The sequence below is a fragment of the Actinomadura meyerae genome, from assembly GCF_900188445.1.
Classification (GTDB): domain Bacteria; phylum Actinomycetota; class Actinomycetes; order Streptosporangiales; family Streptosporangiaceae; genus Spirillospora; species Spirillospora meyerae.
The window spans coordinates 1-193,424 of the sequence record NZ_FZOR01000009.1; the positions used below are offsets into that span (position 1 = coordinate 1).

A 193,424-nucleotide genomic window follows, 5' to 3' on the forward strand; every position below is an offset into this window, starting at 1 on the left:
CGAGCCTCAGGCATGCAGACAGCGTCGCACCACCCAAGGTGATCACGTACAGGAATCGCTCAATCGCTTACCGAGATCTAGGCATGTAGTACTAGTCCTTGAAGTCCGGCGGGCGGTGCTCCCTGCGGGCCTTGATCGCCTCTTCGAAGTTATGGGTGGTGAGGCGGACGTAGAGCTGGGCGAGCCCCTCCTGGCCCATGTGCGCGTCCAGGCTCGCGGCGTCCAGGCTCGACCACAGCATCCGCTTCGTCAGCTCCACGCCGGGCCGGCTGAACGCGGCGATCCGCTCGGCCAGGTCGTAGCAGGAGTCGAGGAGCTTGTCGCCGGGGACGGCGCGCGAGAGCAGTCCGATGCGCTCGGCCTCGGCGGCGCCGACGTCGCGTCCGGTCAGCATCAGCTCGAAGGCGCGGGACGAGCCGATCGCCCGCGGCAGCAGGTAGCTGAGGCCGAGCTCGCTCGCGGTGAGGCCGTTGTTGATCCCGGCGGCGCGGAACAGCGCGGTGTCGGAGCCGATCCGGATGTCGGCGGCCAGCGCCAGGCAGAGCCCGCCGCCGATCGCCGGGCCGTTGACCGCCGCGATCACCGGCTGGTGGACGCGGCGCATCGCCCGGACCACGTCGTCCAGCAGCTCCATGGAGCGCAGCGCGATGGTCGGCAGCGTCAGCCCGTCGATGCCGGGGATGTCGCCGGGGTTCTCCAGGTCGGCGCCCGAGCAGAAGCCGCGCCCGGCGCCGGTGATGACGACGGCGCGGACGCCGTTGTCGCGGCTCACCTCTTCGAGGGCCTCCCGGAACGGGACCATCACGTCGAAGGCCATGGCGTTCATGCGCTCGGGCCGGTTGAGGGTGATGAGGGCGACGTGCGGGCGCGGCTCGTCGATCAGCACGAAGGGCAAAAGGGCCTCCCCGGAGACAACCTAGCAAGCGTTAGGTTACACGCGGGAACTCCGGCGGGGTCAGGCCGCGCTCGACCACCTTCGCCAGCTCCTCCTCGGTCAGGACGCGCGGCTCCCCGATCGCCTTGGCCCGCACGTACACGCCGCACAGCCACTCCAGGAGGCGCGCGTTCTCGAACGCCTCGTCCAGGTCGCCGCCGATCGCGACACCGCCGTGGTTGGCCAGCAGCGCCGCGCGCTTGCCTCCCGCCATGGCCTTCCGGACGTTCTCCGCCAGCTCGGGCGTCCCGTAGGTGGCGTACTCGGCGACCTTCACCACGCCGCCCAGCAGGAGGGTGTTGTAGTGGATCGGCGGCAGCTCGGGCATGGTCGTCGCGACCACGGCGCCGTAGGTCGAGTGGGTGTGCACGATCGCCGCGGCGGGCGTCGCCTCGTAGAGCGCGAGGTGCATCGGCGTCTCCGACGACGGCGCACGGTCCCCCTCGACGAGCTGCGCGGACATGGTCACCACCGGGCAGTCGGCGGGCTCCATCCGGTCGAGCATCATGCCGCCGGGCGTGACCGCGACGAGGTCGCCCGAGCGGACGCTGATGTTGCCCGACGCGCCGGTCACGAGGCCGGTCCCGGCCAGCCGCCGGCCGATGGCGCACAGCTCGTGCCGTTCATCGTTCAACAACATGCGAATACCTCTCACGTTCTCCGGCGGCATTGCGTACGCTACGGCCCTGACGATCTTTAAGGGGCCCGTCATGACCGTTGTCACACTCGGCGCGCACATTCTGGACGTGCTGGCCCGCCCCGTCGAGGGCATCCCGGACGGGCAGGACACCGTCGTCGTGGAGCAGATCCGCGCCACCGCCGCGGGCGCCGCCGCCGGGACCGCCGTGGCCCTCGCCCGGCTCGGCAACGACGTCATCTCGGTCGGCGCCATCGGCGACGACGACCTCGGCGACCTGCTCGTGACGATCATGACACGGAACGGGGTGGACGCGACCGGGCTCGTGCGGCGGACGGCCGACCAGACGAGCGCGTCGATCCTGCCGATCCGGCCGGACGGGGGGCGGCCGAGCTTCCACGTCCCCGGCGCCAACCTCACCCTCACCGCCGGCGCGGTCGGGCCCGGCCTGCTCGGCGCGGCGGGCTTCGTGCACCTCGGCGGGCCCGACGTCACGTTCGGGCTCAACGACCCGGCCTTCTTCGAGATGCTCGGCGCCGCCCGCGGCAACGGCACCGTCGTCACCATGGACCCGCTGTCCAACCTGCCCGACCTGCTGGCGGGCGCCGCCGCCTTCCTCCCGTACGTCGACCACTTCCTGCCGAACGAGGAGCAGGCCGCCGCGATGACCGGGGAGCAGGACCCGGAGAAGGCCGCCGCCGCGCTGCTCGGCCAGGGCCCGAGCACGGTGGTCGTCACGCTCGGCGCGGACGGCAGCCTCGTCGCGACCGCCGGCGGCGTCCACCGGCTGCCCGCCCTGCCGGTCGGGGTCGTCGACACGACCGGCTGCGGCGACGCCTACTGCGCCGGGTTCATCACCGGCCTCGCTCACGGGAAGGACGTGCTGGAGGCGGCGCGCTGGGGCACCGCCGCGGCGGCGACCGTCGCCCAGGGGCTCGGCTCCGACGCGTGCCTCACCGGCCTGGACGCGGTCCTCGCCCTGCTGGACTGAGCCGCCCTACTGGTCTGACCAGCCCGCTCCCGGGTCCTCCGGCTCAGATCTGCTGCCGCACCGGCCGCCTGACCGGCGCGCCGCACAGCACGGCGTCGGCGGCGATCGCGAGCTGCTCCAGCCGGGCCACCTCGGTGTGGTGGAACGGCGGCGCGCCCGTCCGGGCGGTGACCAGCGCGACCGCCCCCAGGGCGAGTGGCGTGAGCGCGTACTGGGTGCCGTCCGGCGCGGTGAACGCGCGCGGCCGCAGCGGCTCCAGGTCCGGCAGGGCGGCGCCCGGCAGCCCGCCGGCGCTGGCGTGCACGAGCAGCATCGCGCCCTCCCCCGCGGGCTCGGCGAGCCCCGCCCAGTCGGAGCTGAGCAGGGCCGGGACGGCGTCGGCGAGGATCTCCATGCCGCGCTCGGGAACCGCCCCGAGCTGCCCGATCACCTCCGCGTCGGGGAAGGCGCCCTGCGGCTCCAGCGTCGGCCAGATCCCGACGACGTCCACCCCGGCGACCGAGCCGAACCCCTCCATCAGCCGCTCGATGCCCGCGCCCGCGGGCCAGGCGACGGTGAAGTCGTCCAGCGCCCGGCCGGCGCCGCGCTCCAGCACCGCCATCTGCACGACGTCGGCGCCCGCGGCGCCGAGGATGCGGGCCACCTGGCCGAGCGCCCCCGGGCGGTCCGGCAGCCGGACGCGAATCCGCAGCAACATCGCCACCTCCAGTCTCCGTACGGGCCCTCAGTCTCGGCGACCGCCGTTTCCCCGGCGTTACCCCCGCGTGTCGGGCAGAGAAAGACAAGCGGCAAGCGTCGGTGCTGGAATGACGGGCCCGCGTCAAACTAGAGTCCAGACAAGGTCATCGTCAGACCTGTCATACGCACGCCGTCCAGCATTAAGGTAACTGCACGTGTCGAGGGACGGGGAACCCCCAGTCAACGACGGCTCCGGGGCCGGGCCGCGGGCCGCCGGCGGGGACGGGGACGAGGACGCGGCGTTCCGCGAGGACGTCCGGGACGCGCTGGCCGGGCTCGCCGCGCGGCTCGACCGCGAGCACGAGCGGGCCGCGCACCGCGAGGCGGTGATCGACCGGCTGCACGAGGAGAACCAGCGGCTGCGGCGCGGGGAGCTGCAGCACCTGCTGGAGCCCGTCCGCACCGCGCTGTACCGGGTGCACGACCAGGCGCGCCGCGAGTCGGGCCGGCTCGCCGCGCCCGGCGCGGCCGGGCCCCCCGACCCCGGCCAGACCGCGCTGCTGCTCGCCGCGCTCGCCGACGACGTCGCGGACGCGCTGGCGCGGCTCGGCGTCGAGCGGTTCACGGTCGAGCCCGGCGCCCCCTACGACGCCTCCCGGCACCGCCCGGTCGCGGTCACGCCCGTCGCCGACCCGCTGCGCGACGGCACCGTCACCGACGTCCGGTCCGACGGCTTCGAGCAGGGCGGCAAGGTGCTGCGCAAGGCGGAGGTCAGCGTCGGCAAGCTCGACCGGGGCGCCGGCGGCGCGGAGCCACCGGAGCCGGGGCCCTCGGCGCCGGAGGCCGCGGGCGGGGCCGTCCCGGCGGGCCGCGACGGGGCGGGGCGCGGCGAGACGATGAACTCAGGACTCGGGACCGACAGGTGAGAGGGACATGGCTGTCTACGGGATCGACCTCGGAACCACGTACTCCTGCATTGCCTCCATCGACGACGTCGGTCGGCCCTCGGTCCTGCGGAACCTGGAGGGCACCGACACCACGCCGTCCGTCGTCTTCTTCGAGAGCGGCGAGAACGTCGTCGTCGGCGCCACCGCGAAGGACACCGCGGTCCTGGAGCCCGACAACGTCGTCAGCCTGATCAAGCGGGACATGGGCCGCGACGTGACGCGGCCCGTCCACGGGATCGACTTCACGCCGGAGGAGATCTCGGCGTTCATCCTGCTGAAGCTCGCGACGGACGCGCGCACCACCACCGGCGAGGACGCCCGCGACGTCGTCATCACCGTGCCCGCCTACTTCGGCGCGGCCGAGCGCGACGCCACCCGCAAGGCGGGGCGCATCGCCGGGCTGAACGTCATCGACATCGTGTCCGAGCCGATCGCCGCCGCGATCACCTACGGCGTGCTGAACCCCGAGCAGGACCGCACGATCCTGGTCTACGACCTCGGCGGCGGGACGTTCGACACCACCGTCATCACGCTGCGCGACGGCCACATCGAGGTGGTCTGCACCGACGGCGACCACGAGCTCGGCGGCGCCGACTGGGACGCGCGGCTGGTGGAGCACCTCGCCGAGCGGTTCCGCGAAGAGCACCCCGGCGCGGGCGACCCGCTCGACGACAGGCAGACCGAGCAGCAGCTGCGCCGCGACGCCGAGGACGCCAAGAAGGCCCTCACCACCCGCACGTCCCACACGGTGCGGGTGATGCACGACGGGCGGGTCGCGGCGGTCGAGGTCACCCGGGAGAAGCTGGAGGAGCTGACCAAGGACCTCCTCGACCGCACCGTGGAGATCACCGGCCGGACGCTGTCGACGGCCGCCGAGAAGGGCGTGCACGAGTACGACGACCTCGTCCTCGTCGGCGGGTCCACGAAGATGCCGGTGGTCGCGGCGCGGCTGCAGACCGAGCTCGGCCTGCCCCCCCGCCTGCAGGACCCCGACCTCGCCGTCGCCAAGGGCGCCGCCCTGTACGCGTTCGAGGAGACCTACCGGCGGCTCGTGCGGGAGGGCGCCGCCGACCGCGCCGAGGAGATGGCGAACCGGGCGGGCCTGTCCGCCGAGCAGCAGAAGCAGATCACCGGGCGGCAGATCAAGACGGTCGCCTCGCACGCGTTCGGCATCGTCGTGGTCGACCGGGAGACCGGCGCCGAGACCGTCGCGCACCTCGTGCACGCCAACGACGCGCTGCCCGCCGCGAAGACCGAGGACTTCTTCACCGTCTACGACGACCAGGCGTCCGCCGACATCCGGGTGATGGAGCAGGCCGGCGTCGTCGAGTCCGCCGACCTTATCGACAACACCGAGATCGCGACCGGGGAGATCCGCGTCCCGCCGGGCAAGAAGGCGGGCTGGCCGATCGGCGTCACGTTCGCGCTCGACTCCTCCGGGCTGCTGAACGTCACGGCCGTGGAGAAGGAGACCGGCGAGCGGCTGGAGCTGAAGGTGGACGTCGGCGGCATGTCGGAGGAGGAGGTCGAGCGGTCCCGCAAGGCCCTCTCCCGGGTCCAGGTGAGCTGAGCGGCCGGCCGGCCGCCCGGAGGCCCCCGTGACGTTCGACGACGACTACCGGCGGGACGTGCTGGAGCCCGCGCGGGCGGCGGGCGACCAGCCGCCCGAGGACCTGCGCGTCCGGTACGCGCTGGACGGCCCGCTCACGGCGGAGACCGTCCCGGCGCGGGTCAAGCGGGTAAGGCAGTGCTGGCGGCGGGCCCGCGGCCAGCTGAAGTACCGCAAGCTGATCGACCGGCTGGAGGCCGAGCACCGCGAGCTGGCGCCGCTGTTCGCCGCCGCCGAGCGCGGCGACCTGCGGCCGCTGGAGCACCGGTTGCGCGGCGGCGCCGAGCGCACCGAGCGGCGCCGCGGCGAGGCCCGCGCCCGCCTCGCCGACGCCGCCGGGGCGCTGCGGATGGCGGCGCCCGCCGAGCTGGAGGGCATCGCCCGCACCGCGGGCGTCCCCCGCGCGGAGCTGGCCCGGCTGGCCGCCGCCGACGGCATCGAGATCCGCGAGCCCGACCCGCTGCCGTCCGCCGCGCCCTACCCCGCGTACCGGAAGGTGCGCGAGTCGCTGGACGTGCTCGGCAAGCGGCACCTCGCCGACTTCCTGTTCGGCGCGCGGCTGACCGGCCCGATCCGGGTGCTGGACGGCTTCGCCGCCCCGGACGGCGCCCTGCGCCCTGACCGCGACGCCGTCGCCGCGGCCGGCGCCGACTGGGCGCGCCGCAGCCGCGACACCAGCACCACCCACGCCGACACCGTCCTCGCCGCGCTGCGCTCGGACGCCGACCCGCACGCCCTGCTGCTGTTCGACGTGGCCGACCGGCTGCGCGAGCGGCTGCGCCAGCGGGCCTCGGAGCGGGCCCTGCTCCGGTACGCGGTGGAGGACCTCGGCATCGACGGGGGCGACGCCCGCCGGCTGGTGTTCGCGCTCGTCCGGGAGAGCGGCCCGGCCGCCGGCGGCGGTCCCGCGGGCCGGCTGCGCGCCCTGCTCGACGCGGGCGACGTGCACGCCGCCGCCGAGTTCGCCGACGCCGCCGGGATCCCCCGGCCCGGCCCCGGCGGGGAGCCGGCGGAGGAGGAGGCGCTCGCCGCCGAGGCCCGGCACCGGCTCGACACCGCCCTGCGCCTGCGCGAGACGGCCGCCGCCGAACCCGACCCCGACCGCGCCTTCCGGCTCCTCGCGGACGCGCTGCGTCTCGTCCGCGACCTGCCCGGCGCCGAGAGCCACCAGCGGCGCCTGCCGCCGCGCCCCGTCCCCGCCCTGCACACCGACGCCGACGCGGCGGGCGGCGCGGTGCGGCTGTCGTGGGAGGCGTCGCCCTCCACGGCGGGCGAGATCGCCTACCGCGTGGTGCGGCGGGCCGGGCGGGCGCCGCGGGACGTGCGGGACGGCGACCCCGTCGACGGGGCGCTCGACGAGCGCCCGCCGGTGAACGTGCCGCTCTACTACGCGGTGTTCGCCGTGCGGGGCGAGGGCGTCGCGGCGCCCGCCGCGGCGGGGCCCGTCGTGGTGCGGCCGGAGCCCGCCGAGGTCGCGCTGACCGGCGGGGACGGGCAGGTCACCGGGCGGTGGCGGTGCCCGGCGGAGGCGGCGCGGGTCGTCGTCCTGCGGGACGGGCGGGCCGTGCCGACGGGCCGGGACGGGTTCCGGGAGCGGGTCCCCAACGGGCGGACCCTCCACTACCTGGTGTGCGCCGTCTACCTGGACGCGGCCGGGCGCGAGGTCATGACCGAGGGCGTGCGCGCGTCGGTGACGCCGACCGCGCCGCCCGAGCCGGTGTACGAGCTGAGCGCGGAGGCCGACGACGCCGACCCGGGGCTGGTGCGGGTCCGGTTCGCGCCGCCGCGGAACGGGGCGGTGGAGCTGGTGCTGTCGGAGGGGCCGCCGCCGTGGCCGCGCAGCGCGGTCGTGCCGCTGGAGGAGGTGCGGCGGGAGACGCGGCGGCTGGCGTGCGCCCCGGCGCCGGGCGGGCTGGACGTGCGGCCCGGCGCGGGCGGGTGGCTGCTCGCGGTGACGGTCGCGGAGGGCACCGCCGCGATCGGCGCCTACCACCGGCACGTGAACCTGCCGCCGCCGCGCCGGCTGGTCGCCGAGCGGCGCGGCGCGTACGTGCACGTCGGGTTCGACTGGCCGGCGGACGTCACCGAGGTCGACCTCGGCTACTCGGTCGGCGGCGACGAGCGGCCCGAGGGCCTGCCGCAGCCCGGGGGCGACGCCCCGCGCCCCGCGGTCCGCCGCGCGGAGACCGTGACGCGCGCCGCGTACGACACGCAGGGCGGCATCCGGATCCCCGCCCCCGAGGACGCGGCCGTCGCGCTGACGGTCGCCGCGGCCGGGACCGTCGGCGGCGCGCGCGTGACCGGGCCGCCGGTGAGCGCCGCGCTCGCGGCCCGCGCGGTCGTCCGCTACGACGTGCGGCGGTCGGGGCCGCCGTGGCGGCGGACGCTGACGATCCGCCTCACCGCGGCCCGCCCGCTGCGGGTGGCGAGGCTGTCGCTGGTGCTGTGCGCCGGGCGGGTCATGCCGCACCGCCCCGGCGACGGCGACACGCTCGGCTCGTGGGAGCAGGTGCCGGTGCCGGGCGAGCTGTCGCTGGCGGCGCCGGCGGCGTCCGGCCCGTACTGGCTGCGCTGCTTCGCCGACGACGACGGCGTCGAGCTGAGCGACCCGCCCGTCCGCCGGCTGCGGGTCGCCGGATGACGCGGGCGCCGGCCTGGGCGGCGATCCCCGGGGTGCCGTCCAGGCAGGGCATCACCTGCCCCTACTGCTTCGCGCCGGTGGCGCCGCAGCGGGTGCTGTTCCGCTGCCGCGGGCAGGCGGGGCGGCGGCAGGGCTGCGCGCCGGTGCTGGACGAGGCGCTCGCCGCGTACACGGGCTCGACGGCGGGCGCGTCGCTGCCGCCGGTGTTCGCGGCGTCCGGGCGCAAGGGCCGCGCCGAGTGCCCCTCCTGCGGGCTGCCGACCGGGAACCGGGCCTGCCCGGAGTGCCACAACCCGCTGCCGTCGGCGTACTGCGACTCCCCGGGCCGGATCGTCGCGCTGGTCGGGGCGAAGAACGCCGGGAAGAGCACCTACATCGCCGTGCTGCTGCACGAGCTGATGAACCGGGTCGGCACGGAGCTGGACGCCTCGCTCGTGGCGTGCGACGACCGGACGATCGAGCGGTACAAGCGCGACTTCGCGCGGCCGCTGCTGGAGGAGCGGCGGCTGCTGCCGACGACGGCGAGCGCCGCGACCGGGCCCCGCGAGCCGCTGGTGTACCTGCTGACGCGGACGCGGCGGGGCCGGTTCGCGCGCCCGCGCAACGACTCGCTGGCGCTGGTGCTGTTCGACACCGCCGGCGAGGACCTGCGCAGCCGGGAGGCCACCGACCTGCACCTGCGCTACCTGGAGGCGGCCGACGCGATCATCTTCCTGGTCGACCCGCTGGAGCTGCCGGGGGCGCGGGCGGGCGTGCGGGAGGCCGTGCCGGCGCCCCGCGCGGCCGGGGACGACCCCGACAGCGAGCCGCTCAACATCATCGCCCGGGTCACCGAGGCGCTGCGGCAGCGGCACGGCACCCGGCCGGGCGCGCCGCTGCCGGTGCCGGTCGCGGTGGCGCTCACCAAGATCGACGTGCTGCGGCCGGGGCTGCTGCGGCAGTCGGCGCTGCACCGGTCCCGGTCGGGGCGCGGCGTCCTGGACCTCGACGACAGGGACGCGGTGGACGAGCAGATCCGGGCGCTGCTGCACGAGTGGCAGGCGGGGCAGCTCGACACCTACCTCGGGCAGCAGTACGCCGACCACGCGCTGTTCGGGCTGTCGGCGCTCGGCGGCGTCCCCGAGCGGGGCCGGGTCGGCGCGGGCGGCGTCCGCCCGTACCGGGCCGAGGACCCGCTGCTCTGGCTGCTGTACCGGTTCGGGATGCTGGACGGCGTCCGCCCGGGGGGTGGGTAGTGGCCTGGCAGCTGCACTACACCTCGGCGCGGCGCGGGCCGACCGGCCGGGCCGGGTTCCAGTTCGTCGCGGAGACGCCCGGCCTGCCGGACGGGGTCCGGGCGGGCGTGACGCCGTACCTGGCGTACCGGCCGCCGCCGGAGGCGCCGGCGTCCCCCGACGAGGCCGAGCTCGGCCTGTTCCCGGTGTCGCTGCTGTACGACCGGGTCGACGGCCGCCCGCTGCTGCTGCGCTGCCGCTACCTCGGCCGCGACTACTCGGGCCGGTACGGCAACTTCTTCGCGCACGCGGTGGTGGCCGAGCCCGACGAGCTGGAGGGGCTGCGGCCCGCGGAGCTGTGGCAGGCCGCGCACTGGGCGCAGGGCCCCGGGGCGGACGCCGTCCTCGACCCGCTCGACGAGCTGGACCCGGGCTCCGCGCTCGATCCCGAGGCCCTGGCGGCGTGGCTCGCCGCGTCCGGCCCGGACGACCCGTACGCGCTGCTCGCCCGGCTGGTGGACGCGGTCGCGGGGGTCCTCGCCCGCGGCCACGGGCGGGTCGTGCTCGTCGCCGACGACGTCGAGCTGATCGCCCGGTGGATCGCGGTGGTGTCGTACTCGCTGCCGGTCGCGGCGGCGGCGCGGCTGTCGTTCGTCACCTACACCGCCGACCCGGACGGCGCGGCGCAGCGGCTGGTCGGCACGACGCCCGAGATCTGGGCGGGCGCGCGGCACCGCGCCTCGCACGCGTCGGCGTTCGACCTGCGCGCGGGCGGTGCGGACGGTGCGGGCGCCGCGGGCACGGCGGGCGCCGCGGGCGGGCAGACGAGCCGGTTCGCGCGGACCGTCGCCGACTGCTGGCGCGGCGCCGACTTCGGCGGCCTCGACGCGCTCGGCGAGCTGGCGCCGCTGGACGACCCGGCGCGCGAGGGCGCCGCCGCGCTGCTGGCGCTGTGCCGGGGCGACGCGGACGTCACCGCCGCGGAGCAGGGCGCGGCGGCGGAGCTGCTGGCGCGGCGGGGGTCCGCGATCCCCGGCTGGGTGTGGCGCGACCTCGTGCCGGGCGTGGCGGCCATGGGGCCGGGCCTGGCGCTCGCGGTGCACGAGCACGCCCCCGCCGCGCTGCGGGACGCGGTGCTGGACGGGGTGGTCGCCGGGCTCGCGGCGGGGCGGGCGTCCGCGCTCACCCCGGACCACTGCGACCTGCTGTACCGGCACGCCGAGCGGCTGCGGGCGGTGCCCGACGCGGCGGTCACGGTGCTGACGTCGGTCGCCCGCCGCCATCCGGGGCGCCGCATCGCGGTGACGGGCGAGCTGCTGCGGCTGGAGTGCGACGGCCTCGACGACGCGCTCCGCGAGGTGTGGGAGGCGCCGCCGTCCGCGGGCGAGTGCGCCGACCTGCTGGACGCCCACGGCCCGCATCCCGCGCTGGCGGGGCTGCCGTCGCGCACGTTCACGCGGCTGGCCTTCCCCGGCGGCGAGCGCCTCACCGACACCGCGTCGCTGCGGCTCGCCGAGCGGGTCCGGGAGGTCATGCCGGACGGCCGCGCCGGGCTCGACGCCGCCGTGGTGAAGGCGTACGCGGCGGCGGTCACCGCCGGTCCCGAGCGCGCCGCCCGCGCGCTCGCGGAGATCGCGGCGGCCGGCGGCGCGTCCCCGCAGCTCGCCGGGGAGGCGTTCGAGGGGGCGGCGCGGCGGCTGGCCGAGCGGCCGCCGGGCGTGCGGGCGGAGCTGCTCGCGGCGCTGCCCGCGCCCGTCCGCGCGCGGGTCGCCGAGCGGTGGACCGCCGAGCTGGCCGGGCGGGCGCGGGCGGGGCGGGGCCCGCTGCTCGGCCGCGACATGGAGCGGCGCAACGACCTGGTCGAGGTGGTGCTGCGGCTGCGCGGGCGCGGCGCCGCCGAGCCGTCCCTGGAGGCGTGGGCGCGGGCGGCGGCGGGGCGCTGGCTCGCCGCCCGGCAGCTGGAGCCGCGGCTGTCGCGCAGCCCGGAGCTGCGCGCCGCGCTCCGCGACCTCCTCGCCGAGGGCGGGGGGTGAGGCGTGCATCCGGTCATCGTGCTGCTGCTGATCGCCGTGTGGCTGGCCGCCATGTGGCTCGGGTTCATGTACGTGTTCCCGGTGCTGTTCGCCGCGACGCTGGTCGTCGCCGGGGCCGCCGCGCTCGGCGTGTACTACCTGCACGCGTGCCGGACGCTCGCGCCGTCCAGCCTGGAGGGCCCGTCGCCGGTCGCCGCGCCGGACACCGCGTACCGGCACTACCTGCTCGGCCAGGTGTGGCGCGACTGGTGGACGATCAGCCGGACGGTCGTCCCGCAGGTGTACCGGACGGCCCGCGCCACCGTCACGCGGCTGACGCGGACGCTGCTCGGCGGCCCCTGGGGGTTCTTCGTCTTCCCGGTGTGGCTGGCGCTGTGCGCGGGGATCGTCGCCGCCGCCGTGCCCGCGTCGGTGTTCGTGCTGGCGCTGACCCTGCTGTACGGGGTGGTCGCGGCGGTGGGGCTCGCGGCGTGGCTGGCGTGCGTGCTCGTCCTCGCGGCGGTCGAGCGCGGCTTCATGATGTACGGGCGGATCCTGCAGACCTGCCCGCATCCGTTCTGCTACGAGCGGATCGCCCTGCCGGAGTACGAGTGCCCGGGGTGCGGGGCGCGGCACCGGCGCCTCGCGCCCGGCTCGGGCGGCGCGTTCCGGAACGTGTGCCGGTGCGGGGCGCGGCTGCCGACCACCGTCCCGCTCGGGCGGTTCCGGCTCGCCGCGTACTGCCCGCACTGCGGCGGGCGGCTGCCGGAGCGGATCGGGCGGGTCCGGGTGGAGCCGCTGCCGTTCGTCGGCGGCCCGGCCGCGGGCAAGACCACGTTCATGGTCCTCGGCATCCGGGCGCTGCACACGCGCGCCCGCGCCGTCCACGGGCGGCTCGCGTTCGTGGAGCGGAGGCACGCGCAGGCGTACGCGGGCGCGATCCGCGAGTTCCAGCGCGGCGGGCGCCTCGCCAAGACGGGCCCCGAGCTGCCCCTCGCCACCATGGTGGACGTCGAGCTGCCGGGGCGCGCGCGGCGCATCCTCTACCTGTTCGACCCCGCCGGGGAGCACTACACGGGCGCGACGGAGGTCGAGTCGCTGCGCTACCTCGACCACAGCGAGGCGCTGCTGTTCATCGTCGACCCGTTCGCCCTCCCCCAGCTGCGCCGCACCCTCACCGGCGACGAGCGCGAGTTCATCGACCACGCGGCCGTGTCCTCCGAGGAGGACCCGGCCGACACGCTGCAGCGGGTGCTGAACGACCTGCGGTCGCGTCCCGACCAGGGGCGGCAGAAGCGGGTCGCCGTCGTGGTCACCAAGACCGACCTGCTGGTGCGCACCGAGGTCGGCCGGTGCCTCGGCGAGGACACCGACCTGCGCGAGTGGCTCGGGCAGGTCGGCCTCGGCAACACCGTCCGCACGCTGGACCAGGTCGCCGCGCAGGTGCGGTACTTCGCGTCGGGCCTCGGCACCGACCCGGCGGACGTCGCCGACCTGCTCGGCTGGGTGACCGGGCTCGGCCCCGCCGGGGCGGCGGCCGGTGACGCGCCGCCCACCGAGGCCGCGCAGGACCCGCCGGGCACCGCGCCGCTGCGGGCGCCGTGGCCGGTGCGGGGGCGCGGCGCGGGCCGCGTCCCGATCGGCTACCAGGTGGGGCGCTGGGCCGTGCTGGCGGGCGTGTCGGCGCTGACCGTCGCCACCGTCACCGGGGCGGCCGTGGCCGCCGCCGAGCGCTTCCCGTTCTGAGCCGCCCCGACCTCAGAGGGTTGTGTGACGGAACTGACCCGGCGTAGGTTCGACGGGTGATCATCCGCATCGGCATGGCTCCGGCAGCGTCCGCCCTCACCACCGAGGCGCTGAGCGCGCTCGCGCTCGGCCTCGAACGGGAGGGCTTCGACTCCCTCTGGGTCTCCGAGCGCGTCACCGGCCCGGCCCTGGACCCCGTGGTGACCCTCGCCTACGCGGCGGCGCTGACCTCGCGGATCAAGTTCGGCACGGCGGTCATGACGCTGCCGGGCCGGTCCCCCGCCGTCCTCGCCAAGGAGCTGGCCTCGCTGGACGTGCTGTCCGGCGGGCGGCTGCTGCCCGCCTTCGGGCTGGGGCTGCGGCACGCGGGCGAGCAGCAGGCGTTCGGCGTCCGGCGGGAGGACCGCGCGGCGATCTTCGAGGAGGCGCTGCCGCTGCTGCGCCGGTTCTGGGCCGAGGACGAGGTCAGCCACGACGGCCCGCGGTTCCGCTACGAGGGGCTGCGCGTCCTGCCGAAGCCCGCCGCGCGGGGGTTCGACGTGTGGATGGGCGGGACGTCGGAGCCGGAGCTGCGCCGCACCGGGCGGCTGTCGGACGGGTGGCTCGCCGCGTTCACGACCCCCGCGGAGGGCGAGCGCGGGCGGCGGATCGTCCAGGAGGCGGCGGCCAGGGCGGGGCGCGAGATCGAGGAGGAGCACTTCGGCGCCGTCGTGCCGTACCGGCGCGGGCCGCTGCCGCCGGAGGCGGAGGCCCGGCTGGCGCGGGTCCGCCGGATCAACGGCGCGGCCCCGCTGGACGACGTCGTGCCCGACCTGGACGGCCTGGCCGACCATCTGCGCCGGCTCGTCGGCGCGGGGCTGTCGAAGTTCGTTCTGGCGCCGCTGGCGCCGCCGGAGGACTGGGACGCCGAGCTGGCCGACGTCCGCGACGCCGCCCTGCACCTCCAGACCAGGCGCTGAGCGCGCGCAGCCGGGCGGCTAAGGGCGCGGCGGGGCCTCCAGGGCGGCGAGGACGAATCCGGCGACCTCCTCCGCCAGCCTCTCCGCGGTCTTCGGGCCGTCCGGGCGGTACCAGGAGGGCATCTGGTTCACCATGCCGAGCGCGACGATCGTCACCGTCTCGGCGGGCGTGGCGTCGCTGAACACGCCGCCGCGCTGGCCCTGCTCGATCAGGCCGCGGAACGTCTCGTGGTAGCGGCGGCGGTCCGCGCGGAGCGCCCGCATCCGGGCGTCGTCCAGCCGGTCCTTCTCGCGGGCGAACACCTTGGCCTCGTCGATGTGCTCGGCGGTGCTGCGGATCAGCCCGGTCAGCACCGCCCGGACGGCCTCGCGGGGCGGCAGCCCGCGGGACAGCACCGCGCCGAGGTCGCCGAGCTGGCGGGCGATCAGCGAGTGGTAGATCTCGTAGAGCAGGTCGTCCTTGGAGTCGAAGTAGTGGTAGAGCGCCCCTTTGGTGACCTCGGCCGCCTCGACGATGCCCTGGACGGACGTCCCGTCGAAGCCGCGCTCGGCGAACAGCCGCAGCGCGGCGTCCAGGATCCGCCGCTCGACCGCGCTCTGCCGCACGGGCGCGGCCGATCCGGGCACCTGGCCGGCGGCCTGCCCGGCGGCGTGCTCGGTCGCCGGCTCGGCGGCCTGTGCCGTGTCCGCTTCTGTGTCCGCCAACGGGCACCTCCTTCGGGGCGGGGCATTGACGCGGGCGCGTCCCGCGCCTTAGCTTGCCAGAAACCGACCGGTCGGTATGCGCTCCTCGGGCGGCCCGGTGGCGCGCAGGCCCAGCGTAGGGAGAGCCGATGCCCGCAGTAGAGACCGTCCGCGGCCCCGTCGACGTCACCGGCCTCGGCCCCACCCTCATGCACGAGCACGTCTTCGTCCTCGGCACCGAGAACGTCGAGAACTACGGCGCGGGCGACTGGTGGGACGAGGAGGAGAAGGTCGCCGACGCGGTCGCCAAGCTCGGCGAGCTGGCCGGCCGCGGCATCCGCACGATCGCCGACCCGACCGTGTGGGGCCTCGGCCGCTACATCCCGCGCATCCAGCGGATCGCCGAGCAGGTCCCCGACCTCAACATCATCGTCGCCACGGGCATCTACACCTACCACGACATCCCGTTCCAGTTCCTGCACCGGGGCCCCGGCACGATGCTGGCCGACGGCCCCGACCCGATGATCGCCGACTTCACCCGGGACCTGACCGAGGGCATCGCCGGGACGGGCGTCAAGGCGGCGTTCCTCAAGTGCGCCGTCGACTCCCCCGGCCTCACCCCGGGGGTCGAGCGCATCCTGCGGGCCGTCGCCGCGACGCACCGGGAGACAGGGGCGCCGATCACCGTCCACACCGAGAGCTCGATCCACGCGGGCCGCGCGGTCGTGGACGTCCTCCGCAAGGAGGGCGTGGACCTCACCAAGGTCGTCATCGGGCACGCCGGCGACAGCAACGACCTCGACTACCTGATGGAGCTGGCCGACACCGGCGCGATCCTGGGCATGGACCGGTTCGGCCTCGACATCATCAACCCGACCGGGAACCGGGTCGCCACCGTCGCGGCCCTGTGCGGGCGGGGGTACGCCGACCGGATCGTCCTCAGCCACGACGCGAGCTGCTTCATCGACTGGTTCGGCCCCGACCCGGCGACCGTCCCGGCGATGCAGCCGAACTGGAACTACCGGCACATCAGCGACGACGTCCTGCCCGCGCTGCGCGCCGCGGGCGTCACCGACGCCCAGCTCGACCAGATGCTGACCGGGAACCCGCGGCGCTACTTCAGCCGCTGACACGCGGTTGGGGCCACCTCCTCCACTTTTCGGACTATTTCCCCGGTATCGGGAATCATTGGAGGAATCTGCGGGAGGAGGCCCCGAGGTGAGCGAAGACCCCGTGCGCCGCGGCGCCCGCGCTGCCGTTCCGTTGCTGCTGGCCGCGCTCCTCGCGCTGCTCGTGCCGGGCTGCCGGGTGATGGAGAGCGGCGCACCGGAGGACGTCCCCGCTCCGGTCACGACCGCGGCCGCCAAGCCGACCAAGCCCAGCGGCCGGCGGCCGGGCGTGGTCAACATCGAGACCGAGCAGGAGCTGAACGGCACCCGCGCCGCCGGGACCGGCATCGTGCTCACCGCGGCCGGCCTCGTGCTGACCAACAACCACGTGATCCGCGGCGCCACCGCGATCAAGGGGACCGACACCGACAACCGCCGCACCTACCGGGCCGAGGTCGTCGGGTACGACCGCTCCGGCGACATCGCGGTGATCCGGCTGACCGGCGCGTCCCGGCTGAAGACCGCGAAGTTCGGCTCCGCGGCCGGGGTGGACGTGGGCGACGTCGTCACCGCCGTCGGCAACGCGGGCGGCAAGGGCGGGAACCCCACCGTGGTCACCGGCAAGGTCACAGGGCTGGAGCAGTCCGTCACCGCCCGCGACGACACCAACGGCACCTCCGAGCGGCTCACGGGCCTGATCGAGACCAACGCGCCGATCAAGCCGGGCGACTCCGGCGGCCCCCTGCTCGACACCCGCGGGAAGGTCATCGGGGTCAACACCGCCGCCTCCGCGGGGCTGTCCACGCGGGGCGCCACGCCCGCCAAGGACCACCGCGGCTACGCCATCCCGTCCGACCGGGCCCTGGAGATCGCCCGGCAGATCCAGCGCGGCCAGGCGTCCTCGACCGTGCACATCGGGCGGACGGCCATGCTCGGCGTCAAGGTCCGCTCCAACGGCCGCTCCCCCGGCGCGCTCGTCGCCGAGGTCGTGCCCGGCACCCCCGCCGACGCGGCCGGCATCCCGGTCGGCTCCGCCATCGTCGCCTTCGGCGAGGCCGCCGTGGACGCCCCGTCCACACTCACCTCCCTCATGCTCGCCCGCCACCCGGGCGACGCCGTGCGCGTCGAATGGACGACCAAGCAGGGCGCCCGCATGCAGGCGACGCTCCGGCTGGCGGAAGGGCCGCCCCAATAACGGCCCGTGCCATGCGACAGTGGAGGCGGCCCCTACCACGAGGATGTGTTGCCCCATGACGCGCAAGGCGCCCGCCGACGACTTCGACGACTCGGGTCTCGAGGTCACGGAGCCGAAGACGTGGGCGGCGGGCATGCCCGGGGTCACGGCGGCGCTCCGCCAGTCCCACGCGCAGATGGGCACCGCGCGGACAGCGCTGACGCTGCTGCGCGTCAACCAGCGCCAGGGCTTCGACTGCCCGGGGTGCGCCTGGCCGGAGGGCGACCACCGGCACATCGCCGAGTTCTGCGAGAACGGCGCGAAGGCCGTCGCCGAAGAGGCGACCAGGAGGCGCGTCACCCGGGACTTCTTCGCCCGGTACAGCGTCGCGGAGCTGGCCGAGCGGTCCGACCACTGGCTCGGGCAGCAGGGCCGCCTCACCGAGCCGATGGTGAAGCGCGCCGGTGCGGAGCATTACGAGCCCATCGGCTGGGACGAGGCGTTCGGGCTGCTCGCCGCCGAGCTGAACGCCCTCGGCTCCCCGGACGAGGCCGTCTTCTACACCTCGGGCCGCACCAGCAACGAGGCCGCGTTCGCCTACCAGCTGTTCGCCCGCGCGTTCGGCACCAACAACATGCCGGACTGCAGCAACATGTGCCACGAGTCGTCCGGGTCCGCGCTGAGCGAGACGATCGGGATCGGCAAGGGCTCGGTCCTCCTGGAGGACCTCTACCAGGCCGACCTCATCTTCGTCGTCGGCCAGAACCCCGGGACCAACCACCCCCGGATGCTGTCGGCGCTGGAGCGGGCTAAGCGGGAGGGCGCCCGCGTCATCGCCGTGAACCCGCTGCCCGAGGCGGGGCTCATGCGGTTCAAGAACCCGCAGCGGCCGTCCGGGGTCACCGGGAAGGGCACCGTCCTCGCCGACCGGTTCCTGCAGATCCGGCTCAACGGCGACCTGGCGCTGTTCCAGGCGCTGAACCGGCTGCTCCTCGAATCGGACGCGCCCGGCGCCCTCGACGAGGAGTTCCTCGCCGCCCACGCGCACGGCTTCGCGGCGTTCCGCGAGCACGCCCTCGCCCTCGACTGGGACGACGTGCTGGAGGCGACCGGCCTCACCCGCGGCGAGATCGAGGCGACGCTCGGCGACGTCCTCGCCGCGAAGAAGATCATCGTCTGCTGGGCGATGGGCCTCACCCAGCACCGCAACTCGGTGCCGACGATCCGCGAGATCGTCAACTTCCTGCTGCTGCGCGGCAACATCGGCCGCCCCGGCGCGGGCGTCTGCCCGGTGCGGGGCCACTCCAACGTGCAGGGCGACCGGACGATGGGCATCTGGGAGAGGCCGAAGCCCGCGTTCCTGGACGCCCTCGCCGCCGAGTTCGGCTTCGAGCCGCCGCGCGAGCACGGCCTGGACACCGTGGCGGCCATCCGCGCCATGCGCGACGGCCGGGCCCGGCTGTTCCTCGGCATGGGCGGCAACTTCGTCCGCGCCACCCCCGACTCGGCCGTCACCGAGGCCGCGCTGCGCGGGTGCCGGCTGACCGCGCAGGTGTCCACCAAGCTCAACCGGTCGCACGCGGTGACGGGCGAGGTGGCGCTGATCCTGCCGACGCTCGGCCGGACCGAGCGCGACGTGCAGGCGTCCGGGCCGCAGTTCGTGTCCGTCGAGGACTCGATGGGCATGGTCCACGCCTCGCGGGGCCGGCTGGCCCCGGCGTCCGGGGACCTGCTGTCGGAGGTCTCCATCGTGTGCCGGCTCGCGAAGGCCGCGCTCCCCGGCTCCGGCATCGACTGGGACGCCATGGAGCGCGACTACGACGTGATCCGCGACCACGTCTCCCGGGTCGTCCCGGGCTTCGCCGACTACAACGCCCGCATCCGGGAGCCGGGCGGCTTCGTCCTCCCCCACGCGCCCCGCGACGAGCGGAGGTTCCCCACCGCGACCGGCAAGGCCAACCTGACGGTCAACGAGCTGGAGGTGCTGCGGGTCCCGGAGGGACGCCTCCTCCTGCAGACCGTCCGCAGCCACGACCAGTACAACACCACCATCTACGGCCTCGACGACCGCTACCGGGGCGTCAAGGCGGGCCGCCGGGTCGTGTTCGTGAACCCGGCCGACCTGTCCGCCCTCGGCATCGCCGACGGCGCGGCGGTCGACCTCGTCTCCGAATGGGCGGACGGCGCCGAGCGCCGCGCCCCCGCCTTCCGCGTCATCGCCTACCCCACCGCGCGCGGCTGCGCCGCCGCCTACTTCCCCGAGACGAACGTCCTCGTGCCCCTCGACAGCACCGCCGAGGTCAGCAACACCCCCACGTCCAAGTCGGTCGTCGTCCGCCTGGAACCGGCGTGACGGAACCGTGCCGCGCGCGGGTCGCGGGGCGCGCGGGGGCGGTTTAGGCTTCGGGCATGACGAACCTGCCCGAGCAGTCGGGGGTGCCCGGAGCGCCGGACATGCGGGCCGGCGACGCCGACCGGGAGCGGGTCGCGCAGGTGCTGCGCGACGCGGCCGGCGACGGGCGGCTCACGCTGGCCGAACTGGACGAGCGGCTCGACGCGGTGTACGCGGCGAAGACCTACGGGGAGCTGGCGCCGCTCACCCGCGACCTGCCGGCGGCGGGCGCGCCCGCGCCGCCCGTGCCGCTCGGCGGGGCCGAGTGGCGGCCGGTGGAGAGCGCCCCGTCGTGGAAGATCGGCATCGGCGTGATGAGCGGGTTCCGGCGGTCCGGCGTGTGGAACGTGCCCCGCAAGTTCACCGCGTTCGCGTTCTGGGGCGGCGGCAAGATCGACCTGCGCGAGGCCCGGTTCGCCGAGGAGCGGGTGACGATCCGCGCCCTGGCGATCATGGGCGGGGTCGAGATCATCGCCCCGGACGACATCACCCTGCACGTCAAGGGCCTCGGCATCATGGGCGGGTTCGACCAGCGGGCGAGCGGCCCGGGGGCGCCGGGCGCGCCGACGGTGGTGGTGAAGGGGTTCGCGTTCTGGGGCGGCGTCGGGGTGAAGCGCCGCAAGCGCCGCGCGGAGAAGCGGCGCGAGAAGCTCCAGGCGCGCGAGGAGCTGGAGCGGGGCCAGTAGCCCTCAGCGTGCACCGGCCGCGACGCGGTCGAGCCATTCGGCGAGCAGCGCCGCCTCGGTCGCGGTCAGCTCGGGCGGCGGCCCCTCCGACAGTGCCGCGCGCAGCGCCACGGCGCGGGACGCGACCGCGCCGTCGCCCGGCGCCCCGTCCGGGACGGTGACGGCGGCCAGCACCGCCTCCCGGGTGCGGACGGACAGCTCCGCGCCGTCCGCCTCGTCCGCGCCGCCGGAGATGAGGGCGAGCGCGACGCCGACCCCGGCGGAGTGCACCATCCGGACGGCGGTCGCGACGGGGACGCGCAGCCGCCCGGCGCGGGCGACGGCCTCGACCAGGCCGGTCAGGATGCGGTGCGCCTCCGCCGCGACGGGCGGCGTGCGGGCCGTGCCGTACATCAGCGTGTAGATCGCGGGGTTGGTGCGGCCGAACTCGATGTGGAGGTCCCAGCCGCGCCGCAGGTCTTCGACCGGATCGCCGGTGGGCCGCTGCGCGCGCTTGCTCGCCAGGTACCGCTCGAACCCGTGCGCGGCGACGGCGTCGAACAGGCCGCGCTTATCGCCGAAGTGGTGGTACAGGGTCGGTGCCCCGACCCCGGCGGCGGAGCACACGGCGCGGGTCGAGACCGGCTCGCCGCCCGCCTCGGCGAGCAGCCCGGCGGCCGCGCGGACGATCCGGTCGCGCGTGTCGAGGTCCTTCTGCGCACTCACAAAATCGATGTTACAGAAAATTCCGGAACACCGCTATACAACCCTCCTGTAGCGGAGTTACAGTCATGGCTGTATCAACGCTATGGCGGCTCCGGCCGCCGCTACCGAGAGGGGACGCGCTCATGCGCAGCGCCGTTCTGCCCGCCGCGGGCAAGCCACTGGAGATCGTCGAGCGCGAGGTGCCGGAGCCGGGCCCCGGCGAGATCCTCGTCCGGGTCACCGCGTGCGGGATGTGCTTCTCCGAGGTCAACCACCTGCGCGGCCACTACCCGTTCGGGACGTACCCGGCCGTCCCCGGGCACGAGATCAGCGGCGTCGTCGCCGCGCTCGGCGAGGGCGTCGCCTGGCCCGCGGTCGGCACCCCCGTCGGCACCGGCTGGATCCACGGCTCCTGCGGCCACTGCGACCAGTGCGTCCGCGGCGACCAGATCCTGTGCACCGGCGCCGCCAAGCGGATCACGGGCGTCAACACCGACGGCGGCTACGCCGAGTACTTCGTCGGCCGCGCCGGATTCGTCACCCCGCTGCCGGACGGCCTCGACCCGGTCGCCGGCGCCCCGCTGATGTGCGCCGGGATCACCGCGTTCAACGGGCTCCGGCGCGCGGGCGCCACCGCCGGATCGCGGGTCGCGGTGCTCGGCACCGGCGGCGTCGGCACGATGGCGCTGCGGTTCGCCGCCGCGATGGGCGCCCGCGTCGCCGTGGTCTCCCGGTCGCGCCGCGCCGAGGAGGAGGCCCGCCGCCACGGCGCCGAGCTGTTCGTCGCGACCGCCGAGCAGGACCCGGCCGAGGCCCTGCGCGCCTGGGGCGGCGCGGACGTGGTGGTGAACACCGCCCCCGACACCGCGACCGGCCTCGCCGCGTTCGGCGGCCTGCGCCCCGACGGCACCCTGCTCTACCTCGGCATGGGCGCCGAGGACGTCAGCGTGCCGCCCGCCGCCCTCGTGCTGAACCGGCTGCGGATCATGGGCGTCCCGTCCGGGTCGCCGCACGACCTGCGCGACACGCTCGACTTCGCGGTGGCGCACGGGATCGTCCCCGAGGTCGCGCCCATCGGCCTGGACGAGGCGCCGCGCGTCCTGGCCGCGATGGACGAGGGGACCCACCGCGGCCGGGCGGTCATCACCTTCGTGTGAACCGGCGCCAGGGCCGCGCCTTCTCGAAGGCCGCGCAGGCGGTCATGACCAGGGCGTCGGCGTGCCGCGCGCCGACCACCTGGAGGCCGATGGGCAGCCCGTCGGCGGTGAAGCCGCACGGCACGCTCGCGGCCGGCTGCTGGGTCATGTTGAACGGGTAGGTGAACGGGGTCCAGGACGTCCAGCGCGGGGACGGCGACCCCTCGGGCACCTCCCGGCCCGCCTCGAACGCGGCGATCGGCATCGTCGGGGTGAGCAGCAGGTCGTAGCGCTCGTGGAACAGGCCCATGACGCGGCCGAGCTCCATCCGGCGGGCGGTGGCGGTGAGGTACTCGACGGCCGAGTACCGCGCGCCCTGCTCGCAGATCTCCGCGAGGCCCGGGTCGAGCCGTGCCCGGTCCGCCGCGGACAGGTGCTCGACGACCTTCGCCGCGCCCGCGAACCAGAGGACCTCGAACTCGCCGGCCGGGTCGCCGCCGAGCCCCGGGTCGGCCTGCTCGACCTTCGCGCCCAGCTCGGTGAAGACCTCCGCGGCGGCGGCCACGGACGCGGCCACCTCCGGGTCGACCCGCGCGAAGCCGAGGTCGGGGCTGTAGGCGACGCGCAGGCCGGTCAGGTCGTCGGGGCCCCCGTCGGCGAACCGGACGTCCGGCGGCGGCAGCGCCGACCAGTCGCGGCCGTCGGGACCGCACACCGCGTCCAGGAGCAGCGCCGCGTCGGCGACGGTGTTGGTCATCGGGCCGGTGTGCGCGAGCGTGCCGAACGGGCTCGCCGGGTAGTGCGGGATGCGGCCGTACGTCGGCTTGATCGTGAACGTGCCGGTGAACGCGGCCGGGATGCGCACCGAGCCGCCGCCGTCGGTGCCGAGCGCGAGCGGCGCCATGCCCGCCGCGACGGCCGCCGCCGCGCCGCCGCTCGACCCGCCCGGCGTGCGGGACGGGTCCCACGGGTTGCGGGTGACGCCGGTGAGCGGGCCGTCGGTGACGCCCTTCCACGCGAACTCCGGCGTGGTGGTCTTGCCGGCGAACACCGCGCCCTGCTCCCGCAGCCGCGCCACGGCCGGGGAGTCCTCGTCCCAAGGGCCCGAAGGGTCGATCGTCGTCGAGCCGCGCAGCGTGGGCCAGCCGCGGGTGAGCAGGACGTCCTTGATGGAGACCGGCACGCCGTCGAGCGGGCCGAGCGTCGCGCCGCGCCGCCACCGGTCGGCGGAGGCCCGCGCCATGTCGAGCGTGGTCTCCTCGTCGACGAGGCAGTAGGCGTTCAGCCCCGGGTCGTCGCGCGCGATCCGGGCGAGGACGGCCTCGGCGGCCTCCACCGGGTCGAGCGTCCCGGCCCGGTACTCCGCCAGCAGTTCGGTCGCGGTCAGGTCGGCCGCGTCGGCCATGGCTACCCCCTCTGCTCGATGCCGGTGGTCTGCTCGGTGCCGGTCGGCGCGCCGGATCCCACGTAGCCGAGCCGCTTGTCGACGACGTTGCGCAGCGGGCGCCCCGCCGCGAAGCGGCCGAGGTTGTCGGTGAACAGCCGGACGAGCTCGTCCCGCCAGCCGACGACGTCGCCGGACATGTGCGGCGACACGATCACGTTCGGCAGCTCCCACAGCGGCGACGACGGCGGGAGCGGCTCGTCCTCGAAGACGTCCAGCGCGGCCCCCGCGATGCGCCCCGCGCGCAGCGCCTTGACGAGGTCGGCCTCGGCGACCAGCGCGCCCCGGCCCACGTTGATCAGCCGCGCGGACGGGCGCATCCGGTCCAGCGCCGCCGCGTCGACCATGCCGCGGGTGCGCGCGGTGAGCGGCGCCGCGAGCACCACGTAGTCGGCCTCGGCGAGCGCCGCGTCCAGCCCCTCCATCGGGACGACGGTGCCGAGGTCGGGATCGGCCTCGCGGGCGGTGCGGCCCGCGCCGGTGACGGCGAGCCCGGCGGCGGACAGCCGGCGCCCGATGGCGCGGCCGATCGGCCCGGTGCCGACGACGAGCGCGCGGGCGCCGTCGATCCGCTCGGTCTCGCGGTGCCGCCAGCGCCGCTCGCCCTGGAACCGGACCGTGGAGTGCAGATCCTTCGCGAGGGCGAGCACGAGCCCGAGGACGTACTCGGCGATCGGCTCGTCGAAAATCCCTCGCGAATTGGTGACAACCGTGTCCCCCTCGACCAGCGCCGGGAACAGCAGCCGGTCGACGCCGGCGCTCGCGATGTGCACCCAGCGGGGACCGCCCCCGGCCGGCCACGCGTCGGCCAGGGCGCCGGAGAGGAAGTCCCACACGAAGACCGCGTCGGCGCCGGGAAGCGCCTGTGCCAGGGCGTTCTCGCGCACGTAGCGGACGCGCGCGAGCCGCTCCGCCGCCTCCATGCCGCGGGGCTCGTCGTCCCCCACGAGCACGACCACGCCGGGCGGCTCACCGGGGGCGGGCAGGACAGGCTCCATCGGCGTCACTCCCGGGTCGGCGGAGTTTACGTGAAGGCAACAGGCGGAGGCATTGACACGCTAGGAAGGGTTCGTAGGATTGTCAACAATCAGCGCGATGGACCGCGGCCCCGGTTCACCGCACTGGGACATGTGCTGCAAGACCGTCGCAACCGTTGCCCATGCACAGGCCAGGACGGATCCCAGAGCGCTCTGACTAGACCCTCGCCCGCGAGGGTGCGGGGGGTCCGCCTCCCGCAAACATGGAGAGTCCTTCGGGTGGCGACGCTCTCGCCAACCCCTGTTCACGGGGAGGTCCAGCATGCCCAAGCTCATGACCATCACCCTGGAGCGTCGCGGCGTCTCGTGCGTCGCGGAGCTGCTGGAGAAGGACGCGCCGCGGACCTGCGAGGCGGTGTGGCGAGCCCTGCCCCTCGGCGGCGACGCGTACCACGCGAAGTACGCCCGCAACGAGGTGTACACGATGGTCGAACGGTTCTCCGAGGACGAGGTCGGCCTGGAGAACCCCACCGTCACCCCCATCCCGGGCGACGTCGTCTACTTCTCCTTCGCGGGCGGCATGCTCGACCGCAAGTTCAAGGAGGAGAAGAACATCCACGCGCTGCCCGGCGTGATCGACCTCGCGATCTTCTACGGCCGCAACAACCTGCTGCTCAACGGGGACGTCGGCTGGGTGCCGGGCAACGTGTACGCGACGATCGTCGACGGCCTCGACCGGATGGCGGAGGCGTGCAACGACGTCTGGCGCTCCGGCGGCGTCGGCGAGCGCCTCGTCTACCGCCGCGCCGAGTCCTAGAGCGGTGGCCTCGCAGATGGCATTCGACCCCACGCTGGTCGTCGGCCCCGAGTTGCTGGCCCAGCACGGCATCGGGGTGGTCGCGCCGTTCGACTTCGCGCTCGACCGCGAGCTGTGGCGGTGGACGCCCGACGACGTGTCGCTCTTCATGACCCGGCTGCCGTACGTCCCGGTGCCGGTCACCGTCGAGATGGCCTCCGCACTGTCCGACCAGTCGATCGTCCGGCAGGCGACCCGGGACGTCCTCGCCCCCGAGCCGCTCGCCGTCGCCTACGCCTGCGCGTCCGGCAGCTTCATCCGCGGCAAGGCCGGCGAGCTGGAGCTGCACCAGTCGATGCTGTCGGCCGGAGCGCCGGTCTCGACGACGACGTCCGGCGCGCTGGTGGAGTCGCTGCGGCTGCTGAACGTCTCGCGCATCGCCGTCGTCACCCCCTACATCGACGCGGTGACCGAGCGGCTCGTGTCCTTCCTCGGCGAGTACGGCATCGAGGTGGTGTCGTCGGTGGGGATGGGGCTGCTCAGCCACATTTGGAAGGTCGGCTACGGCGAGATCGTCTCGGCGGTGTCGACGGTGGACGCCCCCGAGGCCGAGGCCGTGTTCATCAGCTGCACGAACGTGCCGACCTACGACATCATCGCGCCGCTGGAGCAGATGATCCGCAAGCCGGTGCTGACGGCCAACCAGGTGACGATGTGCTCGGCGCTGCGCGCGATGGGCCGCTCCGCGGCCGGTCCCGGGCAGTCGCTGGCGCAGCTCGCGCCGTCCACGGCGGCGTGACCGCCATGGGATCCATGATCGGCGAAGGTAGGGTTGGCGGCGAAATGCGGCAGAACACGGTACGGCACGACACCGTTCGGCAAGGGACGTTGAGCGCCGGTTTCCTGTACCCGGGGTACAGCGCCGAGGACGACTACCCCGCGATCGAGCGCGCCCTGCGGGCCTCCGGGCTCGGCGGGGTGTCCCTGCCGGTCGTCCACACGCTGATGCGCGAGGACGCGCACCGCGTCGACGCGCTGCTCGACATCGGGGGCGACGACGTGCTGGGCGAGGGCGCCCGCACGCTGCGCGGCATGGGGGTCCGGGCCGCGGTCTGGGCCTGCACCAGCGGGAGCTTCGTCTTCGGCTGGGACGGCGCCGCGCGGCAGGTCGAGGGGGTCCGCGCGGCGGCGGGCGTGCCCGCGTCCAGCACGTCGTTCGCGTTCGTGCACGCGGCGGCGGCGCTCGGGCTGACCCGGGTCGCGGTCGCCGCGACCTACCCGGCCGACGTCGCCGAGCGGTTCGCGGCCTTCCTCGGCCGCGCCGGCGTCGAGGTGGTGGCGCTGTCCTGCCGGGGCATCGTGACCGCCGCCGAGGTCGGCACCCTCGGCCGCGAGGAGGTCCTCGCCTTCGTCGCGGCCAACGACCACCCGGACGCCGAGGCGGTGCTGGTGCCCGACACCGCGCTGCACACGGTGTCCTGGCTCGACGAGCTGGAGGCGCGGGTGGGCAAGCCGGTGCTGACCGCGAACCAGGTGAGCGTGTGGGAGGGGCTGCGGCTCGCGTCCGGCCCCGGGGGTCTCGCACCGCGCACCGGGCTGGGCCGGCTGTTCACCGTGCCCGCCGACGTCTCCGCCGTCCCCGCCGGGCACGCGGCCGGGCCGGGACGACATACCTGGCAGCTATGACGAAAGGGGCCCGCGGCATGGGCCGATTGGGTGAGCTGGAACCTGTCCCCCGCAAGTCCACCGTCGAGATCGTCTCGGACGAGCTGCGCGAAGCCATCATGTACGGGTCGCTGGAACCCGGCGCGCAGCTCGGCGAGGCCGAGCTCGCCGGCCGCCTCGGCATCAGCCGCGGCCCGCTGCGCGAGGCGATGCAGCGGCTCGTCCAGGAGGGGCTGCTGGTCAGCGAGCCGCACCGCGGGCTGTTCGTGAGAACGCTGGACGAGGGCGACGTCGAGGACGTCTACCTGGCCCGGCTCGCGATCGAGCGGGAGGCGTGCCGGCTGATCATGGCGCGCAACCGCGGCGAGGCGGTGGCCCGGCTCACCGACGCCCTGGACGCCCTCGTCGAGGCGGCGCAGCAGCGCGACCGGGTCGCGATGAGCGACGCCGACCAGGCGTTCCACGAGGTGCTGGTCAGCTCGTCCGGCAGCCCGCGGCTGGAGCGGATGGCGCACACCCTGCTGGTGGAGACGCGGATGTGCCTGAACGCCCTCCAGGACACCTACCCCGAGCCGTCCGACCTGGTCGAGGAGCACCGGCGGCTCGTCGACGCGATCGGCGACGGGGAGGAGGAGCGGCTGCTCGTGCTCATCGAGGAGCACATGACCGACTCCATCCAGCGGCTGCGCGCCTCCCGGCCGTAGCCCGGGGGGCGCCGCCCCCGGCGCCGGGGCCGCTGGACATCGGGGCCGGGGGCACCTAGATTGCAGATTGTCGACAATCTACCGGAGGGACGCGCATGGCGACGCTGTCACCCCTGCTCAAGCAGGCCACACCCGTCCTGGCCGAACGCGGCGAGGGCGTCTACCTCTACGACACCGAGGGCCGCCGGCACCTGGACTTCACCGCGGGTATCGGCGTCACCAACACCGGCCACTGCCACCCGCGCGTGGTGGAGGCGGCGCGCGCGCAGGTCGGCACGCTCATCCACGGGCAGTACACGACCGTCATGCACGAGCCGCTGCTGCGGCTCGTCGACGCGCTCGGCGACGTCCTGCCCGACGGCCTGGACTCGCTGTTCTTCCTCAACAGCGGCAGCGAGGCCGTCGAGGCGTCCATCCGGCTGGCGCGGCACGCCACCGGGCGGCAGAACATCGTCGTCTTCCACGGCTCCTTCCACGGCCGGACGATGGGCGCCGCCGCGCTCACCACGGCCGGCACCAAGTTCCGCGCCGGCATCGGCCCGCTGATGCCGGGCGCCGCGATCGCGCCGTTCCCGCAGGCCTACCGGTACGGGTGGGACGAGGCGGAGGCCGTCCGGTTCGCGCTGCGCGAGCTCGACTACCTGCTCGTCACCGCGAGCCCCGCGTCCGACACGGCCGCGTTCGTCGTCGAGCCCGTGCTCGGCGAGGGCGGCTACATCCCGGCGCCGCCCGCGTTCCTGGAGGGGCTGCGCGAGCGCGCCGACCGGCACGGCATCCTGCTGATCATGGACGAGGTGCAGACCGGGTTCGGGCGGACCGGGCGCTTCTGGGGCCACCAGCACGCGGACGCCAAGCCCGACGTCCTCATCACCGCCAAGGGGCTGGCCAGCGGGTTCCCGCTGTCGGCGATCGCCGCGCCGACCGCGCTGATGGAGAAGGCGCGGCCGGGCTCGCAGGGCGGCACCTACGGCGGCAACGCGGTCGCCTGCGCGGCCGCGCTCGCGACGCTCCAGGTCATCGCCGAGGAGGGCCTCGTCGACAACGCGGCCCGGCAGGGCGCGCGGCTGAACGACGGGCTGCGCAAGGTCGCCGCCGACCACCCGGAGATCGGCGACGTGCGCGGGCTCGGGCTGATGCAGGCCAGCGAGTTCACCGGCCCGGACGGCGAGCCCGACGCCGCCGCCGCGCAGCGGGCGCACAAGGCCGCCGCCGACCACGGACTGCTGCTGCTGACCTGCGGCGCGTACGGGAACGTCGTCCGGATGATCCCGCCGCTGATCGTCACCGAGGCGCAGGTCGACGACGCCCTCGCGCTCTGGTCGCGGGCCGTGGCCGACGCCGTCGGCTGACCCGTCCGGCGGGGGGCGGCGCGGCGCGCCGCCCCCCGTTCCGGAAGGCCGGTCAGCCGAGCGGGTCGGCGCAGTCGATGGGCCAGTACGGGCCCCAGATGTCGAGCGAGTTCAGCACGAACTTGATCGCCACCGGGTCGAAGGCGATGCCGACGTGCGCGTTGGTGTCGCCGGGGCACTTGTCCTGCAGCAGGACGTTCTGCGCGTTCGACCCGTTGAGGAACGCCGACGTGTAGGGCGTCACGACCTCGTCGTACTTGGTGGCCAGCACGATGTAGGACGGGCCGGGCACCGTGTCGCCGCCCGCGTTGAGCTCCTTCAGGAAGTCGGAGTCGGTGATCTGCTGCCCGGCGGCCGGGGCGGCCTTCACCACCGCCTGCGTGATGCCGAGCAGGCTGCCGAGCCGCACCAGCCCGGACAGGTTCGTCCCGTGGTTGGACGGGACGAGCCCGATCAGCTTCCCGACCTTCGACGCCCCGCCCAGCGACTTCATGTAGTAGCGGGGCATCATGCCGCCCTGCGAGTGCCCGACCATGTCGACCTTGGACGCCCCGGTCGACGCGAGCACCCTGTCGACGAACGCCGACAACTGCCCGGCCGACGTCGGAATGTCGCCGATCCCCTGGATCGGGCCGTCCTTGGGGCCGCCGTAATTGAGGGCGTAGACGCAGTATCCGGCCTTCTTCAGCGCCGGGGACAGTTTCTGCCAGTTGAACGCCATGTTCTCGAAGGTGCCGTGCACGAGAACGACCGGCCGGGGGTGCCAGAACGACGGTTTGCAATTCCAGTCGTTGGCGCCGTCCGGGCTGGTCTCGGCGTGCGCGGCGGGTGCGGCCAGGCCGGTGGCGCCGAGGGCGGCGACCGCCGCCGCGGCCGTGACCGCCCAGGAACGGAGTCGTCCGAAACGCATGTGCTTCTCCCTCATGAGGGCACGGCGAGAAGAGGCCGGGGCCCGGCGCATTCCACCGGGCCCCGGCCGTTCATCACCGTGATGACCGGGGTGGGTTGGCCACAAAGTACGGCCGCGTTCCGGCCCGGTCTTGTGGATCGGCCGCCGGTTGCCGGGGAGGATTTGTCAGCGCGTTCACAACCGGACCGGCGGGCACCCCGCCCGACCTGCGGCGCGAGCCCGGACGCCCGTGACCGAGCCCGGACGCCCGGGAACGAGCCGCGTCAGGCGCGGGTGAGCCCGTCGATGAGCGCCCGCAGGCCGTCGAGGTAGGTGTCCTGCTCGGTCAGCGACCCCCAGCGCCCGGCGACCTCCGCCAGCCGCGGCAGCTCCGCCCCGTCCAGCTCGGCGAAGACGCGATCGCGGTAGGTGGGCCGCTCGTCGCCGGCGCGACGGCGGCCCGCGGCCGTCCGGACGATGATCTCGCCGGCGGTGTAATACCAGATCGCCCGGTACCCGTGGACGGCCTGCTCCGGGCTCAGCCCGAGCTCGCCCAGGCCCGCCAGGATCTGGTCCACGAACCACAGCGCCGACGTCGACAGCAGGTCGTCGGCGGTGAGCACCTCGACGATCCACGGGCAGGCGGCGAGCGCCTCGCGGATCGCCGCCGCCATGACGGCCACGCGCTCGCGGGGGTCGGCCGGGACGGCGGGGCGGCGCAGCGCCCGCGCGGCGTAGTCGTCCAGCAGCAGCAGGAGCAGCTCCTCCTTGTCGCGGACGTGGTGGTACAGCGCCATGGGGGTGCTGCCCACCTCCCCCGCGAGCCGCCGCATGGTCAGTTTGCCGGCGCCCTCCTCGTCCACGATGCGGCGGGCGGCGGCGAGGATCTCCGCGCGGGAGATCTTGGGCGGTCGGCCCCGCCGAGCGGACTGTCGCGGCATGCCCCCATCATCGCGGGCTCGACACCGGGGGGCATCCCGGGCTATTTTTCATACATGTATAAAAATAATCGGGGGCGACCCGGTGTGGTGCTCGCGGCCGCGGCCGTCGCGCAGTTCGTCGTCGCCCTGGACATGGCGGTGGTCAACGTCGCGCTGCCCGCGATCCGGGCCGCGCTCGGCTTCGCCCCGGTCGACCTGGCCTGGGTCGTGCACGTCTACGCGCTCACCTTCGGCGGGTTCCTGCTGCTCGGCGGGCGGGCCGGCGACCTGTACGGGCGGCGCCGGCTGTTCTGCGGCGGCCTCGCCGTGTTCGGGCTGTGCTCCCTCGCCGGCGGCCTCGCCCAGGCGCCCTGGCAGCTCGTCGCCGCCCGCGCCGGGCAGGGCCTCGGCGCCGCGGCGGTCGCGCCGGCCGCGCTCGCGCTGATCACCACGACCTTCGAGGGCCGTGCCCGCGTCCGGGCGCTCGGCGTCTGGAGCGCGGTCAACGCGGCGGGCGGCGCGGCCGGCGTGCTCGCCGGCGGGCTGCTGACCGAGTACGCGGGCTGGCGCTGGGTGATGCTGGTCAACCTGCCCATCGCCGCGGCGGCTCTGGCGCTCGTCCCGGCGGGCGTGCCCGCGGCGCCGCGCCCGGCCGCGCGGGACCGGATGGACGTCCCCGGCGCCGTGCTCGCCACCGGCGGCGTCGGGCTGCTGGTGTTCGGCGTCGTCCGCACCGACGCGGTCGGCTGGACGTCCCCGGCGACCCTCGGCACCCTCGCGGCGGCGGCCGTGCTCCTCGCGGCGTTCGTACTCGCCGAGTCCAGGTCGGCGTCGCCGCTCGTCCGGCTCGGCCTGCTGCGCGGCCGCTGGGTCGCCGGCGCCAACGTGATCGTGTTCCTCGCCGCCGCCGGGCAGTTCGCCGCGTTCTACTTCGTGTCCCTCTACCTGCAGGAGGTGCTGGGGATGGGGGCGGCCGCGACGGGCGCCGCGTTCCTGCCCTTCTCCGCCGGGCTGGTCGCCGGCAGCGTTCTCGCCACCCGCATCACCTCGGCCCGATCCCCGCGCGCCGCGCTGATCCCCGGCGGCCTGCTCGGCGCGGCCGGACTCGGCTGGTTCGCGCTCATCAGCCCCGGCGGCGGCTTCCTCACCGACGTCCTCGGCCCGTCCCTGCTCTGCAGCGTCGGCACCGGCCTCGTCCTCGCCCCGGTCGCCGTCGCCGCCACCACCGGCGTCGCGCCCCGCGAGGCGGGGATGGCCTCGGGCCTGCTCAACAGCTCGCGCCAGCTCGGCGGCTGCGTCGGGCTCGCGGCCCTCGCCACCGTCGCCGCGCACCGCACCGGCGGCGCGGCGACGGCGTCCGCGCTGACCGACGGCTACGCGCTGAGCCTCACCGTGTCCGCCGCCCTCTTCCTCATCGCGGCCGCGGCCGCCGCGACCCTGCCCCGCCGCGCCCCCGCGGTGGCGCCGTCCGTCCCCGAACCCGTGCACGACCGGCTGGAAGGAACACGCTCATGAATCCGATCGACCTGTTCGCGTCCGCTCTCGCGTTCCACCCCGACGGCGCCGTCCGCGCCCGCGAGCGGAGCATGACGTCCGACGACGGCGGCTGGCAGCTCGCGGCCTTCCGCGTGCAGACCGACGCGGACGTGCACGCCGACCACTGGGAGATGCATCCGGCCGCGGAGGAGGCGGTCTGCTGCCTGTCCGGCGGCCTGCGGATCTACTTCCGCCCCGCCGAGCCGGGCGGCGAGGAGGAGATGGCGCGGCTGGCCCCCGGCACCGCCGTCATCGTGCCGCGCGGACGCTGGCACCGCCTCGAACTGGACGGGCCGAGCGAGATCGTCTCCATCGGCCTGCGCGGCGGTACCCGCCAGGAGCGGCGAGGCGCGGCCTTCTGACGTCCGATGCCGCCTGGTGTGCGCCGGTGGCCGCGTCCCGTCGCCGGGAGCGGCCACCGGTGGGCCCGTCAGGACTGGACGACGGCGCCTTCCTTGATGAGGGTGTCGGCGTCGTCGAAGCCCAGCTCGTCCAGGACGGCGCGGGTCTGGCCGCCGGGCAGGGCGGGGACGCCGTCGGTCGCGCCGGGGGTGCGGGAGAAGCGGGGCGCGGGGGCGGGCTGGCGGTGCCCGGCCAGCTCGGGGAAGACGTCCCGGGCCGTGTTGTAGGGGTGCTCGGCGGCCTCGTTCATGGACAGGACGGGCGCCACGCACGCGTCGCTGGGGACGAAGATCTCCGTCCACTCGTCGCGGGTCTTCGTGCGGAAGACGGCGGCGAAGCGCTCCCGCAGGACGGGCCAGCCGTCGCGGTCGTGCTGGTGCGGCAGGTCCTCGCCGTCGAGGCCGATGAGGCGGAGGAACTCGGCGTAGAACTGCGGCTCGATGGCGCCGACGGCCATGTGCCGCCCGTCGGAGGTCTCGTACACGTCGTACCAGGGGGCGCCGGTGTCGAGCATGTTGACGCCGCGGCGGTCCTCCCAGAGGCCGCCCGCGAGGAAGCCGTGGATGAAGGTGGACAGGTGCGCGGTGCCGTCCACGATGGCGGCGTCCACGACCTGGCCCTCGCCGCTCGCCCGCGACTCCAGCAGCGCGGCCAGCACGCCGACGATCAGGTACATGCTGCCGCCGGCGAAGTCGCCGAGCAGGTTCATCGGGACCTGCGGCGGGCCGCCGGCGCGGCCGATCGCGTGCAGGGCGCCGGTCACCGCGATGTAGCCGACGTCGTGGCCGGCGGTGCGCGACAGCGGCCCCTCCTGCCCCCAGCCGGTCATGCGGCCGTAGACGAGCTTCGGGTTGCGGGCGAGGCAGTCGTCCGGGCCGATGCCGAGCCGCTCGGTGACGCCGGGGCGGAACCCCTCGAGCAGCACGTCGGACTTCTCGACCAGGCGGAGGACGACCTCCCGGCCGCGCTCGCTCTTCAGGTCGACGGCGATGGACCGCTTGCCGCGGTTGCTGAAGTCGGTGCCGCCGGCCGCCTCGCCCGGGCGGACGGCGGAGGCCCGGTCCACCCGGATCACGTCGGCGCCGAGGTCGGCCAGCAGCATCGCCGCGAACGGGCCCGGCCCGATCCCGGCCAGCTCGATCACCCGTACCCCGGACAGCGGCCCCTTGCCCATCTGCGACTCCCTGAATCGTGTTCGGTCTCCCCCAAGTGTGCACCATCAGGGTAAGCGGGCGCTGACGCGGGCTCAGCGCGCGGTCAGGGCGACCGGTGTGCGCGGCGTGCCGGTGCCGACGAGCAGGCCCTTGCGCGTCGTGGAGCGGCGGACGCCGTCCGCGTGCGGGACGAGGCCGCGCCCCGCCGCCGCCACGTAGTACCAGCGGTCGGACGGGGCCCGCCACCACGTTCCGCCGACCGGGCGGGCGGGGTCGCACGCGCCGGTGGGGTGCTCGCCGGAGCCGAGCAGCACCGCCTGGGCGGCGGTGCCGCCGTCCGCGTAGGCCAGCCGGGCACAGACCCAGTCGGCGGACGGGCCGCCGTGCGGCAGCCGCCCGGACCAGAAGGCGTGCGCCGTCGCCGCGGCCACCGGGCGCTCCTGGCGGGGCGTCGCGCAGGCCACCTTCTTCCACGTCGCGCGGGCGCCCTTCCCGAGGCGGGCGGGGCGCTCGGGCTCCCCCGGCCGCCAGGAGGGGGTGTGGTAGGCGAGGTCGGCGGCGCGCGGGCCGCCGAGGTCGCCGACCGTGCGGGAGCCGAGGTGGAAGAGCGGGCCCCGGCCGCAGTCGGTGCCCGCGCGGACGGGCGCGGTCACGCCGCCGGATACGGGCAGCGCGTCCCCGCCGAGGGTCTCGGGCCGCGGCTCCCACGGGGCGAGCAGGTAGCGGCCGCCGCCGAGGGCGATCGGGGCGGACGGCCCGGACCCGGCGGCGGTGACCTCCAGCCCGCCGGGCGTGTAGCGGGCCAGCCGGTCGCCGCGCCGCAGCACGGCGACGGCCGTGCCGTCGAGGCGGCCCGCGTACAGGAGCTGGGCGGTGCCGCCCGCGGCGCGGCGGGCGGCCGGCGCGGCGGCCCACGCGGCGGCGGCGCGCCCGGTGAACCCCCGGTCGCCGGCGAGGTCGCCGCGCGCGGGCCAGGCGTCCAGGGTGCGGGCGCCGCGCGTCCAGGCGCCGGGGTCGGCCGAGACGAGCCGGGGCGCCCGCGCGGGCCGCTCGCGGGAGTCGCCGTGCTCGGTGGCGACCAGCGCCCCGACGAGGCCCGCGGTGAGGACGGCGGCGGTCGCGAGCGGCAGCACCGACCGGGTGCGGACGGGCCGCAGCGCCTCCGCGTCGAACCGGTCGGCGCCGCGCGGCGCGGGCACCCGGACGGCCTCGGCGGCGCGGATCGCCGACCACGGGTCGCGCACCCCGAGCTCGATCAGCTGGTCGCGGATCTCGTAGCGGGGCAGCCCCTCGACGTACCGGAGCACGTAGGCGACGCGGACGTGCGGCGCGAGCCGGCACAGCGCGGCGGTCAGCGCCGGGTCGGGCAGCCGCGCGGGCAGCGCGCGCAGCCAGGGGCCGAGGCCGATCTGGAGGCGGCGGGACGGGCGCAGCGCGCGGCGCAGCACCCGGGTGCGGCGGCGGGCGAGCCCGGCGGCGGACCGGTCCCGCGCGCCGCGCGCGGTGCCGTCCACGATCCGGCGGGCGATCGCCAGCCGGTAGACGCGCTTGCCCTTGCCCGGCAGAACGAAATACGCCATCCGGACGAGATCCGGGTATGCCGATTTGGCCGGCGGCGTTTCCGTCCGGGCATTCGTCATGACATCTTCCGTCACGGCGGGCCACTCCCTCTGGGCCGTTCCTTCGTCGCGGAATCCGAGGTTAGAGCGCCTCCCGCGGCGGACGGCGCGGAATTGGGACAACGATTAACCGGCCGAAATGAAATGTCACCTCATTTCCGTATGTAGCGCGCGGCGGGGCGGGAGGCAGTACGCTGTGGCCTCCCGGGGTAGGGTCCCGCGCCGCACGGCGCCGGACCCGCGCGCCCCCGCCGCGTCCGGGGCGAGACGAGCGACGGAGAGGGATTCCCGGATCCATGACGGAGGACGTCCCGGGCTACCGGGTGCTGGAGCAGGTCGGCGAGGGCGGCTTCAGCGTCGTGTACCGCGCGCACCAGGAGCGCCTCGACCGGACGGTCGCGCTGAAGGTGCTGTCGGTCGGCGCGGTGGACACCGCCGCGATGCGCCGCTTCCAGCGCGAATGCAAGATCACCGGGCGGCTGTCCGGGCATCCGAACATCGTGACCGTGCTGGACACCGGCACCACCCGGGGCGGCCGGCCGTACATCGCGATGGAGTACTTCGAGCACGGCGCGCTCACCGACCGGCTCGCCGCGGAGGGGCCGCTGCCGGTCGCGGACGTGCTGCGGATCGGGGTGAAGATGGCGGGCGCGCTCGCCGCCACCCACGAGACCGACGTCCTGCACCGGGACGTCAAGCCGCAGAACGTGCTGCTGTCGCGGTACGGGGAGCCGGCGCTCGCCGACTTCGGCATCGCCCGCCTGACCGACTCCTTCGACGCCACGCACACCCAGGCGTTCACCCCGAACCACGCCGCCCCCGAGGTGCTGGAGGGCCGCCCGCCGGGCACCGGCGCCGACGTCTACTCGCTCGGCTCGACCCTGTACCAGCTGCTCGCGGGGCGGCCGGCGTTCAAGGGGCCGCCCGGCGAGGGCATCGCGCCGCTGATGCTGCGGATCCTGCACGAGCCGCCCCCGCCGATCCCCCGGGCGGACGTCCCGCCGCAGGTCTTCGACGTGATCGTGCACGCGATGGCGAAGACGCCCGAGCAGCGCTTCGCGACCGCCGTGGAGTTCGCACGGGCGCTCCAGCGGGTGCAGGGCGAGCTGGGCCTGCCGGTCACGGACCTGGTCGTCGGCACCGGCGCGCACCCCTCCCCCGGGCCGGGCCTGCCGGGGCCGCCGCTGGTGCCCGAGTGGGCGCCCACGGCGAGCGACCGGCACGCCCGCAGCCTCGGCCGGACGGGCCCCACCACACCGCACACCGGCCCGACGGCACCGCACATGGGCCCGCACACAGGCCCGCACAGCGGCTCTCACACGGGGCCCACGACGCCGCACACGGGGCCGCCCGGCCCGCCTCCCCTGCCCGAGCGGCCGGGCGACGGGCCGCGCCGCGGGCTGGTCGTCGCGGCCGGAGTGGCGCTCGTGGGAGGGCTCGCGCTCGGCGTCGGCGCCCTCGCGCTGGCAAACCGCGGCGGGGACGCGGAGGGCGGGAAGCAGGGCGGGTCGCCGGGCGCCGCTCCGCAGGCGTCCCAGACCGCCCCGCAGGCGCAGCACACGCCCGTGCCGGCCGAGGATCTGGCGGCGCTGCGCCCGCGCGGGCTCACCGTCCGGCAGGCGGGGCGGACGGCCGTGCTGCGCTGGACGCTGCCGGCCGGCGCGCGGGGCCTGCCGCTGCTCGTCCAGCGGCAGCCCGCCGGGTCGCAGGCGGTGACGACGGCGCCCGCCGGGTCGCGCTCGGCGACCGTGCGGGGCCTGCGGCCGAAGGCGGCCGCGTGCTTCAAGGTGGGCGCGGTCGTGCGCCTCACGCAGGGCCGGGCTCCGGACGTCGCCTGGTCGGCCCCCGCCTGCCTGCGCCCCGCGAAGACCGGCGCGTCACCGCGCGGCTAGGCGCACTTCCAGATGGCGGGGCCCGCGAAGCTCTTCCAGTCGCCGGGCGTGTTGACCAGGTAGCCGAGGACGTAGCCGGTCTTGCCGCTCCAGGTGATCCTGACGTAGGTGTCACCGGCGAGATTGGCGTCCCTGGGGTGGGTGTAGTAGGTGCCCTTCACCTGGCAATGGACGGTGACCATCTCGCCGTTGTTGTCGTGCATGGTCGCGACGAGGGCGCCGTTCTTGCCGTCGGGCGTCGACCGGATGTAGGCGTCGGAATTGCCGTTGCGCTCCACCGGATACTTGGCCGCCGGGCCGGTCAGGCCGACGCTGAGCGTCGCGGGGGCGCCGGTGCCTGCGTCGTTGGCGGCGGTGACGGTGAAGGTGTAGTTCCCGTTCGTCCACACGTCGCCGAGCGTGGCGGACGTGCCCGCCGCCGAGACCGAGCCCTTCACCGGGCCGTCGTAGGCGAGCCGGTACGTGAGGTTCTCCCCGCCGGGCGGAGGCGTCCACGAGACCTTCGCGCCGGACGCCGACGCCCGCGCGGTGAGGCCGGTCGGGGCGCCCGGCGTCACGCAGGGCCGGACGGGGTCGCTCGCCGGCGACACCACTTCCCGGGTCCGGCCGCGGCCGTCCCGGTAGCGGACGGCGACGCGGAACCGGTACTCGCGGCCGCAGTCGCCGCCGCGCACGGTGAAGGCGAAGGGGCCGGTGCCCTGCCGGATCGAGGACGGGGTCGCGGTCAGCCCGGACGGGACGTCCTTCAGCACGTAGCCGATGACGCCCTCGCCCTGCGACGGCTGGAACCCGATCTGCATCGTGCCCGCGCCGGGCGTCACGGAGACGTTGGAGGGCGCGCTCGGCGGCTCGCCCGGCCCCGGCGGCGGCTCGGGGCTGCGCGACGGCGTCCGCGGCCGGGGCGGCGGCGGGGCGTCCCCGTCGCCGGGCAGCGGGATGGCGCGGCGCTTCTGGCCGCCCGGCACCCGGTCCTTGTACTTGTCGACGCCCTTGCGGGCGCCCCGCTCGTCGATCACGACCGCGCGCGGGCCGGACGGGTCGTTCGCCCACAGCATCCCGTCGCGGACGAACACGTCCAGCTTGGACGGACGCCCGGTCACCCGGACGGGGGTCTCGAACCTGTTCCGGGCGGCGTCGTAGACCAGGAGCGCCCCGGCGGTCTCGTCCGGGATGTAGACCTTCGCGCCGAGCACCTGCGGCGGCCGGTAGCGGTGCCTCGGCATCGCGAGGCGCGTGCTGGAGTACCGCCCGGTGCCGGTGTCGACGGTGACGAGCGACCCGGCGCCCGGCACCAGCATCGGGACGACGGCGCCGTCGGTGGCGGCGGGGGCGAGCACGCCGCCGCGCCCCGCCCGCCGGACGGTCGCGGGCAGCCGCACCGTGAGGTTCGCGCCGGACGGCTTGACGACGGTGGCGGTCCCGGCGGTCGAGTCGGTGACGACCGGGTCGCCGCCCGCGATGGTGAGCGCGAGGTCGTCGCCCGCCGCGCCCACGCGCACGGGCGGGCCGAGCCGGCCGCCGGCGAACGCCGCGACCTGCCCGTCCCGCGCGACCGGCACCCACAGCGCGCCCCGGGCGTCGATGCCCGCCTGCCCGAGGACGGGCGGCAGCGTCGCGGCCCGGCCGACCGGGGTCAGCGCGACCGGGTCGATCTCCTGGACGACGCCCTGGACCGAGTCGACCGTGTACGCCTTCCCGGCCCCGGCGAGGACCTGGATGCCCTTGCCGAGCGGGCGGCTGGTGCCGATGTCGAGCTGGGACGGGTCGAGGCGGCTGACGACGCCGGTGTCCTCGTCGACGATCAGGACGGTGCCGCCGTCCTGCACGACCTTGATGTTGTGGCCGCGCATCTGCGGGACCACGCCGGCCTTGCCGTCGACCTTGGCCGCCGGGCCGTTGACGTGCACGACCAGGCCCTTGGAGCGGGCGGTCAGCCAGGCGCCGACGTCGGCGAGCCGGTACTTGGCGCTGGCGACGCCCACCCCGTAGACGGCCGCGGCGATCACGAGCACCCCGACGAGCCCGACCGCGATCTGGCCCGTCAGCCGGTCGGCCCCGAACACACGCACACGCACACCCGCTCACCTGCCCCGTTTCGGACGGAACCGTACTGGGTGCGGCGCCTGTCCGCCCGGGTTTTCCCGGGATGGCTTAGTCCGCGCGGATCGCCGCGGTATAGGTGGGGACGGTGATGTTGCGGCCGGAGACGACGACCACCAGGCGGCCCTCGGCGGGCACCTCACCGGCGAGAACGGCGGCGACGCCCGCCGCGCCGGCGCCCTCGGCGACGAGGCCGTACTCGCGGAACAGCCAGCGCAGCGCCGTCCGGATCTGGTCATCGGTGACCGCGGTCAGCGCGGCGGTCCCCCCGATGACGGCGGGGGTGACGCAGCCGGGTTCGAGGTTGCCGGGCAGCCCGTCGGCGAACGTGTCGCCGACCGGCACCTCGACGACCCGCCCGGCCGCCACCGACGCGGAGACGCCCCGCGAGACCGCCGACTCGACGCCGACGACCCGGACGTCCCCGCGCTCGCGCGCCCACAGGCACAGCCCGGCGAGCAGCCCGCCGCCGCCGACCGGCGCGACGACGGTGAGCGGCCCGTCCGCCTGCGCGTCGAGCTCGCGGCCGATCGTGCCCTGCCCGGCGATGACGTCCGGGTCGTTGTAGGGCGAGACGAACCGGCCGGGCAGGCTGACGGCGTGCGCCTCGGCCTCGTCGTAGGTCAGGCCGTGCTCGACGAGCCGGACCGGGAACGCGGCGATCTTCTCGACCTTGGCCCGGGACGCCCGGGTCGACACGACCACGGTCACGTCGGCGCCGGACCGCGCGGCAGCGTGGCCCATGCCGAGGCCGTGGTTGCCCGCGCTGGCGGTGACGGCGGGCTCGCCGCCGGGCAGCGCCGCGACGGCCGCGAGGGCGCCGCGCACCTTGAACGACCCGGTCGGCTGGAAGGTCTCCAGCTTCAGCAGCGCGCCGGGCGCCAGGCCGGGGGCGGGGACGAGCGGCGTCGGGTCGAGGACGGCGGACACGGCGCGCCAGGCGCGGTCGAGGTCGTCCGGGCCGGGCGCGCGCACGGGGCGCGGGGTCACGGACGCTCCCCGGGTTCCCCGGCGATGCCGAGCGCCTTCCACGGGGCCCGGCTCCTCCACAGTCGCATGCGGCTACGGTAGCGTCAGCGCCCCTCCGGCGTGACGGGCCGCCGGTCCCGCAGGGAGCCGGGGCGCAGCCGGCGGCGGAAGCGGCGCAGGCGCCCCGCCTTCGCGGTCACGAGGCGGCCCAGGGCGTCGCTGTGGTGCCAGGCCCGGTCGGCGGCGCCCTGGTCGGGGCGGGACGCGGCGAAGCGGCTGAGGTTGACCAGGTCGGCGAGGGGCCGCAGGTGCCCGCCGGCCTCCTCCCCCACGGCGGACGCGCCGAAGCGCGCGACCTCGTGCGCGGTGAGCGTCCGGACCGTGGACAGGCCCGCGTCGGCGAGGTGGTCGAGCGCCTGGTGCCAGGCCCCGGTGATGCGCGCGGCGGGCGGGCCCGTCCGGCGGCGGCGCTTGCGCAGGGCGGGGGCGAGAAGGACGGCGCACAGGTAGCCGGCGATGGCGGCGCCCACCCCGATGACGGCGAACACCCACCATGGCGTGGGCGCCTCTTCGGCAGGGGCCGGGCCCTCCTGCTTCTGCGCCGTCTTGGCCGCGCCTGGGTTGTTCTCCTGGGCGACCGCGTTCTTCTGAGCCTGCTCCAGCTTCTGCTCGGTCTCCCCTGCCGCGACGCCCTCGTTCTTCTTGGACGGGCGTCCGCTGTCGGGCAGCGGATTGAAGCGGATCCAGCCGAGCCGGTCGAACTTGACCTCGGGCCAGACCATGACGTCGCCGGAGCGGACCAGGACGTGGCCGCCCTCGCGCTTCCCGCCCTCGAACCCCACGACGACGCGGGACGGGAGACCGACCGTGCGGGCGAGCAGGGCGTAGGCGGTGGCGAAGTGCTCGGGCGTGCCGCGCCTGCCCTCGCCGAGGAAGTAGTCGATCTGCCGGTAGGAGTGGCCCGGCGCCGCGGTCACGTCGTACCGGGCGTAGACCTTGAGGTACTCGGCGAGCAGCGCGGCCTTCTGCAGCGGCGTCGCCGCGCCGCGGGTCGCGGCCTGCGCGAACCGGCGGAACTCGGCGATCTGGACGGGCGGCTTCTTCGCGCCCGGCCCCCACGGCAGCTCCAGCGCGGCGTCCGCCTCCGCGCCGGTCGCGACGCCCGCGCGGGCCAGGTCGGCGGCCTTCCACTCCGGGACGACCGCCTCGACGCGGTAGCCCTGGCCGGGGCGCAGCGGCCGGTCGGCGGCGAGGGCGCCGCTGCCGGGGTCGGCGACGACCGGCAGGCCGTCCACCCGCCGGGGGCGGTCGGGCGCGGGCACCCACACGCCGGGCAGGTCGCGGATCGTGATGCGCTGCGCGACCTCGTGCCTCCTGCCGGGTTCCGGCCCGGCCGGGACGCGGCTCCCGGTCGGGACGAACCGGGCCGTGGACGACCAGGTGACGCCGTCGAACCGGTCCAGGACGGCGAGCCGCTCGATCTCCGTCCGGTCCGACTGGACGGTGAACATGGCCTGGTCCGGGGCCAGCAGCCAGCCGCCGACGCGGTCGAGGGGGCTGACGCCGTCGCGCAGCCGGGGCGGGGGCGCCTGCACCTGCTCGCGGGGGTCGTAGGGGGTGGCGCTGACGGGGACGAGCGGGCCTGCGGCGAACGCCAGCGCCCCGAGCGCGGCGGCGACCGGCGCCCCGGCCGCGAGCGGCCGCCAGGCGACGCCCGCGCCCCGCCCGTCCGCACCGTGTCCTTCCGCACCGTGTCCTTCCGCACCGGGGCCGTCCGCGCGGACGAGGACGAGCACGGCGATCAGCACGGCGGTCGCGGCGGCGAGCGGCAGGTTGGATCCGGGGCCGCCCGCGCCGAGCGGCAGCGCCACCGCCCACGCGCCGAGCGCCGGAAGGGCCGGGACCGCGCGCGCCGAGGTCCGCAGCGCCAGCTCGGCGGACCCGAACGCCGCGAGCCACACCGCCACGCTCACCAGGACGAGCAGCTCCGGTTCGGCGGGCGCGGGCAGGAGCGTCGTCAGGATCGCCTTCCACGAGCTGAGCACGCCTTCGCGGAGGGCCTGCGGCAGCGTCCCGTCGCTCAGGGCGGGGCGCAGGACGGTCAGCGACGCCGTCGCGCCCCACGCGGGCACGGTCAGCACGAGCGAGATCCACAGCGGCCATGGGCCCTTCTTGCGCGGCCCCGACAGCAGCCCGCACAGCACGGTCGGGACGGTGGCCGCGACGGCGGCGACCGGCACGACCGGCCCCAGCCCGAACACGCGCTGGAACGCCAGGCCCGCGACTCCGGCCAGGCAGGCCGTCACCGCAAGTGACAGGTACCGGGTCACCGGATGCTCCCCATCCGCCGCCACGACTCCGCCAGCCCCTCCAGGTCGGCGACGTCGACGGGGTGGACACCGGGCGGCGCGGCCGGGGGCCCGGCCGGGCGGACGCGCAGCACCACGACGCGGTCGAACCGGGATCGCACCGACGCGATCCTTCCCAGCTCGGCGTCGCCGGTCGTGACGACGATGAGAGACCCGCCCGCGCGCACCCCGCGCACCGCGTCGGCCGCGGTCCGGCCGCCCTCGTCCACCCGGACGGTGGTGAGGGCGTCGAGCAGCACCTCCAGGTCGCCGGGGCCCCCGCGGGTGGCGGCGAGCGGGCCGCCGCCCGTCAGGACCCGGACGGGGAACCCCGCGGCCGCCGCCCCGGCGGCCACCGACGCCGCCGCGTCCACCGCCAGCTCGAAGTCGTCGGGCTCCGGCCACGCGGCCGACCGGGTCTCCAGCACCACCGTCGTCGTGGGCAGGCTCGCGTCCACGAGGCGGCGCACCATCAGGGTCCCGGTGCGGGCCGAGGACTTCCAGTGGATGTGGCGCAGCTCGTCCCCGGCGACGTACTCGCGCAGCGCGTGGAACGTCGCCGTCCCCGCCGGAGACCGGTCGCTCGTCGGCCCCTCCAGGTGGTGCGCGCGGCCGGACGGCAGCACGGGCAGCGGCACCGTCCGCGGCCGGACGAGCAGGGTCCGCGGCTCCCCGTACTCGCGGACCCGGCGGGCCAGCCGCAGCGGATCGGCGCGCACCAGCCGCAGCGGCCCCACCGCGATCTCGCCGCGCCGGCCGGTGGGCAGCCGGTAGGTCACCGTCCGCCCGCCGCCCGGCCGCAGGCGCGGGATCTCGACCGCGACCTCGGCGGACCCGGCGGCGTCCTGCGCGCTGAGCCCCCGGACGCCGCGCCCCCGGTTGGCCACGTGCAGGACGCCGACGGCGGGCTCGCCGCGCGCCACCTTCGCCGGGGCGATCTCGCGGCGGACGTCCAGCCGCGGCCTCGGCAGCGTCCACAGCAGGGCGCCCGCGACCGCGGCGAGCCCGGCGGCGGCGAGCGCGGCGGGCTCGGGGTAGCCGAGCCACCAGCCGGCCGCGTACAGGGGCACCGCGGCGGCCGCCGTGCCCCGTCCGAGCGGCGTCAGCACGGCTAGACCCCGGCGGCCTGCGGCGTCGGCACGTTCTGCAGCACCTCGGCGACGACGTCGGCGCCGGTGCGCCCGCGCAGCTCCGCGTCCGGCGTCACGAGCAGCCGGTGCGCGATGACCGGCACGGCGAGTGCCTTCACGTCCTCGGGGACGAGGTAGGACCGGCCGGCCGCCGCCGCCCGCACCCGCGCGGCCCGCAGCAGCGCCAGCCCGGCCCGGGGGCTCGCGCCGAGCCGCAGGTCGGGATGGTCGCGGGTCGCGGCGACGACCCGCACCAGGTAGTCGTGCAGCGGCGCCGCGACGTGCAGCCGCTGCGCGAACTCGATGGCGCGGGCGAGGTCCTCGCCGCCGAGCACGGGCGGCAGCCGGTCGAGCGCCGCGGACGACGGCGTCCCCGCGAGCAGCGCCACCTCGGCCCGGTGGTCGGGGTAGCCCATCGAGATCCGCATCAGGAACCGGTCGAGCTGCGCCTCCGGCAGCGGGTACGTGCCGTCCATGTCCACCGGGTTCTGGGTGGCGATGACCATGAACGGGCGCGGCACCGGGTGCGGGACGCCGTCCACCGTGACGCGGCGCTCCTCCATGACCTCCAGCAGCGCCGACTGCGTCTTCGGCGAGCCCCGGTTGATCTCGTCGGCGACCGCGAGGTTGGCGAAGATCGGGCCGGGGTGGAACTCGAACGCGCCGCTGCCCTGGTGGAAGACCGAGACGCCGGTGATGTCGCCGGGCAGCAGGTCGGGGGTGAACTGGATCCGCGTCCACTTCGCCTCGATCGAGGCCGCCATCGCCCGCGCGAGGGTCGTCTTGCCGACGCCCGGGACGTCCTCGACGAGCAGGTGTCCCTCGGCGAGCAGGCAGATCAGCGCCAGCTCGATCCGGTCCCGCTTGCCGTGCACGACCCGCTCGACGTTGCCCGCGAGCGCCCCGAAGAGCCGGGCGAACCGCCCGGCCACCGCGTCCGCGTCCATGCCCGTGTTCTCGGTCATCCGCCCCGGACCCCCCGTCCCTGCCGACGGGACGGCACCCTAACGGCAATACAGGCCGGAGACGGGGCGATCCGCAACATCAACCCCGATCGGCCACGAACCGAACGCGGACACCGTCCGGAGCGTCCTAAGGTTGGGCATCGCGACGACGAACTCCGAGGTGGACGTGGAAGACGTGAGCATCGGCGACATGTGGGAGCGGCTGACGGGAGCGCAGCCGGACCCGCCGCTCTGGCTGGTCGGCCTGGTCGGCCTCGTGGCGCTCGGCGCGGTGCTCCACGGCCCCACCTGGCGGATCGCCCGCAACACCGTCACGATCGCGCACGAGGGCGGGCACGCGCTGGTCGCGCTGCTCACCGGCCGCAAGCTGGACGGGATCAAGCTGCACTCCGACACCTCCGGCGTGACGGTGTCGCGCGGCAAGCCGCACGGCCCCGGCATGATCTTCACGGCGCTGGCCGGGTACGTCACGCCGCCGCTGCTCGGGCTGTTCTTCGCGCTGCTGCTCGCGTGGGGCCGGATCACGCTGATGCTGTGGTTCTCGCTCGCGCTGCTGGCCGGGATGCTGGTGATGATCCGCAACGCCTACGGCGCGCTGTCGGTGGTCGCGACCGGCGCGGTCATCCTCGGGGTGTCGTGGCTCGGCAGCAGCGAGGTCCAGGCCGGGTTCGCCTACCTGGCCGCGTGGTTCCTGCTGCTCGCCGCGACCCGGCCGGTGATCGAGCTGCAGCGGATGCGGGCCCGGCACATGGCGCCGAGCTCCGACGCCGACCAGCTCGCCCACCTGACCGGCGTGCCCGGCCTCGCCTGGGTGAGCCTGTTCGGCGCGACCGCGCTGCTCGCCCTCCTCGCCGGCGGCGCCCTCCTGGTGCCGGACGTCTCCGTCCCCGATCTGCCCAGGCCACCCGGCTTCTGATCCCGTCCCGGCCGGTGCCCGGCGGGCGGGCACAATGTCGTAGGGCGCCGATAGTTTCGGTGGTGTGAGGGAACGATGGGCTCGGGAGCAGGTGCTCGGCCTGGCGCCGGACGCGTCGTCCGCGAAGGCCGCCGGCGGCGTCGCCAAACCCGCCAAATGGGCCGCCACGGGGTGTGACGGCGAGGCCGTCTGGGGCGAGTGCCAGGGCAGCGGCACATCCGTCTACCGGACGTGCGTCGACCTGTCCGAACCCGCGTTCCGGTGCACGTGCCCCAGCCGCAAGTTCCCCTGCAAGCACGCCCTCGGGCTGCTGCTCATGTGGGCCGACGGCGCCGTCGACGAGGGCCCCAGGCCCGGCCACGCCGCCGAATGGATCGAGGACCGGCGCGAGCGGGCCGGCACGGCGGCGCGGAAGCGGGCCTCAGCGGCGGCGAAGACCAGGGACCCCAAGACCGCCGAGCGGCGCGAGCGCCGCGTCGAGGACGGCCTCGCCGAGCTCGACCAGTGGCTCCGCGACCAGATCGCGCACGGGCTCGCGCAGGCCGAGAAGGCGCCCTACCGGCTCTGGGACGACGCCGCGCGGCGGCTCGTCGACGCGCAGGCGGGTGCGCTCGCCGGGCAGGTCCGAGGCCTCGCCGCGCTGCCGCGCCGCCCCGGGTGGCCGGGCCGGCTGCTGGAGGAGTACGCGCTGCTGCGCCTGCTGATTCAGGCCCACCGGCGGCAGGACGAGCTGCCCGCCGGGCTCCGCGACACCGTCCGCTCCCGGGTCGGGTTCACCGTCCCGCAGGAGGAGGTGCTGTCGGGCGGGGAGCGCGTCCGCGACCTGTGGTCGGTGACCGGGTCGCACGACACCGCGCAGGACCTGCTCACCACCCGGCGGGTGTGGCTGCGCGGGCGGCGGACAGGGCGCCCCGCGCTGGTGCTGTCGTTCGCGGCGCCGGGCACCTCCCTGGACGCCTCGCTCGTGGTGGGCACGGAGATCGACGCGGAGCTGGCCTTCTATCCGGGCGCGCAGCCGCTGCGGGCCCTGGTCGCCGACCGGTACGGGGCGGCCGAGCCGGGTGCACCGGCCGGGACGTCCGTGCGGGAGTTCCTCGACGAGCACGCCGCCGCCCTCGCGCGCGACCCCTGGCTGGACCGCTGGCCCGCGACGCTCGCCGGGGTCCGGCTGGCCCGCGCCGAGGGCGGCGGCCTGTCGGTCGCCGACCCCGCCGGGGACGCGCTGCCGCTGCGGCTCGGCGACCCGTGGCGGCTGCTCGCGCTGTCGGGCGGCGGGCCGGTGACGCTGTCCGGCGAGTGGAGCCCGCGCGGCCTGCGCCCGCTGGCGGCCTGGCACGACGACGAGGGGACGGTGGTCCTGTGAGCTCGTGGGACGAGCACGTCACGGCAGCGCTGCTCGGCACCGAGCGGCGCGACCCGCCGGTCCTGCCGGAGGCGCCCGCCGAGACCGGCGACCGGGCGGGGCGGCTGCTCGACCAGGCCGCGCTGCTGGCCGTGCGGCGGCGGGCCGGCCTGGTGCCGTCCGGCCCCGGGCGGGACGGGAAGGCGCCCGAGCCGGTCGCGCTGGCCCCGGTCGAGGACGTCCCGGTGGTGCCGCCCGCCGCGGCGGCGCGGCTCCGGCGGATCCTCGCCGGCGAGCAGCTGCGGGTGCTGCCCGAATGGCTGGACGCGGCGGCGGCGCACGGCCGGCGCGTCCCGGTGCAGGCGCTGCCCGACCTGCTGGAGCGCGGCCGCAGCGACCGGATGCTCCGGCCGTCCATCGCGCGGGCGTGCGGCCGGCGCGGCGTGTGGCTGGCGCTGCAGAACACCGACTGGGCCTACCTGGTCGGCTCCGGCGACGACCCCGGCGGGGGCGACGAGGTCTGGCAGACCGGGACGCGCAACCGCCGCGTCGCCTACCTGACCAGGCTGCGGGGCGGTGATCCGCAGCGCGCGCGGGAGCTGCTGAGCGAGACGTGGAGCAAGGAGCCCGCACCCGACCGCGCGGCGTTCCTCGCCACGTTCGAGCACGGGCTCTCCCTGGCGGACGAGGAGTTCCTGGAGGCCGCCCTCGAAGACCGGGGCAAGGACGTCCGGCAGCTCGCCTCCGACCTGCTCGCGCGCCTGCCCGGGTCCGCCTACGGGGCGCGGATGGCGGCGCGCGCCCGCGCCTGCCTGACCCCCCGGACCCGCACGGTGCGGGGCCGCAAGCAGACCTGGATCAGCGTCGAGCCGCCGCACGCCCACGGCGACGACATGGCCCGCGACGGCATCCCCTTCCACCCGAGCGGGTCGTTCGCGCCGCGCGGCGGGGGCGCGCCGGTGGGCACGCGGGCCGCGTGGCTGCGCGAGATCCTCGCCCGCACGCCGCTGTCCACCTGGACGGAGCTGTTCGGGCTGCCGCCCATGGAGATCGTCTGCCTGCCCGTCACCGCGGCCGGCGGGCCGTCCTCCGAGAGCGGGCCCGGCGCGTCCGGGAGCGGACCCGGCGACGGCTCCGACGGTCGCGACGTCCACATCGGGTGGGCCAGGGCCGCCCTCGGCCAGAACGACGCCGCCTGGGCGCGGGCGCTGCTGAAGGGCGGTGTCATGGTCGACGAGCCCGAGGTGCTCGCCGACCTGCTGCCCGTCCTGCCCGCGGGCGAGCGCGAGGCCGCGGCGGCCGACCTGATCCGCTGGGTGGAGGGGCGGCCGGAGCTGCTGCGCGTCCTCGAACGGGTCCCCGGGCCGTGGACGGGGCCGCTCGCGGCGGCGGTCGTCGCGACGCTGACCGCGTCCGCGGGGCGGCCCACCCGCCGCGACGAGCACCTGATCACCCAGCTGTGCCGGCTGGCCGACCAGCGGCTGGACCCGGCCGCCGCACCCCGCCTCGCCCCGCTGACCGAGCCGGACGCCGGCGCCCCGCGCGCCGTCTCCGACCTGGTCGCCGCCCTGCGCTTCCGCGACGAGATGCTGAAGGAGCTGACCCCTTGACCGACGATTCGATCCCGGGTGGCGCGGAGGGCGCCCCCTCCGGCGCGACCGCCGTCCTGCGCCCGCACGCCGAGCAGGAGTACGCGGGCGAGCTGGCGCGGCTGGCCGAGCACGACGACCGGCCCCGGCCGCCCGGCTGGCGGCTGTCGCCGTGGGCCGTCACCACCTACCTGCTCGGCGGCGAGCTCCCCGACGGGACGGCGGTCTCGCCGAAGTACGTGGGGCCGCGCCGGCTCATGGAGGTCGCGGTGGCGACGCTCGCGACCGACCGGGCGCTGCTGCTGCTCGGCGTCCCCGGGACGGCGAAGACGTGGGTGTCGGAGCACCTCGCCGCCGCCGTCAGCGGCGACTCGACCCTGCTCGTGCAGGGGACGGCGGGCACCGCGGAGGAGGCCATCCGCTACGGGTGGAACTACGCGCGGCTGCTCGCCGAGGGGCCGTCGGAGAAGGCGCTGGTGGAGAGCCCGCTCATGCGGGCGATGCGGCGCGGCGCGGTCGCCCGTATCGAGGAGCTGACCCGGATGCCGTCCGACGTGCAGGACACCCTGATCACCGTCCTGTCGGAGAAGACGCTGCCGGTCCCCGAGCTGAACACCGAGGTGCAGGCCCGCAAGGGCTTCACGGTGATCGCCACCGCCAACGACCGCGACCGGGGCGTGAACGAGCTGTCCAGCGCGCTGCGCCGGCGGTTCAACACGGTCGTGCTGCCGCTGCCGGAGACCGTCGAGGACGAGGTCGGCATCGTGGCGCGCCGCGTCGACCAGATCGGCGCCGGGCTGGAGCTGCCGGAGTCCCCGGCGGGGCTGGAGGAGATCCGCCGCGTCGTCACCGTGTTCCGGGAGCTGCGCTCCGGCGTCACCGCCGACGGGCGCACCAAGCTGAAGTCGCCGAGCGGGACGCTCAGCACCGCCGAGGCGATCTCGGTGGTCACCAGCGGCCTCGCGCTCGCCGCGCACTTCGGCGACGGGGTGCTGCGCGCCGCCGACGTCGCGGGCGGCATCGTCGGCGCCGTCGTGCAGGACCCGGTGTCCGACCGGGTCGTGTGGCAGGAGTACCTGGAGGCCGTCGTCCGCGACCGCCCCGAGTGGCGGGACTTCTACCGGGCCTGCCGGGAGGTCTCTTGAGCCACGTCGAGGTCTACGGGATCCGCCACCACGGGCCCGGCTCGGCGCGGGCGCTGCGCGGCGCCCTGGAGGAGTTCAAGCCGGACGCGGTCCTGATCGAGGGCCCGCCCGAGGCCGACCCCATCGTGGACCTGGCCGGCGACGCGGGGATGGAACCGCCGGTCGCGCTGCTCGCCTACTCCCCCGCCTCCGCGTCCGGCCCCGGCGGGGACGGCGGCGACCGCAGGGCCGCGTTCTGGCCGTTCGCGGAGTTCAGCCCGGAATGGCAGGCGATCCGGTACGGGCTGGCGGCGGGCGTGCCCGTCCGGTTCTGCGACCTGCCGGCGGCGCACCAGCTCGTCCCGGCCCCGCCGGACGAGGGCGACGCGGACGACGGCGGCGCGCAGGACGAAGGCGGCGCGGCGGACGAAGGCGGCGCGGCGGACGAAGGCGGCGCGGCGGACGAGGGCGAGGCGGCGGGCGGGCCCGCCGAGGGGATCCGGCTCGACCCGCTCGGCTGGCTGGCGAAGGCCGCCGGCTACGACGACGCCGAGCGCTGGTGGGACGACGTGGTCGAGCACCGCGGCGGCGGCCCGTCCCCGTTCCCGGCGATCGCGGAGGCCATGGCGGAGCTGCGCGCGCAGCTCGCCGAGCGGCCGGAGGACGCCGGGCCCGCCGCGCACCGGCGGCGCGAGGAGCAGCGCGAGGCCCACATGCGGCGCACGCTGCGCCGCACGCTCAAGGAGGGCCACGAGCGGGTCGCCGTGGTCTGCGGCGCCTGGCACGTGCCCGCCCTGCGGGCCAAGGTCCCGGCGGCCCACGACGACCGGACGCTGCGCGGGCTCCCGAAGACCAAGGTCGCGATGACCTGGGTGCCGTGGACGCACGGGCGGCTCGCCGGGCACTCCGGCTACGGCGCGGGCGTCCGCTCCCCCGGCTGGTACCACCACCTGTTCGCCGCGCCCGACCGCCCGATCGAGCGGTGGCTGACCGCCGCCGCCCGGGTGCTGCGGGAGGAGGACCTGCACGTCTCGTCCGCGCACGTGATCGAGGCGGTCCGGCTCGCCGAGGCCCTCGCCGCGCTGCGCGGCCGCCCCCTCGCCGGGCTGGACGAGGTGACCGAGGCGACCCGGGCCGTGCTGTGCGAGGGCGCCGACCTGCCGGTGGAGCTGATCCAGCGGCGGATGGTCGTCGGCGAGCGGCTCGGCGCCGTCCCGGAGCGGACGCCGATGGTGCCGCTCCAGCGCGACCTGCAGGCCCAGCAGCGGCGGCTCCGGCTCAAGCCGTCGGCGCTCGGCAAGGAGCACGACCTCGACCTGCGCAAGCCCACCGACCTGGAGCGCAGCCGCCTGCTGCACCGCCTCCGCCTGCTGGACGTCGACTGGGGCGTGCCCGCCGGCACGAGCCGGTCGAAGGGCACGTTCCGCGAGACGTGGACGCTCGCCTGGCGGCCCGAGTTCGACGTCGAGCTGATCGAGGCCAGCGCGTGGGGCACCAACGTGCGCGGCGCGGCCGCCGCCCGTGCCGAGGCCCTCGCCGAGCACGCCGGGGCGCTCGCCGACCTGACGTCGGCGGCCGAGCGATGCCTGCTCGCCGACCTCGGCGAGGCGCTCCCGGCCGTCATGCGCGCCCTCGCCGACCGGGCCGCCGTCGACACCGACGTCGCGCACCTGATGGCGGCGCTGCCCGCGCTGGTCCGGGCGCTGCGCTACGGCGACGTCCGCGGCACCTCCACCGGGCCGCTCCGCACGGTCGTCGACGGCCTGGTCGTCCGGGTCTGCGTCGGCCTGCCGCCCGCGATCACCGGGCTGGACGACGACGCCGCCCGCGAGTTCCTCGCTCATGTCGACGCCGTCCACGGCGCGCTGTCCCTGCTCGCCGACGAGGGCCACCTCGAACGCTGGCGCCGCACGCTGGAGGGGCTGCTCGCCCGCCCGGACGCGCTGCACGGCCTCATCGAGGGCCGCCTCACCCGCCTCCTCCTCGACGCGGGCCGGCTGCCGGACGTCCCCGGCCGGATGGCGCGCGCCGTGTCCGCCGGCGCCGCCCCCGACCGCGCCGCGGCGTGGGTCGAGGGGTTCCTGTCCGGCGGCGCCCTGCTCCTGCTGCACGACGACGAACTGCTCCGCCTGGTGGACGCCTGGATCGCGGGCCTGCCCGGCGACTCCTTCACCGACGTCCTGCCGCTCCTGCGCCGCACCTTCGGCGCCTACCCGGCCGCCGAGCGCCGCGCCATCGGCGAGCGCCTGCGCCGCCGCGCCGAGCCCCGCGCGGACGCGGCGCCCCCGCCGGGCGAGGACGTCGACGAGGCCCGCGCGGCCCCGGCGGCCGCCACCGCCCTGCGCATCCTCGGCTGGCGGAACCCATGACCGACGCGACGACAGGAGGGCCCCGCATGGACGGCACGGACGGAGCGGACGGCACGGGCGGCACGGGCGGCGCGGGCGGCGCGGACGCGACGGGCGGCCCGGAGGACCGGCTGCGGCGCTGGCGGCTGGTGCTCGGCGGCGAGCGCGCCGACGGCACCGGGGTGTCGCTGACCGGCGACGACGCCCGGATGGACGGGGCGCTGGAGAAGCTCTACGGCGGCGGGGGCGACGAGGGCCGGCCGCGGCCGGGGCGGCGCAGCGCCGGCCTCGGCGACTCGGCGCCCTCGGTGGCGCGGTGGCTCGGCGACATCCGCGAGTACTTCCCGTCCAGCGTCGTGCAGGTCCTGCAGAAGGACGCGATCGAGCGGCTCGACCTCACCCGGCTGCTGCTGGAGCCGGAGATGCTCGACGCCGTCGAGCCCGACGTCCACCTGGTGGGGACGCTGCTGTCGCTGAACCGGGTCATGCCGGACCGGGCGCGCGAGTCGGCGCGGGCCGTGGTGCGCAAGGTCGTCCGCGATCTGGAGCGGCGGCTCGCGCAGCGGACGCGGTCGGCGGTCGGCGGGGCGCTCGACCGGTCGGCGCGGGTGCTGCGGCCGCGGCGGCTCGCCGACGTCGACTGGGAGCGGACGATCCGCGCGAACCTGCGGCACTACCTGCCCGAGCACGGCACGCTCGTCCCGGAGCGGCTGATCGGGTACGGGCGGCGGCAGCAGGCCGTGAAGCGGGACGTCGTCCTCGCCATCGACCAGAGCGGGTCGATGGCGGCGTCGGTGGTGTACGCGAGCGTGTTCGGCGCGGTGCTGGCGTCGATGCGGTCGCTGCGCACCTCGCTCGTCGTGTTCGACACGGCCGTGGCCGACCTGACCGACCAGCTGCACGACCCGGTGGAGGTGCTGTTCGGCACGCAGCTCGGCGGCGGCACCGACATCAACCGGGCGATCGCCTACTGCCAGGGCCTCGTCACCCGCCCCGCCGACACGATCATGGTGCTGATCAGCGACCTGTACGAGGGCGGCGTCCGGGAGGAGATGCTGCGCCGGATCGGGTCGCTGACGGCGGCGGGCGTGCAGGTGGTGGTGCTGCTCGCGCTGTCGGACGAGGGCGCGCCCGCCTACGACCGCGACAACGCGGCGGCGCTGGCGGCGCTGGGCGTCCCGGCGTTCGCGTGCACCCCGGACGCGTTCCCCGGGCTGATGGCCGCCGCGATCGAGCGCCGCGACCTCGCCGAGTGGTCGGAGCGGCAGGCGTCAGCGGGGTGAGCGCGACAGCCCCCGCGCCAGCAGCACCACGACGACGGCGGTCAGTACCGCGTGCCCGGCGAGCGCCGACGCCTGGACCTGCACGAGCGCGCCCCACGCGCCCCACATCGCGACGCGGGCGACGCGCGCGGCCATCACCGTCCACGCGGCGGGCCGCGACCCGCGCCAGGCGAGGATCACCGCGACGAGCGTGACCACGGCGACGACCGCGAACGAGGAGGCCACGACGGGCAGCAGCCCGCCCCGGTGCCCCTCGCTGAGCGATGGCCGGGCGATGAGGATCGCCAGCGCGGCGACGTCGAGCGCGGCGAGCAGCCCGGCGAGCAGCAGCCCCGCGATCAGCGCCGGGCCGCGGCGGAGGCCCCCGGCGCCCGCGAGGGCAGGGCGCGGGCCGGGCGGCGGCACGGGGCACGGCGGAGGCGGAGCGGGGGGCGGCGCCGCGGCCGTGACACGCGGCTCGGCGACCGGCTCCGGCGCCGTTCCGGGAGCCGACGCCGGACGCGGTGCCGGTGTCGGGGCTGGAGGCGGGGCCGGGGCTGGAGGCGGGGCCGGGGCCGGCATCGTGGGGGCGGGCAGGGCTTCGGTCGAGGCCAGGGTGGTGCGGCGGCCGAGCAGCCAGAGCAGGACGTCCTCGGAGGAAGGGCGCTCGGCCGGGTCCTTCGCCAGGCAGGCGGCGGCGACCTCGGCGAGCGGTCCGGGCAGGACGCGCAGGTCGGGCGTCTCGTGCAGGATCCGGTACATGACGGCGGGCAGCGGGCCGCCGGCGAACGGGTCGCGGCCGGTCGCGGCGAACAGCAGGGTGCCCGCCCAGGCGAACAGGTCGGCGGCGGGCCCGGCCCGCCCGGCGAACTGCTCGGGCGCCATGTAGGCGGGGGTGCCGACGACCTGGCTGGTCAGCGTGGCGCCCGCGGCGTACGCGCGGGCGATGCCGAAGTCGATCACGCGCGGCCCGTCCGGGCCCATCAGCACGTTCTGCGGCTTGAGGTCGCGGTGCGCGACGTTCGCCCGGTGGATCGCCGACAGCGCCGTCACCGAGCTGATCGCGAGCCGGTCGAGGTCGGCGCCGGTGCGCGGCCCCTCCTCCTGGACGAGGGCGCGCAGCGACGGCCCCGGCACGTACTCGCTGACGATGTAGGGGCGGTCGCCCTCGGTGTCGGCGGCGAGCACCTGCGCGGTGCAGAACCCGGCGACCCGCTGGAGCAGGGCCAGCTCGCGGACGAACCGCTCCCGCGCGCCGGCGTCGCCGAGCAGCCGCGCGTGCAGCAGCTTCACGGCGACCCGCGGCGGCCCGGAGGCCGGATCGACCGGGCGGCCGAGGTAGACCGCCCCCTGCCCGCCCTCGCCGAGCCGGGCGAGCAGCTCCCAGCCGCCGAGCCGGGTCGGGTCGGCGGCGTCGAGCGGTATCGGGCCCGCCATTTCGCACCCCCGCGAAAAATTGGAGCATTCCGCCGCGCACAAATCCGCTTCGCCCGGCATCGAAGAGTATAGGTACGGCGAGCCGGGGGGCGGGAGTAGACGCATGCGTGAGATCCATTCGCCATTTGTCCGGCGGCGGGCGGCCGCGGCGGCGGTCGCGGCGCTGGTGCTCGCGGCGGGCGCGCTCGCCGGCTGCGGCGACGCGGGCGCGGCCATCACCCGGCTGACCGTCGGATCGCCGGGCCCCGAGCCGTACACGCTGATGGCCGGCACCGACCAGACGGGCGTCAAGGGGCGACCGCGGGCGGGCGGCACGAAGGCCGGCGACTCCCCGGGCCTCTACGGCGGGACGCGCCGGGAGGCGACCTGCGACCAGCGCAAGCTGATCGAGTTCCTGCGGGCCGACCCGGACAAGGCGCGGGCGTGGGCGAGCGTGCAGGGCATCCCGGTGAGCGACATCCCGCGGTACGTCTCGCGGCTCACGCCGGTGCTGCTGCGCACCGACACGCTCGTCACCAACCACGGTTACGCCGACGGGAGGGCGACCAGCGGGCCCGCCGTCCTCCAGGCCGGAATGGGCGTTCTCGTCAATGGCTACGGGGTGCCGGCGGTGAAGTGCAATTGCGGCAATCCGCTCACCCCGCCGGAGAAAAAGATCTCCACCGGAAACGCGTCCTATACTGGCCGGTCCTGGCCGGGATTCGAGCGGCGGAATGTCACCAGGATCGCGCCGCGGGATTCCCGGAAGGGGACGATCACCGCGTTCGTGCTCGTGGACCCGGGCGCGACGATGGGGTTCGAGCGGCCCCGCGCGACCGCGGGCGAGGCCGACGGGCCGCCCGCCGCGCTGCCGCTCACGGAGACGGAGGCGACCGAGAGCGGCACGCCGTCGCCGTCCGGCTCCGAGCCGGGCGCGCCCGGCACCGAGTCGCCGGGCCCGGAGTCACCGGGGACCGAGTCGCCCGGAACGGAGTCGCCGGGCCCGGAGTCGCCGGGCCCGGAGTCCCCCGGGACCGGCTCGCCCGAGCCCGGAACCTCCCCGGAGTCGGCGGGCGTGGCGTCCGGCGGCCCGGGTACGGGGACGGAAGGGTCGCCGCCGGAGGGCGGGGACCCGGGGACCCCGGTCTCGCTCCCGCCGTCCACGGAGCCGGCCCCCGAGGTCTCCTGAGGACCGATACGCTACATTTGCTCATATGAGCAGTCAGTCAGATGTCGTGCCCGCCACCGCGGGACCCGCCGACGCGTGCGCCGTCCGGGTGGTCGACCCCGAGAAGGTCGCGGTCGTCACCGCCGCCCTGCCGGGCGCGGACACGATCACCGAGCTGGCGCAGGTGTTCGGGCTGCTGTCCGATCCCGGCCGGCTGCGCGTGATCATCGCGCTGCTCGAAGGGGGTGAGATGTGCGTGTGCGACATCGCCGCGTCCTGCGGGCACTCGGAGTCCGCGGTCTCGCACGCGCTGCGGCTGCTGCGCGCCAACCGCGTCGTCCGGGCCCGCCGCGCCGGCCGGATGGCCTACTACCGGCTGGACGACTCGCACGTCCGGATGCTGCTCGACCTCGCCCTCACGCACGTCGGCCACGGGGAGGCGGGCACGTGAGCGGGCACGGCACGCCGGACGGGAGCTCCGCGCGGGATGAGCACGACGGGCAGGAAGAGCACGGCGGGCACGGGCACGGCCAGGGGCACGGCCACGGGCACGGGCACGCGATCTCGGCGGGCGCCGACCGGCGGCTGCTCGGCGGCGCGCTCGCGCTGATCCTCGTCTTCATGGCGGCCGAGACCGTCATCGGCCTGATCTCCGGCTCGCTGGCCCTGATCTCCGACGCCGCGCACATGATGACCGACGCGTTCGCGATCGCGCTGGCGCTGGTCGCGATGCGCATCGCCGCGCGGCCGCCGAAGGGCGGCTACACCTTCGGCCTGCGCCGCGCCGAGATCCTGTCGGCGCAGCTCAACGGGCTGACACTGATCCTGCTCGCGGCCTACTTCGTCTACGAGGGCGTCCGCCGGCTGCTCGAACCGCCCGCGGTCGAGGGCCAGTTCGTGTTCTGGACGGCCCTCGCCGGCATCGCCGTCAACGTCGCCGCGACCTTCCTGATCAGCCGGGCCGACCGGCGCAGCCTGAACGTCGAGGGCGCCTTCCAGCACATCCTCAACGACCTGTTCGCGTTCATCGCCACGGCGATCGCCGGGCTCCTGGTGTGGACGGCCGACCTGGCGCGCGCCGACGCGGTCGCCTCGCTGGTGGTGGCGGCGCTGATGCTCAAGGCCGGGTACGGGCTGCTGCGGGACGCCGGCCGGGTGCTCATGGAGGCCGCGCCGGCGGGCCTCGACCCGTCCGAGCTCGGTGCCCGGCTGGCCCGCCGCCCCTGCGTGGAGGAGGTCCACGACCTGCACGTGTGGGAGGTCAGCTCCGGCTACCCGGCGCTGTCGGCGCACGTGCTCGTCGACACGCAGGGCGACTGCCACGCCGTCCGCCGCGACCTGCAGGAGCTGCTGCGCGAGGCGTACGGGATCACCCACACGACGCTGGAGGTCGACCACGTCGCCGCGCCGTCGGGCGGCGCGCACTGCGCGGACGCGCACGGCCCCCGCCATGTGGCGGAGGCCGGCGAGCCCCATGATCATGCGGGCAGCGCGCCCTGCGACCACTGACCGCTGACCATCGTCGGTACGGGGATCACTCCCGGCAGGGCGTGCCGTTCAGGGTGAACGACGCGGGCGGCGGGTTCGTCCCGCCGCTCGACCCGTTGAAGCCGAGCACCACCGAGCGTCCCGGCTCGATCGCGCCGTTCCAGGACAGGTTGCGGGCGGTGACGTCCGCGCCCTCCTGCGCCCAGGACGCGTTCCAGCCCTGCGTGACGCGCTGGCCGGCGGGGAAGGCGAACCCGAGCGTCCACCCGCTGACGGGCGAGGTGCCGGTGTTGGCGACGGTGACCTCGGCGGTGAACCCGCTCCCCCACTGGCTGACCACCTTGTAGCCGACCTCGCACTCCGACGCGGCCGGCCCGCCGTCCACCGGAACCTCGACCAGCGTGATCGAGGACGCGGGGAACGTCGCGGTGAACCCGTCCGGCCCGACCGCCGCGTCCGGCTCGCGGACGATCGACGCCAGGTCGCCGGCGCCGTAGCGGTAGACGTGCCCGGCCGCCGTGCCCGACCGCCCCGCGATCGAGACGGTGCTGGTCAGGTCGTCGGTCAGCGACTTGTTGACGATCATCAGCGTGAGCGCCCCGTCCGCGGACCGCTCCGCCGCGTACACGGCGAGCCGGTCCTGGTCGGCGCTCTCCGCGCGGACGGACGTGTCGCCGAAGGACGCGCCGGCGCCGTCGTAGTTCCGGTACATGCGGAAGGCGTAGGCGCCCGGGTCGGACGCGCCCGGCGGGGCCCAGAGCGTGGCGAGGTCCAGGCCCTCCCGGCCGAAGATCCCGAGGACGTCGGCCTGCGCGACCGCGCCGTTGATGTGGCCGAGGGCGCCCCAGTTGTACTCGGTGATCGCGAGCTTGGTGCCGGGGTAGTTCTCGTCCACCAGCCGGCGCATCCGCGGGATGTACTCGATCGGCTGGGCGATCCAGCTCTCGTCGGTGTACTCCGGATCCCAGAGCTGGCGGGTGGAGCGCAGCCGCAGCTCCTGCGTCGCCGCGTCGCCGGGCTCGCCGAGCGCGACCCCGCTCTGCTGCGGGTAGAGGTGCTCGTCGAAGTAGTCCAGGATGCGGGTCCCGTGCTGCCGCTCGTACTCCCTCATCTGCCGGAGGTACCAGGCGGCGAAGGGGACGCCGCCGTGCGCGGCCCGGTCCGGCGGGTTCGACCAGCAGTCGCCGCCCTCGCGGTCGCACGTCTGCTTGTCGAGGCCGGACATCGTCAGCGACTGGAAGCCCCAGCCCACCGGGCCGAGCGTCTTCGCGCCGGGGTCGGCGGCCTTCAGGGCCGCCGCGATCGCGTACGTCTGGTCGCGCATCTCGTCGTAGCCCGCGCCCTTGGGGTGGACGTCCCGGTGGGTCGCGTGCCAGAGGTCCGGCTCGTTGTCCAGGTTGTAGAACCGGACGCCGCTCTCCCCGGCCGAGCCGTACTTGCCGGTCAGGTGCGCCAGCCAGTCGGTGATGTACTGCGGCCCGGCGGGGACGCTGGTGTCCGCCGGGTCGTTGCCGGTGACCTCCGTACCGTCCGGTTTGACGCCGTTGCCGCAGTCCGGGCGCCACTCGGTGTCGGAGCCCCGCTGCGGCCCGTACTTCTGGATGCTGAAGCCGCAGGTGTAGTCGCGGCCCTTGGGCGTCCAGCCGATCAGCGGGACGGTCAGGATCGTCCGAGTGCCGGTCCGGCGGTCCTGCTCTGTGAACTGGTCGGTCTCGGAGCCGTCCGGCAGCGCCGCCGGGTCGGGGGCCGGGCCGGGGACGTTCTCGAAGTACCAGTCCGAGCCCCGGTTCGTCTCGTCGTAGAGGTAGTTGTAGCGGGTGGTGGCGTTGCCGCCCCAGCGCCGCACGGGCAGCCGCAGCTCCTTGGCGAGCTCCTCGCCGGCGAAGTTCATCCCGTAGATCTCCGGGCTGATCGCGTGGCGGGACGCCGACGGGTCGACGGTCAGCGCCGGTCCCGCGGCCGCCTGCGCCGCGGGGGCGGCCCACGGCAGCAGCGCGGCGGCGAGGACCCCGGCGAGCAGCGCTCTGGTCCTGGAGTGCGCTCTGGTTCTGGAGTGCGCTCTGGTTCTGGAGTGCGCTCTGGTCCTGGGGGTCATGGTCATGACTCGCAGGGCTGGTCGTTGAGCTCGAACCCGGTGGGAGCACCGGCCGACGACCCCGTGGCCTGGAACCCGACCGTGAGGGACGCCCCGGCGGCGAGCGCGCCGTTCCAGTCCAGGCTCTTCGCGGTGACGTCCGCCCCGGACTGGGACCAGGTCGCGCTCCACCCCTGGCCGACCTTCTGGTCACCCGGGAAGGCGAAGCCGAGCGTCCAGCCGTTCAGCGCGGCCGAGCCGGTGTTCGTGATCGTGACCTGGGCGGTGAACCCGCCCTCCCAGCTGTTCTGCACCTGGTAGGCGACCGCGCAGGAGGCGTCCGGCTCGCCGGGACCGCCGGGGTCTCCGCCGCCGGAGTCGAAGGCGCCGAGCAGGTACGGGTCGAGGTAGGACTGCTTGGCGGTGTTGACCGTCGTCCAGTCCCCGTTGAGGATGCCGCCGGTGTCGCCCGAGTTGGGGTTCCACGACCAGAAGGTGAACGACATCCCGCTCGCGCCCGTGCCGAGGTAGGCCATCAGGGTGCGCAGCCAGGTCTGGTCCCGCGCGTCGGCGAGCGTCGTGCCGAACTCCCCGAGCAGGACGGGCGCCACGTCGTTCTTGTAGAGGTAGCCCCAGTTCTTGTCCCAGATCGCCGCCATGTTGGACGGGAAGGCGGGGTCGTCGAACCACGGCTGCGGGTACACGGACGTCGCGTAGTCGTGCGCCGAGTAGACCAGCCGGTTCGGGACGTCCAGCCGCACCGGGTACTGCGCGGCGCCCTGCAGGTTGCCGCCCCACCAGTAGTTGTCGCCGCCGTAGCCGTCCACGCCCTCGACGATGATCAGCCAGTTGGAGTTGACGGCGAGGATCGCGTTCCCGGCCCGCTCGGCGGCGAGCCGCCAGTCGGTGGCCTGGTCGCCGCAGCCCCAGCACGCGGGGGCGTGCGGCTCGTTGTGCAGGTCGGCGCCGATGACCGTGGTGTCGCCCGCGTAGTGCCGGGCGAGCATCTGCCAGTCGGAGATCCACCGCGACTCGGGGTAGGCGTCGGTGTACCAGAGCGCGGACTGCCCGCCCGCGTCCGGGCGGTGCCGGTCGAGGACGACCTTCAGCCCGATCCGCCCGGCATAGTCGATGATCTTGTCGAGGATCTGCAGCCCGGTCAGGCCCTGCAGATCGGGGTTCTTGGAGTAGTCGATGCTGTTCGGCGCGCTGCCGGAGTCGAACAGCTGGTTGGTGTAGGGCAGCCGCAGCGTGTTGTAGTCCAGGCTCTTGATCTGGTCGAGCATGTCCTTGTATCCGCGCGTCCAGAGCCCGTGCGGGGAGAAGTTCGACGTCTCGGCGCCGAACCAGTTGATGCCCGTCATCCGCACCTGCCGGCCGTCGGAATCGAGCAGTTGCCGGCCACTGGTGTGCCAGTAGCCGGTTCCGGCCGCGCGGGCCGGGGCCGGTGCGGCGGGGACGAACACCAGCGCGAGCAGCGCGGCCATGGCGATCAGGAGCGCGCGTTTGGCCGTGGAGGACCCGGTCATGAATCGTTCTCCTCTTCCCTGTCCGTCTTCCTGTCCGTCTTCCTGTTCCGTCAGCGGGCCGTGCAGGTGACGGCCGGGGCGCCGGGCGCGGACCCGGTGCCCTGGAAGCCGAAGCTGGTCGAGCCGTGCGCGGGCACGGCGCCGTTGTAGCCCGCGTCGACGGCGTGGACGGACGACCCGCTCTGCGTCACGGTCGCGTTCCAGCCGCTGACGACGCGCTGGCCACCGGAGAACGTCCAGTCCGCCGACCATCCGGACAGCGGCGCGTCGCCGTCGTTGGTCACGGTCACGGTGGCGGTGAACCCGCCGTCCCAGGCGTTGTCGGTGCGCAGGGCGGCCGAGCACCCGTCCGAGCCGGGCGGGTCGGTGGGCGGCGTGGTGGTGCCGCCGACCTCGACGCCGAAGGAGTTCGTCGCGAGGCCCGCCCCGCCCTGCCAGAGCTCGAACCCCGCCTCGACGCCGATGAGGTACCAGGCGTCCTGGATGTAGCCGCGCGACACCGCGTCCCGCGTGAACGCCCGCAGGTCCAGGTCGTCGACCGACGTGGTGCCGGACGTCCGGACGAACGCGATGTAGTTCCAGTCCATCCGGCTGTACCAGACGTCCCAGGTGGCGCCGGAGATCTGGACGCCGCTCGCGACCCGCGTCCCGGCCGGCTGGACGCCGCCGCGATGGCCGAGCCAGATCATGACCTCGGCGCCGTCCGGCGCGGTGTCGGTGCTCGGGGCGCTGTTGTACCAGAGGTCGTAGGAGACGTTGTAGGCGCCCGAGGACGGCTGCGTCGTGCTCCAGTCGCTGGTGACGGCGGGCATGCCGCCGACCTGGACGGGCAGTCCGCTGTCAGAGGTGCACTGGCCCCAGTGGCAGCCCTTGAAGAAGGACGGGTACGCGGCCGGGGCGCCGCTCGTGGCGTTGCCGTGCCCGGACGAGTCGACGGTGAAGGACGTCCCGTCCACGGTGATGCACTGCGGGGTGTCCGCACCCCAGATGTTGTTCTGCGCGACGTACGCGCCGCCGCTCACCGGCACGGTGTCGGTGGCACCGCATAACCGCGTCGCGGCGGACGCGGGGGCGACGGAGTACAGGGGGATCGCCAGCAGGGCCGCCGCGAGGACGGCGCAGCTCTTCGGACGCGCTCTCATGGGGAACCTCATTCGACCGGTGTGGGAGCGCTCCCAAAGTCGCGGGCACCGCGAACGCTGTCAAGAACTCCGGTCCGCGCCCGTCATGACCAGCGACCCGGCGTGAAAGACCGTGAAACGGGCGGCCCGCCCGCCGCGGCGGCCCGGTACGGCGGCCCGGTACGGCGGCGCGCTACGGCAGCCCGAACAGCGCGGCGGCGCCGTCCCGGCAGACCGCGCGCAGCCAGTCGTCGCCGAGGTCGAGCGCGGCGAGCGACTCCAGCTGGTGCGCGTACGGGTAGGGGATGTTGGGGAAGTCGGTCCCGAGCAGGACGCGCCCCGCCAGCCCCAGGTCGCGGAGCCGGGGCAGCAGCGCGTCCGGGAACTCGGCCAGCCGGGCGAAGCTGGTGAACACCATGGTCGTGTCCAGGTGGACGCGCTCGTAGGCGTCGGCGAGGGCGAAGAAGCCCTCGAACTCCGGGGCGCCCATATGCGCGACGATCGCCGTCAGGCCCGGGTGGCGGGCCAGGACCTCCCCGAACGGGCCGGGGCCGGTGTAGCCGTTCGCGACCGGGCCGGACCCGGCGTGCACGAGCGCCGGAACCCCGGCGTCGGCGAGCATCCCCCACACCGCGTCCAGCTCCTTGGCGCGCGGGTCGAACCCGCCGACCTGGAGGTGGACCTTGACGACCCGGGCGCCCGCCTCCAGCGCGCGGGCCGTGTACTCCTCGACGCCGGGCTCGGGGAAGAACGTCGCGGTCTGGATGCACTCGGGGACGCGGGCGGCGAACTCGGCGGTCCACTCGTTCAGCGCGTCCGCCATGCCGGGGCGGTGCGGGTAGGCCAGCGAGGTGAACGCGCGCACGCCGAGGCCGCGCAGGAACGCCAGCCGCTCCTCCTCCGACTCCCGGTAGGTGATCGGCCACTCGGTGCCGATCAGCGGCCCGGCCTCGTCGAAGTACTCCCACACCGCGCTCATCAGCCGCTGCGGCATGAAGTGGACATGGACGTCGATGATGCCGGGCAGCCCGAGCGCCTGCCAGAACGCGGGGACGGCTGCGTCAGAACGAGGTTCGGCCACGCCCCGACCCTAGTGGCCGGTCAGCCGATCTCGGCCAGCAGGCCCGGCAGCGCACGGCGCAGCTCGCGCCGCCAGTACGGCCAGGTGTGGGTGCCCCGGTAGAAGTGCGTCGTGACCGGGATGCCCAGCTTCCCGAGCTTGCCGGCGAACTCCTCGCCGACCGCGCGGGCGAGCCGCTCCACCACGTCCGGGCCCGTCCCGGGCCGCGGATCGTACGGGCCCGGCGCGCCGTCGCCCGCGCTGACGTGCAGCCGGACGCCGGAGAGCCGGCCGGCCAGGTCGTAGGGGTTGTGCTGGCGCCAGACGACGCGCTGCTCGTCGGGGTCGCCCCACACGTCCGTCCAGTCGGCGCCCGGGGCGCCGATCGCGACGCCCAGCTCGACGAGGTCGGCGACGTCGAGCCCGGACGGGTCGCGGTGGAGGGTGTGCAGCGGCCCGCTGAACGAGGCCGCCGCCCGGAACAGGCCGCGGTGCCGGGCCGCGTAGGCCAGCGCGCCGAGCCCGCCCATGGCGTTCCCGGCGATCGCGCGGTCGGGGCCGGCGCGGTAGTCCCGCTCCAGGATCTGCCTCAGCTCGGCGAGATGGAACGTCTCCCAGCGCGGCGCGCCGCCGCTCCCGCGGTTCCACCAGTCGGTGTAGTTGCCGCAGGGACCGCCGTCCGGCATGACCACGAGCACGTCGGCGTCCTCGGTCAGCTCCTCGATGTCGGTGTGGTCGCTCCAGGAGGTGTGGCCGGCGCCGGCGCCGTGCAGCAGCCACAGCGCCGGCCAGGTGCGGGTCGCGTTCCGCGACCAGCCGCGCGGCAGCAGCAGGCGCACTCGGGCGACGTCGTCCAGGACGGGCGAGCGGACGGCGAGGTCGAGGACCCGGCGGCGGCGCAGGCGCTCGCCGACCACGGCCGCGCCGCCCGCGCGTCCGGCCGAGGGGGCCGCGCCGCCCGCCGCGATGGACGCCGCCAGCCCGGCGACCGCAACGATGAAACCCGCCCCCGCCACGCCGCGCAGCCGCATGATCTTCGCCCCGGGTCAACCAGAAGTGCTTTCCTGTAAGGATCCCCACTCGGCGGCATGTTTCAACGTTGAGTAATCGGTTTATAAAATGTCGGGCCGGACGTTCCGGTCCTCGGCCCCGGCGGGGCGACGCGGACGAGGAGGGGCGACCGGTCGAGATGCGGAGCGCCGAGATGCGGAGCAAGGCGGAGCTGGAGTCGGCCATCGCGGGCGGCGGGCGCGCGGTGCTGGTGATCAACTCCCGGTCGCGGCGGGGCCGCCGGCTGTACGGCCGGGCCCGCCGCCTGCTGCGCGAGTCCGGCCTGGAGTTCCTGCACGTCTTCCCGGTCACCGACCCGACCCGGCTGCGCGAGCTGTTCGGCGACGTCCTCGCCCTGGAGCCGGACCTCGTGGTCGTCGGCGGCGGGGACGGCACGGTCGCCGAGGCGGTCGGCCATCTCGCCCACCGCGACATCGCGCTCGGCGTGCTGCCGCTCGGCACCACCAACAACTTCGCCCGGAGCCTGGAGCTCCCGCTCGACCTGCCGGGCGCGGTCCGCACCCTCGCCGTCGGGCGGCCCGGCGCGGGGAAGGTCGCGGACGTGGACGTCGGCTGGTTCGAGTCGACCGGCGACCCGCAGGGCGAGGGCCCCGGCGCCGACCGCGAGCACATCTTCGCGAACATGGTGAGCCTCGGCCTGTCGGTGCAGGTCGCCGGGAACGTCCCGCACGCGCTCAAGCGGGTCGTGGGGCGGCCCGCCTACGCGCTCACGGCGGCGCGGCTGCTGCCGAGGCACGAGGCGTTCACCGCCCGCGTCACGATCGACGGCGAGACCCGCGAGCTGGCGACGCACCAGCTGAACATCGCCAACGGCGCGCACCACAGCGGGCAGCGGATCGCCCGCGACGCCAGCCCGGACGACCGGCTGCTGGCCGTGTACCGGCTGGGCGACGAGCGGCGGCTGCGGCTGGCGTCGGCGACGGCCCGGCACGTCCTCACCGGGCAGTGGCGGTCGCTGAGCGAGGACGCGTTCCTCACCACCGCGCAGGTCGAGATCGAGACCGACCCGCCGATGCCGGTCGACGTGGACGGCGAGATCCGCGGCCGCACCCCGGTCTCGATCAAGCTGCGCGGGAACGCGCTGCGCGTGATCGTCCCGCAGGACTTCCTCGACACCTGACCGGCCCCGGCACCCGGCCGGGGCAGGGGGAGCCCGGCCGCTAGCGCGGCACGGACTCCTCCCCCGCCATCGTGTACGCGCCCGCCTCCAGCCGCTCGATCAGCCCCCGCGTCCACGCCGTGGCCGACTCGGCGGAGTGCACCCAGTAGCCGAGCAGCTCGCGCAGGTGGTCGGACGGATCCTGCTCGGCCAGGTGCGGCGCGACCGACGCGCGCCAGCCCGCCAGGCCGTCCAGCCGCCGGCGCAGCAGCGCGACCGCCTCGGCGCGCGGCAGCTCGGTGAGGAACCCGAGCCCGGCCGTCAGCATCTCCGGGTGGCGGATGTCGACGGTGGAGATCGCCGAGCGCAGCAGCCGCAGGAACTCCGCCCGGCCCGCGTCGGTGATCTCGTAGTCGGTGTGCGGCGGCCCGGCCTCGCTCTCCTCCACGTCGTGGGCGCGCAGCAGGCCCTCCTTGGCGAGCTGCCTCAGCGCGTGGTAGATCGAGCCGGGGTTGACGTGGGCCCACTCGTCCGAGCCCCACGACATGAGCTCGCGGCGCACCTCGTACCCGTGCGCCCGCCCGAACCGCCGCACCCCGCCGAGCACCAGCAGCCGCGTCGTCGACATCGTCTCCCCCTGATCGTGCAAAACCCGTCCAGGGTAGACGGTGCGGGCGGGGCGGGGTGGTCAGCTCCGCAACGCGGCGAGTTCCGCCGGGGTGAGGGCGAGGCCGGCGGCGGCCATGTTCTCCTCCAGATGATCGGGCGAACCGGTGCCGGGAATCGCCAGCATCACCGGCGACAGGGCCAGCAGGCCCGCGAGGAGCACCTGCGGGACGGTCGCGCCGTGCGCGGCGGCGATCTCCTTCACCCGGGCGTCGTCGGGGATGCCGAAGCCGCCGAGCGGGAAGTAGGGGGCGTAGGCGATCCCCTCCCGCTCGCAGGTCTCCAGCAGCCCGGCGTCGCCGGGCCGGGTGATGTCGAAGCGGTTCTGGACGGCGGTGACGGGCGCGATCTCCCGCGCCTCGGCGAGCTGCGCGGCGCTGACGTGGCTGAGGCCGAGATGCCGGATGAGACCTTCCTCACGCAGCGCGGCCAGGACCGCGAACCGCTCTCCGATCGGCTCGTCCGACGGCTCCTCCATGCCGCCGTGCCGCAGGTAGACGAGGTCGAGGTGGTCGCGCCCGAGCTCGCGCAGGTTCCGCTCGACCTCGGCCCGCAGCCCGGACGTGGGCAGCTGCCCGGTCGGGTGCGCGTCGCCCGGCCCCCGGTACGGCCCGACCTTGGTGGCGATGACCAGGCCGGACGGGTAGGGGCTGAGCGCCGCGCGGATCATCTCGTTCGCCGCGGCGCCGTCCGAGTGGTAGTAGAACGCGGCGGTGTCGATGTGGTCCGCGCCCAGCTCGACGGCGCGGCGCAGGATCTTCAGCCCGGTCCCGCGGTCGTTCGGCGGGCCGCCGAGGGTGCTGACGGGCAGCCGCATCGCGCCGAAGCCCAGGCGCCGCACCCGGAGGTCGCCGCCGATGTCGAAGGTGTTCGGTGTCGTCATGCCGTTCACGGTGCCGCGCGGGCCGGGGCGCGGCGAGCCGCTGGCAGGTTGCTGCCAGCGGGGGCGTGGCAGACTCGGAGGCGATGACTGTCGATCTGGACCGGAATGTCGTGCTGCGCGGTGAGGCGGAGCTGGTCGAGCGCGCCGGGCGGCTGTTCCAGGCGTGCGAGGAGTTCGCCTGCGCCGCGACGGACATGCACACGTGGGCGATGCCCGGGGCGCGGGAGGCGATCGTCGCGGCGCGGCACCGCGCCGGGCCCGGTCCCGCCGTCCGCAAGCTCTACACCCCGGCCGCGCTCGCGGACGAGGAGTCCGAGCGGCGGCTGGTGGAGCTGGCCCGCGCCGGGGTGCGCGTGCGGATCTGCCCGGCCCCGCTCCCGCACGAGACGATCATCGTGGACCGGCGGGTCGCGATCCTGGCGGGCCCGCCGGCGGCCGGGGTGCGCGAGTACACGGTGGTCCGGTCGCCGGGCGTGGTGGAGGGCGTCGTCTCGCTCTACCAGGCGTCCTGGGAGACGGCCGCCGACCTCGCCGACTACCGCCGCGACCGGCCGCCCGCGCTGAGCGCGGAGAGCCGGCACATCCTGCGGCTGCTCGGCGAGGGGCTGAAGGACGAGGCGGCGGCGCGGCGGCTCGGCATGTCGCTGCGCACCTACCGGCGCCGCGTCGCGGAGATCCTCACCCTGCTGGACGCCGGGTCCCGCTTCCAGGCGGGCATTCGCGCCCACGAGTTCGGCCTGCTCGGCTAACCGCCCGCGAGCGCCACGAGCTTGATGAAGACGAGGTCGGGGTCGGTGGTCAGGTCGACCTCCTCGTCCAGGTCCTCGACCTGGCGGTCGCCGGCGAGGACGAAGAAGCCGTTGGCCTGGAACGCCGCCTCGGCGATCTCGGCCTGCCGCTCCCAGTCGACGCGGCGCGGCTCGCGCAGCCGGTAGCCGTTCAGCTCCGCCTCGGCGCCGTCCGGCCGGACCAGGCCGTGGAACCGGTCGGACGGCCGGGCGTTGTGCCGGGCGACCTCCTCGCGGACCCGGAGCCGGATCAGCTCGCGGACGGTCATCCGCTCCGGCAGCCCGTCGAGCCGGACCTCGGCGACGGGCCGCCCCGCCGCGGTCTCGTCCCGGAACGTCACCGCGCCCATCACGCACCTCGCTTGATCTGCAGCAGGATCGACTCGTCGGTGATCTTGTCGTCGGCGGCGAGCAGGAACGCCTTGCTCAGGATGAGCGACAGCCGCTCCTCCTCGAACGGCAGGAACACCTGGGCCCCTCGCGCGCGGCGCTCCGGCACGATGCACAGATAGGCGCCGTCGGGTTCCATCGCGATGTTCGCCGACCCCAGGTGGATCTTGTAAGTGCGCAGCTCGCCGCGGACGACCAGGTACCGGCCGTCGAGCGAGCAGCGGTCGGCGATCTTCGTGCGGGGCAGGATCCGCGCCAGCGCGTCGGCGCGGGTCCGGGCGGTCTCGTCCGGTTCGGCGTGCTGCGCGCGCTCCCAGTACTCGCGGCCCTCGCCGTCCTCCCACATCGGGTCGGCGGCGATCGAGGCGACGCCGACGAACAGGTCGACGTCGCGCATCGCCTCGCTGAACACCAGCGGCGGGACGTCGGCGAGCCGCGCGCTCCGCCAGGCGCCGTCCACGCGGCGGTCGAACACGACCCGGTTCGTGCCGGCGATCTCCCCCTCCACCGCCCAGTCGGCGAGGACGTGGGAGAACCGCACCCGCCACTCCCCCGCGAGGGTCCGCTCGGCCTCGTCCTCGCCGCCGCCGTCCCACGGCCCGAGCATCCCGCTGACCCACCCGCGCGCCCGGAACAGCGCGAACATCCGCCGGTAGTGGACGAGGTGCGCGGCGAACCGGTTGGAGTAGGTCGCGGTCTCCTCCTCGGCCGGGGTGAGCAGGTAGATCTCGCGGAACGCCTGCTTGAACGGCTGCCTGATCCGCCGCTCGACGAGCAGGTCGCGCCAGGCCCGCACCTCGTCGGGCTCCGCCCTGATCGGATGCCACAGCCGGACGCGCGCGTCCTCGGCGGCGTCCGGGACCGGGTCCGCGGCGGGCAGGACGGCCCGCCACTCGCCGGGGGCGGTCTCGATCTCCCAGATCAGGCCGCGGACGGTCGGCCCCGCGACCGTGTGGTGGAGGAGCGTGTCGCGCCACCGCCCGAAGGGGTGGGCGGCATCGACGCCGAACCCGCCCTCCAGGGCGCGGGCGAGGGTGGCGAGCTGCGCGCCGGTGCGCTTGACGAGGTCGCGCAGCTCCTTCAGCGCGTCCCCGTGGTCGCGGCGGACGGCCGCCGGGACGCCCTTCAGCGCCTTGCCGTCCTTCTCGAAGGTCAGCTCGGCCTTGCCGGTGACCGTGATCGCGGCGGTGTACTCGCCGAGTTCGCGGCGCAGCGGGCCGGGGTCGGGGAGGCGGAGGGCGACCTCGGTGCGCCCGGCCAGGGCCGCGTCGGCCTTCTTCAGCATCTTGTCGAGCTGCTTGGGGACGCCCGCGTGCCGGACGTTCCGCCGGACCTCGCGGATCGCGGCGACCAGCTCGGGCGTCGGGAAGTCCTGCGCGGCGCGGCCGATCTCGTACAGCAGCGCCTGCGACGGCAGCGTCCTCGCCTGCGTCGGCGCGATCGCGATGCCGGGGAGGAGGCGGTCGAAGAAGGCGGGGAGCCACGGCTCGTCCAGCAGCAGCACGAGGCGCGCGGCGCGGCCGAGGGACTGGACCTCGTCGGCGGTGAACGCCTTGTCGGCCCGGTAGGGGATCTCGCCGTCCTGGATCGCCCGCACGCGGGCCGCCGCGGTCTCCAGGGCACCGCGGGCGAAGCGGGCGTAGGCGGGGATCGCGGCGGCGCGCTCCCAGGCGTCCGGGAGCGGCGGCGGGCAGTTGTAGCCGCGGCCGCGGCCCAGCTCGGTCAGCAGGACCCGCTCCTCGGGCGCGAGCCCGGCGGCGACGCCGACCTCGGCCAGCGCGATCTCGCCCGCCAGGTCGCGGCGGAGGCGCCGCGCGGTGCGCCGCAGGGCGCCGTCTCCCGCGAGGCCGCTCACCGCGAGGAGCGCGAAGGGCTCCTCGGCGCGCCCTCTGGCGATGAGGAACTCGACCAGCCTGCCCGCCGGGCCGGCGAGATCGGGCCACGGGGCCGGGCAGCGTGCGAGCGTCGCCGCGCCCAGGGCGATGTCCGCCCATGTGCGGGTCGACAGCCCGTCGACGAGCGCTTCGAACATGCGCTCGCACGCCTCCGGTGTGAAGCGCGGCTGGCGCTCCTTCACCTGGTTCTCCACCATGAACCGGACGCAGGTCGAGACGTGGTCCGGCGCGCGGCCGAGCCCGTAGGCCGTGGGCAGCAGCCCGCCGAGCTCGGTGTCGGAGAGCCGGGGCAGTTCGGCGTACCAGTCGCGCCATTCCGCGCGGTCCGCGTCGGTCGGGGCGGTCATGGCGCGCCGCAGCCGGGCGGCGAGGTCCATCACGCACCCCGCCTGATCTGCCGCAGCACGGCCTCGTCGCTGATCCTGCGGTCGGCGGCGAGCAGCGCGGCGAGACCGAGGATCTGGGTGAGCCGCTCGTCCTCGAAGGGCAGGAACAGCCCCTTCGGCACCGGCCGGCGGCCGGGTTCGACGCGCAGCCGGGTGTTGCCGGGTTCCATCAGCACCTCCGCCGAATCCAGGTGGATCTTGTACGTGCGCAGCTCGCCGCGGACGACGAGGAACCGGCCGTCGACCGCGCAGCGCCCGGCGATCCTGGTGCCGGGCAGGACGCGGCGCAGCACGTCCCCGCGGATCTCCGCGCTCGCGGACGGGACGCCGAACGGCTCCTCCGCGGTGAGCGAGGCGACCCGGGCGAACAGGTCCACCTCCCGCGCGCCCTCGCTGAACACCAGCGGCGGCACGTCCGCCGGGCGGACCTCCCGCCAGCGGCCGGCGGTCTTGCGCTCGAACCGGGTGCCGCCGTGGTGGGAGACCCGCCACTCGCCCTCGGCGAAGACCCGCCGCAGCTCGCCGTCGAACTCCGGGCCCGGCCCGGCGGCGGGGCGGCCGCTCGGGCAGGCGTGCCGGTAGGTCTCGCGGAACGCCTGCTTGAACGGCTGCACCATCCGGTTGCCGGTCACGAAGCCGCGCCACGCCCGCACCGCGCCCGGGAACGCCCGCGCCGGATGCCAGAGGCGCACCCGCGCGCCGGCGGGCGGGTCGGGCAGCGCCCGGCCGTCGACCGTCACCAGCACGTCCTCGCCGGGGGTGGCCGCGTGCCAGACGCCGCCCGTCCCCTCGAACTCCCAGACCAGGCCGCGCGCGACCGGGCCGGTGACGGGGTGGTCGCGGTAGTACTCGCACCATTCGGCGTAGGGCCAGGCGCGCTCGACCGCCATCAGCGCCTCGATCCGGGTCCGCTCGGCGGCGAGCGTCGCGCGGACCTGCTTCACCAGTGACTTCAGCTCCTTGATCTCGGCGGCGTACGGGACCTTGAGCGCGCCCGGGACGGTGCGCAGCGGCCGGCCGTCCGCGCCGGTGAAGGTGAGCCGCACGGTCAGCGGGTCGGCGATGACGAGGACCGCCTGGTAGGCGCCGATGTCGCGGGCGAGGGAGCCGTCGCGGCCGAGGCCGTGCGCGGGGACGCCGCGCTCCACCAGCTGCGCGGGGGTGATGCCGCGGCGGGCGGCCGCCGCCTCGACGGCGGCGGCGATCTGCCGGCCGAGGCCCGGGTAGCGGACGTCGCGGCCCAGCCCGCGCAGCACGTCCAGGGCGCGCGGGTCGGAGAACTCGCCGAGCGCGTTGACCGCCCCGCCCGCGAGCTTGGCCGACGGCTCGAACTCGCGGGTCACCCCGGCGGCGCGGCGCACGATCACGTCCAGCAGCGGGATCACGCCCGGGTCGCCGAGCAGCGCGGCGGCCCACACCCGGCCGCGGCCGCCCGGCTCGGCGCGCAGCGACGGGTCGGAGAACGGCCGGCCGCCGACGAGGTCCGGCTCCTTCGTCGCGTACCAGCGCACCCTGCGCAGCACCTCGTCGCGCGCGGCGGGGTCGGCCAGGAGTTCCAGCGTGCGGCGGCGCCAGGCGCGGGTCGGCCTGGGCGCGTTGAGCGCGTCCAGATGCGCCCGGAGGTCGGCGGAGTCGTCTGACATGGGGTGATCTTTCCAGAAGGCCGCGGCGGGTTCCCGGTGTTTCGGCGATCGGCGGGCCGCCGGGACGGGCCCCCGGGCAGGGGCGGGCTCCCCACTTCCCACGGCGGAACACAGCATGGCGCGATGCTGGCAGACGGGACCGACAGGCAACCGGGCGATGCCGGCACCTGGTCAGTGACCTCATGGTCACCTACGCTCGGGGTACCGCGACAGAACGAGGTTCGGGACGGCCATGGCGCACAGCGTGGTGATCATCGGAAGCGGGTTCGGCGGGATCGGGATGGCGATCCGGCTCCGGCAGGCGGGCGTCCACGACGTGGTCGTCCTGGAGAAGGCCGCCGGGCTCGGCGGCACCTGGCGGGACAACACCTATCCGGGCGCCGCGTGCGACGTCCCCTCCCACCTGTACTCGTTCTCGTTCGAGCGCAAGACCGACTGGTCGCGCCGGTTCCCGCCGCAGCCGGAGATCCTCGACTACCTGCGGCACTGCGCGCGCAAGTACGGGGTGCTGGACAAGGTCCGCTTCGGCACCGAGGTCACCGAGGCGCGCTTCGACGAGGACGCCGCGCTCTGGCGCGTCTCCACCACCGGCGGCGCCCTGGAGGCGCGGGTGCTGGTGTCGGCGTGCGGGCAGCTGAACCGGCCGGTGCTGCCGGAGATCGAGGGGCGCGACGCGTTCGCCGGGACGAGCTTCCACTCCGCCCGCTGGGACCACGGCGCCGACCTGCGCGGCAAGCGCGTCGCGGTGATCGGGACGGGCGCGAGCGCGATCCAGTTCGTCCCGGAGATCGCCAAGGAGGCGGCGGAGCTGCGGCTGTTCCAGCGGTCCGCGCCCTGGGTGATCGACAAGCCGGACCGGGTGTACCGGCCGTGGCAGCAGGCCGTCATGAAGAGCGTCCCGGGGCTGTGGGAGCTGAACCGCGCCTACACGTACCTGGCGTACGAGGCGCGCGCGCTGGGCTTCATCAAGTACCCGAAGCTGATGGCGATGCTGGAGAAGCGGTTCAAGAACGCCCTGAAGGACGGCATCGACGACCCCGCGCTGCGGGACGCGCTGATCCCCGACTACCCGATGGGCTGCAAGCGGATCCTGATCTCCAGCGACTACTACCCGGCCCTCGCCCGGCCCAACGTCGACCTCGTCACCGACCCGATCGAGCGCATCACGCCGTCCGGCGTCGCGACGGCCCGCCGCGCGTACGACGTGGACGCCATCGTGTACGGGACCGGGTTCAGCACCGGCGACTTCCTCGCCCCCATGAAGATCGTCGGGCGGGACGGCCGCGAGCTGAACGACGCGTGGCGCGACGGCGCGCAGGCGCACCTCGGCATCACGGTCAGCGGCTTCCCGAACCTGTTCCTGCTCTACGGCCCGTACACCAACCTCGGGCACAACTCGATCATCTACATGCTGGAGTCGCAGTTCCGGTACGTCCTCGGCTGCGTCGAGGCGCTGCGCGGCGCCGGGCTCGCCTGGATCGACGTGAAGCCGGACGTCCAGGACGCCTTCACCCGCGAGATGCGCGAGCGGATGCGCCGGACGGTGTGGGAGTCCGGCTGCCGGAGCTGGTACATGACGGCCGACGGCAGGGTGGTCAACAACTGGCCCGGGTTCACCTTCGCCTACCGCCGCGCGACGCGCCGTCCGGACCCGCGCCACTTCACCGCGCGCCGGGCGGCCTAGGCTCGGAGCATGCCGACCGCCTTCATCACCGGAGCGACCGCGGGCATCGGCGCCGCGTTCGCCCGCCGCCTCGCCTCCGACGGGTTCGACCTGGTCCTGCTGGCCCGCGACGCCGAGCGCCTGGACCGGACCGCCGCGGAGCTGCGCGACCACTACGCCGTCCGGGCCGAGGCCCTGGCCGCCGACCTGTCCGCCGAGGACGGGCTGGCGGCGGCCGTGGAGCGCGTCCGCAAGGACGTCGACCTGCTCGTCAACAACGCCGGGTTCGGCAACCGGGGCGTCTTCCTCGACGTCCCGGTGTCGGACGAGCTGGCCATGCTCAAGGTGCACTGCGAGGCCGTCCTGCGGCTCACGCACGCCGCGCTGCCGGGCATGCTGGAGCGCGGCCGGGGCGCGGTGGTCAACGTGTCGTCGATGGCGGCGTTCGCGACGCGCGGCACCTACGGGGCGTCCAAGGCGTGGGTGGTGAGCTTCAGCCAGGGCATCGCGGCCGACCTGCGGCAGCGGTCGCGCGGCGGCGTCCGGGTGATGGCGCTGTGCCCCGGCTACGTGCGCACCGAGTTCCACGACCGCGCCAACATGGACATGTCGGGCCTGCCGGAGTTCATGTGGCTCGACAAGGACGACGTCGTGGACACCGCCCTGCGCGACCTGCGGCGCGGCGTGCCGATCAGCATCCCGGGCGCGCAGTACAAGGTGCTCGCGGGCGCCGCCCGGCTCGTCCCGCGCGGGCTGGTCACCCGGCTGTCGTCCACCACTGGCCGCCGGTACGACCGAACGTAACGTAAGCAGTCACTTGCATCGGTCGGGCGGAGCGGGCAGTCTGCAAGGACAGGTCGATTCGATGGCGCCGAACGACAAGCCCCGTCCCCACCCCGTCCGCCGAAAGGTGCCTCCCCGATGGGTTCCGAACTGGGTTATGCCGCCCTGGCCCTGGTCGCGACCACCGCCTACTACATCGCGTTCCTGGTGTTCCGCGCGTCCGCCCGCCGGATGGAGCCGCTGCGGGGCGGCCGCCCGTTCCGCGTCGCCCGGCTGATGCTCACCGACCCGGTGTGGCTCGGCGGCGGGCTGCTGCTGTTCCTCGGCCTCGGCTACGAGGTGGTGGCGTTCACGGCGATGCCGCTCGCCGTCGCGCAGCCGATCTTCGCGGTGGCGCTGGTGATGCTCGTCGCGTACGCCGTCCGCTTCCTCGGCGAGCGGCTCAGCGTCCGCGAGTGGACGAGCGTCGCGCTGTTCGTGCTCGCCACGATGCTGATCGGGCTCTCCGCCACCGAGGAGGGCGAGCTGCACGCCGACGCCACGCTGGCCGGCACCCTCGCCCGGCCGTGGCTGATGATCTCGGTCTGCGCGCCGGCGGTCGTCATCGCGGCGCTGGTGTGGCTGATCGGGGACCGCCGGGCGAGCGGCCGGCACGCCCGCAAGCTCGCCGGGGTCGCCTACGGGATCGGCGCCGGGGCGTGCGCGGGGCTGGCCGAGGCCGGCATCCGCGGCATCTCGATCGTCTACGAGGAGACCGGCAGCCTCACGGCGGTGCTGCAGTCGGCCTACCCGTGGATGACGATCGGCCTCGCCGCCATCGCGCTCGGGCAGTTGCAGGTCGCGCTGCAGCGCTGCCGGATCGCGATCATCGCGGTCGTGCTCACCGTCATCGGCCGGTCCTACCTGCTGCTCAGCAGCTCGGTCCTGTTCGGCGAGGACTGGCCGCGCGACGCCGGCCCGTTCGCGCTGCGGGCCTTCGGGTTCGTGCTGGCGCTGGCCGCGCTGGTGCTGTTCCCCCGGCACGAGGAGCCGGAACCGGCCGCCCGCGAGACCGTGCACGCCGCCCTCGATCCCCGTACATTGCCCAGATGGCCCTCCACTCCCGCCGGCCCCTCCTGACGGGGGTGCTCGGCGCGCTCCTGGCGCTCCCGCTCCTCGCACTGCCGCCGCTGGCGGCCCCCGCGTCCGCCGTCGTGGGCGGCGCCCCCGCCTCGACCTCGGCCCACCCGTGGCTGGCGGCGGTCGGGTCGCCGGTCTTCTTCGTCCGGCCGTCCGGGCAGTTCTGCGGCGGCGCGCTCATCAAGCCGGACAGGGTGCTGACCGCGGCGCACTGCGTCACGCTGTTCCGGTCGCTGCCGGGGCTGCTCACGGCCACCTTCGGCCGCGACGACCTCGTCGGCGCGGGCGGCGAGACGGTCGCGGTGCGGTCGGTGCGGGTGCATCCGCAGTACCGGGAGACGTCGTTCGAGGACGAGACCGTCGGCCACCACGACCTCGCCGTCCTCACCCTCGCGCGGCCGGTGCGCCGGCCGCTCGCCGTCCTCGGCTCGCCCGGCTCCGCCCGCACCGGGCGCATCGCCGGATGGGGCTTCACGGCCGAGAACGACCTGTTCAACACCCGGTTGCGGGCGGCGGACGTCCCGCTGCCGGGCGACGCGGCGTGCAGGCGCGCCTACGGCGAGGCGTTCGACCCGTCGGACATGCTGTGCGCCGGGTCGGACACCGCCGACTCGTGCCAGTTCGACAGCGGCGGGCCGCTGCTGGTGCGCGGCCGCGTCGTCGCGCTGACGTCCTGGGGGCGCGGCTGCGCCGAGCCCGGCTACCCCGGCGTGTACGCGCGGCTCGACTCCCTGCCGTGACCGCGGGTTGAACCTGCGGCGCCGGGGCTGGATGCTGGCGGGCATGCGCGTGCTGGTGACGGGGGCGGCGGGGTACATCGGGTACGCGGTCGGGCGGCGGCTCGCCGCCGCCGGGCACGAGGTCGACGGGCTGGTGCGGCGGGACGCCGGGCTCCCGGCCGGGGTGCGCGCCGTCCGCGGCGACCTCCTCGCCCCGGACGGGCTCCCCCGCGGCCCCTACGACGGCGTGTGCCACCTCGCCGCGCTCACCCGCGTCCGCGAGTCGTTCGAGCGGCCGCTGCCGTACTTCACCGCCAACGTGCAGGGCACGGTGAACCTGCTGGAGGCCGTCGCCGCGGACCGGGTCGTGTTCGGCTCCACGGCGGCGGTGTACGGGACGCCGGAGCGCCAGCCCATCCCGGAGACCGAGGCGACGGCGCCCGCCAGCCCCTACGGGGCGTCGAAGCTGGCCGCCGAGCAGGCCGTCCGGTCCCACGCCCGGACGGGCGCGATCGGCGCGGCCGTCCTGCGCACGTTCAACGTCGCCGGGTCGGTGGACGGCCGGGTCGACCCCGACGGGACCCGGCTGATCCCGGCGGCCCTCGCCGTGGCCGCCGGGCACGCCCCGCACCTGGACGTCAACGGCGACGGCCGGGCCGTCCGCGAGTACCTGCACGTGGACGACCTCGCCGCCGCCTACGTCCGGGCGCTTGAGGCGGTCCGCCCCGGCGAGGACCGCGTCTACAACGTCGGCAGCGGCACCGGCGCCGCCGTGAGCGAGGTCGTCGCGGCGGTCGAGGAGGTGACCGGGCGGCCGGTCCCGGTCCGCCGCCGGCCCGCCCGTCCCGAGGCCCCGGTGCTGGTCTGCGACGCCGCCGCGATCCGCCGCGACCTCGGCTGGCGCCCCGCGCGCTCCGCGCTGCCGGAGATCATCGCCGGCTCGTGGGACGCCCTGACCCGCGCGGACGGATAAACTCGCCGGCGTGTCGGAGCCCAAGTTCGAAGTCCAGATGCTGCACGACCGTGTCATGATCAAGGTCGAGAAGGACAGCGGAGAGCGCCGCAGCACCGGCGGCATCGTCATCCCCGCGACCGTCGAGCAGGGGAACCGCCTGGTGTGGGGCGAGGTCTGCGGGGTCGGCCACCACGTGCGGATCGTCAAGCCCGGCGACCGCGTGCTGTTCCACCCCGGCGACCAGTACGAGGTCGAGATCCAGGGCGAGAACTACCTGGTCATGCGCGAGCGCGACCTGCACGCCATCGCCAGCGAGCGCCCCGAGCACGGTACCGGCCTCTACCTCTGACCGCGTCCCGGCCCGCCCGCCGTTTTTCACTAGTGGATATGCATAAACTCGGGCCATGGACGACCGCGAATGGGTGGACGCGGAGCCGGCGGCGGCCGAGGCGGGGCTCGGCGGCAGCCGCGCCCGGGTCCTGCGGGTGGTCCGCGAGGCGGGCGCCGCGCCGCTCGGCGTGCGCGAGATCGCCGAGCGGGCCGGGCTGCATCCCAACACCACCCGCTTCCATCTCGACGGGCTCGCGGAGGCCGGCCTGGTGCGCCGCGTCCCCGAGGGCCGCGACCGGCCGGGCCGCCCGCGCATGGTGTACCGCGCCGAGGCGCCGGACGGCCGGCACAGCTACCGGCTGCTCGCCGAGATGCTGGCGAGCCTGGTCTCCGGGATGCTGCCCGACCCCGAGGGCGCCGCGATCGAGGCGGGCCGCGCCTGGGGCCGCCATCTCGCCGACCCGCCCGCCCCGTTCCAGCGGCTCGGCACGGCGGAGGCGCTGGAGCGCCTCGACCGGATGATGGCGGACATGGGCTTCCGGCCCGAGATCGAGCACGGCGCGGACCACCCCGGCCCGGACGGTCCCGGCGGCCAGGACGGCCGGGACGGCCCGGAGGAGGTGCGCATCCGGGTGCGCAACTGCCCCTTCGGCACGGTCGCCGAACGGCACGCGGACGTCGTGTGCCCGCTGCACCTCGGCCTGATCCAGGGCGCGCTCACCGAGATGGGCGTGCCGCTGGCGGCGGACCGGCTCGACCCGCTGGTGGAGCCGCACCTCTGCCTGGCGTACCTGCGGCGCACCCACGACACCGGGCACTGAGAGACCGGACGCGTGCGCGTGGGCCCGCGGGTCCCCTTCCGGGGTGCCCGCGGGCCCACGCGTCGGGATGGGTGCGCCTCACCCGCCCTCGCCGGCGGGTTCCGCGCCGGCGGCGGCTTCCGCCGCGGCAGGGTCCGCCGGCTCCCCGGCGGGCCGGCGGCGCGAGCCGCGCAGGGCGAGTACGATCCCGGCGATCAGCACCAGTTCGGCGGCGCCGCTGAGCACGTCGAGGACGCCGGCCGGCTCCGCCTCCCCCGGCTCGGGCCCGAACGGCAGGCCGCTCGTCCGGCTCACCGCCCAGAGGGCGAGGACGCCGAGGTTGACGGCGAGCCCGGACAGCAGCACCGGCCGCTCGTCGCCGGTGTGCGCGAGCACGGCCCACATGAGCTGGAACATGCCGATCGCGCTGAAGAAGACGCCGTAGGCCCACCACTCGTCGAGGTGCTCCGGCACGACGGCGTAGTGGACGAGCGCGGCGAGCACGGAGCAGGCCGCCGCGGCGCGCCTGGCCGTACGCGCGGGCGAGGCCGCCGGTAGGGCCGTCCTCGCGGCTTCGGTGGTTGTCATGGTCACCTCCATGGGAAAGGTCAGCCGACCTGGAAGACGCCGAGGCCGCCGGCGGCCATGTTCTTCATCTTGTGGCCGAGGAACGGGTAGGTGCCGGCGTCGGGGAGGGTGAACTCGACGAAGCCGCCCTGGGTGGGCTGGAGGTCGAGGACCTGCGCGCCGCCCTTCTCCTTGTTGCCCTTGCGCAGCGTGTAGGCGCCCTCCTTCCAGACCGTGTCGAAGATCGTCCCGACGACGTGGAAGGCGATGTTCTCGTTCGGTCCGCCGTCGTCGATCCACACGCGGACCCGGTCGCCCGGCTTCACCTTGATCGGGGCGTGGACGTACTGGTTGTGGTAGCCGTTGAAGACCACCGCGTCGTAGTCGCCGGCCTGCATCTTCTTCAGGTCGCCCGGCTTGCCCTGCGGCCCGAGGTACAGCTCCGACTGGATGAGCACGAGCTCCTTGTCGACCTTCGGCAGGTCCGGCGGGTCGACGATCAGGGCGCCGTGCATGCCGTTGCCCATGTGGTAGATCATCGGGTCGGACCCGCAGTGGTAGGTGAAGATCCCGGAGAACCGCGCCGTGAACTCGTAGACGAGCGTCTCGCCCGGCTTGATGGTCCGCATCTCGACGTTCGGCGCGACCTTCGAGGCGTGGAAGTCGATGGAGTGCCCCATCGAGCCCTTGTTGACCAGCTTGATCCGGAAGGTGTCGCCGACCTTGCCGCGCAGCGTGGGGCCGGGCGCGGTGCCGTTGTAGGTCCACCGGGTCTGCTTGACGCCGGGCGCGACCTCGATCTCCTTCTCGGTGACGGTGAAGGTGGCCTCGTGGACGTCCTTGCCGTCGTCGGCGGGCGCCGTCGGGTCGAACGGCTTCCATCCCGCGGCGGGCTTCGCGGCCGGGTCGATCTTGGCGTTCGCCGTGTCGCCGGTCGCGCCGGAGCCCGCCGCGGCCGCCGTGCCGCCCTCCGCCTCGGTCCCCTTCGCCTCGGCGCCCGCCGCCTTGGTGCTCTCACCGCCGGTCACGTTGACCTCGACGAGCATGCCCGCGTCCTTGTGACCGGGGATGACGCACCACGCCTGGGTGGACTCGGTGAGCACACCCCAGTGCTGGGTCTCGGACTTGCCGGGTTCGAGCTGCTTGTTCGTCTTGCCCAGCAGGCTCAGGGTGTGCGCCTGGCTGCCCTTGTTGACGACGTGCACCGTGACGTCGGCACCTGCCGGGACGGTGACCTTGTTCGGCTTGATGTACATGTCGCCCTCTTCGAATTCGAGGGTGACCTTCTTGCCCTTCCCGGGCAGGGACGCGCCGGACGAGGAGGACGGCGCGGCGCCGTCCCCGGACGAGGCGAGCGCCCCGTCGTGGTGGTGGCCACCGGGCGCGGCGCCGACCATCAGCAGCCCGACGATCAGGCCGAGCGCGAGGGCCGCGCTGACGGCGGGCAGGAATCCGTTCAGCGCCGCCGTCCAGCGCCCGCGGGCGGGAACCGGCGGTCCGCCGGAGGCCGGGGCGTCCGGCTCATCGGTGGTGGACGGCTCATCGGTAGTGGACATGGACTCACTCCAGTCGTGCGAAACGGGGGGTTCGGGCGGTCCCAGCGGGCCGTGATCAGGTGATCTGCATCTCCATGACCAGGCCGAACATGCCCTGGGAGCCCTCGGCGTGGGGGAAGATGTGGCAGTGCCAGATCCACTTGCCGGGCTGGTCGGCGTGGATGAGGACGGTGTAGCGCTCGCCGGGCGCGACGTTGACCGTGTCGGCCTTGTAGGTCCGCTCCAGCGGGAACCCGTCCTTGGCGATGATCACCTGGTCCACGCCGTGCAGGTGCATCGGGTGCGCCATCGTGCCCGCGTTGACGTAGGTGACCTGCACCCAGTCGCCGACCCGCGCCTTCAGCGGCTTCGTGGCCGGGAACGACTTCCCGTTCAGCGTCATCCCGATCACGCCGGCGTCCTGGATCTGGATGATCTGCTTCTGGGCGACCTTCTCCTTGTTCGGGGTGGGGACGTCGCCGAACTGGATCGCCCCCCACAGGCCGCTGCTCACCTGCTTGGTGCCGTTGTAGTGGGAGTGGTACCAGGTGTCCGCGATCCGGGTCACCGGGAACTCGTAGGCGAACGTCTTCCCCGGCTTGATGGAGTCCTGGGTGACGTTCGGGACGCCGTCCATCCTGTTCGGAAGCTGGATGCCGTGCCAGTGGACGCTCGTCGGCTCCGGCAGCTCGTTCTTCACCACGATGCGGACCTTGTCGCCGACGTCCGCGCGGATCGTCGGCCCCGGCACCATGCCGTTGAAGCCCCAGGCGTCCACGATCTTGCCGGGCTCGACCTCCCACTTCACGGCCTTGGCCGTCAGGTGGAACTCCTTGGTGCCGTCCGCCAGCACCTTGGGGGCGAGGTCCTGCCCGCCCTGGCCCTCGGTTGCCGCGGGGAAGCTCTTGTCCCGCTTCGCCATGGCGTCGTCCATGGCCTTCCAGCCGTCCGACCCGCCGTCGCCGGACGCGTCGTGCGACGTCCCGCCGTGCTCCGCGGCGGGCGACCCGGCCGCCTCCGCCGGTTCCGCGGCGTGCGCGGAACCGGCGGAGTGCGACGCCTCCGCCGGGTTGCCGCGCGGGAGCGTCCACAGCGCCACGGTCAGCGCGACCGCGAACGCGAGCGCCGCGACGAGCACCCTCGATCTTGCTCCGTCCATCCTGCCGACCCCTCTCGGGCCCGATTTTTTACTAGCAGGCTAGTTTTTATTGGAGGAAGCAGGGGTGCGTCCATAGGCGCGCACTGTGAGGCGCCGCACAGCGCCGGAGTGTTCAAGAACCTGCTGGTCAGGTGCGCGGTCGGGGCGAGGGCATCGACCCGTCGGACGGTCTCCCCGCCCCGCCGCGCCGCCGGGATTTACACCAAATACACTGGTTTTTTTCTCCGCCCCTCAGATGCCGCGCACCGCGGCGATGGTGAAGGGCGTCTCGGGGACGCCGTCCCCGAGCGGGCCGCCCTTGTCGAACTGCGAGCGCACCACGTAGAGCGTCCCGTGCCGGCGGACGAGCGTCGTCGGCACCTGAAGCCCGGGGTCCGCCAGCCGGCGTTCGAGCCGGGCCCGCGCACCGTCGGGCGCCACGCGCCACCGGGTGAGGACGTTGTCGAGGTTGTTGGCCGTCCAGAGCCGCCCGTGCTGGAGTTCGAGCCCGTCGGCGTTGTGCATGTCGCCGCCCTGGAGGACGACCCTGCGCACCGCGCCGGTCGCCGGGTCGAGCCGGTAGAGGTCGCCGCCGAGCATGTCGTCGGTGAGCAGGAACCGCCCGGCCGGGTCGGCGACGATCCCGTTGAGGGTGAAGTCGGCGGGGCCGTGCGGGTCGAGGACGCCGTCCAGGTCGAAGGCAACCGCCAGCGTCCCGGTCCCGCCGCGGGCCGCGGCCAGGTCGCGGAGCGTGACGCGGTAGACGGCGGAGCGGGCGCTGTCGGTCAGGTAGGCGGTGCCGTCCGGGGCGATGGCGAGGTCGTTGACGAACCGCCGGTCCTCGCCGGGGACGGTGAAGCGGGCGAGCAGCCGCCGGGTCCGGGTGTCGTACACCGCGACGCCGGACGAGGAGTCGGTCACCCAGAGCCGCCCGGCGCGATCGACCTCGAGCCCGTTGGCGGTGTGGCGGCCGTCCGCGCCCGCCGGAAGGAAGACCTCGGCGGTGCGCAGGCCGGGCCGCATCCGGTAGATCGTGCCGTCCGCGAAGGACCCGGCGTAGAGCGCGCCGGTGCCGGGGTCGGCGGCGATGCCCTCCGGGTAGACGCGGTCGCCCGGCAGCACATGGGCCGTGGAGATCCGCGCCCGGTGCGGCGCCGCGTGGGCGGCGGCGGGCGGGGCCGCGGCGACGGACGCGGGCAGGACCGCGAGGGCGGCGGCGACCGCGGTGGCCGCGGTGGAGCGGTGAAGGCGGGACATGCGTCTCCGTTCGAGTTAATACATTAGAACGGATACGTACGATAGTTAGAACTCTAATGCTCGTCAACGGACTTATGTTCGCGCCCCGATACCATGCGGAGATGACCTCGATGCCCGCCTCGAAGCGGATCGGCTCCCACCTCAAGCACGCCGAGCAGGCGCTCAACGGGGCCAAGTCCGCGGCGCTGCGTCCGAGCGGGCTCACCGTGCCGCAGTACGCCGCCCTGCTCCACCTCGCCGACAACCCCGGCATGTCGGCCGCCGCGCTGGCCCGCGCGTGCCTGGTCACCCCGCCGACGATGAACACCGTCCTGAAGAACCTCCAGGAGCGGGGGCTGATCGAGCGCACCCCGCACGAGTGGCACCGCAACATCCTGGAGACCCGGCTCACCGCCGAGGGCGAGAAGGTGCTGGCGGACGCCGACGCCCGCGCGGTCAGGGTCGAGCGGGGGCTCGCCGCCGAGTTCACCGACGCCGAGCGGGAGACGCTCATCGCGCTGCTCGGCCGCTGCATCGGCTTCCTCGAAGCCGCCCGCGCCCCGCGCGAGGGCTGAGACACTCCCCTACGGAACGGGGCGGACCGCCCGTCCGTCGAACCGGCACACCGAGCACTGGAGGAACCGATGGGCGACGGGATCCAGCACGACAGGTCGGGCCAGCTCAAGCAGATCGAGAGCGGGCTGCTCCCCGGCGAGCAGATCATCGCGGTCTATGACGCGGTCGGGACGGGCACCGGGTTCATCGGCCTCACCGACCGGCGAGTGATCATCCAGGACCGGAGCTTCGCCGGCAAGAAGTACGCGATCACCAGCGTGCCCTACTCGAAGATCACCTCGGTGAGCGTGGTCAGCAACAAGTCGTGGGCCGGGTCCTACTTCTCCACCGGGTCGATCGCGATCAACGTCGGCACGCACACCTACGAGATCGAGTTCCGCGGCAGCGACAAGAGCCACCACGTCCACAACGTGATCCTGCAGTACATCTCCTAGCGCGCCCTCAGCGACGGGCCGGGCGGGGGCGGGTCAGACGACGGTCGCCGCGGTGGAGCCGGCGCGGTTCTTGGTGACGCGGAGCTGGGCGGGGATGCGGGCGCGCAGTTCGGCGACATGGCTGACGATGCCGACCGCCCGGCCGCCGTCGCGCAGGCCGTCGAGGACGTCCATGACCTCGTCGAGCGTCTCCTCGTCGAGGGTGCCGAAGCCCTCGTCGACGAACAGCGTGCCGATCTCGGCGCCGCCCGCCTCGGCGGTGACGACATCGGCCAGGCCGAGGGCCAGCGACAGCGACGTGATGAACGACTCGCCGCCGGACAGGGTGACGGGGTCGCGCTCCAGGCCCGTCCAGGCGTCGGCGACGCGGAGGCCGAGGCCGCCCGCGCCCCTGGTGCGGTCGCCCGCCGCCCGGTCGGTGGTGTGGGCGAGGGCGTAGCGGCCGCCGGACATGCGCGACAGCCGCTCGTTCGCGGCGGCGACGACCTGCTCCAGCCGTGCGGCGAGCACGTACGCCGACAGCGACATGGCGTGCCGGTTCGCGGGGTGCTTGCCCGACGCCAGCCCGGCGAGGCGTTCGGCGACCTCGTACCGCTCGGCGGCCGGGCGCCACGCGCGCACCGCCGCCGCGAGGTCCGCGCGCAGTTCGGCGAGGCGGTCGCAGCGCCAGCGGGCGCGGTCGGCGGCGTTCGCGGCCGCGGTGTGCGCCGCCTCCGCCACCCGCACCGCCGCCTCGAGCGCGGGCAGGTCGGGCGCGGGCGCGGCGGCGGCCGCGGCGAGGTCCGGATCGGCGAGCAGGGCGCGGACCTGCGCCTCCTCGTCGTCGAGGTGGCGGATCCGGTCGCGCAGGACGCCCTGGTCCTCGTCGGGCAGCGCGGCCTCCTCGACCTCGTCGGCCGTCTCGAACCCCTGCTCCGCGGCCTCCTGCCGCGCCTTCGCGCGGGCGGCGGCCAGCTCCTCCTCGGCCCGGCCGGCGGCGCGCAGCGCCTCGGCGGCCGCGGCGAGCGCCTCGGCCTCGCGCCCGAGGCGGGCGATGCGCGCCTCCAGCGTCGGGTCCTCGCCGCGGGCCTCGTCGAGCTCCGCCGCCAGCCGGGCCCGCTCGTCGGCCAGCTCCCGGTCGCGGGTGCGGTTCTCGGTGAGCAGGCCGGACACCTCGTCGCGCTCGGCGCGGGCCTGCTCGAGATTCTGCTCGTCCCGGTGGAGGGCGAGTTCCAGCCGCTCGGCCTCGGCGGCGCGCGCCGCCGTCTCCCGGACGGCCCGCGCGGCCTCCTCCACCTCTTCGCTCAGCGACTCGACCGCGGCCTCTCCGACGGTCTGGAGGAGGCCGTCGCGCTCGGTGCGGAGCGCCTCCACCCGGCGGGTGCTCTCCTCGCGGTCCTCCTGGGCCCGGTCGGCGGCGGCCTGCGCGGCGTCGATCTGCTCCTCGGTCGGGATCGCGCCGGGGGACGCGGCGGGGGCGGGATGGTCCGCCGAGCCGCAGACCAGGCACGGCTCGCCGTCCTCCAGCTCGCCGGCGAGGACCGCCGCCATCCCGTCGAGGCGCGCCTGGCGCAGGTCGAGGACGTGCTGGCGCGCGCCCTGCGCGGCGTCGACCCGGTCGCGGTGCGCGGCCTCCGCCTCGGCGAGGAGCTGCTCGACCCGGTCGCGGCGCTGGGCGGCGTCGAGCCGCTGCCGCGCCGCCTCCTCGGCCGCCCCGGCGCCGGCCAGCCCGGCGGCCGCGGCCCTGGCCGCGTCGAGCTCGGCCTGCCGCGCCGCGAGGACGCCCGGCAGGTCGGCGAGCGCCGCCTCGATCCGGGCCTCCTCGGGTTCGAGCCGCGCGAGCTCGCGCGCGACGGCCGCCCGCTCCTCCTCGATCCGCTCCAGCCGGGCCGTCTCGCGGCGGCGGCCCTCCAGCGCGGCGGCCTCGTCGCGGCGGGCGCGCTCGGCCTTGGCGAGGACGTCCTCGGGCGCCTTCGGCGGCAGCAGCCCCGCGACGCGGCCGCGGGTCTCCTCGGCCCAGCGGCGCGCCTGCACCGCACGGGCGTGCCGGTCGCGGACGTCCCGCACCAGCGGGACGACCCGGTCGGCGCGGGCCGCGGCGTCGAGCCGCGACGCCATCCGGTACTTCTCCTCCGCGCGGGCGGCCAGCGCGTCGCGGCGGGCGACGGCCTCGGCGTGGCGGCGGCGCCGGTCGGCGAGCGCGCGCGCCTCGTCGAGCTCCTCGCGGGCGGCCCGCAGCGCCTCCGCGACACCGGCCCGCATCTCCTCGACGGCGGCGCGGAGGTCGGCGTGCCCGCCGGCCAGCTCCGCCGCCCACGCGGGCAGCGCCTCGACCTCGGCGAACGGCTCCACGACCGGCTCCCCGCGGCGCGGCTTCGGGACGGCGGCGGGCTCCCCGCGCGGCGGCGGCGCACCGGTCGTCTCGGCGATCCGGTCGGCGATCGAGGCCGCGGCGGCGCCCAGCTCGGCGGCCTCCCGGCCGGTCGCGGCGCGCCGCTCGGCCAGCCACTTCTCGGCCTGCGCGAACACCTCGGCGGCGAACAGCCGCTCCAGGACCCGGCGGCGCTCGTCCGCCCCGGCCCGCAGGAACCCGGCGAACTCGCCCTGCGGGAGCAGCACCACCTGGCAGAACTGCACGGCGTTCATCCCGAGCAGGCGGGACACCAGGTCGCCCGCCTCGTCCAGCCGGGTGGTCAGGCCGGTCCAGGCGCCGTGCTCGAACTCCTCCAGGACGACCTTGGCGTGCTCGGTCGTCGTGCCGGAACCGCGCAGCTTCGGGCGCTCCCAGGCGGGCGACCGGGTGATGCGCAGCCGGCGGCCCCGGATGGTCGCCTCCAGCACCACGCGCGGCCCGGCCCCGGGCGGCGCGTGGTCGCTGCGCAGCCCCTTCACGCTGTTGCGGACGCCGGGCACCTGCCCGTAGAGGGCGAAGCACACCGCGTCCAGGATGCTGGTCTTGCCCGCGCCCGTCCGGCCGTGGATGAGGAACAGGCCGGCGTCGGACAGCGCGTCGAAGTCGACGACCTCGGTACCGGAGAACGGGCCGAACGCCGCGACCTCGAGCCGGTGCAGCCTCACGCGGCCCCCTCCCGCCCGCCGCGCGGCACGGCGGCGCCGCTCATGCCGAGGCCGCCTACGCCGGCGCCGCTCATGCCAGGGCCTCCTTGCGGCGGCACGCCTCGAACGCCTCGTGCAGGAGGGCGCGCTCGGCCGGGGTGGCGGGACCGTCGGTGACCTCGGCGACGAAGTCGCCCGCGATGTCGGGCTCGGAGCGCTCGCGGACGCGGTCGGACCAGGTGCGGGCGGTGCCCTCCCCGCCGCCGTCGGGCTCGAAGCCGAGCACGAGCGTGTGCGGGAACCGGCGGCGCAGCCGCTCCATCGCCGCGGACGGGCGGCGCGGGTCGGTCAGCGTGATCTGCAGCCAGCGGTCTTCGAGCGCCTCGTGGGACGGGTCGGCGAGCAGGTCGTCGAGCCGGCCGCGCAGCCGCGCGAGGCGGCGCGGGACCGGCGCCTCCACGAACTCGCCGCTCACCCCGGCCTCGGTGACGTCGAGCAGCCAGGAGCCCTTGACGTGCTTCTCCTCGGAGAAGGAGTACGCGAGCGGCGACCCCGAGTACCGGACGCGGTCGGTGATGCGCCAGGCGCCGTGCAGGTGGCCGAGCGCCGCGTAGTCGACGCCGTCGAACACCGACGCCGACACCTGCGCGGACCCGCCGACGGAGATGTCGCGCTCGCTCTCGCTGGACGCGCCGCCCGTCACGAACGCGTGCGCCAGCACGATCGAGCGCTCGGGGCGGCCCGCCGCGTCGGCGCGGACGCGGCGCATGGCCTCCGCCAGCGCGGCGGCGTGGCTGCGCTCGTCCAGCTCCCAGGGGTGGCGGACGAGCTCGGGCTCCAGGTACGGGATGCCGTAGACCGCGGCGTCCCCGATGACGACTGGCTCCCCCACGGCGGCGAAGTCGGTGCGGACGTGCACGCCCGCGGCGTCCATCAGCGCGGACCCGAACCCGAGCCGGCGCGCGGAGTCGTGGTTGCCGGCGATCAGCACCACCCGGGCGTGCTCGGCGAGCCGCACCAGCGCCTCGTTGCACAGCTTCACGGCGTCGACCGCGGGCAGCGCCCGGTCGTAGACGTCGCCGGAGACCAGCACGCAGTCGACGTCCTCCGCCGCGGCGGTCTCGACCAGGTGGTCGACGAACGCGGCCTGCGCGGCCAGCAGGTCCTCGCGGTGGAACGATCTGCCGAGATGCCAGTCGGAGGTGTGCAGGAATCGCATGTCGCAGCAACCATAGGCACCCCCTCCGACACATCCGGCGCAGAAACGCCGAGCCATCCCAAAGGATCTTGGAACGCCGGGCGGATGCCGCGCGCCGCGGCTCCCGTAGTGTGGCGGCGTGAGTGATCGTCCCTACGTGCTGCTGAGCTGTGCCATGTCGGCCGACGGCTACATCGACGACGCGACGCCGGAGCGGCTACGGCTGTCGAGCCCCGCCGACTTCGACCGGGTGGACGCGGTGCGGGCGGACTGCGACGCGATCCTGGTCGGCGCCGGGACGGTGCGGGCCGACGACCCGAAGCTGCTGGTCCGCTCCGCCGCGCGGCGGGAGCGGCGCGTCGCGCGCGGGCTGCCCGCCGACCTGGTGAAGGTGACGCTGACCTGGAGCGGCGACCTGGATCCCGGCGCCCGGTTCTTCACCACGGGCGAGGCGCCGAAGCTCGTGTACGCTCCGCCGGCCCCCGCCGCGGAGCTGGCGCCCCGGCTGGCCGGGCTGGCCGAGGTCGTCCCCGCCGGCGACCCGCTCGACCTGCGGGAGGTGCTCGCCGACCTCGCCGGGCGCGGCGTCCGGCGGCTGATGGTCGAGGGCGGCGGCGGGGTGCACACGCTGTTCCTCACCGCCGACGCCGTGGACGAGATCCAGCTCGTCGTCGCGCCGTTCTTCATCGGCGACCCCGCCGCGCCGCGCTTCGTCCGCTCGGGGGTCTTCCCGCAGTCGCCGGACCGTCCGATGCGCCTGGAGGAGGTCACCCGGATCGGCGACCTGGCACTGCTGCGCTACCGGGCCGGAGCCCCGCGTGGATGACCGCGCCTGGCTGGCGCTGGCCTGCGACCTGGCGGCGCTGTGCCCGCCGTCGGAGACGGCGTTCTCCGTCGGCGCGGTCATCGTCGGCGCGGACGGCCGGGAGGTGGCGCGCGGCTTCTCCCGCGAGGCGGACCCGCACGACCACGCCGAGGAGGCCGCGCTCGCCAAGGCGCCCGGCCCGCTGGACGGCGCGACCGTCTACAGCTCCCTCGAACCGTGCGCGCACCGCGCGTCCCGTCCCCGCCCCTGCGCCGAGCTGATCATCGCCTCGGGCGCGCGGCGGGTCGTGTTCGCCTGGCGCGAGCCGCAGCTGTTCGCGGCGGGGACGGGCGCGGAGCTGCTGGAGGCGGCGGGCGTCGCGGTGGTGGAGCTGCCCGGCCTCGCGGAACGCGCGCGCGGACCCAACCGGCATCTCCTGGACCGCGAGTGAGCCCCGACCCCGACTGGGACTGGATCCCGAGTGGGACTGGACTCCGAGCGAGACGCGAGTCTCATTCCTCTTGCCAACGCCCGGGGACCTCATGCGATGCTGTGCCCAAGCAAGCATTCGGTTAACCGAACTCGCCCGCGGGCAGGGAGGCACAGCACCATGCGCGAGCACGATCGGCTGTTCATCGGCGGCGAGTGGGCCGCCCCGGCCGGCACCGCCACGATCGACGTCATCTCCCCCCACACCGAGGAGGTCATCGGACGGGTGCCCGAGGGCACCGAGGGCGACATCGACGCGGCGGTGGCGGCGGCGCGGCGCGCCTTCGACGAGGGCCCCTGGCCGCGGATGACGCCCGCCGAGCGCGCCGAGATCGTCGGCCGGCTGTCGGCGATCTACGCCGAGCGGCAGCAGGAGATGGCCGACCTCTGCACCGCGCAGATGGGCTCCCCGATCATGTTCTCGGTGTTCGGCCAAGCCGCCATCCCGCAGATGGTCCTGCAGTACTACGTGGACCTCGCCGCCACCTACACCTGGGAGGAGGAGCGGCAGGGCATGCTCGGGCCGGTCACGGTCACCCAGGAGCCGGTCGGCGTGGTCGCGGCGATCGTGCCGTGGAACGTCCCGCAGTTCACGCTGATGCTCAAGCTCGCGCCCGCGCTGATCGCCGGGTGCACGGTGGTGGCCAAGCCGTCCCCGGAGACGCCCCTCGACAGCTACCTGCTCGCCGAGTGGATCAAGGAGGCGGGGATCCCGGACGGCGTGGTGAACTTCGTCCCGGCCGGGCGCGAGGTCGGCGCCTACCTCGTCGCCCACCCCGACGTCGACAAGGTCTCCTTCACCGGGTCCACCGCCGCCGGCCGCAAGATCGGCGCGGTGTGCGGCGAGCAGCTCAAGCGGGTCACCCTGGAGCTCGGCGGCAAGTCCGCCGCGATCGTGCTGGACGACGCCGACCTCGCCGCCACCGTCGAGGGCTTCAAGCTGGCCTCGCTGATGAACAACGGCGAGGCGTGCGCCGCGCAGACCCGCATCCTCGCCTCCCGCCGCCGCTACGACGAGGTCGCCGACGCGCTCGCCACCATGGTCGGCGGGCTCAATGTGGGCGACCCCGCCGACTACGCCACGGAGATCGGCCCGCTGGTCGCCAAGCGGCAGCAGGAGCGGGTGGAGAACTACATCCGGATCGGCCAGGACGAGGGCGCCAAGCTGATCACCGGCGGGCTGGACCGGCCGCGCGACCGGGGCTGGTACGTCGCCCCGACCGTGTTCGGCGACGTCGGCAACGACATGCGCATCGCCCGCGAGGAGATCTTCGGGCCGGTGCTCGTCCTCATCCCGTACGAGGACGAGGACGACGCCGTCCGGATCGCCAACGACAGCGACTACGGCCTCGGCGGCTCGGTCTGGACGTCCGACGTCGAGCACGGCGTCGAGGTCGCCCGCCGCATCCGCACCGGCAGCTGCGGCGTCAACATGTACACCCTCGACCCGAACACCCCGTTCGGCGGGTTCAAGAACAGCGGCATGGGCCGCGAGCTGGGCCCGGAGGGGCTGCGCGCCTACCTGGAGCACAAGTCCATCCCGCACCCGGCCCCGACCGCCTGACCCGCCCCGGAGGCCCCGGCGCCCCACCGGGGCCTCCCCGGCCCGCCCGCCCGCGGGCGGGCCTGCGGCGTCTCGATTCCACGTTGGCCGCGCGGGGGCCGTACCGTAGTTCGCCGTGTCCCAACCCTCCGAGAGCGGCACGCTCGACGACGTCCTGGTCGGCGAGGCCGTGCTGGGCGTGTACCGGCAGATGTTCGCGGCGCTGGCCCGCGACAGCGGCGCGGTCGTCGACGACCCCGAGCTGGTCGACGTCGCCGAGACGCTGCTCGCCGCGTTCGCCGACGCGGGCGAGGACGGGCTGAGCCGCGAGCAGATGCGGTACGTGTGCCGCCGCTACCCGCCGGAGGTGTTCGAGAACCGGCTGCGGGTGCTGAAGGGCCTCGGCGCGATCCGGGAGGTGTTCCCGAAGCCGAACCAGCTGCGCTACCGGGCGTCGTTCACCAGCGTGGTCGGGCTGATGTTCGTCCGCCGCATGATGCTGGACGGCGGGCAGAGCGAGATGCACCGGCTGCTCGCGCTGGAGCAGCTCAACGTGGCCGACCCCCGGATGACGCCCGAGCAGGCGCGGGACGGCGCCGAGGGCCTGGCGCGCGCGTTCCGGCTGTGGAGCGTCGAGCTGGTCACCCTCACCAACGGCACGATCGAGGAGCTGCGCGAGCAGGCGCCGAAGCTGTGGGGCACGGAGGAGATCCTGCTGCGCGCCGAGCGGCTGCACGGCGCGATCCTGCGGCGGTGGCCGCAGCTCGACCGCACGTGCACCGACCTGCGCGCCGCCATCTACGCCTACGGCGACGCGTCCCGCCGCGCCGCCGCGCGCCTGTCGGACTCGGCGGGCACCACCCGCAACCTCACCCTGCTGCCGCCCGAGACGTGGCGGACGTTCACGCGCACGGCGTCCCGCGAGGAGCTCGCGGCCGTCCTGGACGGGTTCGTGTTCGACGCCCCGGCGCCCTGGCACGAGCCGGCCGCGGTGGTGGCGGCCGTGGAGGACGGCCCGCGCGCCACGCCGCCGCGTCCCGCGCCGCCGCGCCCGTCGGTCCCGGACGCGGGGCTGTCGGGCGACACCGGCGCGGACACCGCGGCGGCGGAGCGGCTCCGCGAGGTCGCCGAGCAGGTCCTGCGCGGCCGGGACCGGGTCGCGGTCGAGGACGTCCTGGACCGCGACTGGGCGGCGGCCCGCCGCGTGCTCGCCGACCTCGCCGCCGCGCACCAGCACCCCGAGCTGCCCTACCGGCTCGCGTGGTCGGACGGCCTGGCCGCGCGTCCCGAGGGCGCGCCGACCTGGGTGTCGCCGGGCTGGTTCGAGAGGACCGGCCGGTGAGCGTGGACCCGCACGTGCTGGCCCGCGCCCGCGCCCGGCTGCTGGGCGGGCCGGCGGCAGCCGCGTCCGACCCCGTCCCGCCGGGCGTGGTCGCGGCGGCGGACGCCGGCCGCGTGTGGCTGCTGCCCGAGTGGCCGGACGGCGCGACGCCCGCGCTGCTGGAGGAGTACGAGACCGCCCCGATGCCGCTGGACCGCGCGGGCCAGGCCCGCCGCGTCCTGGCCGCCGCGCTGCGCTGCTGCTGGACCCGCCTCGACGACGCCCCCTGGCCGGGCTCCCCCGCCCCGGTCGCGGACATCCTGCGGGTCTACGCGGACATGACCCGCGGCGACACCGACCTGGCCCGCCGCTGGGCCACCGGCGAGCTGCGCCGCCTGTCCGACACGGGCTGGCTGATCCTGGACGAGCTCGCCGGCACCGCCCGCCCGGGGCCCCGCACGGCGCTGTGGCCCGAGCCCTCCCTCGCCTCCCTCCGCGACCTCCTGCCGCGCCTCCCCCAGCCCCCGGCTCCCGAGCCCGAGGACCCCGGACCCGCGGAAGCCCCGCGGCCGGACGCCGGCGAGGAGGACGGGTGAGCGGGCTGTACGAGGGCGTGCTGCGGGGGTTCGACGAGCGGCGGCGCGCCGAGGTGGTGGCGGCCTACATGGCGGTCGAGCACGCGGCGGAACCGGTGCCGGAGGTGCGGTTCGCGGCGCTGCGGGAGCCGGCGCTGCGGCGCGCGGTCGAGCAGATGCTCGCGCTGAACGGGCGGACGCTGATCCGCTCGGAGCAGACCCGCTGGATCTCCGGCTACCGCGACGAGGTCGCCGAGGCGCTGGCGGAGGACCCGGCGTGCGTCCCGGGGGTGCGCGAGCGCGCCGTGCTGACGCTGGTCCTGATCCACTCGGTGGCGATCCCGCGGGCGGCCGGGCAGCTGGCGGACGACTCGTGGCTGTCGCCGCATCCGACGCCGGTGGACGAGCTGCGCCGCCGCACGCAGCTGCCGGTCGGGGAACTCGAGGCGGCGCTGCGCCGGCTGCGGCTGGCGGGGCTGGTGGCGCAGGTGAAGGCGGGCCCGGACGAGGCCGGGGGGTTCGTGCCGGGGGCGCAGTTCCACCGGCTGACCGATGCCGCGCGCCGCCGGCTGCAGGAAGAGCTGATCTTGGCCGCCGGGCCGGACTCGCCGCTCGCCGCGGCGATCCGGGCGCGGCGGCGGGGACGGGGGGAGAGCACATGACGGCCCGCACCGAACCGATGGTGGCCGCGCGCGAGACCGAGAACGTGGTCGGCGACCGGACGCTCGTGGCCGTGCAGGCGGTGAACATCTCGCGGCTGTCGACGCATCCCGTGCCGACCGTGCCGGGGACGCTGATCGTGGTGGCCGGGCAGGGCCCGAAGGACTCCAACGGCGCGGGCAAGTCGTCGTTCATCGCGGCGATCACCGCGCTGCTCGGGGACGAGCAGTGGCGGTTCGCGTCGGGCGCGCGGGCGGTCGCCGAGCTGCTCTTCAACGCGGAGCTGGCGGCGCAGGGCGACAGCCGGTGGGCGAGCGCCGACCACGGCTACATCGTCGGCGTCTTCGACCACCCCGAGCCGGTGGAGGACGGCTCGGCGGTGACCGTGTGGCTGCGGGTCAACGCGGACGCGCCGCACCTGGAGATCCGGTGGCGGCAGGGCGTGTACCTGGCGTCGGCGCCGTCGGAGGCCGACCGGGTGGCGCTCGCCGACCGGCTGTGGGCGAGCCTCCCCCGCAGCGCGGGGCGGCGCGACGTGGTCGCCAAGGACCTGACCCGCGTCCTGTACGGCGGGCAGGTCCGGTGCGTGTCGTTCCTGTCGACGTCGGTGCGGTCGAAGGTCGCGACGAACCTGCTGTCGCAGCCGCTGAACGAGATCAGCCCGGAGCGGGTCTTCAGCGCGATCGCGGCGCTGACCGGGCTGGACCGGGAGCTGGAGGCCGAGCGCAGGTCGCGCGCCGAGGAGCACCGGGAGCGCGCCAAGGCGGCGGAGGCCGCCGAGCGGCTCGCCGGGTGGGAGCGGGAGGCGGCGAGCCTGCTGAAGACGTTCGACCGGCACGACCGCGCGCGCGAGGAGGTGGCGGCGGCGCTGCGGCACTGGCGGACGCGGCGGGCGCGGCTGCTGGTGGACGCGGCGGAGGCCGACGCCGCGCACGCCGCCGAGCAGGAGCGGCTGCACCGCGAGGGCGCGGAGCTGGCGGAGGCGGCGAAGGCCGCGGAGCGGGAGATCGAGCAGCTCACCGGCGGCGCGCTGGACGCGCAGGTCCAGGAGGCGCAGGCGGCGCTCGCCGAGCTGAAGGCGCAGGCCGACCGGCTCGCCGCGGACAAGGCCGTCGCCCGGGGCCGGATGGACGACCTGCGCCGGCAGGTGTCGGCGCTGGAGGAGCGACAGCGGGAGGCCGACGGCCGGGACGCCGACACGGCCCGCGCCGAGCTGAAGGAGGCCGAGGCACGCCGCGACGAGGCCCAGCAGGAGTACGGGATGGCCAAGGGCGCCGTCGCGCGCGCGGAGCGGGCCCTGGCCGAGGCCGAGGCTGGGCAGAGCAGCGCGCCGGAGCAGATCCGCGCGCTGGAGGCGGCCGGCATCACGGCGGTCGGCCTGCTGGACGCGGTCGAGCTGGCCGAGGACGTCCGGGAACGCTGGGAGGCCGCGCTGTGGCCGTACCGGGAGGCCGTCGTCGTCGCGGCGGACGATCTGGACGCCGCCGTCGCGGCCCTCTCCGGGCTGCCCGGCTCGATGATCGTGCCGGCGGGCGGCGAGGGGCTGCCCGAGGGCGTGCGGTGCGAGCGGGCGCTGGGGCGGTTCTTCACGGCCCTGGACGGCGACGGCACCGGCACGGTCGTCATCGGCGGTTTCACCGAGCCGGTCACCGGCCGCGTGGCCCGCGTCCAGGCGGCCCGGACGGCACTGGAGGCCGCGACCGAGGCGCTGGAGGACGCGCGGCAGGCCACGGCCGACGCCGCCGCCGACGTGGCCCTCGCCGGCCGCCGTCTGAGCGGCGCGCGCGCAGCGCAGGAGCTGGACGACGTCCGCGAGCGCATGGCGGAGCTGCGCGAGAGCCTTGAGGAGCTGGCGGGCGGCGAGGCGCGGCTCGGCCCACGGCTCGGTTCGGCGGAACAGACGCTGAGGCGGCTCCAAGCGAAGGCAGACACGCGCGCGCTGGAGATCGACCGGCTGCGCGGCCGCAAGGAGGCCCGCGAGAAGGAGCGCGCCGCGATCCGCCGGGCGTCGTCCGAGCTGGCCGACAGGCGGGCCGCGCTGGGCCTGGACGCCCTGGAGAAGGACTGGGGCGGCTCCCGCGAAGCCGCCGCCGAATGGCTGTCGGGCCTGGACGACGACGAGGCGACCTGGACGCCCGCCGAGTGGTGGCACACCGCCGAGAAGCACCTGTCGGAGGCGCTGCGCCGCGTGTTCCCCGACGGGCCGTCCGACGAGGACATGCCGGAGGAGATCCGGTTCCTGCTGCGCGAGCGCGCCGAGGGCGAGGGCCGCCGCACCGACCGGGAGCAGGCCACGTTCGCCCGCCTCGCGCAGGCGCTGGAGGGGCATCTGCGGCGGCGGGAGGACTACGAGCGGCACCAGCGGCGGCAGATCGAGGTGCAGCTGTCGGCGCGCCGCGCCGACCTGGACAAGGCGCAGAAGGGCGCGACGGAGGCGGCGGGAGCGGCGGAGGCGCACCGCACCGCGCTGACCGCCGCGATCCGCACCCGCCTCCAGCGGGTCGCGGAGGAGTTCGAGAAGCTGGACCTCGCGTACGGCGGGTACGGCGCGACGCTGGAGTTCCCGACGCCGGAGCAGCCGGGCGACCCCGAGCAGGAGTGGCGGTGGCGGGTCACGCCGAAGTGGCGCCGCTCGGACGGGCAGCGGTACGTCCCCTACAACCGGCGCGCCAACACCGCGCTCATGGACGAGAAGGCCGTGAAGCTGGTGTGCGCGGCGGCGCTCGCCAGCTCCGGCGGCGGGCGGCTCTGCCTCGTCCTGGACGAGCTGGGCCGCAACCTCGGCAAGGAGCACCGCAAGGAGGCCGTCGCGCTGTTCCGCAAGATCGGCGAGACGCACGGCATCACGGTGATCGGCGCCCTCCAGGACGACATGGAGCCGTACGCGATCGACGCGTGCGGCCAGTACGTGAAGCTGCGCCGCTCGTCGGACACGATGCCCTACAACGAGCCGCCGGTCGTCGTCGGCTACGACGAGCACGAGTCCCGGGTCCGCATGCTCGCCGAGCAGATCACCGCGTCCCGGCCCGCGCCCGAGGAGCGGAAAAGCGAGTGAACCGGGGCGGGAGATCCGGCACGATTGCGCGCCATGCACGCCGATGACCTGATCGCCGAGATCGAGCCCCTTCCGTACCGCGCCCGCGTCCGCCGCCTGACGGCGCTGCGGGCCTCCCGGGGCACTCCGGAGCTCGCCGCGCTGCTGGCCGAGCTGGGCGCGCGCGGCCACTACGAGCGGTCGGCGGCGCTGCTCATCGCCGCCGCCTCGCGGGACGAGGCGTCCCTCGCGCACCTGGTGGCGGCGACCGGCGACCCGGACGCGGTGCTCGCGCTGCGGGCGACCCGGCTGGCGGTGCGGTACGCGACCGCGCCGGAACCGCTCGCGGAGCGGCTCATGGACGCCCCGCAGGCGATCAGGGCCGCGACGTACCGGGCGGTGCGCCGGCACCGCCGCGCCGACCTCGCGGACGCGCTCATCGGGCCGGTCCTGGAGCGGTGGGGCGCGGACGAGGCCGCCGCGCTGCTGCCCGCCTGCACGCCGGAGCGCGTGGCCGAGCGGCTCGGGCCGCTCTCGCACGCCGTCCCGAACGCGCACACGCTGGGCCGCGCCCACGCCGAGGCATTCCTGGACCACGCCGAACGCGGCCTCGCCGAGCTGACGCCGGGCGCGCGCTCCACCTGGTGGCACTGGGACGGGCCGGGCGTCGCGGCGGCGGTGCGGCACGACCCCGGGCGGGTGCTCGGCCTCCTGGAGGAGTACTGGCACGCGGGCGGGCTGCCGTACGCGCTCCAGCCGCGGATCGGCGCGCTGCTGGAAGCCGAGCCGGAGCGCACGCTGCGGCTGCTGCTGGCGGACGGCGCCCGGACGATGCTGACCACGCTGGTGCACCGGCGCTCCTTCCGGGACCGGCTCGTCCGCGTCGGCGGCGACGGGATCGCCGCCGTCGCGCGCGCCCTCCGCGAGGACGAGTACGCGCTGGCGCTGCTGCTGTCGGCGGTGCCGCCGTCCCGGCGCGGCGCGCTGTTCGACGCGGCGATGGACGGCGTCGACCTGGCGGCGCGCGAGTTCGGGGACGGGCTGATGAACGTCCTGCCGCGCGCCGTGCGGGTCCGGGAGGCGCGCCGGATGCTCGGGCTCCGCGCGGTCGCCGAGCACCCGCAGCGGGTCCGGGCCGTGTCGGCCTACCTGCCCTTCGAGGAGGCCCGGCCCGTCCTGGAGGAGCTGACGCGGCGGCCCGACGCCGACGAGCGCGCGGCGGGGTACGCGCTGCTCGCCGCGTGCGCCGGGCGCGAGCGCGACCCGGCGGTGCTGTCGGCGCTGCTGGAGTCCCTCGGGCGGCTGCGCAACGAGCAGGAGCCGGTGCGGGTCGCCGCGCTGCGGGCGCTCGCGGAGGTCCCCGGCGCGGCGCTGGAGGCCGGGCACGCCCCGGCCGCCGAGCGGCTGGCCGAGGACGCGCTGAACGCCCGCGACTGCTCGAACGCCACCCGCCTGGCGCTCGTCCAGCTCGGCAGCGCGTTCTTCCGGCAGGGCGCGATGCGCGACGACGGCGCGCTGACGGTCGCCGGGATCGGGTTGCTGAGGCGCGTCATCGGCAGCGCCTCCCACGTCCCGCTCGGCCGGCTGGACCTCGTGCTGCGGCGCGGGCAGGAGCACTGGCTCGTGGAGCGGCTCGCTCCGCTGCTCGACGACGGCGCGCGCCGCGACGACCACGTGCTCGCGCTGATGCTCGCCCGCGCGCTCGGGCGCCGCGCCCACGGCGTCCCGGCCCTCCAGGACGCGCTGGAGAAGGCCGCCGGCGCCCGCGACGACGGCGTGATCCGCGAGGCGGTCGCGTACTGGCTGGCGCCGCCCGCGACGCGCGGCGACCGGGTGGAGCGCGTCGTCGCCGCGGACCCGTCCACGGTGGGGCTCCCGCCGGTCCTCGCCGCGATCGCCGCGGAGCGGACCGACCTGCTGCACCTCGTGCTGGCGGAGTCCACGCCCGAGGGGCGGTTCCGGCGCGGCGGCGTCACCTACGTGCCGTGGATGGAGCCGCGCTGGATGCGCGCGTGGACGGCCCGGCAGCACGCCGCCTACCTGCGCCTCCTCGACCGGGTCGCGGGCGACGAGCGGCTCCCCGACGCCGACCGGGCCCGCGCGGTCGCGGCCATCGCGGAGGTCCCGGGGGTGGACGCCGGCCGGCTCCGCCCGTACCTGGAGTCCGCCGACGCGCGCCTGCGCCGGGCCGCGCTGACGGCCGCGCCCTGGACCGCCCGCCCGCAGGACGTCCTGCCCGACCTGCTCGCGCACGCCTCGTCCGACGACGCCCACGTGGCCGTCTACGCGGCGGCGCGCGCGGCGCGGTTCGTCCGGCCGTCGGCGCTGGCGGACCTGCTGCGCCCGGTGCTGGCCGGCGGCAAGATCACCGCGCGGAAGGAGGCGCTGCGCATCCTGCTGCGCACCCGCGCCGCCGAGGCGATGGACATCGTCGGCGCCGCGTGGGACGACCCCGGCCAGCACCGGGACGTGCGCGCGGCGATCGCGTCCGCCGTCCGGGCGCACATGGCCGACCCGGTCGCGCGGCGGATCCTCGCCGAGGCGGCGGGCGGGCCGCGCGACCTCGCGCGCCAGGTACTCGGCGCGTGGCCGCACGAGATCGAGGACGCGTTCCGCGCCGACTACGCCGCGCTCGTCGTGCGGGTGGCGCGCTCCCCCGACCCGGAGGCGTCCGACGCGGCGCTGTCGGCGCTCGGCCGGTGGGCGCAGTGGGCGCCGGAGATCCCGGCGCGGCTGGCGGCCGTCCTCACCGACCTCGGCGAGACGCGGAGCTGGCGCACCGCGCTGTTCACGCTCGCGGGCTGCGCGGTGGGCGGCACCGGGGCAGGCGCGCTCGCGGACGCCGCCGCGGCGCTCGCGGAGGCCGGGGACGTCGCGGACGCCGAGCCCGAGCGGGACCTTCCGGCGGCGCAGCGGCTGGCGGCGCTGGCCGACGTGCTCCGGCGCTCCGCCGCGAACCGGCGCGACTCCGCCGAACCCGTGCTGCGGGCGGTCGCGGAGAAGCTCCCGGCGCAGCTCGCGCGGGAGCTGGCGGCCGCCACCGTGCGCTGGGACGACGACCCGGCCGTGGACGCGCTCGCCGACGCCTGCGCGGGCGCCCCGGTGCTCGCCGTGCGGCGGGTGGCCGAGGCCCTCGCGGACGGCCCGCACCCCGGGTTCGCCGACCCCGACGAGGTGCGTCCGCACGCGGAGCGGCTCGCCGGGCGCGGCGACACGGCGGGCGGCCTGTTCGCGTGCGCGCTCGCCGGCGGGCACGGGCCCCGCGTCGGCTGGCCGGCGGAGTGGCGGGACGTCCTGCGCACCCTGCGCGCCCACCCGGACCCGGACGTGGCGTTCACCGCCCGTGGCATCCTCGTGTCGAAAGAGTGACCAACCTTCCCCCGTTCCGCCGCGTCACATGACTGGAACGATCAAGCAGGACCGGAAAGAGGTGCCCCGTGGCGGAATGGCGCGTTTCGGAGTTCGAGGAGGTGCGCGAGCTCGGCCGCGGGGCGCAGGGCCGGGTGGCGCTGGCCCGGCACGCCCGGACGGGCACGCCCGTCGCGATCAAGTACCTGCCGGCCGGCGCCGACCCGGCGGCCAAGGCCGCCTTCCGCCACGAGGCGCAGATGCTCGGCCGGGTCGACGACCCGCACGTGGCGCGGCTCTACCGGCTCGTCGAGCACGAGCAGGGCACGGCGCTCATCATGGAGGCGGTCGAGGGCGTCTCGCTGAAGCGGGTGCTCGCCGAGCACGGCGCCCTCGGGCCCGAGGCGTCGCTGCTGGTGCTCAAGGGCTCGCTGCGCGGGCTGGCCGCCGCGCACGCGGCCGGGGTCGTCCACCGCGACTACAAGCCCGCCAACGTCGTCGTCCGCGCGGACGGGCTCAGCAAGCTCATCGACTTCGGCATCGCCGTGTGGGCGGGCGAGTCCGACCGCTCCGGCACCCCGATCTACATGGCGCCGGAGCAGTGGCGCGGCGGGCCCGCCACCCCCGCCACCGACGTCTACGCCGCGACGTGCGTCTTCTACGAGTGCGTGACCGGCGAGCGGCCCTACCGGGCCGACGACCGGATGGCGCTGATGGGCCAGCACGCCACCGCACCCGTCCCGGCGGACGACGTCCCCGAGCCGCTGCGCACCCTGGTGCTCCAGGGGATGGCCAAGGACCCCTCCCACCGCCCGCCGAGCGCGGCGCACTTCACGTCCGAGCTCGACCGCATCGCCGTCGCGTCCTACGGGCCGGACTGGGAGCAGCGCGGCGTGCGCGCCCTGGCCGTCGCGGCGGCCGCCCTCGCCGCCCTGTTCCCGCTCGCCGCCGCCGGGCTCGTCCCGGCGGGCGCGGGAGCGGCCACCGCCGGCGCGGCGAGCGCGGGCACCGCCGGAGCCGCCGGGACGGCGGGCGCGGGGACGGCCGGGACCGCCGGGGCGGCCGGGACGGGCGGCGCGGCGTCCGGGTCGGGCGGGTTCCTGTCCGCGGTCGGCGGCAAGGCGGGCGTCGCCATCGCGGGGGCGGCCGTGACGGGCAGCGCCGCCGCCGGCGTCGGCGTCTACGCCGCGACGCGGCCCGACGACAACGCCGCCGTCGCCGCCGCCCCCACACCCACGCCGTCCGGGCAGCGGATGTCGTTCGGCGGGCTCTCGGTCACGGTCCCGACCGCATGGCGGCGCACCGCGCTGACGGACGTGCCGGGCGATCCCCAGGGGAACTACTGGGTGAGCACCCCCGGCGCCTGCTCCCCGAAGACGATCGGGCAGGCCCCGCCCCAGGGGCGCGACGCCCGGATCTGGCAGAACAACTGCCCGGGTTTCCTGGTGATCAGCGAGCCGTGGGCCAACGACGGCGAGACCGGCTGGAACAGGTTCCGGCTGAACCAGCCCTGGGGCCCGGAGACCGAGGCGTTCCGCGACTGCCCGCACCATGGCGACCTCAACGGCATCGGCGCCGGGTCCGACCGGGAGCGGCCCGCCCGCAGCGCGACCACCCCCCTCGGGACGCGGCAGGCCGAGTACCGCGAGTTCCGCCTCAGGTGCGTCTTCATGACCGGCGCCCGGCAGTTCCAGCCCGCCGGGCCGTCCTACGTCCAGCGGTACTGGTACCTGGCTCAGCCCAGGCTGCTCATCCTGGACGAGTGGAGCACCCCGGACCTCGACAAGATCCTCGCGAAGGCGGAGTGGTCCTAGGGGGCGCGGCTAAGACGCCGGCTCGTCCGCGGGCGCCCGGTCGAGGGAGAACCGGCGCTGGAACACGACGGCGACCGCCATCAGCGCGGCGGGGACGGCGGTCACGCCGATGAGGAGGGCCAGCAGCGCCGAGTCGGGCTGGGCCACCGCCTGGCCCTCGGTGGTGGAGACGAAACCGCCGAAGGCCAGGGCGGCGGAGTACACGTACGGGCCGATGGCGGTGCCGGTCGCCTCGGTCGCCGTCCAGACGCCGGTGTAGGCGCCCGCGCGCGCCGTCCCGCGCGCCTCGGCGGCGGCCACCACGTCCGGGACCAGCGAGAACGCGAAGAGCTGGAGGCCGGCGAAGGCGGTGCCGAGCATGGCGATCACGGCGGCGGTCACGGGCAGTCCCAGCTCGTCGCCGGGCCACAGGGCGAGGGGGCCGGCGACGAACGCGCCCTGGCACAGCAGCAGCGCGCGCTGCTTGCCGGTCCGCCGCGACACCCTCGACCACACGGGCCCGGCGATCGCGGCGGGGACGAGGAAGGCGCCCATGAGCACGGCGGTGAGGCCCTCGTCGTCCAGCACGTACTCGGCGTAGAACGGCACCGCGGCGAGGAACAGGTGCGTGGTGATCCCGGTGAACAGGTAGGACAGCACCAGCGCCCGGAACTCGCGGTCCCGCCACGTGGTCCGGACGTCGGCGAGGGCGGAGTGGCCCTGCCCCTCCGGGACCTTGAACCCGCACCGGTCGGTGAGCCGCCGGACGAAGACGACGGCGACGGCGCCGGTCGCGGCGAGCACCCCCGCCAGCAGGACCGCCATCCGCGCGTAGTCGCCGCGCCCGCCGTCCGACACCAGCGCCGGGGCCGCGACCCCGGCGCCGAGCAGGCCCACGGTGAGCAGCAGCATCCGGTACATGAACACGCGGGTGCGCTCGTGGTAGCCGATCCGCAGGTCCGACGGCGTCGTCAGGTACGGCACCTGGAAGCACGCGTACAGGACGTTCCCGGCGATGTAGAAGCAGCCGACCCACAGTGCCGCCGTCCAGCCGGAGAGGCCGCCCGGCACCGAGAACAGCCCGATCCAGGCGACCGCCAGCAGCAGCCCCCAGCGCAGCATGCCGCGGCGGTGCCCGGTGCGGCGCGCCTGCCGGTCCGACAGCGTCCCGAACACCGGGTGTGCGACCGCGTCGATGATCTTGGGCAGCAGCAGCGTGAGCCCGGCGAGGGCGGGCGCCACGCCGAGCGTGTGCGTCATGAAGTACAGCAGCAGCAGGCCGGGGACGGTGACCCACACGCCCATGCCGAGCGACCCGGCGGCGTACCCGGCGAGGTCGCGGCCGCTGGCCCGGGCCCCGGTGCCGGACCGCGCCGGCGCGGCGGTGCTCATCGGCGGCCCATCCGGCCGCCCACCCTGCGGCTCATCCGCTCACCCGCGTCCCGTGTGCCGGCGAACGACGCCGGCCGCCAGTTCCGCGCCCGCGAACGCGCCCGAGCGGACGCGTCCGGCGAACGTGCGGGCGACGATCCGGTCGGTCAGCGCGGGCAGGTGCCGGGCGAGGAAGAACTCGACGGCGCCGCGCCGGGTCGTCGTCACGTCCCGGCGGGGGCGGCGGGACAGGGCGGCGCGCATCACCGCGTCCACGACGCCCTCCAGCGGCTCGTAGACGCTGACGCCCTCCAGGGACAGCCCCGCGGCGGCGGTCGAGTCGTGGATCGGGCTCCGCACCGCCGACGGGTACACGCACGTCACGCCGACGTGGGTGCCGATCTCCATGCGCAGCGCGTCCGCGTAGGCGACGAGCGCCCGCTTGGACGCGCCGTACGCGGCGGCCAGGGGCAGCTGCATGACGGCCATGCGGGACGTCAGCATGACGACGCGCCCCCGCGACTCGACGAGGGCGTCCACGCACGCCGACGTCACCCGCCAGGCGCCGAGCAGGTTGATGTCGAGCTGGCGGCGGACCTCGTCGCCGGGCGGCAGCTCGGCCGGGGCGGGCCCGCCGATCCCGGCGTTGTTGATCAGCAGGTCGAGCCCGCCGAGCCGCTCGATCGCCGCGGCCACGGCGGCGGGCACGGCCGCGTCGTCGGTGATGTCGCAGGCCAGGACCTCGACCGGGTCGTCCGGCCGGGGCGCGAGGTCCAGGCCCACGACGCGGGCGCCCCGGCCGCTCAGCCGGGCGCAGATCGCGCGGCCGAACGTGCCGGACGCGCCGGTGACGAGGACCCGCAGGCCGCGCGGGTCGCGGCCGCCGGTCGGGCGGGGTGTGCTCATGCCGGTGTCTCCTCGCGGTGGGCCGGGGTGAAGGGCCGGGCGGCGCCGCGCGCGAGCCGGGCGCGGCCGGCCTTCAGCTCGCGGGGCAGCTCGGCCATGTACCGATCGAAGTCGACGCGCATCATGGGGCGCCGGTCGCCCCACCGCTCGGTCGCCTCGCGCAGCGCGCGGGCGACGTCGCGCCGCCGCCGCGCCGGCGGCGGCAGCCCGTAGGCGCCGGCGAAGTAGGCCGCCGCCAGCTTGGCCTGGGCCTCCACGATCGGCAGCGCGGCGCCCGTGGACTGCATCAGCCCGACGAAGGCCAGACCGGGTTCCTCCAAGTGGAAGACCCGCTTGTAGAGCGGGAGCCGCTCGGGGTCGGCGCCCACCACGTCGCGGGGCAGGAACGGGATGCTCACCCGGTAGCCGGTCGCCCAGACGACCACGTCGACGGGGTCCGCGGTGCCGTCGGTGAACACGACCTCGTCCCCGTCGAAGCGGGCGATGCCCGGCCGCGGCGCCACCTCGCCGTGGGTCAGGCGGTGCAGGATCGTGTCGCTGATCGTGGGGTGGTTCTGGAACAGGCCGCCCGCCGGGGCGGGGAGGCCGTAGTCCTGCGGGCGGCCGACGGCGAGCCGCAGCATCGTCTCGGCGACGCGCTGCCTGGTCCGCCACGGCAGCACCGCGAGGGCGCCGCCGGTCGCGTCGGACGGGCGTCCGAACAGGTACTTCGGGACGATGTGGACGCCGCGCCGCGCCGACAGCAGCACCGGGCCGGCGGCGACGTGGGAGGCGTCCACGGCGATGTCCATGGCCGAGTTCCCCATGCCGACGACGAGGACGCGCTTGCCGCGGAACTGCTCGGCGTCGCGGTAGGCGTGCGCGTGCAGCTGGGCGCCGGCGAACTCGCCGGGCGGCGCCGGGTCGGGCCACCGGGGGGCCCAGTTGTGGCCGTTGGCAACCACGACGGCGTCGTACCGGTCGGTCTCGCCCGCCTCGGTGGCGACCGTCCACGGGCCGTCCGCGCCGTCCCGCTCGACCGACACCACGGGGCTGTTGAAGCGGATGTGCGGGACGAGGCCGAAGCGCTCCGCGTAGTCCTCCAGGTATCCGGCGACCATGTCGGCGGACGGGTAGTCGGGCCAGTGCCGGGGCATCGGGAAGTCGGCGAACTCGGTGCGCCCCTTGCTGGTGTTGAGGTGCAGGGACGCGTACGCGGGCGAGTGGCAGGCGTCGCGCACCCACAGCCCGCCCGCGCGGTCGCCCCGCTCGTAGAGGACGGCCTCCACGCCCGCGTCGCGCAGGGCCTTGCCGGCGGCGAGGCCGGCCGGCCCGGCGCCGATCACGGCGGCACGGCGGGCAGAGATCATGAGGGCACTCCTGAAGACGACACGTCGGCTTGTGGTGTCCTCCAACCTTAGAAACCGGACGCCCCCGCTGACATGGAGGGCGGCACGGATTTGGCCGCGGACGTTGTGGCGCACCACAATCGGGTCCATGACTCAGCGCGACGCCGACTGGGCGCCGGTGATGAACCTCATCGAGCGGATCTCCCGCGAGGAGGACCTCCTGCCGTCCGTGGTCGCCGGGGTGACCTCCGTGGTGCGGGAGATGTCGGTCCTGCCGCCCGCCGACATCGCCGGGCACACCCGCGCGCTGCTCGCGGCCGCCACCCGCGCGATCGCGGCGCGGCGCGGGCCGACCGAGGGCGAGCTGGCGTTCGTCGCCGAACTCGGCGTGACCCGCGCCCGGCAGGGCGTGCCGGTCGAGGCGGTGCTGAGCGCCGTCCACGTCGCCGAGCGCGGGATCTGGGCGCGGGTCCGGGAGCTCGCCGCCGACGAGGGCGTCGGCGCGGAGCTGCTGCTGGACGCGCGGGAGCTGTACGACGACTGGGCCGAGGCCGTCCGGTCCCGGCTGATCCGGGCGCACCGGGAGGCGCGCGCGGAGGCGGCGGGGGCCGGGCCGGGGCGGGGCGAGCGGGACGCGGCGCTGCTGCGGCGCCTGCTGGACGGCGGTTCGGCCGCCGCGCTCGCCGCCGCCGAGGCGGGCCTGCCCGCCGGCGGCGCGCTGTGGGTGCTGGCGGCCCGCCCGTCCGGCGCCGGGCGCGGCCACCCGCCCGTCCGGCCGCCGGCGCTGTCCGCGCTGCTGGACGGCCTGCGGTTCACGGTGACGGCCGCGCCGCCCGCGATGCCGCCCGGCGGGGCGGTGGCCGGGCTCGCCGGGCCCGCCGAGGCGGAGAACCTGGCCGCCGCGCGCCGGCTCGCCGTCTCCGCGCTCGCCGCCGCCGAGGCGACCGGGCGGACCGGGGCGGTGCACATCGCCGAGGTGGCCGTGGTCGCGGCGGCGGCCGACCGCACCGACCTCGCGTCCATCCTGCTCGACCGGTACCGTGCGGCCCGCGCGGACCTCGGCGCGAACGCCGTGCCGGTCGCCCGCGCGGTGTGCGCCTGGCTGGAGGCGGGCCGCGACGTGACCGCCGCCGCGGAGGCCCTGTTCGTCCACCCCAACACGGTGCGCAACAGGGTCCAGCGGTTCGCGGACGCCACCGGCATCGACGCGGCCGACACCTTCGGCGGCGTCAACGCCTGGTGGCTGTGCCGCGCCTGGCTCGCCCCGGCCTGACCCCTCCCGGCCCTACTGGCCGGCCGGGCCCTCCGAGGAGGAGGACGCCGCGTCCAGCTCGTGGGCCAGTTCCTCCAGCTCGGCGCCGCCCGCCATGAGGCCGGTCAGCTCCTCCCGGGTGATCTCGTCCTTGGTGTGGTAGCCGATGCTGCGGCCCCGGTTGAGGATCAGGAAGCGGTCCCCGACCGGGTAGGCGTGGTGCGGGTTGTGGGTGATGAACACGACCGCGAGGCCCCGCTCCCTCGCCTGCAGGACGTACCGCAGCACCACGCCCGCCTGCTTCACGCCGAGGGCGGCGGTGGGCTCGTCCAGGACGAGGGCCTTGGCGCCGAAGTGGACGGCGCGGGCGATGGCGACGCACTGGCGCTCGCCGCCCGACAGCGTCCCGATGGGCTGGTCGACGTCGCGCAGGTCGATCCCCATCGCGGCCATCTCGGTGCGCGTGGTCTCGCGCATGAACCCGATGTCCAGCCGTCCGAAGCCCCTGCGCTTCTCCGAGCCGAGGAAGAAGTTCCGCCAGACCGGCATCAGCGGGACGACCGCGAGGTCCTGGTAGACGGTCGCGATGCCCCGGTCGAGGGCCTCGCGGGGCGAGCCGAAGAAGACCTCCTCGCCCTGGACCTCGTACGTCCCGGCGTCGTGCCGGTGCAGGCCCGCGACGACCTTGATGAGCGTCGACTTGCCCGCCCCGTTGTCGCCCAGCACGCAGGTGACCTCGCCCGCGGACACCTCCATGTCGACGTCCCGCAGCGCGATGACGTTGCCGTAGTTCTTGCCGACGCCGGCCAGCCGGATCAGCGGCGCCGCCTTCGCGTCCGTCATGACGACCGCTCCACTCTGCGCCGCACGATCAGGTTCACCACGGTCGCGACCAGCAGCATCGCGCCGAGGAAGAAGCGGAACCAGTCGGGGTTCCACTCCGCGTACACGATGCCCTTGTTCGTCATGCCGAAGATGAACGCGCCGATGGCCGCGCCGATCGCCGACCCGTAGCCGCCGGTCAGCAGGCAGCCGCCGATGACCGCGCAGATGATGTACAGGAACTCGTTGCCGATGCCCTCGCCGGACTGGACGGTCGCGAACGCGAACACCAGGTGCATCCCGGAGAACCAGGCACAGAACGCCACGCCCATGAACAGGCCGATCTTGACCCGGTCGACCGGCACGCCGACCGCGCGGGCGGCGGCCGCCGCGCCGCCCGCCGCGAAGATCCAGTTGCCGGTGCGGGTGCGCAGCAGCAGCCAGGTCGCGATCGCGGTGAACAGCAGCCACCAGAACACGGTGATCTTCACGTTGACGCCGAGGACGTCCACGTCCGAGGCGAACACCGCGCGGGCGGAGCCGAAGCCGTCCATGTCGCGGACGGAGTCGCTGGCGACGTTGCCGGTGAGCGCCTTCGTCACGCCGAGGTTCAGCCCCGCGAGCATGAAGAACGTGGCCAGCGTGATGATGAAGCTCGGCAGCCTGGTCCGGACGTAGAGGACGCCGTTGACCATGCCGAGCGCCAGTGTCAGCACCAGCGAGATCGCGACGCCGGCCCACACGTTCAGCGTGAACTGGTAGGCGGTCAGCGCCGCGATCAGCGCCGACGAGGTCACCATCACCCCGGCCGACAGGTCGAACTCGCCGCCGATCATCAGCAGCGACACCCCGACCGCCATGATCCCGAAGGTGGACGCGGCGTACAGCACGGTGGAGAACGACCCGGCGCGCAGGAACGCGTCCGCGACCGCGGAGAAGAACACGAACAGCGCGACGGCGCCGAGCAGCGCGCCGAGCTCCGGGCGGCCCAGCAGCCGCCGCAGCGGCGACCGCCGGGCCAGGCGCTCGTCGGAGCCGGGACCGGCCACCGGGGGCGGCTCGGCGACCGCCTGCGTCATCGCGTCCCCCGGTTCGCGAACGCCTCCAGGCCGCCCGCGTTCTCCCCGGTGACGATCGCCGGACCGGTCAGCACCGGACGCCCGCCGCCGAGCACGTTGCCGTTGTTCTTCATCAGCCACAGCTGGTCGACGGCCTCGTAGCCCTGCAGGTACGGCTGCTGGTCGACGGCGAACTGGATGGAGCCCGCCTTGAGCGAGGCGATCAGGTCCTTGTTCAGGTCGAACGTGCCGATCTTGGCCTTGCTGCCGGTCTCCTTCACCGCGTCGACGGCGGTCGCGGCGAACGGAGCGCCGAGCGTCAGGATCCCGTCGACGGCCTTGTCGGACTGGAGCTTGGCGGTGATCGACGACTTGACGTCCGGCATGTTCGTGCCCTGGACGAACAGGTTCTCCATGTCGCCGCCGAACGTCTTCTTCGCACCGGCGCAGCGGGCCTCCAGACCCACGTTGCCCTGCTCGTGGATGACGCACAGCGCCTTCTTCGCGCCGATCTCGCCCAGCTCCGCGCCGGCCGCCTCGCCCGCGATGGACTCGTCCTGCCCGAAGTGCGCGACCGCGCCGAGCTCCGCCGACTCCGCGGCGCCGGAGTTGATCGACACGACCGGGATCTTCGCGGCGGCGGCGCGGGCCAGCACGTCCTTCATCGCGTCGGGCTTGGCGAGCGTGACGATGATCCCGTCGACCTTCTTGTCGATCGCCGCCTGGACGAGCTGGGCCTGCTTGCCGCCGTCCGGGTCCGCCGAGTAGAGGAACTCGGCATTGTCCTTGGCGGCGGCCGCCTTCGCGCCCTTCTGGACGATGTCCCAGAACGTGTCGCCGGCGCCGGAGTGGGTCACCATCGCGATCTTCAGCCGGGGGCCGGCCCCCTCGGGGGCCTCCTCGGACTTCTTCCCGCCGGAGCTGCTGCAGGCGCTCAGCGCCAGCAGCCCAGCGGCGGCCAGGACCGCGAGCCTCCGGGTCGACCCGCGCGCGACAACGCCTCTCATCGGCTGCTCTCCGTTCTCCCCGAATGTGTCGGTGTGAGGAGTTGATCACAGATCGGGGCGGGCGTGCGCGGGATCCGGCTCACAATTCGGGACTGTCCAGGTCGCGGCGGGGGTCCGCGGGGGTCACCGCCGCCCTTCCGCCCGCCCGTCCGATGAGGTCAGCGGAAGGCGCGGATCGGGCTCCCGGCCCGTCCAGGTGTCGCGGATCCAGGCGTGCGCGGGGTCGTCGCAGATCCGCCAGGCCCTCTCCGGGGACGGGCCGGCCATGACGTTGAGGTAGTAGAGGTCGTGGCCGGGCGGGGCCATCGACGGCCCGTGCCAGCCGTGCGGGACCAGCACGGCGTCCCCGGTGCGGACCTCGGCGAGCACGTCGATGGGACGCTCCGGCGTGCCGTAGACGCGCTGGTAGCCCATGCCGTCCCCGGCGACCTCGAAGTAGTAGATCTCCTCCAGCACCGACTCGCCGGGCCGGTCCTCGTCGTGCTTGTGCGGCGGGAAGGACGACCAGCAGCCGCCCGGCGTGAGCACCTCGCAGGCGATCAGCTTCTCGGCGAACGGGAAGCCGTCCGGCGTGCCGAAGTTGTTGACCTGGCGGCTCGCCGCCCCAGCGCCGCGCAGCTCGACCGGCACCTTCTCCGCCGGGCCGTAGCGGGGCTCCAGCCGGTTCTCGCACCGGGCGCCGGCCAGCGCGAACCGTCCGCTCCCCCGCACGGTGACGCGGGCGTCGCGCGGGACGTAGGCGAAGTCGCTGACGCGGCTGAACACGTCGTCGCGGCCCTCCAGCTCGAACCGCGTGCCGTCGCACTCCACCGCGCACGACCCGGCCAGGGGCAGGACGATCGTCTCGAATGCGCCGGTGCCGAAGGTGTGCTCGCCGCCGCCGGACAGGTCGAGGACGCGCAGGGCGGAGTGCGTCCAGCCGGCCGACTCGGGCGTGATGGCGAGGCCGTAGGGGCCGTCTCCGGCGGTGCCCGCGGGCAGGTGGTGGTTCATCCGGTCTCCTTGAGCAGTGCTTCGACCTCGTCCTGCGCGGGCATCGCCTCGGAGCAGGCGACGCGGGACGCGACGACCGCCCCGGCGGCGCTCGCGAACCCGGCGATCCGCGGCAGCTCCCAGCCGGCGAGGAGGCCGTGGCAGAGGGCTCCGCCGAACGCGTCGCCGGCGCCGAGCCCGTTGACGACGTCGACCTCGACCGGCGGAACCCGCACGGTCTCCCGGGCCGTCGCGGCGAGGACGCCGCCCGGGCCCATCTTCACGACGGCGAGTTCCGGGCCGCGGTCGAGGATCGCGCGGGCGGCGGTCTCCGGCTCCCTCTCCCCCACCGCGACCTCGCACTCGTCCAGGTTGCCGACCGCGACCTTGGCGTGTTCCAGGGCGCGGCCCGCCCAGTGCGGGGCCTCGGCGGGGTCGTCCCACAGCATCGGCCTGTAGTCGAGGTCGATGACGGTCTGGCCGGGGTGCTCGGCCAGCGCCGCCAGGGTCGCCTCACGGCTGGGCTCCTGAGAGAGGCCCGTGACGGTGCCCCACATGATGCGCGCCTCGCGGATCGCCTCCAGGTCCAGCTCGTCCCGGTGGATCTCCAGGTCGGGCGCCTTGGGATAGCGGTAGAAGTACAGCGGGAAGTCATCCGGCGGGAAGATCTCGCAGAAGGCCAGCGGGGTCGGCAGGCCGGGGACGGACGTGACGTACCGGTCGTCTACCCCGTACCCCCGCAGCGCCTTGTGGACGAACCGTCCGAACGGGTCGTTCCCGGTACGCGTGATGACGGCGGTGCGGCGGCCGTACCTGGCCGCCGCGACGGCGACGTTGGTGGGGCTGCCGCCGAGGTACTTGCCGAACGACTCGACGTCCTCCAGCGGGACGCCGGTCTGGTCGGGGTAGACGTCGACGCTCACCCGCCCCATCGTGATGAGGTCGAAGCTCATCGCCGCACTTCCCCGGTGCCGACGATCCGGCCCTCGCGCATGGACATCTCGCACGCCTCGGCGAGATAGAACGCCTCCAGGGCGTCCTCGGGCGGGCACGGGTTGGCGCGGCGGCCGGCGACCATGTCCACGAACGCCTGGATCTCGGCGTCGTAGGCGTCGGAGAAGCGCTCCATGAAGCCGCTGTAGGCGGGCCTGTCGGCGGACTGCGGCTCCGCGTCCCGCTCGGGCAGCGCAGCGGCGGGCGTGCGGTCGTCCAGGCCGGCGACGATGCTGTCCTTGGAGCCGAACAGCTCCAGCCGGGCGTCGTAGCCCGCGGCGTTGTAGCGGGTGGCGGACACGACGCCGAGCGTCCCGTCGTCCAGGACGAGCAGCGCGGAGCCGGTGTCGATGTCGCCGCACTCGCGGAAGAAGTCGTCGCCGCGGTTGGCGCCCGCGGCCATCACGCGCACGACCTCGCGCCCGGTGACGAACCGGATGAGGTCGAGGTCGTGGATGACGCAGTCGCGGAACAGCCCGCCGGACGACGGGACGTACGCGGGGGGCGGCGGCGACGGGTCGAAGCTGCACGACCGGACGGTGTGCAGCCAGCCGAGCCGCCCGGACGCGAGGGCCTCCCGGGCCGCCGCGTTCCCGGCGTCGAAGCGGCGCTGGAAGCCGACCTGCACCGGCACGCCGGCGGCCGCCGCCGACCGGACGGTATGGAACGTTCCATCGACATCCGCGGCGAGCGGCTTCTCGCAGAAGACGGGAGTTCGCGCGGCCACCGCGCGCTCCACCAGGGCCGCGTGGGCGTCGGTGGCCGCCGCGACGACCAGCCCGTCCAGGCCGGCCGCGAACAGCTCCCCGACGGCGTCCAGCGCCCGCGCCGGGGACGGGAGGCGAACCGCGAGGTCGCGCGCGCGGGCGGCGTCCGCGTCGGCGATGAGCAGGGTGTCCACCTCGGGCAGTGCGCAGAGAGCGGCGGCGTGGCGCGCACCGATGCGCCCCGCGCCGGCCAGTCCGATCCTCATCGATCCCCTCCCGGTCGGCGGTCAGGTGATTCACGAGTGTGACTGGACCGTTCCAGCAGCGTCAACGGCGACTCGTCCGCGGACCGGTAATGAAGGCGTCCGAAAATACCGGCGCTACGCTGGCCGGACGGTGCCCGCGGACTGTCGCCCGGGTCGCACCAAGCGCTAGTTTGTCCCCATGCGGATCTTCGTCACCGGCGCCTCGGGGTTCGTCGGTTCCCACACCGTCCGCGCCCTCCTCGCCGCCGGGCACGCGCCGCGCGCGCTCGTGCGCGACCCCGGCAAGGCCTCCCGGGTCCTTCGGTCGGTCGGAGTCGCGCCGGAGGACGTGGAACTCGTCCAGGGCGACATGATGGACGCGGACGCGGTGTCCTCCGCCCTCGCCGGCTGCGACGCCGCCGTCCACGCCGCCGCCGCGATCGGCGTCACCGGAGGCGGCCGCGACCTGGTCGAGGTCAACGTCCGCGGCACCCGCAACGTGGTGGGCGGCGCCGTCGCGCAGGGCCTCGCCCACGTGATCCACGTGTCCACGATCGGGGTGTTCGTCCCGCCCTCCGGCAAGGTCATCACCGCGAACGACGCGCTGGCGAACCCCCGCACCGAGTACGGCAGGTCCAAGCTGGCGGCGGAGCGCTACGTGCGCGGCCTCCAGGAGGACGGCGCGCCGGTGACGATCGTCTACCCCGGCGGCGTCTGCGGCCCCGACCAGCCCTCGCTGGACGCCCTGAACGAGGGGCTCGCCGCCGCGCTCGGCAAGGTGTGGCCCCTGCCGGGCGGCGGCGTGTCCGTCATCGACGTCCGCGACCTCGGCGAGGCGCTGGCCCGTGCCGTCGAGGCGCGCCAGGGCCCGAGCCGCTGGGTCCTGGGCGGGCACTACCTGACCTGGCCGCAGTACGCCGACCTGTGCGACCGCCTCACCGGCGTGAAGTGCCGCCGAGTACGCGTCCCGTCCCAAGCCATGCTCGCACTGGGCTCGGCGCTGGACGCGGCCAAGCGCGTCCGCCGCTTCGACTACCCGCTCACCCGCGACGCCGCCGAGTTCATGGTCACGCTCGTCCCGACCGACGACCGCCCCATCCTGGAGGCGCTCGACCTGACGCTGCGCCCCGTCGAGGAGACCGTCGCCGACGCACTGCGGTGGCTGGCCCGCAGCGGCCACCTCAACCCGCGCCGGGCCGGACGGCTCGCCGCCGGCGCGACGCCGCCGCCGACCCTGATCCAGCGCACCCTGGGGCCCGTCTTCCACCGGGTCTCGGGCGCGGCATGGTTCGCCAAGGTCGGCCCGAAGGTCGTCCCGCACGTGGACCGCGCCCTGCACAGGGCAACCGGCGGCCGGCTCATGCTCGGCCAGCTGCTCGTCCCGAGCCTCGTCCTCACCGCGACCGGCGCCAAGAGCGGCCTCCCCCGCCGGACGCCGCTCGCCTGCCTGCCCGACCCCGCCGGCGGCTGGTACGTCGTGGGCTCCAACTTCGGCCGCGAGAAGCACCCCGCCTGGACGGGCAACCTCATCAAGAACCCCTCCGCCGAGGTCAGCTTCCAGGGCCGCACCGTCCCCGTCACCGCCCACCTCCTCGACGACCGTGAACGCAAGGAGATCTGGCCCCGCCTCACCGCGGTCTGGCCCGTCTACGACAGCTACGTGGAACGCGCCCAACGCGAACTACGCGTCTTCCACCTGACCCCGCGCTAGGTGTGCATCTGCCGGAGCTAGGTGCCGCGCAGCGTCCGGGACAGGCGGCGGCCCAGGATGAGGTAGGCGAGGACTACGCCGGTCACGTTCAGGATGACGTCGTCCACGTCGAAGGCCCGTCCCACCACCAGGGCCCCCTGGATGGCCTCGATGGTCAGGGAGAGCACTCCGGTCACCAGGGCCAGGCGTATGGGGCCGCGCAGGGTCGTCCAGACGATGGGGAGCAGGACGCCGAGAGGGGCCAGGAGCGCCAGGTTGCCGCCTATCTGGAGGACGGCCTCCTTGGTGGGGCGGTCCAGGTAGAAGCGCAGTGAGCGGCCCGGGTCGGTGTTGCCGCCCGCCTGGCCGTTGTCATGGACGGGCGTCAGCGTCAGCCTGAACGCGAAGTAGAAGAACACGCCGAGCAGGCCCAGCGCCGCCAGGACGGCGAGGACGCGCAGGGCGAGGACGTACCGCGGGACCCGTTCGCCCGGCGCCGCGGGCTGCCACATTTCCACCAACACCCGGCGGCAGGTCCCCGCCCCGCCGCGGACTATGCGCGGCACCGGATTACGGCCGGACCCGAATCCGGGCATGCGAACGCCCGCGCCGGACCGGCGCGGGCGTTCGGGTCCGTCAGGCCGCCACGACGGTGGTGGCCGGCTCCAGGGCCAGTTCCAGCACCTCGCGGACGTCGCTGACGGTGAAGACCGTCATGTTGTCCAGCACCTCGGCCGGGACGTCCTCAAGGTCCGGCTCGTTCCGCTTCGGCACGATCGCGGTGGTGATGCCGAGCCGGGACGCGGCCAGCAGCTTCTGCTTCAGGCCGCCGATCGGCAGCACCCGCCCGGTCAGCGACACCTCGCCCGTCATCGCGACGTCCGCGCGGACCGGCCGCCCCGACAGCAGGGAGGCCAGCGCCGTGGTCATCGTGATGCCCGCGCTCGGGCCGTCCTTCGGGATCGCGCCGGCGGGCACGTGGACGTGCACGCCGCGGTCCTTCAGGTCGCCGACCGGAAGCTCCAGCTCCGCGCCGCGCGAGCGCAGGTAGGACAGCGCGATCCGGGCCGACTCCTTCATGACGTCGCCGAGCTGGCCGGTGAGCGTCACGCCGGTGTCGCCGGTCTCCTTGTCGGCCAGCGACGCCTCGATGTAGAGGACGTCGCCGCCCGCCCCGGTGACCGCGAGGCCCGTCGCCACGCCCGGCACGCCGGTGCGCCGCTCGTTGCGGCTCAGCTCGACCTCCGGGGTGAACCTGGGCCGGCCCAGGTAGTCCTTCAGGTCGGCCGCGCCGATCGAGACCGGCAGCTCCGCCTTCCCCAGCGCCACGTTCGCGGCGACCTTCCGCAGCACCCGCGCGATCGAGCGGTCCAGGGACCGGACGCCCGCCTCGCGGGTGTACTCGGACGCCAGCAGCCGCAGCGCGTCGTCGCCGAAGCTCACCTCGGACGCCTCCAGCCCCGCCTTGTCGAGCTGGCGCGGCAGCAGGTGGTCGCGGGCGATGGTGACCTTCTCGTGCTCGGTGTAGCCGTCCAGCTCCACCAGCTCCATCCGGTCGAGCAGCGGCCCGGGGATGGCCTCCACCACGTTCGCGGTGGCGAGGAACAGCACGTCGCTGAGGTCGAGCTCCACCTCCAGGTAGTGGTCCCGGAAGGTGTGGTTCTGCTCGGGGTCGAGGACCTCCAGCAGCGCCGCGGTCGGGTCGCCCCGGTAGTCGGCGCCGACCTTGTCGACCTCGTCCAGCAGGACGACCGGGTTCATCGAACCGGCCTCGCGGATGGCCCGGACGATGCGTCCGGGGAGAGCGCCCACGTACGTGCGGCGGTGACCGCGGATCTCGGCCTCGTCCCTGACGCCGCCCAGGGCGACACGGACGAACTTGCGGCCCATGGCCCGCGCGACCGACTCGCCCAGCGAGGTCTTGCCCACGCCGGGAGGACCGGTCAGCGCCAGCACGGCGCCGCTCCTGCGCCCGCCCACGACGCCGAGGCCGCGGTCCTCGCGCCGCTTGCGCACGGCCAGGTACTCGACGATGCGCTCCTTCACGTCGTCCAGCCCGGCGTGGTCGGCGTCCAGGATCTCCCGGGCGCCCGGGATGTCGTAGGCGTCCTCGGTGCGCTCGTTCCACGGGATGTCGAGGACGGTGTCCAGCCAGGTGCGGATCCAGCCGCCCTCGGGCGAGGCGTCGGACGACCGCTCCAGCTTGTCGACCTCCTTCAGCGCCGCCTCGCGCACCTTCTCGGGGAGGTTCGCGGCCTCGATCCGGGCCCGGTAGTCGTCCTCCTCGTCGGCGGGGTCGCCGTTCAGCTCGGCCAGCTCCTTGCGGATGGCCTCCTGCTGCTGACGCAGCAGGAACTCCCGCTGCGTCTTCTCCATGCCCTCCTGGACGTCCTTGCGGATCGTCTCCGCGACGTCCAGCTCGGCGAGGTGGTCGCGCGTCCAGCCGATGAGCAGCTCCAGCCGCTCGACCACGTCGACGGTCTCCAGGACCTCGATCTTCTGCTCGTCGGTCAGGTAGGGCGCGTATCCGGCGTTGTCGGCCAGGGTGGACGGGTCGTCGATCTGCTGCACCACGTCCACGACCTGCCAGGCGCCGCGCTTCTGCAGGATCGCGCCGACCAGGCCCTTGTACTCCTTGGCCAGCTCCTGCGCCCGCCCGGACGCCGGCGGCGCCTCGATCACGGTGCCCTCGACCCACAGGGCCGCGCCGGGGCCGGTCGTCCCGGTCCCGATCCGGACGCGGGACACGCCGCGGACGACCGCGCCCGGCTCCCCGCCGGGCAGCCGGCCCTCCTGCTCGACCACGCCGAGCGTGCCGACGTCGGAGTACCGCCCGTTCAGCCTGGGCACCAGCAGCACCCGCGGCTTGGCCGCCGACCGGATGCCCGGGCCCTTGGACTGGGACACCGCCCGCGCGGCTTCGATGGCCGCCCGAACCTCGCCGCTCTCCGAGAGGTCCAGGGGGACCACCATGCCGGGCAGAACGACCCCGTCTTCCAGGGGCAGCACCGGCAGCGTCAGGGTTTCGCTCATGCTCAGCTCCAAGTCCGTTGACGGCCCAACCTCAAGTTGAGCCATACACACTCAAGAAAACGGAGCAGCATTTTGTTTCCGCAGCAACGTTCGCTCTCAGCGATCACCACCCGGGCCCGGGGCGCGGCGCGCGGTGGACGCCCGGCGGGCCGCTCGGGCAATGCGGAGGCAAAGACCGCTTAGCGATCTTGATTCTTTGCACGGCGCGTGTTTACGCGCGCATGACGGCCGGGTACTAAACGCAACGAGATCGTGACACACGGTGAACGTACGATCCTCGGGGCGGCAAAGTCCCAGGTCGGGAGCGAGGAGGGGTCGATATGCGACAGACCGGGCGGCCCCTTTCCGCGTCCCCGTCCACCCGCGGCCCGGCCCGTACGGCCGAGGGCGTTCGCGGCGCGCTCCCCGCCGGCGCGCCGCGACACACCTCGGGTTCTCGGCCGTACCCGGCCGGCCCCGCGCAGCGGCCTTCCCCGGGCCCCGGTGCCGCCCGCCCCCGCGGCACCGGTACCCCCCGGCGGCCGGGCCGGCGGCCGTGTCCCACCGCGCCGCCGGTCCGGTCCCGAGCTTCCGGGCGCCCTTCGGCGCCCTCCCCCCTTGGCCGGGCGGGCCGTCACGCCCCCGCCCGGCGCGAGCGGAAGGGAGGTGAGCACCAGCCCCCAGAAGGACCGGCGCCACGCCGGTAGCACAGGCGGCCGGAACTCCGTCCGACCCCCGTCCCGGCCGCCGACGCAGTCAGGGATCGCTGCGAGCACCGGGCCCGCGGAGGTGCGACAGCCCTCCGCGGGTCCCGGTCACAGCTTCTTGCGCCACACCTGCCCGTGGATGACGTCGCCGAAGCGCTCCACGGGCGGCTCCTCGTCCGTGAGCACGAACCCGGCGCGCGCGTAGACGCGGTGCGCGGGACGCTGCAGCGCCGTGGTCCAGAGCATGATCTCGGTGTAGCCGGCCTCCGCGGCGAAGTCGACGCAGGCGCCGACGAGCGCCGCGCCGACGCCCAGCCCGCGGGCGTCCGGCTCGACGTGCAGCAGCCGCAACTGCGCGACGTCCTCGGTGCGCTTCACGCAGAACACCGCGCCGACGCGGGCGCCGTCCGCCTCGGCGATCCACGCGTTCTCCCGCTCCGGGTCGTGGTCGCGCACGTAGTCGGCGACGACCGAGGCGACGAGCGCCTCGTAGGTGCGGTCCCAGCCGCATTCGGTGTCGTACAGGGCGCCGTTGCGCTCGACCACCCAGCCGAGGTCGCCGGGGCGCAGCGGGCGCAGCACGGCGCCGTCCGGGTGCGGCCGGTCGCCGAGCACGCCCTGCACGGTCCGCATCGCGGCGAGCAGGCGGCTGCGGTCGCCGGCGTCGAGGCCGCCCAGCAGCCCGCGGATCTCGGCGGCGGTCCGCTCGTCCAGCATGGCGAACACCTCGCGGCCCCGCGGGGTGAGCCGGACGATCTGGCGGCGGGCGTCGCCCGGCGCGCGCTCGCGCAGCACGAGCCCGTCGGCCTCGAAGCGGGCCAGCATCCGGCTGAGGTAGCCGGCGTCGAGATCGAGGGCGCGGCGCAGCGCGAGCACCTCGGTGTCCTCCCGCTGGGCCAACTCGAAGATCACCCGCGCCTCGGTCAGCGAGTACGGCGAGCGGACGAGCCCCTCGCCGAGCACCCCGATGACACCGGTGTAGAAGCGGTTGAACGCGCGGACCGTGCCGACGTCCTCCTCGGTCACCTCCATGGCGCCTCCAAACGTTTGACTCAGTCAAACGTTAGGCGATGAGCGGGCGCGGCACCAGCCCCGGGGGGATCTCAGACGCCCGCGCCGGCCTTCGCCTCGGCGGCGGGCAGCGCGCGCGCCTCGCGGACGATCTTGCGCTCGACGAAGAAGGTCATCAGGGGCACGACGCCGCCGAGCACGATCAGCGCCATCTTGCCGATCGGCCAGCCGGTGCGCCGCCACAGGTCGAAGGCGAGCGCCACGTAGACCATGTAGAAGAGGCCGTGGATGGGCGACACGATGCCCGCCATCTCCGGCATGTCGGTCGGCCCGTACTTGAGGACCATCCCGATCGCCAGCAGCACCAGCAGGGTGCCGACGATGAACGCCAGGATCCGGTACCTGGTGACCGCGCCTTCCACAGAAACAACACCTTTCGTTCGGCGGGCCTGGGCGCGGGCGCGCCGCCCGCGCGCGGGGGTCAGCGGCGGCCGCGGGCGCTCTCGGAGTTGAGGCGGGCGAGGTAGCGGTTGTACGCCGCGAGGGCGGGGTCCTCTTCCTCGTGCCGCTTGATGATCTCCCGCTTGACCTCGGCCTCCGCGGGCTCCTCCAGCACCGTGGGCGCGGGGGCCGTGCCGGCCCGCTCGTCCCGGATCATCTTGATCCACATCACGAGCACGAAGATGGCGAAGATCGGCCACTCGAACGTGTACGCCCAGCTGCGGTCGTTGCCGGACTGGGCGCGGTCGAACTGCCACCAGCCGAACCCGAGGAACGCGCCGCACAGCACGATCGCCAGGGCGTGGAGCCCGAGCCAGCCTGGGGTGAGGAACCGTCGCACGGCACCGAGCCTACCCCCGGTTCCGCGAGGTGGCGCCGCGACCCCGCCTCAGGGCACCGGCGGGCCGGAGTAGACGGCGCGGGGCCGCAGCGGCACCCGCCGCGCGTACTCCTCCAGGGCGTGCGCGAGCCACCCGGCGGTCCGCGCGACGGCGAAGAGCGCCTCCCCGGCACCCGGGACGAGGCCCGCGACCGCGCCCAGCGCCGCCAGCGCGAAGTCGACGTTGGGCGCGGGCAGGCGGCGCCGCTCGGCCTCGGTGAGGACGGCGGTGGCGGCGGCGAGCCGTTCGTGGTCCGGCGCGGCGGCCGTGAGCAGCTCCATCAGGCGGGCGGCGCGGGCGTCGCCGGACTTGTAGACGCCGTGCCCGAAGCCGGGGATGCGCTCGCCGCCGCGCAGCCGCTCCCCCAGCACCCGGGACGCGGACGCCGGGTCGGTGACCTCCGCGAGGAGCCGCTCCGCCCCGTAGGACGCGCCGCCGTGCAGCGGTCCGCTCAGCACGCCGAGCCCGGACGCGACGACCGCGTAGGGGTCGGCGCGCACGGACGCCGCGACCCGGGCGGCGACCGTGGACGCGGCCAGCTCGTGGTCGGCCAGCAGGACCATGGCGCCCTCGAACGCGCGCAGCAGGCCGTCCGGCTCGGGCGGGTGCGGGCACAGCCGGCTCCAGAGCCGCTCGGCGAGCCGCCCTTCCGCCGCGGTGCCGCCGGCGGGCGGGAGCGCCTCGACGAGGCCCGCGACCAGCGACCGCCCGGTGCCGATGACGCCCTCGGGGTCGAGATGGTGCCGCAGCGGGTCGGTGGCGGCGAGCGCCACCGCGATCAGCTGGAGGCGGTCGAGCGGGAGGATGCCGGCGGGCAGCCCGGACTGGGCGGCGACGGCCGCCGCGACGCCGTCCGGCCGGGTCTCCCACGTGCCGGGATCGCCGCCGTCGTCGCCCGTCCAGAGCCACGCGGCCACGTCCTCGAACGTCCGGGACCCCGCCATGCCGAGGACGTCGCGCCCCCGGTAGTAGGGGCGGTCGGCGCCGAGCGCGGTGATCGACGACTCGATGGCCAGCTCCCCCGGGCCGGGCGGGCGGCGCGGCCTGCCGCGCCGGGCGAGCTCCTCGACCTGCGCGGCGTCGAACAGGCTGCGGCGGCCGTCGGGGGCGTGCCGGCGGCGCAGCACGCCCCGGCTCACGTACGCGTAGAGCGTGGCGGGCTTCACACCGAGCCGCTCGGCGGCCGCCGCCGCGTCGATCCACCCGCCGACCTGGTCGTCCGTCACGCCCGCCACCCTTCGACATTGATTTTCATCAATATTGATGCATGTGGATTCCAGTGTCAATCTGAGGGCATGCCACAGATTCACTTCCTGGACGTGACCAACCGCGACGGCGTGCAGACGGCTCGGACCGGGCTGTCCAAGTTCGGCAAGACGATGGTGAACTTCTACCTGGGCCGCCTCGGCGTGGCGCAGTCCGAGATCGGCTTCCCGTTCCTGTTCCACGAGGCGCCCTACGTGCGGGCGCAGATCGCGCTGGCGGAGGCGGGCGCCTTCGGCGGCCTGCGGCTGTCCGGCTGGTGCCGGGGCGTCGCGGCGGACGTGGAGAAGGCCGCGGAGGTGCGGGCCGGGGGCACCGGCCTCGCGCACTACAACCTGTCGATCTCGACGTCCGACTACATGATCGCGAACAAGTTCCGCGGCCGGCTGGACCGGGCCGCGATCATCCGCGAGGCGGCCGCGGCCGTCCGCGCGGCGAAGGCCGCCGGTGCCGAGACGGTCGGGGTCAACGCCGAGGACGGCTCCCGCACCGACGACGGCTTCCTCAAGGAGTTCGCGCTGGCCGCCAAGGAGGCCGGCGCCGACCGCGTCCGGTACTGCGACACCATCGGCGGCGACACCCCGGACCGGATCCGGGCCCGCTTCGCCGAGCTGGCGTCCGCCGTCGGCATGCCGGTCGAGACCCACTGCCACAACGACCTCGGCCTGGCCGTGGCCAACTCCGTCAGCGGCGCGCTGGGCGACCTGGAGGCGGGCCAGGACGCCTGGATCAACACGTGCGTCAACGGCATCGGCGAGCGGTCCGGCAACGCCGACCTGCTGTCGACCATCCTCGCCTTCCGGCACGGGTTCGGGCTGCGGGAGCGCGGCATCGAGTTCGGCGACCCGATCGACCTGTCCTGGGCGCGGCGGTTCGCGCTGTGGGCGAGCTACGCGTTCGGCCAGCCGCTCCCCTACAACCAGGTGGGCGTGGGACGCAACGCGTTCGCCCACGAGTCCGGCATCCACGCGGACGGCGCGCTCAAGGACCACGGCAACTACGAGCTGTACGACGAGGAGACCCTCGGCCCCTTCCCGGACGACTGGCACACCCGTCCCGGCCGCGTCGTCCTCACCGGCGAGTACGGCGGCAAGGCCGGGTTCAGGCACGTCATGGACGAACTGGGCATCGAGCCGGTCGAGGAGGACCTCGCGTTCAGGCTCGTCCAGCTGTGCAACGCCCAGACAGGTCGCCCGCTTACCGACGACGAGCTCCGCCTGATCGCGCGCCACCCGCGCGAACTGTCGCTGCTCTTCCCAGGTCAGCTCGACTGACGAGAATTTGTCCGGGCCGGTCTCTATCTTCTCGGGGCATGGCGAGCAGGACGGTGGCGGCCGGGGCCGCGCAGGCGTACACGTACACGAGGCCCTCGGGCCTGGACGCGGGGCTTCTGGGCCTGTCCACGTCCGGCGGCACCACGAGCAGCGGGCCGCAGGCGCACCCGCACTTCTTCAGCGGCGTGCTCACCCAGGCGGCCCCGGCGGCGGCGGCGCTCCTCGCCCTGGCCGACGTGGCGCAGACCCGGTACTTCCAGCCTCGCCCGACGTCCTTCCGCGATCCGGTCGTCACCTGCAACGGCGACCGGATCCGGATGGAGTCGTTCTCCGCCTGCGGCGGCGTGTACGCCCGGCTGGACGTCCTGGAGCCCGCGCTGGACGGCGAGGTCCACGAGCGGGGCACGACGAACGTGGACGTCAACGGCCCCCTGCGGGAGGCCCTCGCGCGCGTGGGCGGCTCCGATCCGCTGCATCTGGCGGTCGGGGCCGAGGAACTGGCCGTCACCACGCTGGACGGCGCGGTCGTGGAGAAGAAGGTCCCGCTGCCCGACCGCTGGCTCCGGGGGTTCGCCGAAGTGCAGGTCATCACGGCGGCATTCGACCCGCGCGGCGAGCTGGACGGGCCGGGCGCGGTGCGGTTCCTGCGGAGCCTGCCGCGCGCGACGCGCGAACCGCTGTGGGCCGTGCCCGCCGGGAGGACGCTGCGGGTCACGTCCCGCCCGGTGCCCGGCGCGGTGTGCCTGGCGGGCCCCGACCGGCTGCGGACGATGCTGCCGCTGCTCCGCTTCGCCCGTGCCCTGCGCGTCTACGGGCCGCCCGTCGCCCCGGGCGGCGGCCCCGTGTCGAGCGTGTGGGAGCTGGAGCTCCCCGGCATGAGGTACGTCCTGACCCTGTCGCCGCAGCATTCGCGCGGCTTCTCCGGTGAGGGCGCCGTGCTGGAGGACATCGCGACCGACGAGGCCGCCGGGGACGCCGACCTGCTCGGCGCCCTGCTGTCCTTCGAGCCGCGCGTCGAACCGCATCTGCTGGCCGAGCGGTCCGGCATCGGCCTCGCCCGGACGAGGGCCGCGCTGACCCAGCTCGGCACGTCCGGACGGGTCGGCTTCGACGCCGCCGAGGCCGCCTTCTTCCACCGCGAACTCCCCTACGACCCGGCGCGCGTGGCCGGCCTCAACCCGCGGCTGCGGTCGGCGCGCGCGCTGGTCGAGGACGGCGCCGTGCGGTTCACGCCCGGCGGCACGGCGATCGTGTCGACCGCCGGCGGTGAGCGGGAGGTCCGCTTCGACGGCGACCGCGCCGCCTGCACCTGCCCCTGGTGGTTCGACCACCGGGGCGAGCGCGGGCCCTGCAAGCACGTCCTCGCGGCGCGGATCGCCCGCCGCGGGGCCGGAGAGACGGCGGAGCAGACGGTGGAGGCCGGACGATGAGCACCTGGGCGGAACTGCGGCAGGCGATCCAGGAGGGCGGCCTGGAGGCGACGGCGCGCGCCGTGACGGCGCTGGACGACACCGAGCGGCGCACCGCCGCCGCCGAGCTTCCCCGGCTGCTGAAGGAGATGCGGGCCGCGACGGAGTACGGGTGGTTCGACGATGAGGTGATGCGCCGGCTGCTCATCGCCGGTGCCGGCGCGATCGGCGGCCCGGCCGCGGCGGCGTCCTGGCTGTGCCGCACCGACCTGCGGCTCTGGTGGTGGGGCGATGACGCCATGCGGCTGCTGGACGAGGTGACGCGGGCCCGCCCCGCGGAGTGGCGCGCCGAGGTCGCGCGCCGGATCGGCGACCGGATGCGGGTCTTCGACGGGGAGCGGGCACGCTGGGAGGTCGCGGCGGCGCTCGCCAGGTCGGCCGGCGCCCCGCCGCCGGTGTCCGACGGTTTCGTGGTCGGCTGGGTCGCCGGCCCCGGCCACGCGGAGGACCTCGCCCGCGACCCGTTCCTGGACACGCTCCTCCCGAAGCTGTTCGAGGCGGAAGGGGTCGGCGCCGCCCTCGCCGACGACGCGAACCGGGTCCAGTGGGACGCGTCCCGCGAGACCACCTGGGCCGCCGCGCTGGTGGACCTGGCCCGTGCGGGACGGATCGAGCGCCGCCTCCTCCTCGACGGCTGCGTGAGCCGCTTCCTGCGCGGCGGCACGGCGCATTCCCTGCGCTGGTTCGCCGGGCTCCACGACGCGCTCGAACCCACCGACGAGGAGACCGTCGACCGCCTCCGCGACTACGTGCGGCTGCTGCCCACCGCGCCGCCGGTGGTGGCCGACCTCGCGCTGCGGCAGGTGCGCCGCGCCGACGACCTCGGCCGGCTCGGCGCGGAGCCGTTCACCGAGGCCGCGGACGCGGTGCTGTTCCGCCCCGAGCGCAAGCTCGTCCGGGCCTGCCTGACCTGGCTCGACCGGACGGCCCGCAGGCGCGGCCGGGTCGACGCCACGCTGCGCGCCCTCACCGCGCTCTTCCCGTCCGAGGTGATCGACCTGCGCGAGCGCGCCGTCAAGATCGCGGCCAAGCACGCCGCCCGCGCGGGCGAGGCCGTCCGGGCGGAGGTCCGGGACGCGGCCGGGGTCCTGCCCGCCGGGCCGCGCGCGGCGATCGCGGACGCGTTCGGCGAGGTCGAGGCCCTCCCGGAACCCGTCTCGCCGGGCCCGCTCCCCTACGTGCCCAGGGCGATGCCCGCGCCCATCGGCTCCCTGGCCGAGCTCGCCGACGAGTTCGGCACCCTGGTGCGCGCCGAGGAGGAGTGGGCCGCGACGGAGCGGTTCCTGGCGGCGCTCATCGACCACGCCCACCGCGACCCCGGCGGGACCAGGGAGGCGCTGTGGAAGGTCGCCGACGACATCGCGCCGTGGATCACCAGGCCGGACGACTACGCGTACATGCGCCGCACCATCGAGGCCAGCTGGGTCGCCTTCCCGGTGGACACCCTGCTGTTCGGGCGCCGGAAGCGCGCGGCCGGGCTCCGCGCCGCCCTCTCCCTGCGGCGCTCGCGTCCGGGCGCGGCGCCGTCCGATCCGCCGCTGGCACGGTTCCTGGAGTGGCGGCTGCGCGAGACCGCGTCCTCCGTCGGGACGCGGCCGCTTCTCCTCGCGACCCCGACCGAGGCGAGCGGGCACATCGACCCGGACGTCCTCGTCGGCCGCCTCGAACGCCTGGAGGAGGCGGGCGCCGAGCCGGGGCGGGCCGACCTCGCTCAGGCGATGCTCCGCGTCCCGCGCGAGGTCGGCCCCGCGGCCCCGGTTCGGGCGAAGGCGCTGGCGTCCGGGGCGGGCCGGGCCGTCGCGTCCTGGCTCGCCGCAGGCGGCCTCCCGGACCCGGCCGTCACCTGCGAGATCATCGACCCGCGGAGCGGCACCGGCGGTGACCGGGCATCGCGCCCCCCGGCCCTCATCCGCACTTCGGTGGACGTGCCCGGCGACACCGACGCCGACCGCGTGTGCGCCCTGTCCGCGCGGGCCGGGCGCGACGCGGCACCCTGGAACCTCCTTGAGCGGATCGGGCACTGGCCCGCGATCCTGCCGTCCCACCGCGAGGTCGCCGCCGCGCACCTCGCCGTCCACGCCGGAAACTTCCCGGACGACGTCCGGATGCCGGGCGCCGCCATGCTCGGCGTCGCGGAGGCCGACGGCCCGGCCGGGCCCGCCACCGCCGCCCTCCTCGCGTTCACCCTGGCCGCCGACGACCAGCGCGACCGGTCGAACGCCGTCGACGCGCTGGTGACGCTCAGCGCCCGGGACGCCCTCCCGGCGGCCGAGACGGGCACCGCGCTCGGCAGGCTGTGCGCGCTGGGCCGCATCCCGCTGCCCCGCACGCTCAAGGCCCTCACGGCCGCCGCCGACGCGGGCGCCCACGCCGATGTGTGGACGGTCCTGGCCACCGCGCTACCGCACATGCTCCCCGCGCCGGGCGAACGCGCACCCGCCGGTCTCCCGTCCCTGGTCGCCCTGGCCACCCGGATGGCCGAGGTCACCGGCGCGAAGGGCGCCGTCCCGGCGGTCGCGGAGGTGGCGGCGCGCGGCGGTTCCAGCCGCCTGGTCACCGAATGCGCCCGCCTCCACCGCACGATCGCAACCTGAGCGCGCGCCCCGGTGTTCATAGAGGACACGGCGTTCGACCACGCGCCGCCCATGACCGGGATGTCGGACGCGCGTGGGACGCTGGACGTACCGGGAAGGAGCACCGCACGATGACCGAGACCCTCGCGTTCGGCACGGTCGACACCGTGCTCGGGCGCCTGCTCGTCGCCGAGACCGGGACGGGGGTCGCGGCGCTGCACTTCCGCGACACCCCCGCCGCCCGCGCCCGGACCGCCAAGGCCGCCGGGCTGCCGGTCGTGGACGCCCCCGGCCGGGTCGCCCCGGTCCTGGCGGCGCTGCGCGACTACTTCGCCGGCGACCTGAAGGGGTTCGAGGTGCCGATCGACTGGCGCCTCACCTCCGACGCCCAGCGGCAGGTGCTGACCACGCTGTACGACACCGTCCCCTACGGGCGGACCGTCACCTACGGCGAGCTGGGCGACCGCAGCGGCACCGGCGTGCACGCCCAGGTCATCGGGCAGATCATGGGGAGCAACCCGATCCCGCTGATCGTGCCGTGCCACCGGGTCGTCGCCTCGAACGGGCTGGGCGGCTACAGCGGCGGGTCGGGCATCGAGGTCAAGCGCTGGCTGCTGACGCTGGAGGGCGCCCTGCCCGCGACCCTCGACTGGGACATCGGCCGCGCCCCGTAACTTACCTACGCGTAGTCGGCAAGCCTAGAATGGGCGCGTGCCGAAGATCAGTGAGGCGACCGTCGCCGAGCACCGGGCCCGGCAGCTGCGGAACCTGCTGGACGGGGCGCGCGCGCTCGTGGCGGAGGAGGGCATCGAGGCGCTGACGCTGGCGGCGCTGGCGCGGCGGGTGGGGCTGTCCCGGCCGGGCCTGTACGAGTACTTCCGGTCCAGGGACGACCTCGTCGCCGCGATCCTGGACGAGGAACTGCCGCGGTGGGCGGCGCTGGTCGAGCGCGCCCTCGGCGGCGCGACCGGCCTGGACGGCAAGGTCGCGGCGTACGTCCGCTGCCAGCTGGAGGTCATGACGGACGGCCGGCACGCCGCCGCCGTCGCGCTGGCCGAGCACGCGCTCGCCCAGCCGGCCCTCGACCGCATCCGGGCCGGGCACGCGCAGCTGCTGCGGCCGCTCGCGGCCGCGCTGGAGGAGGGCGGCGTCCCGGAGCCGGAGCTGCGCGCCGAGCTGATCCAGGGGCTGGTCGACGCCGCCGCCCGGCTCGCCCAGCGGCCGGACGGCGCCGCGGCCGTCGTCGACGCGACGGTGGCGCAGGCGGTCCGGGGGCTCGGCTAGGAGGCCCGCGCGGGCGCGTAGGTGACGCCGGTGAGGGTCTCGGAGACCTCCCAGAGGCGCTCTCCGAGGCCGGGCCGGTTCGCCTGCGGCGGCGTGACCACCTTGGCGGGGGCGCCGCGGTACTGGAGCAGCCTGGGGCCGTAGCAGGCGCCGCCCTCGACGTCCGCCGTCGCCGCGTACAGGGACGGCAGCGCCCCCGCCGCGGCGGACTGGGCGATCAGCGCGTTGCCGATGCCGGTGGCCTTCTCCATGAGGGTGTTGCCCTGCATCCTCGGCCCGGTCCGCTGGAGGTTCGTCGCCGCGTAGCCGGGGTGGGCGGCGACGCTCGTCAGCTCCGGGAAGCGCCGGTCGAGCTCCTTGGCGAACAGCAGGTTGGCGAGCTTGGCCTGCGCGTAGGCCGCCCACTTGCGGTACCGGCGCTCGCCCTGCAGGTCGTCGAAGTCGAGCCGGCCCGTCCAGGCGAAGCCGGAGGTGACGGTGACGACGCGGGCGGACGGCGCGGAGCGCAGCGCGGGCAGCAGCAGCCCGGTGAGCGCGAAATGGCCGAGGTGGTTGGTGCCGAACTGCGTCTCGAAGCCGTCGGCGGTGGCGCGGCGCGGGATCGCCATGACGCCGGCGTTGTTGACGAGGACGTCGACCGGTTCCGCGCCGTACCGGTCCGCGAACGTCCGGACGGACGCCAGGTCGGCGAGGTCGAGCGCGCCGAGCGCGAGGTCGGCGCCGGGCGCGGCCTTCCGCATGCGGTCGAAGGCGGCCTGCCCGCGTTCGGCGCTGCGGCAGGCCAGCACGACGGACGCGCCGTGCCGGGCGAGCTGCAGCGCGGTGTGGTAGCCGATGCCGCTGTTGGCACCGGTGACGACCGCCCGCCGCCCGGACAGGTCGGGGATGTCGTTCGCCGTCCAGCCGCGCATGGGCACCTCCACGTCGTCGCGGGGCTCGCGTCCCCGCGCGGGACTGCCAAGTTAGACGGGTCCTCGAATAGAGGGCAACGGACCCGGAGGGCAACGGACCGGCGGTGTGGCGCGATTCACACCCGCCGTGCCGTCGCGAGCGCGCCCGCGGGCGCGCCCCCGGCGGCGCGGAGGGCATGTCCGCGGTCAGGCGGGCAGGTTCTTCTCGATGGCGCCGGTGACCTCGTCGGTCTCCGGCTCGGTCTGCGGCGCGAACCGGGCCGCGACGGTGCCGTCCGGGGCGATGAGGAACTTCTCGAAGTTCCACCGGATGTCCCCGGTGTACCCCTCGGCGTCGGGGACGCCGACGAGGTCCTGGTACAGCGGGTGCCGGCCCGGCCCGTTGACCTCGACCTTCTCGGTCATCGGGAAGGTGACGCCGTAAGTCGCCGAGCAGAACTCGGCGATCTCGTCGGCACTGCCGGGCTCCTGGCCCATGAACTGGTTGCAGGGCACGCCGAGGACGGTGAAGCCGCGCTCCGCGTACCGCTCCTGCAGCCGCTCCAGCCCGGAGTACTGCGGGGTGAGGCCGCACTTGGACGCGACGTTGACGACGAGCACGGCCTTGCCCCGGTACTGCGCGAGGTCCGCGGAACCGCCCCGCAGACCCTCGATCTCTACATCGAAGACAGACATGAGGCCGATCCTAGGAGATTCCTCCCCACGACCGGCCCGGCCGCCGTCCTACTTGCCCAAGGCGTTCACGAAGGCGGCGAGCTGGTTGCCCGCGTTGCCCAACTGGCTGAAGGCGTTGTTGACCACTCCCGCAGCGTCCGTCGGTGAGCTCAGCAAGTAGAAGATGACGAAGGCGATCGCCACATAGCGCATGTTCTTCTTCATCGATACGCCCGTCCCTGGTTGTAGCGCGCGACACAACTGACCCGATGCAATCATGCCCAGCGGCATCGGCCCGCAAAGCGGGATTTTACTGTGACGCGCGCGCCAGCGCTTGGTCGCCCAGGCGCGAAGAAGCCCCGTACCGCCGGGGGTACGGGGCCCGGAGCCGTCCGTCAGCTCGGTATGGCGCTCATGAACTGCGACAACGACTCTGCCGCGTTCCCGAGCCCGCTCAGGGCGTTGTTCACCAGAGTCGCCGCCCCCTGGGGCCTGCTGATGACGTACCACGCCACGAAGGCGATGGCGGCGATCTTCATATGCTTCTTGTTCACTTCAACCACCCTCTGCGGTCGATTACCTACGCAGAGTTATATCCAGGGGTGGCCGGACGGAGATCAAGACAAGGTAAAGAGACGGTCAGGGCCGATTGGCGTGCTCGGTGAGGTAGCCGATGTAGAGCGGCCTGAGCGCCTCGCCGACCTCGCCCTCCCCCGCGTGCGTGAACTCCTCCAGCAGCGACACCGCGTGGAACAGGTCGAACTCGGCGCGGCCGACCTCGCCCGTCGACGCCGCGGCGGCCGGGATCGCGCGCAGCAGCTCCCACAGGAAGCCGACGTCCCGCCGCCGCTTGGCGAGGTCCATCGCCCGCTCGTACAGCTCCTTGGAGGACAGCTCGTCCAGGTTCTCGCCGCCGGGCGTCACATCGGACATGCTCCGACTGTAGCCAAGGGCGCCCGCACGCGAACCGCCCCCGCCACGGCGGGTGGCGGGGGCGGGCGTCGCCCGGCGGCGTCCTACTTGGTGATGACGTCCTGCGGGATGGGCTGGTCCTGCTTGAGGGCGTCGAACAGCTTGGTCGCCTTGGCCTTGTCCCAGGTGATGTAGGCGCCTGCCGCCACGGAGCTGCCGCTGCCCCCGATCGGGACGGTCGTGGTCACTCCGCCGCCGCCGCTGACGCCCTTCATCGCCCACATCATGCGGATCAGGTCGTACAGGTGGTCGTTCTCGTCCACCAGGAAGTTGCTGGTGGCGTTCATCGCCAGCGGGACGCTGCGGAACGGGTTGAACATCGTCCCGGGGCTCGTGGCCTTCTTCATCAGCGCGGCGAAGAACTGGCGCTGGTGCTCCACCCGCTCCAGGTCGGCGCGGGCGTACTTGCGGGTCCGCACGTAGCCGAGCGCCTGGCCGCCGTCGAGCGTCTGGCAGCCGGCCTTGAGGTCGAGCCCCGCCTTGCGGTCCTTGATGTCGTCCTTGACGCAGATGTCCACGCCGCCGACGGCGTCGACCACGCCCACGAAGCCGCCGAAGCCGATCTCCGCGTAGTGGTCGATGTGGACGCCGGTGGCCTTCTCCACGGTCTGCACGAGCAGCTTGGGCCCGCCGAACGAGAAGGCCGCGTTCAGCTTGTTCGACCCGCGCCCCGGGATCGGGACGTAGGAGTCGCGCGGCAGGCTGATCAGTGACGTCCCGCCGGAGCCGTAGTGGAGCAGCATCATCGAGTCGGTGCGGCGGCCGTTGGCGGCCCCGGTCGCCAGCCGCTTCCGGTCGTCCTTCGACAGGCCCTCCCGGCTGTCGGAGCCGACGATCAGCCAGTTCGTGCCGGGGGTGTCGGCGACGCGGCCGGGGTAGTCGACCAGGACCGACTCGCGCTTGAGCCGCGAGTCCAGGTAGAAGTAGCCGCCCACGACGATCAGGATCAGCACCACCGCGAGGGCGCCGAGCACCCGCGGCCAGCGCCGCCGCCCGCGGCGCCGGACCGGCGCGCCGTCGTACGGGCCGCCCCGGTCGGCCCGCGCTCCGGCGAGCTGGTCTCCCGCGTACGGGTCGTCGTACGGGTCGTAGCGGTCCCCGTACGGGTCCCGCCCGTAGGCGGCTTGCTGGTGCGACCGGCCGTCGTTCATGCGTAGACCTTAGACAACCCGAGGGGTGCGGCGCGTCCCTCCGCCGCATGATTGTCGGGTCGAACAAATCACCGCGCTCTGTGACGAATGAAGCGGACACTCTCCCCTTCAAGGCGCACACTTCCCCCGGCGGGAGTACACCGGCGGGACGCGCGGAGGGCGGCGCATGGGTGTGGTACGGCGTTTTTCCAGGCGATTCGGGCTGCGCGGGAGGAGGCGGCCCCGCCGGACGGCCCCCGTGGACCCGGGCCTCCCCGAGGTGATCCTCTCCTGGCACGCGCGTGACAAGGAACTCACCGAGACGGGGCTGGGCACCATCGCCCGGCGGTTCCCGGCCACGCTGCTGCAGGCGGCGCGGCTCGCGTGGCGGGCGAGCCGCGCCGACACGATCGCCACGGTCTCGCTCAACGTGGTCGCCGGGTTCTTCACCGCGTTCTGGCTGCTGGCCACCACCGGCGTGCTCACCGCCCTGTTCAGCGAGGCGCCGACGCCGTCCCGGGTCCGCGACGCGCTGCCGTCGCTGGCGCTCGTCGCCGGCGCGGTGGCGCTGCGGGCGGCGCTCCAGGCGGGCGCCGGATGGGCGCAGGCCCGGCTGGAGCCGCAGGTCGAGCGGCTGGTCGAGCTGCGCCTGTACGAGGCGACGACCGCGGTGGACATGACCGCGCTGGACGACTCCGACTTCCTGGACGACCTGAAGCGCGCCCAGGGGCGCGGCATGGTGTCGGCGCCCATGGTCGTCCAGCACGCCGTGGACGTGCTCACCGGCGCCATCGGCATGATCGCCGCCGCCGGGACGCTCGGCGTGCTGCACCCGCTGCTGCTGCCGCTGCTCCTGCTGACCGCCGTCCCGGAGGGATGGGCGTCCCTGCGCAGCGCGCGGATGCGGTACGTGATGATGCTGTCCCTCATCGGGGTGGCGCGGCGCAAGTGGATCCTGTCCGAGCTGATGGTCGACCGGCAGCACGCCGCCGAGGTGCGCTCGTTCACGATGCGCCGGTTCCTGCTGGACCAGTACGACACCTCCGCCTCCTACCAGCGGAGCGTCGAGCTGGACGTGGCGCGGCGCCAGCTGATCGTGAAGGTCACCGGGGACCTGCTGAAGGGCCTGGCGACGGCACTCGTCTACGTCGCGCTGGGGTTCATGCTCTGGCGGGGCGCGGTGCCGCTGGCGGTCGCGGGCACCGCGGTGCTCGCGATACGGACGGGCCAGTCGTCCCTCGCCAATCTCGTGTTCGCCGTCAACCGGTGCTACGAGGAGGGCCTGTACTTCGGCGACTACGTCGCGTTCTGCTCCGCCGCCGAACAGCGGATCCCGCGCCGCGCCCTCCCGCCCGCCCCGGACGAGGAGGAGCGGCGGCGGCTGCCGGACGACTTCGCGCACATCCGCGTCCGCGACGTCGTGTTCAGCTATCCGGGCGCGGACGCGCCGTCCCTCAACGGCGTCTCCCTCGACCTGCGCAGGGGCGAGGTGGTCGCGCTCGTCGGCGAGAACGGCTCCGGCAAGACGACCCTCGCCAAGATCATGGCGGGCCTGTACGACCCGGACCGCGGCGAGGTGCGGTGGGACGACGTCCCGCTGACGGACGTCCCGCCGCAGGACGTCTGGGAGCGCATCGCCGTCATCGCGCAGGACTACACGCACTGGCCGATGACCGCCCGCCAGAACATCACGATGGGCCGCAGCCGGGACCACGACGGGAACGGCGCCGCGAACGGCGACGGGAACGGCGGCGGGAACGGCGGCGAGGATCCGGCGATGCTCGCCGCCGCCCGCGCGTCCGGCGCCGACGAGGTCGTCGCGGAACTCGCCCGCGGCTACGGCACGCTGCTGGACCGCCGGTTCAAGGGCGGCGCCGACCTGTCCGGCGGGCAGTGGCAGCGGCTCGCGGTCGCCCGCGGCTTCTTCCGGGACGCGCCGCTGCTGATCTGCGACGAGCCGACCGCGGCACTGGACGCGCGGGCCGAGCACCAGCTGTTCGAGCGGATCCGCACGCACGCCGACGGCCGGACCGTGCTGCTGATCACGCACCGGCTCGCCAGCGTCCGCTACGCGGACCGCATCTACGTCCTGGACCGCGGACGGGTGATCGAGGAGGGCGGCCACGCCGCGCTGATGGCCCGCGGCGGCCTCTACGCCGACCTGTACTCGCTGCAGGCCGCCGCCTACGGCGCGGGCGACCCGCGGCCGGCCCGGCCGGCCGCCGGGACCGGCCAGACCTAGCGGTGGCTAGATGTAGAGGCCGTAGCCGCCCTCGTCCTCGCGGGGCGGCGCCTCGGGCAGGTCCTCGGGGCGCAGCAGCACCACCTCCGCCGGCTCGACCTCGCGTCCCGCGTCGTCGCCCGCGGTGATGCGCTGGGCCTGCCGGGAGATCGCCGCCTCCAGCAGGTTGCGGACGAGCCGGGCGTTGCCGAACGAGGCGCCGCGCGGGTGCGCGGCGACGCGCTCGCGCAGCGCGTCCAGCACCCCGGGCGCGAGCGCGAACCCGGCCTCCGCCGCCATGAACTCGAAGATCGTGACGAGCTCGTCGTCGGTGTAGTCGGGGAACCGCAGCTTCTTCGGGAACCGGGACGCCAGGCCCGGGTTGGCCTCCAGGAACCGCTCCATCTCGGCGTCGTAGCCGGCGACGATGACGACCAGGTCGCCGCGGTGCTCCTCCATCAGCCGCAGCAGCTCGGCGATCGCCTCGTGGCCGAAGTCGCGCCGGTCGCCGCCCGCCGACGACAGCGCGTACGCCTCGTCGACGAACAGGACGCCGCCGAGGGCGCGCTCGACCGCGCCGCGCACCCGCGGGGCGGTCTGCCCCACGAACTCGGCGACGAGGTCGGCGCGGGAGACCTCCACCAGGTGCCCGGACGACAGCAGCCCGAGCCGGGCGAAGACGGCGGCGACCAGCCGCGCGATCGTCGTCTTCGCGGTCCCGGGGTTGCCGCTGAACACCATGTGCCGGGCCGGGGGCGCCGGCGACACCTTGGCGTCGCGGCGCAGCTGCTCGGCGCGGACCTCGGCGACCAGCGCGGCCACCTCCCGCTTGATGTCGGCGAGCCCGATCAGCCGCTCGACCTCGGCGAGCGGGTCGCCGGGCACGTCGTCGCGGCCGCGGGTCAGCGTGTCGGGGACGTCCTCCACCAGGATCACGTCGAGGGACTCGGTCTCGTCCACGACGCCGTCGGCGAGGACGCGGCGGCCCTGCATCGCGACGGCCCGGTCCAGCAGGTTCGTCATGATGCGGGCGTTGCCGAGGCTCCGCTCGCGCGGCGCGCCCTCGACCAGCGCGCGGACCTTCTCCAGCACGCCGGGGGCGAGCTCGAACCCCGAGTCGGCGGCCTTGGCCGCGAACACCTGGACCAGCTCGTCGTCGGTGAGGTCGGCGAACCGGATCGTGCGCGGGAAGTGGGCGGCCAGCTCGGGATGCGCCTTGAGCAGCCCGTTCATCTCCGCCTGCGGGCCGGTCAGCACGACCACGAGGTCCTCGGTGTGCGCCTGGACGCTGGTCAGCAGGACCTCCAGCACCTCCCGTCCGCGCGCCGCGTCCGCCGACGCCGACACCAGCGCGTGCGCGTCGCGGACCAGCAGGACGCCGCCGTGCGCCTGCTCCACCGCGCGCCGCACCCGCAGCACGCTCTCGCTGGCGTACTCGCCGAGCAGGTCGGCGCGCTCCACCTCGACGAGGTGGCCGGACGACAGCACGCCGAGGTCGGCGTAGATCCGCCCGAGGATCCCGGCGACCTTGCCCTTGCCGGTACCGGCGCCGCCGGTGAAGACCAGGTGCCGGGGGCGGGACCGCACCGCCATGCCCGCCTCGCGGCGCAGCCGCTCGGCCTCGGCCTCGGCGATCAGGGCGTCGACCTCCCGCTTGACGGAGTCGATGCCGGCGCAGGCGGCCAGCTCGGCGAGCGGGTCGGTCTCGGCGGGGCGGCCCGCGATGAGGCCCTGCGGCAGGTCGGCGGCGACGACCTCGGCCGCGTCCGTGCCCATGCCCGCGTCCATGCCCGCTTCCGGGGCGGCGCCGCTCCCGGCGGCCCGCGCGCGGGCCGCCGCGACGGCCTGGCCCGCCAGGTGCTCGGCGAGCCGGGCGCCGCGCAGGTTCCGCAGCGGCGGGGTGCGGCGCAGCAGCGCGCCCGCGGCCGCCGCGGCCTCCGGGGCGGCGCGCCCGCCGCGCCGGGCGACGGCGAGGGTGAACAGCTCGGCGAAGTCGTCCTCGCCGAAGTCGCGGGTGCGGGCGACCTCGAACGCGCGCACCAGCGCCGGGTTGGCGTCGAACAGCCGGCGGTCGCCGCCGGGCCGGCACAGCGCGACGACGTCGAGGGACGGCGCGCGGGCCATCAGCCGCCGCAGCTCCTCCACGGCGGCGGCGCCGCAGCGCTCGCTCGCGGCGAGCTTCTCCAGGTCGTCCACGACGAGGAGCATGCGCCCCTCCAGGCAGTCGCGGACACGGGCCTGCAGCCACAGCACGGCGTCGCTCACGCCCAGCGACGCGAACACCTGGTCGGAGATCCACAGCGCCTCCCGGACGGCGCCGCGCGCGGCCAGCAGCTCCTCGACGGCCTCGGCGGCGGTGCCCTTCCCGGTGCCCTCGGGACCGGTGACGAGCAGCCGGACGGCCCGCTCGCCCGCCAGCCGCGCCGCCACCGCCTCGCGCAGCACCCGGGACAGCTCCGGCTGCCCGACGAGCCCCGGCTCAGGCACGGCGGCCCGCCCGCTGCGCCCGGCCGCGGCCTCCGCCGCCTCCGCGGCCTCCGCGGCCTCCGCGGCCTCCGCGTCCTTGCCGCCGGCTCCGAACGACGGCACGTTGAGGACCCGGCGGGCGGTGAACAGCCTGCGCAGGTCGGCCTGGAAGGGACGCACCGGGACGCGGCACTTCGGCGTGACCGGCGCGTCGGGCAGCCCCTGCACCGCGCCGGTGACCCGCACGGCCATGTCGAGCCACGCGCGCGCGGCGTCGGCCTCCCCCGCGACGAGCCCCCGCGCCAGCCAGGCGCGCACGTCCGCCTGCCACGCCTCCGCCGAGAACCCCTCGCGCGCGGCGCGGAACCGCTCCTCCACGTTCTCGTAGCGGGTGGTGCCCAGCACGACGGCCAGCTCGGCCGGGACGACCGGCGCCTCGGCGGCCAGCAGCAGCCGGGCCAGCGCGGCGTCCGGCTCGTCCCCGTCGGCGACGGCCCCGGCGAGCCGCTCGTGCGCGGCGTCCAGGCCCTGGCACGCCCAGCCCAGGTACCCGACCGGGCCCGCCAGCTCCGGCAGGACGGCCAGCTCCGCGTCGGACAGCCCGGAGGTCCAGGCGTCCTCCAGCCGCCGGTTCGGGACGGTCATGTCCACCGCGCGCAGCTCCGGGTCGGCGGCGCGCCGGTCGAACAGCTCGGCCAGCGCCGCGCGGCGCCGCTCCACCGGCTCCAGGCCCGCGAAGACGTCCAGCCCGGCCCGTGCCAGCTCGAACATCACCGCGCGGCGCTCGGGGTCGTCCCCGGCCGGCTCGGGCAGCCACAGGCCGGGCGGCCGCCACCGCCCGCCCTGGGTGAACCAGGCCAGCGGGTCGCGCACCGCCGACTCCGGCGTCGCGAGGAAGTCCGACAGCAGCTCGTAGTCGACGTCGCCGCGCGATCCGCCGCGCACCGCCGACGCCCCCAGCAGGAACGTCAGCAGCGACCACTGCTCGGCCCCCGCCGCGCTGGTGCCGTCGCCGTAGAAGTCGCTGAGCCGCCGGGTGAGCACGACCGCCCGCTTGTCGGTGTTGTAGGCGACCGCCCGTTTCCGGATCTCCGCGTAGAGGCCGTCCGGTACGCGCCAGGGACCGTACGCGTAGACGTCCAGGACGGGTTCCTCGGTGAGCAGCACTTCGAGATGGTCCGGCAGCCGGGGGGCACTCAAGTCGCGTCTCCTGTACAGCGGCGGGGGCGATCGGGTCCGACAGCACCCTATGACCCGGCACACACCGGCACACCCCCGTCGCGCCGGGTTGGCGGGCGGGCGGCCGTCGGAGATAGTTGTCAGACGGAAAGCATCCGCCGGACGGCCCTCCGCCGGATGCCGCGCTCACAGGAGGGGAAACCCCCGTGTCGGCTCTGGACCTGGCCGCGCGGTCGGACGGCGGGCGCACCGTCGTCCGGCTGCGCGGTGAACTGGACTTCGCCTGCTCCGAAGACCTCCGCCGGGGGCTGGACGAGGCGCGCCGCGAGCACGGCGAGCACCTCGTCCTCGACCTCGCCGAGCTGGAGTTCATGGACACGGGCGGCCTGTCGGTCATCGTCGCCTGCTTCAAGGCCGCGACCGCCGCCGGCGGCAGCCTCACCCTCGCCGGGCCGCGCCCGGTCGTCCGCCGCGCCCTGGAGATCACCGGGCTGCACCGCAGGATCCCGGTGACCGCGACCCTGCAGGAGGCCCTCACCGGCTGAACCGGTGCGCGGGCACGCGGGCCCCGGGCGGGGGCCTACAGCGGCAGGGCCGTGGGGCGCTTCGGGCCGCGGCCGTCGCCGGACGAGCGGCCGGTCGCGCGGCGCCCGATCCACGGGACGAGGTAGGTGCGCGCCCAGCGGACGTCCTCGCGGCGCATGGTCAGCCAGTCGGCGCGGTCCAGCGGCGGCCAGGGCTCGCGCCAGTCCCCCTCGACCGGCACGCCGATCACCCCGGCGACCAGCAGCGCCATGCGGCGGTGGCCCTCCGGCGACAGGTGCAGGCGGTCCTCGTGCCAGGCGCGGGGGTCGTCGAACGCGCGCAGCGGCCAGAGGTCGACGACGTCGCAGCCGCGGCGGTCGGCGATGGCGCGCAGGTGCATGTTGTAGGTCGCCGCCTTGCCCCGGATCCGGTGGCCCGAGCGCAGGTGGCGGGTGTCGAAGCCGGTGAAGATCACGACGCGGGCGCCGGTGCCGCGCAGCCGGCGGACCGCGTCGTCGAACACGACCGCGAGCGCGTCCGGGTCGGCCCCGGGGCGGATCATGTCGTTGCCGCCGGCGCACAGCGTGACGAGGTCCGGGTCGAGGTCGACGGCCCGCGGCACCTGGTCCTCGACGATCTGCCGGACGAGCTTGCCGCGGACGGCGAGGTTGGCGTAGCGCAGGCCGGGGCTGTGCGCGGCGATGTGCTCCGCCAGCCGGTCGGCCCAGCCGCGGAACACGTCGTCCTCGCCCGGGTAGGGGTCGTTGAGGCCCTCGGTGAAGCTGTCGCCGATGGCCACGTACGTCCTGATCTGCTCCACGTCGCTCATCACAACCCCCAGCACACATGAACATGGTCGAACACGACCATTAATCATGCATCGTGCATACAACCTACGCGACCGTAACCCGGGCCGCCCGGCGCCCGCGCCCCCGGCGGGCCGGCGCGGGCGGCTAGGTCCAGCTCGGCGAGGTCGAGCCGGGCTGCTGCGCGGGCGCCGCGGCGGGCGCGCCGCCCGAGTGCACCGTCATCGCGTGCTTGACCAGCGTGATCAGCACCTGCTTGGTGGACTCGCGGCTCCGCGCGTCGCACTGCACGATCGGCACGTGCGAGCTGATCGACAGCGCCTCGCGGATGTCCTCCACGGCGTACTGGAACTCGCCGTGGAACCCGTTGACGCCCACCACGAACGGCAGGCCGAGCTCCTCGAAGTAGTCCACCGCGGCGAAGCAGTCCTCCAGCCGGCGGGTGTCGACCAGCACGACGGCGCCGATCGCGCCGCGGACCAGGTCGTCCCACATGAACCAGAACCGGTGCTGGCCGGGGGTGCCGAACAGGTACAGGATCAGCTCGCTGTCGAGCGACACGCGCCCGAAGTCCATCGCGACCGTGGTGGTCGTCTTGTCCGGCACGGCCGACAGGTCGTCCACGTCGGCGCTGGCCGCGGTCATCACCGCCTCGGTGGTGAGCGGCATGATCTCCGAGACGGAGCCGACGAACGTGGTCTTCCCGACGCCGAACCCACCGCCGACGACGATCTTGACCGAGGTCAGCTCGGCCTCTCCGCCGTGCGGCCCGGGGGGCGGGACCTGGTCAGAGCTTCCGAAGGCCACTGAGCACCCTTTCTAGCAAGCGGATGTCCGGCTGTCCGCCGGCGGTGGTTGCGGGCTGCGACTGGTGCAGCCGCAGCAGGCCCTCAACGGCCATGTCGGCGACGAGCACGCGCGCCACCCCGAGCGGCAGGCGCAGCAGCGCGGACACCTCGGCGACCGAACGGGCGGAGCGGCACAGATCCATGATCGCCCGGTACTCCGGGGTCAGCACGGCCACGTCCCGCGGCGGGTAGGGCGCCGCGGTGACCAGCGCCTCGATGGCCAGGTCGTAGCGCGGCTTCGTACGCCCCCCGGTGACCGCGTAGGGGCGCACCAGCGAACTGGTCTCGCCCTCCTCCCGCTCGGGCGGGCGGCCCGGCATCCGGCCCTGGTCACCGGGCCAGCGTCCGGAGCCGCCCGGGCCGCCGGGGGCGCCTCCGTAGTGACTGCCTCGATCCATGTCGCCGACCTCCGTCAGAGTCAGTCACGATCAATAGCGGGCGGGGCCTGCGCCCATCTCGGTCACGGACGGCCCTGAGTAGGGCGGCTGCTGGTCCTGGGTGCGCAACGCGGGGGTCAGCGCCCGGCCCACCCGCTCGACCAGCAGCGTCATCTCGTAGGCGACCAGCCCGAGGTCGCAGTCCGGGGCGGCCAGCACCGCGAACACCGACCCGTTCGTGATGGACATGACGAACAGCAGCCCGCGGTCCATCTCGACGACGGTCTGGTTCACCCCGCCCGCGTCGAAGATCTTCGCCGCGCCCTGGGTGAGGCTCATCAGCCCCGAGGCGATCGCCGACAGCTGGTCGGCCCGCTCGGGCGGGAACCCCGAGGAGTACGCCATCGGCAGACCGTCGGAGGAGACCACGACGGCATGCGCGACCTTCGCGACACGGTCGGCGAAGTTCGTCACCAACCAGTTGAGATCCTGCCCGCTCACCGCGTGCCTCCTGTCTCGCCGTCACCCTGCGACGGCAGCTCACCTGAAGTTCCTGTGCCGCGAGCCTCGTTGCGTCCCCGGTGGACGCCGCGCTGCAGGCTCGCGAAACGGCTGCGTACGACGTCGGCCGGCTGGCCGGGCCCCGGCTGGCCCTGGACCGGCCCCTGCGGTGCCGGCGGCTGCTGCCCCGGCACGGACTGCGTCTGGCCGGGCCCGCTCGGCGGCGGGCCCACCGGCGGCGGCCCCGCCTGCGGCGGCGCCGCGGCCGCCGGCTGCGCCGCGCGGCCGACCGCGCCGGGCACGCGGTTCTTGCCCGGCACCCGCTTCGGGAGCCCCACGTTCGTGCGGGACGTCGCCACCGGCCGCCGGGCGGCCTCGGCGGCGCGGAATCCCGCGTCCGCGGGCGATTCCCAACCCTTCACCGGATCCTCCCCGGACGATCCTCCGGACCTGCGCTGGAACCATTCGGACTGCATCGCGTCGAAGATGGGCGACCGCTCGGGCACCCGCGGCGGCCCCGTCGGCTCGGCGGGCGGGGGCGGCGGCGCCGCGGCCCGCATGGCCGGCTCGGGGGCGGGCGGCTCCGGCGCGTACTCCTCCACCGGGGCCGCCGGGGCCGCGCCGTCGCCGTAGGCGTAGCCGTCGGCCGCCGGGAGGGACTCGACCGGGAGCGGACCGGTCTCCCACGGGATCTGCCGCGCCGAGCGGGGCTCCGGCACCGCCGGCTGCGCCTCCGGGACCACCGGCTGCGGGCCGGTGCGGGCGCCCGGACGGTAGCCGGTGCCGTTGCTCGCGGGACCGCCGGCCGGCGGCGCGGCGGGCTCCTGCCGGCGCTCGGCGCGCGGCTGGAACAGCCCGTTCGAGCCGTCCTCGGACGGGCGGTCGGGCAGGTTCGCCCCGGGCTCGCGGACGGGCAGCTCGCCCGGCCGGCGCGGCTGCCGGTCGCCCGGCTGGTAGGGGTCCTCCGCCGGCGGGCGCGCCTCCTGCGCCCGGACCCGGTCGCGCGGCGGGCGGCGCTCGATGGGCGGCGGCGCCTGGCTCTCGGCGCCGGAGAAGCCGCCGCCGACCGGGATCGGCCCGGTCTCGCCGATGACCGGCTGGGCGTCGGTGCCGCCGCGGAGCGACCGCAGCGGCCCGGTGCCGCCGGACGGGGCGCCGGCCGGCCCGTAGCCGTCCTGGCGGAACGCGCCGGGCCGCTCGGCGGCCCCCGCGGTGAGCGGCGAGAGCTGCCCGTGCGAGCCGGACTCACGCGGGGCGAGCCCGCGGGCGGCGATGCCGCCGGACTCGCCGGCGCTGATGGCGGCGTCCGGCAGCACGACGAACGCGGTGAGCCCGCCGCCCTGGGCGGCGCGCAACTCGACCCGGATGCCGTGCCGGACGGCCAGGCGGCCGACCACGAACAGGCCCATGCGGCGGGCCGCGGAGAAGTCGATGACCGGCGGGTTCGCGAGCCGCCAGTTGGCCTGCTCCAGCTCCTCGGGCGACATGCCCACGCCGTTGTCGGTGATCTGGAGCATGCAGCCGCCGCCGCTGAGCATCTGCCCGGAGACGGTGACCTTGGTGTGCTCGGAGGAGAAGGCGGTGGCGTTCTCGACCAGCTCGGCCAGCAGGTGGACGAGGTCGTTGACGACGGGGCCGGTGACCGCCATGTCGCCTTGAACCCGCAGCGCGACCCGTTCGTACTGCTCCACCTCGGACAGCGACGCGCGGACGACGTCGATGAGCGGGACGGGCTTGTTCCAGCGCCGCACCTGCTCCTGGCCGCCGAGGACGAGGAGGTTCTCAGAGTTGCGCCGCATGCGGGTGGCCAGGTGGTCCAGCCGGAACAGGTTCGCGAGCTGCTCCTCGTCGCGCTCGCTCTGCTCCAGCTCCTCGATCAGCCGCAGCTGCCGCTCGATGAGCGACTGGCTGCGCCGGGAGAGGTTGACGAACATCGCGTTGATGTTGCCGCGCAGGACGGCCTCGTCGGCCGCGAGCCGGACCGCCTCGCGGTGGACCTCGTCGAAGGCCCGCGCGACCTGGCCGATCTCGTCGGTGGAGTCGATGTCGATCGGCTCCACCTCGATGCCGCCGGCGGCGGCCTCCGGATCGCGCAGCCGGTCGACCAGCCCGGGCAGCCGGGTGCTCGCGACGTCCAGCGCGCCGACCTGCAGCCGGCGCAGCGGCCGCACCAGCGACCGCGCCATCACGACCGTGATCAGCAGCACCGCGGCCAGCAGCGCGGCGATGATGATCGCGTCCCGGATCGAGGACGTCCGGGCCGCCGCGCCCTTGTCGTCGCTGCGGGCCTTGATGTCGCTCGCCAGCCGCTGCTCGACCTCGCGCATCTGGTCGATCATGCTGGTCATCGAGTCGCGGAGCAGCTTGGGCGACCGGGCGGTGCCGAGCGTGCGCGACAGCGGGCCGCCGGTGCCGGCGACGCCGGAGATGACGCGCTGCCGCAGCAGCCGGGCCTGGTCGATCTTGGTGCCGACGACGGTGTCCTCGTACAGCTGGACCTGCTCCAGCGTCGCGGAGTCGCGGAAGGCGGCGAGCTCGCTGTCCTCCTGCGCGCGCGCTGCCCGGAGCTCGTTCAGCTCGTCGGCCGCGAGCTGCCGGGCCCGCGCGCCGGTGAGGAGCAGCGCCCGCTCGCGCGAGACCGCCTCCTTGGCGCGGGCGAGGGCGCCCAGGGCCCGGCTCGCCTCCGCGAGCCGGTCGTCGGCCGCGTTCTGGGAGATACCGTCGAGGATCGCGATCAGCTCGTTGGTGGCCTCGGTGTACTTCTGCAGCACGATGAAGGCCGGGACCTTGGTGCCCACCACCAGGGAGCGCAGGGCGGCGATCCCGTCCAGCCGGCTGAGCACCGCGCGGGCGTCGCGGACGGCCTCGGTGCCGTAGGAGCCGTCGATCGCGTTCGCGGCCGTCCGCACCGGTTCGATCTGGGCGTCGGTCCGCCGCTCCTGGGCCCGCAGCTCCTGCAGGAGCGCTTCGGCGCGCCCCGCCGCGCTGTACTCGACCGCCAGGTCCCGCTCGGCCGAGAAGACCTGGACGAACCGGGTGATCCCCTCGCCCAGCTCGGCCATCTGCTCGACCCGCCCGTACGCCTCCGCCTCGCTGAGGGAGCTGGAGATGCGCACCCCGGCGAGTACGACGGCGGCGACCGTCGGCACCAGGACCAGCACGATGAGCCGCTGGGGCACACGCCAGTTCCGCAGGCTCAGCCTGCTTCCCGACCGTGCCGAACGGTCCGACTGAACCTCGACGTTACCTGGTCGAGGACCGTCGCGACCTTCGTCGCTTGGTTGCATCCGCCGCTAACACCCTCTCCACACGATGTCGCACTCTCCGTGGCCTCATAGGCGCGCAGGGTTAAAGCGACCTCACCTCCACCCTCGGCGCACGACATTGCAGCACATTCCCGGATAGGCCGCAAAGGACCATAGGTCAGCCGTTATAGACCAATGGACCGTTCGCGACTTTGTACCCATATGTCCGTTTTCTTGAGCATGGACGATCACGCAGCGTGGCAGCGCATACCGCGATCCGGCGGCTACTCGCCGTGACAACGGCTGATGACCCCATTCCTTTCGGTGAACGGAAGGCGAAAGGACATCGCAACCGGACCGTGACCAGTCACTCTCCGAATTGGAATGGCGATGGATTGTCACCGGCGGCGCCCAATCCGGCCCTCCCGGAATGCCCCGCCGACATCGGCGAGCCATTGGACGCATATTCGACAGCGCGCGAACCCCCAGCCCCAGCGGGGTTTCGGGCGCTCCGGCGATCATGATCGACATGGCCGCGGGCGGGTGCCGGCGGCTCGACCAGGGACCCTTCGCGGGCGCCCCGAGCCGCCCACCGGCCCCCGTCAGGACACAAGAAAGTCACGCAATTCGGAGCCAAACCACTCAAGTCGCGCACTTCGCGATACCCTCCCTCGAACGTGATCTTCAGGCGTGGCGGTGCGGTGGCTACAGTCGTTCACCTGGCTCGCGAGTCCCGACCGACGGCCCCGCCGAAGCAACTTCCCCCGCGAGTTAAGGAGTGCCCATGCGGCAATCCCTCCGTCTTTCAGCACTGGTCGGTGCCTTCGCCCTGGTCCTGTCCGCCGCGGCGGGCTGCGGCGACTCCGACGACTCCGCCTCGGGCGGGCAGGGTCTGGAGAAGAGCACGATGACGGTGGCGGCCCTCCCGCTGGCCGACAACGTGGCGGTCTACATCGCCCAGAAGCAGAAGCTGTTCGAGGCCGAGGGCCTCAAGGTCGAGATCAAGCCCGTCCAGCAGAGCACCCAGGCCATCCCGGCGCTGATCAAGGGCGACGTGAACGTCATCGCCGGCGCCAACTACGTGTCCTTCCTGCAGGCCAACGAGAAGGGCACGCTGAAGCTCAGCGTCGTGGCCGAGGGCGCCACGCTGGCCTCGCACACCTTCGACCTGCTGGTCAAGTCCGACTCCAAGGTCAAGACGCCCAAGGACCTGGAGGGCAAGAAGGTCGCGGTCAACATCCTCAACAACATCCAGTCGCTGACGCTGGACGCGATCCTCAAGGCCAACAACGTCGACCCGGCCAAGATCGAGTACGTCCAGGTGCCCTTCCCGCAGATGGCGACCGCCCTGCAGAAGGGCCAGGTCGACGCGATCCACGCCGTCGAGCCCTTCACCTCCGACACCGAGAAGAAGCTCGGCGCGCGGGTGGCGGTCGACGGCGGCGCCGAGCCGGTGACCGACCTGCCGATCAGCGGCTACGTGAGCACCCAGGAGTTCACCCAGAAGAACCCGAAGACGGCCGCGGCGTTCCAGCGGGCCATCATCAAGGCGCAGAAGCTCGCGGCCGGTGACCGCAAGGTCGTCGAGCAGGCGCTGCCCACCTACACCAAGATCGACGCGAAGGTCGCCGGCGTCATCACGCTGCCGGGCTACCCGACCTCGCTGAACACCACCCGCATGCAGCGGACCGTGGACCTCATGCTGACGGCGGGCCTGCTCAAGCAGAAGCCCGACATGAAGTCCGTCCTGTTCCAGCCGACGTCCTGACGGCGAGCACTGATCCACCCATGGCACATCAGACGACGCCACCCCGTGGCCTCTCGCGTCCCGGCAAGTGGGCGCGGGGGGCCGCCGGGGTGGCGGTCCTCTTCCTGGCGAGCGAGCTGCTCGGTAGAGCCGGGATTGTGGACCGTTCCTATCTGCCGCCGGCCTCCAGCGTGACCGCGCGCGCGGTCGAGCTGTTCGGCGACTCCGGCTTCCTGTTCAACGTGCGCGTCACGCTCACCGCGTGGGCGCTCGGCATGCTCATCGCGATCGCGATCGCGGTCCCGCTCGGACTGCTGCTCGGCAGCGTCCCCGCGGTGAACACCGCGGTCCGGGCCATCGTGGAGTTCCTGCGCCCGATCCCGTCGGTCGCGCTCATCCCGCTGGCCGGGCTGCTGCTCGGCTCCGGCCTCGAGATGGAGGTGCCGCTCATCGTCTACGCCTCCAGCTGGCCGATCCTGTTCAACACCATGTACGGGCTGCACGACGTCGACCCCACGGCGAAGGAGACGCTGCGCACCTTCGGCTTCAGCCGCTGGCAGGTGCTGCTGAAGGTCTCGCTGCCGAGCGCCGCGCCGTTCATCGCGACCGGGGTGCGGCTCGCCGCGGCGATCGCGCTGATCCTCGCCGTCAGCACCGAGATCCTGTCCGGGTTCGGCGACGGACTCGGCATGTTCATCGCCCAGGCCGGCACGGTGCCGGACGGGAACACCGACGTGCTCGCCGGCACCGTGTGGGCCGGCTCCATCGGACTGATCATCAACATGGTGCTGGTGCAGGCCGAGAACCGCGCGTTCCGGTGGCACAAGGCCCAGGGGAGTGGTGCATCGTGACCGCCGCCGCCCTCACCGTGCGGGCCGCGCGCCCGCGCGGCACCGCGGGCCGGCTGGTCCGCGGCCTGCTGCACCGCGCGCTCCCGCTGGTGGTCCTCGTCGCCGGCTGGGAGGCCGCGACCCGGATCGCCGAGAGCCCGTTCTTCCCTCCCCCGTCCGACATCGTGGGCCGGATGCGGGAGATGTGGCTGTCCGGCCCGGCCTCGCACCTGTACCTCGGCGGGGACGCCGGCGGCTCCATCGCGCCGAGCCTGAGCCGGATGGCCGTCGCGCTGCTGCTGTCGGTCGTGGCCGGCGTCGTGCTCGGCATCGCCATCGGGCGGTCCGAGCGCGTGCTCGCCTACCTCGACCCGATCCTGCAGTTCGCGCGCGCGATCCCGCCGCCGACCGTGGTACCGGTCTTCATCGTGCTGTTCGACCTCGGCACGCAGATGCAGATCGCCTCGATCGTCTTCGGCGCGATCTGGCCCGTCCTGCTCAACACCGTGGACGGGGTCCGCAGCGTGGACAAGACGCAGGCGGCCACGGCCGAGGTGTTCCGGCTGTCCGGGATCGAGCGGATCCGGTTCCTCATCATCCCGGCCGCGCTGCCGAAGATCTTCGCCGGGCTGCGGCTGGCGCTGTCGCTCGGCCTCATCCTGATGGTCTTCTCCGAGCTGCTGCCGGGCACCTCCGACGGCCTCGGCTTCGAGCTGACGAACGCGCAGAGCCAGTCCGACCTGCCCACCATCTGGTCGGTGATCGTGCTGCTCGGCATCCTCGGCTACCTGTTCAACACCCTCCTGCTCGCGGTGGAGCGGCGGACGCTGCGCTGGCACCGCGGGGCGCGAAAGGCAGATGAATGACGACGGAACTCACGGTCCGGGACGCGGTGTTCGACTACTGCCGGCGGGTCGGGATGACGACCGTCTTCGGCAACCCCGGCTCCACCGAGCTGCGCATGCTCCGCGACTTCCCCGCGGACTTCGAGTACGTGCTCGGGCTGCAGGAGATCGTGGCGGTCGGCGCGGCGGCGGGCCACGCCATCGGCACCGGCAACGCCGCGCTGGTCAACCTGCACTCCGCCGGCGGGGTGGGCAACGCGCTCGGCGCGGTGTTCACCGCCCACCGCGACCGGGTGCCGCTCGTCATCATCGCGGGCCAGCAGACCCGCGCGATGCTGCCCACCCGCCCGTTCCTCGGCGCGGACGAGCCGGAGCAGTTCCCGCGCCCGTACGTGAAGTGGAGCCGGCAGCCCGCGCGCGCCGAGGACGTCCCGGCCGCGCTCGCCGAGGCGTACCGGACGGCCATGACGCACCCGCGCGGCCCGGTGTTCCTGTCGGTGCCCGAGGACGACTGGGACCGGCCGGCCGAGCCCGTCCCGCACCGCGAGATCCGGGGCGGCTTCGCCGCCGACCCCGCCGCGCTCGCCGAGGTGGCCGAGGCGCTGGACGGCGCCGAGCGGCCCGCCGTCATCGTCGGCTCGGGCGTCGAGGACGAGGACGCGCTGCCGCTCGTGGTCGACCTCGCCGAGCGCACCGGCGCGCCGGTGTGGATCAGCCCGCTGTCGGGCCGCTCCGGTTTCCCCGAGGACCACGCGCTCTTCCGGGGCTTCCTGCCGCCCGTCCGCGACCAGCTGGCCCGGCGCCTGGCGGAGTACGACGTCGTGCTGGTGCTCGGCGCGCCGGTGTTCAACTACCACGTGCACAGCGAGGGGCCGTTCCTGCCCGAGGGGACGCGGCTGTTCCACTTCGACTGCGACGCCGACCAGCTGGCGTGGGCCCCGGTCGGCGTGGGCGTCCTCACCACCCTGCGGGCAGGGATCACCGGCCTGCTCGAACGCGTCGCCAAGGCCGACCGGCCCGCGCCGGAGCCCAGGCCCCGGCTGGCCAAGCCGCAGGCGTCCGACCCGATGGACGCCGCACTCGTCATCGAGACGCTGCGGGAGCGGCTCCCCGAGGACGCCGTCATCGTGGAGGAGTGCCCGAGCCACCGGGACATGTTCCACGCGCGGCTCCCCGTCACGCGGCCCGGCGGGTTCTACACGATGGGCAGCGGATCGCTCGGCTGGAGCCTGCCCATGGCGGTCGGGCGCGCGCTGGCCGGATCCGGCGAGCGGATCGTCTGCGTCCTCGGCGACGGCGCGATCATGTACTCGGTGCAGGCGCTGTGGACGGCGGCGCAGCACCGGCTGCCGATGACGGTGATCGTCCTGAACAACGGCGGTTACGGCGCCGTCCGGGCGCTCGGCCGCCGGATCGGCATCGAGGACATCGTCGGCGCCGACGTCACCGGCATCGACTTCACCGCCGTGGCCCGGGGGCACGGCTGCGCGGGCCGGGCCGTCACGAGCGCCGCGGATCTGGACGCCGCGATGGCGGAGGCGCTCGGACACGATGGTCCGTTCCTTCTAGATGTGAGTGTCATGGCAGACAATTCCGCAATGTACGGGTCTACTCCTTAGCGAACCTCCATCACCCCCGGCACATTGGAGCACCCCCCATGTCCGTTCCCCTCCCCCGACGCACGGTGCTCGGCGGCGCGCTCGCCGCCGTGCTCGCCCTGTCCGCCGCGGCCTGCGGCGGTTCCGACGAGCCGAAGTCCGCCAACGGCCTGGAGCAGTCCGAGATCACGCTGGGCACGATGACCGTCGCCGACACCGCGCCGGTCCAGCTCGCCATCGACAAGGGCCTGTTCAAGGCCGAGGGCCTGTCCGTGAAGACGCAGGTCATCCAGGGCGGTGCGGCGGGCATCCCGCTGCTGAAGAGCGGCCGGCTGGACATCAGCTTCGGCAACTACGTCTCGCTCTTCACGGCCGGCACCAAGGACCCCGGCTTCAAGCCGCGGATCGTCGCGGAGGGGTTCCGGAGCGCGTCCAAGACCCACACGGTGATGGTGCGCGGCGACTCGCCGTACAAGACGATCAAGGATCTGGCCGGTAAGAAGATCGCCGTCAACACCAAGCGCAACATCAGCACGCTGCTCGTCCGGGCGGCCGGGACGCCGGTCGGCGCGCAGTTCGACGAGGACAAGGAGTTCGTCGAGGTGGCGCCGCCGGCGATGGAGCAGGCGCTGAAGTCCAAGAGCGTCGACGCCGTCCAGGCGATCGAGCCGTTCGGCACCCAGATGGCGGAGTCGATGGGCGCGCGGATGGTCGCCGACCTCGCCACCGGCGAGACCGCCGACCTCCCGATCGCCGGGTACGCGGCGACCGAGAAGTTCGTCAAGGAGAACCCGAAGACGGTCGCGGCCTTCCAGCGCGCCCTCCAGAAGGCGCAGGGCATGGCCGCCGACCGCAAGGTGGTCGAGGCCGTCCTGCCGACCTACGCCAAGGGCATCAACGCCAAGGTCGCCGCGTCGATGAGCATGGGGACCTACCCCACGTCGCTCGACACCGCCGCCCTGCAGCGCGTGGCCGACCTGATGGGCAAGTTCCAGTACGTGGACAAGCCCATCGACGTCAAGTCGTTCGTCGCGCAGACTCCATGAACCTCCGCCGTATCGTGCTCGGTGCCGCCGGGGCCGCCGGCGTGGCCGCCGTCATCGAGACCCTGAGCCGTACGGGTCTCGTCGACGCGACCGCGCTGCCCCCGGCGTCCACCATCCTGCGGGAGGCGGGGCGGCTGGCGGTGGACCGGGAGTTCCTGGTGGACGTCGCGGCCACGCTGCGGGCCTGGTTCGGCGGGCTCGCGCTGGCGGTGCTCGTGGCGGTGCCGCTGGGCGTGCTGCTCGGCTCGGTGCCGCCGCTCGGCACCGCCGCGCGGGCGCTGGTCGAGCTGATGCGGCCGATCCCGTCGGTCGCGCTGATCCCGCTCGCCATCATCCTGTTCGCGGATCCCACCCGGATGAAGATGTCGCTCATCTTCTACGCGTGCCTGTGGCCGATCCTCATCAACACCCTGTACGCCCTCCGCGACGTCGACCCGCTGGCCAAGGACAGCCTGCGCGCCTTCGGGTTCGGGACGCCGGCCGTCCTGTGGCGGGTGTCGCTGCCGAGCGCCGCGCCGTTCATCGCCACCGGCGTCCGGATCGCCGCGTCCGTCGCCCTCATCGTCGTGATCAGCACCGAGCTGTTCGCCGGCGGGGTCGACGGGGTGGGGATCTACCTGAGCGAGACCCAGTCCGGCGGCGGCCGCACCGACCTGCTGCTGGCCGGGGCGTGCTGGGCGGGCGTCCTCGGCCTGCTCGCCAACACGGGCCTGCTCGGCCTGCAGCGCGTCGCGTTCCGCTGGCACTCCGCCCGCGCGGAGGCCGCCGCATGAGCGCCGCGAGCACCGGAGCGCAGGCGGTCCGTCCCGCGCGCGGGACGGGCGGGGCCGTGCGGGCGGCGCGCGGGTTCGCCGAGCGCGCCTGGCTCGTCGTCCTCGCCGCCGTCCTGTGGGAGGCCGTCACCCGGGTGGTCGAGGAGACCTACTTCCCGCCGCCCACGACGATCGCCAGGGCGCTGCGCGAGCTGTGGTTCGGCGGCCCGGCGTCCCACCTGTTCCTCACCGACAAGGCGATGGACGACTTCGCCACGAGCCTGACCCACCTGTTCATCGGGTGGGCCGCCGCCGGCGCCGCCGGGGTCGCGGTCGGCGCGGCCATCGGGCGCTCGGCGGTCCTCAACGACCTGCTGAACCCCGTGCTGGAGTTCCTGCGGGCCGTACCGCCGCCGACGCTGGTGCCGTTCTTCATCATGGTGTTCCAGCTCGGCGCGACCATGCAGGTCGTCACGATCGCCTTCGGCGTGGTGTGGCCGGTACTCCTCAACACCGCCGAGGGCGTCCGCACGGTGGAGCCGCTGCAACTGGAGACGGCCCGCGTGTTCGGCGTCGGGCGCGGCCGCCGGCTGCTGACGGTCATCCTGCCGGCGGCGGCCCCCAAGATCTTCGCCGGGCTGCGGGTGGCGCTGTCGTTCGCGCTGATCCTCATGGTGCTGTCCGAGCTGTTCGGCAGCACCGCGGGCATCGGCTCCGAGCTCATCGGCGCCCAGCGGTCCTTCGAGCTGCCGCGGATGTGGGCGGCGATCGTGATGCTCGGCATCCTCGGGCTCCTCTTCAACGCCCTCTTCATGCTGCTGGAACGGCGCCTGCTGGCCTGGCACACGGGTGCGCGGAGGCTCGAAGGCTGATGCCCGCGCCCCGGCGAACCGCACTGGAAAAGACACAGAAAAGGCCCTTGTGATGCTTCAGATAACCGGCCTCACCCACTCCTACGCCGACGGGCACCTGGCGCTCGACGGCCTCGACCTCACCGTCCCGGACGGCGAGCTGCTCAGCATCGTCGGGCCGTCCGGCTGCGGCAAGTCCACGCTGCTGCGCTGCATCGCCGGGCTGATCAGCCCGTCCGGCGGGACGCTCACCCTGGACGGCGCGCCCATCAACGGCGTGCCCGACGACCTCGCCGTGGTCTTCCAGGACTACAGCCGGTCGCTGTTCCCCTGGCTGACCGTCCGCGACAACGTGGCGCTGCCGCTGCGCCGGCGCGGGATGGCCCGCGCCGAGCGGCGCGCCGCCGCGGACCGGGCGCTGGAGTCGGTGGGCCTGCCGGACGCGGGGCGCAAGTACCCGTGGCAGCTGTCCGGCGGCATGCAGCAGCGCGTGTCGATCGCGCGGGCCCTGGCGTACCGCCCGTCGCTGATGCTGATGGACGAGCCGTTCGGGTCCGTGGACGCCCAGACCCGCGAGGACCTGGAGGACCTCGTCCTCCAGGTGCACCGGACCGAGAAGATGACGATCCTGCTGGTCACCCACGACATCGACGAGAGCGTCTACGTCGGCGACCGCGTCGTGGTGCTGAACCGGGCCCCCGCGCGGGTGCACGCCGACCTGCGGGTCGAACTGCCGTCGTCGCGCGACCAGATCGAGACGCGGGGGCTGCCGGAGTTCGTCCGGCTGCGCGCCGAGGTGGGCCGGCTGGTCCGCGGCGGCGCGAAGGTGCCGGGGGCCGCCCCCGCCGCCGTGCCCGCGGCGCCGGGCGGGCCGGAACCGGACGCCGGCTCCGGAACGGCGGCCGGACAGGGCACGATGACCAAGGCGGAGCGGGGCGGCAAGCCCGCACGGTGACGATGGAAGGGGATCGATGCGCGTACTCGTCGCGGGGGCCGGGATCGGCGGGCTCACCACCGCGCTGAGCCTGCACGAGGCGGGCATCGAGGCGCTCGTCGTCGACCCGGCCGCCCGGCTGGCGCCGCTCGGCGTCGGCATCAACCTGCTCCCGCACGCCGTCCGGGAGCTGACCGAGCTGGGTCTCGGCGGCGCGCTCGCCGAGCTCGGCGTGCCCACCGGGGAGATGGTGCACTTCGACCGGCACGGCGGCCGGATCTGGGGGGAGCCGCGCGGCCGGGCGCTCGGCTACGACTGGCCGCAGTACTCCCTGCACCGCGGCGAGCTCCAGATGGCGCTGCTGGACGCGGTGCTCGCGCGCCTCGGGAAGCGGTCCGTCCGGACCGGCACCGCGCTCGACGGCTTCGAGCAGGACGGGGCGGGGGTGCGGGCGCGGCTGCTCGACCGCGCGTCCGGCACCGCCGAGACCGTCGCGGCGGACGTGCTGGTCGGCGCGGACGGGCTCTACTCCGCGGTCCGCCGCGGGCTCTACCCGGACGAGCCCCCGCCGCTGTGGAACGGCATCCGCATGTGGCGCGGCCTCACCGAGGGCGAGCCGTTCCTCACCGGGCGGACGCTGGCCGTCGCGGGCAGCAACACCGCGGCCAAGCTCGTCGTCTACCCCATCTCGATGCGGGCGGAGCGGCGCGGCCGGGCGCTGCTGAACTGGGTCGCCGAGGTGAAGATCGCCGGCGACCGGGCGGCCGGCGCCGCCGACTGGAACCGGACCGGGCGGCTCGCCGACGTGCTCCCCCACTTCGCGGACTGGCGGTTCCCCTGGCTGGACGTCCCGGCGATGCTGGCGGGCGCGGCGGAGATCCTGGAGTACCCGATGGTCGACCGCGACCCGCTCGACCGGTGGACGCACGGCCGGGTCACGCTGCTCGGCGACGCGGCCCACCCGATGTACCCGATCGGCTCCAACGGCGGGTCGCAGGCCGTCCTGGACGCCCGCGTCCTGGCGCACGAGCTGGCCCGGTCGGCCGACCCCGCCGAGGGGCTGCTCGGCTACGAGCGGGAGCGCCGCGAGAAGGCCAACGCGATCGTCCTGGCCTGCCGGGACATGCCGGCCGACCGCGTCCTGCACACCGTGAGCGAGCGGGCGCCGCACGGGTTCGAGCGGATCGAGGACGTGCTGTCCCCCGCGGAGCTGGACGCGATCACCAATGCCTACCGCCGGACGTCGTTCTCCGACGCGGAGGCGCTCAACGCGCGCCCGTCGTACTCGCCGGCGGGCTGACGGCGGCCAGCCGGGCGTCCATGGCGCGGGCCGCGCGGTCGTAGTAGGCGGGCTCGTCGTAGAGCAGGGCGTGGGCCGCGCCGGTGCGGCAGAGGGCCTCCAGCTCGAACGCGAGCTGCGGGACGTCGGTGGCGGCGTCCAGCTCGCCGCGGTCGCGCGCCTCGGCGAGGCAGCGCTCCAGGAAGGCGCTCCAGTCGCGCTGTGACGCCGCGATGGCGTCGCGGACGCGGCCGGGGCGGGCGTCGAACTCGGCCATCGTCGAGTGGAAGAAGCAGCCGCCGGGGAAGACGGGCTCGCTCTGGTAGCGCTGCCAGGCGTCCAGGAGCGCGCGGACGCGGGCCATGCCCCCGGGCGCGGCCAGGGCGGGCTTGACCACGTGCTCGCGGAACAGCTTCACCGCCTTGGCGACGGTGGCGAGCTGGAGCTCCTCCTTGGAGCCGAAGTGGGTGAACACCCCGCTCTTGCTGATCCGCAGCTCGGTCGCGAGCCGGCCGATCGACACGCCCTCCAGCCCTTCCGCCGAGGCGATGTCGGCGGCCCGGCAGAGGATCTCGTTGCGGGTCTGCTCGCCCTTCAGCAGCCGTCCGTCCGTCGTCACCCGATAAATCTGCACGACCGTTCGTGCAAAGTCAAGGCGCCCACCCTCTTGACGGCGGGGGTCCGGACAGAAGAGTGTACGACCGTTCGTTTATTTTTCTTGGGAGGACCCCCATGACCGCCGACACCATCGCGGCGCCGCCCCGCGCCGCCGGCACGCGGCGGGACGTGCCCTGGCTGGCCGCCGGGGCCACGTTCCTGGCCATGCTGGACGCCACCGTGGCGAACCTGGCCGTCCCCGACCTGCACGCCGACTTCCCGGGCAGCTCGCTGACCGGCCTGACCTGGGTGATCACCCTGTACGCGACGCTGTTCGCGGCGCTGCTCGCCCCCGCCGGCCGGCTCGCCGACCTGGTCGGCCGGCGGGCGCTCTACCTGTGGGGCACCGGGCTGTTCACGCTGGCCTCGCTGGCCTGCGCGCTGGCGCCGAACGTGCCCGTGCTGCTGGCGACGCGCGGCGTGCAGGGCGCCGCGGCCGCCGCGCTGATCCCCGCGTCCCTCGCCCTGCTGCTGCACGACACCCCCGCCGGCCGGCGCGCGGGCGCCATCGGGCTGTGGAGCGCGGCGGGCGCGTTCGCCGCCGCGATCGGCCCCGGCCTCGGCGGCGTGCTGGTCGACCAGTTCGGCTGGCGGTCGCTGTTCGTCATCAACCTGCCGGTCGGCCTGGCGATGCTGCTCGGCGGGCTGCGGCTGCCGCGCGCCGCGCACGGCGGCGGGCGGCTGCCCGACCTCGCCGGGACGGTGCTGCTCGGCACCGGCATCGGCGGCGTCGCGCTCGGCGTGACGCAGACACAGGACTGGTCGTGGACGGATGCCCGCACCCTCGCGCTGCTGCTCGGCGGCGCGGCGCTCGTCGGGCTGGCGCTGCACCGGTCCGCCCGGCACCCGGTGCCCGCGCTGGAGATCTCGCTGTGGCGCAACCGGCGGTTCGCCGCGGCGAACGCCGCGTCCTTCCTCTACGGGACGGCCCTGTACTCGTGGCTGCTGCTCGGCGTGCTGTACCTGACCTCCGCGTGGGACTACTCGATCCTCAAGGCGGGCTTCGCCTCCACGCCCGGCGCGTTCACGGCCACCGCCGCGGCGATCCTGATGGGCCGCCTCACCGCCCGCATCGGCGTCCTGCCCGCGGTGGTCGGCGGCGCGTCCATCATGGTCGCGGCGGGTGTCTGGGCGGTCGTGTCGCTGCCGGCCGACCCGCACTTCCTCACCTTCTGGCTGCCCGTCGGCCTCCTCGTCGGAACCGGCATGGGGATGCTCACCACCGGCACCGCCTCGGCCGCCGCGCTGTCGGCCGGCCCGCTGCGGTTCGCCGGCGCCACCGGCCTCAACACCACGGCGCGGCAGCTCGGCGGCGCGCTCGGCATCGCCGTCCTCGCCGCCCTGCTGCCCGCGCGGGCGGTTCACGACGACTACACCGCCGTCTACCTGTTCTGCACGCTGGCCGCCGCCGGCGCGGGCCTCGCGGGCCTGCTGCTGACCGTCGCGAGCGGCGCCCCTGAGAAGGAGACGTCATGACCGAGACCACCCTGTCCGAATGGACCGGCCCCGCCGTCCTGCCCGCCGCCGAGGCCGCCGCGCTGCTGGCCGGCGCACCGTGGACGCGGATGGTCACGATCGGCGACAGCGTCGCCGAGGGCGTCCGCGAGCCCGTGCCCGGCTACCGCGACCTGTCGTGGACCGACCGCGTCGAGGAGGCGCTGGGCGCGGCGGCACCGGGGTTCACCGCGCTCAACCTCGGCCGCCGCGACCTGGTCGCCGCGGAGGTCCGCGCCGCGCAGCTCGAACCGGCGCTGGCGTTCGGGCCCGACCTGGCGTTCGTGGTCGCCGGAGGCAACGACATGCTGCGTCCCGAGTTCGACGTGGACGGGGTGCGGCGCGAGCTGGCCGCGATGGTCTCCGCGTTCCGCGCCGCGGGGGCGGACGTCGTCACGATCGGGCTGCTGGACATCACCGCCGCTGGCCTCGGCCCGGCCCGCTATCGCGAGGCCATCTCGGCCCGCACGCGCCGACTGGCGGCGCTGACCGCCGATGTCGCCGCCGAGCTGGGCGCCTGCCACGTGCACAACCCGCCGGACCACCCGGTCGCCGCCGACCCCGGGATCTACAGCTCCGACCAGCTGCACCTCAACGCGCGGGGGCACGCGTTCGCCGCGGCGAACACGATCCGGGCGCTGGCGGCTCACTTGGCGTCGGCGTAGCGGCCGACCACGGCGATCTCCATCGGGAACACCACGGGGGTGTCGCCGAACAGCAGCCGGCGCGCCTCCTCCGCAGCCGCGTGCACCGCCTCGGCCACCTCCCCGGCCAGCCCGGCGGGCGTGTGCACGATGACCTCGTCATGCTGGAAGAACACCAGCCGGGGAGCCCCCGTGCTGGAGGACGTGCTGGAGGACGCGCCGTTGGACGCGCCGGAGGACGCGGCGCCGAGGGCGGTGAGGCGGCGGCGGAGGGAGCCGAGCAGCGCGAGCGCCCAGTCGGCGGCCGTGGCCTGGACGACGAAGTTGCGGGTGAACCGGCCCCGGCTGCGCAGCGCCTGCGCCGCCGTGCCCCGCCCGCCCGCCGGCTCCTCGCCGTCGCCCGCCGCGGTCAGCTCCCGCCATCCGGCGGACGGGGGCGGGCAGGTGCGGCCGAGCCGGGACCGGACGAGCCGCCCCCGCTCCCCCGCCCGCGCCGCCGCCTCCACGTACTCGAACGCGTCGGGGAACCGGCGCCTGAGGACGCCGAGCAGCTGCACCGCCTCGCCCGTCCCGCCGCCGTACATGGCCGACAGCAGCGCGAGCTTGGCCTTGCCGCGGGCGGTGAGACCGCCGTCGCCGTCGTCGTGGAAGGCGTCGGACAGGGCCGCGTAGAGGTCGCCGTGCGCGGCGGCCTCGGCGAACGCGCGGTCGCCGGCGAGGGCGGCGAGCACGCGGGGTTCGAGCTGGGCGGCGTCCGCGACGACCAGCGACCAGCCGGGGTCGGCGACGACGGCCCGGCGCAGGACGCGCGGGATCTGCAGCGCGCCGCCGCCGCTCGTCGCCCACCGCCCCGACACCACGCCGCCGACCACGTACTCGGGGCGGAACCGGCCGTCCTTCACCCAGGTGTCGAGCCACGCCCAGCCGTGCGCGGTGTACAGGCGCGCCAGCTCCTTGTACTCCAGCAGCAGCGGGACGGCCGGGTGGTCGAGCCGCTTCAGCACGTGCGCGCGGGTGGACGCGATCGGCAGCCCCGCGTTCGCGAACGCCTTGACGATCTGCGCCGGGGAGTCGGGGTTGACGTGCGGGTGGGAGCCGGAGGACGCGCCGAAGGCGGCGCTGATGCGGTCGGCGAGCTCCTGCAGCCTGCGGGGGCGCAGCCCGCCGGTGGGGCGCGGCCCGAGCAGCTCGGTGAGCAGCGCGTCGTGCTCCTCGGCCGACCAGGGCAGCCCGTCGTGCCGCATCTCGGCCGCGACCAGCGAGCCCGCCGACTCGGCCGCCGCGAGCAGCGCGAAGCCGTCCAGCGCGGCGATGGCGCGCTGCTGCGCGGCCTGCACCGCGACGACCTGCGCGATGTCGTCGGCGGGCGCGTCCCCGCCCGGCGCCCCGCCGAGCGGCTCGCCGCCGAACGCGGCGTCGTCGAACAGCGACGCCTGCGGGGGCGGCTCGCCGGGGGGCGGCGGGTCCGGCGGGACGGGCTCGCCGCGCAGCCGGGCCCACGCCGCCCGCACCGAGCGCGGCTCCCCGTACCGCCCGGCATGGCCGAGCAGCAGGCTCTCCACCAGTTCGAGGTCGTGGCAGCGGGCCACCCGCACGCCCGCCGCGAGCAGCCGCGGGTAGAGCCGCGCGGTGGACGGCCACACCCAGCGCGGCGCGGCGGCCCGCTCCTGGTCGGCGATGGCCGCGACGAGGTCCGGGACGTCGCGCGGCGGTGCGGCGGGCGTCCCGTCCTCGCCGAGCGTCCGCAGCGTCCCCCCGCCGCCGGCTCCGGCGGCGACCGCGATCCTCACCCGCTCATTGTGCTCGCCCCCACCGACAGAACCGCACACGCGAAGACCCCTCCGCGACGGGTGCGCACGGAGGGGTCTTCGTGAAGCCTCACCTGGACGGCCAGGGCCGTAGCCGCCCGGGTTCCGGACGGGCTAGGCGACCAGCGAGACCTGCTGGCCCGCCGGGGTGTCGCCGTAGCGGTCGACGACCTTGTTCAGCTGGATCTGGTAGTACAGCACGCCGAAGCCGAAGATGCCGAGCAGGAAGCCCATGCCCCCGCTGCAGCTCGGCTGGAGGCCGGCGGCGCGCTGGGCCTGCGCGATGCGGCCGCCGAGCTTGACGAACACCACCAGCGGCCAGATGCCGAGCGTGACGGCGCCGAACAGCATGGACAGCAGCGCGCCGGTCGCGGCGTTGTCGATGCGGCGGTCGTACTGGTGCAGCTCGTCGTGCACCTTGAAGAACCAGACCAGGCCGTAGATGCCGAAGGTGATCATGGGCAGTCCGAGCCAGGCTCCGACCGGGTTGCGGCGCTTCATGTTGACGCCGGCGGCGACGGCGGCGGGCGCGCCGCCCTGCTGCGCCGGTGCGGGCGCGTAGCCGCCCTGGTAGGCCTGCTGCTGGCCCTGGCCCTGCTGGGGGTAACTCATCGAGTTCGCTCTTCCTGTGGGACGCGGTCGTTTTCCGGCCGACCGTCCGTTACCGTTCACCCGTAGGCTGAGCCCAAGACTGTAACGGCATCGGGCCACGTCGCGGGGATGAAACGCCGACTTTGGCCAGTTTGCGGGCGACTTCTCCGGATACTCGGGCCGCCTCCGGGCGCCCCGCGCCGCCTCCGGGCGTGCGGCCACCGTCGGGCGTCCGGGCTAACGCAGCGGGATCGTCACCTCGTCCTCGCACGGCGGGTCCGCCTCCTGGTCGCCGCAGCCCGTCGCCGCGTAGCAGCGGATGCGCAGCCGCGACTCCGTCACGTCCAGGCGCAGGAAGCTCTTGAAGAACGGCGGCCTGTCCCAGTCGGCGAGCTCGGAGCGGAAGCGCTGCGGGAGCCGGTGCACCGGGAGCCGCAGGAACCCGGGGCGCCGGCGGCCGCCGCGCGGGACGCCGAGGACGGCCGCGACGAAGCGCGCGCGGCGCGGCGGTCGCTCCTCCCCCGCCGCCTTGTAGCCGCGGCCCGGCCTGATGCCGAGCCGGTACCGGACGGCGGCGGTGGCCTCCTCCGGGGTGAGCTCGAACAGCTTCGGCAGCCGCAGCCACCGCCCGTAGAGCTTGCTGTAGCGGGAGAGGGAGTCGCCGCGCAGCGGGTAGCAGCGGAACTCGTTCTCCTCGACCACGTGCGTGCGCGGGATCGTGTGGGTGGCGTGCATGAACGCGCCGCCGCCCCCCGACACGATGTACTGGATCGTGCGGCCGTCGCCGGTCCGCAGCGGGTAGCGCTGGTAGTTGTGGATGTCGCCGCCGATCGCGGCCACGTAGTGGTGGGCCGGGTCGCGGACGATCTCGTCGACCGTCCCGCCGCCCTCGATCTCCCCCGGCCGGTGGTCGTCGTCCACGTACAGCGGCTTGCCGGTCACCAGCAGCTTCGGCTTCGGGCCGCCGGAGACCTCGCGCAGCCAGCGGCCCTGGTCGCGGTCCAGGACGCCGGTGATGCCGGTGTCGATGCCGATGATGCGCAGCGACGGCGTGTCGATCGCCCAGTACGGCCCCGGCTGGACGGCGTGCTGGCCGGGTGCGCCCCGGTGCTCGCGGCGCGCCTCCGCGAGCGCGGCGGCGTCGACGTCGCCGGGGCGCCGCCACAGCAGCCGCGGGATGAACCCCAGCACGCCGCGCCAGGGCGGCGGCGCGCAGTCGGCGTCCAGGCCGCAGAAGACGTGCAGGAAGCCGCGCAGGCCGTCGTACCAGTCGTGGTTGCCGGGGACGGCGTAGATCGGCGCCGGGTAGTCCCGGTAGGGGCGGAAGAACTTGTCCCGGTACTGCGCGCTGTCCCCGGCCGGGTAGATCACGTCACTGGCGATGATCATGAAGTCGGTGCCCGCGGCGGCGCGCAGCAGCGGGGGCACGACCGCGTACTGCGAGCGGTCGCCCTCGCCGGTGTCGCCGAGCAGCGCGAACGAGAACTCCGGGGAGGAGCGGTGCACGGTGAACGCGGCCGGGGTGCCGCGCTCGCGCAGCGCGGCGACGCAGCGCCGGCGGATCGCGTTGGACGGGTCGCCGAACAGCTTCGCCAGCACGTCGTTGCGGGACCGCCACAGCACCGAGGGGCGCCGCCAGGAGAAGTCGGGGACGCGCTCGGGCAGCAGCTCGCCGAAGGTGCCGGGGCTTCCGCAGACCCACCCCGCGCCCGCCTCGGATGTACGCGAGTTGTCGGGCATGGGGGAATCCTCGGACACGAAACGCCTCCGGAAGCGGTGAGGGGATCCTCACAGCCTGTCCGGAGGCGGTCGCGCCGTCAAGCAGACGCGCGCGTGCGCGTGGTGGACGCCGGCGCCACCCCCAAGGACGCCGGCGCCACCACGTCGGGGGCGTCCGCGAACACCATGAGTCCCCCCAGAACGGCGAGCGTGCAGTCGCCTCTCATGATGCCTCCAGCGGACGGCCCCAAGGTCCCGAAAGCGGGACGTAACTGACGCTATACGGAGAGCCGTAATGCGGGCGTAAACCGCCCCAAACAGCGGGCAAAACCTCAGGGCGCCAGCACGCGCAGCGCCCCCGGCAGGACCCGGGCGGTCACCGGCAGCACCCCGGGCAGCTCGCCGTCCGCCCCGTACGGCAGCCGGCGGCCGGGTTTCCCGGCCAGCTCGATCCGCACCTCCCGGCCGCGCATGACCTCCACCTCGGGGCGCCGCACGTGCGAGCCGTCCGCCAGCTCCCGCATCACCGCGAAGAACAGCGTCCGCGGCGCCTTCCGGATGACGACGACGTCGAGCAGGCCGTCGTCGACCCGCGCGTCCGGGGCGATGTGCTTGCCGAACCCGTAGTAGCCGGAGTTCGCCGCGACGACCGTGTAGCCCTCGCGGCGGTGCTCCGCGCCGTCCACGGTGATCAGGTAGTCGGCGTGCCGCCAGGTCAGGACCGCGCGCAGCGCCCCGACGTAGTAGGCGGCGGAGCCGCGCAGGAGCCGGGTCCGGTTGGCGTTGTCGTTGGCGATCGCGTCGATGCCCGCGTAGACGCTGCCGAGGACGGGCGTGCCGTTGGCCTCGACGGCGTCCACCGCGCGCGGCTCGCCCTCCAGCAGCAGCGGGGCGAGTTCCTCCGCGTCCGCCGGCACGCCGAGCTGCCGCGCGAAGTCGTTGCCGCGCCCGGCCGGGACGATGCCGAGGACCGCGTCCGTGCCGGCCAGGGCGCCGCCGACGCAGCCGACCATGCCGTCGCCGCCGACGCCGAGGACGACGCGGCCCGCCTCCGCCGCGGCGCGCGCGACGTCGGCGGCGTGCTCCATGCCGCGGCTGTACTCCACGTCGAGCTCGGCGCCCGCCTCGCGGAGCAGCCGGCCGAGCGGGATGAGGCAGGAGGCGGAGGCCGAGCCGCCCGCCGCCGGGTTGACGATCGCGGTGAAGGCGCGCATGGCGGTCACGCTCCCGGCGCCGGCGGGACGAGGACGCCCGGATTGAGGACGCCGGCCGGATCGACCCGTTCCTTGACGGCGCGCAGGACGGCCGCGCCGAGCGGCCCGATCTCCCTGGCGTACCAGTCGCGGTGGTCGGTGCCGACGCCGTGGTGGTGGCTGATCGTGCCGCCCGCGTCCGCGATCGCGTCGTTGGCCGCGCGTTTCGCGCGCGCCCAGTGCTCGACGGGCTCCTTCCCCTGCGCCGACACGACGGTGAAGTAGAGGGACGCGCCAGAGGGGTAGACGTGCGAGATGTGGCACATGATGAGCGGCGGCGTCCCCGCCCCGGACAGCGTCCCGATGAGGGCTGCCCGGACGGCCTCGTACAGCTTCGGGACGTCCGACCAGAACGCGGCGGTCTCCAGCGTCTCGGCGAACGCGCCCGCGTCCAGCAGCGAGTCGCGCAGGTAGGGCGCGTTGAACCGGCCGTGCTCCCACTTCTCGCCCGGCCCGGCGCCGAGCGGCTCGCCGCCCGCGTCGCGGAGCACCCGCGCCGCGCCCGCCCGCCGCGCGGCCACGTCCGCCTCGGTGCCCTCGAACCCGGCCACGGCGAGGCAGCCGGCCGACGACGACCCGCTTCCGCCCGTCGCCCCGATCGCGGAGGGGTCGGCCAGGCCGACCATGGTCTCGGTCTCGTCCGACAGGCGCAGCACGGTGGGCAGCGGGCCGTCCTGGGCGAGCCCGCGGAGCGCGGCGGCGCCCGCGTCGAACGAGGCGAACCGCCAGCCCTCGTACTCGCGGGCCTGCGGGACGGGCCGGATCCGCACCGTCACCGAGGTGATCACGCCGAGCGCGCCCTCCGAGCCGAGGACGAGCTGCCGCAGGTCGGGCCCGGCGGCCGACTTGGGGGCGCGGCCGAGGTCGAGCGCGCCCTCGGGGGTGGCCACGGTCAGCCCGACCACCATGTCGTCGAAGCGCCCGTACCCGGCGGACGCCTGGCCGCTCGACCGGGCCGCCGCGAACCCGCCGATCGTCGCCCACTCGAACGACTGCGGGAAGTGCCCGAGCGTGAAGCCGCGCTCGGCGAGCAGCGCCTCGGCGGCCGGGGCGCGCAGGCCCGGCTGGAGGACGGCGGTGCGGGACACCTCGTCGATCTCGACGAGGCGGTCCATCCGGCGCAGGTCCACGGCGATGAACGCGTCCACGCCCTGGGGCGCCAGGCCCCCGACGACGGAGGTCCCGCCGCCGAAGGGGACCACCGCGATCCGCCGCGCCGCGCACTCGCGGAGCACCGCGAGCACCTCGTCGTGCGAGCCGGGCAGGACGACGGCGTCCGGGGCGGCCGAGGTCTCGCCGGCGCGGATGCGCAGCAGGTCGGGGGTCGACTTGCCGCGCGTGTGCCGGATCCGCGCCTCGGCGTCGGCGCGGACGTTGCCGTCCCCGACGATCGCGGCGAGGGCGGTCAGGTCCGCTCCCGGCAGCCGGGGGTCGGCGACCTTCAGCTCCCGCAGCGCGGGGGGCGCGGCGGCGGCGGGCCGCACGCCGAGCAGGTCGCGCAGCAGCCCGGCCGTCCCCTCGGGAAGCGGCGCGGCCTTGGCCGGATCCCCCCAGCCGCTCCACAGCATGTCCCGCGTCTCCGCGCCGCCTCTCCCCATGCCGCCTCCTCGTCGTCCGCCCGTCCCCTGTGTGCTTACACTGTGACACATGACGTCGAATCGTCACAACAGGTCGGCGGCGCGGACCGCCGACGACACCGTGCTCGACGCGGCGCGCGACTGCGTGCTCGCGGTCGGCGTGCGCCGCACGACGCTGACCGACATCGCCCGCCGCGCGGGCGTGTCCCGGATGACGCTGTACCGCCGCTGGCCGGACGTCCGCACGATCGTCGCCGACCTGATGACCCGCGAGTGGACCGCGCTCGGCGCGGCGCTGCAGCCCCCCGACGACGGCCGCCCCGTCCGGTCCCGGATGGTGGACGGCCTGGTCGCGGGCGTCCGCACGTTCCGCGAGCACCCGCTGCTGCGCAAGATCATCGAGGTCGACCCGGAGCTGCTGCTGCCCTACCTGCTGGACCGCTGCGGCGCCAGCCAGCGGGCGTTCCTGGACTGGTTCGAGGAGGCGATCGCCGCCGGGCAGCGCGACGGCACGATCCGCGCCGGCCACCCCGGCCGGCAGGCCCGCGCGCTGCTACTGGTCGTCCAGTCCTTCGCGCTGTCCGCGCCGATCATGATCGACGCGGCCGATCCCGACTTCGACGCCGACGCGCTCGACGCCGAGCTCCGCCACGTCCTGGAGAGGATGCTCGCCCCATGAAGACCTCCGCACCGGACCCGCGCACGTCGCTGACCGCGGCGCGCCGGGAACGCGAACTCGCCGCCCTCCCGGACGAGGTGGTGGACGTGCTGGTCGTCGGCCTCGGCGCGACCGGCGCGGGCGCCGCGCTGGAGGCCGCGTCGCGCGGCCTGTCGGTCGCCGCCGTCGACGCGCACGACCTGGCGTTCGGCACCTCCCGGTGGAGCTCGAAGCTGATCCACGGCGGGCTGCGCTACCTCGCGTCCGGGCAGCTGGACGTCGCGCACGAGAGCGCGGTCGAGCGCGGGGCGCTGATGCGCCGCACGGCCCCGCACCTGGTGCGCGCGCTGCCGTTCGTGCTGCCGCTGACGCCGCTGGTGTCGCGCGGGCAGGCCGTGGTCGCGGGCGGCGGGATGCGCGCCGGCGACCTGCTGCGGCTCGCCGCGCGCACCCCGCGGTCGGTGCTGCCCGGCCCGCGCCGGCTGTCGGCGGTCGAGACGCTCCGGCTCGCGCCCGCGCTGCGCCCGCACGGCCTGCGCGGCGGGCTGCTGTCCTGGGACGGGCAGCTGTGCGACGACGCGCGCCTGGTCACCGCCCTCGCCAGGACCGCCGCCGGGCACGGCGCTCGTGTGCTGACCCGGTGCCGCGCCGTGCGGGTGGCGGGCGACGGCGCCGTGGTGCGCGACGAGCTGACCGGGCGGGAGTTCACCGTCCGGGCGCGGGCCGTGGTGAACGCGGCGGGCGTCTGGGCGGGCGGCCTCGTGGACGGGGTGCGGCTGCGCCCGTCGCGCGGCACCCACCTGGTGCTGCGGGCGGCGGCGCTGCGCGGCCTGTCCGCCGGGCTGCACGTCCCGATCCCGGGCGGCGCCTCCCGCTTCCTACTGGTACTGCCGCAGGGCGACGGCCGCGTCTACGTGGGGCTCACCGACGAGCCCGCAGACGGGCCGATCCCCGACGTGCCGGAACCCACCGAAGGCGAGATCGGGTTCCTGCTCGACGTGCTGGCCTCCGCGCTGGACGTCCCGGTGCGGCGCGCCGATGTCCTCGGCGCCTTCGCCGGTCTGCGGCCCCTGCTCGACCTCGGGCACGGCCGCGACACCGCCGACATCTCCCGCCGCCACGCGGTGCTGACCTCGCGGAACGGCGTGGTCACGGTCGTCGGCGGCAAGCTCACCACCTATCGGCGGATGGCGCAGGACGCCGTCGACGCGGCGGTGCGCGCCCGCGGCCTGGCCGCCGCGCCGAGCCGCACGTCCCGGCTCCCGCTGGTCGGGGCCGCCCCGCGGGCCCGGCTGGACGCGCTGGACGCGCCGTCCCGCCTCGTCCAGCGCTACGGGACGGAGGCGCCGATGCTCGCCGCGCTGGGCCGGGACGACCCGGCGCTGCTGGAGCCCGTCGTGCCGGGGCTGCCGGTGACGGGGGCGGAGCTGGTGTGGGCCGTCCGGCACGAGGGCGCTCTCGACGCCGGCGACCTGCTGGACCGCCGCACGCGGATCGGGCTCGTCGCCGCCGACCGGGAGGCCGCGCTGCCCGCCGCCGAGGCCCTGCTCCCCCGGACGGCTCCCCCGGGCACTCCCCGCGCCGCCCTGCGGTGAGCCGGGGGGACTGAGACCTCCGTCACCCCTTCCGCCGCACCCCTCCGGGTTTGGACGCGGACCGTTAGGTTACCCTTACCTAATCCATCGATGATCGGGGCGGGGGGACGAGTGACGCGGGGGAACGGCTGCGGGCACTGCCCGGGAAGCCACACGGGCGAGCGCCCGTGCCTGGCGAGCGCGACCGTGAAGGCGCGCGCCTGGCTCCTCGTCGAGCACCCCGGCCCGTGGCCCGAGAACGTCACCGACCTGCCGCGCACCGACCCGGTGGGCGCCGCCGTGCGCGCCGCGAAGAAGGCGGGCGTGCGGCCGCAGCTCATCCGGCGGCCGGGGCGCCGCCGCGCCACGCCGCCGCTCCAGGTCTACGCCGCGTTCTCGCGGGGCGCCGAGGTCTGGATGGAGGGCCGCGAGCTGGCCGGTCCGGCGGAGCTGGCCGGGCTCGACCTGGCCGCGCTCGCCGCCGGCCGGTCGCCGGGGCTCGGCCCGCGGGTGGCCGAGCCGGTACTGCTCGCCTGCACGCACGGGCGGCACAACGCCTGCTGCGCGCGCACCGGGGCGCCGCTGGCCCGTGCCCTCGCCGGGCGTTTCGACCACCGCGTATGGGAAACCACCCATGTCGGCGGTGACCGATTTGCGGCGAATTTGGTATGTCTTCCCCACGGGCTCTACTACGGCGACCTCGGCGAGACCGAGGCCATGGCGGCGGTGGAGGCCTACCTGCGCGGGGAGGTCGTCCTCGACCGGCTGCGGGGGCGGGCCGGGATGCCGGAGCCGGCCCAGGCGGCCGAGCACTTCGTCCGCGCCCGGACCGGCGTGCTCGGGGTGGACGAGGTCACCGTGGAGTCGGTGATCGGAACATCTCGGTACGAAGCGGTCGTTATGGCTCGGGAGAGCCGTTACCGGGTGGTCCTCGAGGCCGTCCAGCAGTCCGACCCCTGCGGCCCGGACTGCGGCGAGAACTTGCGAACCTATGTTGTTAGGGAACTCACCCTTCTCAACGAGGCGGCCCTCGTGTAATCTCTCTGAGGCCCCATTCGAGGGCCTCCGTGTCGCACGTCCCCAGGATTCCGGAGTAACCGGACGGGGAACAGAGCGGCAACTTCAGACGTTGGAACATTCGGCGCTTCTGACTCATGTCACCCGAAGCACGTCGAGCGTCCATGTCCCGTTTTTTGTTCGAAACCAATCAAGGTGGGTGTTCCATGGCTCAGGTACGTCGGCAGGCAAACCTCCCTCGTCCCAGCTGGGGCTGGCAGGACGCCGCGGCGTGCCGGGGGGAAGACCTCGTCCTCTTCTTCGGTCCCGACGGCGAGCGCCAGCCCGAGCGTGAGATTCGCGAGCGCAAGGCCAAGCAGATCTGCATGGGCTGCCCGGTCCGCACGGAGTGCCTGGACTACGCGGTGTCCCGGCCCGAGAAGTACGGCACGTGGGGCGGTCTCAACGAGGACGAGCGCGCGTCCGAGCGCCGTCGCCGGATGCGCCGCGCCAACGCCGCCTGACCGGGCGAGCGGGCAGGCCCAGAACGCTCCCGACGCGATCCCCGGCATGCCACCTGAAAACGTCACGGCCCCGCCCCGCGGGGCCGTTTGCGTTGCCGGGGCCGGTTCCGCCCGCGACCGGAACGGCCCGGTCGTCACATCTGCATCACAGGTGGGTTACATCGTCCCACGACATTCCATCCGGGATGCTTTTACCGCAAACGACTCCGCGATGTGACCCATTCACCGAAATTCGACGGCCGCCATTTCGGGCGCCGGGCGGGCCGGCTCACACCGGCCCGCCGCCTCCGTCCGCGGCTCCGTCCGGTCCGCCGCCCGCGCCTCCGCCGGGGCCTCCGCCGGGACCTCCGTCCGTGCCGCGCGCGGCGCGCTCCAGCCAGGCCCTCACGTCGGCATCGGTGAGCTGCTCGAAGTCGCGGTACCACTGGCCCACCGCGCGGAACTCCCACGGCGCCGCCGGGACGACGATGTCGTCCACCTCGGCCTCCAGCGCGTGCACGGTCTCCGCGGCGCCCACCGGCACCGCGAGCACCAGCCGGGACGGCCCGCGCTCGCGCATGGCCCGCACCGCGGCGCGGGCGGTGCCGCCGGTGGCGAGCCCGTCGTCCACCACGATCACGGCGCGGCCGGCGACCTCCGGCAGCGGGCGGCCGCCCCGGTAGGCCGCGACGCGGCGGTCCAGCTCGGCGCGCTCGGCCGCCACCGTGTCCGCCAGGTCGTCCTCGCGCAGCCCGAGCCGGGCCAGCAGCGCGCCGTCGAACACCGGGGAGCCGCCCTCGGCGATCGCCCCGACGCCGAGCTCCGGCTGCGGCGGGTAGCCGATCTTGCGGGTCACCAGGACGTCGAGCCGGGATCCGAGCCGCCGCGCGACCTCGTACCCGACGGGGACGCCGCCGCGCGGCAGCGCGAGGACGGCCGCGCCCGCGAGGTCCAGGGGGACGAGGCGCTCGGCGAGCACGCGGCCCGCCTCGGTGCGGTCGGTGTAGGGGAGCCGGACGGTCTCCGCCCGCTGGAAGTCCCCTCGTGCGGATCTCTTCCAGGACATGGGGACCACCCCCTTCCGGGGTGTCCCTACCCACTCACGGCGCCGCTCACGGGCCCGTGGGGCGCCCACCGGACACGGGCCGGGAACCGGTCAGGAGCCGGCGAGCCACCGCAGCGGGTTGTCGCGCAGGATCGCGCCGAGCGTCGCCTCGTCGGCGCCCGCGGCGCGCAGCGCGGGCAGGAACGCCTCGAACAGGTACCCGAAGCCCGCGCCGCCGTAGCGGCCGATCTGCGCCATCCGGGAGACGCCGGTGCTCAGCAGCACCCGGTCGGCGTGCCCGGCCTCCAGCAGGTCCAGCACGAGCCGGACGCGGGCGCCCACGGCGGCGGGGTCGCCGGCGGCGAGGCCGAGCGTGCCGAACGAGACGTAGCCGCCCATCTCGGCGATCTTGCGGTGCTGGCCGGGGTCGTCCACCCGGTCCTGCTGGCCGACGGCGACCCGGTCCGGGGCCAGCCCGGCGGAGGTGAGGATCTCCAGCTGGGCGAGCCCGGACCGGCCGTAGGTCGCGACGGACAGGCCGGAGTAGCGGGCCGCCCGCGCGGCGGCGCGCAGGCACAGCTCCTCGGTCTCGGTCGGCGACTCGCCCCAGGTGCCGATCTCGCCGATGACGCCGGGCAGGCAGTTGGTGCCGTCCATGCCGAAGCCGACCTCGGCGAGCAGCCGCTCCGCGAGCCGCTCCACGCCGGTCGGGCCGTCCGGGCCGCTCTCGGCGGCGAGGGTCTCCCGGACGAACGCCGGGTGGAACGGCTCGGTGAACACGCCCGTCCCGGCGACGACGGCCACCCGGGAGCCGGCGCTGATCCGGGCGAGCGCGGCGGCGTTGCGGCCCATGCCCGAGCAGGTGAGGTCGACCACGAGGCCGAGCCCGTGCTCCTTGCGCAGCGCGGACAGCTCCCGCTGGACGGCCTTCTCCTCGTCCAGCCAGCGGCCGGGGTCGGACTCGACCAGCTGGGGGCGCGCGGGCCAGCGCAGGTCCATCTGGAGGTGCTCGTGAGCGAGCACGGGACCGGTGATCTCGGACGTGGCGATCGTGCCGGTCACGGTCCGCAGCCGGCGGGTGTCCTCACGAGGGGTCATGCCACGCGAGGTTACGACATGTTTAACCTATTCAGAGCCCTGTTCGGGGTTGTTTTTACCCGTGGCCCCCTGATCCCGGGGCACCTGCTCGGCCTGCGCCTCCCGGACGGCGCGCGCCCGCGCGGTGTCGCCGCTCGGCCAGAGCCGGTCGATCTCGGCGTTCAGCGCGGCCCCGATCAGCACCGCGAGCGCCGCGACGTACAGCCACGCGAGCACCGCGATCGCGGCCGAGAGCGACCCGTACACCGACACCCCGCTGAGCGAGCCGGCCAGGTAGAGCCGCAGGCCCGCGCTGCCGAGGATCCAGATCAGCAGGGCCAGCACGGCACCCGGCACCTCGCGCCACCAGGACGTCCGCACCGGGACGCTCATGTGGTAGAGCAGCGCCAGGAAGACGATCGACAGGCTCACCACGACCGGCCAGTACAGCACTTCCACCGCCGGGGCGCTCTCCGGCAGCGCCTGCCGCACCAGCGCCGGCCCGGCCACCAGCAACGGGATGACGATCAGCATGACCAGCAGGCCGATGAGGTAGAGCACGAAGGCGCGCGTCCGGGTGCGGATCACCCCGCGGACCCCGGACAGCCCGTAGGAGATGGTGATCGTGTCGACGTAGACGTTCGTCGCCCGGGACCCCGCCCAGAGCGAGATCAGGTAGCCGACGGACACGATGTCGGGGCTGCCGCCGCGGATCACGTCGTCGATCAGCGGGACGACGACCGTCTCGACCGCCGGGCCCGTCAGCACCGTCTGCGCCTGCTCGATCACCCAGGAGCGGATCTCGGCCACGGTGCCGTCGCCGAACAGGCCGCGCAGGTGGCCCATCGTGCCGATCAGCCCGATGACCAGGGGCGGCAGCGACAGCAGCGCGAAGAACGCGGCCTCGGCCGCCAGGCCGGTCACCCGGTACCGGAACGCGCCGACCGCGGTGCCCTTCACGAGCAGCCAGCAGACGCGGGCGGCGGTGCGCAGGGCCGCGCGAGCGCTCGCGAGCGGATCCGGGCGCAGCCTCCACCGGGGGCCGCGCGGGTCCCGTCCGGAGTCGGAGTCCCCCGCCGAGGGGACGCCCTCGGCGTCGGAGACGGTCGTCACACCGCCCCACCGTAGAGCGTCGAGCGCCCGGAACATGTCTTCTCGCCCATTTCGGTGGTCCCCCGCGTGCATCGGCCCGGCGGTCGCGCACCGGTCGCCTCCCCCGTCCGATCGTGCGCCCACCGGCCCGCTCCCCCGTCCATGTCCTTGCCCATACCCGGTTGGACGGGGCGGAACGTCGTCCGGACCATGATCGTCCCGGTCCGGCCACGGGTCGGCGCAACCGCCCGCGCCCGGGCGTGTCAGGGGCCGGGCGGAGCCGCGCGCCGAGCACCGGGATCCATCGGTGACAATGGAGGGGTGATCTGCCGGTCCTGCCGCGAGCGCCGCCATGGGGAATGCCGTGGCGGCTCCTGGTGCGACTGCCAGCACCGGCCCCCGCCCGCGACGCCGGAGCGCGGTGCCGCGCCCGGCCGCCGCCCGTCCGGCGACGACGCCGAACCGCGGGTGAACTGGCGGAGGCAGGGGTGACGGGCCCGATGACGCATCTCACGTGTCCGTATGGCGGACGAGGCTGGACAGGCCGTGAGCGGTCGTGTCAGAGTCAAGGTATGACTGCTGCGGACCCCCTGCTGGCGAAGCGCCGGCACGTGGACTTCCTGCGCGTCCGCAGCGCGATCTGTCGGTGACGCCCCGACCACGCCCCCTGCTCAGCGGGCGCGTGGTGCATCGGCGTCACCTTTGACCTGATCCTGCTCAGCGTTGAGCCGGCCGTCCGAGCCTGCCGGTGCGCTACGCGTCCCTCACGACCACAGATGAGGACGCGCGCCGTGCCACCCGCGATCAAGCGCAAGAAGGGCGAGGGCCAATGGGCCCTCGGCTACCGCGAACCGCTCAACAAGAACGAAGAGAACAAGAAGAACGACGACGGCCTCAACGTCCGCCGCCGCATCATCGACGTCTACTCCAAGACCGGCTTCGACTCGATCGACCCCGCCGACCTGCGCGGCCGCTTCCGCTGGATGGGCCTGTACACCCAGCGCAAGCCCGGCATCGACGGCGGCAAGACCGGCGCGCTCGAGGACGAGGAGCTCGAGGACCGCTACTTCATGATGCGGGTGCGGATCGACGGGGGCCAGCTGAGCGGCCCGCAGCTTCGCACGATCGCCGACATCTCCACGCGGTACGCGCGCGGCAGCGCCGACATCACCGACCGGCAGAACGTCCAGCTGCACTGGGTGCGGATCGAGGACGTCCCGGCGATCTGGGAGGCGCTGGAGGCCGTCGGGCTGCACACCACGGAGGCGTGCGGGGACGTCCCGCGCACCATCATCGGCTGCCCGCTCGCGGGGATCGCCGCCGACGAGGTGATCGACGCGACCGCCGACCTGCGGGAGATCCACGACCGGTACATCGGCTCCCCCGAGTTCTCCAACCTGCCGCGCAAGTACAAGACGGCGCTGTCGGGGTGCACCGCGCACTGCACCGTCCACGAGATCAACGACATCGCGTTCGTCGGCGTGGTGAACGAGGCGGGCGAGACCGGCTACGCGCTGTTCGTCGGCGGCGGCCTGTCGACCAACCCGATGTTCGCGCAGAGCCTCGGCGTGTTCGTGAAGCCGGAGCAGACCAGCGAGGTCTGGCACGCGGTCACCTCGATCTTCCGCGACTACGGCTACCGGCGGCTGCGCAGCCGCGCCCGGCTGAAGTTCCTGATGAAGGACTGGGGCGCGGAGAAGTTCCGCGAGGTGCTGGAGAAGGAGTACCTCGGGTACGCGCTGCCGGACGGCCCCGAGCCCGCCGCGCCGCGCCCGCGCCGCGACCACGTGGGCATCCACCCCCAGAAGGACGGGAACTTCTACGTCGGCTTCGCCCCGCGCGTGGGCCGCGTCAGCGGCGAGATGCTCGGCGTCATCGGCGACCTCGCCGACCGCTACGGCTCGGGCCGGGTCCGCACGACCATCGAGCAGAAGATGGTCATCCTGGACGTCCCGGAGGAGAACACCGAGGCGCTCGCCGACGAGCTGGCGAAGCACGACCTGCAGGTCCGGCCGTCCACGTTCCGGCGGCAGACGATGGCGTGCACGGGCATCGAGTACTGCAAGCTCGCGATCGTCGACACCAAGCAGCGCGCCATGGACCTGATCGACGAGCTGGAGAAGCGGCTCCCCGACTTCGACCAGCCGCTGACGATCAACGTCAACGGCTGCCCGAACGCCTGCGCCCGCATCCAGGTCGCCGACATCGGCCTCAAGGGTCAGCTGGTCGTGGACGAGAACGGCGACCAGGTCGAGGGCTTCCAGATCCATCTGGGCGGCCAGCTCGGCGCGTCCTTCGGCAAGAAGGTGCGCGGGCTGAAGACCACCTCGGCCGGGCTCACCGACTACGTCGAGCGGGTCGTCCGCAAGTTCGACGCGCAGCGCACCGAGGGCGAGACGTTCGCCGAGTGGGTGCGGCGCGCCGACGACGCCGACCTGAAGTAGGGAGCCGAGTCCCGATGAGCGAGCGCATGGCGCCGTTCTACTGCCCGTACTGCGGCGAGGAGAGCCTGGAACCGCGCGCCCCCGAGGATCTCCCCGGGGGGCATGGGGGGTCGTCCCCCCAGCGTGACACGCACGGTTCCTGGTTCTGCCCCGACTGCCTCCGATCCTTCACGTTGAAGTTCCTCGGTGTCGGAGTCCCCGGCACCGCGAGCAAGGAGACCCCTCGGTGACGCTCCTGGAGACCGACAGACCGACCCTCGACCTCGAAGACGTCGTCGAGTCCGCCGCCGCCGCCCTGGAGGGCGCGCCCACGCTGGAGGTCATCCGCTGGGCCGCCGCCACCTTCGGCGACCGCATCTGCCTCACCTCGTCCATGTCGGACGCGGCGCTGATCCACCTCGTGTCGAAGGTGAAGCCCGGCATCGACGTGCTGTTCGTCGACACCGGCTACCACTTCGCCGAGACGATCGGCACGCGCGACGCGGTCGAGGCCGTGTACCCGGTGAACGTCATCAACGTCACCCCGTCCCGCACGGTCGAGGAGCAGGAGGCCGCGCTCGGCCCCCGGCTGTTCGGCCGCAACCCCGACCTGTGCTGCCACCTGCGCAAGGTGGAGCCGCTCGGCCGCGCGCTGGAGGGCTACATGGCCTGGTTCAGCGGCATCCGCCGGGACGAGACCGCGAGCCGCCGCGACCGGAAGGTCGTCGAGTGGGACCGCAAGCGCGGCATGGTCAAGGTCAACCCGATCCTCGACTGGTCCCAGGAGGACATGGACAACTACATCGAGGACAACGGGGTGCTGGTCAACCCGCTGCACTACGACGGCTACCCCTCGATCGGCTGCGCGCCGTGCACCCGCCCGGTCGCGCCCGGCGAGGACCCGCGCAGCGGCCGGTGGGCCGGGCTGGGCAAGACCGAGTGCGGCATCCACCTGTGACCGCTCCCCCGATGGTCGCGGTCGCGCACGGGAGCAGGGACCCGCGCGCCGCGGCGACCGTCGCCGCGCTGCTGGGCGCCGTCCGGGCGCGCCGCCCGGACGTGCCCGCGCACGCGGCGTTCCTCGACCACGGGCCGCCCGCGCCCGACCGGGTGCTGGACGGCCTGGCCCGGGACGGCGCGGACGCGGCCGTCGTGCTGCCGCTGCTGCTCACCGCCGCCTACCACAGCAAGACCGACATCCCGGGCGTCCTGAACCGGGTGCGGGCCCTGCATCCTCGCCTGGCGCTGCGGACGGCCGCGACGTTGGGCCCCCACCCGCTGCTCATGGACGCCCTGGAGCGCCGCCTGCGGGAGGCCGGCGTCGAGCCCGGCGACCCGGACACGGCGGTCGTGCTCGTCTCTGCGGGCTCCAGCGACGCGTCCGCGAACGTGACGATCGCCCGGCTCGCCCGCCGCTGGCGCGCGCGCGGATGGCGGGACGCCGTCCCCGCCTACGCGTCGGCGGCCGGCCCGAAGCCGGGCGAGGCCGTGGCGGCGCTGCGCGAGGCGGGCGCCCCGCGGGTGGCGGTGGCGTCCTACTTCCTGGCGCCGGGCTACTTCGCCGACAAGGTCCGCACGCAGACCCTGGCCGCCGGCGCCGACGCGGTCTCCCCGGTGCTCGGCGCGGCCCCGGAGGTCGCGGACCTGATCGTCCACCGCTACGACGAGGCGCTGGAGAGCGCGGGCCGGGCCGCCGCCGGGTAGACGTTCGGGCGCCGCCCACCCGGGTATGCGGGCCGCCATGGAACGCGACGACTCCGGCCACGAGCCCCACGAGACGCACGACCGCGACTTCGCACCGGTGAACCGGCGCTCCGACGCCCGCGGCCGCACCGCGCCCCCGTCCACCCCCGAGCCGGGCGGGGAGGAGACCGGCGGCACGGGCGCGCCCGGCGTCCGCTACGGGCATCCCGACACGCTCCCGCCGGACGAGGCGGGCGTCGAGGAGGCCGAGCGGCACGACGACAGCCGCTGACGCGGGCTACCCGCGGTTCTGCCACCAGTCGGTGATGGCGCGGCGGACGGGCGCGTGGTGCTCGTCATCGACGATCTTGATGTCGCCCATCACCACCGTCGCGGTGACGCGGACGACCGGGACCCGCGCCCCCGGGTGCGGGTCGCGGACGTTGACCTTGCGGTCGCCGAGGAAGTTGTGGCCGGTCAGCTCGACGCTGACGCCGTCCGGGACGATGATCTTGACGTCGCCCATCACGGCGGTCGCCGAGATCCGGACCTCGCCGGTCGGCACCTGCGCGCCGCGCAGGTCGAGCTCGACGTCGCCCATCACCGACACCGCCTCCAGCGGCCCGTCGATGCGGCCGACGATGCGCTCCTTGCAGTCCCCCATGACGGCGCTGAACCTGCGCTTGACCTGCGGCGGCGCGGGGTTGGCGCCGGGCGCGCCCATGCCGGGCAGGTCGGCGGTGATCCCTTCGAGGTCGCCGCGGCTGACGGCCGCGTAGGCGGCCTCGGTGCGCTCGGTCAGCTCCTCGAAGGTGAGCCGTCCCTCCACGGACGCGACCCGCAGCCGCTCGACGACCGCCTCGCGCTCGGCGTCGGACGCCCGGACCGCCTCGGGCGCGCTCCTCGCGTCGAGCGCGTCGGGCACGGGGTGGGCGTCCTGCCGCCGGGCCGCCGGGCGGCTCGGGCAGGGCCGCTCAGGCTGCGGACTGGACTGGCTCATGTTTCCGAAGGTATGCCCCCGGCGTGGCGCGACAATCCGCCGGGGGGACGAGATCGTCCCACCACTTCAGGAGGATGGACTCTCCACCGCGGTCCGGGCACCATTTCCGGCGCGCCGAACGAGGTTCTGTATCCTGCGGGCGTGGACACGCACGAGGTCGTCAACCAGGTGCCCCCGCTCACCGGGCACGACGTCGCCGACGAGCCCGCCCTGCTGGACGGGCTGGCCCGCGAGGGCGCCGGCTGGGCCGAGCCCGAGGTGCGCGAGCTGGGACGCCTCGCGGGCACCGAGGAGGCCCAGGAGTGGGGCCGGCTCGCGAACGAGAACCCGCCGATCCTGCGGACCCACGACCGGTACGGGCACCGGATCGACGAGGTCGAGTTCCACCCGGCCTGGCACGAGCTGATGACCGTCGCGGTCACGCACGGCCTGCACGGCTCCCCCTGGGCCGACCCCCGCGAGGGCGCCCATGTCGCCCGTGCCGCGAAGTTCTACACCTGGCGCGTCGACGCCGGGCACGGCTGCCCCATCTCCATGACCTACGCGGCCGTCCCCGCGCTGCGCCAGGCCCCGGACCTCGCCGCGCAGTACGAGCCGCTCCTCGCCAAGCGCGAGTACGACTACGGCCTGCGCGCCCCCCTCACCAAGAACGCGCTGCTCGCCGGCATGTCGATGACGGAGAAGCAGGGCGGCTCGGACGTCCGCGCCAACACCACCAGGGCCACCCCCGCCGCCGACGGCACGTACCGCCTGGTGGGCCACAAGTGGTTCACCAGCGCCCCGATGTGCGACGTGTTCCTCACCCTCGCGCATGCGCCGGGCGGGCTGACCTGCTTCCTCGTCCCCCGCGTCCTGCCGGACGGGACCCTGAACCCGCTGCGCCTGATGCGGCTGAAGGACAAGCTCGGCAACCGGTCCAACGCGTCCTCCGAGGTCGAGTACGCCGACGCGGTCGCCTGGCGGGTCGGCGACGAGGGCCGCGGCGTCCGCACCATCATCGAGATGGTCAACATGACCCGGCTCGACTGCGTGATCGGCGCCGCGGCGGGGATGCGGCACGGCGTCACCACCGCCGCGCACCACGCCGCCCACCGCAAGGCGTTCGGCCGCTACCTGATCGATCAGCCGCTGATGCGCAACGTCCTCGCCGACCTCGCGATCGAGTCGGAGGCCGCCACCGTCACCATGCTGCGCCTCGCCGGCGCCACCGACCGCTCGGTGCGCGGCGACGCCGCCGAGACGGCCTTCAAGCGCCTCGCCCTCGCCGTCAGCAAGTACTGGATCTGCAAGCGCTGGCCGGCGCACGCCGCCGAGTCCCTGGAGTGCCTGGGCGGCAACGGCTACGTCGAGGAATCCGGCATGCCGCGCCTGTTCCGGGAGTCCCCGCTGAACTCCATCTGGGAGGGCTCCGGCAACGTCGCGGCCCTGGACGTCCTGCGGGCGATGGCCAAGGAGCCGCAGACCGTCGAGGCGTTCTTCACCGAGATCGACCGCGCCGCCGGTGCCGACGCCCGCCTCGACGCGGCCGTACGCGAACTCAAGACCTCTCTCGGCGACCTGGAGACCATCGAACTGCGCGCCCGCCGCATCGTCGAGCGCATGGCACTGGCCCTGCAGGCGTCCCTGCTCGTCCGGCACGGCCACCCGGCCGTCGCCGACGCCTTCTGCGCCACCCGCCTGGCCGGCGACTGGGGCACCGCCTTCGGCACCCTCCCCCCGGGAGCCGACCTCGCCCCCATCATCGAACGCGCCACCCCGAAACTCGGCTGACCGCGCCACTGCCTCGCACCAGCCGCGTCCAAAGGCTTCCGGTGTCAGCCGGTGAGGTCGGCGTCGTGGGCGAGCAGGGCGACCTGGGTACGGTTGTTGAGATCGAGTTTGGTGAATATGCGGGAGATGTGGGCTTTCACGGTGGCCACGCTCATGAACAACTCGCCCGCGATCTCGGCATTGGACTTGCCCTGCCCGACGGCGATGGCGACCTCGCGTTCGCGTTCGCTGAGCTGACCCAGTGCGTTGGCGGCGTGCCGTCGCCGGGCGGCGGCGCCGGTGTCGCCGAGGTGGGAGATGAGCTTCCGGGTGACGGCCGGCGACAGGACGGGTTCGCCGGCCGCGACCCGCGCGATGGCGCGCAGGATCTCGGCGGGTGGCGTGTGTTTGAGCAGGAACCCGCCGGCCCCGGCCCGCAGGGCGCGCAGGACGTACTCGTCGGCGTCGAAGGTGGTCAGGACGATGACCTCGGGTGGGTCGGGTCGGGCCCGGAGGCGTTCGGTGGCGGCGAGGCCGTCGAGGGTGGGCATGCGGATGTCCATCAGCACCACGTCCGGGGCGCATGCGTCGACGGCGGCGGCCACTTCGCTCCCGTCGCCGGCCTCGCCCACCACGGCGATGTCCGGCGAGCCGCCGATGACCATGGTGAGGCCGGCCCGCACGAGCGGGTCGTCGTCCACGATGAGGACCCGCAGCGGTGCGTTCACGTTGCGCTCCTTGTCCGTGCTCGCCTGGGCCGGAGGCCCGTCCCGACCGCGATCAGGGGGGAGGCCACGGTATCCAGGCACTGAGCCGGAAGTCACCGGCGGAGGTGGGGCCGTGTTCGAGGCGTCCGCCGGCGAGGGCGGCCCGTTCGGTGAGCCCGATGAGGCCGAGGCCGGCGCCGGGGATGCCTGCGGGGCCGGTCTCGGCCGGGTACGGGTTGCGGATCTCGACGGTCACGCCGTCGCCCGGGGCCGCCCGGACGGTGACGGACACCTCGCCGCCGGGGGCGTGCTTGCGGGCGTTGGTCAGCCCTTCCTGCACGATCCGGTACGCGCTGCGCCCCACACCGGCCGGTACGGCGGAGGGCGCGTCGGTCTGCCAGTCGAGCCGTACCCGCATCCCGGCGCGCCGCGACTGGTCGACGAGGTCGGGGAGGTCGGCCAGGGTGGGCTGCGGCCGTTCCGGCGTCCCGTCCGACCGGTCGGCACCGGTGCGGAGGACGCCGATCACCTCCCGAAGGTCCTCCAGCGCCCGGTAGGCGCTCTCGCGGACCACCCCGGCGGCACGGGCGACCTCCTCGGGCGGGGCGTCGGGGCGCAGCTCCAGCGCCCCGGCGTGCAGGCTCAGCAGGGACAGGCGGTGGGCGAGCACGTCGTGCATCTCCCGGGCGATCCGGTCGCGTTCGCCCTGGCGGGCTTCGGCGACGCGCAGTTCCTGTTCGGCCTCGACCCGCCCGGCCCGCTCCCGCAGCGACTGGCGCCGGGCCCGTACGAACATGCCCCAGGCGAGCACCGCGGCCCCGAGGACGACGCCCAGCACGATCTCCGCCGGGGACCCCACCGGGACGTCGGGCCGGACCAGCAGCGTCAGGAACGGTACGAGCGCGTACCCGGCCACGATCGGGGCGACCACCGCGAAGCGCCGGTGCGCCGCGACGGTGAACAGCGCGACGAGCGCCGCACCCGCCGCCGACGTCGAATAGACGCTGACCAGACCCACGACCGCGGCCAAGCCGACCGGCCGACGCCGACGCAGCCACACCCCCAGACTGCACAGGCCGCCGAGGACGAGGTCGACGGTGAGCGGGACCGGTGCGATGTGTTGCGCGATGCCGTCGCCCAGGGTGAGCGCCATGAGCCCGACGGCCAGCAGGAAACACGCGGCGTCGGCCACCCGGCCGCGAATCGTGCGCCCGGCCGGGCGTCGCGGACCGTGGTCGGCATCGCTGGTCGCGCCCGCCGGTCGCGGACTCCGATCCTGCGGGTCCGCCGGGACCATCATGATCGAAGGGTACGGCCGGGCCGGGCCCCGCGGCATCCGACCAAAGTCGATCCCGCGGCGTAGACCTTGGGCCCGCCACCATCGACCCGGGCTCGTAGCGGCGTATCCGGCCACTCCAGCAATCTGGTCCGCATCACCGGAATGCCGACCATTCCTGCGTAGGAGTGAGAGATGAGATCACCGCATGACCCCGCCACCGCGCACGTGCCCGTGAGCGCGGCAGCGGCAATGACGGGACCTGCCCCGACCCGAGCGCTCCGGGAGCGGGTCGTGGGCGCGACGGCGATCGCGCTGGCGGCGTCGGTGGCGATCCAGAACGCGGTGGTGGTCTGGGCCGGAGCGCCGGACTACGGGGCCCCGATCAAGGAGGTGCTCGCCTTCCACGCGGAGCACCGGGTCGCGGTCGCGATCGCGGTCGGCCTGGAGGCGCTGAACCTGCCGCTGCTGCTCGGGTTCCTGACCGGGCTCCACGGGCTCATCGAGCGCCGCGGGCGTGCGGGCGCGGACTGGTCGCGCCTCGCGGTGGCCGCGGGCGCGACCCTCTCGGCGGTCCTCGCGCTCTACGCCGTCCTGTGGAACGGTGCCGTGCTGTCCGCCGGCGAGCTCGCCGAGCCGAGCCCGGAGTTCGAGCTCGCCTGGCGATCGCACGCGGCGGCCTTCGCGCTGGCGCTGCCGGCACTCGGCACCACGTTCGTCGGCGCCGCGCTGGCGGCGCATGCGAGCCGGCTGACGCCGCCGTGGCAGCGTCCGCTCGCGGTGGCCGCCGGAGGCCTGCTGCTCGCCGCCGGGACGGCCAGCCTCGCGATCGCGGACGGCTCACGGCTCCTCTTCGTGGGGATGCCCGGCTACGCCGCCTGGCTCGTGTGGCTGCTCGCGACCGGCGTATGGCTGGTGCGCGCTCGCACGGCCGACCGTCCTGAATCGTGAGGGCTCCGTAGTCCTGCGCAGCACGTCCTCTGCTTCAAACTCGGCTGGTGCTGGGAACGCAACCCCCCACACCTGGCTCGGAATGGCCTCCGCCGCCCACCGCGACAGCGTTTGAGAGGCACAGGAGCCAGGTAGCGCGACCGAGTCAGGTCCAGGCCGACTCGGAGACCTCGCGCCACTCGGCGTCGGACTCGGCCAGGTCCGCTGCGGCCTGGTCCCAGTAGCGCACGGCGTCGCGGCCCAGCAGGAGCTGGGTCGGCGCGTCGTCGCGGCCGGCCAGATCGACGATGATCTCGGCGATCCGGGCCGGGTCGGCGGAGTCGGCGGCCTCGGGGTCGGCGCCGCGGATCCTGTCGGCGAAGGCGCCGACGGTCCGCCGGTACGGCTCGCTGACCGGCGGCACCTTCATCGAGGACCCGGCCCAGTCGGTGCGCATCCCGCCCGGCTGCAGGACGGTGACCTTGACCCCGAACGGCGCGACCTCCTGCGCGAGCCCGAGGGAGAAGCCGCCGACGGCCCACTTGGCGCTCTGGTAGGCTGTCAGGCCGGGGGAGGTGATCCGCCCGCCGACCGAGGACACCTGGAAGATGTGCCCCGACCCCTGCTCGCGCAGGATCGGCGTGACGGCCTTGCTGACGTGGACGACGCCGTAGAAGTTGGTGTCGATCTGGGCACGGAAGTCGTCCAGGGCGACGTCCTCCACCGCTGCCAGGTCGGCGTAGCCGGCGTTGTTGACCACCACGTCGTAGCGGCCGAACGCCTTCAGTCCCTCGTGCACCGCGTGCCGCACCGCACCGTCGTCGGTGACGTCGAGCGCCAGTGTGCGGATGCGGTCGCCGTAGCGGTCGACCAGGTCGTCGAGCCGAGCGGGGTTGCGAGCGGTGGCGACCACCCGGTCGCCGGCCTCCAGTGCCGCGGTGACGATCGCGCGGCCCAGCCCGCGAGAGCTTCCGGTGACGAACCAGACTCTCGACATGTCCTCTACCTCGGTTCTCGTGAGATCGACGGCGCACGTGTCTTCGGGCGACTACCCGGCCATCACCTCCGAGAAGGTCACAACGGGTGAAGCCGCAGCCAGGACGTGCGCCGCACTGTTGAGCGACCGACGGTCGCCTGGACACCTCCGACGTTAAGAGACCACTGGTCTGTTGTCAAAAGACCGGCGGTCGCTAAAGTGGCTCCATGGCCGAGTTCCAGCGGGCGCGCAGCCGGGAGCAGCGGGAGCAGCGACGGCGGGCGATCCTCGACACCACCGCCGGGATGCTCGCCGAACTGCCGGTCGCTCGCATCGGACTGAACGAGCTCAGCCGCAGGGCGGGCCTGGCCAAGTCCAACGTGCTGCGCTACTTCGAATCACGCGAGGCGATCCTGCTGGAACTGCTCGACCGAGCCTGGACCGAATGGAACGCCGACCTGCCCGCCCTCTTGGACGCCGCCCTCGACCCGGCCGCCCCCGTGCGGACGCGCACCGAGGACTACGCCGCGGTCTACGCCGCCTCCCTGGCCGACCGGCCGGTCCTGTGCGACCTGCTCAGCGCCCAGGCAGGCGTCCTGGAGCACAACGTCTCGGCCGACGTCGCCGCCCGCTACAAGAAGGCCGCCGTCGCCAACCGCGACGTCCTCACCGAACTCACCCGCAGCCGCGTGCCCGAACTCGGCGACGCCGCCCAGCGGTTCTGCTCCCAGGCCATCATGGTCACCGGCGCCATCTGGACCCACTCGCAGCCCTCACCCGCCATGCGCCGGGCCTACGCCGCCGACCCCGCCCTGGCCGCCCTGGCCATCGAGTTCGTCCCCACACTCCAGCAGACCGTCGCCACCCTGATCGCCGGCGCCCTCGCCCGCGCCGACGCCGCCCCACCGGGCACCCGCTGACCGCGCCCTGTACGACTCACGGCGAAGGTCAGGTGCCCAGCGGTCTCGGAAAAAGCAAATGCATGGACGCTGCCGGCGGAGCCATGCTGAGGGCCATGGCTTTTCTCGTTGACGATCCTCATCGGCTGGGCGAAACGCGTCTGCCCGACGGGCGGGTGCTCGGCTGGGCGGAGTGGGGCCCGCCGGACGGGACGCCCGTCCTGCTCTCCCCGGGAGCCGCGACAAGCCGTTGGCTCGGCTTCGGCGCAGGGGTCGTCGATGCGCTCGGTGTGCGTCTCGTCTCCGTGGACCGCCCCGGGCTCGGCGCCTCCACGCACGCGCCGCGGCGGACCTTCACCGACTTCGCCCGTGACATGCGCCGGTTCTGCGAGCTGCGGGGCCTGGGGAACCCGGCCGTGGTCGGCAACTCCCAGGGCGCGCCCTTCGCCATCGCCTGCGCGGAGGCGGGCGTCGCGGCGGTGCTCGCCCTGGTCTCCGCCGCGGACGAGGTCGCCGCACCGCGTTTCGCGTCCGCCCTGCCGCCGGACCTGCGCGGCCTCGTCGAGCGGACCGCGTCCGACCCGGACGGCGCGGAGCGGTTCTTCACCGGCTTCACCGCCGACGCCATGTGGGACATGGTCATGAGCGGGAGCCCGAAGAGCGACCTCGAGGTGTACCAGGACCCCGGCTTCGCGGCCGCCTACCGCAGGGCTCTGGCGGAGGGGTTCGCCCAGGGAGCCGCCGGTTACGCCAGGGACACGGTCCTGGCCATGGGACGCTGGCCCTTCGCCCTCGACGCGATCCGGATCCCGGTCGACATCTGGTACGGCGAGCAGGACGCCTCCCACTCCCCCGACAACGGGGCACTCCTCGCCGACCGCCTGCCCACCGCCCAGCGCACCCTGGTGCCGGAGATCGGCGGCGCGGTCCTCTGGACGCATGCCGAACCGATCCTCACCTCACTCCTCGCAAGAACCCATTGAGCGTGGTCTGCCGAACAGGCCGCCGGCATGGCGAAGGGCGCGCCCATGATCTCGGGCGGTGACGTCATCGGCCTGTAAGGGTCGGTGGGGGCAGGGCGGACTTACCGTGACGGCATGAAGATCTTGAGTCTGTCCCTCACCGCCCTGGCGGTCGTGCTGACCGCATGCGGTGGTGAGACCGCCGAGCCGGGCGTCGCCGCGTCGTCGGCGACGGCTTCGGCACCGGCGAGCGCGGCGCCGAGCAAGGCGTCCGTCGAGAAGGAAGCACCCGCGTTGCTGAGGTTCCAGGGAGCCGAGCTCGATGGAACGGCTTTCGACGGCGAGAGCTTGGCGGGCAGGCCGGTGGTGCTTTGGTTCTGGGCGCCGTGGTGCCCCAAATGCCAGGCCGAGGGGCCCGCGGTCGCCAAGGCCGCGCGGAAGTACGGCGACAAGGTCGCCTTCGTGGGGGTCGCCGGGCTCGACAAGGACAAGGCGGCGATGAAGAGGTTCGTCTCGCGCACCGGCACGTCCGGGATCGTCCACCTGGACGACCGGACCGGCGCCCTCTACAAGCACTTCAAGGTCACCTCGCAGTCCTCTTATCTGATCGTGAACCCGGAGGGCGGCAGCCACTCGGCGGCGGGTCCATTGGACGAGGCCGAGCTGTCCTCCCTCATCGACGAGCACGCCCTGTAGATGGACGACCTCGCACTCGCGTTGGCCGCCGGATCGGTCGCGGCGTTCAATCCGTGCGGCTTCGCGATGCTGCCCTCGTTCCTGGCTCTGCTGGTCTCTGGGCCCGGTGGCGCGGTGCGGGCGCTGCGGTTGACGGCGGCCATGACGCTCGGCTTCATCACCGTCTTCGGGATCTTCGGCCTGGTGATCAGCATCGCGACCGCTCCGATCCAGCGGCACCTGCCGTGGGTCACCGTCGTGACCGGCGGGCTCCTGATCGCGCTCGGCGCCTGGCTGGCGTCCGGGCGGGAACTGCTCGTGCGGCTTCCGCGCCTGAACGTCGGCCGGCCGACCGGCTCGTTCGTCGCCCTCTACGGATACGGCGCTTCCTACGCGGTCGCCTCCCTGTCGTGCACCATCGCGCCGTTCCTCGCCGTCACCGGGCTGGTCTCCGGGAGCGGCGATCTGCTGGACGGGCTGGCCGCGTTCGTCGCGTACGGCGTCGGAATGGGCCTGGTCGTCGGACTGCTGGCCCTCCTCGTCGCCCTCGCCCAGGAAGCCGCCGTCCGGAAGACCCGGGCGGTCCTTCCCCACGTCTCGCGAGCCAGCGGGGTGTTCCTGCTCCTGGCGGGCGTCTATGTCGGCTACTACGGCTGGTACGAGCTGCGCCTCAACGCGGGGGCATCCGCCGACGACCCGATCGTCGGTGCCGTCACCGAGATCCAGGGGCAGGTCACCACATGGCTCGACGCCCTCGGCGTCCGCTGGATCGCCGGAGCCTTCGCGCTCGCGGTCGTCCTGGCGATGGCGCTCCGCAGCCGCAGACGCAGGAAGCAGCCCGCTTCTCCCGCGGCAACCGACAGGGCGACGTGAGCCGCAGGTTCATTTTCATGTCGTACCGGTCAGCTGAGCGATGTCCTTGTCGGCCACTCCGTGCAGTCGACCGGCCAGGTCCCGCTGATGTAAAGCTCCACGCTCCATTGCCTGGCCTGCGTCGTTCACCGGCCCGAGTCGCCGCTCACCCCCGTTTCCGTCGGGCGAGCCTGGACAGGTTCCCGAGAGGAGGCGACGACTGCGCACGCGGTCCATCTGCAAGATCGGGATGAGGAGAGTTCGATGCCCGCACCGATCACCGTCGGCACCGATGGCTCGGACGAGTCGGCGCGCGCACTCGATTGGGCGGCCTCTGAGGCGGCGTTGCGCGACCGTCCGCTGCACATCGTCCACGTCGTCGAGAGCTGGCCGTACAGGACGGCGCGCTCGGCGCGGGCCGAGACCGCCGAGCTCCTGACGCGCGCCGGGCGGAGGATCCTGGCGGACGCCCGCGAACGCGTCCGGGAGCGGTGGCCGGATCTTGCGACGACGACCGCGCTGGTGAGCGGGGAGACCTGGCAGGTTCTGGGTGCCCAGTCGGAGAAGGCGTTCGAGCTGGTGCTGGGGGGCCGGGGCCGGGGCGGCTACGCCGGCTCGCTGCTGGGCTCCACGAGCCTGCGCATGGCCGAGCTCTCCACCGTCCCCGTGGTGGTCGTGCGCGGGGACACCGCCGGTGGCGGCGAGATCCTCGCGGGTATCGACCCGGTGCGGGACGCCGGCGCGATCCTCGACTACGCGTTCGGCTCCGCCGCACTGCACCGCGTCCGGCTCCGCCTCGTCCACGCGTGGCAGTCGCTCGCGCTCTTCCTGGAGGCGGGTTACTCCGACGTCGAGCACATCGAGGCGGACCTGAGGAGGGATGTCGTCACCGCCTACCGACCACTGCGGGACCGCTACCCGGACGTCGACGTCGTCGAAGAGATCGTTCTGGAGCATCCGGTGACCGCGCTGGCCAAGGCTTCGCGAGAGGCCCACCTGCTGGTGGTCGGTGCCCGCGACTGGCATTGGAGCTCGCCGCAACTCGGTTCCGTGCAGCACGGCGTCCTGCACCACGCCCAGTGCCCGGTGGCGGTCGTCCCCGCCCGCTGATGTCCAGCCCTGCCGGGACCTTGGTCCTCTGGTCCTGCGGGAGGCGTCCGACCAGCCTCGATATCGAGGGGACCTCCTGGAAGGGAGACCGTTCGAGATGAAGAGATCGACAGTGGCGACGGTCATGACCTCCGATGTCGTGACGGTACCGGCCGACGCCTCCTTCAAAGACGTGATCGGCGTGCTCGCCGATCACCGGATCAGCGGGGTACCCGTCGTGGACGGGAATGGCCGCGTCGCCGGCGTGGTGACCGAGGCGGATCTCCTCCGCAGGGCGGGGGAACCGTCCGAGGCCACCACGGCGGGAGAGGCCATGACCTCGCCCGCGGTCGCCACGACCCCGGACACCTCGATCGCCGAGGCGGCGCGATCCCTGTGCCGGCACGGCTTCAAGCGGCTCCCGGTCGTGGACCGCGACGGCCGGCCGGTGGGCATCGTCAGCCGCGCCGACGTGCTGCGGGTCTTCCTGCAGACGGACGCGCAGATCCGCAACGAGGTGACCCACGAGATCGTCGTCAAGAGCCTCTGGCTCGACCCCGCCGAGGTCGAAGTCGGCGTGCGGGACGGCGTGGTCACCCTGCGGGGCCGCGTGCCGCGGGCGAGCCTCGTCCCGATCGCCGAACGCCTGACCGCCTCCGTCGACGGCGTCGTCCAGGTGATCAACCAGCTCGACTACGACGAGGACGACCGCGCCCGCCCGCATCGGCACCCCCCGGCTCCGCGGCCCTGAAGACCCGGCGCTCCGGAGGTGCCGACCATGACGCCGAGAAGAGGTAAGGACCGAGGCCGATGTCCGGTGGACTGCTGACGGACCTGTACGAAGTGACGATGGCGGCGAGCTACCTGCGGCGCGGTATGACAGGGCCGGCGACCTTCAGCCTGTTCGTCCGCGATCTTCCTCCCGGCCGCGGCTTCCTGATCTCCTGCGGGCTGGCCGACTGCCTGCCGTTCCTGGAGGACTACCGGCTCACCCCGGACGACCTCGACTACCTCGCGACGGAGCAGCGGTTCGACGACACGGCGCTCCGGGCACTGGAACGGCTGCGGTTCACCGGTGATGTCCGGGCGGTCCCCGAGGGACGCGTGGTGTTCGCGGGCGAGCCGCTGCTGGAGGTCACGGCACCGATCGCCGAGGCGCAACTGGTGGAGACCGTCCTGCTGAACCACATCAGCTTCCAGACCACGCTCGCCACCAAGGCCGAACGATGCGTGCGGGCGGCCGGCGGCGCACAGGTCGTCGACTTCGCCTTCCGCCGTACGCAGGGCATCGACGCCGCGTTCGCGGTCGCCCGCGCCTCCTACATCGCCGGCTTCGCCGGCACCAGCAATGTCGAGGCCGCCCGCCGGTACGGCATCCCGGCCACCGGCACCATGGCCCACTCCTACATCGAGGCGTTCCCCGACGAGAACGCCGCCTTCACCGCCTTCACCGCCGACTTCCCCGACCGCACCACCCTTCTGGTCGACACCTACGACACCATCGGCGGCGTCGAGGCGGCCATCCGCGCCGCCCGACGGGCCGGGCAGGCGCATCTCGCCGGGATCCGCCTCGACTCCGGAGACCTCGGCGCCCTGGCCGTCCAGGCCCGGCACCTCCTGGACCAGGAGGGGATGACGTCGACCCGCATCGTGGCCAGCGGCGGATTGGACGAATACCGGATCGCCGAGCTCACCGCCGCCGGAGCACCCATCGACGTCTACGGCGTGGGCACGAGGATGGGGGTGTCCGCGGACGCCCCCTATGTGGACAGCGCCTACAAGCTCGTCGCTTACGGCGACAGGCCCGTGATGAAGCTGTCCGCCAAGAAGGCGACCGCGCCCGGCGCGAAGCAGGTGTACCGGGGACCGTCCGGCGACCTCGTCACGCTCCTCGACGAGCCCGCCCCCGCGGACATGGAACCGTTGCTCGTCCCCGTCATGGAGTCCGGACGGCGCATCGCCCCCACCGAACCGCTGCAGGCGGCCCGCGACCGGCGCGCCGCAGACGTCGCCGCCCTTCCCCACCAGGTCACCCGGTTCCACTCCCCCGAGACCGTCGACGTCGCCTTGAGCGAGGACCTCCAACGTTGCCGGGACCGCCTCCGCGCGGAGCTCACCGCCCGGACGTCGGACGCGCGACGATCTCGGCGCGGCGACGCGTCCTGAACGCTCCGGCCTCACGGACACAGGCGCCGGCACGGGTCGAACGGCCAGCCACGCGATGACGAAGGTCCCTGGAGCGGACGTCTGCCCAGGAGAAGGCTGAAGACGCTGGTCCATGCGCAAGAGGGAGGCCGACGTTGACCGACACAGTCGCCAACCAGATCGATGTCAGGGTCACTGCCATCCGGGACGTCCCGCAGACGGACGTGCAGCGCACGCGCGAAGTCGTGACCCGGGTCCTGGCGCACGCTCCGCGCCCGGTCCTGTACGCCAAGGCCACGCTCAACGTCCTCCCGGACCCCGCCGTGGCGCGGCCCAACCTGGTCTCCCTCCGGATCGATCTCAACGGGGTCCCCGTGAGCGCGCACGCCTCGGCGGCATCGATGTCCGAGGCCGTCACGCTGGCCGCCGCCCGCCTGCGTGCCCGGATCGAGCACACGACCAAGTACTGGGAGAACCGCCGCACCGGCTCACGGCCGGGCTCGTCGAGGAGTTCCGCACCGACACCGTGATCGTCCGCCCGCGGTGCCGCCTCGAGTGCTCGAAGCGATGCCCTCCGCTCTCAGCCGCTGCCGGGCACGATGACGACGGGGCATCGTGTGTGGTGCAGCACCGTGTGGTTGACCCGTCCCAGCGCCATCCCGGGGAGGGGACTGCGCCTGCGGCGCGCACCGACCACGACCAGGCCCGCGCTTTCGGACGCCTCGACCAGCGCCCGCGCGGCAGTCCGGTCGGAGACCAGTTGATCGACCGCGACCTCTGGGTACCGCTCCTGGTAACCGGCCAGGGACTCCGACAGCTCCAGATCCTCGATCACCCGGCGGCGCGGCGAGAACTCCCCGCCCACCGCGTGCAGGGCGACGATCCTGGCACCGCGGGACGCGGCTTCCCGGAACGCCCACTCAATGGAGGTCCGTTCGTCGTCCATCCCCTCGATCCCGATCACGATGTCCGTCGACGCCCCCGGCGGGTACGGGGCCGGCCGCGGCACCACCAGCGCCGGGCAGCGGGCGTGGGCCGCGACGTGCAGGCCGACCGAGCCGAACAGCAGGCCCTCAAACCCGCCCTGACCGCGCGAACCCACCGCGACCAGGTCCGCGTGCTCGCTCTCCTCCACCAGGGCCCGGGCCGGATCCGCCGGCACCAGCCGCGTCTCGACGTCGATCTCCGGGCGGACCTTCAGCACGTACTGGCGGGCCTCGGCGAGCAGATCCTGGCGTTCGGCGGTCAGGCGGCGCAGCGCGTCCGGCGGGATCGTCCCCTCGTCCAGCAGGGCGCGTGAACCGTGCACCAGCAGGAGCGGCAGCCGATGCCGGTCGGCGTAGTCCGCCGCCCAGTCCAGCGCCCGCCACGCGTGCGCGGATCCATCGATTCCCACGACGGTCGAAGCCGGCATCGGTCATCCCTCTCGATCACGTTCACGCGCAGCGTCCAGCGATTCATCCCCATGACCAGATCGAAGATGCCGCACAGGTAACGCGTGATGAACGCAGATCGTCCTCGGCGAACCGGCTCCCCTGGCACCCGGCGCGAGGAGTGACTGCCTTCGCGGTGACGTCTTCGCGCTCCCACCCCGTGACCACGAAGTCTGATCCCAGCACGGACGGCCAGGGGCGGCCGTGGGGTCAGGTCGTGGTGGTGAGCTTGCCGATGTCGGCAGCGTAGACGCTCATCCAGTGTGGATGCAGCCGGTAGTAGACGATGTCCTCGTCCCAGTCGAAGGCGTCGGCGCCGTAGAAGTCCTTGAAGTAGGCGAGCAGATCCGGCCAGTCCGCGGACGGCTCGCCGTCACTCGGGTTGAGGATCTCCACCGTGCCGTGCGTGAACACGCCCAGGTCCTCGCCGCGCATGTGCGCGGCGCTGACGGCCGGGCGGGCGGCCATGTGCCGGGCCTTCACGGCGCCGCGCGCCGTGCCGAAGTGCCACTTGCCGTGCAGGAAGTGCCCGTCCACGCCGCTGATCCGCGGTTCGCCCTTCGCCGTCACGGTGGACAGGGCCAGCGTGCACATTCCGGTGAGGACGCCGGTGAGCCGCTCCGCGGTCAGTGTCCTCTCGGCGCTGATGATCGAGCGGAGGTGCGAGGAGGAGCGCGACAGGGAGGCGTCCAGCAGTGCCTGCAGCTCTATGAGTTCTTCTCGCGTTTCGCGCATGGGGTTCCTTGTGCGTCCGTAGGGCTCGGTGCGGCGCCACGGCGGCGCCGGCCGGTGAACCCATGGTCGCTGCGAAACCTGACACCTTCCGTCATGTTCTGGTTCGTGTTTCCGGGCTCGGTCGTGGGAGCGGCGGACGCATCGTCCGAGCACGGCCGGGTGGGTCGTGGAACGAACGCGACCGGTCCCGGCCGTGAGCGGCTCGGGACCGGCGTGGGGCGGGGTGCGTCAGTCGGCGCAGATCGCGTAGACGCTGATGCCGACGTCGTTGTAGCCGATCTGGCGGCCGAGCGCGATCCAGCCGCGGCCGTCCGGCGTCGGGAAGGAGCCGACCAGGATGGCGCCGTTGCCCTGCGCCTCGCCGCCGCCTCCGAGGACGTGCTTGCCGCCGGGACAGTAGACGGTCCGGCGCTGGAAGTTCGGGACGTTGGCGTTCGGCAGGGTGACGATCTGGTAGCCCGGCGGCAGGGCGGCGGCCCGCGGGGCGGCCGGCTTGACGGGGGTCTGCGTGCTCTCGGCGCTGGCCGCCCCGGCCAGCGCCAGGCAGCTCGCGGTGGTCGCCATGGCCAGGGCCACGGCGGCGGTCTTCCTCGACGGCATACGTTCTCCTTCGTCGGCGACCCCCATGCCGTCGGTGTCCGAAGGGCGGCGCCGAGACGCATGGTGTGCCCTGGACTCCGGCGGTGGAAGGTCAAGAAGTTACGAACACAGTAAGTATCTGATCAATTACAAACCGTGTCCATGCATGAAAGGTAGACCGTCGGTTCCGGATGGCTCCCACGGGCGACCAACGCGGTGCACTCCCCCCGCGAGCTGGGAGGACGCCACATGAAACGCTGAGTGCTCGACCAGATACGGTCAGTCATTTCGATTGAGGGCTCCGAGACCTACTCGGCGTGGCGGCGCGCCGCCACCACTACGAGGGCGCCGGTCGCGGCGAGGGCGGCGAGCCCGGTGGCGAAGAAGGTCGTGCCGGACGTCAGGCCCACGGCGTCGCTGAGGTAGCCGGCGGTGACCGGCAGCAGGCCGGCCGGGACGTAGCCGCCGGTGTTGAAGGCGGCGTTGGCCTCGGCGAGGCGGCGCGGCGGGACGGCGGAGTTCAGCAGTGACAGCCCGCCGAGCTGCCCCAGGCCCTGCCCGGCGCCGGCGAGGACGGCGGACGCGGCGAGCGCGGCGAGCGACGCGCCGTGCACGGCGGTGACCAGCGCGGCCATCGCGGCGGTCGTGGCGGCGGCGCCCGCGAGCAGGACGGTGCGCCGCGGCAGCCGCTGGACGGCGAACTGCACGCCGGTCGCGGCGGCGAACATCACGAACGCCATGCCGCCCGCGATGATCCGGTTGCCGGTGCCGAGCAGCCCGGACAGCAGTGATGGGCCGAGCGACAGCACGAACGACGTCGCGGTGATGCCGGGCGCGAACACCGCGATCCCGAGGACGAGCCGCATCGCGCTCCCGCGCGGGACCCGCGGCACCCGGATCCAGGTCCGCGCCGCGGGCCCGGCCGGGCGCGGCAGCGGCAGCCGCAGGACGGCGAGCGCCGCCGTGGCCAGCAGCACGGCCTCGACGGCGAACACCGTGGCGGTCGGGGCGGGCAGCGTCTCGGACAGGACGCCGGACAGGAACGGCCCGAGTCCGGCGCCGAAGACCATCGCGGACGAGGCGAGGAGCGCCGCGAGGCGGCGGCGGGACGGTCCGGCGACGTCGGTGACGGCGGCCATCCCGGCCGAGACGACGGCGCCGACCGCGATGCCGGTCAGCAGCCGGGCGACGATCAGCGCGGCGACGGTGCCGGCCGTCGCGAAGACGCCGCAGGCGATGAGGGCCAGGGCGAGCGCGGGCAGCAGGACGGGGCGGCGGCCGAGCCGGTCGGAGAGCACGCCGGACACCAGCAGGGAGCCGAGCAGCCCGACGATGTAGAAGGCGAAGACGACGGTGAGCGTGCCCTTGGAGAAGCCGATGTCGCGCTGCCAGAGGACGTAGAGCGGGGTGGCGGCGTTCGACAGCACGAACACGGCGGTGACGGGCCACGCGGCGAGCCAGACCAGGCGGGCGGGGACGTGCGCGGGCGAGGCGTCCTCGGCGGCGCCCACCGGGGCGCGGGCGGTGCGGGTGTACGGCATGGATCCTCCGTCGCATCAGTACGAACTTTTTCGAACTTAACATGCAGTACGATGAAGTTCGTACAAGGGAGGGGATCGGCATGGCGACGACGGCGGGCACCGCGCGACCGGCGATCAGGAGGATGCCCGAACCGCCCGGCCTGCCCGAGCCGCTGCCGGAACCGGCCGTCGAGGACCTCCGGCTGGAGACGGTGTTCGGGGCGCTCAGCGGGCCGCTGCGGCTGGAGATCGTCCGCAGGCTCCTGCTGGATCGCGAGGAGTTCGACCACCCCTGCGGCTGGTTCGGCTTCGACCGGCCGAAGTCGTCGCTGACCCACCACTTCAAGGCCCTGCGCGAGGCCGGCGTCCTGCGGCAGCGCCAGTACGGCCTGGAGCGCCGCAGCGAGGTCCGCATCGACGATCTCGAGGCCCGCTTCCCCGGCCTGCTGGACCTGATCGCATCGGCCCCGGCGCCAGGCCGTTAGACGGCACCCGCCACTACCATGACGGGCGGGATTCGTGCGGTTGGGCGAGGGCGGGGAATGTGCGGCCGGGACTGGAGCTGGCGGGCCGGTACCGCCTGGACGTGTTGCTGCAGCGCGGGGGAATGGGCGAGATCTGGCGCGGGCTCGACCTGGCGCTGGAGCGTCCCGTCGCGTTGAAGGTGCTGCTGCCCAACTGGCGCGATGAGAGTGAAATGGAACAGGCGATGGCCAGGTTCCGTCGCGAGGGACGAGCCGCCGCCCGCCTGTCCCACCCCGCCATCGCCGCGGTCTTCGACGTGGGCGAGGACCGGGGGCACCCGTTCCTCGTGCTCGAACTGCTGGACGGGCGGGATCTGCGCAGGGTGCTTCGGGAGCGACCCGGCGGGCTGCCGATCGAGCAGGTGGTCGACTTCGGGGTCCAGGTGGCCGAAGGGCTGGCGGCCGCGCACGCGGCCGGGGTCGTGCACCGCGACATCAAGCCGGCCAACCTGATGCTGCTGCCCGGCGGGCAGGTGAAGATCTGCGACTTCGGCATCGCCAGGATGCAGGGCGCCACCGCGGGACTGTCGGTCACGGGCGTCAGGATGGGCACCTTCGCGTACATGGCCCCCGAGCAGGCCGCCGGCAGGCCCCTGGACGGACGGGCCGACCTCTACGCCTTCGGCTGCACGCTCTTCCACATGCTCACCGGCCGGTACGTCTTCCCCGGTGAGGATCTGCAGGCCATCGTCGCGCAGCATCTGGCCAGGCCCGCCCCGTCCCCCCGCGAACTGCGGCCCGACATCCCCGCCGACCTGGACGCACTCGTTCTCGCGCTGCTGGCCAAGGCCCCCGGCGACCGCCCGGCGGACGCTGCCGCCGTGGCCCGCCGGCTGCGGCGCATCGGGCAGCCGGCTTCGGCGGTGAACGACCGGTACGTGCTGCCCGATCTGTCGGCGTTGCGGCGGGGCGGCGACAGAGACACCGTCCTCCTGGGTGATGTGCTGCGGTCGCCGGCGGCGACCAACGAGCACCATCCGATGGTGGTGGGGTTGGGCAAGGACGTCGAGGGTCGCACGGTGGTGGCGAA

Annotated in this window: 167 protein-coding genes; 90 read left to right on the plus strand and 77 right to left on the minus strand. The window is 74.8% G+C overall.

Annotation, left to right across the window (positions count from 1 at the left end; translation table 11 throughout):
- Window positions 1-91: 91 nt before the first annotated feature.
- Window positions 92-886 (minus strand): enoyl-CoA hydratase, encoded by a 795-nt coding sequence (locus tag CHF16_RS11795; RefSeq protein ID WP_245868416.1) that lies wholly within the window; start codon window positions 884-886, stop codon window positions 92-94.
- A gap of 40 nt (window positions 887-926) precedes the next feature.
- Window positions 927-1,574, minus strand: coding sequence for a class II aldolase/adducin family protein (locus CHF16_RS11800; RefSeq protein WP_089326029.1), 648 nt, complete (start codon window positions 1,572-1,574; stop codon window positions 927-929).
- 70 nt (window positions 1,575-1,644) lie between these two features.
- Here CHF16_RS11800 and CHF16_RS11805 point away from each other — a divergent pair, with 70 nt between their 5' ends.
- Window positions 1,645-2,562 (plus strand): carbohydrate kinase family protein, encoded by a 918-nt coding sequence (locus tag CHF16_RS11805; protein WP_089326030.1) that lies wholly within the window; start codon window positions 1,645-1,647, stop codon window positions 2,560-2,562.
- A gap of 43 nt (window positions 2,563-2,605) precedes the next feature.
- On the opposite strand, the gene CHF16_RS11810 is transcribed toward CHF16_RS11805, so the two are convergent.
- Window positions 2,606-3,259 (minus strand): ACT domain-containing protein, encoded by a 654-nt coding sequence (locus tag CHF16_RS11810; protein WP_089326031.1) that lies wholly within the window; start codon window positions 3,257-3,259, stop codon window positions 2,606-2,608.
- 196 nt (window positions 3,260-3,455) lie between these two features.
- Between CHF16_RS11810 and CHF16_RS11815 the strand changes: the two genes are divergently transcribed.
- From CHF16_RS11815 to CHF16_RS11845, 7 genes are read left to right on the plus strand one after another with little or no spacing between them, the layout of a single operon-like run.
- A complete protein-coding gene (locus tag CHF16_RS11815) occupies window positions 3,456-4,166 on the plus strand; it encodes a nucleotide exchange factor GrpE (protein ID WP_089326032.1) in 711 nt (236 codons plus the stop codon).
- 7 nt (window positions 4,167-4,173) lie between these two features.
- Window positions 4,174-5,757, plus strand: coding sequence for an Hsp70 family protein (locus CHF16_RS11820; RefSeq protein ID WP_089326033.1), 1,584 nt, complete (start codon window positions 4,174-4,176; stop codon window positions 5,755-5,757).
- A 28-nt stretch (window positions 5,758-5,785) separates the two neighbouring features.
- Window positions 5,786-8,437: a SaeA-related protein gene (locus CHF16_RS11825; protein ID WP_089326034.1), complete on the plus strand. Its 2,652-nt coding sequence runs from the start codon at window positions 5,786-5,788 to the stop codon at window positions 8,435-8,437.
- Window positions 8,434-9,672, plus strand: coding sequence for a TRAFAC clade GTPase domain-containing protein (locus tag CHF16_RS11830; protein WP_089326035.1), 1,239 nt, complete (start codon window positions 8,434-8,436; stop codon window positions 9,670-9,672). The genes CHF16_RS11825 and CHF16_RS11830 overlap by 4 nt, the downstream gene beginning before the upstream one ends.
- The gene (locus tag CHF16_RS11835) at window positions 9,672-11,684 is read left to right on the plus strand and encodes a GAP1-N2 domain-containing protein (RefSeq protein WP_089326036.1); all 2,013 of its coding nucleotides are present in this window, start codon (window positions 9,672-9,674) and stop codon (window positions 11,682-11,684) included. The genes CHF16_RS11830 and CHF16_RS11835 overlap by 1 nt, the downstream gene beginning before the upstream one ends.
- Before the next feature lie 3 nt (window positions 11,685-11,687).
- Window positions 11,688-13,409, plus strand: a complete 1,722-nt coding sequence (locus CHF16_RS11840; protein WP_089326037.1) for a TRAFAC clade GTPase domain-containing protein — start codon at window positions 11,688-11,690, stop codon at window positions 13,407-13,409.
- A 56-nt stretch (window positions 13,410-13,465) separates the two neighbouring features.
- A complete protein-coding gene (locus tag CHF16_RS11845) occupies window positions 13,466-14,368 on the plus strand; it encodes an LLM class flavin-dependent oxidoreductase (RefSeq protein WP_089326038.1) in 903 nt (300 codons plus the stop codon).
- An 18-nt stretch (window positions 14,369-14,386) separates the two neighbouring features.
- Here CHF16_RS11845 and CHF16_RS11850 read toward each other — a convergent pair whose 3' ends face one another.
- Window positions 14,387-15,073 carry a TetR/AcrR family transcriptional regulator gene (locus CHF16_RS11850; protein ID WP_245868394.1) on the minus strand — a complete coding sequence of 229 codons (687 nt, stop codon included), beginning with the start codon at window positions 15,071-15,073 and terminating at the stop codon, window positions 14,387-14,389.
- A 128-nt stretch (window positions 15,074-15,201) separates the two neighbouring features.
- On the opposite strand from CHF16_RS11850, the gene CHF16_RS11855 reads away from it, so the two are divergent.
- The 4 genes from CHF16_RS11855 to CHF16_RS11870 all read left to right on the plus strand — a co-directional run bounded on the left by CHF16_RS11855 (window position 15,202) and on the right by CHF16_RS11870 (window position 20,413).
- On the plus strand, window positions 15,202-16,182 hold the full coding sequence (locus CHF16_RS11855) for a phosphotriesterase family protein (RefSeq protein ID WP_089326039.1): 981 nt from the start codon (window positions 15,202-15,204) through the stop codon (window positions 16,180-16,182).
- A gap of 88 nt (window positions 16,183-16,270) precedes the next feature.
- Entirely contained in the window at window positions 16,271-17,356 is a 1,086-nt protein-coding gene (locus CHF16_RS11860) for a S1C family serine protease (protein ID WP_089326040.1), read from the plus strand.
- A gap of 55 nt (window positions 17,357-17,411) precedes the next feature.
- Window positions 17,412-19,688, plus strand: a complete 2,277-nt coding sequence (locus tag CHF16_RS11865) for an FdhF/YdeP family oxidoreductase (protein ID WP_089326041.1) — start codon at window positions 17,412-17,414, stop codon at window positions 19,686-19,688.
- A 56-nt stretch (window positions 19,689-19,744) separates the two neighbouring features.
- Window positions 19,745-20,413, plus strand: a complete 669-nt coding sequence (locus CHF16_RS11870; protein WP_089326042.1) for a DUF1707 SHOCT-like domain-containing protein — start codon at window positions 19,745-19,747, stop codon at window positions 20,411-20,413.
- Window positions 20,414-20,416: 3 nt separating this feature from the next.
- Here CHF16_RS11870 and CHF16_RS11875 read toward each other — a convergent pair whose 3' ends face one another.
- The gene (locus tag CHF16_RS11875; RefSeq protein ID WP_089326043.1) at window positions 20,417-21,118 is read right to left on the minus strand and encodes a TetR/AcrR family transcriptional regulator; all 702 of its coding nucleotides are present in this window, start codon (window positions 21,116-21,118) and stop codon (window positions 20,417-20,419) included.
- 122 nt (window positions 21,119-21,240) lie between these two features.
- Between CHF16_RS11875 and CHF16_RS11880 the strand changes: the two genes are divergently transcribed.
- Window positions 21,241-22,254: an alcohol dehydrogenase catalytic domain-containing protein gene (locus CHF16_RS11880; RefSeq protein ID WP_089326044.1), complete on the plus strand. Its 1,014-nt coding sequence runs from the start codon at window positions 21,241-21,243 to the stop codon at window positions 22,252-22,254.
- Here CHF16_RS11880 and CHF16_RS11885 read toward each other — a convergent pair.
- Window positions 22,241-23,638, minus strand: a complete 1,398-nt coding sequence (locus CHF16_RS11885; protein ID WP_089326045.1) for an amidase — start codon at window positions 23,636-23,638, stop codon at window positions 22,241-22,243. The genes CHF16_RS11880 and CHF16_RS11885 overlap by 14 nt on opposite strands.
- Before the next feature lie 2 nt (window positions 23,639-23,640).
- On the minus strand, window positions 23,641-24,675 hold the full coding sequence (locus CHF16_RS11890) for a D-2-hydroxyacid dehydrogenase (protein ID WP_089326046.1): 1,035 nt from the start codon (window positions 24,673-24,675) through the stop codon (window positions 23,641-23,643).
- Between the two features lie 313 nt (window positions 24,676-24,988).
- Here CHF16_RS11890 and CHF16_RS11895 point away from each other — a divergent pair, with 313 nt between their 5' ends.
- The 5 genes from CHF16_RS11895 to CHF16_RS11915 all read left to right on the plus strand — a co-directional run bounded on the left by CHF16_RS11895 (window position 24,989) and on the right by CHF16_RS11915 (window position 29,168).
- Window positions 24,989-25,471 carry a DUF3830 family protein gene (locus CHF16_RS11895; RefSeq protein WP_179271501.1) on the plus strand — a complete coding sequence of 161 codons (483 nt, stop codon included), beginning with the start codon at window positions 24,989-24,991 and terminating at the stop codon, window positions 25,469-25,471.
- Between the two features lie 16 nt (window positions 25,472-25,487).
- Complete coding sequence (locus CHF16_RS11900) at window positions 25,488-26,249, plus strand: maleate cis-trans isomerase family protein (RefSeq protein ID WP_089326048.1); 762 nt, start codon at window positions 25,488-25,490, stop codon at window positions 26,247-26,249.
- Window positions 26,250-26,338: 89 nt separating this feature from the next.
- Window positions 26,339-27,136, plus strand: coding sequence for a maleate cis-trans isomerase family protein (locus CHF16_RS11905; protein ID WP_245868396.1), 798 nt, complete (start codon window positions 26,339-26,341; stop codon window positions 27,134-27,136).
- Window positions 27,137-27,153: 17 nt separating this feature from the next.
- Window positions 27,154-27,819, plus strand: a complete 666-nt coding sequence (locus CHF16_RS11910; RefSeq protein ID WP_089326050.1) for a GntR family transcriptional regulator — start codon at window positions 27,154-27,156, stop codon at window positions 27,817-27,819.
- Between the two features lie 95 nt (window positions 27,820-27,914).
- Window positions 27,915-29,168 (plus strand): aspartate aminotransferase family protein, encoded by a 1,254-nt coding sequence (locus tag CHF16_RS11915; protein ID WP_089326051.1) that lies wholly within the window; start codon window positions 27,915-27,917, stop codon window positions 29,166-29,168.
- A 52-nt stretch (window positions 29,169-29,220) separates the two neighbouring features.
- On the opposite strand, the gene CHF16_RS11920 is transcribed toward CHF16_RS11915, so the two are convergent.
- Together CHF16_RS11920 and CHF16_RS11925 are read right to left on the minus strand one after the other, a co-directional pair.
- Window positions 29,221-30,078 (minus strand): esterase/lipase family protein, encoded by an 858-nt coding sequence (locus tag CHF16_RS11920; protein ID WP_089326052.1) that lies wholly within the window; start codon window positions 30,076-30,078, stop codon window positions 29,221-29,223.
- A 263-nt stretch (window positions 30,079-30,341) separates the two neighbouring features.
- Window positions 30,342-30,998 carry a TetR/AcrR family transcriptional regulator gene (locus CHF16_RS11925; protein ID WP_089326053.1) on the minus strand — a complete coding sequence of 219 codons (657 nt, stop codon included), beginning with the start codon at window positions 30,996-30,998 and terminating at the stop codon, window positions 30,342-30,344.
- Between the two features lie 54 nt (window positions 30,999-31,052).
- On the opposite strand from CHF16_RS11925, the gene CHF16_RS11930 reads away from it, so the two are divergent.
- Together CHF16_RS11930 and CHF16_RS11935 are read left to right on the plus strand one after the other, a co-directional pair.
- Window positions 31,053-32,492, plus strand: coding sequence for an MFS transporter (locus CHF16_RS11930; RefSeq protein ID WP_179271490.1), 1,440 nt, complete (start codon window positions 31,053-31,055; stop codon window positions 32,490-32,492).
- On the plus strand, window positions 32,489-32,875 hold the full coding sequence (locus CHF16_RS11935) for a cupin domain-containing protein (RefSeq protein ID WP_089326054.1): 387 nt from the start codon (window positions 32,489-32,491) through the stop codon (window positions 32,873-32,875). The genes CHF16_RS11930 and CHF16_RS11935 overlap by 4 nt, the downstream gene beginning before the upstream one ends.
- 68 nt (window positions 32,876-32,943) lie before the next feature.
- Here the strand turns inward: CHF16_RS11935 and CHF16_RS11940 are convergent, their stop codons facing one another.
- Both CHF16_RS11940 and CHF16_RS11945 read right to left on the minus strand, forming a co-directional pair.
- The gene (locus CHF16_RS11940; protein WP_089326055.1) at window positions 32,944-34,089 is read right to left on the minus strand and encodes a CaiB/BaiF CoA transferase family protein; all 1,146 of its coding nucleotides are present in this window, start codon (window positions 34,087-34,089) and stop codon (window positions 32,944-32,946) included.
- A gap of 72 nt (window positions 34,090-34,161) precedes the next feature.
- On the minus strand, window positions 34,162-35,649 hold the full coding sequence (locus CHF16_RS11945) for a hypothetical protein (RefSeq protein ID WP_089326056.1): 1,488 nt from the start codon (window positions 35,647-35,649) through the stop codon (window positions 34,162-34,164).
- 335 nt (window positions 35,650-35,984) lie between these two features.
- Between CHF16_RS11945 and CHF16_RS11950 the strand changes: the two genes are divergently transcribed.
- The gene (locus CHF16_RS11950) at window positions 35,985-37,580 is read left to right on the plus strand and encodes a serine/threonine-protein kinase (RefSeq protein ID WP_089326057.1); all 1,596 of its coding nucleotides are present in this window, start codon (window positions 35,985-35,987) and stop codon (window positions 37,578-37,580) included.
- On the opposite strand, the gene CHF16_RS11955 is transcribed toward CHF16_RS11950, so the two are convergent.
- From CHF16_RS11955 to CHF16_RS11975, 5 genes are all read right to left on the minus strand, one after another.
- On the minus strand, window positions 37,577-39,655 hold the full coding sequence (locus tag CHF16_RS11955; RefSeq protein ID WP_143227952.1) for a fibronectin type III domain-containing protein: 2,079 nt from the start codon (window positions 39,653-39,655) through the stop codon (window positions 37,577-37,579). The two genes, CHF16_RS11950 and CHF16_RS11955, sit on opposite strands and share 4 nt — an antisense overlap.
- A 76-nt stretch (window positions 39,656-39,731) precedes the next feature.
- Window positions 39,732-40,670: a threonine ammonia-lyase gene (locus tag CHF16_RS11960; RefSeq protein ID WP_089326059.1), complete on the minus strand. Its 939-nt coding sequence runs from the start codon at window positions 40,668-40,670 to the stop codon at window positions 39,732-39,734.
- Window positions 40,671-40,753: 83 nt separating this feature from the next.
- Complete coding sequence (locus CHF16_RS11965; RefSeq protein ID WP_143227953.1) at window positions 40,754-42,979, minus strand: transglutaminase TgpA family protein; 2,226 nt, start codon at window positions 42,977-42,979, stop codon at window positions 40,754-40,756.
- On the minus strand, window positions 42,976-44,106 hold the full coding sequence (locus CHF16_RS11970; protein ID WP_089326061.1) for a DUF58 domain-containing protein: 1,131 nt from the start codon (window positions 44,104-44,106) through the stop codon (window positions 42,976-42,978). Before CHF16_RS11970 ends, CHF16_RS11965 begins: the two co-directional genes overlap by 4 nt.
- Window positions 44,107-44,108: 2 nt before the next feature.
- A complete protein-coding gene (locus CHF16_RS11975; RefSeq protein WP_245868398.1) occupies window positions 44,109-45,092 on the minus strand; it encodes an AAA family ATPase in 984 nt (327 codons plus the stop codon).
- A 190-nt stretch (window positions 45,093-45,282) separates the two neighbouring features.
- On the opposite strand from CHF16_RS11975, the gene CHF16_RS11980 reads away from it, so the two are divergent.
- From CHF16_RS11980 to CHF16_RS12005, 6 genes are all read left to right on the plus strand, one after another.
- A complete protein-coding gene (locus CHF16_RS11980; protein WP_089326176.1) occupies window positions 45,283-46,008 on the plus strand; it encodes a M50 family metallopeptidase in 726 nt (241 codons plus the stop codon).
- Between the two features lie 64 nt (window positions 46,009-46,072).
- Window positions 46,073-47,371, plus strand: coding sequence for an SWIM zinc finger family protein (locus tag CHF16_RS11985; protein ID WP_089326062.1), 1,299 nt, complete (start codon window positions 46,073-46,075; stop codon window positions 47,369-47,371).
- Window positions 47,368-48,960: a DUF5691 domain-containing protein gene (locus tag CHF16_RS11990; protein WP_089326063.1), complete on the plus strand. Its 1,593-nt coding sequence runs from the start codon at window positions 47,368-47,370 to the stop codon at window positions 48,958-48,960. The genes CHF16_RS11985 and CHF16_RS11990 overlap by 4 nt, the downstream gene beginning before the upstream one ends.
- Window positions 48,957-50,084, plus strand: coding sequence for an ATP-binding protein (locus tag CHF16_RS11995; RefSeq protein ID WP_245868400.1), 1,128 nt, complete (start codon window positions 48,957-48,959; stop codon window positions 50,082-50,084). Before CHF16_RS11990 ends, CHF16_RS11995 begins: the two co-directional genes overlap by 4 nt.
- Window positions 50,081-52,432 (plus strand): DUF5682 family protein, encoded by a 2,352-nt coding sequence (locus CHF16_RS12000; protein WP_245868402.1) that lies wholly within the window; start codon window positions 50,081-50,083, stop codon window positions 52,430-52,432. The genes CHF16_RS11995 and CHF16_RS12000 overlap by 4 nt, the downstream gene beginning before the upstream one ends.
- Window positions 52,433-52,458: 26 nt before the next feature.
- Window positions 52,459-53,694 carry a VWA domain-containing protein gene (locus CHF16_RS12005; protein WP_089326064.1) on the plus strand — a complete coding sequence of 412 codons (1,236 nt, stop codon included), beginning with the start codon at window positions 52,459-52,461 and terminating at the stop codon, window positions 53,692-53,694.
- Here CHF16_RS12005 and CHF16_RS40850 read toward each other — a convergent pair.
- Complete coding sequence (locus tag CHF16_RS40850) at window positions 53,683-55,110, minus strand: serine/threonine-protein kinase (RefSeq protein WP_218826634.1); 1,428 nt, start codon at window positions 55,108-55,110, stop codon at window positions 53,683-53,685. The genes CHF16_RS12005 and CHF16_RS40850 overlap by 12 nt on opposite strands.
- Before the next feature lie 103 nt (window positions 55,111-55,213).
- Here CHF16_RS40850 and CHF16_RS12015 point away from each other — a divergent pair, with 103 nt between their 5' ends.
- Genes CHF16_RS12015 through CHF16_RS12025 form a run of 3 tightly spaced genes read left to right on the plus strand, consistent with a single transcriptional unit; the run spans window position 55,214 to window position 57,766 of the window.
- Window positions 55,214-56,278, plus strand: coding sequence for a DUF6777 domain-containing protein (locus CHF16_RS12015; protein WP_143227954.1), 1,065 nt, complete (start codon window positions 55,214-55,216; stop codon window positions 56,276-56,278).
- Window positions 56,279-56,303: 25 nt separating this feature from the next.
- Window positions 56,304-56,708, plus strand: a complete 405-nt coding sequence (locus CHF16_RS12020) for an ArsR/SmtB family transcription factor (RefSeq protein WP_089326066.1) — start codon at window positions 56,304-56,306, stop codon at window positions 56,706-56,708.
- Entirely contained in the window at window positions 56,705-57,766 is a 1,062-nt protein-coding gene (locus CHF16_RS12025) for a cation diffusion facilitator family transporter (RefSeq protein ID WP_089326067.1), read from the plus strand. Before CHF16_RS12020 ends, CHF16_RS12025 begins: the two co-directional genes overlap by 4 nt.
- Window positions 57,767-57,791: 25 nt before the next feature.
- On the opposite strand, the gene CHF16_RS12030 is transcribed toward CHF16_RS12025, so the two are convergent.
- From CHF16_RS12030 to CHF16_RS12050, 5 genes are all read right to left on the minus strand, one after another.
- Entirely contained in the window at window positions 57,792-59,840 is a 2,049-nt protein-coding gene (locus CHF16_RS12030) for a glycoside hydrolase family 44 protein (protein ID WP_089326068.1), read from the minus strand.
- A 2-nt stretch (window positions 59,841-59,842) separates the two neighbouring features.
- On the minus strand, window positions 59,843-61,348 hold the full coding sequence (locus CHF16_RS41320; protein ID WP_089326069.1) for a cellulase family glycosylhydrolase: 1,506 nt from the start codon (window positions 61,346-61,348) through the stop codon (window positions 59,843-59,845).
- 50 nt (window positions 61,349-61,398) lie between these two features.
- The gene (locus CHF16_RS12040; protein WP_179271491.1) at window positions 61,399-62,490 is read right to left on the minus strand and encodes a GH12 family glycosyl hydrolase domain-containing protein; all 1,092 of its coding nucleotides are present in this window, start codon (window positions 62,488-62,490) and stop codon (window positions 61,399-61,401) included.
- A 172-nt stretch (window positions 62,491-62,662) separates the two neighbouring features.
- Window positions 62,663-63,550, minus strand: coding sequence for an amidohydrolase family protein (locus CHF16_RS12045; RefSeq protein WP_089326071.1), 888 nt, complete (start codon window positions 63,548-63,550; stop codon window positions 62,663-62,665).
- Window positions 63,551-63,570: 20 nt separating this feature from the next.
- Entirely contained in the window at window positions 63,571-64,560 is a 990-nt protein-coding gene (locus CHF16_RS12050; RefSeq protein WP_089326072.1) for an alpha/beta hydrolase, read from the minus strand.
- Between the two features lie 173 nt (window positions 64,561-64,733).
- Here CHF16_RS12050 and CHF16_RS12055 point away from each other — a divergent pair, with 173 nt between their 5' ends.
- Window positions 64,734-65,720 carry a diacylglycerol/lipid kinase family protein gene (locus tag CHF16_RS12055; RefSeq protein ID WP_089326179.1) on the plus strand — a complete coding sequence of 329 codons (987 nt, stop codon included), beginning with the start codon at window positions 64,734-64,736 and terminating at the stop codon, window positions 65,718-65,720.
- Between the two features lie 40 nt (window positions 65,721-65,760).
- Here CHF16_RS12055 and CHF16_RS12060 read toward each other — a convergent pair whose 3' ends face one another.
- Both CHF16_RS12060 and CHF16_RS12065 read right to left on the minus strand, forming a co-directional pair.
- Window positions 65,761-66,327 carry a PadR family transcriptional regulator gene (locus CHF16_RS12060; RefSeq protein WP_089326073.1) on the minus strand — a complete coding sequence of 189 codons (567 nt, stop codon included), beginning with the start codon at window positions 66,325-66,327 and terminating at the stop codon, window positions 65,761-65,763.
- 60 nt (window positions 66,328-66,387) lie between these two features.
- Entirely contained in the window at window positions 66,388-67,248 is an 861-nt protein-coding gene (locus CHF16_RS12065) for an aldo/keto reductase (RefSeq protein WP_089326074.1), read from the minus strand.
- 83 nt (window positions 67,249-67,331) lie between these two features.
- On the opposite strand from CHF16_RS12065, the gene CHF16_RS12070 reads away from it, so the two are divergent.
- Window positions 67,332-67,997 carry a LuxR family transcriptional regulator gene (locus CHF16_RS12070; protein ID WP_089326075.1) on the plus strand — a complete coding sequence of 222 codons (666 nt, stop codon included), beginning with the start codon at window positions 67,332-67,334 and terminating at the stop codon, window positions 67,995-67,997.
- On the opposite strand, the gene CHF16_RS12075 is transcribed toward CHF16_RS12070, so the two are convergent.
- From CHF16_RS12075 to CHF16_RS12085, 3 genes are read right to left on the minus strand one after another with little or no spacing between them, the layout of a single operon-like run.
- On the minus strand, window positions 67,994-68,386 hold the full coding sequence (locus CHF16_RS12075; protein ID WP_089326076.1) for a hypothetical protein: 393 nt from the start codon (window positions 68,384-68,386) through the stop codon (window positions 67,994-67,996). The two genes, CHF16_RS12070 and CHF16_RS12075, sit on opposite strands and share 4 nt — an antisense overlap.
- The gene (locus tag CHF16_RS12080) at window positions 68,386-70,698 is read right to left on the minus strand and encodes a DUF4132 domain-containing protein (RefSeq protein WP_089326077.1); all 2,313 of its coding nucleotides are present in this window, start codon (window positions 70,696-70,698) and stop codon (window positions 68,386-68,388) included. Before CHF16_RS12080 ends, CHF16_RS12075 begins: the two co-directional genes overlap by 1 nt.
- Window positions 70,698-72,350 (minus strand): DUF4132 domain-containing protein, encoded by a 1,653-nt coding sequence (locus CHF16_RS12085; RefSeq protein ID WP_089326078.1) that lies wholly within the window; start codon window positions 72,348-72,350, stop codon window positions 70,698-70,700. Before CHF16_RS12085 ends, CHF16_RS12080 begins: the two co-directional genes overlap by 1 nt.
- A 232-nt stretch (window positions 72,351-72,582) precedes the next feature.
- Between CHF16_RS12085 and CHF16_RS12090 the strand changes: the two genes are divergently transcribed.
- The 7 genes from CHF16_RS12090 to CHF16_RS12120 all read left to right on the plus strand — a co-directional run bounded on the left by CHF16_RS12090 (window position 72,583) and on the right by CHF16_RS12120 (window position 78,740).
- Complete coding sequence (locus tag CHF16_RS12090) at window positions 72,583-74,034, plus strand: flavin-containing monooxygenase (protein WP_089326079.1); 1,452 nt, start codon at window positions 72,583-72,585, stop codon at window positions 74,032-74,034.
- A gap of 9 nt (window positions 74,035-74,043) precedes the next feature.
- Window positions 74,044-74,817 (plus strand): SDR family NAD(P)-dependent oxidoreductase, encoded by a 774-nt coding sequence (locus tag CHF16_RS12095; protein WP_089326080.1) that lies wholly within the window; start codon window positions 74,044-74,046, stop codon window positions 74,815-74,817.
- A 117-nt stretch (window positions 74,818-74,934) separates the two neighbouring features.
- Window positions 74,935-75,915 carry a DMT family transporter gene (locus tag CHF16_RS12100; protein WP_089326081.1) on the plus strand — a complete coding sequence of 327 codons (981 nt, stop codon included), beginning with the start codon at window positions 74,935-74,937 and terminating at the stop codon, window positions 75,913-75,915.
- Window positions 75,885-76,655 (plus strand): serine protease, encoded by a 771-nt coding sequence (locus CHF16_RS12105; RefSeq protein ID WP_089326082.1) that lies wholly within the window; start codon window positions 75,885-75,887, stop codon window positions 76,653-76,655. Before CHF16_RS12100 ends, CHF16_RS12105 begins: the two co-directional genes overlap by 31 nt.
- Before the next feature lie 43 nt (window positions 76,656-76,698).
- Entirely contained in the window at window positions 76,699-77,607 is a 909-nt protein-coding gene (locus CHF16_RS12110; protein ID WP_089326180.1) for an NAD-dependent epimerase/dehydratase family protein, read from the plus strand.
- 10 nt (window positions 77,608-77,617) lie between these two features.
- Window positions 77,618-77,938 carry a GroES family chaperonin gene (locus CHF16_RS12115; RefSeq protein WP_089326083.1) on the plus strand — a complete coding sequence of 107 codons (321 nt, stop codon included), beginning with the start codon at window positions 77,618-77,620 and terminating at the stop codon, window positions 77,936-77,938.
- 55 nt (window positions 77,939-77,993) lie between these two features.
- On the plus strand, window positions 77,994-78,740 hold the full coding sequence (locus CHF16_RS12120) for a helix-turn-helix transcriptional regulator (RefSeq protein WP_089326084.1): 747 nt from the start codon (window positions 77,994-77,996) through the stop codon (window positions 78,738-78,740).
- Between the two features lie 78 nt (window positions 78,741-78,818).
- On the opposite strand, the gene CHF16_RS12125 is transcribed toward CHF16_RS12120, so the two are convergent.
- The 4 genes from CHF16_RS12125 to CHF16_RS12140 all read right to left on the minus strand — a co-directional run bounded on the left by CHF16_RS12125 (window position 78,819) and on the right by CHF16_RS12140 (window position 83,216).
- On the minus strand, window positions 78,819-79,307 hold the full coding sequence (locus tag CHF16_RS12125) for a hypothetical protein (protein ID WP_143227955.1): 489 nt from the start codon (window positions 79,305-79,307) through the stop codon (window positions 78,819-78,821).
- 20 nt (window positions 79,308-79,327) lie between these two features.
- Window positions 79,328-80,842 carry a multicopper oxidase domain-containing protein gene (locus tag CHF16_RS12130; RefSeq protein WP_089326086.1) on the minus strand — a complete coding sequence of 505 codons (1,515 nt, stop codon included), beginning with the start codon at window positions 80,840-80,842 and terminating at the stop codon, window positions 79,328-79,330.
- 55 nt (window positions 80,843-80,897) lie between these two features.
- Complete coding sequence (locus CHF16_RS12135) at window positions 80,898-81,980, minus strand: multicopper oxidase family protein (protein ID WP_089326087.1); 1,083 nt, start codon at window positions 81,978-81,980, stop codon at window positions 80,898-80,900.
- A 231-nt stretch (window positions 81,981-82,211) separates the two neighbouring features.
- Window positions 82,212-83,216, minus strand: a complete 1,005-nt coding sequence (locus tag CHF16_RS12140) for an SMP-30/gluconolactonase/LRE family protein (RefSeq protein ID WP_089326088.1) — start codon at window positions 83,214-83,216, stop codon at window positions 82,212-82,214.
- A gap of 101 nt (window positions 83,217-83,317) precedes the next feature.
- On the opposite strand from CHF16_RS12140, the gene CHF16_RS12145 reads away from it, so the two are divergent.
- Window positions 83,318-83,770 carry a MarR family winged helix-turn-helix transcriptional regulator gene (locus CHF16_RS12145; protein WP_218826635.1) on the plus strand — a complete coding sequence of 151 codons (453 nt, stop codon included), beginning with the start codon at window positions 83,318-83,320 and terminating at the stop codon, window positions 83,768-83,770.
- Between the two features lie 69 nt (window positions 83,771-83,839).
- Window positions 83,840-84,205, plus strand: a complete 366-nt coding sequence (locus CHF16_RS12150) for a PH domain-containing protein (RefSeq protein WP_089326090.1) — start codon at window positions 83,840-83,842, stop codon at window positions 84,203-84,205.
- Window positions 84,206-84,238: 33 nt separating this feature from the next.
- Here CHF16_RS12150 and CHF16_RS12155 read toward each other — a convergent pair whose 3' ends face one another.
- Window positions 84,239-87,262, minus strand: coding sequence for an AAA family ATPase (locus CHF16_RS12155; protein ID WP_089326091.1), 3,024 nt, complete (start codon window positions 87,260-87,262; stop codon window positions 84,239-84,241).
- A 70-nt stretch (window positions 87,263-87,332) separates the two neighbouring features.
- Window positions 87,333-88,460, minus strand: a complete 1,128-nt coding sequence (locus CHF16_RS12160; protein ID WP_089326092.1) for an exonuclease SbcCD subunit D — start codon at window positions 88,458-88,460, stop codon at window positions 87,333-87,335.
- A 118-nt stretch (window positions 88,461-88,578) separates the two neighbouring features.
- Between CHF16_RS12160 and CHF16_RS12165 the strand changes: the two genes are divergently transcribed.
- The 9 genes from CHF16_RS12165 to CHF16_RS40860 all read left to right on the plus strand — a co-directional run bounded on the left by CHF16_RS12165 (window position 88,579) and on the right by CHF16_RS40860 (window position 102,028).
- Window positions 88,579-89,265: a RibD family protein gene (locus CHF16_RS12165; RefSeq protein WP_218826636.1), complete on the plus strand. Its 687-nt coding sequence runs from the start codon at window positions 88,579-88,581 to the stop codon at window positions 89,263-89,265.
- Window positions 89,258-89,695 (plus strand): cytidine/deoxycytidylate deaminase family protein, encoded by a 438-nt coding sequence (locus CHF16_RS12170; RefSeq protein ID WP_089326094.1) that lies wholly within the window; start codon window positions 89,258-89,260, stop codon window positions 89,693-89,695. Before CHF16_RS12165 ends, CHF16_RS12170 begins: the two co-directional genes overlap by 8 nt.
- A 159-nt stretch (window positions 89,696-89,854) precedes the next feature.
- Window positions 89,855-91,297: an aldehyde dehydrogenase gene (locus tag CHF16_RS12175; RefSeq protein WP_089326095.1), complete on the plus strand. Its 1,443-nt coding sequence runs from the start codon at window positions 89,855-89,857 to the stop codon at window positions 91,295-91,297.
- Between the two features lie 115 nt (window positions 91,298-91,412).
- Window positions 91,413-92,618 carry a hypothetical protein gene (locus tag CHF16_RS12180; RefSeq protein WP_089326096.1) on the plus strand — a complete coding sequence of 402 codons (1,206 nt, stop codon included), beginning with the start codon at window positions 91,413-91,415 and terminating at the stop codon, window positions 92,616-92,618.
- The gene (locus CHF16_RS12185) at window positions 92,615-93,193 is read left to right on the plus strand and encodes a hypothetical protein (RefSeq protein ID WP_089326097.1); all 579 of its coding nucleotides are present in this window, start codon (window positions 92,615-92,617) and stop codon (window positions 93,191-93,193) included. Before CHF16_RS12180 ends, CHF16_RS12185 begins: the two co-directional genes overlap by 4 nt.
- Complete coding sequence (locus CHF16_RS12190) at window positions 93,190-93,834, plus strand: DprA-like winged helix domain-containing protein (protein WP_089326098.1); 645 nt, start codon at window positions 93,190-93,192, stop codon at window positions 93,832-93,834. The genes CHF16_RS12185 and CHF16_RS12190 overlap by 4 nt, the downstream gene beginning before the upstream one ends.
- A complete protein-coding gene (locus CHF16_RS12195; RefSeq protein ID WP_089326099.1) occupies window positions 93,831-96,887 on the plus strand; it encodes a coiled-coil domain-containing protein in 3,057 nt (1,018 codons plus the stop codon). Before CHF16_RS12190 ends, CHF16_RS12195 begins: the two co-directional genes overlap by 4 nt.
- A gap of 33 nt (window positions 96,888-96,920) precedes the next feature.
- Entirely contained in the window at window positions 96,921-100,235 is a 3,315-nt protein-coding gene (locus CHF16_RS12200) for a hypothetical protein (RefSeq protein ID WP_089326100.1), read from the plus strand.
- A 68-nt stretch (window positions 100,236-100,303) separates the two neighbouring features.
- Window positions 100,304-102,028, plus strand: a complete 1,725-nt coding sequence (locus CHF16_RS40860; protein ID WP_089326101.1) for a serine/threonine-protein kinase — start codon at window positions 100,304-100,306, stop codon at window positions 102,026-102,028.
- Between the two features lie 9 nt (window positions 102,029-102,037).
- Here the strand turns inward: CHF16_RS40860 and CHF16_RS12210 are convergent, their stop codons facing one another.
- From CHF16_RS12210 to CHF16_RS12220, 3 genes are read right to left on the minus strand one after another with little or no spacing between them, the layout of a single operon-like run.
- Window positions 102,038-103,399, minus strand: coding sequence for an MFS transporter (locus CHF16_RS12210; RefSeq protein WP_089326102.1), 1,362 nt, complete (start codon window positions 103,397-103,399; stop codon window positions 102,038-102,040).
- 39 nt (window positions 103,400-103,438) lie between these two features.
- A complete protein-coding gene (locus CHF16_RS12215; RefSeq protein WP_089326103.1) occupies window positions 103,439-104,284 on the minus strand; it encodes an SDR family NAD(P)-dependent oxidoreductase in 846 nt (281 codons plus the stop codon).
- Window positions 104,281-105,633: a flavin-containing monooxygenase gene (locus CHF16_RS12220; protein ID WP_179271492.1), complete on the minus strand. Its 1,353-nt coding sequence runs from the start codon at window positions 105,631-105,633 to the stop codon at window positions 104,281-104,283. Before CHF16_RS12220 ends, CHF16_RS12215 begins: the two co-directional genes overlap by 4 nt.
- A 127-nt stretch (window positions 105,634-105,760) precedes the next feature.
- On the opposite strand from CHF16_RS12220, the gene CHF16_RS12225 reads away from it, so the two are divergent.
- The gene (locus CHF16_RS12225) at window positions 105,761-106,885 is read left to right on the plus strand and encodes a helix-turn-helix domain-containing protein (protein WP_089326104.1); all 1,125 of its coding nucleotides are present in this window, start codon (window positions 105,761-105,763) and stop codon (window positions 106,883-106,885) included.
- Window positions 106,886-106,897: 12 nt separating this feature from the next.
- Here the strand turns inward: CHF16_RS12225 and CHF16_RS12230 are convergent, their stop codons facing one another.
- From CHF16_RS12230 to CHF16_RS12255, 6 genes are all read right to left on the minus strand, one after another.
- Window positions 106,898-107,707, minus strand: coding sequence for an ATP-binding cassette domain-containing protein (locus CHF16_RS12230; RefSeq protein ID WP_089326105.1), 810 nt, complete (start codon window positions 107,705-107,707; stop codon window positions 106,898-106,900).
- Complete coding sequence (locus CHF16_RS12235) at window positions 107,704-108,765, minus strand: ABC transporter permease (protein WP_089326106.1); 1,062 nt, start codon at window positions 108,763-108,765, stop codon at window positions 107,704-107,706. The genes CHF16_RS12230 and CHF16_RS12235 overlap by 4 nt, the downstream gene beginning before the upstream one ends.
- Window positions 108,762-109,751: a sugar ABC transporter substrate-binding protein gene (locus CHF16_RS12240; RefSeq protein WP_089326107.1), complete on the minus strand. Its 990-nt coding sequence runs from the start codon at window positions 109,749-109,751 to the stop codon at window positions 108,762-108,764. The genes CHF16_RS12235 and CHF16_RS12240 overlap by 4 nt, the downstream gene beginning before the upstream one ends.
- A 123-nt stretch (window positions 109,752-109,874) precedes the next feature.
- Complete coding sequence (gene iolB, locus CHF16_RS12245; RefSeq protein ID WP_089326108.1) at window positions 109,875-110,744, minus strand: 5-deoxy-glucuronate isomerase; 870 nt, start codon at window positions 110,742-110,744, stop codon at window positions 109,875-109,877.
- The gene (gene iolC / locus CHF16_RS12250; protein WP_089326109.1) at window positions 110,741-111,676 is read right to left on the minus strand and encodes a 5-dehydro-2-deoxygluconokinase; all 936 of its coding nucleotides are present in this window, start codon (window positions 111,674-111,676) and stop codon (window positions 110,741-110,743) included. The genes iolB and iolC overlap by 4 nt, the downstream gene beginning before the upstream one ends.
- Entirely contained in the window at window positions 111,673-112,689 is a 1,017-nt protein-coding gene (locus CHF16_RS12255; RefSeq protein ID WP_089326110.1) for a Gfo/Idh/MocA family protein, read from the minus strand. Before CHF16_RS12255 ends, iolC begins: the two co-directional genes overlap by 4 nt.
- A gap of 178 nt (window positions 112,690-112,867) precedes the next feature.
- On the opposite strand from CHF16_RS12255, the gene CHF16_RS12260 reads away from it, so the two are divergent.
- Window positions 112,868-114,379, plus strand: a complete 1,512-nt coding sequence (locus CHF16_RS12260; RefSeq protein WP_089326111.1) for a nitroreductase family deazaflavin-dependent oxidoreductase — start codon at window positions 112,868-112,870, stop codon at window positions 114,377-114,379.
- 17 nt (window positions 114,380-114,396) lie between these two features.
- Here CHF16_RS12260 and CHF16_RS12265 read toward each other — a convergent pair whose 3' ends face one another.
- From CHF16_RS12265 to CHF16_RS12290, 6 genes are all read right to left on the minus strand, one after another.
- A complete protein-coding gene (locus tag CHF16_RS12265) occupies window positions 114,397-114,882 on the minus strand; it encodes a VanZ family protein (protein ID WP_245868404.1) in 486 nt (161 codons plus the stop codon).
- A gap of 112 nt (window positions 114,883-114,994) precedes the next feature.
- Window positions 114,995-117,391: an endopeptidase La gene (gene lon, locus CHF16_RS12270; RefSeq protein ID WP_089326113.1), complete on the minus strand. Its 2,397-nt coding sequence runs from the start codon at window positions 117,389-117,391 to the stop codon at window positions 114,995-114,997.
- 794 nt (window positions 117,392-118,185) lie between these two features.
- Entirely contained in the window at window positions 118,186-119,109 is a 924-nt protein-coding gene (locus tag CHF16_RS12275) for a bifunctional helix-turn-helix transcriptional regulator/GNAT family N-acetyltransferase (RefSeq protein WP_089326114.1), read from the minus strand.
- A gap of 71 nt (window positions 119,110-119,180) precedes the next feature.
- The gene (locus CHF16_RS12280; protein ID WP_089326115.1) at window positions 119,181-119,510 is read right to left on the minus strand and encodes a DUF3817 domain-containing protein; all 330 of its coding nucleotides are present in this window, start codon (window positions 119,508-119,510) and stop codon (window positions 119,181-119,183) included.
- Window positions 119,511-119,569: 59 nt separating this feature from the next.
- Window positions 119,570-119,929: a hypothetical protein gene (locus CHF16_RS12285; RefSeq protein WP_089326116.1), complete on the minus strand. Its 360-nt coding sequence runs from the start codon at window positions 119,927-119,929 to the stop codon at window positions 119,570-119,572.
- A 48-nt stretch (window positions 119,930-119,977) separates the two neighbouring features.
- A complete protein-coding gene (locus tag CHF16_RS12290; RefSeq protein ID WP_089326182.1) occupies window positions 119,978-121,195 on the minus strand; it encodes a citrate synthase in 1,218 nt (405 codons plus the stop codon).
- Window positions 121,196-121,264: 69 nt separating this feature from the next.
- Here CHF16_RS12290 and CHF16_RS12295 point away from each other — a divergent pair, with 69 nt between their 5' ends.
- The 5 genes from CHF16_RS12295 (at window position 121,265) to CHF16_RS12315 (ending at window position 127,832) form a co-directional block, all read left to right on the plus strand.
- Window positions 121,265-122,506, plus strand: a complete 1,242-nt coding sequence (locus CHF16_RS12295) for a homocitrate synthase/isopropylmalate synthase family protein (RefSeq protein WP_089326117.1) — start codon at window positions 121,265-121,267, stop codon at window positions 122,504-122,506.
- Window positions 122,507-122,544: 38 nt separating this feature from the next.
- Entirely contained in the window at window positions 122,545-123,936 is a 1,392-nt protein-coding gene (locus CHF16_RS12300; RefSeq protein ID WP_089326118.1) for an SWIM zinc finger family protein, read from the plus strand.
- On the plus strand, window positions 123,933-126,569 hold the full coding sequence (locus CHF16_RS12305) for a DUF6493 family protein (protein ID WP_089326119.1): 2,637 nt from the start codon (window positions 123,933-123,935) through the stop codon (window positions 126,567-126,569). The genes CHF16_RS12300 and CHF16_RS12305 overlap by 4 nt, the downstream gene beginning before the upstream one ends.
- 110 nt (window positions 126,570-126,679) lie before the next feature.
- Complete coding sequence (locus tag CHF16_RS12310) at window positions 126,680-127,222, plus strand: methylated-DNA--[protein]-cysteine S-methyltransferase (RefSeq protein WP_089326120.1); 543 nt, start codon at window positions 126,680-126,682, stop codon at window positions 127,220-127,222.
- Window positions 127,223-127,259: 37 nt separating this feature from the next.
- Entirely contained in the window at window positions 127,260-127,832 is a 573-nt protein-coding gene (locus tag CHF16_RS12315; protein WP_089326121.1) for a TetR/AcrR family transcriptional regulator, read from the plus strand.
- On the opposite strand, the gene CHF16_RS12320 is transcribed toward CHF16_RS12315, so the two are convergent.
- The 6 genes from CHF16_RS12320 to CHF16_RS12335 all read right to left on the minus strand — a co-directional run bounded on the left by CHF16_RS12320 (window position 127,829) and on the right by CHF16_RS12335 (window position 131,520).
- Window positions 127,829-128,743, minus strand: coding sequence for an oxidoreductase (locus CHF16_RS12320; protein WP_089326122.1), 915 nt, complete (start codon window positions 128,741-128,743; stop codon window positions 127,829-127,831). The genes CHF16_RS12315 and CHF16_RS12320 overlap by 4 nt on opposite strands.
- A gap of 186 nt (window positions 128,744-128,929) precedes the next feature.
- A complete protein-coding gene (locus CHF16_RS12325) occupies window positions 128,930-129,418 on the minus strand; it encodes a glutathione peroxidase (RefSeq protein ID WP_089326123.1) in 489 nt (162 codons plus the stop codon).
- Between the two features lie 48 nt (window positions 129,419-129,466).
- Complete coding sequence (locus CHF16_RS40220) at window positions 129,467-129,622, minus strand: hypothetical protein (RefSeq protein ID WP_179271493.1); 156 nt, start codon at window positions 129,620-129,622, stop codon at window positions 129,467-129,469.
- Between the two features lie 170 nt (window positions 129,623-129,792).
- Entirely contained in the window at window positions 129,793-129,951 is a 159-nt protein-coding gene (locus tag CHF16_RS40225; RefSeq protein ID WP_179271494.1) for a hypothetical protein, read from the minus strand.
- A gap of 85 nt (window positions 129,952-130,036) precedes the next feature.
- Window positions 130,037-130,330 (minus strand): hypothetical protein, encoded by a 294-nt coding sequence (locus CHF16_RS12330; RefSeq protein ID WP_089326124.1) that lies wholly within the window; start codon window positions 130,328-130,330, stop codon window positions 130,037-130,039.
- An 83-nt stretch (window positions 130,331-130,413) separates the two neighbouring features.
- Window positions 130,414-131,520: an LCP family protein gene (locus tag CHF16_RS12335; RefSeq protein WP_089326125.1), complete on the minus strand. Its 1,107-nt coding sequence runs from the start codon at window positions 131,518-131,520 to the stop codon at window positions 130,414-130,416.
- 238 nt (window positions 131,521-131,758) lie between these two features.
- Here CHF16_RS12335 and CHF16_RS12340 point away from each other — a divergent pair, with 238 nt between their 5' ends.
- Entirely contained in the window at window positions 131,759-133,741 is a 1,983-nt protein-coding gene (locus tag CHF16_RS12340; protein WP_245868406.1) for an ABC transporter ATP-binding protein, read from the plus strand.
- A 6-nt stretch (window positions 133,742-133,747) separates the two neighbouring features.
- On the opposite strand, the gene CHF16_RS12345 is transcribed toward CHF16_RS12340, so the two are convergent.
- A complete protein-coding gene (locus CHF16_RS12345; protein ID WP_143227956.1) occupies window positions 133,748-137,386 on the minus strand; it encodes an AAA family ATPase in 3,639 nt (1,212 codons plus the stop codon).
- Between the two features lie 185 nt (window positions 137,387-137,571).
- Here CHF16_RS12345 and CHF16_RS12350 point away from each other — a divergent pair, with 185 nt between their 5' ends.
- Window positions 137,572-137,910, plus strand: a complete 339-nt coding sequence (locus tag CHF16_RS12350; RefSeq protein ID WP_179271495.1) for an STAS domain-containing protein — start codon at window positions 137,572-137,574, stop codon at window positions 137,908-137,910.
- 35 nt (window positions 137,911-137,945) lie between these two features.
- Here the strand turns inward: CHF16_RS12350 and CHF16_RS12355 are convergent, their stop codons facing one another.
- The 5 genes from CHF16_RS12355 to CHF16_RS12375 form a co-directional block, all read right to left on the minus strand.
- The gene (locus CHF16_RS12355; protein WP_089326129.1) at window positions 137,946-138,719 is read right to left on the minus strand and encodes an SGNH/GDSL hydrolase family protein; all 774 of its coding nucleotides are present in this window, start codon (window positions 138,717-138,719) and stop codon (window positions 137,946-137,948) included.
- Window positions 138,720-138,843: 124 nt separating this feature from the next.
- Window positions 138,844-139,443: a GTP-binding protein gene (locus tag CHF16_RS12360; RefSeq protein WP_089326183.1), complete on the minus strand. Its 600-nt coding sequence runs from the start codon at window positions 139,441-139,443 to the stop codon at window positions 138,844-138,846.
- A 40-nt stretch (window positions 139,444-139,483) separates the two neighbouring features.
- Complete coding sequence (locus tag CHF16_RS12365) at window positions 139,484-139,942, minus strand: DUF742 domain-containing protein (protein ID WP_089326130.1); 459 nt, start codon at window positions 139,940-139,942, stop codon at window positions 139,484-139,486.
- Between the two features lie 30 nt (window positions 139,943-139,972).
- Window positions 139,973-140,422, minus strand: a complete 450-nt coding sequence (locus tag CHF16_RS12370; protein ID WP_089326131.1) for a roadblock/LC7 domain-containing protein — start codon at window positions 140,420-140,422, stop codon at window positions 139,973-139,975.
- The gene (locus CHF16_RS12375) at window positions 140,419-143,601 is read right to left on the minus strand and encodes a sensor histidine kinase (protein WP_179271496.1); all 3,183 of its coding nucleotides are present in this window, start codon (window positions 143,599-143,601) and stop codon (window positions 140,419-140,421) included. Before CHF16_RS12375 ends, CHF16_RS12370 begins: the two co-directional genes overlap by 4 nt.
- A gap of 850 nt (window positions 143,602-144,451) precedes the next feature.
- On the opposite strand from CHF16_RS12375, the gene CHF16_RS12380 reads away from it, so the two are divergent.
- The 9 genes from CHF16_RS12380 (at window position 144,452) to CHF16_RS12420 (ending at window position 153,570) form a co-directional block, all read left to right on the plus strand.
- On the plus strand, window positions 144,452-145,435 hold the full coding sequence (locus tag CHF16_RS12380; protein WP_089326132.1) for an ABC transporter substrate-binding protein: 984 nt from the start codon (window positions 144,452-144,454) through the stop codon (window positions 145,433-145,435).
- A gap of 137 nt (window positions 145,436-145,572) precedes the next feature.
- Window positions 145,573-146,265 carry an ABC transporter permease gene (locus CHF16_RS12385; protein WP_245868408.1) on the plus strand — a complete coding sequence of 231 codons (693 nt, stop codon included), beginning with the start codon at window positions 145,573-145,575 and terminating at the stop codon, window positions 146,263-146,265.
- Window positions 146,262-147,110, plus strand: a complete 849-nt coding sequence (locus CHF16_RS12390; protein WP_245868409.1) for an ABC transporter permease — start codon at window positions 146,262-146,264, stop codon at window positions 147,108-147,110. The genes CHF16_RS12385 and CHF16_RS12390 overlap by 4 nt, the downstream gene beginning before the upstream one ends.
- Window positions 147,107-148,708 (plus strand): benzoylformate decarboxylase, encoded by a 1,602-nt coding sequence (gene mdlC, locus CHF16_RS12395; RefSeq protein WP_089326134.1) that lies wholly within the window; start codon window positions 147,107-147,109, stop codon window positions 148,706-148,708. Before CHF16_RS12390 ends, mdlC begins: the two co-directional genes overlap by 4 nt.
- Window positions 148,709-148,746: 38 nt before the next feature.
- A complete protein-coding gene (locus tag CHF16_RS12400) occupies window positions 148,747-149,733 on the plus strand; it encodes an ABC transporter substrate-binding protein (RefSeq protein WP_089326135.1) in 987 nt (328 codons plus the stop codon).
- A complete protein-coding gene (locus tag CHF16_RS12405) occupies window positions 149,730-150,506 on the plus strand; it encodes an ABC transporter permease (RefSeq protein WP_089326136.1) in 777 nt (258 codons plus the stop codon). Before CHF16_RS12400 ends, CHF16_RS12405 begins: the two co-directional genes overlap by 4 nt.
- The gene (locus CHF16_RS12410; protein ID WP_089326137.1) at window positions 150,503-151,357 is read left to right on the plus strand and encodes an ABC transporter permease; all 855 of its coding nucleotides are present in this window, start codon (window positions 150,503-150,505) and stop codon (window positions 151,355-151,357) included. The genes CHF16_RS12405 and CHF16_RS12410 overlap by 4 nt, the downstream gene beginning before the upstream one ends.
- Window positions 151,358-151,409: 52 nt before the next feature.
- Window positions 151,410-152,291: an ABC transporter ATP-binding protein gene (locus CHF16_RS12415; RefSeq protein ID WP_089326138.1), complete on the plus strand. Its 882-nt coding sequence runs from the start codon at window positions 151,410-151,412 to the stop codon at window positions 152,289-152,291.
- A 16-nt stretch (window positions 152,292-152,307) separates the two neighbouring features.
- Window positions 152,308-153,570 (plus strand): flavin-dependent oxidoreductase, encoded by a 1,263-nt coding sequence (locus tag CHF16_RS12420; protein ID WP_089326139.1) that lies wholly within the window; start codon window positions 152,308-152,310, stop codon window positions 153,568-153,570.
- Here CHF16_RS12420 and CHF16_RS12425 read toward each other — a convergent pair.
- Window positions 153,536-154,168, minus strand: a complete 633-nt coding sequence (locus tag CHF16_RS12425; protein ID WP_218826637.1) for a TetR/AcrR family transcriptional regulator — start codon at window positions 154,166-154,168, stop codon at window positions 153,536-153,538. The two genes, CHF16_RS12420 and CHF16_RS12425, sit on opposite strands and share 35 nt — an antisense overlap.
- 113 nt (window positions 154,169-154,281) lie before the next feature.
- On the opposite strand from CHF16_RS12425, the gene CHF16_RS12430 reads away from it, so the two are divergent.
- Together CHF16_RS12430 and CHF16_RS12435 are read left to right on the plus strand one after the other, a co-directional pair.
- Window positions 154,282-155,682, plus strand: coding sequence for an MFS transporter (locus CHF16_RS12430; RefSeq protein ID WP_089326140.1), 1,401 nt, complete (start codon window positions 154,282-154,284; stop codon window positions 155,680-155,682).
- Window positions 155,679-156,365: an SGNH/GDSL hydrolase family protein gene (locus tag CHF16_RS12435; protein ID WP_089326141.1), complete on the plus strand. Its 687-nt coding sequence runs from the start codon at window positions 155,679-155,681 to the stop codon at window positions 156,363-156,365. Before CHF16_RS12430 ends, CHF16_RS12435 begins: the two co-directional genes overlap by 4 nt.
- On the opposite strand, the gene CHF16_RS12440 is transcribed toward CHF16_RS12435, so the two are convergent.
- The 5 genes from CHF16_RS12440 to CHF16_RS12460 all read right to left on the minus strand — a co-directional run bounded on the left by CHF16_RS12440 (window position 156,347) and on the right by CHF16_RS12460 (window position 163,313).
- Window positions 156,347-158,134 (minus strand): bifunctional 3'-5' exonuclease/DNA polymerase, encoded by a 1,788-nt coding sequence (locus tag CHF16_RS12440; protein WP_089326142.1) that lies wholly within the window; start codon window positions 158,132-158,134, stop codon window positions 156,347-156,349. The genes CHF16_RS12435 and CHF16_RS12440 overlap by 19 nt on opposite strands.
- A 132-nt stretch (window positions 158,135-158,266) precedes the next feature.
- A complete protein-coding gene (locus tag CHF16_RS12445) occupies window positions 158,267-158,764 on the minus strand; it encodes a DUF4234 domain-containing protein (protein ID WP_089326143.1) in 498 nt (165 codons plus the stop codon).
- A 216-nt stretch (window positions 158,765-158,980) separates the two neighbouring features.
- Window positions 158,981-160,483, minus strand: coding sequence for a metallophosphoesterase family protein (locus CHF16_RS12450; protein ID WP_089326144.1), 1,503 nt, complete (start codon window positions 160,481-160,483; stop codon window positions 158,981-158,983).
- 311 nt (window positions 160,484-160,794) lie between these two features.
- Window positions 160,795-161,676: a diacylglycerol/lipid kinase family protein gene (locus tag CHF16_RS12455; RefSeq protein ID WP_089326145.1), complete on the minus strand. Its 882-nt coding sequence runs from the start codon at window positions 161,674-161,676 to the stop codon at window positions 160,795-160,797.
- Window positions 161,677-161,681: 5 nt separating this feature from the next.
- A complete protein-coding gene (locus tag CHF16_RS12460; RefSeq protein WP_425427491.1) occupies window positions 161,682-163,313 on the minus strand; it encodes an FAD-binding oxidoreductase in 1,632 nt (543 codons plus the stop codon).
- Window positions 163,314-163,362: 49 nt separating this feature from the next.
- On the opposite strand from CHF16_RS12460, the gene CHF16_RS12465 reads away from it, so the two are divergent.
- From CHF16_RS12465 to CHF16_RS12480, 4 genes are all read left to right on the plus strand, one after another.
- Window positions 163,363-163,971, plus strand: a complete 609-nt coding sequence (locus CHF16_RS12465) for a TetR/AcrR family transcriptional regulator (RefSeq protein WP_089326146.1) — start codon at window positions 163,363-163,365, stop codon at window positions 163,969-163,971.
- Window positions 163,968-165,545: a glycerol-3-phosphate dehydrogenase/oxidase gene (locus CHF16_RS12470; protein ID WP_089326147.1), complete on the plus strand. Its 1,578-nt coding sequence runs from the start codon at window positions 163,968-163,970 to the stop codon at window positions 165,543-165,545. Before CHF16_RS12465 ends, CHF16_RS12470 begins: the two co-directional genes overlap by 4 nt.
- 111 nt (window positions 165,546-165,656) lie before the next feature.
- On the plus strand, window positions 165,657-166,562 hold the full coding sequence (locus CHF16_RS12475) for a ferredoxin family protein (RefSeq protein WP_089326148.1): 906 nt from the start codon (window positions 165,657-165,659) through the stop codon (window positions 166,560-166,562).
- A gap of 185 nt (window positions 166,563-166,747) precedes the next feature.
- Window positions 166,748-167,044 (plus strand): WhiB family transcriptional regulator, encoded by a 297-nt coding sequence (locus tag CHF16_RS12480; RefSeq protein ID WP_021600082.1) that lies wholly within the window; start codon window positions 166,748-166,750, stop codon window positions 167,042-167,044.
- A 268-nt stretch (window positions 167,045-167,312) separates the two neighbouring features.
- Here the strand turns inward: CHF16_RS12480 and CHF16_RS12485 are convergent, their stop codons facing one another.
- The 3 genes from CHF16_RS12485 to CHF16_RS40235 form a co-directional block, all read right to left on the minus strand.
- The gene (locus CHF16_RS12485) at window positions 167,313-168,089 is read right to left on the minus strand and encodes a phosphoribosyltransferase (RefSeq protein ID WP_089326149.1); all 777 of its coding nucleotides are present in this window, start codon (window positions 168,087-168,089) and stop codon (window positions 167,313-167,315) included.
- A 90-nt stretch (window positions 168,090-168,179) separates the two neighbouring features.
- Window positions 168,180-169,166 carry a phosphotriesterase family protein gene (locus CHF16_RS40230; protein WP_179271498.1) on the minus strand — a complete coding sequence of 329 codons (987 nt, stop codon included), beginning with the start codon at window positions 169,164-169,166 and terminating at the stop codon, window positions 168,180-168,182.
- 27 nt (window positions 169,167-169,193) lie between these two features.
- Window positions 169,194-170,258, minus strand: coding sequence for a YihY/virulence factor BrkB family protein (locus tag CHF16_RS40235; protein ID WP_245868411.1), 1,065 nt, complete (start codon window positions 170,256-170,258; stop codon window positions 169,194-169,196).
- Between the two features lie 755 nt (window positions 170,259-171,013).
- Between CHF16_RS40235 and CHF16_RS12495 the strand changes: the two genes are divergently transcribed.
- The 4 genes from CHF16_RS12495 to CHF16_RS12515 all read left to right on the plus strand — a co-directional run bounded on the left by CHF16_RS12495 (window position 171,014) and on the right by CHF16_RS12515 (window position 174,635).
- Window positions 171,014-172,681: a nitrite/sulfite reductase gene (locus tag CHF16_RS12495; protein ID WP_179271500.1), complete on the plus strand. Its 1,668-nt coding sequence runs from the start codon at window positions 171,014-171,016 to the stop codon at window positions 172,679-172,681.
- 226 nt (window positions 172,682-172,907) lie between these two features.
- Window positions 172,908-173,618: a phosphoadenylyl-sulfate reductase gene (locus CHF16_RS12505; RefSeq protein WP_089326152.1), complete on the plus strand. Its 711-nt coding sequence runs from the start codon at window positions 172,908-172,910 to the stop codon at window positions 173,616-173,618.
- A gap of 11 nt (window positions 173,619-173,629) precedes the next feature.
- The gene (locus tag CHF16_RS12510) at window positions 173,630-174,364 is read left to right on the plus strand and encodes a sirohydrochlorin chelatase (RefSeq protein ID WP_089326153.1); all 735 of its coding nucleotides are present in this window, start codon (window positions 173,630-173,632) and stop codon (window positions 174,362-174,364) included.
- 37 nt (window positions 174,365-174,401) lie between these two features.
- Window positions 174,402-174,635 (plus strand): hypothetical protein, encoded by a 234-nt coding sequence (locus CHF16_RS12515; RefSeq protein WP_143227957.1) that lies wholly within the window; start codon window positions 174,402-174,404, stop codon window positions 174,633-174,635.
- A 6-nt stretch (window positions 174,636-174,641) separates the two neighbouring features.
- On the opposite strand, the gene CHF16_RS12520 is transcribed toward CHF16_RS12515, so the two are convergent.
- The gene (locus CHF16_RS12520) at window positions 174,642-175,343 is read right to left on the minus strand and encodes a DUF1707 domain-containing protein (protein ID WP_089326155.1); all 702 of its coding nucleotides are present in this window, start codon (window positions 175,341-175,343) and stop codon (window positions 174,642-174,644) included.
- A 141-nt stretch (window positions 175,344-175,484) separates the two neighbouring features.
- Here CHF16_RS12520 and CHF16_RS12525 point away from each other — a divergent pair, with 141 nt between their 5' ends.
- Window positions 175,485-177,113 carry an acyl-CoA dehydrogenase family protein gene (locus CHF16_RS12525; RefSeq protein WP_089326156.1) on the plus strand — a complete coding sequence of 543 codons (1,629 nt, stop codon included), beginning with the start codon at window positions 175,485-175,487 and terminating at the stop codon, window positions 177,111-177,113.
- 44 nt (window positions 177,114-177,157) lie between these two features.
- Here CHF16_RS12525 and CHF16_RS12530 read toward each other — a convergent pair whose 3' ends face one another.
- A complete protein-coding gene (locus CHF16_RS12530; RefSeq protein ID WP_089326157.1) occupies window positions 177,158-177,820 on the minus strand; it encodes a response regulator in 663 nt (220 codons plus the stop codon).
- Window positions 177,821-177,872: 52 nt separating this feature from the next.
- Window positions 177,873-178,991, minus strand: coding sequence for a sensor histidine kinase (locus CHF16_RS12535; RefSeq protein ID WP_245868413.1), 1,119 nt, complete (start codon window positions 178,989-178,991; stop codon window positions 177,873-177,875).
- Between the two features lie 378 nt (window positions 178,992-179,369).
- Between CHF16_RS12535 and CHF16_RS12540 the strand changes: the two genes are divergently transcribed.
- Window positions 179,370-180,026: a hypothetical protein gene (locus tag CHF16_RS12540; protein WP_218826640.1), complete on the plus strand. Its 657-nt coding sequence runs from the start codon at window positions 179,370-179,372 to the stop codon at window positions 180,024-180,026.
- Window positions 180,027-180,171: 145 nt separating this feature from the next.
- Here CHF16_RS12540 and CHF16_RS12545 read toward each other — a convergent pair whose 3' ends face one another.
- The gene (locus CHF16_RS12545; RefSeq protein WP_089326160.1) at window positions 180,172-181,002 is read right to left on the minus strand and encodes an SDR family NAD(P)-dependent oxidoreductase; all 831 of its coding nucleotides are present in this window, start codon (window positions 181,000-181,002) and stop codon (window positions 180,172-180,174) included.
- Window positions 181,003-181,208: 206 nt separating this feature from the next.
- On the opposite strand from CHF16_RS12545, the gene CHF16_RS12550 reads away from it, so the two are divergent.
- The 8 genes from CHF16_RS12550 (at window position 181,209) to CHF16_RS12585 (ending at window position 188,133) form a co-directional block, all read left to right on the plus strand.
- A complete protein-coding gene (locus CHF16_RS12550; RefSeq protein WP_089326161.1) occupies window positions 181,209-181,901 on the plus strand; it encodes a TetR/AcrR family transcriptional regulator in 693 nt (230 codons plus the stop codon).
- Window positions 181,902-181,996: 95 nt separating this feature from the next.
- The gene (locus CHF16_RS12555) at window positions 181,997-182,863 is read left to right on the plus strand and encodes an alpha/beta fold hydrolase (protein WP_089326162.1); all 867 of its coding nucleotides are present in this window, start codon (window positions 181,997-181,999) and stop codon (window positions 182,861-182,863) included.
- Window positions 182,864-182,977: 114 nt separating this feature from the next.
- Complete coding sequence (locus CHF16_RS12560; protein WP_089326163.1) at window positions 182,978-183,538, plus strand: TlpA family protein disulfide reductase; 561 nt, start codon at window positions 182,978-182,980, stop codon at window positions 183,536-183,538.
- Window positions 183,539-184,390: a cytochrome c biogenesis CcdA family protein gene (locus tag CHF16_RS12565; RefSeq protein WP_089326164.1), complete on the plus strand. Its 852-nt coding sequence runs from the start codon at window positions 183,539-183,541 to the stop codon at window positions 184,388-184,390. It abuts the gene before it with no gap.
- Between the two features lie 243 nt (window positions 184,391-184,633).
- Window positions 184,634-185,479, plus strand: a complete 846-nt coding sequence (locus CHF16_RS12570) for a universal stress protein (RefSeq protein ID WP_089326165.1) — start codon at window positions 184,634-184,636, stop codon at window positions 185,477-185,479.
- 97 nt (window positions 185,480-185,576) lie between these two features.
- Window positions 185,577-186,209, plus strand: coding sequence for a CBS domain-containing protein (locus CHF16_RS12575; RefSeq protein WP_089326166.1), 633 nt, complete (start codon window positions 185,577-185,579; stop codon window positions 186,207-186,209).
- 59 nt (window positions 186,210-186,268) lie between these two features.
- The gene (locus tag CHF16_RS12580) at window positions 186,269-187,624 is read left to right on the plus strand and encodes a nicotinate phosphoribosyltransferase (RefSeq protein WP_089326167.1); all 1,356 of its coding nucleotides are present in this window, start codon (window positions 186,269-186,271) and stop codon (window positions 187,622-187,624) included.
- A gap of 134 nt (window positions 187,625-187,758) precedes the next feature.
- Complete coding sequence (locus tag CHF16_RS12585) at window positions 187,759-188,133, plus strand: hypothetical protein (protein WP_089326168.1); 375 nt, start codon at window positions 187,759-187,761, stop codon at window positions 188,131-188,133.
- 50 nt (window positions 188,134-188,183) lie between these two features.
- Here CHF16_RS12585 and CHF16_RS12590 read toward each other — a convergent pair whose 3' ends face one another.
- The 4 genes from CHF16_RS12590 to CHF16_RS12605 form a co-directional block, all read right to left on the minus strand.
- Entirely contained in the window at window positions 188,184-189,017 is an 834-nt protein-coding gene (locus tag CHF16_RS12590) for a universal stress protein (RefSeq protein ID WP_089326169.1), read from the minus strand.
- Between the two features lie 229 nt (window positions 189,018-189,246).
- Window positions 189,247-189,771 (minus strand): pyridoxamine 5'-phosphate oxidase family protein, encoded by a 525-nt coding sequence (locus tag CHF16_RS12595; RefSeq protein ID WP_089326170.1) that lies wholly within the window; start codon window positions 189,769-189,771, stop codon window positions 189,247-189,249.
- A gap of 228 nt (window positions 189,772-189,999) precedes the next feature.
- Entirely contained in the window at window positions 190,000-190,371 is a 372-nt protein-coding gene (locus CHF16_RS12600) for a hypothetical protein (protein ID WP_245868415.1), read from the minus strand.
- A gap of 287 nt (window positions 190,372-190,658) precedes the next feature.
- Window positions 190,659-191,891 carry an MFS transporter gene (locus CHF16_RS12605; protein WP_089326171.1) on the minus strand — a complete coding sequence of 411 codons (1,233 nt, stop codon included), beginning with the start codon at window positions 191,889-191,891 and terminating at the stop codon, window positions 190,659-190,661.
- 80 nt (window positions 191,892-191,971) lie between these two features.
- Between CHF16_RS12605 and CHF16_RS12610 the strand changes: the two genes are divergently transcribed.
- Together CHF16_RS12610 and CHF16_RS12615 are read left to right on the plus strand one after the other, a co-directional pair.
- Window positions 191,972-192,355, plus strand: coding sequence for an ArsR/SmtB family transcription factor (locus tag CHF16_RS12610; protein WP_089326172.1), 384 nt, complete (start codon window positions 191,972-191,974; stop codon window positions 192,353-192,355).
- A gap of 59 nt (window positions 192,356-192,414) precedes the next feature.
- Window positions 192,415-193,424, plus strand: a 1,010-nt coding sequence (locus CHF16_RS12615; protein ID WP_143227958.1) for a serine/threonine-protein kinase, incomplete at its 3' end; no start/stop codon positions are given.

Bases quoted from the DNA above. Each gene is read 5' to 3' on its own strand.
- CHF16_RS11800 (WP_089326029.1), bottom strand. From the start codon at position 1,574: ATGTTGTTGAACGATGAACGGCACGAGCTGTGCGCCATCGGCCGGCGG.
- CHF16_RS11805 (WP_089326030.1), top strand. From the start codon at position 1,645: ATGACCGTTGTCACACTCGGCGCGCACATTCTGGACGTGCTGGCCCGC.
- CHF16_RS11810 (WP_089326031.1), bottom strand. From the start codon at position 3,259: ATGTTGCTGCGGATTCGCGTCCGGCTGCCGGACCGCCCGGGGGCGCTC.
- CHF16_RS11820 (WP_089326033.1), top strand. From the start codon at position 4,174: ATGGCTGTCTACGGGATCGACCTCGGAACCACGTACTCCTGCATTGCC.
- CHF16_RS11830 (WP_089326035.1), top strand. From the start codon at position 8,434: ATGACGCGGGCGCCGGCCTGGGCGGCGATCCCCGGGGTGCCGTCCAGG.
- CHF16_RS11855 (WP_089326039.1), top strand. From the start codon at position 15,202: ATGCCCGCAGTAGAGACCGTCCGCGGCCCCGTCGACGTCACCGGCCTC.
- CHF16_RS11865 (WP_089326041.1), top strand. From the start codon at position 17,412: ATGACGCGCAAGGCGCCCGCCGACGACTTCGACGACTCGGGTCTCGAG.
- CHF16_RS11870 (WP_089326042.1), top strand. From the start codon at position 19,745: ATGACGAACCTGCCCGAGCAGTCGGGGGTGCCCGGAGCGCCGGACATG.
- CHF16_RS11880 (WP_089326044.1), top strand. From the start codon at position 21,241: ATGCGCAGCGCCGTTCTGCCCGCCGCGGGCAAGCCACTGGAGATCGTC.
- CHF16_RS11885 (WP_089326045.1), bottom strand. From the start codon at position 23,638: ATGGCCGACGCGGCCGACCTGACCGCGACCGAACTGCTGGCGGAGTAC.
- CHF16_RS11890 (WP_089326046.1), bottom strand. From the start codon at position 24,675: ATGGAGCCTGTCCTGCCCGCCCCCGGTGAGCCGCCCGGCGTGGTCGTG.
- CHF16_RS11895 (WP_179271501.1), top strand. From the start codon at position 24,989: ATGACCATCACCCTGGAGCGTCGCGGCGTCTCGTGCGTCGCGGAGCTG.
- CHF16_RS11900 (WP_089326048.1), top strand. From the start codon at position 25,488: ATGGCATTCGACCCCACGCTGGTCGTCGGCCCCGAGTTGCTGGCCCAG.
- CHF16_RS11910 (WP_089326050.1), top strand. From the start codon at position 27,154: ATGGGCCGATTGGGTGAGCTGGAACCTGTCCCCCGCAAGTCCACCGTC.
- CHF16_RS11915 (WP_089326051.1), top strand. From the start codon at position 27,915: ATGGCGACGCTGTCACCCCTGCTCAAGCAGGCCACACCCGTCCTGGCC.
- CHF16_RS11920 (WP_089326052.1), bottom strand. From the start codon at position 30,078: ATGCGTTTCGGACGACTCCGTTCCTGGGCGGTCACGGCCGCGGCGGCG.
- CHF16_RS11925 (WP_089326053.1), bottom strand. From the start codon at position 30,998: ATGCCGCGACAGTCCGCTCGGCGGGGCCGACCGCCCAAGATCTCCCGC.
- CHF16_RS11930 (WP_179271490.1), top strand. From the start codon at position 31,053: ATGTATAAAAATAATCGGGGGCGACCCGGTGTGGTGCTCGCGGCCGCG.
- CHF16_RS11935 (WP_089326054.1), top strand. From the start codon at position 32,489: ATGAATCCGATCGACCTGTTCGCGTCCGCTCTCGCGTTCCACCCCGAC.
- CHF16_RS11940 (WP_089326055.1), bottom strand. From the start codon at position 34,089: ATGGGCAAGGGGCCGCTGTCCGGGGTACGGGTGATCGAGCTGGCCGGG.
- CHF16_RS11945 (WP_089326056.1), bottom strand. From the start codon at position 35,649: ATGGCGTATTTCGTTCTGCCGGGCAAGGGCAAGCGCGTCTACCGGCTG.
- CHF16_RS11950 (WP_089326057.1), top strand. From the start codon at position 35,985: ATGACGGAGGACGTCCCGGGCTACCGGGTGCTGGAGCAGGTCGGCGAG.
- CHF16_RS11975 (WP_245868398.1), bottom strand. From the start codon at position 45,092: ATGACCGAGAACACGGGCATGGACGCGGACGCGGTGGCCGGGCGGTTC.
- CHF16_RS11980 (WP_089326176.1), top strand. From the start codon at position 45,283: ATGTGGGAGCGGCTGACGGGAGCGCAGCCGGACCCGCCGCTCTGGCTG.
- CHF16_RS12005 (WP_089326064.1), top strand. From the start codon at position 52,459: ATGGACGGCACGGACGGAGCGGACGGCACGGGCGGCACGGGCGGCGCG.
- CHF16_RS40850 (WP_218826634.1), bottom strand. From the start codon at position 55,110: ATGGCGGGCCCGATACCGCTCGACGCCGCCGACCCGACCCGGCTCGGC.
- CHF16_RS12015 (WP_143227954.1), top strand. From the start codon at position 55,214: ATGCGTGAGATCCATTCGCCATTTGTCCGGCGGCGGGCGGCCGCGGCG.
- CHF16_RS12020 (WP_089326066.1), top strand. From the start codon at position 56,304: ATGAGCAGTCAGTCAGATGTCGTGCCCGCCACCGCGGGACCCGCCGAC.
- CHF16_RS12030 (WP_089326068.1), bottom strand. From the start codon at position 59,840: ATGACCCCCAGGACCAGAGCGCACTCCAGAACCAGAGCGCACTCCAGA.
- CHF16_RS41320 (WP_089326069.1), bottom strand. From the start codon at position 61,348: ATGACCGGGTCCTCCACGGCCAAACGCGCGCTCCTGATCGCCATGGCC.
- CHF16_RS12040 (WP_179271491.1), bottom strand. From the start codon at position 62,490: ATGAGAGCGCGTCCGAAGAGCTGCGCCGTCCTCGCGGCGGCCCTGCTG.
- CHF16_RS12050 (WP_089326072.1), bottom strand. From the start codon at position 64,560: ATGCGGCTGCGCGGCGTGGCGGGGGCGGGTTTCATCGTTGCGGTCGCC.
- CHF16_RS12055 (WP_089326179.1), top strand. From the start codon at position 64,734: ATGCGGAGCAAGGCGGAGCTGGAGTCGGCCATCGCGGGCGGCGGGCGC.
- CHF16_RS12060 (WP_089326073.1), bottom strand. From the start codon at position 66,327: ATGTCGACGACGCGGCTGCTGGTGCTCGGCGGGGTGCGGCGGTTCGGG.
- CHF16_RS12065 (WP_089326074.1), bottom strand. From the start codon at position 67,248: ATGACGACACCGAACACCTTCGACATCGGCGGCGACCTCCGGGTGCGG.
- CHF16_RS12070 (WP_089326075.1), top strand. From the start codon at position 67,332: ATGACTGTCGATCTGGACCGGAATGTCGTGCTGCGCGGTGAGGCGGAG.
- CHF16_RS12075 (WP_089326076.1), bottom strand. From the start codon at position 68,386: ATGGGCGCGGTGACGTTCCGGGACGAGACCGCGGCGGGGCGGCCCGTC.
- CHF16_RS12080 (WP_089326077.1), bottom strand. From the start codon at position 70,698: ATGGACCTCGCCGCCCGGCTGCGGCGCGCCATGACCGCCCCGACCGAC.
- CHF16_RS12085 (WP_089326078.1), bottom strand. From the start codon at position 72,350: ATGTCAGACGACTCCGCCGACCTCCGGGCGCATCTGGACGCGCTCAAC.
- CHF16_RS12090 (WP_089326079.1), top strand. From the start codon at position 72,583: ATGGCGCACAGCGTGGTGATCATCGGAAGCGGGTTCGGCGGGATCGGG.
- CHF16_RS12095 (WP_089326080.1), top strand. From the start codon at position 74,044: ATGCCGACCGCCTTCATCACCGGAGCGACCGCGGGCATCGGCGCCGCG.
- CHF16_RS12100 (WP_089326081.1), top strand. From the start codon at position 74,935: ATGGGTTCCGAACTGGGTTATGCCGCCCTGGCCCTGGTCGCGACCACC.
- CHF16_RS12105 (WP_089326082.1), top strand. From the start codon at position 75,885: ATGGCCCTCCACTCCCGCCGGCCCCTCCTGACGGGGGTGCTCGGCGCG.
- CHF16_RS12110 (WP_089326180.1), top strand. From the start codon at position 76,699: ATGCGCGTGCTGGTGACGGGGGCGGCGGGGTACATCGGGTACGCGGTC.
- CHF16_RS12120 (WP_089326084.1), top strand. From the start codon at position 77,994: ATGGACGACCGCGAATGGGTGGACGCGGAGCCGGCGGCGGCCGAGGCG.
- CHF16_RS12125 (WP_143227955.1), bottom strand. From the start codon at position 79,307: ATGACAACCACCGAAGCCGCGAGGACGGCCCTACCGGCGGCCTCGCCC.
- CHF16_RS12130 (WP_089326086.1), bottom strand. From the start codon at position 80,842: ATGTCCACTACCGATGAGCCGTCCACCACCGATGAGCCGGACGCCCCG.
- CHF16_RS12135 (WP_089326087.1), bottom strand. From the start codon at position 81,980: ATGGACGGAGCAAGATCGAGGGTGCTCGTCGCGGCGCTCGCGTTCGCG.
- CHF16_RS12140 (WP_089326088.1), bottom strand. From the start codon at position 83,216: ATGTCCCGCCTTCACCGCTCCACCGCGGCCACCGCGGTCGCCGCCGCC.
- CHF16_RS12145 (WP_218826635.1), top strand. From the start codon at position 83,318: ATGACCTCGATGCCCGCCTCGAAGCGGATCGGCTCCCACCTCAAGCAC.
- CHF16_RS12150 (WP_089326090.1), top strand. From the start codon at position 83,840: ATGGGCGACGGGATCCAGCACGACAGGTCGGGCCAGCTCAAGCAGATC.
- CHF16_RS12160 (WP_089326092.1), bottom strand. From the start codon at position 88,460: ATGCGATTCCTGCACACCTCCGACTGGCATCTCGGCAGATCGTTCCAC.
- CHF16_RS12175 (WP_089326095.1), top strand. From the start codon at position 89,855: ATGCGCGAGCACGATCGGCTGTTCATCGGCGGCGAGTGGGCCGCCCCG.
- CHF16_RS12195 (WP_089326099.1), top strand. From the start codon at position 93,831: ATGACGGCCCGCACCGAACCGATGGTGGCCGCGCGCGAGACCGAGAAC.
- CHF16_RS12200 (WP_089326100.1), top strand. From the start codon at position 96,921: ATGCACGCCGATGACCTGATCGCCGAGATCGAGCCCCTTCCGTACCGC.
- CHF16_RS12210 (WP_089326102.1), bottom strand. From the start codon at position 103,399: ATGAGCACCGCCGCGCCGGCGCGGTCCGGCACCGGGGCCCGGGCCAGC.
- CHF16_RS12215 (WP_089326103.1), bottom strand. From the start codon at position 104,284: ATGAGCACACCCCGCCCGACCGGCGGCCGCGACCCGCGCGGCCTGCGG.
- CHF16_RS12220 (WP_179271492.1), bottom strand. From the start codon at position 105,633: ATGATCTCTGCCCGCCGTGCCGCCGTGATCGGCGCCGGGCCGGCCGGC.
- CHF16_RS12225 (WP_089326104.1), top strand. From the start codon at position 105,761: ATGACTCAGCGCGACGCCGACTGGGCGCCGGTGATGAACCTCATCGAG.
- CHF16_RS12230 (WP_089326105.1), bottom strand. From the start codon at position 107,707: ATGACGGACGCGAAGGCGGCGCCGCTGATCCGGCTGGCCGGCGTCGGC.
- CHF16_RS12235 (WP_089326106.1), bottom strand. From the start codon at position 108,765: ATGACGCAGGCGGTCGCCGAGCCGCCCCCGGTGGCCGGTCCCGGCTCC.
- CHF16_RS12240 (WP_089326107.1), bottom strand. From the start codon at position 109,751: ATGAGAGGCGTTGTCGCGCGCGGGTCGACCCGGAGGCTCGCGGTCCTG.
- iolB (WP_089326108.1), bottom strand. From the start codon at position 110,744: ATGAACCACCACCTGCCCGCGGGCACCGCCGGAGACGGCCCCTACGGC.
- iolC (WP_089326109.1), bottom strand. From the start codon at position 111,676: ATGAGCTTCGACCTCATCACGATGGGGCGGGTGAGCGTCGACGTCTAC.
- CHF16_RS12255 (WP_089326110.1), bottom strand. From the start codon at position 112,689: ATGAGGATCGGACTGGCCGGCGCGGGGCGCATCGGTGCGCGCCACGCC.
- CHF16_RS12260 (WP_089326111.1), top strand. From the start codon at position 112,868: ATGCGGATCTTCGTCACCGGCGCCTCGGGGTTCGTCGGTTCCCACACC.
- lon (WP_089326113.1), bottom strand. From the start codon at position 117,391: ATGAGCGAAACCCTGACGCTGCCGGTGCTGCCCCTGGAAGACGGGGTC.
- CHF16_RS12275 (WP_089326114.1), bottom strand. From the start codon at position 119,109: ATGGAGGTGACCGAGGAGGACGTCGGCACGGTCCGCGCGTTCAACCGC.
- CHF16_RS12295 (WP_089326117.1), top strand. From the start codon at position 121,265: ATGCCACAGATTCACTTCCTGGACGTGACCAACCGCGACGGCGTGCAG.
- CHF16_RS12300 (WP_089326118.1), top strand. From the start codon at position 122,545: ATGGCGAGCAGGACGGTGGCGGCCGGGGCCGCGCAGGCGTACACGTAC.
- CHF16_RS12305 (WP_089326119.1), top strand. From the start codon at position 123,933: ATGAGCACCTGGGCGGAACTGCGGCAGGCGATCCAGGAGGGCGGCCTG.
- CHF16_RS12310 (WP_089326120.1), top strand. From the start codon at position 126,680: ATGACCGAGACCCTCGCGTTCGGCACGGTCGACACCGTGCTCGGGCGC.
- CHF16_RS12320 (WP_089326122.1), bottom strand. From the start codon at position 128,743: ATGCGCGGCTGGACGGCGAACGACATCCCCGACCTGTCCGGGCGGCGG.
- CHF16_RS12325 (WP_089326123.1), bottom strand. From the start codon at position 129,418: ATGTCTGTCTTCGATGTAGAGATCGAGGGTCTGCGGGGCGGTTCCGCG.
- CHF16_RS40220 (WP_179271493.1), bottom strand. From the start codon at position 129,622: ATGAAGAAGAACATGCGCTATGTGGCGATCGCCTTCGTCATCTTCTAC.
- CHF16_RS12330 (WP_089326124.1), bottom strand. From the start codon at position 130,330: ATGTCCGATGTGACGCCCGGCGGCGAGAACCTGGACGAGCTGTCCTCC.
- CHF16_RS12335 (WP_089326125.1), bottom strand. From the start codon at position 131,520: ATGAACGACGGCCGGTCGCACCAGCAAGCCGCCTACGGGCGGGACCCG.
- CHF16_RS12355 (WP_089326129.1), bottom strand. From the start codon at position 138,719: ATGAGCGACGTGGAGCAGATCAGGACGTACGTGGCCATCGGCGACAGC.
- CHF16_RS12365 (WP_089326130.1), bottom strand. From the start codon at position 139,942: ATGGATCGAGGCAGTCACTACGGAGGCGCCCCCGGCGGCCCGGGCGGC.
- CHF16_RS12380 (WP_089326132.1), top strand. From the start codon at position 144,452: ATGCGGCAATCCCTCCGTCTTTCAGCACTGGTCGGTGCCTTCGCCCTG.
- mdlC (WP_089326134.1), top strand. From the start codon at position 147,107: ATGACGACGGAACTCACGGTCCGGGACGCGGTGTTCGACTACTGCCGG.
- CHF16_RS12400 (WP_089326135.1), top strand. From the start codon at position 148,747: ATGTCCGTTCCCCTCCCCCGACGCACGGTGCTCGGCGGCGCGCTCGCC.
- CHF16_RS12405 (WP_089326136.1), top strand. From the start codon at position 149,730: ATGAACCTCCGCCGTATCGTGCTCGGTGCCGCCGGGGCCGCCGGCGTG.
- CHF16_RS12410 (WP_089326137.1), top strand. From the start codon at position 150,503: ATGAGCGCCGCGAGCACCGGAGCGCAGGCGGTCCGTCCCGCGCGCGGG.
- CHF16_RS12415 (WP_089326138.1), top strand. From the start codon at position 151,410: ATGCTTCAGATAACCGGCCTCACCCACTCCTACGCCGACGGGCACCTG.
- CHF16_RS12420 (WP_089326139.1), top strand. From the start codon at position 152,308: ATGCGCGTACTCGTCGCGGGGGCCGGGATCGGCGGGCTCACCACCGCG.
- CHF16_RS12430 (WP_089326140.1), top strand. From the start codon at position 154,282: ATGACCGCCGACACCATCGCGGCGCCGCCCCGCGCCGCCGGCACGCGG.
- CHF16_RS12435 (WP_089326141.1), top strand. From the start codon at position 155,679: ATGACCGAGACCACCCTGTCCGAATGGACCGGCCCCGCCGTCCTGCCC.
- CHF16_RS12445 (WP_089326143.1), bottom strand. From the start codon at position 158,764: ATGAGTTACCCCCAGCAGGGCCAGGGCCAGCAGCAGGCCTACCAGGGC.
- CHF16_RS12450 (WP_089326144.1), bottom strand. From the start codon at position 160,483: ATGCCCGACAACTCGCGTACATCCGAGGCGGGCGCGGGGTGGGTCTGC.
- CHF16_RS12455 (WP_089326145.1), bottom strand. From the start codon at position 161,676: ATGCGCGCCTTCACCGCGATCGTCAACCCGGCGGCGGGCGGCTCGGCC.
- CHF16_RS12460 (WP_425427491.1), bottom strand. From the start codon at position 163,313: ATGGGGAGAGGCGGCGCGGAGACGCGGGACATGCTGTGGAGCGGCTGG.
- CHF16_RS12465 (WP_089326146.1), top strand. From the start codon at position 163,363: ATGACGTCGAATCGTCACAACAGGTCGGCGGCGCGGACCGCCGACGAC.
- CHF16_RS12470 (WP_089326147.1), top strand. From the start codon at position 163,968: ATGAAGACCTCCGCACCGGACCCGCGCACGTCGCTGACCGCGGCGCGC.
- CHF16_RS12480 (WP_021600082.1), top strand. From the start codon at position 166,748: ATGGCTCAGGTACGTCGGCAGGCAAACCTCCCTCGTCCCAGCTGGGGC.
- CHF16_RS12485 (WP_089326149.1), bottom strand. From the start codon at position 168,089: ATGTCCTGGAAGAGATCCGCACGAGGGGACTTCCAGCGGGCGGAGACC.
- CHF16_RS40230 (WP_179271498.1), bottom strand. From the start codon at position 169,166: ATGACCCCTCGTGAGGACACCCGCCGGCTGCGGACCGTGACCGGCACG.
- CHF16_RS12495 (WP_179271500.1), top strand. From the start codon at position 171,014: ATGAGGACGCGCGCCGTGCCACCCGCGATCAAGCGCAAGAAGGGCGAG.
- CHF16_RS12510 (WP_089326153.1), top strand. From the start codon at position 173,630: ATGGTCGCGGTCGCGCACGGGAGCAGGGACCCGCGCGCCGCGGCGACC.
- CHF16_RS12515 (WP_143227957.1), top strand. From the start codon at position 174,402: ATGGAACGCGACGACTCCGGCCACGAGCCCCACGAGACGCACGACCGC.
- CHF16_RS12520 (WP_089326155.1), bottom strand. From the start codon at position 175,343: ATGAGCCAGTCCAGTCCGCAGCCTGAGCGGCCCTGCCCGAGCCGCCCG.
- CHF16_RS12545 (WP_089326160.1), bottom strand. From the start codon at position 181,002: ATGTCGAGAGTCTGGTTCGTCACCGGAAGCTCTCGCGGGCTGGGCCGC.
- CHF16_RS12550 (WP_089326161.1), top strand. From the start codon at position 181,209: ATGGCCGAGTTCCAGCGGGCGCGCAGCCGGGAGCAGCGGGAGCAGCGA.
- CHF16_RS12555 (WP_089326162.1), top strand. From the start codon at position 181,997: ATGGCTTTTCTCGTTGACGATCCTCATCGGCTGGGCGAAACGCGTCTG.
- CHF16_RS12560 (WP_089326163.1), top strand. From the start codon at position 182,978: ATGAAGATCTTGAGTCTGTCCCTCACCGCCCTGGCGGTCGTGCTGACC.
- CHF16_RS12565 (WP_089326164.1), top strand. From the start codon at position 183,539: ATGGACGACCTCGCACTCGCGTTGGCCGCCGGATCGGTCGCGGCGTTC.
- CHF16_RS12570 (WP_089326165.1), top strand. From the start codon at position 184,634: ATGCCCGCACCGATCACCGTCGGCACCGATGGCTCGGACGAGTCGGCG.
- CHF16_RS12575 (WP_089326166.1), top strand. From the start codon at position 185,577: ATGAAGAGATCGACAGTGGCGACGGTCATGACCTCCGATGTCGTGACG.
- CHF16_RS12580 (WP_089326167.1), top strand. From the start codon at position 186,269: ATGTCCGGTGGACTGCTGACGGACCTGTACGAAGTGACGATGGCGGCG.
- CHF16_RS12590 (WP_089326169.1), bottom strand. From the start codon at position 189,017: ATGCCGGCTTCGACCGTCGTGGGAATCGATGGATCCGCGCACGCGTGG.
- CHF16_RS12595 (WP_089326170.1), bottom strand. From the start codon at position 189,771: ATGCGCGAAACGCGAGAAGAACTCATAGAGCTGCAGGCACTGCTGGAC.
- CHF16_RS12600 (WP_245868415.1), bottom strand. From the start codon at position 190,371: ATGCCGTCGAGGAAGACCGCCGCCGTGGCCCTGGCCATGGCGACCACC.
- CHF16_RS12605 (WP_089326171.1), bottom strand. From the start codon at position 191,891: ATGCCGTACACCCGCACCGCCCGCGCCCCGGTGGGCGCCGCCGAGGAC.
- CHF16_RS12610 (WP_089326172.1), top strand. From the start codon at position 191,972: ATGGCGACGACGGCGGGCACCGCGCGACCGGCGATCAGGAGGATGCCC.